Source organism: Stenotrophomonas sp. SXG-1 (assembly GCF_014083965.1).
In the GTDB taxonomy this organism is placed as follows: Bacteria; Pseudomonadota; Gammaproteobacteria; order Xanthomonadales; family Xanthomonadaceae; genus Stenotrophomonas; species Stenotrophomonas geniculata.
Map to the genome: position 1 here is coordinate 1 of NZ_CP046588.1, position 227854 is coordinate 227854.

194 protein-coding genes, 2 pseudogenes and 1 riboswitch (1 of these 197 cut by a window edge) are annotated in these 227854 nt (G+C 67.2%); of the genes and pseudogenes, 114 read left to right on the forward strand and 82 right to left on the reverse strand.

Going from position 1 to position 227854, the window contains the following annotated elements; translation table 11 throughout:
- From dnaA to GOC52_RS00075, 15 genes are all read left to right on the forward strand, one after another.
- The gene (gene dnaA / locus GOC52_RS00005) at positions 1 to 1332 is read left to right on the forward strand and encodes a chromosomal replication initiator protein DnaA (protein ID WP_005411730.1); all 1332 of its coding nucleotides are present in this window, start codon (positions 1 to 3) and stop codon (positions 1330 to 1332) included.
- A 275-nt stretch (positions 1333 to 1607) separates the two neighbouring features.
- Positions 1608 to 2708: a DNA polymerase III subunit beta gene (gene dnaN, locus GOC52_RS00010; RefSeq protein WP_005411731.1), complete on the forward strand. Its 1101-nt coding sequence runs from the start codon at positions 1608 to 1610 to the stop codon at positions 2706 to 2708.
- Between the two features lie 981 nt (positions 2709 to 3689).
- Positions 3690 to 4784: a DNA replication/repair protein RecF gene (gene recF, locus GOC52_RS00015; protein ID WP_010487428.1), complete on the forward strand. Its 1095-nt coding sequence runs from the start codon at positions 3690 to 3692 to the stop codon at positions 4782 to 4784.
- A gap of 112 nt (positions 4785 to 4896) precedes the next feature.
- Positions 4897 to 7356 carry a DNA topoisomerase (ATP-hydrolyzing) subunit B gene (gene gyrB / locus GOC52_RS00020; RefSeq protein WP_010487426.1) on the forward strand — a complete coding sequence of 820 codons (2460 nt, stop codon included), beginning with the start codon at positions 4897 to 4899 and terminating at the stop codon, positions 7354 to 7356.
- A gap of 67 nt (positions 7357 to 7423) precedes the next feature.
- A complete protein-coding gene (locus GOC52_RS00025) occupies positions 7424 to 8269 on the forward strand; it encodes a CPBP family intramembrane glutamic endopeptidase (RefSeq protein WP_191850381.1) in 846 nt (281 codons plus the stop codon).
- Between the two features lie 71 nt (positions 8270 to 8340).
- The gene (locus tag GOC52_RS00030) at positions 8341 to 9147 is read left to right on the forward strand and encodes a M48 family metallopeptidase (protein ID WP_019658801.1); all 807 of its coding nucleotides are present in this window, start codon (positions 8341 to 8343) and stop codon (positions 9145 to 9147) included.
- Positions 9148 to 9279: 132 nt separating this feature from the next.
- Positions 9280 to 10467, forward strand: coding sequence for a tetratricopeptide repeat protein (locus GOC52_RS00035; RefSeq protein ID WP_191850383.1), 1188 nt, complete (start codon positions 9280 to 9282; stop codon positions 10465 to 10467).
- Between the two features lie 143 nt (positions 10468 to 10610).
- The gene (locus GOC52_RS00040) at positions 10611 to 11279 is read left to right on the forward strand and encodes an energy transducer TonB (protein WP_010487418.1); all 669 of its coding nucleotides are present in this window, start codon (positions 10611 to 10613) and stop codon (positions 11277 to 11279) included.
- Positions 11280 to 11373: 94 nt separating this feature from the next.
- Positions 11374 to 12135, forward strand: coding sequence for a TonB-system energizer ExbB (exbB, locus tag GOC52_RS00045; RefSeq protein ID WP_004132614.1), 762 nt, complete (start codon positions 11374 to 11376; stop codon positions 12133 to 12135).
- Between the two features lie 62 nt (positions 12136 to 12197).
- A complete protein-coding gene (locus tag GOC52_RS00050) occupies positions 12198 to 12623 on the forward strand; it encodes an ExbD/TolR family protein (protein WP_005411739.1) in 426 nt (141 codons plus the stop codon).
- Positions 12624 to 12626: 3 nt separating this feature from the next.
- Complete coding sequence (locus tag GOC52_RS00055) at positions 12627 to 13040, forward strand: ExbD/TolR family protein (RefSeq protein ID WP_005411740.1); 414 nt, start codon at positions 12627 to 12629, stop codon at positions 13038 to 13040.
- Between the two features lie 136 nt (positions 13041 to 13176).
- Positions 13177 to 14637 carry a cardiolipin synthase gene (gene cls / locus GOC52_RS00060; RefSeq protein ID WP_029550763.1) on the forward strand — a complete coding sequence of 487 codons (1461 nt, stop codon included), beginning with the start codon at positions 13177 to 13179 and terminating at the stop codon, positions 14635 to 14637.
- Positions 14638 to 14677: 40 nt separating this feature from the next.
- Positions 14678 to 14947, forward strand: a complete 270-nt coding sequence (locus GOC52_RS00065) for a hypothetical protein (RefSeq protein ID WP_010487410.1) — start codon at positions 14678 to 14680, stop codon at positions 14945 to 14947.
- A gap of 9 nt (positions 14948 to 14956) precedes the next feature.
- The gene (locus GOC52_RS00070; protein ID WP_043397717.1) at positions 14957 to 15700 is read left to right on the forward strand and encodes a pyridoxine 5'-phosphate synthase; all 744 of its coding nucleotides are present in this window, start codon (positions 14957 to 14959) and stop codon (positions 15698 to 15700) included.
- A gap of 142 nt (positions 15701 to 15842) precedes the next feature.
- Positions 15843 to 16934: a PA0069 family radical SAM protein gene (locus GOC52_RS00075; protein WP_043397720.1), complete on the forward strand. Its 1092-nt coding sequence runs from the start codon at positions 15843 to 15845 to the stop codon at positions 16932 to 16934.
- A 56-nt stretch (positions 16935 to 16990) separates the two neighbouring features.
- On the opposite strand, the gene GOC52_RS00080 is transcribed toward GOC52_RS00075, so the two are convergent.
- The 3 genes from GOC52_RS00080 to GOC52_RS00090 all read right to left on the reverse strand — a co-directional run bounded on the left by GOC52_RS00080 (position 16991) and on the right by GOC52_RS00090 (position 20366).
- Complete coding sequence (locus GOC52_RS00080) at positions 16991 to 17698, reverse strand: 2OG-Fe(II) oxygenase (protein ID WP_019337497.1); 708 nt, start codon at positions 17696 to 17698, stop codon at positions 16991 to 16993.
- Positions 17699 to 17806: 108 nt separating this feature from the next.
- A complete protein-coding gene (locus GOC52_RS00085; protein ID WP_049436134.1) occupies positions 17807 to 18823 on the reverse strand; it encodes a class 1 fructose-bisphosphatase in 1017 nt (338 codons plus the stop codon).
- Positions 18824 to 19163: 340 nt separating this feature from the next.
- On the reverse strand, positions 19164 to 20366 hold the full coding sequence (locus GOC52_RS00090) for an amino acid aminotransferase (RefSeq protein WP_191850385.1): 1203 nt from the start codon (positions 20364 to 20366) through the stop codon (positions 19164 to 19166).
- 171 nt (positions 20367 to 20537) lie between these two features.
- Here GOC52_RS00090 and GOC52_RS00095 point away from each other — a divergent pair, with 171 nt between their 5' ends.
- Positions 20538 to 22628, forward strand: coding sequence for a TonB-dependent receptor family protein (locus GOC52_RS00095; protein ID WP_191850388.1), 2091 nt, complete (start codon positions 20538 to 20540; stop codon positions 22626 to 22628).
- Positions 22629 to 22670: 42 nt separating this feature from the next.
- Here the strand turns inward: GOC52_RS00095 and GOC52_RS00100 are convergent, their stop codons facing one another.
- Positions 22671 to 23015, reverse strand: a complete 345-nt coding sequence (locus GOC52_RS00100) for a hypothetical protein (RefSeq protein WP_029380149.1) — start codon at positions 23013 to 23015, stop codon at positions 22671 to 22673.
- A gap of 145 nt (positions 23016 to 23160) precedes the next feature.
- Between GOC52_RS00100 and GOC52_RS00105 the strand changes: the two genes are divergently transcribed.
- From GOC52_RS00105 to ligD, 3 genes and pseudogenes are all read left to right on the forward strand, one after another.
- Positions 23161 to 23559 carry a hypothetical protein gene (locus tag GOC52_RS00105; protein WP_010487387.1) on the forward strand — a complete coding sequence of 133 codons (399 nt, stop codon included), beginning with the start codon at positions 23161 to 23163 and terminating at the stop codon, positions 23557 to 23559.
- A gap of 139 nt (positions 23560 to 23698) precedes the next feature.
- The gene (gene ku / locus GOC52_RS00110; RefSeq protein WP_019338571.1) at positions 23699 to 24604 is read left to right on the forward strand and encodes a non-homologous end joining protein Ku; all 906 of its coding nucleotides are present in this window, start codon (positions 23699 to 23701) and stop codon (positions 24602 to 24604) included.
- Between the two features lie 3 nt (positions 24605 to 24607).
- Positions 24608 to 27033: pseudogene (ligD, locus tag GOC52_RS00115) on the forward strand (DNA ligase D).
- Between the two features lie 75 nt (positions 27034 to 27108).
- On the opposite strand, the gene GOC52_RS00120 reads toward ligD, so the two are convergent.
- The 4 genes from GOC52_RS00120 to GOC52_RS00135 all read right to left on the reverse strand — a co-directional run bounded on the left by GOC52_RS00120 (position 27109) and on the right by GOC52_RS00135 (position 30399).
- Positions 27109 to 27501 carry a hypothetical protein gene (locus GOC52_RS00120; RefSeq protein ID WP_049436144.1) on the reverse strand — a complete coding sequence of 131 codons (393 nt, stop codon included), beginning with the start codon at positions 27499 to 27501 and terminating at the stop codon, positions 27109 to 27111.
- Between the two features lie 128 nt (positions 27502 to 27629).
- The gene (gene adhP, locus GOC52_RS00125) at positions 27630 to 28658 is read right to left on the reverse strand and encodes an alcohol dehydrogenase AdhP (RefSeq protein WP_071305979.1); all 1029 of its coding nucleotides are present in this window, start codon (positions 28656 to 28658) and stop codon (positions 27630 to 27632) included.
- Positions 28659 to 28754: 96 nt separating this feature from the next.
- A complete protein-coding gene (gene eda, locus GOC52_RS00130) occupies positions 28755 to 29393 on the reverse strand; it encodes a bifunctional 4-hydroxy-2-oxoglutarate aldolase/2-dehydro-3-deoxy-phosphogluconate aldolase (protein ID WP_143994208.1) in 639 nt (212 codons plus the stop codon).
- Complete coding sequence (locus tag GOC52_RS00135) at positions 29380 to 30399, reverse strand: sugar kinase (RefSeq protein ID WP_026346897.1); 1020 nt, start codon at positions 30397 to 30399, stop codon at positions 29380 to 29382. The genes eda and GOC52_RS00135 overlap by 14 nt, the downstream gene beginning before the upstream one ends.
- 285 nt (positions 30400 to 30684) lie before the next feature.
- Between GOC52_RS00135 and GOC52_RS00140 the strand changes: the two genes are divergently transcribed.
- A complete protein-coding gene (locus GOC52_RS00140; RefSeq protein ID WP_029550752.1) occupies positions 30685 to 33435 on the forward strand; it encodes a TonB-dependent receptor in 2751 nt (916 codons plus the stop codon).
- A 138-nt stretch (positions 33436 to 33573) separates the two neighbouring features.
- A complete protein-coding gene (locus GOC52_RS00145) occupies positions 33574 to 37377 on the forward strand; it encodes a LamG-like jellyroll fold domain-containing protein (protein ID WP_019337396.1) in 3804 nt (1267 codons plus the stop codon).
- A 34-nt stretch (positions 37378 to 37411) separates the two neighbouring features.
- Here GOC52_RS00145 and GOC52_RS00150 read toward each other — a convergent pair whose 3' ends face one another.
- The 3 genes from GOC52_RS00150 to GOC52_RS00160 are packed head-to-tail and all read right to left on the reverse strand — an operon-like array spanning position 37412 to position 40644.
- The gene (locus GOC52_RS00150; protein ID WP_019337395.1) at positions 37412 to 37999 is read right to left on the reverse strand and encodes a cysteine dioxygenase family protein; all 588 of its coding nucleotides are present in this window, start codon (positions 37997 to 37999) and stop codon (positions 37412 to 37414) included.
- 51 nt (positions 38000 to 38050) lie between these two features.
- Entirely contained in the window at positions 38051 to 39673 is a 1623-nt protein-coding gene (locus tag GOC52_RS00155) for a carboxylesterase/lipase family protein (RefSeq protein ID WP_019337394.1), read from the reverse strand.
- The gene (locus tag GOC52_RS00160; RefSeq protein ID WP_049453892.1) at positions 39670 to 40644 is read right to left on the reverse strand and encodes an alpha/beta hydrolase; all 975 of its coding nucleotides are present in this window, start codon (positions 40642 to 40644) and stop codon (positions 39670 to 39672) included. The genes GOC52_RS00155 and GOC52_RS00160 overlap by 4 nt, the downstream gene beginning before the upstream one ends.
- A 174-nt stretch (positions 40645 to 40818) precedes the next feature.
- On the opposite strand from GOC52_RS00160, the gene GOC52_RS00165 reads away from it, so the two are divergent.
- From GOC52_RS00165 to GOC52_RS00205, 9 genes are all read left to right on the forward strand, one after another.
- Positions 40819 to 41646, forward strand: coding sequence for a 2-keto-4-pentenoate hydratase (locus tag GOC52_RS00165; protein ID WP_019337392.1), 828 nt, complete (start codon positions 40819 to 40821; stop codon positions 41644 to 41646).
- 40 nt (positions 41647 to 41686) lie between these two features.
- Positions 41687 to 42688, forward strand: coding sequence for a TRAP transporter substrate-binding protein (locus GOC52_RS00170; RefSeq protein ID WP_019337391.1), 1002 nt, complete (start codon positions 41687 to 41689; stop codon positions 42686 to 42688).
- Between the two features lie 10 nt (positions 42689 to 42698).
- Positions 42699 to 43229, forward strand: coding sequence for a TRAP transporter small permease (locus GOC52_RS00175; protein WP_019658831.1), 531 nt, complete (start codon positions 42699 to 42701; stop codon positions 43227 to 43229).
- Between the two features lie 3 nt (positions 43230 to 43232).
- The gene (locus GOC52_RS00180) at positions 43233 to 44516 is read left to right on the forward strand and encodes a TRAP transporter large permease (RefSeq protein WP_191850390.1); all 1284 of its coding nucleotides are present in this window, start codon (positions 43233 to 43235) and stop codon (positions 44514 to 44516) included.
- Positions 44517 to 44533: 17 nt separating this feature from the next.
- Complete coding sequence (locus GOC52_RS00185) at positions 44534 to 46123, forward strand: family 43 glycosylhydrolase (RefSeq protein ID WP_019337389.1); 1590 nt, start codon at positions 44534 to 44536, stop codon at positions 46121 to 46123.
- 39 nt (positions 46124 to 46162) lie between these two features.
- Complete coding sequence (locus tag GOC52_RS00190; RefSeq protein WP_019337388.1) at positions 46163 to 47221, forward strand: LacI family DNA-binding transcriptional regulator; 1059 nt, start codon at positions 46163 to 46165, stop codon at positions 47219 to 47221.
- A 197-nt stretch (positions 47222 to 47418) separates the two neighbouring features.
- The gene (kduI, locus tag GOC52_RS00195) at positions 47419 to 48267 is read left to right on the forward strand and encodes a 5-dehydro-4-deoxy-D-glucuronate isomerase (protein WP_019337387.1); all 849 of its coding nucleotides are present in this window, start codon (positions 47419 to 47421) and stop codon (positions 48265 to 48267) included.
- Between the two features lie 71 nt (positions 48268 to 48338).
- Positions 48339 to 49094, forward strand: a complete 756-nt coding sequence (gene kduD, locus GOC52_RS00200; protein WP_005421125.1) for a 2-dehydro-3-deoxy-D-gluconate 5-dehydrogenase KduD — start codon at positions 48339 to 48341, stop codon at positions 49092 to 49094.
- 101 nt (positions 49095 to 49195) lie between these two features.
- Positions 49196 to 50296, forward strand: a complete 1101-nt coding sequence (locus GOC52_RS00205; RefSeq protein WP_019337386.1) for a GDSL-type esterase/lipase family protein — start codon at positions 49196 to 49198, stop codon at positions 50294 to 50296.
- Positions 50297 to 50351: 55 nt separating this feature from the next.
- On the opposite strand, the gene GOC52_RS00210 is transcribed toward GOC52_RS00205, so the two are convergent.
- Positions 50352 to 50723, reverse strand: a complete 372-nt coding sequence (locus GOC52_RS00210) for a DMP19 family protein (RefSeq protein ID WP_231298805.1) — start codon at positions 50721 to 50723, stop codon at positions 50352 to 50354.
- Positions 50713 to 51606: a phenylalanine 4-monooxygenase gene (phhA, locus tag GOC52_RS00215; RefSeq protein ID WP_019658833.1), complete on the reverse strand. Its 894-nt coding sequence runs from the start codon at positions 51604 to 51606 to the stop codon at positions 50713 to 50715. Before phhA ends, GOC52_RS00210 begins: the two co-directional genes overlap by 11 nt.
- A 125-nt stretch (positions 51607 to 51731) precedes the next feature.
- On the opposite strand from phhA, the gene GOC52_RS00220 reads away from it, so the two are divergent.
- Both GOC52_RS00220 and GOC52_RS00225 read left to right on the forward strand, forming a co-directional pair.
- Positions 51732 to 52214, forward strand: coding sequence for an Lrp/AsnC family transcriptional regulator (locus GOC52_RS00220; RefSeq protein ID WP_004153377.1), 483 nt, complete (start codon positions 51732 to 51734; stop codon positions 52212 to 52214).
- Positions 52215 to 52301: 87 nt separating this feature from the next.
- A complete protein-coding gene (locus tag GOC52_RS00225) occupies positions 52302 to 54302 on the forward strand; it encodes a hypothetical protein (protein WP_191850392.1) in 2001 nt (666 codons plus the stop codon).
- Between the two features lie 41 nt (positions 54303 to 54343).
- Here GOC52_RS00225 and GOC52_RS00230 read toward each other — a convergent pair whose 3' ends face one another.
- Complete coding sequence (locus tag GOC52_RS00230; protein WP_019337382.1) at positions 54344 to 55336, reverse strand: patatin-like phospholipase family protein; 993 nt, start codon at positions 55334 to 55336, stop codon at positions 54344 to 54346.
- Between the two features lie 140 nt (positions 55337 to 55476).
- Complete coding sequence (locus tag GOC52_RS00235) at positions 55477 to 56493, reverse strand: TIGR00266 family protein (protein ID WP_010487363.1); 1017 nt, start codon at positions 56491 to 56493, stop codon at positions 55477 to 55479.
- Positions 56494 to 56653: 160 nt separating this feature from the next.
- Between GOC52_RS00235 and GOC52_RS00240 the strand changes: the two genes are divergently transcribed.
- Positions 56654 to 58924, forward strand: a complete 2271-nt coding sequence (locus tag GOC52_RS00240) for a TonB-dependent receptor (protein WP_191850394.1) — start codon at positions 56654 to 56656, stop codon at positions 58922 to 58924.
- A gap of 106 nt (positions 58925 to 59030) precedes the next feature.
- Here GOC52_RS00240 and GOC52_RS00245 read toward each other — a convergent pair whose 3' ends face one another.
- Positions 59031 to 59870, reverse strand: a complete 840-nt coding sequence (locus GOC52_RS00245) for an acid phosphatase (RefSeq protein WP_126559612.1) — start codon at positions 59868 to 59870, stop codon at positions 59031 to 59033.
- A gap of 264 nt (positions 59871 to 60134) precedes the next feature.
- Between GOC52_RS00245 and GOC52_RS00250 the strand changes: the two genes are divergently transcribed.
- Both GOC52_RS00250 and GOC52_RS00255 read left to right on the forward strand, forming a co-directional pair.
- Positions 60135 to 61013 (forward strand): lipase family protein, encoded by an 879-nt coding sequence (locus GOC52_RS00250; RefSeq protein WP_019338121.1) that lies wholly within the window; start codon positions 60135 to 60137, stop codon positions 61011 to 61013.
- Positions 61014 to 61024: 11 nt separating this feature from the next.
- Positions 61025 to 62227 (forward strand): DUF4785 domain-containing protein, encoded by a 1203-nt coding sequence (locus GOC52_RS00255; RefSeq protein ID WP_191850396.1) that lies wholly within the window; start codon positions 61025 to 61027, stop codon positions 62225 to 62227.
- An 86-nt stretch (positions 62228 to 62313) separates the two neighbouring features.
- Here the strand turns inward: GOC52_RS00255 and GOC52_RS00260 are convergent, their stop codons facing one another.
- Positions 62314 to 63135 carry an ABC transporter ATP-binding protein gene (locus GOC52_RS00260; protein ID WP_019338123.1) on the reverse strand — a complete coding sequence of 274 codons (822 nt, stop codon included), beginning with the start codon at positions 63133 to 63135 and terminating at the stop codon, positions 62314 to 62316.
- Between the two features lie 151 nt (positions 63136 to 63286).
- Between GOC52_RS00260 and GOC52_RS00265 the strand changes: the two genes are divergently transcribed.
- The 4 genes from GOC52_RS00265 (at position 63287) to GOC52_RS00280 (ending at position 67360) form a co-directional block, all read left to right on the forward strand.
- Positions 63287 to 64489 carry a DesA family fatty acid desaturase gene (locus tag GOC52_RS00265; RefSeq protein ID WP_053442324.1) on the forward strand — a complete coding sequence of 401 codons (1203 nt, stop codon included), beginning with the start codon at positions 63287 to 63289 and terminating at the stop codon, positions 64487 to 64489.
- On the forward strand, positions 64486 to 64818 hold the full coding sequence (locus GOC52_RS00270; protein WP_043397773.1) for an EF-hand domain-containing protein: 333 nt from the start codon (positions 64486 to 64488) through the stop codon (positions 64816 to 64818). Before GOC52_RS00265 ends, GOC52_RS00270 begins: the two co-directional genes overlap by 4 nt.
- A 19-nt stretch (positions 64819 to 64837) precedes the next feature.
- Positions 64838 to 65650 carry a bifunctional DNA-formamidopyrimidine glycosylase/DNA-(apurinic or apyrimidinic site) lyase gene (gene mutM, locus GOC52_RS00275; RefSeq protein ID WP_043397776.1) on the forward strand — a complete coding sequence of 271 codons (813 nt, stop codon included), beginning with the start codon at positions 64838 to 64840 and terminating at the stop codon, positions 65648 to 65650.
- A gap of 105 nt (positions 65651 to 65755) precedes the next feature.
- Positions 65756 to 67360, forward strand: a complete 1605-nt coding sequence (locus GOC52_RS00280; RefSeq protein ID WP_019338126.1) for a glucan biosynthesis protein — start codon at positions 65756 to 65758, stop codon at positions 67358 to 67360.
- 42 nt (positions 67361 to 67402) lie between these two features.
- On the opposite strand, the gene GOC52_RS00285 is transcribed toward GOC52_RS00280, so the two are convergent.
- Together GOC52_RS00285 and GOC52_RS00290 are read right to left on the reverse strand one after the other, a co-directional pair.
- A complete protein-coding gene (locus tag GOC52_RS00285; protein ID WP_010487340.1) occupies positions 67403 to 68110 on the reverse strand; it encodes an SEL1-like repeat protein in 708 nt (235 codons plus the stop codon).
- 95 nt (positions 68111 to 68205) lie between these two features.
- Positions 68206 to 68826 carry a thymidine kinase gene (locus GOC52_RS00290; protein ID WP_010487338.1) on the reverse strand — a complete coding sequence of 207 codons (621 nt, stop codon included), beginning with the start codon at positions 68824 to 68826 and terminating at the stop codon, positions 68206 to 68208.
- Between the two features lie 101 nt (positions 68827 to 68927).
- Between GOC52_RS00290 and GOC52_RS00295 the strand changes: the two genes are divergently transcribed.
- On the forward strand, positions 68928 to 70904 hold the full coding sequence (locus GOC52_RS00295; RefSeq protein ID WP_126411560.1) for a UvrD-helicase domain-containing protein: 1977 nt from the start codon (positions 68928 to 68930) through the stop codon (positions 70902 to 70904).
- Positions 70905 to 71163: 259 nt separating this feature from the next.
- A complete protein-coding gene (locus tag GOC52_RS00300) occupies positions 71164 to 71688 on the forward strand; it encodes a GNAT family N-acetyltransferase (RefSeq protein WP_043397785.1) in 525 nt (174 codons plus the stop codon).
- Positions 71689 to 71805: 117 nt separating this feature from the next.
- Here the strand turns inward: GOC52_RS00300 and GOC52_RS00305 are convergent, their stop codons facing one another.
- Positions 71806 to 72459 carry a YceH family protein gene (locus GOC52_RS00305; RefSeq protein ID WP_010487332.1) on the reverse strand — a complete coding sequence of 218 codons (654 nt, stop codon included), beginning with the start codon at positions 72457 to 72459 and terminating at the stop codon, positions 71806 to 71808.
- Positions 72460 to 72560: 101 nt separating this feature from the next.
- Here GOC52_RS00305 and GOC52_RS00310 point away from each other — a divergent pair, with 101 nt between their 5' ends.
- From GOC52_RS00310 to plsB, 4 genes are all read left to right on the forward strand, one after another.
- The gene (locus tag GOC52_RS00310) at positions 72561 to 73484 is read left to right on the forward strand and encodes a 5'-nucleotidase, lipoprotein e(P4) family (protein WP_010487329.1); all 924 of its coding nucleotides are present in this window, start codon (positions 72561 to 72563) and stop codon (positions 73482 to 73484) included.
- Positions 73481 to 74206 carry an orotidine-5'-phosphate decarboxylase gene (gene pyrF / locus GOC52_RS00315; RefSeq protein ID WP_191850398.1) on the forward strand — a complete coding sequence of 242 codons (726 nt, stop codon included), beginning with the start codon at positions 73481 to 73483 and terminating at the stop codon, positions 74204 to 74206. The genes GOC52_RS00310 and pyrF overlap by 4 nt, the downstream gene beginning before the upstream one ends.
- Before the next feature lie 424 nt (positions 74207 to 74630).
- Entirely contained in the window at positions 74631 to 75584 is a 954-nt protein-coding gene (locus GOC52_RS00320) for a hypothetical protein (RefSeq protein WP_019338155.1), read from the forward strand.
- A complete protein-coding gene (gene plsB, locus GOC52_RS00325) occupies positions 75584 to 78220 on the forward strand; it encodes a glycerol-3-phosphate 1-O-acyltransferase PlsB (RefSeq protein ID WP_191850400.1) in 2637 nt (878 codons plus the stop codon). The genes GOC52_RS00320 and plsB overlap by 1 nt, the downstream gene beginning before the upstream one ends.
- A gap of 106 nt (positions 78221 to 78326) precedes the next feature.
- Here plsB and GOC52_RS00330 read toward each other — a convergent pair whose 3' ends face one another.
- Positions 78327 to 78530, reverse strand: a complete 204-nt coding sequence (locus GOC52_RS00330) for a YdcH family protein (RefSeq protein ID WP_005421068.1) — start codon at positions 78528 to 78530, stop codon at positions 78327 to 78329.
- Positions 78531 to 78621: 91 nt separating this feature from the next.
- On the opposite strand from GOC52_RS00330, the gene ttcA reads away from it, so the two are divergent.
- Genes ttcA through GOC52_RS00345 form a run of 3 tightly spaced genes read left to right on the forward strand, consistent with a single transcriptional unit; the run spans position 78622 to position 81335 of the window.
- Complete coding sequence (ttcA, locus tag GOC52_RS00335; protein ID WP_191850402.1) at positions 78622 to 79554, forward strand: tRNA 2-thiocytidine(32) synthetase TtcA; 933 nt, start codon at positions 78622 to 78624, stop codon at positions 79552 to 79554.
- A gap of 36 nt (positions 79555 to 79590) precedes the next feature.
- Positions 79591 to 80496, forward strand: coding sequence for a recombination-associated protein RdgC (locus tag GOC52_RS00340; protein WP_005411825.1), 906 nt, complete (start codon positions 79591 to 79593; stop codon positions 80494 to 80496).
- Between the two features lie 59 nt (positions 80497 to 80555).
- Complete coding sequence (locus GOC52_RS00345; protein ID WP_010487316.1) at positions 80556 to 81335, forward strand: M48 family metallopeptidase; 780 nt, start codon at positions 80556 to 80558, stop codon at positions 81333 to 81335.
- Between the two features lie 291 nt (positions 81336 to 81626).
- Here GOC52_RS00345 and GOC52_RS00350 read toward each other — a convergent pair whose 3' ends face one another.
- On the reverse strand, positions 81627 to 82493 hold the full coding sequence (locus tag GOC52_RS00350; protein ID WP_019661978.1) for a hypothetical protein: 867 nt from the start codon (positions 82491 to 82493) through the stop codon (positions 81627 to 81629).
- A gap of 167 nt (positions 82494 to 82660) precedes the next feature.
- Here GOC52_RS00350 and GOC52_RS00355 point away from each other — a divergent pair, with 167 nt between their 5' ends.
- On the forward strand, positions 82661 to 85069 hold the full coding sequence (locus tag GOC52_RS00355) for an ATP-binding protein (RefSeq protein ID WP_191851389.1): 2409 nt from the start codon (positions 82661 to 82663) through the stop codon (positions 85067 to 85069).
- On the opposite strand, the gene GOC52_RS00360 is transcribed toward GOC52_RS00355, so the two are convergent.
- From GOC52_RS00360 to GOC52_RS00370, 3 genes are all read right to left on the reverse strand, one after another.
- Positions 85055 to 86500, reverse strand: coding sequence for an FAD-dependent oxidoreductase (locus tag GOC52_RS00360; protein ID WP_191850404.1), 1446 nt, complete (start codon positions 86498 to 86500; stop codon positions 85055 to 85057). The two genes, GOC52_RS00355 and GOC52_RS00360, sit on opposite strands and share 15 nt — an antisense overlap.
- Before the next feature lie 61 nt (positions 86501 to 86561).
- Positions 86562 to 91016 carry a glutamate synthase large subunit gene (gltB, locus tag GOC52_RS00365; RefSeq protein WP_043397829.1) on the reverse strand — a complete coding sequence of 1485 codons (4455 nt, stop codon included), beginning with the start codon at positions 91014 to 91016 and terminating at the stop codon, positions 86562 to 86564.
- 174 nt (positions 91017 to 91190) lie between these two features.
- Positions 91191 to 91580: an I78 family peptidase inhibitor gene (locus GOC52_RS00370; RefSeq protein ID WP_029380146.1), complete on the reverse strand. Its 390-nt coding sequence runs from the start codon at positions 91578 to 91580 to the stop codon at positions 91191 to 91193.
- Between the two features lie 111 nt (positions 91581 to 91691).
- Between GOC52_RS00370 and GOC52_RS00375 the strand changes: the two genes are divergently transcribed.
- Positions 91692 to 92747 carry a DNA topoisomerase IB gene (locus GOC52_RS00375; RefSeq protein WP_043397832.1) on the forward strand — a complete coding sequence of 352 codons (1056 nt, stop codon included), beginning with the start codon at positions 91692 to 91694 and terminating at the stop codon, positions 92745 to 92747.
- Here the strand turns inward: GOC52_RS00375 and GOC52_RS00380 are convergent.
- The gene (locus GOC52_RS00380) at positions 92725 to 93033 is read right to left on the reverse strand and encodes a hypothetical protein (protein ID WP_010487302.1); all 309 of its coding nucleotides are present in this window, start codon (positions 93031 to 93033) and stop codon (positions 92725 to 92727) included. The two genes, GOC52_RS00375 and GOC52_RS00380, sit on opposite strands and share 23 nt — an antisense overlap.
- A 195-nt stretch (positions 93034 to 93228) precedes the next feature.
- Between GOC52_RS00380 and GOC52_RS00385 the strand changes: the two genes are divergently transcribed.
- Positions 93229 to 94335: an SDR family oxidoreductase gene (locus tag GOC52_RS00385; RefSeq protein WP_043397836.1), complete on the forward strand. Its 1107-nt coding sequence runs from the start codon at positions 93229 to 93231 to the stop codon at positions 94333 to 94335.
- Here GOC52_RS00385 and GOC52_RS00390 read toward each other — a convergent pair.
- Positions 94292 to 95404 (reverse strand): serine hydrolase domain-containing protein, encoded by a 1113-nt coding sequence (locus GOC52_RS00390; RefSeq protein WP_043397841.1) that lies wholly within the window; start codon positions 95402 to 95404, stop codon positions 94292 to 94294. The two genes, GOC52_RS00385 and GOC52_RS00390, sit on opposite strands and share 44 nt — an antisense overlap.
- Before the next feature lie 192 nt (positions 95405 to 95596).
- On the opposite strand from GOC52_RS00390, the gene GOC52_RS00395 reads away from it, so the two are divergent.
- The gene (locus GOC52_RS00395) at positions 95597 to 95983 is read left to right on the forward strand and encodes a BlaI/MecI/CopY family transcriptional regulator (protein ID WP_126560668.1); all 387 of its coding nucleotides are present in this window, start codon (positions 95597 to 95599) and stop codon (positions 95981 to 95983) included.
- A gap of 3 nt (positions 95984 to 95986) precedes the next feature.
- Positions 95987 to 97978, forward strand: a complete 1992-nt coding sequence (locus tag GOC52_RS00400; protein ID WP_126560667.1) for a M56 family metallopeptidase — start codon at positions 95987 to 95989, stop codon at positions 97976 to 97978.
- Between the two features lie 92 nt (positions 97979 to 98070).
- On the opposite strand, the gene GOC52_RS00405 is transcribed toward GOC52_RS00400, so the two are convergent.
- The 4 genes from GOC52_RS00405 to GOC52_RS00420 form a co-directional block, all read right to left on the reverse strand.
- Positions 98071 to 98385, reverse strand: coding sequence for an I78 family peptidase inhibitor (locus tag GOC52_RS00405; RefSeq protein WP_191850406.1), 315 nt, complete (start codon positions 98383 to 98385; stop codon positions 98071 to 98073).
- Between the two features lie 78 nt (positions 98386 to 98463).
- Positions 98464 to 99486, reverse strand: a complete 1023-nt coding sequence (locus GOC52_RS00410; protein WP_049408928.1) for a ribonuclease H-like domain-containing protein — start codon at positions 99484 to 99486, stop codon at positions 98464 to 98466.
- Positions 99483 to 101972 (reverse strand): DEAD/DEAH box helicase, encoded by a 2490-nt coding sequence (locus tag GOC52_RS00415; protein ID WP_049408927.1) that lies wholly within the window; start codon positions 101970 to 101972, stop codon positions 99483 to 99485. Before GOC52_RS00415 ends, GOC52_RS00410 begins: the two co-directional genes overlap by 4 nt.
- A 93-nt stretch (positions 101973 to 102065) precedes the next feature.
- The gene (locus GOC52_RS00420; RefSeq protein ID WP_049408926.1) at positions 102066 to 103169 is read right to left on the reverse strand and encodes a hypothetical protein; all 1104 of its coding nucleotides are present in this window, start codon (positions 103167 to 103169) and stop codon (positions 102066 to 102068) included.
- 240 nt (positions 103170 to 103409) lie between these two features.
- Between GOC52_RS00420 and GOC52_RS00425 the strand changes: the two genes are divergently transcribed.
- Together GOC52_RS00425 and GOC52_RS00430 are read left to right on the forward strand one after the other, a co-directional pair.
- Positions 103410 to 103928 (forward strand): hypothetical protein, encoded by a 519-nt coding sequence (locus GOC52_RS00425; protein ID WP_019337489.1) that lies wholly within the window; start codon positions 103410 to 103412, stop codon positions 103926 to 103928.
- A 39-nt stretch (positions 103929 to 103967) separates the two neighbouring features.
- Complete coding sequence (locus GOC52_RS00430; protein WP_010487281.1) at positions 103968 to 104642, forward strand: hypothetical protein; 675 nt, start codon at positions 103968 to 103970, stop codon at positions 104640 to 104642.
- A 112-nt stretch (positions 104643 to 104754) separates the two neighbouring features.
- Here GOC52_RS00430 and GOC52_RS00435 read toward each other — a convergent pair whose 3' ends face one another.
- From GOC52_RS00435 to GOC52_RS00475, 9 genes are read right to left on the reverse strand one after another with little or no spacing between them, the layout of a single operon-like run.
- On the reverse strand, positions 104755 to 106563 hold the full coding sequence (locus tag GOC52_RS00435; protein WP_191850408.1) for a hypothetical protein: 1809 nt from the start codon (positions 106561 to 106563) through the stop codon (positions 104755 to 104757).
- Complete coding sequence (locus tag GOC52_RS00440) at positions 106560 to 108740, reverse strand: hypothetical protein (protein ID WP_191850410.1); 2181 nt, start codon at positions 108738 to 108740, stop codon at positions 106560 to 106562. The genes GOC52_RS00435 and GOC52_RS00440 overlap by 4 nt, the downstream gene beginning before the upstream one ends.
- A complete protein-coding gene (locus tag GOC52_RS00445) occupies positions 108737 to 109858 on the reverse strand; it encodes a BatA domain-containing protein (RefSeq protein WP_191850413.1) in 1122 nt (373 codons plus the stop codon). Before GOC52_RS00445 ends, GOC52_RS00440 begins: the two co-directional genes overlap by 4 nt.
- Entirely contained in the window at positions 109855 to 110751 is an 897-nt protein-coding gene (locus GOC52_RS00450; protein WP_191850414.1) for a DUF58 domain-containing protein, read from the reverse strand. Before GOC52_RS00450 ends, GOC52_RS00445 begins: the two co-directional genes overlap by 4 nt.
- A gap of 7 nt (positions 110752 to 110758) precedes the next feature.
- Positions 110759 to 111742: an AAA family ATPase gene (locus GOC52_RS00455; RefSeq protein ID WP_049408921.1), complete on the reverse strand. Its 984-nt coding sequence runs from the start codon at positions 111740 to 111742 to the stop codon at positions 110759 to 110761.
- A gap of 16 nt (positions 111743 to 111758) precedes the next feature.
- Positions 111759 to 112466: a DUF4159 domain-containing protein gene (locus GOC52_RS00460; RefSeq protein WP_012509667.1), complete on the reverse strand. Its 708-nt coding sequence runs from the start codon at positions 112464 to 112466 to the stop codon at positions 111759 to 111761.
- Entirely contained in the window at positions 112466 to 113800 is a 1335-nt protein-coding gene (locus GOC52_RS00465; protein WP_019336350.1) for a TldD/PmbA family protein, read from the reverse strand. Before GOC52_RS00465 ends, GOC52_RS00460 begins: the two co-directional genes overlap by 1 nt.
- Before the next feature lie 21 nt (positions 113801 to 113821).
- A complete protein-coding gene (locus tag GOC52_RS00470; RefSeq protein ID WP_010487267.1) occupies positions 113822 to 115456 on the reverse strand; it encodes a TldD/PmbA family protein in 1635 nt (544 codons plus the stop codon).
- Between the two features lie 30 nt (positions 115457 to 115486).
- A complete protein-coding gene (locus tag GOC52_RS00475; RefSeq protein WP_053442341.1) occupies positions 115487 to 117118 on the reverse strand; it encodes a TldD/PmbA family protein in 1632 nt (543 codons plus the stop codon).
- Positions 117119 to 117787: 669 nt separating this feature from the next.
- On the opposite strand from GOC52_RS00475, the gene GOC52_RS00480 reads away from it, so the two are divergent.
- The gene (locus tag GOC52_RS00480; protein ID WP_043400805.1) at positions 117788 to 118402 is read left to right on the forward strand and encodes a DUF938 domain-containing protein; all 615 of its coding nucleotides are present in this window, start codon (positions 117788 to 117790) and stop codon (positions 118400 to 118402) included.
- On the opposite strand, the gene GOC52_RS00485 is transcribed toward GOC52_RS00480, so the two are convergent.
- From GOC52_RS00485 to GOC52_RS00495, 3 genes are all read right to left on the reverse strand, one after another.
- Entirely contained in the window at positions 118403 to 119725 is a 1323-nt protein-coding gene (locus GOC52_RS00485) for a type II toxin-antitoxin system HipA family toxin (protein ID WP_191850415.1), read from the reverse strand.
- 3 nt (positions 119726 to 119728) lie between these two features.
- The gene (locus GOC52_RS00490; protein ID WP_231298703.1) at positions 119729 to 119935 is read right to left on the reverse strand and encodes a helix-turn-helix transcriptional regulator; all 207 of its coding nucleotides are present in this window, start codon (positions 119933 to 119935) and stop codon (positions 119729 to 119731) included.
- 212 nt (positions 119936 to 120147) lie between these two features.
- A complete protein-coding gene (locus tag GOC52_RS00495) occupies positions 120148 to 123834 on the reverse strand; it encodes an indolepyruvate ferredoxin oxidoreductase family protein (RefSeq protein WP_043400799.1) in 3687 nt (1228 codons plus the stop codon).
- A 169-nt stretch (positions 123835 to 124003) separates the two neighbouring features.
- Here GOC52_RS00495 and GOC52_RS00500 point away from each other — a divergent pair, with 169 nt between their 5' ends.
- Positions 124004 to 124639 (forward strand): tetratricopeptide repeat protein, encoded by a 636-nt coding sequence (locus GOC52_RS00500; protein WP_019337591.1) that lies wholly within the window; start codon positions 124004 to 124006, stop codon positions 124637 to 124639.
- A 582-nt stretch (positions 124640 to 125221) separates the two neighbouring features.
- Here the strand turns inward: GOC52_RS00500 and GOC52_RS00505 are convergent.
- A complete protein-coding gene (locus tag GOC52_RS00505; protein ID WP_010487236.1) occupies positions 125222 to 126706 on the reverse strand; it encodes an AAA family ATPase in 1485 nt (494 codons plus the stop codon).
- Between the two features lie 123 nt (positions 126707 to 126829).
- Here GOC52_RS00505 and GOC52_RS00510 point away from each other — a divergent pair, with 123 nt between their 5' ends.
- From GOC52_RS00510 to GOC52_RS00550, 9 genes are all read left to right on the forward strand, one after another.
- The gene (locus tag GOC52_RS00510) at positions 126830 to 127459 is read left to right on the forward strand and encodes a ParA family protein (protein WP_019337593.1); all 630 of its coding nucleotides are present in this window, start codon (positions 126830 to 126832) and stop codon (positions 127457 to 127459) included.
- A 49-nt stretch (positions 127460 to 127508) separates the two neighbouring features.
- Entirely contained in the window at positions 127509 to 127985 is a 477-nt protein-coding gene (locus tag GOC52_RS00515) for a SixA phosphatase family protein (RefSeq protein ID WP_005407539.1), read from the forward strand.
- 4 nt (positions 127986 to 127989) lie between these two features.
- Complete coding sequence (locus GOC52_RS00520; protein WP_043400783.1) at positions 127990 to 128607, forward strand: YceI family protein; 618 nt, start codon at positions 127990 to 127992, stop codon at positions 128605 to 128607.
- Positions 128604 to 130655: a phospholipase D family protein gene (locus GOC52_RS00525; protein ID WP_010487229.1), complete on the forward strand. Its 2052-nt coding sequence runs from the start codon at positions 128604 to 128606 to the stop codon at positions 130653 to 130655. Before GOC52_RS00520 ends, GOC52_RS00525 begins: the two co-directional genes overlap by 4 nt.
- A gap of 10 nt (positions 130656 to 130665) precedes the next feature.
- The gene (locus tag GOC52_RS00530; RefSeq protein WP_010487227.1) at positions 130666 to 131100 is read left to right on the forward strand and encodes a hotdog fold thioesterase; all 435 of its coding nucleotides are present in this window, start codon (positions 130666 to 130668) and stop codon (positions 131098 to 131100) included.
- A gap of 120 nt (positions 131101 to 131220) precedes the next feature.
- Positions 131221 to 132012: a lysophospholipid acyltransferase family protein gene (locus tag GOC52_RS00535; RefSeq protein WP_019337597.1), complete on the forward strand. Its 792-nt coding sequence runs from the start codon at positions 131221 to 131223 to the stop codon at positions 132010 to 132012.
- A 52-nt stretch (positions 132013 to 132064) separates the two neighbouring features.
- Positions 132065 to 133054 carry a YheT family hydrolase gene (locus GOC52_RS00540; RefSeq protein WP_029380138.1) on the forward strand — a complete coding sequence of 330 codons (990 nt, stop codon included), beginning with the start codon at positions 132065 to 132067 and terminating at the stop codon, positions 133052 to 133054.
- 56 nt (positions 133055 to 133110) lie between these two features.
- Complete coding sequence (locus GOC52_RS00545) at positions 133111 to 135180, forward strand: tetratricopeptide repeat protein (RefSeq protein ID WP_191850416.1); 2070 nt, start codon at positions 133111 to 133113, stop codon at positions 135178 to 135180.
- Between the two features lie 10 nt (positions 135181 to 135190).
- Complete coding sequence (locus tag GOC52_RS00550) at positions 135191 to 135802, forward strand: YbhB/YbcL family Raf kinase inhibitor-like protein (protein ID WP_049480446.1); 612 nt, start codon at positions 135191 to 135193, stop codon at positions 135800 to 135802.
- A gap of 129 nt (positions 135803 to 135931) precedes the next feature.
- Here the strand turns inward: GOC52_RS00550 and GOC52_RS00555 are convergent, their stop codons facing one another.
- On the reverse strand, positions 135932 to 136759 hold the full coding sequence (locus tag GOC52_RS00555; RefSeq protein WP_010487212.1) for an META and DUF4377 domain-containing protein: 828 nt from the start codon (positions 136757 to 136759) through the stop codon (positions 135932 to 135934).
- Positions 136760 to 136832: 73 nt separating this feature from the next.
- A complete protein-coding gene (locus GOC52_RS00560) occupies positions 136833 to 137627 on the reverse strand; it encodes an undecaprenyl-diphosphate phosphatase (RefSeq protein WP_191850417.1) in 795 nt (264 codons plus the stop codon).
- A gap of 224 nt (positions 137628 to 137851) precedes the next feature.
- On the opposite strand from GOC52_RS00560, the gene glnA reads away from it, so the two are divergent.
- The 4 genes from glnA (at position 137852) to GOC52_RS00580 (ending at position 142387) form a co-directional block, all read left to right on the forward strand.
- Entirely contained in the window at positions 137852 to 139261 is a 1410-nt protein-coding gene (glnA, locus tag GOC52_RS00565) for a type I glutamate--ammonia ligase (protein ID WP_010487206.1), read from the forward strand.
- Positions 139262 to 139606: 345 nt separating this feature from the next.
- Complete coding sequence (locus GOC52_RS00570) at positions 139607 to 139945, forward strand: P-II family nitrogen regulator (RefSeq protein WP_004134334.1); 339 nt, start codon at positions 139607 to 139609, stop codon at positions 139943 to 139945.
- A 22-nt stretch (positions 139946 to 139967) separates the two neighbouring features.
- On the forward strand, positions 139968 to 141395 hold the full coding sequence (amt, locus tag GOC52_RS00575; protein ID WP_043400789.1) for an ammonium transporter: 1428 nt from the start codon (positions 139968 to 139970) through the stop codon (positions 141393 to 141395).
- Between the two features lie 245 nt (positions 141396 to 141640).
- Entirely contained in the window at positions 141641 to 142387 is a 747-nt protein-coding gene (locus GOC52_RS00580) for an N-acetylmuramoyl-L-alanine amidase (RefSeq protein ID WP_191850418.1), read from the forward strand.
- Positions 142388 to 142417: 30 nt separating this feature from the next.
- Here GOC52_RS00580 and GOC52_RS00585 read toward each other — a convergent pair whose 3' ends face one another.
- Together GOC52_RS00585 and GOC52_RS00590 are read right to left on the reverse strand one after the other, a co-directional pair.
- Positions 142418 to 143119 carry a LytR/AlgR family response regulator transcription factor gene (locus GOC52_RS00585; RefSeq protein ID WP_043400767.1) on the reverse strand — a complete coding sequence of 234 codons (702 nt, stop codon included), beginning with the start codon at positions 143117 to 143119 and terminating at the stop codon, positions 142418 to 142420.
- Complete coding sequence (locus GOC52_RS00590) at positions 143107 to 144816, reverse strand: histidine kinase (protein ID WP_043400786.1); 1710 nt, start codon at positions 144814 to 144816, stop codon at positions 143107 to 143109. The genes GOC52_RS00585 and GOC52_RS00590 overlap by 13 nt, the downstream gene beginning before the upstream one ends.
- A gap of 127 nt (positions 144817 to 144943) precedes the next feature.
- On the opposite strand from GOC52_RS00590, the gene GOC52_RS00595 reads away from it, so the two are divergent.
- From GOC52_RS00595 to GOC52_RS00630, 8 genes are all read left to right on the forward strand, one after another.
- Positions 144944 to 146452, forward strand: a complete 1509-nt coding sequence (locus GOC52_RS00595; protein WP_029550661.1) for an alpha/beta hydrolase — start codon at positions 144944 to 144946, stop codon at positions 146450 to 146452.
- A 66-nt stretch (positions 146453 to 146518) separates the two neighbouring features.
- Entirely contained in the window at positions 146519 to 147694 is a 1176-nt protein-coding gene (mltA, locus tag GOC52_RS00600) for a murein transglycosylase A (protein WP_191850419.1), read from the forward strand.
- Positions 147695 to 147778: 84 nt separating this feature from the next.
- A complete protein-coding gene (locus tag GOC52_RS00605) occupies positions 147779 to 148093 on the forward strand; it encodes a hypothetical protein (protein ID WP_099559726.1) in 315 nt (104 codons plus the stop codon).
- A 138-nt stretch (positions 148094 to 148231) separates the two neighbouring features.
- Complete coding sequence (locus tag GOC52_RS00610; RefSeq protein ID WP_191850420.1) at positions 148232 to 150277, forward strand: TonB-dependent receptor; 2046 nt, start codon at positions 148232 to 148234, stop codon at positions 150275 to 150277.
- Between the two features lie 114 nt (positions 150278 to 150391).
- On the forward strand, positions 150392 to 151453 hold the full coding sequence (locus tag GOC52_RS00615; protein WP_029380135.1) for a two-component system sensor histidine kinase NtrB: 1062 nt from the start codon (positions 150392 to 150394) through the stop codon (positions 151451 to 151453).
- The gene (ntrC, locus tag GOC52_RS00620) at positions 151446 to 152894 is read left to right on the forward strand and encodes a nitrogen regulation protein NR(I) (RefSeq protein ID WP_043400755.1); all 1449 of its coding nucleotides are present in this window, start codon (positions 151446 to 151448) and stop codon (positions 152892 to 152894) included. Before GOC52_RS00615 ends, ntrC begins: the two co-directional genes overlap by 8 nt.
- A gap of 93 nt (positions 152895 to 152987) precedes the next feature.
- Positions 152988 to 153557 (forward strand): superoxide dismutase family protein, encoded by a 570-nt coding sequence (locus GOC52_RS00625; RefSeq protein ID WP_010487189.1) that lies wholly within the window; start codon positions 152988 to 152990, stop codon positions 153555 to 153557.
- Positions 153558 to 153588: 31 nt separating this feature from the next.
- Positions 153589 to 154215, forward strand: coding sequence for a superoxide dismutase family protein (locus GOC52_RS00630; protein ID WP_019336498.1), 627 nt, complete (start codon positions 153589 to 153591; stop codon positions 154213 to 154215).
- Positions 154216 to 154427: 212 nt separating this feature from the next.
- Here the strand turns inward: GOC52_RS00630 and GOC52_RS00635 are convergent, their stop codons facing one another.
- Complete coding sequence (locus GOC52_RS00635; protein WP_019338204.1) at positions 154428 to 155315, reverse strand: hypothetical protein; 888 nt, start codon at positions 155313 to 155315, stop codon at positions 154428 to 154430.
- A 93-nt stretch (positions 155316 to 155408) separates the two neighbouring features.
- Between GOC52_RS00635 and GOC52_RS00640 the strand changes: the two genes are divergently transcribed.
- A complete protein-coding gene (locus GOC52_RS00640; protein WP_029550824.1) occupies positions 155409 to 156704 on the forward strand; it encodes an acetyl-CoA C-acetyltransferase in 1296 nt (431 codons plus the stop codon).
- A 118-nt stretch (positions 156705 to 156822) separates the two neighbouring features.
- Here GOC52_RS00640 and GOC52_RS00645 read toward each other — a convergent pair whose 3' ends face one another.
- From GOC52_RS00645 to GOC52_RS00655, 3 genes are all read right to left on the reverse strand, one after another.
- Positions 156823 to 158118 carry a heme biosynthesis HemY N-terminal domain-containing protein gene (locus GOC52_RS00645; protein ID WP_019338206.1) on the reverse strand — a complete coding sequence of 432 codons (1296 nt, stop codon included), beginning with the start codon at positions 158116 to 158118 and terminating at the stop codon, positions 156823 to 156825.
- A gap of 6 nt (positions 158119 to 158124) precedes the next feature.
- Positions 158125 to 159102, reverse strand: a complete 978-nt coding sequence (locus tag GOC52_RS00650; RefSeq protein WP_191850422.1) for a uroporphyrinogen-III C-methyltransferase — start codon at positions 159100 to 159102, stop codon at positions 158125 to 158127.
- Between the two features lie 104 nt (positions 159103 to 159206).
- Positions 159207 to 160016: a uroporphyrinogen-III synthase gene (locus tag GOC52_RS00655; protein ID WP_043400746.1), complete on the reverse strand. Its 810-nt coding sequence runs from the start codon at positions 160014 to 160016 to the stop codon at positions 159207 to 159209.
- 35 nt (positions 160017 to 160051) lie between these two features.
- On the opposite strand from GOC52_RS00655, the gene GOC52_RS00660 reads away from it, so the two are divergent.
- From GOC52_RS00660 to GOC52_RS00680, 5 genes are all read left to right on the forward strand, one after another.
- A complete protein-coding gene (locus GOC52_RS00660; protein WP_043400743.1) occupies positions 160052 to 160519 on the forward strand; it encodes a YiiD C-terminal domain-containing protein in 468 nt (155 codons plus the stop codon).
- A 32-nt stretch (positions 160520 to 160551) separates the two neighbouring features.
- A complete protein-coding gene (locus tag GOC52_RS00665) occupies positions 160552 to 160977 on the forward strand; it encodes a hypothetical protein (RefSeq protein ID WP_019338209.1) in 426 nt (141 codons plus the stop codon).
- 57 nt (positions 160978 to 161034) lie between these two features.
- Positions 161035 to 161472 (forward strand): rhodanese-like domain-containing protein, encoded by a 438-nt coding sequence (locus GOC52_RS00670; RefSeq protein ID WP_004153552.1) that lies wholly within the window; start codon positions 161035 to 161037, stop codon positions 161470 to 161472.
- A gap of 99 nt (positions 161473 to 161571) precedes the next feature.
- Positions 161572 to 162090, forward strand: a complete 519-nt coding sequence (secB, locus tag GOC52_RS00675) for a protein-export chaperone SecB (RefSeq protein ID WP_004153553.1) — start codon at positions 161572 to 161574, stop codon at positions 162088 to 162090.
- A 20-nt stretch (positions 162091 to 162110) separates the two neighbouring features.
- The gene (locus GOC52_RS00680; RefSeq protein ID WP_191850424.1) at positions 162111 to 163136 is read left to right on the forward strand and encodes an NAD(P)H-dependent glycerol-3-phosphate dehydrogenase; all 1026 of its coding nucleotides are present in this window, start codon (positions 162111 to 162113) and stop codon (positions 163134 to 163136) included.
- Positions 163137 to 163277: 141 nt separating this feature from the next.
- Here the strand turns inward: GOC52_RS00680 and GOC52_RS00685 are convergent, their stop codons facing one another.
- A complete protein-coding gene (locus GOC52_RS00685; RefSeq protein WP_043400739.1) occupies positions 163278 to 163730 on the reverse strand; it encodes a YybH family protein in 453 nt (150 codons plus the stop codon).
- A gap of 135 nt (positions 163731 to 163865) precedes the next feature.
- Between GOC52_RS00685 and GOC52_RS00690 the strand changes: the two genes are divergently transcribed.
- Positions 163866 to 164540, forward strand: coding sequence for an Ivy family c-type lysozyme inhibitor (locus tag GOC52_RS00690; protein ID WP_043400736.1), 675 nt, complete (start codon positions 163866 to 163868; stop codon positions 164538 to 164540).
- A 60-nt stretch (positions 164541 to 164600) separates the two neighbouring features.
- On the opposite strand, the gene GOC52_RS00695 is transcribed toward GOC52_RS00690, so the two are convergent.
- From GOC52_RS00695 to GOC52_RS00710, 5 genes and pseudogenes are all read right to left on the reverse strand, one after another.
- Positions 164601 to 164975 (reverse strand): hypothetical protein, encoded by a 375-nt coding sequence (locus GOC52_RS00695; protein WP_043400733.1) that lies wholly within the window; start codon positions 164973 to 164975, stop codon positions 164601 to 164603.
- A gap of 490 nt (positions 164976 to 165465) precedes the next feature.
- Positions 165466 to 166497 (reverse strand): ACR3 family arsenite efflux transporter, encoded by a 1032-nt coding sequence (gene arsB / locus GOC52_RS00700; protein ID WP_010487158.1) that lies wholly within the window; start codon positions 166495 to 166497, stop codon positions 165466 to 165468.
- Between the two features lie 13 nt (positions 166498 to 166510).
- Positions 166511 to 167014, reverse strand: a complete 504-nt coding sequence (locus tag GOC52_RS20675) for an arsenate reductase ArsC (protein WP_238794452.1) — start codon at positions 167012 to 167014, stop codon at positions 166511 to 166513.
- A gap of 84 nt (positions 167015 to 167098) precedes the next feature.
- A pseudogene (locus GOC52_RS20680) lies at positions 167099 to 167470 on the reverse strand (GNAT family N-acetyltransferase); the annotation flags it as partial.
- A 1-nt stretch (position 167471) separates the two neighbouring features.
- Positions 167472 to 167801: an ArsR/SmtB family transcription factor gene (locus GOC52_RS00710; RefSeq protein WP_010487154.1), complete on the reverse strand. Its 330-nt coding sequence runs from the start codon at positions 167799 to 167801 to the stop codon at positions 167472 to 167474.
- Between the two features lie 17 nt (positions 167802 to 167818).
- Between GOC52_RS00710 and arsH the strand changes: the two genes are divergently transcribed.
- Positions 167819 to 168547: an arsenical resistance protein ArsH gene (arsH, locus tag GOC52_RS00715; protein WP_191850428.1), complete on the forward strand. Its 729-nt coding sequence runs from the start codon at positions 167819 to 167821 to the stop codon at positions 168545 to 168547.
- Between the two features lie 23 nt (positions 168548 to 168570).
- Here arsH and GOC52_RS00720 read toward each other — a convergent pair whose 3' ends face one another.
- From GOC52_RS00720 to GOC52_RS00730, 3 genes are all read right to left on the reverse strand, one after another.
- The gene (locus GOC52_RS00720; RefSeq protein ID WP_019338376.1) at positions 168571 to 169257 is read right to left on the reverse strand and encodes a L,D-transpeptidase family protein; all 687 of its coding nucleotides are present in this window, start codon (positions 169255 to 169257) and stop codon (positions 168571 to 168573) included.
- A 157-nt stretch (positions 169258 to 169414) separates the two neighbouring features.
- On the reverse strand, positions 169415 to 169687 hold the full coding sequence (locus GOC52_RS00725) for a hypothetical protein (RefSeq protein ID WP_010487149.1): 273 nt from the start codon (positions 169685 to 169687) through the stop codon (positions 169415 to 169417).
- A gap of 212 nt (positions 169688 to 169899) precedes the next feature.
- The gene (locus GOC52_RS00730) at positions 169900 to 170850 is read right to left on the reverse strand and encodes a DUF2268 domain-containing putative Zn-dependent protease (RefSeq protein ID WP_049410047.1); all 951 of its coding nucleotides are present in this window, start codon (positions 170848 to 170850) and stop codon (positions 169900 to 169902) included.
- Between the two features lie 206 nt (positions 170851 to 171056).
- Between GOC52_RS00730 and GOC52_RS00735 the strand changes: the two genes are divergently transcribed.
- The 5 genes from GOC52_RS00735 (at position 171057) to GOC52_RS00755 (ending at position 174559) form a co-directional block, all read left to right on the forward strand.
- Positions 171057 to 171632, forward strand: a complete 576-nt coding sequence (locus GOC52_RS00735; RefSeq protein ID WP_004134798.1) for an OmpO family porin — start codon at positions 171057 to 171059, stop codon at positions 171630 to 171632.
- 123 nt (positions 171633 to 171755) lie between these two features.
- Entirely contained in the window at positions 171756 to 172523 is a 768-nt protein-coding gene (locus GOC52_RS00740; RefSeq protein ID WP_143993692.1) for a helix-turn-helix transcriptional regulator, read from the forward strand.
- 68 nt (positions 172524 to 172591) lie between these two features.
- Positions 172592 to 172960, forward strand: coding sequence for a VOC family protein (locus tag GOC52_RS00745; protein ID WP_010487140.1), 369 nt, complete (start codon positions 172592 to 172594; stop codon positions 172958 to 172960).
- Between the two features lie 123 nt (positions 172961 to 173083).
- On the forward strand, positions 173084 to 174058 hold the full coding sequence (locus GOC52_RS00750; protein WP_010487139.1) for a Dyp-type peroxidase: 975 nt from the start codon (positions 173084 to 173086) through the stop codon (positions 174056 to 174058).
- Positions 174059 to 174142: 84 nt separating this feature from the next.
- The gene (locus GOC52_RS00755) at positions 174143 to 174559 is read left to right on the forward strand and encodes a hypothetical protein (protein ID WP_191850430.1); all 417 of its coding nucleotides are present in this window, start codon (positions 174143 to 174145) and stop codon (positions 174557 to 174559) included.
- A gap of 106 nt (positions 174560 to 174665) precedes the next feature.
- Here the strand turns inward: GOC52_RS00755 and pnuC are convergent, their stop codons facing one another.
- From pnuC to GOC52_RS00790, 7 genes are all read right to left on the reverse strand, one after another.
- Complete coding sequence (gene pnuC / locus GOC52_RS00760; protein ID WP_019338380.1) at positions 174666 to 175235, reverse strand: nicotinamide riboside transporter PnuC; 570 nt, start codon at positions 175233 to 175235, stop codon at positions 174666 to 174668.
- 8 nt (positions 175236 to 175243) lie between these two features.
- A complete protein-coding gene (locus GOC52_RS00765; RefSeq protein ID WP_191850432.1) occupies positions 175244 to 177433 on the reverse strand; it encodes a TonB-dependent receptor in 2190 nt (729 codons plus the stop codon).
- A 70-nt stretch (positions 177434 to 177503) separates the two neighbouring features.
- A riboswitch (TPP riboswitch) is annotated at positions 177504 to 177599 on the reverse strand.
- Positions 177600 to 177642: 43 nt separating this feature from the next.
- On the reverse strand, positions 177643 to 178767 hold the full coding sequence (locus GOC52_RS00770) for a phosphotransferase enzyme family protein (protein WP_049410037.1): 1125 nt from the start codon (positions 178765 to 178767) through the stop codon (positions 177643 to 177645).
- 128 nt (positions 178768 to 178895) lie between these two features.
- Complete coding sequence (locus GOC52_RS00775) at positions 178896 to 179303, reverse strand: glycine zipper 2TM domain-containing protein (RefSeq protein ID WP_005411889.1); 408 nt, start codon at positions 179301 to 179303, stop codon at positions 178896 to 178898.
- A 246-nt stretch (positions 179304 to 179549) separates the two neighbouring features.
- Positions 179550 to 181541: a peptidoglycan-binding protein gene (locus GOC52_RS00780; protein ID WP_191850435.1), complete on the reverse strand. Its 1992-nt coding sequence runs from the start codon at positions 181539 to 181541 to the stop codon at positions 179550 to 179552.
- A 111-nt stretch (positions 181542 to 181652) separates the two neighbouring features.
- Positions 181653 to 182423, reverse strand: coding sequence for a hypothetical protein (locus GOC52_RS00785; protein ID WP_191850437.1), 771 nt, complete (start codon positions 182421 to 182423; stop codon positions 181653 to 181655).
- A 378-nt stretch (positions 182424 to 182801) separates the two neighbouring features.
- Positions 182802 to 183440 carry a response regulator transcription factor gene (locus GOC52_RS00790; RefSeq protein WP_010487129.1) on the reverse strand — a complete coding sequence of 213 codons (639 nt, stop codon included), beginning with the start codon at positions 183438 to 183440 and terminating at the stop codon, positions 182802 to 182804.
- Between the two features lie 74 nt (positions 183441 to 183514).
- Here GOC52_RS00790 and GOC52_RS00795 point away from each other — a divergent pair, with 74 nt between their 5' ends.
- Positions 183515 to 187111 carry an ATP-binding protein gene (locus tag GOC52_RS00795; RefSeq protein ID WP_191850439.1) on the forward strand — a complete coding sequence of 1199 codons (3597 nt, stop codon included), beginning with the start codon at positions 183515 to 183517 and terminating at the stop codon, positions 187109 to 187111.
- Here the strand turns inward: GOC52_RS00795 and GOC52_RS00800 are convergent.
- Complete coding sequence (locus GOC52_RS00800; RefSeq protein ID WP_019338385.1) at positions 187105 to 187506, reverse strand: c-type cytochrome; 402 nt, start codon at positions 187504 to 187506, stop codon at positions 187105 to 187107. The genes GOC52_RS00795 and GOC52_RS00800 overlap by 7 nt on opposite strands.
- Before the next feature lie 65 nt (positions 187507 to 187571).
- Positions 187572 to 189248, reverse strand: a complete 1677-nt coding sequence (locus tag GOC52_RS00805; RefSeq protein ID WP_019338386.1) for an electron transfer flavoprotein-ubiquinone oxidoreductase — start codon at positions 189246 to 189248, stop codon at positions 187572 to 187574.
- 257 nt (positions 189249 to 189505) lie between these two features.
- Here GOC52_RS00805 and GOC52_RS00810 point away from each other — a divergent pair, with 257 nt between their 5' ends.
- Positions 189506 to 190669: an acyl-CoA dehydrogenase family protein gene (locus tag GOC52_RS00810; RefSeq protein ID WP_043400717.1), complete on the forward strand. Its 1164-nt coding sequence runs from the start codon at positions 189506 to 189508 to the stop codon at positions 190667 to 190669.
- Positions 190670 to 190904: 235 nt separating this feature from the next.
- Here GOC52_RS00810 and GOC52_RS00815 read toward each other — a convergent pair whose 3' ends face one another.
- Both GOC52_RS00815 and GOC52_RS00820 read right to left on the reverse strand, forming a co-directional pair.
- A complete protein-coding gene (locus GOC52_RS00815) occupies positions 190905 to 191384 on the reverse strand; it encodes a tRNA (cytidine(34)-2'-O)-methyltransferase (RefSeq protein ID WP_043400685.1) in 480 nt (159 codons plus the stop codon).
- Positions 191385 to 191452: 68 nt separating this feature from the next.
- Complete coding sequence (locus GOC52_RS00820; protein ID WP_049435448.1) at positions 191453 to 191929, reverse strand: XAC0231 family protein; 477 nt, start codon at positions 191927 to 191929, stop codon at positions 191453 to 191455.
- A 415-nt stretch (positions 191930 to 192344) separates the two neighbouring features.
- Here GOC52_RS00820 and GOC52_RS00825 point away from each other — a divergent pair, with 415 nt between their 5' ends.
- The 4 genes from GOC52_RS00825 to GOC52_RS00840 all read left to right on the forward strand — a co-directional run bounded on the left by GOC52_RS00825 (position 192345) and on the right by GOC52_RS00840 (position 197864).
- On the forward strand, positions 192345 to 195194 hold the full coding sequence (locus tag GOC52_RS00825; RefSeq protein WP_191850441.1) for a M16 family metallopeptidase: 2850 nt from the start codon (positions 192345 to 192347) through the stop codon (positions 195192 to 195194).
- A gap of 202 nt (positions 195195 to 195396) precedes the next feature.
- On the forward strand, positions 195397 to 195714 hold the full coding sequence (locus GOC52_RS00830) for a DUF4156 domain-containing protein (protein ID WP_005407628.1): 318 nt from the start codon (positions 195397 to 195399) through the stop codon (positions 195712 to 195714).
- Positions 195715 to 195816: 102 nt separating this feature from the next.
- Positions 195817 to 196833 carry a 3-oxoacyl-ACP synthase III gene (locus tag GOC52_RS00835; RefSeq protein WP_010487115.1) on the forward strand — a complete coding sequence of 339 codons (1017 nt, stop codon included), beginning with the start codon at positions 195817 to 195819 and terminating at the stop codon, positions 196831 to 196833.
- Positions 196834 to 196973: 140 nt separating this feature from the next.
- Positions 196974 to 197864: an alpha/beta fold hydrolase gene (locus GOC52_RS00840; protein ID WP_191850444.1), complete on the forward strand. Its 891-nt coding sequence runs from the start codon at positions 196974 to 196976 to the stop codon at positions 197862 to 197864.
- Positions 197865 to 197940: 76 nt separating this feature from the next.
- Here GOC52_RS00840 and GOC52_RS00845 read toward each other — a convergent pair whose 3' ends face one another.
- Positions 197941 to 198372 carry a YkgJ family cysteine cluster protein gene (locus GOC52_RS00845; RefSeq protein ID WP_029380125.1) on the reverse strand — a complete coding sequence of 144 codons (432 nt, stop codon included), beginning with the start codon at positions 198370 to 198372 and terminating at the stop codon, positions 197941 to 197943.
- A gap of 104 nt (positions 198373 to 198476) precedes the next feature.
- On the opposite strand from GOC52_RS00845, the gene oleC reads away from it, so the two are divergent.
- The 3 genes from oleC to GOC52_RS00860 all read left to right on the forward strand — a co-directional run bounded on the left by oleC (position 198477) and on the right by GOC52_RS00860 (position 201362).
- Complete coding sequence (gene oleC / locus GOC52_RS00850) at positions 198477 to 200135, forward strand: olefin beta-lactone synthetase (protein WP_071306512.1); 1659 nt, start codon at positions 198477 to 198479, stop codon at positions 200133 to 200135.
- Positions 200132 to 201124 carry a 2-alkyl-3-oxoalkanoate reductase gene (gene oleD / locus GOC52_RS00855; RefSeq protein ID WP_191850446.1) on the forward strand — a complete coding sequence of 331 codons (993 nt, stop codon included), beginning with the start codon at positions 200132 to 200134 and terminating at the stop codon, positions 201122 to 201124. The genes oleC and oleD overlap by 4 nt, the downstream gene beginning before the upstream one ends.
- An 82-nt stretch (positions 201125 to 201206) precedes the next feature.
- Positions 201207 to 201362, forward strand: coding sequence for a DUF1328 domain-containing protein (locus GOC52_RS00860; protein WP_004153593.1), 156 nt, complete (start codon positions 201207 to 201209; stop codon positions 201360 to 201362).
- An 82-nt stretch (positions 201363 to 201444) separates the two neighbouring features.
- Here the strand turns inward: GOC52_RS00860 and ddlA are convergent, their stop codons facing one another.
- Positions 201445 to 202539: a D-alanine--D-alanine ligase gene (ddlA, locus tag GOC52_RS00865; RefSeq protein ID WP_191850448.1), complete on the reverse strand. Its 1095-nt coding sequence runs from the start codon at positions 202537 to 202539 to the stop codon at positions 201445 to 201447.
- A gap of 400 nt (positions 202540 to 202939) precedes the next feature.
- On the opposite strand from ddlA, the gene GOC52_RS00870 reads away from it, so the two are divergent.
- From GOC52_RS00870 to GOC52_RS00885, 4 genes are all read left to right on the forward strand, one after another.
- The gene (locus tag GOC52_RS00870; RefSeq protein WP_019337432.1) at positions 202940 to 203575 is read left to right on the forward strand and encodes a ubiquinone biosynthesis accessory factor UbiJ; all 636 of its coding nucleotides are present in this window, start codon (positions 202940 to 202942) and stop codon (positions 203573 to 203575) included.
- A complete protein-coding gene (ubiB, locus tag GOC52_RS00875; RefSeq protein ID WP_126560772.1) occupies positions 203572 to 205227 on the forward strand; it encodes a ubiquinone biosynthesis regulatory protein kinase UbiB in 1656 nt (551 codons plus the stop codon). Before GOC52_RS00870 ends, ubiB begins: the two co-directional genes overlap by 4 nt.
- A 5-nt stretch (positions 205228 to 205232) precedes the next feature.
- Entirely contained in the window at positions 205233 to 205811 is a 579-nt protein-coding gene (locus GOC52_RS00880; protein WP_019337434.1) for an O-methyltransferase, read from the forward strand.
- A gap of 107 nt (positions 205812 to 205918) precedes the next feature.
- A complete protein-coding gene (locus GOC52_RS00885) occupies positions 205919 to 206662 on the forward strand; it encodes a pseudouridine synthase (protein ID WP_010487096.1) in 744 nt (247 codons plus the stop codon).
- A 70-nt stretch (positions 206663 to 206732) separates the two neighbouring features.
- On the opposite strand, the gene GOC52_RS00890 is transcribed toward GOC52_RS00885, so the two are convergent.
- Positions 206733 to 207260, reverse strand: a complete 528-nt coding sequence (locus tag GOC52_RS00890) for a DUF2059 domain-containing protein (RefSeq protein ID WP_010487093.1) — start codon at positions 207258 to 207260, stop codon at positions 206733 to 206735.
- A gap of 133 nt (positions 207261 to 207393) precedes the next feature.
- Here GOC52_RS00890 and arfB point away from each other — a divergent pair, with 133 nt between their 5' ends.
- The 3 genes from arfB (at position 207394) to dcp (ending at position 210700) form a co-directional block, all read left to right on the forward strand.
- A complete protein-coding gene (gene arfB, locus GOC52_RS00895) occupies positions 207394 to 207825 on the forward strand; it encodes an alternative ribosome rescue aminoacyl-tRNA hydrolase ArfB (RefSeq protein WP_005420755.1) in 432 nt (143 codons plus the stop codon).
- A gap of 46 nt (positions 207826 to 207871) precedes the next feature.
- The gene (locus GOC52_RS00900; RefSeq protein WP_224329368.1) at positions 207872 to 208432 is read left to right on the forward strand and encodes a lysophospholipid acyltransferase family protein; all 561 of its coding nucleotides are present in this window, start codon (positions 207872 to 207874) and stop codon (positions 208430 to 208432) included.
- A gap of 111 nt (positions 208433 to 208543) precedes the next feature.
- Positions 208544 to 210700 carry a peptidyl-dipeptidase Dcp gene (gene dcp / locus GOC52_RS00905; RefSeq protein WP_019337438.1) on the forward strand — a complete coding sequence of 719 codons (2157 nt, stop codon included), beginning with the start codon at positions 208544 to 208546 and terminating at the stop codon, positions 210698 to 210700.
- Between the two features lie 135 nt (positions 210701 to 210835).
- Here the strand turns inward: dcp and GOC52_RS00910 are convergent, their stop codons facing one another.
- Both GOC52_RS00910 and GOC52_RS00915 read right to left on the reverse strand, forming a co-directional pair.
- A complete protein-coding gene (locus tag GOC52_RS00910; protein ID WP_004153636.1) occupies positions 210836 to 211282 on the reverse strand; it encodes a 3-dehydroquinate dehydratase in 447 nt (148 codons plus the stop codon).
- 3 nt (positions 211283 to 211285) lie between these two features.
- Positions 211286 to 211687, reverse strand: a complete 402-nt coding sequence (locus GOC52_RS00915; protein ID WP_010487081.1) for a hypothetical protein — start codon at positions 211685 to 211687, stop codon at positions 211286 to 211288.
- Positions 211688 to 211944: 257 nt separating this feature from the next.
- Between GOC52_RS00915 and lepB the strand changes: the two genes are divergently transcribed.
- Positions 211945 to 212571: a signal peptidase I gene (lepB, locus tag GOC52_RS00920; protein ID WP_010487079.1), complete on the forward strand. Its 627-nt coding sequence runs from the start codon at positions 211945 to 211947 to the stop codon at positions 212569 to 212571.
- Positions 212572 to 212695: 124 nt separating this feature from the next.
- Positions 212696 to 213952 (forward strand): MFS transporter, encoded by a 1257-nt coding sequence (locus tag GOC52_RS00925; RefSeq protein ID WP_191850450.1) that lies wholly within the window; start codon positions 212696 to 212698, stop codon positions 213950 to 213952.
- Between the two features lie 82 nt (positions 213953 to 214034).
- Here GOC52_RS00925 and GOC52_RS00930 read toward each other — a convergent pair whose 3' ends face one another.
- The 4 genes from GOC52_RS00930 to GOC52_RS00945 all read right to left on the reverse strand — a co-directional run bounded on the left by GOC52_RS00930 (position 214035) and on the right by GOC52_RS00945 (position 219257).
- A complete protein-coding gene (locus tag GOC52_RS00930; RefSeq protein ID WP_191850452.1) occupies positions 214035 to 214943 on the reverse strand; it encodes a LysR family transcriptional regulator in 909 nt (302 codons plus the stop codon).
- 9 nt (positions 214944 to 214952) lie between these two features.
- Complete coding sequence (locus GOC52_RS00935; protein WP_152609502.1) at positions 214953 to 216695, reverse strand: hypothetical protein; 1743 nt, start codon at positions 216693 to 216695, stop codon at positions 214953 to 214955.
- The gene (locus tag GOC52_RS00940) at positions 216692 to 218122 is read right to left on the reverse strand and encodes a hypothetical protein (RefSeq protein ID WP_052148820.1); all 1431 of its coding nucleotides are present in this window, start codon (positions 218120 to 218122) and stop codon (positions 216692 to 216694) included. Before GOC52_RS00940 ends, GOC52_RS00935 begins: the two co-directional genes overlap by 4 nt.
- A gap of 166 nt (positions 218123 to 218288) precedes the next feature.
- The gene (locus GOC52_RS00945) at positions 218289 to 219257 is read right to left on the reverse strand and encodes a LysR family transcriptional regulator (RefSeq protein ID WP_024956234.1); all 969 of its coding nucleotides are present in this window, start codon (positions 219255 to 219257) and stop codon (positions 218289 to 218291) included.
- 109 nt (positions 219258 to 219366) lie between these two features.
- On the opposite strand from GOC52_RS00945, the gene aceB reads away from it, so the two are divergent.
- The 4 genes from aceB (at position 219367) to GOC52_RS00965 (ending at position 226317) form a co-directional block, all read left to right on the forward strand.
- Positions 219367 to 220989: a malate synthase A gene (gene aceB / locus GOC52_RS00950; RefSeq protein ID WP_126559870.1), complete on the forward strand. Its 1623-nt coding sequence runs from the start codon at positions 219367 to 219369 to the stop codon at positions 220987 to 220989.
- 65 nt (positions 220990 to 221054) lie between these two features.
- Positions 221055 to 222356, forward strand: coding sequence for an isocitrate lyase (gene aceA, locus GOC52_RS00955; protein ID WP_004153647.1), 1302 nt, complete (start codon positions 221055 to 221057; stop codon positions 222354 to 222356).
- A gap of 417 nt (positions 222357 to 222773) precedes the next feature.
- The gene (locus GOC52_RS00960; RefSeq protein ID WP_019337655.1) at positions 222774 to 223814 is read left to right on the forward strand and encodes a GGDEF domain-containing protein; all 1041 of its coding nucleotides are present in this window, start codon (positions 222774 to 222776) and stop codon (positions 223812 to 223814) included.
- Between the two features lie 4 nt (positions 223815 to 223818).
- Positions 223819 to 226317, forward strand: coding sequence for a putative peptide modification system cyclase (locus GOC52_RS00965; protein ID WP_052148819.1), 2499 nt, complete (start codon positions 223819 to 223821; stop codon positions 226315 to 226317).
- Positions 226318 to 226324: 7 nt separating this feature from the next.
- Here the strand turns inward: GOC52_RS00965 and GOC52_RS00970 are convergent, their stop codons facing one another.
- Positions 226325 to 226621, reverse strand: coding sequence for an NHLP-related RiPP peptide (locus GOC52_RS00970; RefSeq protein WP_019337657.1), 297 nt, complete (start codon positions 226619 to 226621; stop codon positions 226325 to 226327).
- Positions 226622 to 226759: 138 nt separating this feature from the next.
- Between GOC52_RS00970 and GOC52_RS00975 the strand changes: the two genes are divergently transcribed.
- Positions 226760 to 227854, forward strand: the 5' portion of a protein-coding gene (locus GOC52_RS00975; RefSeq protein ID WP_010487060.1) for a putative peptide maturation dehydrogenase. It continues 72 nt past the right edge of the window; the window shows 1095 of its 1167 coding nt (coding positions 1-1095); the start codon lies at positions 226760 to 226762; the stop codon falls past the right edge of the window.

Consider the following 227854-nt stretch of genomic DNA (forward strand, 5'->3'; position numbering starts at 1 on the left):
ATGGATGCTTGGTCCCGTAGTCTCGAGCGCCTCGAAGCGGAGTTCCCGCCGGAAGACGTTCATACCTGGTTGAAGCCACTGCAGGCCGATCTGCGCGTGGACAGCCTGGTGCTGTATGCACCGAATGCCTTCATCGTCGACCAGGTCCGCGAGCTGTACCTGGCCCGGATCCGCGAACTGCTGGCGCATTTCGCCGGTTTCAGCGACGTTTTTCTTGAAATCGGCTCGCGCCCGCGTCCCGTGGAGGCGCAGAACGCGCCGGTTTCCACGCCCTCGGCGCATGTGTCCAGTGAACCGCAGGTACCGTTCGCCGGCAACCTGGACAATCACTACACGTTCGCCAACTTCGTCGAAGGCCGCAGCAACCAGCTGGGCCTGGCCGCCGCCTTCCAGGCAGCGCAGAAGCCGGGCGACCGCGCGCACAATCCGCTGCTGCTGTACGGAGGAACCGGCCTGGGCAAGACCCACCTGATGTTCGCTGCCGGCAACGCCATGCGCCAGGCCAATCCGGGCGCGAAGGTGCTGTACCTGCGTTCTGAACAGTTCTTCAGCGCGATGATCCGGGCCCTGCAGGAAAAGACCATGGATCAGTTCAAGCGCCAGTTCCAGCAGGTCGACGCGCTGCTGATCGATGACATCCAGTTCTTCGCCGGCAAGGACCGCACCCAGGAAGAGTTCTTCCACACCTTCAACGCGTTGTTCGATGGCAAGCAGCAGATCATCCTGACCTGCGACCGCTATCCGCGCGAGGTCGAAGGCCTGGAAGCGCGCCTGAAGTCGCGGCTTGCCTGGGGCCTGTCGGTCGCGATCGAACCGCCGGACTTCGAGACCCGCGCCGCGATCGTGCTGGCCAAGGCACGCGAACGCGGTGCCGAGATTCCCGATGATGTTGCGTTCCTGATCGCCAAGAAGATGCGCTCCAACGTGCGCGACCTCGAAGGTGCGCTCAATACCCTGACCGCCCGCGCCAATTTCACCGGCCGCGCGATCACCACCGAATTCGCCCAGGAAACCCTGCGCGACCTGCTGCGCGCCCAGCAGCAGGCGATCAGCATTCCCAACATCCAGAAAACCGTTGCCGACTACTACGGCCTGCAGATCAAGGATCTGCTGTCGAAGCGTCGGACCCGCTCGCTGGCACGTCCGCGCCAGGTCGCCATGGCCCTGACCAAGGAACTGACCGAGCACAGCCTGCCCGAGATCGGCGATGCCTTTGCCGGTCGCGATCACACCACGGTGCTGCATGCCTGCCGTCAGATCCGGACCCTGATGGAAACCGACGGCAAGCTCCGCGAGGACTGGGACAAGCTGATCCGGAAGCTGAGCGAATGATGCACGGATGCCGATGAGGCGTCATCGCACAAAACGGTGCAGAATCCGGTAGCAAGCGCGGGACACGTTGTGGATAAAAATGGCGTTTGAAATCGCGCCGAATTTATCCACAGCTTTCCCCACCCCCTGGGGGTCGGTAATACAGAGGGTTTCGAGGTCTGAAATTCTTTTATTTACAAAGACTTAGCGTTGTTTTCCAGCGATTCTGTCTCTACCAGCACCACCAAGCTTTTGATTTATTCCACATTTTTTAAAGCATAGGGGCACGGAACCACATGCGTTTCACACTGCAGCGCGAAGCCTTTCTCAAGCCGTTGGCACAGGTCGTCAACGTGGTCGAACGCCGCCAGACCCTTCCGGTTCTGGCCAATTTCCTGGTCCAGGTGCAGAACGGCCAGCTGTCGCTGACCGGTACCGACCTGGAAGTGGAGATGGTGTCGCGGATCGCGGTTGAAGACGCCCAGGACGGCGAAACCACCATTCCCGCCCGCAAGCTGTTCGAGATCATCCGCGCCCTGCCCGACGGCAGCCGGATTACCGTCTCGCAGACCGGTGACAAGATCACCGTGCAGGCCGGTCGCAGCCGCTTCACCCTGGCCACTCTGCCGTCCAATGACTTCCCGTCGGTGGACGAAGTGGAAGCCACCGAGCGCGTGGCCATCGGCGAAGCAACCCTGAAGGAACTGATCGAGCGCACCGCTTTCGCGATGGCCCAGCAGGACGTGCGCTACTACCTCAACGGTCTGCTGTTCGACCTGCGTGGCGATGCGCTGCGCACCGTTGCCACCGACGGCCACCGCCTGGCCCTTTGCGAAACCGACCTGGCCAAGCCCAGCGGTTCGAAGCGCCAGATCATCGTGCCGCGCAAGGGCGTGACCGAGCTGCAGCGCCTGTTGGAAAGCGGCGATCGCGAGATCGAGCTGGAAGTCGGCCGCAGCCACGTCCGCGTCAAGCGCGACGATGTCACCTTCACCTCGAAGCTGATCGACGGCCGCTTCCCGGATTACGAAGCGGTGATCCCGATCGGTGCCGACCGCGAAGTGAAGGTTGATCGTGAAGCACTGCGTGCCTCGCTGCAGCGCGCCGCGATCCTGTCCAACGAGAAGTACCGCGGCATTCGCGTGGAAGTCTCGCCGGGCAACCTGAAGATCAGCGCGCACAATCCGGAACAGGAAGAAGCCCAGGAAGAGATCGAAGCCGACACAACGGTCAGCGATCTGGCCATCGGCTTCAACGTGAACTACCTGCTGGATGCCCTGTCTGCCCTGCGCGACGAGGAAGTGATCATCCAGCTACGCGACTCCAACTCCTCTGCGCTGGTGCGTGAATCCAGCAGCGAGAAGTCGCGCCACGTGGTGATGCCGCTGCGTCTCTGACGGAAACGCTGTTTCACGTGGAACCCAGAAGCGCCCGGGACCTCCCGGGCGTTTTTTTATGTTCCACGTGGAGCATTGTCGAAACGGATCGTAGAAATCCTGGACGTGCCCTGCTCGGCCCCACACCAACTCGATCTCGCTTGCTCGAAGCAACTCGGAATCCAGGACGTTGGGAATTCGTCTTGCAGTGCTCGTCGGGCTCCATGCGATCTGGGTTCTGGCAGCGAGCGCTTCGCATGTCCCACTTCGTTGTCCTGATCTTCAATGGTGGAAGCAGCAGATCATCTTCCCCGGGAGGAGGTCCTTCGCTTCTGCAAACGGCACTGACCACTGGCCGGCTCGGGGGCACACTTGGGCAATCCTAGCTTCTAAATCTGGGTATAAATCTAAAGCATGGTGGTGATGGTAGAGCCAGATTTCGTGGAGAAATGCATTATCTGTTTGTTTTTAAAGGGATTTATGAGCCTGAAACCCCCTGTATAGAGGGCCCCCGGCCTGGGGGGGAACCTGTGGATAGTTTTCAGCGCTGAGCAAAAGGGCTTTTTTATCCACAGATTGCCCATACCTTGTGTATAAGTCATACATGCCTCCTGTGGACAGTGTGGAACTAGCGTCCTGATTTTCTTGAAATCTGTGGAACCCTCCAGGGCATCGGATCGCAGATTTGAAGGAATCGGCGGGGTCATCCGTCGGAACCACCCGCGAGGTGTCCCGCGATGGACCTGCAGCGCTCGCGAAATTGGCGAAATCTGAGGGTATGGGCCTTGGAACCCCGCGCAGATTTGAAGAAATTTCGGGCCGTTCCAGCCCGGAACGCGCGGGCGCGTCACCCGCATTCCACGTGGAACGCGTCCATCGATGGGTGCAGAAGCTGCACCTTCGGCTCGACCGGCCTGCCCCCCGCGCCCGGCTTGACCGATGCAGTAAGCTGATGGATTCCCTGCCCCTCTACCGCCTCGTGCGGATGGTCTTTCGCGCCCCATGCAGATCCGCCGCCTCGCCTTGCATCAACTGCGTCGCTTCAGTGCGGTGGACCTGTCGCCCCAGCCAGGATTGAACCTGCTGACCGGCGACAACGGTGCCGGCAAGACCAGCGTGCTCGAAGCCCTGCACCTGATGGCCTATGGGCGCAGCTTCCGTGGTCGAGTGCGCGACGGTCTGGTGCGCCAGGGCCAGGAAGCGCTGGAAATCTTCGTGGAATGGGACGAACAGCGTGCCAATCACCCGCCGCACCGCCGAAAAGCCGGGTTGCGCCACAGTGGTCAGGATTGGAAGGGGCGATTGGACGGCGAAGATGTCGCGCAGCTGGGTAATCTCTGCGCAGCACTGGCCGTGGTGACGTTCGAGCCCGGGAGCCATGCACTGGTCAGTGGTGGTGGCGAACCCCGCCGCCGCTTCCTCGATTGGGGCTTGTTCCACGTGGAACCGGATTTTCTGTCCTTGTGGCGCCGCTACTCCCGGGCGCTGAAGCAGCGCAACGCCCTGCTCAAGCAGGGCGGGCCGTCGCGGATGCTCGATACCTGGGATCACGAGCTGGCCGAGGCCGGAGAACCGCTGACCAGCCGCCGCCAGCACTACCTGGAGCGTCTGCAGCAGCGCACTGTGACTTTGGCCGCCAGCCTGGCGCCGCAACTGGGCATCCACGGACTGGACCTGAGTCCTGGATGGCGGCGGCATGAGCTTCCCTTGGCCGATGCCTTGCTTCTGGCCCGGGAACGTGACCGGCAGGCCGGGTATACCTCGGTCGGCCCGCACCGGGCGGACTGGAGTGTGGATTTCCACAGCATTCCGGGGCGTGATGCGCTGTCCCGCGGCCAGGCCAAGCTGACGGCATTGGCGTGCCTGCTGGCACAGGCCGAGGACTATGCGGAACAGCGCGGCGAATGGCCGGTGATCGCGCTGGATGATCTGGCTTCGGAACTGGATCGCACCCACCAGGCGCGGGTATTGGAGCGCCTGCTCAATGGCCCGGCACAGATCTTCATCACCGCCACCGAAACCCCGGCGGCGCTGCAGGAACTGACCCACATCGCCCGGTTCCACGTGGAACATGCACAGATCGTGGCTGTGCCATAGTGGGCACACCAGGGCCGCTCGACCCCGGCTGGTATAATTCGGGTTGGAATCCTTTCATTCTCGGCGCATCGCCCCAAGCGGTGGCCGACCTGCGGAGCCTACGGCAAGCGCAATGAGCGACGAACAGAACACCCCGGCAAACAACGGCAATTACGACGCCAACAGCATTACCGCCCTGGAAGGCCTGGAGGCTGTCCGCAAGCGTCCAGGCATGTACATCGGCGACGTGCATGACGGTACCGGTCTGCACCACATGGTGTTCGAGGTCGTCGACAACTCGATCGACGAAGCGCTGGCCGGCCACGCCGACCATGTTGCAGTGACGATCCACGCAGACGGCTCGGTCTCGGTGTCCGACAACGGCCGCGGCATTCCGACCGGCAAGCACGAGCAGATGAGCGCCAAGCTCGGCCGCGAAGTGTCTGCGGCCGAAGTGGTCATGACCGTCCTGCACGCGGGCGGCAAGTTCGACGACAACAGCTACAAGGTTTCGGGCGGCCTGCACGGCGTCGGCGTCAGCGTGGTCAACGCGCTGTCGCAGAAGCTGCTGGTGGACGTGTTCCAGAACGGCTCCCATTACCAGCAGGAATTCAGCAACGGCGCCGCCGTGACCGCGCTGGCCAAGCTGGAAGCCACCACCAAGCGTGGCACCACCGTGCGTTTCTGGCCGTCCACTGTCGCCTTCCACGACAACGTGGAGTTCCACTACGACATCCTGGCCCGCCGCCTGCGCGAGCTGTCGTTCCTGAACTCCGGCGTCAAGATCGTCCTTGCCGACGAGCGTGGTGATGGCCGTCGCGATGATTTCCACTACGAGGGCGGCATCCGCAGCTTCGTGGAGCATCTGGCCCAGCTGAAGACTCCGCTGCACCCGAACGTCATCTCGGTCACCGGCGAGCACAACGGCATCGTGGTGGACGTGGCGCTGCAGTGGACCGACTCCTATCAGGAGACGATGTACTGCTTCACCAACAACATTCCGCAGAAGGACGGCGGTACCCACCTGGCCGGTTTCCGCGGTGCGTTGACCCGGGTGCTCAACAACTACATCGAGCAGAACGGCATCGCCAAGCAGGCCAAGATCAACCTGACCGGCGACGACATGCGCGAAGGCATGATCGCGGTGCTGTCGGTGAAGGTGCCGGACCCGAGCTTCTCCAGCCAGACCAAGGAAAAGCTGGTCAGCTCCGACGTGCGTCCGGCGGTGGAAAATGCCTTCGGTGCGCGCCTGGAAGAGTTCCTGCAGGAAAACCCGAACGAAGCCAAGGCGATCGCCGGCAAGATCGTCGATGCCGCCCGTGCACGTGAAGCTGCGCGCAAGGCCCGCGACCTGACCCGCCGCAAGGGTGCGCTGGATATCGCTGGCCTGCCGGGCAAGCTGGCCGACTGCCAGGAAAAGGATCCGGCACTGTCCGAACTGTTCATCGTCGAGGGTGACTCGGCAGGTGGCTCGGCCAAGCAGGGCCGCAACCGCAAGAACCAGGCGGTGCTGCCGCTGCGCGGCAAGATCCTCAACGTGGAACGCGCGCGCTTCGACCGCATGCTGTCCTCCGACCAGGTCGGTACGCTGATCACCGCGCTGGGCACCGGCATCGGCCGTGACGAGTACAACCCGGACAAGCTGCGGTACCACAAGATCATCATCATGACCGACGCCGACGTCGACGGCGCCCACATCCGCACCCTGCTGCTGACGTTCTTCTACCGTCAGATGCCGGAGCTGATCGAGCGCGGTTACGTCTACATCGGCCTGCCGCCGCTGTACAAGATCAAGCAGGGCAAGCAGGAGCTGTACCTGAAGGACGACCCGGCGCTGGACAGCTACCTGGCCAGCAGCGCAGTGGAAAACGCTGCACTGGTGCCGGCCACCGGCGAGCCCGGCATCGAAGGCCTTGCGCTGGAGAAGCTGCTGCTGGCCTACGCGGCAGCGCTGGATTCGATCGAGCGCAACGCACATCGCTACGACCGCAACCTGCTTGAAGCGCTGGTCGATTTCGTACCGATGGACCTGGAAAGCCTGCGCGCTGCCGGTGAAGGCGAGGGCCTGGATGCACTGGCCAAGCGCCTCAACCAGGGCAGCCTGGGCAGCCCGCGCTTCACGCTGGAACTGCAGGAAGCCAACGACGAGCGCCCGGCCGCTGTGCTGGTGACCCGTCGCCACATGGGTGAACAGCACATCCAGGTGCTGCCGATGTCGGCCTTCGAAAGCGGCGAACTGCGCGCAATCCACCAGGCATCGAAGCTGCTGCACGGTCTGGTCCGCGAAGGCGCGACCATTTCCCGCGGTGCCAAGTCGATCGAAGTCGACAGCTTTGCCAAGGCACAGAACTGGCTGCTCGAGGAGGCCAAGCGCGGCCGCCAGATCCAGCGATTCAAGGGCCTGGGTGAAATGAATCCGGAGCAGCTGTGGGACACCACGGTGAATCCGGAAACCCGTCGACTGCTGCAGGTGCGCATCGAAGACGCTGTCGCTGCTGACCAGATCTTCAGCACGTTGATGGGCGATGTCGTCGAACCGCGTCGCGACTTCATCGAAGACAACGCGCTGAAGGTCGCAAACCTGGATATCTGACACAATCGGGACACGGCCGGTGCGCGGGGAGGCGCGCCGGCTTTCGACTCTTGAACGCAGGTACCTGATGTCCGCATCCGCCCCGGTTTCCGCTCCGCCCCCGGTTCCGCCGTCTTCTGTCGCGCCGCGTGCGGTTTCGCCGTTGGCGGGGTTCTTCATCGACCTGGGCATCGCCGCTGTCACGTTGTTCGGCCTGAGCCTGATCAGCGGCGTGCTGTGGGGCTTGTACCGTGGCGTGGTGGTCGGTTACGCGACCGCGCAGGCCGGCGCTGGCGCACCCGACGCCAGTTCGGTGGCGGCGTCATTGGGCCAGCCCGGCGCACTTGCGCAGATTCTCATGGCGCTGTTTGCCACCGGCGGCGCCGCGCTGCTGCTGTACTTCTGGCGACGGCCGGCCAACGCCGCCGAACGTCATGCGTCGCGCCAGGCACTGCGCCGCCCCTCCACCTGGGGCTGGACCCTGCTGGTGGCGACCCTGATCGTGCTGGGCAGCAACGGTATCGCCTTCCTGGCCAAGCAGTTCGGCATCGAACCGGTCCCCACCAACCTGGCACTGATGCAGAGCGCGATCGCGCGCTTCCCGTTGTTCCTGATGCTGTTCGCGGTGGTACTGGCACCGGCCTACGAGGAACTGCTGTTCCGCCGCGTGCTGTTTGGACGCCTGTGGAAGGCGGGGCGCCCGTGGCTGGGTATTGTACTGAGCAGCCTTGCTTTCGCCCTGATCCATGAAATCCCTGGCACCAGTGCAAACGGCCCGGCCGAAATCGCACAGCTGTGGCTGGTCTATGGCGGCATGGGCGCCGCGTTCTGCTGGTTGTACAAGCGCACCGGCACGCTCTGGGCCGCGATCACCGCGCACGCCCTGAACAACGGCGTGGCGCTTGCCGCGCTTGTGTTTTTCGGGGCAACGTAACGCCGTGTCCGCTTGACGAAAGATTAAGCCGCTACGCTACACACTGCGCATATGAACACGGGGGTGGACCCATGAAACAACTGCTGCTGGCCCTTGTCATAACCACCCTGGTCAGCGCCTGCGCGACCACGACCTCCCCTACCGGCCGCCGGCAGATGGTGGGCGGTGTGTCGCAGGCACAGCTGGACCAGCTCGGCGCACAGGCGTTCGCCGAAACCAAGCAGAAGGAAAAGATCAGCACCGACGGCCGCCAGAACGGTTATGTGCAGTGCGTGGTCAACGCTCTGGTCGCGCAGCTGCCGCCTCAATACCGTGGCGTACGGTGGGAGACGGCCGTGTTCGTCGACAAGGAGCCCAACGCCTTTGCCCTGCCCGGTGGCAAGGTTGGCGTGAACACCGGCATCTTCACCGTCGCCAAGAACCAGGATCAGCTGGCCGCCGTAATCGGCCATGAAATCGGGCATGTCATTGCCCGTCACCACGAAGAGCGCATCACCCGCCAGATGGGCGCACAGACCGGACTGGCGGTGCTCGGTGCGTTGGCCGGTGCGGCGTACGGTGAAGGTGCCGCCAGCACGGTCAACCAGCTTGGCGGAATGGGCGCGCAGGCGGCCTTCCTGCTGCCCGGCTCGCGCACCCAGGAGAGCGAGGCCGACGTAATCGGCCAGCGACTGATGGCCCAGGCCGGCTTCAACCCGGCGCAGGCGGTCGATTTGTGGCAGAACATGATGGCTGCCAGTGGTGGCCGCAGCCCGCAGTGGCTGTCCACCCACCCTGATCCGGCCAACCGCATCCAGGAACTGCGGCGCGATGCGCCGGGGCTGACGCCGGTCTACCAGCAGGCGCAGGCCGCCGGGCTGCGGCCAAAGTGCGGATGAGTGCGCAGTTCTATGCTGTATTGCAGCACATAAAACGATTTCTCACGCCATCTGTTTCTGATACGTTTGGCGGCTCAGATTTTTCTGACAGTCCGACTTTGCCGCTATCCGGCGGTTCGATCGAGGTGAACGATGATTTTCCGTAACCACAAAGCTGTGCTTTCCGTCCTCGTCGCGACCGCCCTGACCGGCGCCGTGGTCACTGATGCCTTCGCGCAATCCTCGCGTTCCTCCGAGCGTGGCAACCGCGGCGGCAAGCAGGCCAAGGCCGAAGCGCTGTACCCCAACGCGACCCGTCAGGAGCCGACCGTCAAGGCATCGGCCAAGCTGGGCAGCAAGCTTCAGAAAATGATTGACAGCTACAACAAGGAAAAGTTCCCGGAGACGCGCACGCAGGCCGACGCGATCCTGGCTGACAGCGCCGCGAACGAGTATGACAAGTCGCTGGCCGCGCAGCTGGCGTCGCAGGCTGCCTACCAGACCGACGATACCCCGGCTGCCATTGCCTACCTGAAGCAGGTCCTGCAGTTCAACGGACTGGACAACAACGGCCACTTCCAGTCCATGCTGATGCTGGGCCAGTTGCAGCTGCAGGAAGACCAGACCGCCGATGGCCTGGCGACCCTGGACAAGTACTTCGCCGAGAGCAAGTCGACCAAGCCGGAAGAGCTGATCGCCAAGGGCCAGGCGCTGTACCAGCTGGAGCGCTACCAGGAAGCGATCCCGGTGCTGAAGCAGGCCATCGCCGGTGCCACCGAACCGAAGGACAACTGGAACCAGCTGCTGATGGCGGCCCTCGCCGAAGCCGGCCAGTCCGGCGAAGCGGTGAAGGAAGCCGAGGCTCTGGCCGCCAAGAACCCGAACGACAAGAAGGCCCAGCTGAATCTGGCCAGCATGTACATGCAGGCCGACCAGATGGAAAAGGCCGCCGCGGTGATGGACAAGCTGCGCAGCAGCGGCCAGCTCACCGAAGAGCGCGAGTACAAGCAGCTGTACTCGATCTATGCCAACACCGAACACAAGGAAAAGGACGTCATCGCGGTCATCAACGAAGGGTTGCAGAAGGGCATCCTGAAGCCGGATTACCAGGTCTACCTGGCGCTGGCCCAGTCCTACTACTACTCCGACCAGGTGCCGCAGGCGATCGATGCGTGGCAGAAGGCTGCCCCGCTGTCCAAGGACGGTGAGACCTACCTGAACCTGGCACGCGTCCTGCATGCCGAAGGTCGCATTCCGGAGGCCAAGCAGGCCGCCCAGCAGGCGCTGGCGAAGGGTGTGAAGAACCAGGCTGATGCCAAAAAAATCATCAACCTGAAGTAAGTAGGAATAACGCCTGAATGCCTGCACAGTTGATGCGCAGGCGCTCAGGATTGGTATAAGCTTGGAGGTTCCTGCGGTGTCATGCACCGCTGATCAGGGATTCCGCCCCCGGCATCCCGGCCCCACTATTGAGCTCTTGGCGCATGACGGAACAACTAGTCGTTCACCGGTACGAACAACCCGATGACAAGGGGCTGAGCTGGCCTCGCATCGTCGGCATCGCGTTTGTAATTGCCCTGCATCTGGCCGCGTTCATGATGCTCCTGATCCCCGCCGTGGCTCCCAAGGCTGTGGCTGAGAAGGAGCGCAACGTCATGGTGACGATCGTCGACGCCCCGCCGCCGCCGCCCCCGCCGCCGCCGCCGCCGCCGCCGACCGATACTCCGCCGCCGCCGGTGAAGAATCTGTCGCCGCCGAAGCCGTCGCCGGTCCCGCCGCCGCCGCAGGCGCCGGTCGTGGACGTGCCGGAACCGCGCCCGAACGACATCGTCACCCCGCCGTCGCCTCCGGCGCCGCCGGCACCGCCGACCTCGATCGAGGCCAGCGTGGACATCTCGTCGAAGGCCATGAATCCGCCGCGCTACCCGCCGGCAGCCTTCCGCGCGGGTATCCAGGGCGAAGTGATCCTGATCATTGATGTCGATGCCAGCGGCAACGTCACCAATGTCACGGTGGAAAAGTCCAGCCGTAACCGCGACCTGGACCGTGCTGCGATGGAAGCGGCTCGCAAGTGGCGCTTCAACGCCGCTGAAGCAGGCGGTAAGAAGACGGCAGGTCGCGTTCGCGTTCCGGTCAACTTTGCGCTGAACTGATGCGCCCGGGTGGCCGCGTGGCCACCCCCGCTCCCGGTTCGATTGTTTAGCTTAGCTACACCCTTTATCACCACACACAACAAAGGTAAGCGTCATGCTGCAGGAAATTTTCATCGCCGCTGCTGCCGGGGGCAATCCGTCCAACGCCCTGTCGCAGATGGGCTTCGAGCACCTGATCCACGAAATGACCACCAAGCCGGGTGATTTCGCGGTTTCCTGGGTCGTGCTGCTGACCCTGGTCGTCATGTCGGCCATGTCCTGGTACTGGACCGTCATCAACATCTTCCGTGCTACCCGCCTGAAGAGCGCCGCCGATCGCGTCGTCAGCCTGTTCTGGGACACCCCGAACGCGCAGGACGCCATCCGTGCGATGGAAGAACAGCCGGCTTCCGAGCCGTTCTCGAAGATCGCCCTGGACGCTGCCCAGGCGGCTGCCCACCACCAGCGCGCTGAAGGCGGCGCCACCGGCGGCGTGGGTGAGAACCTGAGCCGTTCGGAGTTCGTCGACCGCGCCCTGCGTCAGGCCGTGACCCGCGAAAGCAACAAGCTGCAGTCGGGCATGACCCTGCTGGCCACCGTCGGCGCAACCGCTCCGTTCGTCGGTCTGCTGGGTACCGTGTGGGGCATCTACGGCGCGCTGATCAAGATCGGTGCCACCGGCTCCGCTTCGATCGACGCCGTTGCCGGCCCGGTGGGTGAAGCGCTGATCATGACCGCGATCGGTCTGTTCGTCGCGATCCCGGCCGTGTTCGCCTTCAACTTCTTCAGCAAGATCAACAGCGCGACCATCAGCAAGTTCGATACCTTCGCGCACGACCTGCACGACTTCTTCGCCACCGGCTCGCGCGTCCGCTAATTGCGGCGCGCGTCACCCAGCGACGAACGTAAGTAGTCACCAAGATCTAGACGGAGCCCGTTATGGCTTTCAGTAGTGGTAACAGCGGCGGCCCCATGGCCGACATCAACGTTACGCCCCTCGTGGACGTGATGCTGGTGCTGCTGATCATCTTCATCATCACGGCGCCCCTGATGTCCCACAAGGTCAAGGTGGATCTGCCGGAAGCCAACCTGATCCAGAAGCCGGAAGACGCTGAAAAGCGTTCCGGACCGATCACCCTGGCAGTCAAGGAAGACGGCTCGATCTACTGGAACGACGAAGAAATCAACAAGCAGACTCTCGAGTCGCGCTTGGCGACCGCCGCCCAGCAGACCCCGCAGCCGCCGCTGAACCTGCGTGGTGACCGCACCACCAAGATGCGTGTCATCAACGACCTGACCAAGGTCGCGCAGGAGCAGGGCATGCTTGACGTCGGCTTCGTCGCGACCAAAGAAAAGGGGCAATAAGCCATGGCATTCAGTAGTGGTGGTGGCAAGGGCCCCATGGCAGACATCAACGTCACGCCCCTCGTGGACGTGATGCTGGTTCTGCTGATCATCTTCATCGTGACCGCGCCGATCATGACGTACCCGATCGCCGTGGACCTGCCGCAGCGCGTGCTCAACCCACCGCCGCAGCTGGTCGAACCGCCGCCGCCGATCGAACTGAAGATCGACGCCAGCAACCAGGTCTCGTGGAACAACAGCCCGATCAATACCAGCGAGCTGCAGCAGCGGATGGAGCAGGAGGTCCAGCGTGACCCGACCAACCAGCCGGAACTGCGCATCGACGCCAGCCCTGATTCCGAGTACGACGTGATGGCCAAGGTTCTGGCCGCTGCGAAGAACGCTCAGATGAAGAAGATCGGTTTTGTGCAGCAGTAATCGCTACACCGCAACACAACAGTCATGACGCGACTGCAGACGCCCCTGGAAACAGGGGCGTCTTTTTTTGTTCTCATCCTGGCACACGGGTCGAGGTTGGATCCCATCGGGTGGCATGCGCCGCTATGATCGGCGGATGCTCGCCCTCTTCGACTCCCTGCGCCACTGGCTGGACGGCATTGCCCACCTCGGTACCATCCTGGCGGTGGCCTATCTGCTGTACCTGCTCGCGCTGACCGGCTGGATCATGCTGCAGAAGCGCGAGCCGGTGGCGACGCTGAGCTGGATCCTGTCGCTGGCGCTGCTGCCGTACCTGGGCCTCTTCATCTACTACCTGCTGGGCCCGCAGAAGGTGAAGCGGCAGCGTTTGCGCCGTGGCCGCGCGCGGTCGGGCATGGAGCACTACAGCGACGTCTGCCCACCCGACGCCGACTGCACCGAGCTGGCCAAGATCGCCCAGGCCACGACCGGGCTTGCGCCGAGCAGCGCCACCGAAGTGACCTGGCTGGTGGACGGCGCGGCGACCTACGCCGCGCTGCTTGAGGCCGTCGCACAGGCACGCGACCACGTGCATCTGGAGTACTACATCTTCAACCCGGACCATGCCGGAACCGCCCTGCGTGACGCGCTGGTGGAACGTGCACAGGCCGGCGTGCAGGTGCGCCTGCTGCTCGATGCCGTAGGCTCTTCCGCCCTGCCCCGCCGCTTCCTGCAGCCGCTGCTCGACGCCGGTGGCGAAGCGATCTGGTTCCACCCACGGCAGCTGCTGAAGCCGTTCAAGCGCCCGTGGTTGAACCTGCGTACCCACCGCAAGCTGGTGATCGTCGATGGGCGCCTCGCCTTCACCGGTGGCATCAACATCACCGACGACGAGGATGAAAGCCGCAGGGCGGATGCCTACCGCGACCTGCACATGCGCATCCGCGGCCACGTGGTGCGCAGCCTGCAGCTGGTGTTTGCCGAGGACTGGCTCTACGCAAGTGGGCAGGATCCCTCGCGCATGGACATCGCCCGTCTGTGGCCGGCCGACATGCCGCTGCGCGGCGATGGTGCGATCAACGCCCAGGTGCTGGTCTCCGGTCCGGACTCGGGCTGGGAAACGATCCATCGCCTGCACGTGGCGGCGATCCAGGAAGCGCATGAGCGTGTCTGGCTGGTCACGCCCTACTTCGTGCCGGGCGAAGCGGCGCGGATGGCGTTGACCTCGGCCGCGCTGGGCGGCCTGGACGTGCGCCTGCTGGTACCGAAGATGAGCGATTCCTGGTTCGTCACCCAGGCCGCCCGCTCCTACTTCGACGAGCTGCTGCATGCCGGGGTGAAGATCTACGAGTACGGCCCGCGCATGCTGCATACCAAGGCCTTCATCGCCGACGACGATGTCTGCATCGTTGGCAGTGCCAACTTCGATCACCGCAGCTTCCGGCTGAACTTCGAGCTGTCGATGATGATCAGTGACCGTGACCGGGTGGCTGCCCTGGCCGAACTGCTGCAGGGTGAGTTCGACCGTTCCACGCGGGTGCGCGACCAGGCCGGCCGCTCGTTGTGGCTGCACCGCCTGCCCGAGGCCTTCGCCCGGCTGGCCTCGCCGCTGCTCTGACGCAGCGCTACACTGCGGCGATCACCCGGGGAGCCCCACTATGTACTGGTTGTACCTGCTGCTGGCGCTGGGCTGTTTCGCCTTCGCGCTGAAGACCCCCAGCGCCGGGCTGATGACTCTGTGCCTGCTGGCCGCCCTCGCCTTCCTGCTGGCCTGGGTGCGAGGCCGCTACGTGGCCCGCTTCGGCGATCTGCAGCGCGACCCTGCCACCCTGGTCGATGCCGAGGAACTGCGCCGCCTGCGCGAGCGGGCCCAGGCCCGCCCTGGTGACGACCACAACGACCACGATCCGTCCCCTCTTTCCAAGTAGTTCCGTTCCATGACCCAGCTCAGCGTCAACGTCAACAAGATCGCCGTCCTGCGCAATTCGCGCGGCGGTGCCGAACCGGACGTGGTGCGTGCCGCCCAGGCCTGCCTGGACGCCGGTGCGCATGGCATCACCGTGCACCCGCGGCCGGACCGCCGACACATCACCGCCGAGGACGTGCTGGCGCTGTCGACGCTGACCCGCGCGCGTGGCGTCGAATTCAACATCGAAGGCAACCCGTTCGCGCCGCCGCGCGAGGGCTACCCCGGGCTGCTGCCGCTGTGCGAACAGACCCGCCCGGCGCAGGCCACGCTGGTGCCGGATGGCGATGGGCAGATCACGTCCGATCACGGTTTCGACTTCGAGCGTGACGGCGAGCGGTTGCGACCACTGGTGGCCGAACTGAAGGCGATGGGTTGCCGGGTCAGCCTGTTCGTTGACGCCGGTAATCCGCTGCTGGAGCAGGCGGCCGACGTCGGCGCCGATCGCATCGAGCTGTACACCGGCCCCTACGCCGAAGCGCACGCCGCCGGTGATGCCGAGGCGATGCTGGCGCTGTTTGCCACCGCCGCACGCCGCGCACAGGCGGTTGGGCTGGGCGTCAACGCCGGCCACGACCTGTCGCAGGACAACCTGCGTGACTTCCTGGCGAACGTGCCGGACGTGCTGGAAGTATCGATCGGCCACGCGCTGATCGGCGAAGCGCTGTATGACGGGCTGGATGCTACGGTGCGCGGCTACCTGGCGCTGCTCTGATGCATTGCAGCCGAGCGTAGGCTCGGCTCTACAAGGTCTCTGCATCAACTGTAGAGCCGAGCCCATGCTCGGCTCAGCACCGCCCTGAACCCTTCAGGCGGCCGTCGCAGCCATTGAGACGGCCACGATGTACGCTGCCACAATGGGTATTGCGATCAAGGGCCGAGGTTCCACGTCCCACCTTGCCGGGCGCTTTGAAAGCACCGTCAGCGAGGCGGTGGACGACGGCTGGGCGGTGGACGAGAGCGAGGAGTTCCTTGCCCCGCGCCTCCGCACCGAGGTGCGTGCCGAGACCGCGCGTAGCATCATCACCCGCAACACCTCGCCGGACGTCGGCTTCAGCCAGTCGGTAAATCCCTACCGCGGCTGCGAGCATGGCTGCTCCTACTGCTTCGCGCGCCCCTCGCATGCCTATCTGAACCTGTCGCCGGGCCTGGACTTCGAGACCAAGCTGTTCGCCAAGACCAATGCCCCCCAGCTGCTGCGCAAGGAGCTGTCGAAGCCGGGTTACGTGCCGCAGCCGATCGCACTGGGCATCAATACCGATGCGTACCAGCCGATCGAGCGCAAGTTCAAGCTGACCCGCCAGCTGATCGAAGTGATGCTGGAGACCAAGCATCCTTTTTCGCTGATCACCAAGAACGCACTGGTCGAGCGCGATATCGATCTGCTTGCACCGCTGGCGGCGGAGAACCTGGTCAGCGTGCACTTCTCGGTGACCACGCTGGACCCGCATCTTTCCGCAAAGCTGGAACCGCGCGCATCGGCGCCGCATGCACGGCTGCGCGCGATGAAGCGTCTGCATGAAGCGGGCATTCCGGTCGGTGTGATGGTGGCGCCGGTGATCCCATGGATCAACGACAGCGAGCTGGAGGCCGTGCTGGAGGCTGCGCACGACGCTGGCGCCAGTACCGCTGGTTACGTGCTGCTGCGCTTGCCGCTTGAAGTGGCGCCGTTGTTCCGCGACTGGCTGGACACCCATCATCCCGATCGTGCCGCGCATGTGATGAGCACCATCCAGCAGCTGCGTGGCGGCAAGGACTACGACAGCCAGTTCGGAACCCGCATGCGGGGCCAGGGTGTGTATGCGGATCTGTTGAACAACCGCTTCAAGCTGGCGCGCAAGCGCCTCGGCTTCAACGCGCAGAACAGTCATTGGCCGAAGCTGGATTGCAGCCGGTTCCTGAAGCCGTTGCCGCCGAAGAAGGATTCGCCGCAGGGGTCGTTGTTCTGAGTCCATCCGTCGAGCATGGCTCGACTCTACATCCGAGGCCGACGAGCCGCTCGGCGTCACCCCCCGAACAACTTCTGCGCACTCTGGAACAGGATCCAGCTGGTCGCGATGAACTTGTCCCCACCCTGCGGGCGATTGCCACGATGGGTATGAGTGAACGCAGTCGGCGCAATCAGCAGGCTGCCGGTACGAGGTGCGATCTTCCGCCCCTGGAACAGGAACTCGGTCTCGCCTTCGTCAAAGTCGTCGTTGAGGTACAGCGTCCACAGCACGTGCCGGTGCAGGGTCTCGGCCTGCGCATCCTTCGGGTACAGCTCGCAGTGCCAGTAGGGGTAACCACCCTCGCCCGCCGCATACCACTGCAGGTTGATGGCGCCGGGGCGCAGGCAGGTCCGCGCAAGATCCGCCAGTTGCTGTGGCGGCATGTCGGGGAAGTCCTCGGCAGACAGGCGTCGCGGTTGGCCGTTGCTGTCCTGGATCTGCAACATCAGCGGCGCAATCAATGCCTGTGGATAACGGCGTAGATAAGTCAGCAGGCCGTTGAACACCGCGATCTGCAGCTGCTGGTCGACATCCTGCCAGCCGTCCAGGCCACTGATGCGCAGATCCTTGCTGTGCTTGAGTTCCGGGAACACGCCACTGCCCACGGCACCGGGCTGCAGGCCACGCGTGGCGCGCAGGCGTTCAACGATGGCCGCGCAGACCTCGCTGGGGACGGCGTTGTGGATGACTTCGATGAAATCGACCGGGCCCTGCTCGTGCATGCGTGCATTCCTTAGGCGGCAACGGCTTGATGGTGCCGTTTGCCGCCCTCGGTGTCACCCCACGGTCATGTCATCGAACTGCCATGACCGCTGTCAGGCGATAGGCCCTCAGCCCTGTGCGTCGTCGTGCGCGTTGTGGTAGCGCACGGCTTCAGCCACTTCCTCGCGCGAACCGAGGAACACCGGTACGCGCTGGTGCAGCTGGTCGGGCTGGATGTCGAGGATGCGCTCGCGGCCGGTCCAGGCGGCGCCGCCGGCCTGTTCGACCAGCAGGCCCATCGGGTTGGCTTCGTACATCAGGCGCAGCTTGCCGGCCTTGGACGGATCCTTCTTGTCCCACGGGTAGATGAAGATGCCGCCGCGGGTCAGGATGCGATGCACGTCGGCCACCATGCTGGCGATCCAGCGCATGTTGAAGTTCTTGCCGCGCGCGCCTTCCTTGCCCGCCAGCAGGTCGCCGACGTAGGCCTGCATCGGCGCTTCCCAGTGACGCTGGTTGGACATGTTGATGGCGAACTCCTGGGTTGCCGCCGGGATCTGCATGTTCTCGGTGGTCAGCACGAACTCGCCCTTCTCGCGGTCCAGGGTGAAGGCATGGGTACCGTGGCCGACGGTCAGCACCAGCTGGGTGCTGGGCCCGTAAATGCAGTAGCCGGCGGCGATCTGCTTGCTGCCCGGCTGCAGGAAGGCGTCATCGCCCGGAAGTTCGACATTGGTCGGGCAGCGCAGTACCGAGAAGATGGTGCCGACGGAGACGTTGACGTCGATGTTGGAGCTGCCGTCGAGGGGATCGAACAGCAGCAGGAAATCACCACGCGGGTAGATGTCCGGCACCGGCTGGCTGTGGTCCATTTCTTCGGAGGCGCAGGCGGCTAGGTGGCCACCCCAGGCGTTGGCTTCGAGCAGGATCTCGTTGCTGATCACATCCAGCTTCTTCTGCGCTTCGCCCTGCACGTTGCCGGTACCGGCGTCGCCGAGCACGCCACCGAGGGCGCCCTTGCTGACGGCGATGGAGATGCTGGTGCAGGCGCGGGCGACGACCGCGATCAGCTGGCGCAGGTCGGCATTGATGCGGCCGGCGTGCTGTTCCTGGATCAGGAAGCGGGTCAACGAAGTACGGGACATGGTCGGGCAGGTCTCGGCAGCGGGAAAACGCCTATTGTCGCCCGTATGGCGGGGCCGTGCGTGAGCGCGGGAAGGCGTAATCGTTTCCAGATGCGTTGCGCTGTCGGCGCCTTCCTTCATGGAGGCGCAGGGCGAGGCACACCGTGGCCAGGACACGCCGTAAACCCATCCATGGGGGCTCGGTCGGCGCATCCATGCGCCTCACGGTCCTGGCCACGGTGTGCCTCGCCCTGCGCTTCAGGGTTCGCCGCGAGCGCGGTGAGGAAGGCAAAGGCAAGAGCAAGAGAAAAAACAAAGGCGCCTTTCGGCGCCTTTGTTCTCAAACCAGTGCAGTGTTGCTTCAGCCCTTGGCGACGGTGGCCACGGCCTTGGCGACGTACTCCAGGTTGTTCTGGTTCAGCGCGGCCACGCAGATGCGGCCGGTGCCGACGGCGTAGATGCCGAACTCGTCGCGCAGGCGCTCGACCTGCTCACGGCTCAGGCCGGAGTAGGAGAACATGCCGGCCTGCTCGTTGATGAAGCCGAACTGCGGTGCACCTGCAGCGGCCAGCTTCTCGACCAGGCCCTGGCGCAGGGCGTGGATGCGCTCGCGCATCTCGGTCAGCTCCTGCTCCCACATCGCACGCAGTTCCGGGTTGGTCAGCACGCCGGCCACCAGCGCGGCACCGTGGGTGGACGGGCTGGAGTAGATGGTGCGGATCACGCGCTTGACCTGCGACTGCACCGCCTTGGCGTCAGCGGCGGTCGGTGCCACCATCGACAGCGCACCCACGCGCTCGCCGTACAGCGAGAACGACTTGGAGTACGAGTTGGCGACGATGAAGCTGTCGATGCCTGCTTCGGCGATGATGCGCACCGCGGCGCCGTCCTGTTCGATGCCCTTGTCGAAGCCCTGGTAGGCCATGTCGATGAAGGGGAACAGCTGGCGGTCCTTCAGCAGCTGCGCGACCTGCTTCCACTGGCTGACCGTGAGGTCGGCACCGGTGGGGTTGTGGCAGCAGGCATGCAGCAGCAGCACGGTGCCGGCTTCCAGCTTGCCCAGGTCGGCCAGCATGCCGTCGAAATCAACCCCATGGGTGGTCGGGTCGAAGTAGGTGTAGTCCAGCACCTCGAAACCGGCCGCGCTGAACACGGCGCGGTGGTTTTCCCAGCTCGGGTTGCTCAGCGCAACGGTGGCGTGCGGCAGCAGCTTCTTCAGCACGTCGGCGCCGACGCGCAGCGCACCGCTGCCACCAACGGTCTGTGCGGTGGTGACGCGGCCGGCGGCCAGCAGCGGCGAGTCCTTGCCGAACACCAGCTCACGCGTGGCCTGCGTGTACGCCGGCAGGCCATCGATCGGCAGATAGCCGCGCGGTTTGGCTTCAGCGGCGAGCTGCTGCTCGATCTGCTTGACGGCGCGCAGCAGCGGAATGCGGCCGCTCTCGTCGTAGTAGATGCCCACACCCAGGTTGACCTTGGTCGGGCGGCTGTCGGCGTTGTACGCCTCGGTCAGGCCCAGGATCGGGTCGCCTGGGACCAGTTCCACGTTTGCAAAGAAGGACACGGCGGTACTCGTTCGGTAGACGGAAAGGGGGAGGAATTGCGCCACGCGGTTCGCGGCTTTTCGGCCGGAAACAGCCCATCGTAACAAAGCCTGCCGGGGCTGGCCGCCGCCATCGTCATCCGCAGCCCCGTACCATGGCGTGCGTTGCCGCCCGATCCATCAACCTGAATCATGAATCCCGCCGCACGACGCTGTTGCCTGCCGCTGTCTGCCCTGCTGCTGTCGCCCTGGACAGCGGTGGCCGAGCCTGCGCCCACCGCCCTGCCTGCGGTGCAGGTACAGGCCGCACGGGTGCCGGGCATCGACCCGTTCGCGCTGCCGGCCAGCCAGGACACGGTCTGGATCAATGCCAGCCGCGCGGGCACCGGCGCGCAGCTGTCCGAGGCGCTGGCCGGGGTACCGGGGCTGCTGGCGCGCGACCGGCAGAACTTCGCGCAGGACACGCAGCTGTCGATCCGTGGCTTCGGCGCGCGCTCGACCTTCGGTGTGCGCGGGGTGCGGGTGTTGATCGACGGGGTGCCCGCGACCATGCCTGACGGCCAGGGCCAGCTGTCGCATGCCAGCCTGTTGGGCGCTGAACGCATCGACGTGCTGCGCGGGCCGTTCTCGGCGCTGTACGGCAATTCCTCCGGCGGCGTGCTTCAGGTCTGGAGCGCGCAGGGCCAGGCCGGCGACCCCTGGCGGCTGCGGCTCAACGCTGGCGCCGACAACACGCTCAGTGTCGGCGCGCAGCTGAAGGGTGCCGGCCAACTGCTGGACTACAACATCGCCGCCAATCACTTCCGCACCGATGGCTGGCGGGACCATAGCCGTGCGCGCCGTGAATCGCTCAACGCACGCATCGGTGGTGCGCTGGGCGGTGGGCGGCTGGAGCTGTTGCTCAATGCGCTCGATGCCCCCGATGCACAGGATCCGCTGGGCCTGACCCGTGCCCAGGTGGCGGCTGATCCGCGCCAGGCCACGGCAGTTGCGCACCAGTACAACACCCGCAAATCGGTGCGCCAGCAGCAGGCCGGCCTGCGCTGGACCCGTGAAACGGGAGCGCAGCGCTGGCAGTTGATGGGCTATGCCGGGCAGCGCGCGGTGACCCAGTTCCTGCCCATTCCGCCCACGGCGCAGGCCAATCCGCTGCATGCCGGCGGCGTGATCGATCTGGACGCCGGCTACGGCGGGCTGGACGCGCGCTGGGGCTGGCACGGCGATCTGGCCGGGCGGCCGCTGGACCTGGTGGCCGGGCTCAGCGCCGACCGCCAGCGCCAGCATCGGACCGGCTACGAGAACTTCATCGGCAGCACGCTGGGCGTACGTGGGCGCCTGCGCAGAGACCAGATCGACACCGTGCATAACGTCGATCAGTTCGCGCAGGCGTGGTGGCAGTGGAGTCCACGCTGGTCATTGCTGGCTGGCCTGCGCCACAGCACCGTGCGCTTCGAATCCGACGACCGCTACATCATCGGCCGCAACCCGGATGACAGTGGCCGCCGGCGCTACCAGGCCACCACGCCGGTGGCCGGGATCAGCTTTGAGGCCAGCCCGCAGTGGCGGCTGCATGCTGCGGTCGGCCGCGGTTTCGAAACCCCCACCTTCAACGAACTGGGCTATCGCGCCGACGGGCAGGCGGGATTGGCACTGGACCTGGCGGCCGCCCGCAGCCGCAATCTGGAGATTGGCAGCAAGTGGCACGCGCAGGGCGGAATCCAGCTCGATATCAGCCTGTTCCGTGCAGATACCGACGATGAGCTGGCCGTTGCCAGCAACACCGGAGGGCGCAGCACCTATCGCAACATTGGCCGCACCCGCCGCCAGGGCGTGGAACTGCAGTACCGACAGCCGCTGGCCGAGCAATTGGAACTGCAGTTGGCCTGGACCTGGCTGCAGGCGCAGGTGCGCTCGCCTTACCTGACCTCGAACAACGTGGTCGCGGCGGGCAGTCGCTTGCCGGGTGTGCCGCGCCAGCAGGCGTTCGCACGCCTGCAGTGGAGCCCCGCCGACTGGCAATGGGCACTGGAGGCCACGGCCAGCAGCGATACCGTGGTCAACGACGTCGCCACCGAACGGGCGCCGGGCTTTGCCCTGTTGCACGTGGAGGGCGGACGCCGCTGGACCCTGCCCGGCGGTGAACTGCGTGCTTTCGCGCGGCTGGAGAACGTGCTGGACCAAGCCTACATCGGCTCGGTGATCGTCAACGATGGCAATGGCCGCTACTACGAGCCCGGGCCGGGACGGCGGGCCAGCGTGGGTGTGCAGTGGTCGTGGCGCTAGCGCGGGACCGCTGCGCGCGCCGGGCAGGGCCCGGCGCTACCGTCAATCGGGGGCCTTGGCCGGTACGAACGGCGAGGTCGGGTCGCTGGCGGGGAAGGTTTCCTCCAGCGCCTCGTCCTGGTTGTCGCTGGCGCGCTGCTTGCGCTCGCGGCGCTTGAGCGGGCTCTCCTGGCCACCGCGATGGCGGTCACCGCCATCCTTGCGGTCCTGGGCCGCCTGTTCAGCCACATGTCTCACCGGCAGATGGTCGTCACCGTGCTCGGCATCGAAGAACGGCGCACCGGTGCCGCGGTAGTCGGCGTTGTCGGCATCGCGCTTGCCGCGCTGTTCACCGGGAAGGGGCGGGTGGTTTTCCCGCATCGGGTCTCGTGAGGTCTCTCGGCTCATGGTCTGGTACCTGCACTCGGGGCTCCCACTACACCGCCCTGCAGGTAAAGCCACTGCGAACCTGGCGTCATGAACATCTCGCTCACCCCCCGGTAACGGCACCGCGCGTATTCCTGCCCACCCGCCCCCGCTGCAGGAGCCGGCCATGCCCCGTCTTGAACGACCCGCACCGTCCGTGTTCAACGCCCTGCTCGATCCGCTTGGCCAGCGCACTGCGCAGCGCCGCACGCGCCGCCAGGAAGATCCGCAGGCGGTGGCACAGGATTACCTGCAGTACATGCTCAGCGATTACGAGGAGAGGCGTGGCCAGAGCCACCGCAACTGGCGTGATCTGTGCCCGGTGTATGCCTTCGCGCTGACCACCCACGCCGCGGATTGGCCACGTGGTGATGCCGCCGATACCTGCGAGGAACTGGCCGAGCACTGGGAGCAGATGCGCGGGCAGTCGCGGTTGAGCTGGTCGCAGGCACGGCCGGTGGTGGAGGATGCCTGGCGCGCACTGGACCATATTCCGGCGGCGGCGGTGAGGCCGTTGCTGCAGTAGTGGCGGGCACTTGAAGCAGCCGAGCGCGGGCTCGGCTCTACAGCCAAGTGGTCGCGCCACCTGACGTGCACGGCACGGACACGGTTGGTTTACGCCCTCCGGCCCACGCTGGGCACCCTGCCCCGCCAAAGGTACGCCCATGGCCCGCCCGATCTGGACCGGCACGCTGTCGTTTGGCCTGCTCAATGTGCCGGTGTCGCTGATGTCCGGCGAACGCAAGGTCGATCTGCAGTTCCGCATGCTCGACTCCCGCGATCGCAAGCCGATCCGTTTCGAACGGGTCAACGCCGACACCGGCGAGGAAGTGCCCTGGAAGGACATCGTCAAAGCCTATGAGTACGACAAGGGCAGCTACGTCGTGCTGGAGGAAGGTGATATCCGGTCGGCCGCGCCGGAAAGCCACGAAGCGGTGGAGGTGGAATCGTTCGTGGATGCGGCGCAGATCGACCCGCGCTACTACGAGAAACCCTATCTGCTGGTACCCGGCAAGAAGGCCGAAAAGGGCTACGTGCTGCTGCGCGAGACATTGCGCAGTACCGGCAAGGTGGGCATCGCACGGGTAGTGGTGCGCACACGGGAATACCTGTGTGCGGTGATGCCGCATGAGGACGCGCTGGTGCTGATGATCCTGCGCTATCCGCAGGAACTGGTGGATCCCGAGGATTACAAGCTGCCCACCGGGAAGCTCGCCGACTACCGCATCACCAGCAAGGAAACGGCGATGGCCGAGCAGTTGATCGAGTCGATGTCCGGTGATTGGGACCCGTCGCAGTACCACGATGAGTTCCGCGAGCGCCTCCAGCAGGTGCTGAACAAGCGCATCAAGTCCAAGGGCGGCACCACGCGGGTGGACGATGAGCCGGCACCGCGCGAAGATGCCAGTACCAACGTGGTCGATTTCATGGCGCTGCTGCAGAAGAGCCTGGATGCGAACACGCGCACGCCGGCGAAGAAGACGGCGACGCGCAAGGCACCGGCGAAGAAGGCTGCGAAGAAGACCGCCAAAAAGGCCGTGAAGAAAACCACCCGGCGCAAGGCAGGTTGAACCATGTCGCTGCACCAGTACCGGCGCAAACGCCGACTTGGCGGTGGCGCCGGGCAGACACCGGAGCCTGACGACACGCGCGTCCGCGGTGATCCGAGGCGGCGGCCGACCTTCGTCATCCAGCTGCACCATGCCAGCTCGCGCCACTACGACTTCCGCCTTGAGATGGACGGCGTGCTGAAGAGCTGGGCGGCGCCGAAAGGTCCTTCGCTTCGCGTCGGCGAGAAGCGGTTGGCCGTGGAAGTGGAAGATCACCCGCTGTCCTACGCCACCTTCGAGGGAGACATTCCCGAAGGCCACTACGGCGCGGGCCACGTCGAGGTGTTTGATCAGGGTACCTGGGCCTGCGAAGGTGATCCTCTGCAGGCACTGGCGGCAGGAAAGATCGACTTCGTGCTGCATGGGCAACGCCTGATCGGTGGCTGGAAGCTGGTGCGCACCGCGATGAAAGGACGCCAGGTGCAATGGCTGCTGATCAAGCGCGACGATGGTGAAGCGCGCGACGCCGAGGCGGATGACCTGCTGACGGCACCGATGCCGAAACGAGCACCTGCGGCGAAGAAGCGTTCCGCAGGGAAGGCGGTGCGCTCGGTCCCCGCCGCGCGGACGACCACACGCAAGGCCGATGCGCGCTGGCATGCACGCGCACTGCAGCTGCATGGCGCACGTGATACGCCCTATCCGCGCGGGTTCAAACCGCAGTTGACCGATCATCGCGACAGTGCCCCGGACGGCGAGCGCTGGCTGCATGAGATCCAGTGGGATGGCTATCGGCTGCTGGCCGACCTGCACGCTGGCGAGGTGAAACTCCGCTCGCGCAACGGCCTGGACTGGACGGCCGATTTTCCCGAGGTCGTGCAGGCCGTGCGGGCGCTGCCGGTGCGTGATGCGCGACTGGACGGTGAGCTGGTGGTGCTGGACAAGGAAGGACGCAGTGACTTCGCAGCGTTGCAGCGCGTGATCGACGGCAGTTCGAAACAACCACTGCGCTACATCGTGTTCGATCTTCCGGGTGTGGCCGGCGTGGACATCAGTCGTGCACCGCTGGTGGAGCGCAAGGCGCTGCTGAAGGACCTCATCGGGCCCGCGCCCGGCACCCTGGCCTTCAGCGAACACGTGATCGACCATGGGCCGCAGGTATTCGATGCCAGCGGCGAGGCCGGCTTTGAAGGCATCGTCAGCAAGCAGGTGGATGCGCCGTACGTGAATACCCGCGCGCGCAGCTGGGTGAAGGTGAAGCACGAAGACACCGACGAGTTCGTGATTGTCGGCTGGCTGGCCTGCGCTATGTCGGCCGCGTTGGCACCGGCTTCGACGATGAAAGCCTGCGTGCGCTGCTCAAGGCACTGCGGCCATTGGCAGTGAAGACGCCCGTGCTGCAGCTGCCGGCGCATGTGCCGTTCCGCGCTGCCAGCGTACGCTGGGTGACACCAGTGGCGGTGGCGGAGGTGGCGTTCCGTGGCTGGGGCAAGGAAGGCCTGCTGCGCCAGGCCGGTTTCAAGCGGCTGTGCAGCGACAAGCAGAAGGAGGACCTGGGAATGAGCACCGCAGATGCCGAAGCCGGAGGTGAGGTCCAGATCACTCATCCGGAGCGGGTGGTGTTTCCAAAGCAGAAACTGCGCAAGGGCGACGTGGCCGACTACTATCAGCGCATGGCGCGCTGGATCCTGCCCGAAATCGCCGGACGTCCACTGTCACTGCTGCGCTGCCCGGACGGCGTAGGCAAGGCTTGTTTCTTCCAGAAGCACCATGGTCCCGGCCTGGGCGATGCGGTACATGCGGTGCCCCTGCAGCAGAAGAGCGGCCGCGAGGATTACGTCTACATCGACGACACGCGCGGCCTGCTGCAGCTGGTGCAGATGAACACCCTGGAGCTGCATCCCTGGGGCGCGACCGTGGCCGATCCCGAACATCCGGATCGTCTGGTGTTCGATCTCGACCCCGGCGAAGGCGTCAGCTGGGCACAGGTGAAAGCCGGTGCACGCGATGTGCGCGACCGCCTGCAACAGGTGGGCCTGAAGAGCTTCGTACGCCTGTCCGGTGGCAAGGGCGTGCACGTGGTGGTGCCGCTGCAGCCCAAGGCAGGCTGGGACGAGGCAAAGGCGTTCTGCGAGGCGTTCGCGCAGGCAATGGCGCTGGAGCAGCCTGATCGCTACGTGGCGACGATGAGCAAGGCCAAGCGCGGCGGGGTGATCTTCATCGACTGGCTGCGCAACACACGGGGTGCTACCAGCGTGTGCTCGTGGTCGCTGCGTGCACGCGACAGCGCCGGCGTGGCAGTGCCGCTGCGCTGGGAAGAGCTTGCACGCGTCAGTGCGGCCGACGCGTTTCCGATGGCCAAGGCGCTGGCGCGGGCGAAGCGGCTGAAGGGTGACCCATGGCAGGGCATCGCGCGGTTGAAGCAGACGCTGCCGCGCATGGACCTGTAGAGCCGAGCCCATGCTCGGCTTGCATGCACATCGACACAGGCAGCCGAGCATGGGCTCGGCTCTACAGGGGCGGCGTTACCTTGCGTCGCGCGACGCGCGGCGGCCGAACCACCAGCCGATCAGCAGCTGCAACGGCAGCGACGCCAGCAGCGAAATGACGAACCAGAGCGGGAAATCCGCGCCTGCGGTCCACACCGCGTAGCCGCAGCCCAGCGCGATCAGTGACCAGATGGAAAAACCATGCGAGCGTGGCCAGCAGGGCGCGTAGTAGGTGGCGAAGGAAATGCCGGCGATGCCACCGAGCACGCTGAAGGCCAGATCCCACCCCAGCTGCACGCTGTTGTTGTCCGGCGACATGCCCACCAGCGGGGGCAGCCAGCTGGCGACGCTGCTGACCAGCGCAAGCGACAGCACGCCGCCGATCAGGGCGACGAAGGACAGGAACAGGGTCTTGAGCAGGCCGGGCATGCGCGCATTGTACGGCTGTGCGGCGTGCCTGGGGTTTGCCGGCCTGGGGCCGGTACTACCGATGGATCGGCATGGCCGCCGCGTCCGTGGGAGAGGGGGACGGAGCGACGGCGGCCATGCACAGGCGGTCAGGCGGCGAAGTCGAGCACCACGCGGCCTTCGATGGTGCCCGCGTGCATGCGCGCGAACACCTCGTTGATGTTTTCCAGGCGGTCGGTGCTGACTGTGGCGGCGACCTTGCCCTCGGCGGCGAACTGCAACGACTCCTGCAGGTCCAGCCGGGTGCCGACGATCGAGCCCCGCACGGTGATGCCGTTGAGCACCATGCCGAAGATGTCCAGCGGGAAGTTGCCCGGCGGCAGACCGTTGAGCGAAACGGTACCGCCACGGCGGACCATGCCCAGTGCCTGCTCGAACGCCTTCGGCGACACCGCCGTGACCAGGGCGCCGTGCGCGCCGCCGATTTCCTTCTTCAGGAAGGCAGCGGGGTCGGTGGTGCGCGCGTTGACGGTGATCTGCGCGCCGAGCTGCCGGGCCAACGCCAGCTTGTTGTCGTCCACGTCCACCGCCGCCACGTTCAGGCCCATTGCGCGGGCGTACTGCACGGCCATGTGGCCCAGGCCGCCGATGCCGGAAATCACCACCCAGTCCCCTGGCTTGGTGTCGGTCACCTTCAGGCCCTTGTAGACGGTCACGCCGGCGCACAGCACCGGCGCGATCTCGACGAAGCCCACGTCCTTCGGAAGCAGGCCGACATAGTTGGCATCGGCCAGTGCGTACTCGGCGAAGCCGCCGTTGACCGAGTAGCCGGTGTTGCGCTGCGTCTCGCACAGCGTTTCCCAGCCGCCCAGGCAGTGTTCGCAATGGCCACACGCCGAGTACAACCAGGGGATGCCGACCCTGTCGCCTTCCTTGACGTGCCCTACCCCGCCTCCCACGGCCACGATGTGCCCCACGCCCTCGTGACCGGGGATGAACGGCGGGTTCGGTTTCACCGGCCAGTCGCCCTCGGCGGCGTGCAGGTCGGTGTGGCAGACGCCACAGGCCTCGATCCTGACCAGTACCTCGCCCGCCCCCGGGCGTGGTACCGAGACTTCCTCGATGACCAGTGGCTTGCCGAACTCACGCACGACAGCGGCCTTCATGGTGGAATTCATGTTCGGATCTCCGTAGTGCGCTTGCCCACAGAATGACGCCGGCTCGAGGCCGGCGCTTTGATCACGATCAAACCTTTGACGATTCGTGCAGCAGGTTCAGCTGGCCAGCACCGACGCCTCGCGGGCGAGGCGCTCGATGGCGTCCCAGTCACGGGTCTGCAGCAGTGCCGGTGTGGTCAGCCACGAGCCGCCCACGCACAGCACGTTGGGCAGGTGCAGGAACTGCGGCGCGGTCTGCGCGCTGATGCCACCGGTCGGGCAGAAGCGTACATCGGCGAACGGGCCGTGCCAGGCCGCCAGCAGTGCGGCACCGCCGGCCTGCACGGCGGGAAAGAACTTGAACGTGTCTTGGCCGTGCTCCAGGCCCAGGATCAGGTCCGAGGCCGTGGCCGCACCGGGCAGGTACGGCAGGTCGGCATCGCGCGCGGCCGCGTACAGTGCCGGCGTGGCGCCGGGGGACACCGCGAAACGCGCTCCGGCCTGCTTCGCCGCCTGCATCTGCGCCGGGGTAAGCACGGTGCCGGCACCGATCACCGCGTCCGGTACGGCCTCGACCATGGCCGTGATCGCGTCCAGCGCCTGCGGCGTGCGCAGGGTCACTTCGATCACCGGCAGGCCGCCGCGGAACAGGGCCTGGGCCACTTCGACCGCGTCATTCACGTCTTCGGGGGTGTACACCGGAATCACCGGTGCCAGTTTCAGGACCGCGCGTACGCGCGGATCAGCGGCGGACATCGAATCGCTCCTCGCCCATCAGGGCCAGCACGTCAGCTTCGCTGACAGGATTGAAATCGCCGGGGATGGAGTGCTTCAGCGCCCCGGCGGCCAGGCCGAACCGCACGGTGGCGTCGGCATCAAGGCCGGACAGGATGCCATGCAGGATGCCGGCCGCGAAGGCATCACCGCCACCGATGCGGTCGACGATGCCCTGCAGATGACGCAGTGGGGCCTGTGCGCGGGTTCCGTCGCAACCCAGCAACACAGCGCCCAGCACATGGTGGTCCACGCTCAGCACCTGCCGCTGCGTGCAGGCCATCCACTGCAGTTGCGGAAAGGCACCGAACGCGGCGGCAGCGGCCGCGTCGATCCGCTCCATCAGGTCCGGCTGGGTGAAGCGGGTGCCCAGTACGACCTCCATGTCGCGGTAGTCGGCGAACACGATGTCGGCCTGCGCGAACAGTTCGCGCAATACCGCCTGCGCATCGCCTCCCCAGCGCTGCCAGAGGCGGGGCCGGAAATTGCCGTCGAAGGAGACGCGGACACCGGCCTGTCTTGCCGCGCGCGCCGCCGCCAGCGTGGCCGCCGCCACGTGCGGGCCCAACGCCGGGCTGACCCCGGAGACGTGCAGCCACTGCGCGTCCTGCAGCAGCGCTGGCCAGTCGTAGTCGGCTGCAGTGCTGCGCGCGAACGCCGAATCCGCGCGGTCGTAGACCACTTCGCTCGCGCGCTGTACCGCGCCGGTGGTGAGGAAGTACAGGCCCATGCGGCCCTCGGCGTCCTCGCGCACACCGCGCGTATCCACGCCGTGCCGCCGCAGTTCACCCAGTACATGCGCCCCCAGCGCATTGCCGGCCACGGTGCTGACCATGGCCACCTGATGTCCAAGCCGGGACAGCGAGACACCCACGTTGGCTTCGGCCCCTCCCACATGGACCTGGAGTTGCGGCGACTGCAGCAGCAGTTCGTTGCCGGGGGCACCCAGGCGCAGCAACAACTCTCCAAAACACACGATACGACCCATCTCAGCTCCTTCACGCGTGCCACCAGCATGGGACACTGCATGGCGTGTAAGTGGACCACGCGAGGGGCGTGGCGATTGGCTAGCGGTGTCATTCTAGACCGAAGACGCCTTGAGAGCGCTTGGGCTATATGTCGAAACCTTTGTCCTGCAAGCGTCTTGGAGACATTGCAAATCTGTTGCGGTGCAAGATGCCCGATCCCGGTGGTGCTGCTAACGTCGGTTTTGACTAGCGGTGTCATTTCGCCGCGCAGCTGCGATACCAGACCTTTGGGAGAGGGGAAAGGCATGCAATCTCGGATCCATGGAAAAAAGACACCGGTTACCTTGCTGGCCCTGGGGGTGGGACTCGCCCTGTCCACCAGCGCGGCCGCCCAGCAGCAGACCGCTACCGACCTGGACACGGTGAACGTCACAGGCTATCGCGCCAGTGTCGAAAAGGCGCTGGACATCAAGCGCGGCGAGGCCGGCGTGGTCGATGCCATCGTCGCCGAAGACATCGGCAAGTTTCCCGACCTCAATCTGGCTGAATCGCTGCAGCGCATTCCGGGCGTGGTGATCACACGCGAAGCCGGCGAAGGCCGCAACATCTCGGTGCGCGGCCTGGGCCCGGATTTCACCCGCGTGCGCATCAATGGGATGGAAGCGCTGACCACCGTCGGCGCCGGTGACCAGAGCGGTGGTACCAACCGCGGCCGCGGTTTCGACTTCAACGTGTTTGCCTCGGACCTGTTCTCGCAGCTGGTGGTGCGCAAGACCGCCTCGGCCGACGTCGAGGAAGGCTCGCTGGGTGCCACTGTCGACCTGCGCACCGCGCGCCCGTTCGACTACGACGGCTTCACCTTCGCCGCAAGCGGCCAGGCCGGCTACAACCAGATGGCCGAAAAGGCCGACCCGCGGCTGGCCGCGCTGGTCTCCAACACCTTCGCCGATGGTACCTTCGGCGCCCTCCTGTCGGTGGCCTACTCCGAGCGCCAGGCACTGGAGGAAGGCTCCAACACCGGCCGCTGGGCCAACGGCCCGAGCAATGGCAACTTCGCTGCGTCATCGCCGTTCGCCGCCGCACGCGCCGCTGATGTATTCCACCCGCGCTTCCCGCGCTACGTGCAGATGGAACACGAGCAGAAGCGCCTGGGCGTGACCGGCTCGCTGCAGTGGAAGCCCAGCGATGCCAGTGAAGTATCGCTGGACATGCTGTACTCGAAGATCGATGCCACCCGCGACGAGCAGTACATCGAAGCGATTTCCTTCAGCCGTGGCAGCAGCAGCACCCCGCGCCTGGTCGGCAAGCCGAGCACCATCGTCAGGAACGGCGAGATCCGCAACGGCGCGCTGCTGTACGGTGAATTCGACAACGTCGACATCCGTACCGAGAACCGCCACGACGAGTGGAGCACCGAGTTCAAGCAGATCAGCCTGAACGGCCAGCACCGTTTCGGCGACGACTTCACCGTGTCCGGCAAGCTGGGCATCTCGCGCTCCAGGCACGAGAATCCAGTGCAGACCACCGTCATCATGGACAAGTACGACGTCAAGGGCTACAGCTACGACTACCGTGGCAACAGCCGCTTCCCGATCCTCAACTACGGCATCGACCCGACCGACCCCAACGGTTGGGAACTGGCGGAAATCCGCCTGCGCCCGCAGTACGTGGACAACGACTTCGATACCGGCCAGATCGACTTCAACTGGAACATCAGCCCCGGCTTCCGCCTGAAGGGCGGCGTGCTTGCCAAGGACTACACGTTCAAGACCACCGAACTGCGCCGTGCCAGCGAACTGGCCGTGCCGACCTTCGCCAGCGGCAGCAGGATCGTGCCCGTGGACATGATCAACCAGGCCGGCCTGAAGGGCATCAATGGCAATCCGTCCAACTGGGTGGTGCCGAACCTGGATGCAATCGCCGACCAGTTCGACATCTACAGCAACAGCGGCATCTATGCCGTCGCGCCGCGCGCCAACAACGTGCGCAGCGTGGAAGAGAAGGACCGTGGTGCCTACCTGATGGGCGAGTTCAGCACCGAAATCGGCTCGCTGCCGCTGTCGGGCAACTTCGGCGTGCGCTACGTGCGCACCAGGCAGACCTCCACCGGGCTGTCGACGCTGGCCAGTGGTACCACCTCCACCACCGCCACCCGCACCTACGATGACACCCTGCCCTCGTTCAACCTGGTGGCCGAGGTCACGCCCGATTTCCTGATCCGCCTGGGTGCGGCCAAGGTCATGACCCGCCCGGGCCTGGGCAGCCTGACGCCAGGTGCAACCGTGGCCGTGGCCGGTGGTGCGCGCACCATCTCCAGCGGCAATCCCAACCTGGACCCGACGCGCGCCACCAATGTCGACCTGGGCTTCGAGTGGTACTTCGCCGAAGGCGCGATGGCGGGCCTGGGCCTGTTCTACAAGGACATCGAGACCTCGGTCCAGACCCTGCGCGAGAACCGCCCGTACACCGACAGCGGCCTGCCTGCCGAACTGCTGACCGGTACCGGCGCCTCGCCCACCGACGACTTCACCTTCACCCGGCCAGTCAATACCCCCGGCGGTGAGCTGTACGGCGCCGAGGCGAACTACACCCAGCCCTTCACTTTCCTGCCGGGCAAGTGGTCGAACCTGGGCGTGCAGCTGAACTACACCTGGGTCGAATCGAAGATCCAGTACATCAACTCGGCTGGCCAGCCGGTGATGAAGAACGATCTGCTGGGCCTGTCCAAATCGTCATGGAACGCAACGCTGTTCTACGAAGGCGAGACCTTCGCTGGCCGCGTCTCCGCCACCAACCGCGATGACTACCTCACCCAGGTGCCCGGTCAGGAAACCGGCTTCAACCTGGACGGCTACCACGGCATGACCGGCACCACGGTCATTGATGCGTCCATCCGCTACAAGATCAGCGACCAGCTGGAACTGAGCCTGGAAGGCATCAACCTGACCAACGAAGCCTCGGATGAATGGGTGTACTCGCCCGCCACCGGCCGCCTGCCACTCCAGTACACCGAAACCGGCCGCCAGTTCCTGCTGGGCGTGCGCTACAAGTTCTGAGCAACGCCGGCGGCGCGTACCGATACGCGCCGCGGTTCGCCATGACCGCTGCTGCGCCGCAAGGTGCCGCTGCGGCGTGGCCTTGCTACGGTCCGGCGGCCCGCCGCCGGCCGTCGCCCGTTGAAAGGAAATGTCTCCATGCCGCACCGCACGACCGTGTCCCGCTGCCTGCTGCTGGCAGTGGCCTTGGCTGCAGGCCCCGCGACGGCCGCCGCCGATGTCCCCACCCTGCTCTTCGATGTGGATGCCAATCACGGCCTGCAGGCCGTGACCGCTCACGGTGAGGCCGTAGCGAACTTTCGCGACAAGGTCGCGGTGGTCGACGACGGCGAGCATGGCAAGGCCATCCAATGGGAAGACGACGGCGTGCTTGCCTGGGACGCGCCGGGCAACATCCTGGCCCAGCGCGGCACGCTGGCCTTCGACTGGCGTTCACGCTATGCGGTGGGTGAAGCGCCGTTCGTGATCTTCCGCGTCGGCTACGCCGACCACAGCAGCTGGGACATGGCCTGGCTGCGCATCGACTGGAACGGGCACGGCTTCGATGCCTTCGTCACCGATGCCAACTTGGCACGCACACGCGTGTCGTTCCGCATGGATGCACTGCCGCGTCCCGACCAGTGGTTGCACCTGGCCTTCGCCTGGGATGAGGACCACGGCGTGCGCCTGTTCATCGATGGCCGCGAAGTGGCGCGTGCACAAGCCACAGGCGATTACGATGCGGCGCTGGACCAGCTCGGCCTGGCCGGGCGGGTGATGGCGCCCTACCAGGTGCAGAGCCGCTACAACTTCCTGCGTGGCAGCGACTTCCAGCACATCCGGGTGTACGACCGCATGCTCGACGCCCCCGCCGTGCAGGCACTGGCAGGCGGCAAGGCGCCGGCCAGCGCGGTGGCGCCGGCCAGCGACGAGCGCGCGTGGCGCCATCGCTTCGGGTGGGAAGGCGCGGCACCGCCTGCGCTGGCGTCGGCCGGCACCCGCATCCGCAAGATCGAATTCGCCGACACCCGCGACCTGAAGGCGTGGATGTGGAAGGCCACCGATGGCATCGCCGAAACCACCTGGCCGGGCGTGTACAACCGCTCGCGCCTGCCCGGCCGCAATGACTACTTCCAGCTTCCGGACTGGAACACCTATGTGGAAGGCGGCCAGCACCTGGACCTGACCCTGCCGGCCACCGAAACGGTGAACCGGGTGGAGATCCGTGGTGCGGCCTTCGGCACCCTTTCCCACGGGCCCGACGCCGAACATGCCACCGACGTGCTGGTCACGCGCCCGCGCGGCGTGGTGCGCAGCGTCGACGACATTGCCGCGCAGCGCGGCGGCGTGCTGCGTTTCAGCAACGTCGAGCAGGAAACACCGATCCAGGAAATCTGGGCCTACCACGTGAGCAAGGGCACCGAGCCGGAAGGCACGGTGAAGCAGACCTACATCATCGACAGCCGGGCGCTGCCCGACTACACCAACCTGGACGCATTGCGCCGCTACATCGACGGACGTTTCCCGGCCGCCGAACGCAGCACGGTGATGGCGCTGCCGAAGGGCGCCGGTTCCCGCCGCCGGGATGCCGGCACCCTGCCCGCACATCCGCAGCCGATCGTGCACGTGCTGATTCCTTCCGGGGTGGGTGACGCGCCGGCCAACCAGCCGCTGATCCGCAGCTGGGCCTACAGCTGGGAGAACATGCACGACGGCCTGGACGGCGTGGCCATCGACCTTCCCGCGCTGGACCTGCCGCCCACCCACGATGGACTGATCCCGCTGAACATCCGCATCAAGGATCCGATCTGGCCGGCGCGCGACATGATCGATGTATCGGTGTCGGTGCCGCCACGGCAGGCGCGCACGCTGTGGCTGGACCTGCGCGATCGCATCCTCACCCCGGACAGCCTGTGGCTGAGCATCGCCTCGGCCGCACCAGGCTTCGATGCCGATGCCCTCGACGGTGCGCAGGTCCGGCTGGTGTTCAAGCCGCGTGCCGACGCGCTGAAGGAGCACGTGGCCGACCGCTTCAACCAAGTCCGCGACAACTGGGGCTTCCTGGTGGAAGAGCACACCACGTCCAAGCGCCAGCGCCTGTACGCGCGCGTGTACGCGGACCTGAGCGACCTGCTGCGGGTGGACCCGGACCATGAACTCGGCCGCCTGTACTGGAACTACATCAGCTACAACAGCCAGGGCCGCCCGCCCTACACGGCGCCTGCCGTGCCCAGGGGCGTGCCGGCGTGGGCATTCAACCAGGTGCAGGACCTGGCGCAGGTGCGGCAGTTCGTCGACTGGTGGATCGACGAACGGCAGGGGGCCTACGGTGACTTCGGTGGTGGCATTTCGGACGATTCCGACCTGACCCAGCAGTGGCCGGGGCTGGCCCTGATGGGCGTGCAGCCGGATCGATTGAACGCCTCGCTGACCGCGCTGTCCGACGCGGTGTACCGCAACGGCATGTTCAGCAACGGCTTGAGTACCATCGAGACCGACGAGCTGCATTCCTATGAGGAAGGCATCAACACCAACAGCGCCATGCTCTACCTCAACTGGGGCGATCCGCTGACGCTGGAACGCCTGATGGAAACGGTGAAGGCCTTCGACGAGCGCATCATCCTGCGCAACCCGCAGGGCCACCTGCTGTTCTCCAGCAACTGGTTCGGTGGCAACAAGGTCTACCGCGAACCGAACTGGCAGTGGCAGAAGCCGTATTCGTTCCCGGTGCTGCACCCGGCGTTCCTGCTGGGCCAGTACAACGCCGACCCCACCGGCCGCGGGCTGGTGATCGGCCTGGCCGATGGCTATCTGGCCCACGCAGGCAAGGACGACAAGGGACGCTTCACCCTGCCCAACGAGATCAACTGGGCCAGCGGTGCCACCCGCGGCGGCGAGTTGAACAACGGCTCCGGCAGTGGCGACACGATGCACACCTTCTGGGCGGCGTGGCGCTGGAGCGGCGATGCGAAGTACCTGCAGGCACTGGACTACCGCGTGGCCCGTGGCGGTCCGGGCGCACTGGCCAACCTGGGCGAGAACGTCGTGGACGTACTGGGCCGGCAACAGGACTGGTATCCGCTGCTGCGCGCCGAGGCTGACGCGGGAAAAACCGGCTTCGCCAGCCTGATGGCCTGGCAGGCCAGCGGCGACAGGTCATACATCGCCGCCCTGCATGCCGACGGCCTGCAGGCGAAAGTGCAGCGCGCGTACATGAACACCGAGGGCCACTGGTGGTCCGACCGCGTGGAAGCGCCCAGTGAATTCCTCCAGCGCGCACGCCTGGGTGGGATCGCGCTGAAGCGCAACCAGAGTTGGCCCGGCCACACCGTCAGCTGGCGCTTCGACCGCGATGGAGCGGCCGAACAGGTCGCCCTGCTGGTGCATGCGCCGTCGCGTGAACGTTTCACCGTTACCAGCTACAACCTGGGCACGCGCACCATCGGCGCCGACATGACCGGCTGGAACGTGGCCAGCGGGACCTGGCGGATACGCAGCGGCGTGGATGCCGATGGCGATGGCCACATCGACGGCACGCCCGCCGAACGCCGCGTACAGCTGGAAACCAGCGCTTCGGTGGCGCTGCAGTTCCGTCCCGGGCGTACCGAGGTGTTCGAGTTCGAACGCGTGTCCGAGGGAACACCGGTGGAAACACGGCCGGACCTGGGCGTGGGTCGCGGCGACGTACGCATCGACGGCAGCCAGCTGCAGGTGACCGTGCACAGCCTGGGCCATGTCGGCACCGGCGTGGCCGTAGCAATGCTGGAAGACGCGCGCGGTCGCGAGATCGCCCGCACGGACGTGCCGGCGCTGGGGGCACCCAGTGACCTGCAGCCGAAGACCGTGCAGGTCTGGCTGCCGTTGCCGGCCGGTGACCGCAGCGGCCTGCGCGTGCGCGTGGCGCTGGCCGACGGTGGCGAGGAAGTGACCCGGCTCAACAACGTGGTCGGCGTGCCGCGATGATGCCTGCATTACGCCGGGCGTGATCCGGCGTGGGTCAGGACGCCTCGGTCTCCAGCCGTTTCATCCGGCGCTGGTACCAGCCATCATCCAACGGCTCGAACACCGCGCTGCGTTCCATCACGCCCTCGTAGACATGCAGCGACACGGCCACGTCCGCTTCGCTGGCGTTGCACAGCGTGTGGTACTCGTGCGGCGGAATCAGGCTGCCGGCACTACCGCGGTGGCCGTACAGCGTGGGCTGGGCGGCAAAGCGATGACGTTCGCCATCCTGTTCAATCAGCGCATAGGGAGTGACGATGAGTTCGCCCTGCCAGACGCCTTCCACGCACCACATCGCATCGTGGTCGTGCAGCGGCGTGCCCTGGCCCGGGCCCCAGCACATGGCGATGACGCTGTAGCCCAAGGTCGGGCTGCGGTGCAGTTCACGGCGTGCGTAATGCCCTTCGACCGGGCGCCGCACGCAGGGGGGCAGCTGGATGGACGGATCGACGATGGCCTCGCGCAGCACCTGCTGCAGCGCACCGGTGATGGCCTCCGGCGTGCCCAGCATCACCGCGGCATCGATCGCAGCGAACAGCCGCTCCCGGCCGGTGAATGACGGTGGCAAGGACATCGTTCCCATGCCCCGACTCTAGCCGAGAGGGGTTAACAGAATGTTTGCACCGCGGTGTCATCACTGCGTGCCGCGCTGCACGAACGGTACTTTCGCGTACAGCGCACGTTCGCCGGCACGAGGATCGTCCACCACGCCGCTCTGGCGATCAAACAGCATGGTCTGCCGCCGGGGCAGCGCGTAGGGGGGCCATTGCGGCATTCCGCGATGATTGGGGTCGCCGTTGCGCGCGAAGGCGATCAGTGCGTCGCTCATTGTCGCCGCCAGCGTATGCGCGTCCGCGCCGCCACCGGTGCGTGCGCCGGGCAGGCCGGCGTTGTCGAACACCAGCGGGATGTCGAGCGTGTGGAAGGCGCGCAGCCGGCCTTGCTCCACCGGTGAGCCCCAGTCCAGCTGGTAGGCCCAGGTGGGCGCGGCCCCGCTGGGCTGGCGCGCACGCGCTTCCAGCTCCTCCACTGCGCCGCGCCAGGAACGTCCTGCGGTAGTGGCCGCGAAGAACACCTCCGAAGGCGTGTAATGCGGGTACAGGCGCCGGTACTCGGCGATCACCGTCTGCGGCAGCAGATCCACGAACTGCTGGCGTTGCAGCTGTGCCGGCAGCGTCTCCCAGGTCAAGGTGAAGTTGGCCGGATCGTTGCCGAGGAAGGCACGGGTCTCGTCGCGCGTATTGCCGATGACCATCGGAATGCTGGCCGACTGCCGCGGCGCCTGCGGCCAGAACGGATGCACCGGGAGGGAGACTTCGTCCAGTACCGGCCCGAAGTACAGCGACGTGCTTTCCACCCGCGATGGATCGCGGGCACGGGTGGCTGCAAGCAGATCCGTGGCCGGGAGCCGCAGCAGGGCAGACAGGTCCTTTGCACCCACTGCCTCCATTGCGATGGCAGCGCGCTGCGCGGCGGCACGCGGGCCGGCCGCGGTGACCTGCTGCCCGCTCATCGTCCACGCGCGCTGGAACAGGCCGCGTGCCGCCGGCATCGCCATCAGCGTGGCGATCTTGGCGCCGCCCCCGGACTGGCCGAACACGGTGATGTTTCCAGCGTCACCGCCGAAGATCGCCGCGTGCTCGCGCACCCACTGCAGCGCCTGTACCAGGTCGAGCTGGCCGACATTCCCCGACGCGGCGTAGCGTGCGTCGCCAAGTGCGCCCAGGTACAGGTAACCGAAGGTGTTCAGCCGATGATTGAGGGTCACCACCACCACATCGCCGCGGCGGCACAGCGCACTGCCGTCGTACAGCGGATCGCTGCCGGAGCCGTTGTTGAACCCACCCCCGTGTATGTAGACCAGCACCGGGCGGCGGCCGCCATCCCCCAGTGCGGGGGTCCAGACGTTGAGGAACAGGCAGTCTTCGCTGCCGGGGCCTTCCGCGCCGCCCTGCGGTGCGGCCGCGCCATAGTCCAGTGCATCGGCGATCCCGTTCCATGCCGCTTCCCGGCGTGGTGGCTGGAAGCGATGGGTGCCGGTATCGGCGCCGTAGCGCACGCCGCGGAATACCAGCACGCCTTGTTCATGCTGGCCGCGCAGGCGCCCCCCGCGCACGCGGACGATCGGCAGGCGTTCGTCGCGTGCACCGGGCATCGCGGCTGCCGGCAGTGCCACCAGCGTGGCCGTGGCCAGCGCCCAGCGCGCGCTGTCGCGCAGGAAACGGCGGCGCTGCAGATCGTCGGGTGCTCTCGTCATCGGCTGCCCTCCGCATCCTTTCCTGCTGTCAGCCATGCCTGCGCCAGCGCTGGCCACTGCGACAGGGTGGAGCCGGGCTGCAGGCGCATGCCGAAGCCGTGGCCGCCATGGGCGAACACATGCAGTTCGTGCTCGACACCCGCCCTGGCCAGCGCCTGCGCCATCACCTCGCTGTTGTGCACGCTGACCACGCGATCGTCGTTGGCATGGATCAGCATCGTCGGCGGCATGTCCGCATGCACGTGCTCCTGCACCGAGTACTGCGTCGCCAATGCGGGGTCAGGGCGCTCGCCCAGCAATCGCCCGCGCGAACCACTGTGCGCATGCGCGCCCATGTCGATGACCGGGTAGACCAGCACCGCCCGTGCCGGGCGCGCGCTCAGCTGATCGATCGCATCGCGTGCGGGATAGACCGGCGCATCGAAGCCGGTGGCCAGCCGCGCAGCCACGTGGCCGCCGGCGGAAAAGCCCATGACCGCCACATTGTCCGCCTCCAGGCCGCGGCGCGCGGCCTGGTCGCGCACGACCCGCAGCGCACGCTGGGCATCGGCCAGCGCCGCCTGGCGGTCCCTGCCCGGCTGCGGCAGGCGGTAGCGAAGCACGAACAGGGTGAAGCCTGCCCGCTGCACCCAGTCCGGCACCAGCGCGCTGCCCTCCTTGTCGATTACCACCCGCTGGTAGCCGCCGCCCGGAATGACCAGCACCGCCTGCCCGTTCGGACGTGGCGGCGCGTGCACGATCATGTATGGCGCATCGATCCCGTCCACGAACCGGTCCGGATGGGCCGGATCGGGGCTGCGCTCAACCACCCGCGCCTTCCGCGCCGGAGCGCTCTGGCCAGGTACCTGGCCGTCCGGCCACAGCGGCAGGCGTTCGCCCGCCACCTCCCCGGCAAGCCGCTGGCCGTCGCGCAGCGGGACGTCGCTGGCACGTGCCGGGGCAAGCGTCAACAGAACGCACAGGAACAGCACAAGAGGGGGCAGACGCATGGCGGACCGGGCTCCAGCGAAGGGTGGGCAGCGTGCCGCAGGCGCCCCGGAAGCGGGTGTGATGCGCTGCGGCTTGCGTGATGACACCGGTTTACCATATACACCTCCTGCAGACGCTGTCGATGGGCAGTGCAACAACGCAGAGGGAGACCGTTCTTGAGCAACGAACACGGCACACAGGGGCAGAGGCCGGCGCCGGACGGTGCAGCCGCCATCGCCCGCGCCTTCACCGATGCACGCCGCGCAGGCAAGGCCCTGCCCGCGTTCCCCGGAGAGATCCCCGTCGATCTGGTGGCTGCCTACCACGTGCAGGACCAGGCCATTGGCCTGTGGAGCGATACAGTGGTCGGCTGGAAGGTGGGTTACATCGCTGCCGAGCGCCGCGACGGCTCCGGCGATGAGCGCCTGCTGGGGCCGATCTTCAAACGTCAGCTCTGGAATGATACCGGTGGAACAACCGACATCCCGGTCTTCGTCGGGGGCTTCGGCGCAGTCGAAGCAGAGTACGTGCTGGAGCTGTTGGAGGACGCGCCGGCCGGACAGCTGGACTGGTCCCCGGAACAGGCCGAAGCGCTGCCTGCGCGCCTCTATATCGGCGTGGAAGTGGCCAGCAGCCCGCTGGCCACCATCAACGAACTTGGTCCGCGCGTGGTGGTGTCCGACTTTGGCAACAACAACGGCCTGGTGCTGGGCCCGGAGATCGTCGACTGGACCGCACGCGACGAAAACTCGCTGCGTGCCGAGACACTGATCGAAGGTGAGGTGGTCGGCACCGGTGGCGCCACCCGCCTGCCCGGTGGCCTGCGCGCGGCCTATGCCTTTGCGCTGTCCCGTTCGGCCCTGCGTGGCCGGCCGCTGCGCAAGGGCGACCTGATCGCCACCGGCAATGCCACCGGCATCCACGATATCGAGGCAGGACAAACGGCGCTGGTGCGCTTTGCCGGCTTCGGTGACATTGCCTGCCGGGCCGTGCCCGCGGGATGACCGCGGGGCTGCCCTGGTGAACACGCGCGGGAGGGCGCAGATGATCACACGACGTAACTTCCTGGCCGGGGGCGCTGCTGCCCTGGCCACCCCGATGCTCGCCGCCTGTGGCCGCGGGCCGGGCGGCGATATGGCCGGTGGCGCGCTGTTGACCGCCACCGACGTGCATGTGGCCGACTACCCTACCGTCACCGCGGTGAAGTGGATCGGCGAAACGCTGCAGCGCGAAACCAACGGTCGCCTGCGCCTGCGCCAGTACCACTCCGGCCAGCTGGGCCGCGAATCCGAGGCGATCGACATGGCGCGCTTCGGTGCCATCGATATCACCCGCGTGTATGCCGGTGCGCTGAACAATGCCTTTCCGCTGACCCAGGCGCTGTGCCTGCCCTACGTGTTCACGTCGGTGGCGCACCAGCGTGCCGCGTTGGATGACGGCGTGGCCGAAGCCGTGCTGCGCGGCTTCCAGGGCCGCGGCCTGGTCGGCCTGGCGATCTACGATTCCGGTGCACGCTGCTTCTACAACACCAAGCACCCCATCGTTTCGCCCAAGGACCTGCACGGCCTGAAGCTGCGCGTCGCCTCATCGGACATCTTCATCCAGCTGATGCGCCTGCTCGGCGCCAACCCGACGCCGATGTCGCTGGGCGACACGTTCTCCGGGATGGAAACCCACATGATCGACGGCGCCGAGAACAACATGCGCAGCTTCCATTCCAGCCGCCACTTCGAAGCGGCGCACTACTGGTCGCAGAGCGACCATTCGTACGCGCCGGATGTGTTGCTGATGTCGCGTGCCAGTTTCGAACGCCTGTCGCCTGACGACCGCCAGCTGCTGCTGCAGATCGCGCGCGCGTCGGTGAAGGTGATGCGCGAGCAGTGGGATGCGTCGGAGGACGCCGCACGCCGCGCCGTGCTGGCCTATGGGGTGAAAGCCAACGAGGTGGACATGCCCGCCTTCCGCACCGCCGCCCAGCCGCTGCTGCAGCAGTACCTGCAGCAGCCGGAGATCGCCGCGCTGGTCGACCGCATCCGCGCCGCCTGAGGACACTGCCATGATCGAGACGACGACGCCCGCCACCGGGCCTGGCCAGCGCCTGCTGGACCGCATCGCCGACATCGCCATCTACGGCGCCGTTGCTGCCCTGCTGGGGCTGGTGGTGGTGCAGGGCTGGCAGGTGTTCGCGCGCTACGTGATCAACGATTCGCCCAGCTGGACTGAGCCGGTCACGCTGCTGCTGCTGGCCACGGCGATGAGCCTGGGTGCCGCCTGCGGTGTGCACACCAACCGCCACTTCGGCTTCTTCCTGCTGCATGCCTACCTGGGCCCCGGCCTGCGCCGTGCGGTGGACGTGCTGGTGCAGCTGGTGGTGGCGGTGCTGGGAGGCTTCATCGCCTTCTGGTCGGGTGATCTGCTGCTCGACGGCCTGGACATCAAGACCGCCGGCGCCGATCTGCCGCAGAGCATCAACTACCTGCCACTGGCGGTGGGCGGCGGGCTGATGCTGCTGTTCGCGCTGAACCGTGCGTGGAACGCGCTGCAGGCCCGCGCCACCGGCGCCGAAGACGCTGAAGGAGATCGTTGATCCATGGGTATCACCATCCTGTTCTCCGTGTTTGCCGTGCTGCTGCTGCTCGGCGTGCCGGTGGCCTACGCGCTGGCCGCTGCCGCGCTGGCCACCCTGCTCTACCTGGATATCCCCAGCATCGTGCTGGTGCAGCAGATCTCGGCCGGTACCGGCTCGGCCTCGCTGATCGCCATTCCGTTGTTCATCTTCGCGGGCGAGATCATGATGCGCGGCGGCATCTCCGAGCGCCTGATCGCCTTGGCCTCGTCGCTGGTGGGGCGCTTGCGCGGTGGCCTCGGCCAGGTCTCGATCCTGTCCTCGCTGTTCTTCGGCGGCGTGTCCGGCTCGGCCATTGCCGACGTTTCGGCGGTCGGCGGCACGATGATCCCGCAGATGGTCAAGCGCGGCTACGACCGCGATTTCGCCGTCAACGTCAGCATCACCGCCGCGCTGGTGGCGCTGCTGGTGCCGCCGTCGCACAACCTGATCCTGTTCTCGGCCGCTGCCGGTGGGGGCCTGTCCATCGCCGATCTGTTCGCCGCCGGCATTGTCCCCGCGCTGCTGATGACGTTGGCGCTGATGGTCACCGGCTATGCGGTGGCGCGCCGCCGCGGCTATGGCGTGGAGGTCTTTCCCGGCTGGCGCGCCGTGGCCCTGCGCATCGTCTCCGCCCTGCCCGGCCTGGGCCTGGTCGCGCTGATCTTCATCGGTATCCGTGCCGGCATCTTCACCGCAGTGGAAAGCGCAGCCATCGCCGTGGTCTACGCCTTGCTGGTGACCACCGTGCTGTACCGGCAACTGCGCTGGCGCGAGTTCTTCGACACCGTCATCCACGCGGCGCGCAGCACGGGCGTGATCCTGTTCGTGATCGCCACCGCCGCCGTGTTTGGCTGGCTGCTGGCCTACCTGCAGGTGCCCGCGGCCGCCGTCGAGTTCCTGCAGTCGTTCGCGCACAGCCAGTTCATGGTGCTGCTGATGATCGTGGTGATGCTGCTGCTGCTGGGCACCTTCATGGACCTGGCGCCGATGATCCTGATCTGCACGCCGATCTTCCTGCCGGTGGCCCGCGCCTACGGCATCGATCCGATCCACTTCGGCCTGGTGCTGGTGCTCACCGGTGGCCTGGGTCTGGTCACGCCCCCGGTGGGCTCGGTGCTGTTCATCGGCACGGCCATCGGCAAGATCAGCGTGGGCCAGAGCATGCGCACGATCTGGCCGCTCTGGTTCGCCGCGCTCGCCGTGCTGCTGGTCGTGGCCTTCTTCCCCTCACTGTCGTTGTGGCTGCCCGCCGCGCTGCGCGGCTGAGCCACAAGGAGACTGCCATGCGTGCACTGTGTATCGCCGCCACCATCACTCTGCTCGTGCTGTTGCTGCCGGCACGGCCTGCACCCGCGGCGGAGCCCGCGCGCGCCCCGGCGCAGTGGGCGCGGGGGCTGGAACACCAGCGCCAGGCGGACCGGGGCGATGGCACGTTCCTCAATCCGGTGCTGGCCGGTGACCATCCGGATCCCTCGGTGCTCAAGGACGGGGACGATTACTACCTCACGCTGTCGTCGTTCGACGCCTACCCCGGGCTCCCGATCTGGCACTCGCGCGACCTGGTGAACTGGCAGCCGCTGGGACATGCGGTCACCCGCAACGTGGGGGCGATCTGGGCGCCGGACATCGTCAAGCATCGGGGGCGCTACTTCATCTACTTCCCGGCCCGCACCGGCGAGCGCCGCAGCAACTTCGTGGTCTGGGCCGATGACATCAAGGGCCCGTGGAGCGCGCCGATCGACATCGGCCTGGGTGGCTACATCGATCCCGGCCATGCAGTGGGTGAAGACGGCAAGCGCTACCTGTTCCTCAGTGGCGGTGATTACGTGCAGCTGGCCGACGACGGGTTGAGCGTGGTCGGCACGCCGAAACACGTCTATGACGGCTGGCGCTACCCGCAGGACTGGGACGTTGAGGCCTACGCGCAGGAAGGCCCGAAGATCCACGTCCGCGACGGCTGGTACTACATGACCACGGCAGTGGGCGGCACCGCCGGTCCGCCGACCGGGCACATGGTGATCACCGCGCGCTCGCGTTCGATCCACGGACCATGGGAGAACGCGCCCAACAACCCGATCACGCGCACGCAGTCGGCGGCCGAGCCCTGGTGGTCACGCGGCCACGCGACGGTGATCGAAGGGACCGATGGACGCTGGTGGATGATGTACCACGGGTACGAGAACGGCTTCTGGACGCTGGGTCGGCAGGCCCTGCTCGAACCGATCGAATGGACCGCTGACGGCTGGTTCCGGGCCACGGGCGGAGACCTTGGTCAGCCACTGCGCAAGCCGGCCGGACAGGCGCTGTCGCCGCATGGCATGGCGCTGTCGGATGATTTCCGCGGCAGCACGCTTGGCCCGCAGTGGGCGTTCTTCAACCCGGCGCAGGATGAGTACCGCCGGCTGGGTTTCAGTGGCAACGGCCTTGTCCTGCAGGGCAAGGGCAGCACGCCGCGCGACGCCTCGCCGCTGACCACCATCGCCGGCGACCGGGCCTATCAGTTCGAGGTGGAGATGGAGATCGCCCCCGGTGCCGTGGGCGGCGCGCTGCTGTTCTACAGCGACCGGCTGTACGCGGGCGTGGGCAGCAACGGCGAGTCGTTCATCATGCATCGCTACGGCGAGGAGCGCCCTGCCCGACCGGCCCCGGGCCGCGGCGGCCGGCTGTGGTTGCGGGTGACCAACAACCGCCACATCGTCACCTTCCACTCCAGCACCGACGGGCACACTTGGCAGAAGTATCCGGTTCAGATGGAAGTGTCCGGTTACCATCACAATGTCGCGGGCAGGTTCCTGGCATTGAAGCCGGCGCTGTATGCGGCCGGCGACGGTGCGGTAACCTTCCGCAACTTCCGCTACCGCGCGCTGGACTGAGCGCGGAGCCGGAATCCCCAGACTTACCGGGTTCAAAACATGTCAGTGCGCAACAAGAACGATGCCGCTACGCCGGCATTGGCGAAGGGCAAGGCAGCCACCATCAACGACATCGCGCGACTGTCGGGTGTATCCAAGAAAACGGTTTCAAGAATCATCAACAACTCGCCACTGGTGCGCAAGGACACGCGCGACAAGGTGGAAGCGTTGATGCGTGAAGTGGGCTACACGCCCGATCCACTGGCCCGCGGGCTGGCGTTCCGCCGCTCCTTCCTGATCGGCATGGTCTACGACAACCCCACCGCGCAGTACATCGTGGACATGCAGTACGGCGCGCTGGATGCATTGCGTGGATCCAGTTTCGAGCTGGTGGTGCATCCCTGTGACAGCCGCAGCCCCGGCTACATCGAAGGCGTGCGTCGCTTCGTGCAGCAGCAGAAGCTGCACGGCGTCATCCTAGTGCCGCGTGCCTCGGAAGACCAGGCGCTGGCGGACATGCTCGATGAGATCGGCTGCCGGTTTACCCGCGTGGCAGCGCTGCCGCTGGACGAAAGCTCGCAGATGGTGGTTACCCATGACCGCGATGGTGCGGCCGAAGCCGCCGACTACCTGCTCTCGCTCGGCCACCGTGACATTGCCCTGGTGACCGGTCCCAGCGCCTACCGTTCGGCCCATGAACGTACCGCCGGCTTCATCGACGCACTGTCGCAACGCGGTATCGAGCTGCCGAAGGACCGCATCATCGAGGCCGGCTACACCTTCGAATCCGGTGTCGCCGCTGCCGAGAAACTGCTGCTGGGCAAGCGCCGCCCGACCGCCATCTTCACCGGCAACGATGAAATGGCCGCCGGTATCTACAAGGTGGCGCTGCGCGCGGGCATCAACATTCCGCGCCAGCTGTCCATTGTCGGCTATGACGACAGCCCGCTTGCCTCGCGCCTGTGGCCCTCGCTGACCTCGGTGCGCCGGCACACGCGCGATACCGGACGCACCGCCGCGGCGATGCTGATCCAGCCCGAAGGCCAGGCCGCGCTGCCCATTGCCAGCGTGCGGCCGCACCTGATCGTCCGCGATTCCTGCCAGCCGCCGGAGGATTGATCCCCAAGGATCAATCCTGCAGGTCACGACCTCTGGTCGTGACACGCCCCTGCCCCATCCACCCGATCCACCGCGCCCTGCCCGGGCCATCCCGGCATCGTGCGACGCAAAATGACACCGGTTTCCTGTCTGGCTAGAATCGACCGTGAACCGCGCCGGGGCCGACCCGTCGGCCCGCCCCCCGCTCTGGAGACGCCATGTACAGCAAGACCCATTACGCCACCCATCCCGATGCCATCCACGGTGCCAGCAACGACCAGCTGCGTGACCTGTACCTGCTCGATGGCCTGTTCAACGCCGGTGCGGTGACCCTCAAGTACACCCACTACGAGCGCTTCGTGATTGGTGGCGCCGCCCCGGTGGACGCACCGCTTGCGCTGCCGACCCAGACCGAACCCGCTTCGGCCGCAGGCCACCCGTTCCTGGAGCGCCGGGAACTGGGCGTGATCAACGTCGGCAGCGGCACTGGTACGGTCACCGTGGATGGCACCGGCTACACGCTGGGTCCGAAGGACGGTCTGTACGTGGCCATGGGCAGCAAGGAGGTCGTGTTCGCCTCGCAGGACGCCGCCAACCCCGCCCAGTTCTATCTGGCCTCGACCCCGGCCCATGCCCGCTTCGAAACCAGGCAGCTGTCCATCAAGGACGCCGTTGCACTGGACCGCGGCGCGCTGGAAACCAGCAACGAGCGCACCATCTACCAGTACATCGTGCCGGCCACCTGCCAGTCCTCGCAGCTGCTGCTGGGCCTGACCGTGCTCAAGCCGGGCAGCGTGTGGAACACCATGCCGCCGCACCTGCACGACCGTCGCAGCGAGGTCTACTTCTACTTCGACCTGGGTGACAGCGACCGCGTCTACCACTTCATGGGCGAGCCGGCCGCGCAGCGTCACATCGTGATCCAGAACAACGAAGCGGTAGTGTCGCCGCCGTGGTCGATCCACATGGGCGCCGGCACCAGCAACTACGCCTTCATCTGGGCGATGGGTGGCGAGAACCTGGACTACACCGACATGCACGTGCTGGACATCTGCCAGCTCAAGTAAGCCCGCCTGGCCGCCGCGCACCGTGTGCCGGCCGTCGACACCGCTCGTCTCTATCAAGGAACGCATACGCAATGGCTAATCCCTTCAGCCTGGAAGGCAAGGTCGCTCTGGTAACCGGTGGCAATACCGGTCTGGGCCAGGGCATCGCCGTGGCACTGGCCGCCGCTGGTGCCGACGTCGCCGTGGCCGGCATCGCCCCGCCCACCGATACCATCGAAAAGATCACCGCGCTGGGCCGCCGCTGCCTGGCCATCGAAGCCAACCTGATCAGCATCGAGCCGGTGGCGCGCGTGGTCCGCGAGACCATCGAAGGCCTGGGCGGGTTGGACATCCTGGTCAACAACGCCGGCCTGATCCGCCGCGCCGATGCGGTGGACTTCAGCGAGCAGGACTGGGACGACGTGATGAACGTCAATCTCAAGTCCGCGTTCTTCATTTCGCAGGCCGCCGGCCGCCACTTCATCGAACAGGGCCACGGCAAGATCATCAACATCGCTTCGATGCTGTCCTTCCAGGGCGGTATCCGCGTGCCGTCGTACACCGCCAGCAAGAGCGGCATCGCCGGCATCACCCGGCTGCTGGCCAACGAGTGGGCGGGCAAGGGCATCAACATCAATGCCATCGCCCCGGGCTACATGGCGACCGACAACACCGCCCAGCTGCGCGCCGACGAAGCGCGCAACAAGGCGATCCTGGAGCGCATCCCGGCCGGTCGCTGGGGCACGCCGGATGACCTGGCCGGTGCGGCGGTGTTCCTGGCCTCGTCGGCGTCGGATTACATCAACGGCGCCGTGCTGCCGGTCGATGGTGGCTGGCTGGCGCGCTGACGCGTGATCCGCGGTAGTGCCGGCCGCTGGCCGGCGTCCTGGCAATGCTTCCGCCGTTCATGAGGTTGCCGGGCAGCGGCCGGCACTACCGGAGACCGGACATGCGCACCCTGTTGCCTTTGTTGTTGCTGCTGTCGTGCACCACCGCGCAGGCGGCGCCCGTGCGGGTCTTCATTGCCGGTGACTCCACTGCGGCCGCATACGGCCCCGAGCGCGCGCCGCAGGCCGGCTGGGGCCAGGCGCTGCAGAGCTACCTGGACCCGGCGCGCTTGGAGGTGCACAACCACGCCAAGGGCGGGCGCAGCACGCGCAGTTTCATCGAGGAAGGGCGCCTGGAGGCCATCGCCGCCGAGCTGCGCCAAGGCGACGTGCTGCTGATCCAGTTCGGCCACAACGATGCGAAGTTCGAAGACCGCACGCGCTACACCGATCCGGACAGCGACTACCCACGCCTGCTGATGCGTTACGTACAGGTGGCCCGCGCAAAGGGCGCCACGCCGGTGCTGGTCACGCCGGTGGCGCGGCTGCTGTACGACTTCGGTTCACTGCTGGATACGCATGGCCGCTACACGCAGTCGATGAAGGCGTTGGCCGCGCGCGAGCAGATTGCGCTGATTGATCTGAATGACCGCAGCATGCGCTGGGTCCGCGCGCTGGGTGAGGAGGGCGCGCGACCCTACTTCCTGTTCGTGCCCGAACAGAACAAGGCCGACGGCACCCATTTCAGCGTGGCCGGCGCACATGCGGTGGCCTGCCTGGTATTGCGCGAGGCGGTGCCGCTGCTACCCGCGCTGCAGCCGGCGCTGGTGCGGGATATCGACTGCGACGTGGTGGCGGAAGGGCAGGGTAGCGACCCAGCCCTGCCCTCGCAGGTGGTGCACGAAGACAGTGTTGTGCGCACGCAAGCAGGCCCGCACGGCGGTGCCGGCCCGACCACGGCGTATCCGTTCTTCGCCGATGCCGAAGGGCTGCCGTTCGTGCTGCGCAAGCGTGTGCTGCACAAAGGCGCGGGCATCGGCCTGCATCCGCAGCACAAGGACGAGATCTATTACATCGTCAGTGGGCAGGGCAGTTATGTGCTGGATGGCAGGCAGTACGACGTGCACGCCGGGCACGCGCTGCTGACCCGCAAGGGCAGCCACCATGCGCTGCAGCAGGTGGGTGAGGAGGATCTGGTGGTGCTGCTGGTGTACCCGCGCTGATTGAAACGTAGCCGAGCATGGGCTCGGCTTTACAGAACAGCGCCGGCGTGCATGGTCATCGTCGTTCGACAGGCTCCGGGCCGAAGTGCTTCAGCCCCAACCTGGCCAGGTCTTCCGGTCGCTCGAAATAGGCTTCGTCGAAGGCGTGCAGCGCCTCCTGCTCCTGTTCGGTCATCGCGCCGTACAGGTCGGTCAGTTGCTTGACCGCCGGGTCATCTTCCAGCCGGTCGACCAGCCCGCGCATGCCGGCCAGGATCGCGTGGGTCTTCGCCGCGCCCATCGCCTGCAGCGCACGTAACGCCAGCTGGCAGGTCGGGTCGCCCCAGTTGCACAGGAACTGCATGAAGCCGCCGTTGTTGATGTCGGCCTCCATGCGCCACAGCGCCACCAGCTGCTGGTCTTCGTCGGACAGCGCATCACACGTCACCGCCGTCCGCCCAGCCTTCACCCGTGCCGGCCTGGAACACGTGATCGTCAGCCTGCACGTCACCGGCAGGCAGGTGCGCCTGGTCGGCCAGTGCCGCGTAGATTGGGGTGAAGTCCGGCGACGTCGCCTGCATCAGCTGTTCAAAGCTGTCGATGACGAAGTAGGTCTTCTGGAAGGTGTCGATGCGGTACTTCGTTCGCATGATCCGCTGCAGGTCGAAACCGATGCGGTTGGGTGCGGCCGATTCCAGCGAGTACAGCGACTCGCCCTTGGACGACACGATGCCGGCACCGTAGATGCGCAGGCCGTCGGGCGTGTCGATCAGGCCGAACTCCACCGTGTACCAGTACAGGCGGGTCAGGTTCTGCAGCGCGTCCGGGCCGATCGCGTGGGCTTTGACGCCGCCACGGCCGTACGCCTCCATGTAGTCGGCGAACACCGGGTTCATCAGCAGCGGCACGTGGCCGAACAGATCGTGGAACAGGTCCGGTTCGGCGATGTAGTCGATCTGGTCGGGGCGACGGATCCACCAGGTCACCGGAAAACGGCGGTTGGCCAGATGGTCGAAGAAATCCAGTTCCGGCAGCAGGCCTTCAACGCCGACCAGGGTCCAGCCGGTGGCCGCGCCCAGCACTTCGTTGAGCTGGTCGAAGCGCGGAATCATGTGCGCGTTCATGCCCATCTCGTCCTGTGCATCCAGGAATTCCTGGCAGGCGCGGCCGACCAGCAGTTCGCGCTGGCGCTGGTACAGCGTGCTCCAGGTGGCGTGGTCGTCGGCGCTGTAGGTGTCCCACGGCTGCTCGACGAGCGCGGTGGTATACACCGGCACGTAGCCCTTGTCGGTCTGCTGGTGTTCGACGCGGCGGGGCTGGGCGAGGTCCATGGGGCACTTCTGGATGGGATACCCACGATGCTAGGGCAGGGTGCGCGCAACAGGGTTGCAAAAGTTGCGCCGATTGGCCTTGTTGGCGCAATATCCTTGCGTACTCACCATGTTGCGGGGCAACAATGGCCGGAGAAGTCCAGTTCGATCGCACGGATATACGTCTGCTGGCTGAAATCCAGCGGGATGGGCGCGCCACCAACGCCGAGCTCGCAACACGGGTGAACCTCTCGCCCTCGGCCTGCCTGCGCCGCCTGCAGCGGCTGGAAAGCGAGGGCGTGATCGTCGGCTATGGCGCGCGGCTGGAGCCACGGCAGCTGCGGCTGGGCCTGCAGGCCTTCGTGCGCGTGCAGCTGGAAAAGCACGACCAGGCCGCCATCGGCCACTTCGTGGACAGCGTGCAGGGCTGGGATGAAGTGGTGGCCTGCCATGCACTGACCGGCGACATGGACTATCTGCTGCACGTCTACGTGCGCGACCTGGAGCACTTCTCGCACTTCCTGCTGGACCGGCTGCTCAACGCCGGTGGCGTGGCCGATGCCAATTCCAGCTTCGTGCTGCGCACGGTGAAGGGATTCCAGGCATTGCCGCTTTCACAGCTGGAATAAGCGCGCCGCCGCGATTTGACGCAGCCGGGCGGGTAGCTGAGCATCACCGCCCTGCGCTCGCCGCAGCGTTCCTTTCCGGTTCCACGCATGTCCGAACTCCAGCACCCGGTGCCCACCACCACCTTCCTGCCGCTGCAGCGCAAGTCGCTGGCGCGCTTCATCGCCCATGGCACGCCGCCGCAGACCGCGCTGGAACAGGCCGGGTTGATGGCTGCGCAGCTGTGCCGCGCGCGCCTGCACACACCAGCGGAAATCGAGCGCCTGCTGCACGAAGCCTGCGCGCTGTTCGCCAGCCATGACGGCGCGGCCGCGCAGCTTGCCGGCGCCGGCGGCGGTGGCCAGCCGGAACTCGATGCCTGGCTGGCCGCGCTGGCCGCCCATGGCGTGCTGCTGGCACCGGCGGAGATCCTGCAGGACTTCATCGTGCAGTCGCCCAGCGAGTACCCCGGCCTGGCCCTGCAGCAGGCCTGCCAGGAAACCCTGGCCGAACACGAGATCCGCTTCCCGCCCGCCTTCGCCAGCGACGATGAGGACGACGACCAGGACGAGGCCGTTGCCAGCGACGCGCGTGCGGTCGAACACCATGGCCTGTACACCTCCGAGCAGGCCCGCGTGCTGCGCGCCATCGCCGCCAACCCCGATGAGCTGATCGACCTCGATGGCTATGCCGGCACCGGCAAGGGCCACCTGGTGCTGGCGCTGATGGAGGCGCGGCCCGGCCGCTACACCTACGTGGCGCCCTCGCGTGGGCAGGTGGAAGCCTTCCGCAGCCGCGTGCCGGCCAGCACCGCGGTGCGCCTGCTGACCCAGATCGAGTTCGCCAACCGCGTGGCGCAGCATGCCGCGCGCAGCGGCCACACCGGGGGCTTCGTTGCCAGCTACCGGCGCAGCACCCGCACGCCGCGCGAGATTGCCGGCCGCATCGGCCTGCAGGGCATCGGTGGGCGCAGCCCGGAGCAGGTGCTGCTGACTGCGTTCGAGGCCATCAACCGTTGGTGCGCGTCGTCGGCACCGGGCTTGGCGTTCCAGCATTTCGACCGTTCGGTGCCCGCCGCGATGCTCGACGTGTCGCCGTACATGGCGGCCGCCGAGCACGTCTGGCGCTGCATGTTCGACGCCGACCTGCAGCGGGGCACGCTGCTGAGCCTCAGCCCGGCGCACATCGGCAAGTGGCTGGCACTGCGCGGCGTTACCCCGCCGCTGGACATGGGCATGCTGCTGGTGGACGAGGCGCATGACCTGAGCCCGTCGTGGAAGCAGTTGCTGGCCGGCCATGCGCCTGGCGTGGTCAGCCTGGGTGATCCGCACCAGTGCCTGACCGGTACGGTGCCGCGCTGGGCCGCGTCGAAGGTGCTGGAAATGCACCAGTCGGTGCGCCAGGGCAACCAGGTCGAGGACCTGGTCAACCAGACCCTGGCACTGGATGGACTGGGCCAGGACAGTGGGCCGTTCGTCGGTGCCGCCGACCGCGCCACCGGTGTGCTGCATTACCGCCACTGGGCGCAGGTGCCGAGAGAGGGCCTGCGCATCCATGGCAGCGTCGCCGATCTGGCCCTGGATGCGGCACAGCTGCACGCGCTCGGGCTGCGGCCCTATCTGCATCCGGCATCGCTGCGCGCGCTGCGCAGCGTGCTGCAGCGGCCGCTGGATGCGTGGCGCCGGCGCCGCGACAGCGCCTCGGACCCGGCACAGGAGCGCTTCCTGGCCACGCAGGCCGACGAAGGGCAGGGCGCGCTGGTGGAACTGTTTGCGTCTGCCGATCGGGTGCAGTCACTGCTGCAGGCGCTCGACGACCAGGACACGCCTGCTGAAGGGCGGGTGGCGCTGTGCCTGGCCGAACACGCGAAGAACCTGCAGTTCGACGTGGTCTCACTGTCACCCGGTTGCTTCAGTGCGGGGCAGGGCGGGCGCATCTGGCACAACCCGGTGCGCGCGGTCTATCTGGCACTCACCCGTGCGCGACGCCAGCTGCATGTGCCGGCCGATGGCATGGAACAGCTGCAGCACACGGCGACACTGCAGGAGCAGGCCCGTCAGGCGCGCAGGCGCGAGCGGCAGCAGGCCAGCGGTTACCGGCCTGCGCGCTAGAACGCGCGCGTCGCTGTCTGGCAGCGACACGCCGGCTTAGCTCAGCACTTGTCCTTGCGGCCCATCAACTTGCCCAGGCGCGAGGCTTCCTCGCACTTCGGCGCGGCCACGGGTGCCGGTGCGGCGGCCGCGGCGCGTGCACGCTGCAGCTGCTGGATCTTGGCGCGGATCTGTGGCATCGCGGCCATTGCGGCCTTTTCGCCCTCCAGGATCGCGGTGCCACGCTGGCTGAAATCGGCGGCGCCGATGTCCAGCACCTTCGGGCGTATGACGATGTCGGCGCGTGCCAGTTCCTGCTCGCCCAGGCGCTGGCCCATGATCGAGATGGACTGGTTGACGATGCCCAGCATGTCAGTCGGCGCCTTGCCGCTGGCCTTGCTGGAGATGTCCACGGCGATCACGAAGTCGGCGCCGAGCTGGCGTGCGGCATCCACCGGCACCGGGCTGACCACACCGCCATCAATGTAGTTGCGACCGCCGATCTTCACCGGCTCGAACACACCGGGAATGCTGCTCGATGCGCGCACCGCCTGGCCGACGTTGCCGCGCACGAAGATCGCGCGCTCGCCTGTTTCCAGCTGGGTGGCGACGGCGGCGAACGGCTTCTTCAGGCGCTCGGCGGGGCGGTTGGCGACCTGCTCGTTGACGTAGTCCTGCAGCTTCTGGCCCTGCACCAGGCCACCGGAGAACAGGCGCACGTCGCGGATGCTGGCTTCATCCAGCGCCACTGCCTTGCTCTGCATCTGGAAGGCATCCATGCCGCTGGCATACAGCGCGCCGACCACGCTGCCGGCACTGGTGCCGGACACCACGGCCGGTTCGAAGCCATTGGCCTCCAGCATCTTGATCACGCCGATGTGGGCGAAGCCCTTGGCCGCGCCACCGCCGAGCGCGATACCGATCTTCACTGGCTTGGCCTGCGGCACCACGGTCGGTGCCGGCGGCGGCGTGGGGCGGACCGGGTCGCCACCGCAGCCGGCCAGCAGGCCGATCAGGGCGACGGACAGCAGCATGCGGGGGCGGAACAGGCTCATCGGCAGTGCGCTCGCGGCGCCGGATTCGGGAAAGGGCGCCAGCATACCGAAGCGGTGGCGGGGCGGGCAGGGTGGGGGTATTCCCTATTCATAGAACACCACGGGTAGCGCCGGGCCATGCCCGGCGAGCGCAGCGGTGGTCAGAACCGGTTGTCGCCGTCCAGCATCCGGCCCAGGCCGCCCAGCACCGAGCCTTCGCCGCGGCTCTGGCCCCCGCCCTGCGGCGCCGCCATCCACATGCGCCCGGCCAGGCGCGAGAACGGCAGCGACTGCAGCCAGACCTTGCCCGGGCCGGTCAGCGTGGCCAGGAACACGCCCTCGCCTCCGAACAGCATGCTCTTGATGCCGGTGACCCGGCGTACGTCCATGTCCACGGTCGGGTGGTAGGCCACCACGCAGCCGGTATCCACGTCCAGTCGCTCACCTGCGGCCAGCTCGCGCTCGACCACGCAGCCACCGGCGTGGATGAACACCCAGCCGTCCCCCTCCAGCTTCTGCATGATGAAGCCTTCGCCACCGAACAGGCCGGTCATGATCTTGCGCTGGAACTGCACGCCGATCTGCACGCCGCGCGCGCCGGCCAGGAAGCTGTCCTTCTGGCAGATCAGGCGGCCGCCATGCTGGTCCAGCTTCATTGCCAGTACGGTTCCGGGGTAGGGGGCGGCGAAGGCGACCTTGCCCTTGCCGTGGCCGCTCTGGGTGTAGACGGTGGCAAACAGGCTCTCGCCGGTCAGCACGCGCTTGCCGGCGGCCATCACCTTGCCCATGAAGCCGCCGCCCTGGTCGCCGTTGGCGGCGCCGAACACCGTATCCATCTGCACGGTGGCGTCCTTGAACATCAATGCGCCGGCCTCGGCAATGGCGCTCTCACCGGGGTCGAGCTCGATTTCCACGAACTGCATTTCATGGCCGACGATGCGGAACTCGATGTCGTCGGCGCGGCTGCTGGCAGCGGCGGGGACCGGCGGCGGGGTGTTCGGCATGCCCGGGGCCGCGGACTGCAGTTCGGGCACCTCGGCGATCGAGGTCCACCCGCTCATGCCCTGGCACCAGGCCAGGGAGCGCGGGTTGGCCTGGGCGTAGCGGCGCGCGGCCTCGTCATCAAGCGGGCCGATACGCTCGGCCTGGGCGGAGGCATGGAAGTACCACTGGGTCATCGCGGCGGCTCCGCAGGGCTGGTAAACCGCGAGTCTAGCGAGCACGCGGGGGGCCGGGGCGACGGGGCCATGAACGGCAGGCATTTGCGGGGCAGGTGCTGTATTGCAACAATTATCTGGTAGCGCCGTTTTACCACCCCTCCAAACACAGCCTACCGCCATGTCCCCGACCCGCACTTCCCGTGGCCGCCTTCCGGTCGCGCGCCCCCTCGTTGCCGCTCTTTCCGCCCTGTTGCCGCTGGTAGCAGCCGCCCAGGAAACTCCCGCTGCCAAGGATCCGGTTGCCCTCGATGCCCTGCAGGTGACCGCGCAGCGGCGCGTTGAGAACGCCAAGGACGTGCCGGTCGCGATCAGCGCGATCCAGGGCGAGAAGCTCGATGTGTTGGGTTCTGCGGGCGATGACATCCGCTTCCTGGCCGCGCGCGTGCCCAGCCTCAACATCGAGTCGTCCTACGGCCGTGCCTTCCCGCGCTTCTACATCCGCGGCCTGGGCAACACCGATTTCGACCTCAATGCGTCGCAGCCGGTGTCGCTGGTGTACGACGACGTGGTGCAGGAAAGCCCGCTGCTGAAGGGCTTCCCGCTGTTCGACCTGGCCAACGTGGAAGTGCTGCGCGGCCCGCAGGGCACGCTGTTCGGCCGCAATACCCCGGCCGGCGTGGTCAAGTTCGATTCGGCGCGCCCGTCGCAGGATGCCGACGGTTACGTGCGCGTGGGCTATGGCAGCTACAACAGCTGGAACGTGCAGGGTGCCTACGGCGGCCCGCTGACCGATCGCTGGTCGGCACGCGTCTCGGCCATCTACCAGCGCCGCGATGACTGGGTCGACAACACCCGCGCCGGTGCGCCCAACAGCGGTTTTGAAGGCTATGACGAAGCCGCCGGCCGCGTGCAGTTCCTGTACGAAGGCGATGACTTCGAAGCGCTGTTCAACCTGCACAAGCGCAAGCTCAACGGTACCGCCCGCCTGTTCCGCGCCAACATCATCCAGAAGGGTGGCAACGGCCTGGTCGAGAACTTCGACCGCGACAAGGTGGCCAACGACGGCGTCAACTTCTCCGATCTGGAAACCTGGGGCGGCAGCGCGCGCCTGCAGTGGAACCTCGGCTCGGTGACCCTGCACTCGATCACCGGTTATGAAACCGCTGAATCGCTCAACCGCGGCGACATCGACGGTGGCTACGGCGAGGCATCGCTGGGTGCCGGCAACTACGGCCCGGGCCTGATCCCGTTCGCGTCCGAGTCGGCCGACGGCCTGCCGCATCACCGCCAGTGGACGCAGGAATTCCGCGTCGAATCCAACGAATGGGGCCGCTTCGACTGGCAGGCCGGCGTCTTCTACTTCGACGAAGACGTGACCATCAACAACTTCAACTACAACTCGTTGAAGCCGGGCAACCCGCAGACCGGCCATGTGGTGCAGAACCAGCGCAACAAGGCATGGGCGGTGTTTGCCTCGGGTGACTTCGATGTCACCGACCGCTTCAAGCTGCGTGCCGGTGTGCGCTACACCCAGGACAAGAAGGACTTCAACGCCAGCGTGCTGCAGGCCGTGCCGTTCGGTACCCCGGTCAGTGGCCCGTATGTGGCCAACACCGACGTCAACGACGTCAGCTGGGATGTCAGCGGCGTCTACAAGCTGACCGACAACGTGAATGCCTACGCCCGTGTGGCCAAGGGCTTCCGTGCGCCGTCGATCCAGGGCCGCCTGGCCTTCGCACCCGGCCTGTCGCAGGCCGATTCGGAGAAGGTCATCTCGTATGAAGCCGGCATCAAGGCCGACCTGTTCGAGCGCCGCGCGCGCCTGGGCCTGAGCGTGTTCCGCTACAACGTTGACGGCCAGCAGCTGATCGCCGTGGGTGGCACCAACAACACCGCCACCCTGCTCAACGCCGACAAGACCATCGGCCAGGGCGTGGAACTGGACCTGGAAGCCTACCTGGCCGACAACGTCCTGCTGACCTTCGGCAGCAGCTACAACGACACCGAGATCAAGGACAAGGATCTGGCGGTGGCGGTCTGTGGTGGTGGCTGCACTGTTACCGACCCGATCACTATGATCGGCGGCAAGCCCTATGCGCTGGTCAACGGCAACCCGCTGCCGCAGGCGCCGAAGTGGATCCACAACGCCACCCTGCGCGTGGGCTTCCCGCTCAGCGACGGCAGCGAGCTGTACGCCTACACCGACTGGGCCTACCGCAGTGCGGTGAACTTCTTCATCTACGAGTCGCCGGAATTCCGCGGCCGTAGTTCGCTGGAAGGTGGCCTGCGCCTGGGCTACAACTGGGATTACGGCCAGTACGACGTGGCTGTGTTCGGCCGCAACCTGACCAACCAGACCCGCGTGGTCGGTGCAATCGACTTCAACAACCTGACCGGCTTCCTCAACGAGCCGCGGACCTGGGGCGTGGAGTTCACCGCGAAGTTCTGATGCGGTGACTGCGGTAATGCAATGAAGAAGGGCCGGCGCAATGCCGGCCCTTCTGTTTCCTGCTTCCTGTAGAGCCGAGCATGGCTCGGCTCTACAGAGGCGTGGCTTACAGCGCGCTCTGCGGGCGCACCTTCAGCACCGCATTCTCGGTGGCGCAGTCGCGGCTGGAGTGCCGACCAGCCTTGCGCGCCGCTTCGATCTCCTTGCGTGCGGCCAGCAGGTCCTTGTTGAACGCAGCGTTGTCGTGCAGGCGGGCCACGGCGGCGGCGCCCATGAAGCGGCCTTCGAGGATGTCGCTCTGCCAGTGCACGTTGCACACCAGGCGGCTCTCGCCGTAGTTGCGGCCGCGCGCCTGGATGGCATCGGCGCGATCCGGTGCGATCTCCGACAGGATCAGGGCCCAGGCCCAGCCGATCGAGGTGTGGCCAGAGGGGTAGGAGCCGTTCTTGCGCAGGCCGTCCTCGTCCTTCGGCGAGCAGGTCGGCTCACCATTGACCATGAATGGGCGCGGGCGCTGGTAGTGATTCTTGGCAGCCTTGGTCGCCGCGCTGGCGTCGATCCGGCTGCGCTCCAGCAGTCGGTACAGCGCCGGTGTCTTCACCGCATCGATGTCGATGTCGGCGGCGCAGGAGAAGTGGTTGGCGCCTTCGGGGAAGCCGAGTTCCGCATCGACACCGGCCTGGGCGAAGCGCGGGCTGCCACGCAGCGCGCGGGCTTCACGGCTGACCTGTTCGTCCAGGGCGAGGGCGGCCGAACCGGCCACCGGCGGTGCCGGCACCAGGTCGAGGCTGGCCGGTACCGCGCTCTTGTCCAGATAGCCCACCGCCTTGGTGGTGGTGTTGGCTTCGACGGCGGTCGGCTTGGCGACGGTGGCGGCACAACCGGCCAGGGCCGCGATGACGGCAAGGCCGAGCAGCGGGCGGGCAGGGTGGGAAATCAGCGACATGGACAGGCTCCGGGAGAGAAAAACAACGCGCCATGATCGCAGCCCGAATACGACACCGCAGTGGCCATCGGTCATATGGCCAGACCCGGCATGGTCATCGCAGCAGTATCAAAAGCGTCATCAAGTGACGTCAGTCTTCTGAATCCGGGCGCAGCGCACGGACTTTCACGCGACTGCGCCGCGAGCATCGGCACAACGGCACGCACCAGGAGCCGTCCAGTTCCAGCCGGGTCGGGGGGATCCGTTGACAGAGGGAGAGAAGCGATGCGCAGCACCGCAACAGGAAGTACCGTCCTGGCCCTGCTCCTCGGGCTTGCAGCAACGCCGGCGCAGGCCGCCGACGTGGTCGGCGTGGCCTTCGTGCATGGCACTGGCGCGCAGACCAACGCCACCCAGGACTACTGGCAGCCGGCCATCATCGACACCGTGCGCCAAGGCCTGCCGAACAGCAGCAACTATGTGGTCATCAACTGCGACTTCACCCAGTACATGTGGAAGCCGGAGGCCGCCGGCTGCCTGGCCAACCAGCTGACCAGCTTCATCGACAGCCGCGGCATCACCCAGCTGGTGGTGATCACCCATTCCAACGGCGGCAACGTGGTGCGCTGGATCCTGTCCAACCCGACCTATGACAGCCGCTACCCGAAGATCATCCGCACGGTGCGCAAGGTCACCGCGCTGGCACCGTCCTCGGCGGGCACGCCGCTGGCCGATGCGGTGCTCAACGGCAACACCTTCGAAACCTCGCTGGGCTGGCTGCTGGGCTACAAGAACGACGCGGTGCGCCAGCAGCAGGTGGCGAGCATGGCCACCTACAACGCGCAGAACCTGTACGGCACCGCAGGCCGTCCCGCCCTGCCCAAGCCGTTCCGCGCGGTGGTCGGCAGTGATGTGGAATCGGCGGTGTGGGACAGCAACAGCTATTGCGGCGGCTACGCCGCCAATGTCGGCCTGGAGTTCACCCAGAACTGGCTGTCGTCCTGCTCCGACGGCTTCCTGGAGTGCAGCAGCCAGAAGGCCGCCGGCACCACCTGGTTCACCGACAAGGCGCGTACCCAGGGCGCGGAACCGCTCAGCCACAACCAGAGCCGCCGCGAGTGCTTCGGCCTCGGCACCCTGCTGCGCAACGACCTGACCCAGTGAGGGAGACGACCATGACGATTCAATCCACCCTGCTGGCCGGCGCCGGCCTGGCAGTGCTGTCCCTTTCCGCAGCGCAGGCCGCGCAGCCGCTGCAGGCCGCCCGTGCAGGCGACCAGGTGCCTGCCGCCCTGGTGGCCGCGCCGCTGCCCGCCGATGAAAGCGAACACGCGCCGCTGTCCTTTGCCTGGGCGTTGGACCCGGCACAACGGCTGCAGGCGGCCACGCCGTATGCCTCGGTCAGCCGCAGCTACTGGCAGCAGGTCGATGGCGCGCAGCTGCAACGTGGCGTCGATCTACCGCTGACGGCTGCCGACGCGGTGATCCAACTGAGCCCGGCCGAAGGCGCGCGTGCAGTGCCGGCCAACACCCTGCAGCTGCGCGACCCGGCCGGCCGCAGCAGCGTGGCGCGCAGTGTCGATGCGCGCGCGCTGCAGGATGCCGGCATGCCGGTGGGTGATGGCAGCAGCATGCTGCGCACCGGCGCGACCAGTGCGGCCGGTGCTTACACCCTGCAGAGCGCGCAGGTGCAGGGCCGCTACGTGGTGCAGGTGCTGGAGCCGAACAGCCCGCTGCGGCTGGAAGTGCAGGCCAACCAGGCGCAGGTGCTGGCCGGTGGCAACGTGCAGCTGCAGGCACGCTTGCTGGAAGACGGTGCCACCACCGCGCAGATGGCCTCGCGCCGCGGCAGCCTGGGCGGTGAAGCCCTGCTGGTCGCACCCGATGGCCGCAGCTGGCCGCAGCGACTGCTGCGTACCACCGACGGCGCGCTGCGCGCGCAGGTGCGGATCCCCGCAGACGTCGGCACCGTGCAGGGGCTGTGGGAACTGCAGGTGTTCACCCAGGCCGATGGCGTGCTGCGCGATGGCAAGGTGGCCTTCGCGGTGGCACGGCCGACCGCGCGCTTCAGTGGCCAGGCGGCACCGGACCCGGCCAGCCGCCAGGTGGCGTTGCCGCTGCAGGTGGCTGCAGCGGGCCGCTACGAGGCGCGTGGCACGTTGTATGCCACCGGCCGCGATGGCCAGCTGAAGCCGGTTGCACAGGCGCACGCGGCGGCGTGGTTCGATGGCCCGGGCGCAGGCCAGCTGGTGCTGCCGTTCGACCAGGCCGCATTGCCCGCTGGTTTTGGTGCGCCGTACGAGCTGCGTGACCTCCAGCTGCAGGACCAGAGCCGGATGGCACCGATCGAGTCGCGCGCGCTGGCGTTGAAGTTCTGAGCAAGGGTGCAGCGGGCCGGGTTCCGGCCCGCTGCACCGTTCTCTGTAGAGCCGAGCCTAGGCTCGGCTCTACAGTGGCATGTCGATTATCCCGCGTACGCGGTCAGCCGGCCTTCCTGCTCGCAGACGGTGATCGCGCCGCCGAACACCGCCGACAGCGGTTCGTTGCGCAGCAGCTCGGCGCGGGTGCCATCGGCCAGCACACGGCCATCGCGCAGCAGCACCACCCGCTCGATTTCGGGAATGATCTCTTCGATGTGGTGGGTCACCAGCACCAGGGTGATGCCCTGCTGCGCCAGCACCCGCATGGTCGCCACCAGTTGTTCGCGAGCGACCAGGTCCAGCCCGGTGGACGGTTCGTCCAGCAGCAGTGCCTGTGGCCGATTGACCAGCGCGCGGGCGATCAGCACGCGGCGGGTCTCGCCGGCCGACAGCTCGGCGTAGGCACGTTCACGCAAGGATAGCGCGCCGGTCATCGCCAGTGTCTCGCCGACGCGTGCACGCATGTCGGCGGTCACCTCGCGGAAGGCGGGCACCACGTAGCTGGCAAAGAAGCCGGACAGCACGGCCTGCTCCACGGTCAGACCCGGCATGTCGGCGAGGTTGCTGCTGAGGTCGCCGGTGACGATGCCCAGCTGCGAGCGCAGCCGGTCCACCTGCCAGCGGTTCTGGCCCAGCACCTTCACTGCCACCGAGCCGTCGCCCTGCGCCAGCGGGTACAGCTCGCGGGTGATCAGTTTGATGAAGGTCGACTTGCCGCAGCCGTTGGGGCCGAGCAGGGCGGTGTGCTGGCCCTGTGCAATGCGCAGGCTGAGCCCGTGCAGCACCTTCACCTGGCCGCGCACCACGGTGGCGCGGTCCAGTTCGATCAACGGGGGCAGCTCCGCGATGGGCGGGGCCGCAGTCATGGTGCTGGCGCGTGGATCAAGGCTCGACAACTCAGGTCCCCAACTGTGAACGGTGCCACGGATGGCGATGCGAAGCACCGCCGCAGGGATGCAGTTTGCAACGCAAGCGCCCATGATGTCTGCCATCCCCGCGTCGATCCGGAGCGCTGCCATGCCTGATGCCCTGATGTCCCTGTTGACCGGTGGTGTGCTCGGCCTGGGCGGGTGGGCGATGCTGGCGGTGCTGCTGGTCTTCACCCAGATCACCATCTTCTCGGTGACCCTGTACCTGCATCGCAGCCAGGCCCATCGCGGGGTCGACTTCCACCCGGCGCTGGCCCATGTATTCCGCTTCTGGCTGTGGCTGACCACCTCGATGATCACCCGCGAGTGGGTGGCCATCCACCGCAAGCACCACGCCAAGGTGGAGACCGAGGACGACCCGCACAGCCCGGTCACCCGTGGCATCGGCAAGGTGTTCTGGCATGGCGTGGAGCTGTACCGCGAAGCGCGCGGCATGCGCGCGGACATCGAGCAGTACGGGCGTGGCACCCCGGATGATGCGATCGAGCGCCGCCTGTACACCCCGCACGCCACGCTGGGGCCGGTGCTGTTGTTCGCGATCAATACCGTGTTGTTTGGCCTGCCCGGCGTGGCCCTGTGGGCGATCCAGATGGCGTGGATCCCGTTCTGGGCAGCCGGCGTGGTCAATGGCCTGGGCCACTGGTGGGGCTACCGCAACTACGAGTCCGCCGATACCTCCACGAACCTGACGCCGTGGGGGTTCTGGATCGGTGGCGAGGAGCTGCACAACAATCACCATGCCTTCCCCAGCTCGGCGCGCTTCGCGATGCGGCGCTGGGAGTTCGACATCGGCTGGAGTGCGATCCGCCTGCTGGAGGCGTTGCGCCTGGCCAAGGTGCTGCGGGTGGCGCCGGCCATGGACGTGCGCCCGAATATCGCCGTACCCGATGCTGAAACCCTGAAGGCGCTGCTGTCGCACCGCTTCCAGGCGATGACCGACTACCAGCGCAACGTGTTCATGCCGGCCCTGCGCGAGGAAGCGGCACAGGCCGGGGCCAAGCTGCGCCGCCTGCTGCCGCGCCGGCTGCGCCGTGGCCTGGTCAACGACGGTCGCTGGTTGAAGCCGGACAGTCGTGCCCAGCTCAGCGCATGGGTGGCACAGCGCCCGCGCATCCGCACCCTGGTCGAGTACCGGGGGCGCCTGGCCGCGCTGCTCGAAGCGCGCGGCCACGATGCGGCCGAGCGCCTGCATCAGCTGCAGGCCTGGTGCCGCGAGGCCGAGGAAAGTGGCATTGCCGCGCTGCAGGCCTACGCCGCGCGATTGAAGGGCTACAGCCTGGTGGGCGCGTGAGGGCAGGGTACGGACTACTGCTGGCGGCGCTGCTGCCGGGTGCGGCGCTGGCCCAGGTCACCGACACCGCCAGCTACCTGCAGCGGATGGACAGCGATGGCGACGGCAAGGTCAGCGAGGCCGAGTACGTGCAGTGGATGCTGTATGCCTTCGACCGCATGGACCGCAATGGTGATGGCGTGCTGAGCGCCGAGGAGCTGCCCGGCGGCAAGGGCAGGGCGATCAGCCGCGAGCAGCAGCGGCAGGTGATCGTGAAGCGCTTCCACACGCAGGATGCCAACGGTGATGGCGTCCTGGATGCCCGTGAACTGGCGGCGCCGCCACGCTGAGCGGGCGTAGAATCCGTTCATGCCTGAACTGCCCGAAGTAGAAACCACCCGCCGCGGCCTGGCGCCGCACCTGCAGGGTCGTCGCGTGCATGGCGTGATCCTGCGCCGGGCCGATCTGCGCTGGCCGATTCCGCCGGAAGTGGCCGAGCTGCTGCCGGGCCAGCGCATCGAGGAGATCCGTCGCCGCGCCAAGTACCTGCTGCTGGACACCGCCGTCGGCAGCGCGGTGCTGCACCTGGGCATGTCCGGCAGCCTGCGCGTGCTGCCTGGCGATACCCCGCTGCGCGCCCACGACCACGTCGACATCAGCCTGGACAACGGCCGCCTGCTGCGCTTCAACGACCCGCGCCGCTTCGGTAGCCTGCTCTGGCAGCCGGCCGGCGAAGTCCACCCGCTGCTGCAGGGGCTGGGCCCGGAACCGCTGGACGATGCCTTCGACGGCGACTACCTGTTCGACCGCAGCCGGGGCCGCAGTGCGCCGGTGAAAACCTTCCTGATGGACCAGGCGGTGGTGGTGGGCGTGGGCAACATCTACGCCGCCGAAAGCCTGTTCAAGGCCGGCATCAGCCCGCTGCGCGAGGCCGGGAAGGTCTCGCGCGAGCGCTACCAGCGGCTGGCCGACGCGGTGAAGGCGATCCTCGGCTACGCCATCACCCGTGGTGGCACCACGCTGCGCGACTTCATCAGCCCGGATGGCGCGCCGGGCTACTTCGAGCAGGAGCTGCTGGTATACGGCCGCGATGGCCTGCCGTGCCCGAACTGTGGCCGCGCGCTGAAGCACGCCACCATCGGCCAGCGCGCCAGTGTCTGGTGCAGCCACTGCCAGCGCTGAGCCGGGCGGCCAGCGGCAGCTGAACGGGCAGGGGACGTCTCCGCTGCCCGTTAACGTTTGTCTGCCTATGATGGCCGACCTTCCCTCTGTGCCTGACGCGCCTGCATGCAACGACGCGACTTCATCCGCAATGCCTCCCTCGCCCTGGCTGCATTCGGCCTGCCGTCCCTGCCCGCGTGCGCGGCCAGCAGGAGCGGCCAGATGGGCCTGCGCCGGCTCGGCCAGCCGCAGCCGTTCGACTTCGCCACCCTGAAGGGCCAGGCGCGCGCGCTGGCACAGGCGCCCTACAAGAGCCACAAGCGGGTGCTGCCGGGCCGCCTGGAAGGCCTGGACTGGGACCAGTACCAGTCGATCGGTTACCGCCAGGACCATGCGCTGTGGGCCGACCAGCCGGGCAAGTTCCAGGCCAAGTTCTTCCATCTGGGCCTGTACTTCCACTCGCCGGTGCGCATGTTCGACGTGGTCGACGGCAAGGCGCAGGAGCTGGCCTATGACGGCGCGGCGTTCAACTACGGCAAGAGCGGGATCAAGGACGGCGAGCTGCCGGCCGATCTCGGCTTCGCCGGTTTCCGCCTGAACACCCGCAAGGACACCGACCGCGACTTCGCCGCCTTCCTCGGCGCCAGCTACTTCCGCGCGGTCGGCAAGGAAGGCCAGTACGGCCAGTCCGCGCGCGGCCTGGCGATCGACACCGGCATGGGCAAGCCGGAGGAATTCCCCGACTTCATCGCCTATTACCTGGAACAGCCGTCGGCCGATTCGGAAACGATCGTGGTCTATGGCCTGCTGGATTCGCCCAGCGTGGCCGGCGCCTATCGCTTCGCGATCACCAATGGCGACGTGCTGCTGATGGACATCGACAGCGCGCTGTACCCGCGCAAGGCGATCGAACGGCTGGGCATCGCACCGTGCACCAGCATGTACCAGGTGGGCGAGAACGATCGCCGCATGGCGTGGGACTGGCGCCCGGAGATTCACGATACCGACGGCCTGTCGCTGTGGACCGGTGCCGGCGAGTGGATCTGGCGACCGCTGCTGAACCCGCGCAACCTGCGCTTCAACATGTTCGTGGACCGCAATCCGCGCGGTTTCGGCCTGCTGCAGCGCGACCGCAACTTCGACCACTACCAGGATGATGGCGTGTTCTACGAGAAGCGCCCGTGCCTGTGGGTGGAGCCGAAGGGCGAGTGGGGCGAGGGCTCGGTGCAGCTGGTGGAGATTCCCACCGTGGACGAGACCTTCGACAACATCGTGGCGTTCTGGAACCCGAAGGAAAAGCCGCAGCCGGGCCAGGAGCTGCTGGTCGGCTATCGCCTGTACTGGGGCGCCGAACCGCCGGCACGGCCGCCGCTGGCGCACTGCGTGGCCAGCCGCACCGGCCTGGGCGGCGTGGTCGGCAAGAAGCGCGAGTACTTCAGCTGGCGCTTTGCGGTGGACTTCGAAGGCGGCGAACTGGCCAAGCTGATCGACAAGGGCGAGGTCGAGGCGGTGGTGGAAGCCAGCCGTGGCCGGGTCGAGATCGTGTCGGCGCGCCCGCTGCGCGAGATCAACGGCTACCGCGCGATGTTCGACCTGGTGCCGCCGGAAGGCAGCACCGAGCAGATCGACATCCGCCTGTTCCTGCGCAGTGGCGGCAAGACCCTCACCGAGACCTGGCTGTACCAGTACACCCCGCCGCCGGCGGGCGCGCCGGAGCGCACGCTGTACTGAATGGATGCGGCTCGGTGCCGGCCACACGCCGGCACCGTTGCTTCAAGGCTTGCTGTCGGTGGCGTGCGACTGGGTCGGCACACCCACTTCCACCGTGCCCCGGCGGATCTTCATCCAGGTTTCGTCCTGCCAGCGCTCGTACTGCTTCGGATCCCAGTACTTGGGGTCGTACAGACGGTCGGCCTTGATGGTGCGGGAGATTCCGCCGTCCATGTATACGATGTCGACGTTGTTGGACATCGAGCCGACGCGGCTGCCGGTCATCTCGCGGCGCCCCTTTCTGAGCACTTCGGCCATGCGTGGGCGCGCGACCTCGTCGCCATACTCGGCGCGCAGCGCGCTTGCCTGCGCACGCGCCGCATCATGCTGCTCCAGCGGCAGCGTGGCCCAGTACTCGTTGCGCAGCTCGACGAACAACGGATAGCCACGTTCGGCGGCCACCTCCATCCAGGCATAAGCCATGACCGGATTGCGCGGCTGCTCTACCCCGTACCAGTACATCTCGCCGAGGTAGCCCTGGGCAGGCTTGTCCGCGTACCGCGCGGCCAGCCGGAAGTTGTCCATCGCGCCGTTGACATCGTTGCGACGCAGCGCGTTGACGCCCCATTGCCGGTACATCATGTCCGGGTGGCTGTCCATGAAACCGGCGCCGATCACCGCCGCATCGTCTTCACCGGACGGGCGTTCGGCCGCGATGACCAGCGGAGGCAGCAGGAGCAGCAGCGGCAGCAGCAGGAGGGCGGAACGCATGTCGGACTTCCAGTTCGGCAGCAGGAGTGCCGCAGCCTAGGCGCGACAGCGCTTGCTTGTAAACCGCTGGAGGTCATGGCGCACCGGCGCGCCTGCTACAACGGCAGCGGGGCCTGCGCCGGATCGATACGCCCTTCACCGCGGGTGATCTTCTTGAACTCGGCGCGACTGACCGACACGTAGCGGTCGTTGCCGCCGATCTCCACCTGCGGGCCGTCCTGTACCGCGTGGCCATGCTCGTCCACGCGCACGGTCATCGTCGCCTTCTTGCCGCTGTGGCAGATGGTCTTGATCTCCTGCATCTCGTCGGCCCAGGCCAGCAGGTACTGGCTGCCTTCGAACAGCTCGCCGCGGAAGTCGGTGCGCAGGCCGTAGCACAGCACCGGAATGCGCAGCTGGTCGACCACCTCGCTGAGCTGCCAGACCTGGGCGCGGGTCAGGAACTGCGCCTCGTCCACCAGCACACAGCCCATCGGCCCGTTCGTCGCCAGGTCCTGCTCGACCCAGCGTTGCAGGTCGGTGTCACGATCGAAGGCCATGCCCTCGGCGCGCAGGCCGATCCGCGAGGCGACCACGCCGGCGCCGGCACGATCGTCCAGGCGCGGGGTCAGGATCGCCACCCGCATGCCGCGCTCGCGGTAGTTGTGAGCGCTCTGCAGCAGGGTGGTGGTCTTGCCGGCGTTCATCGCCGAATAGTAGAAGTAGAGCTTGGCCATCGACGGATTGTACGCCGCAGCTCCGCTCCGCCGAAGCCGTTCAGCAACCCCGCCGGCGGCCCGCTGTGGTCGTCACCCGGCCCCGCTACAATCCCCATCCCATGCACGGTCTCAATCCCCCCCAAGCCGCCGCCGTCCTGCACATCGAAGGTCCGTTGCTGGTGCTCGCCGGCGCGGGCAGCGGCAAGACGCGCGTGATCGTGGAAAAGATCGCCCACCTGATCGGCTGTGGCCGTTATCCGGCGCGCCGCATCGCAGCGATCACCTTCACCAACAAGTCGGCCAAGGAAATGCGCGAGCGTGTGGCCAAGCGCCTGCGCGAGCAGGATGCCGACGAGGTGACCATCTGCACCTTCCATGCGCTGGGCCTGAAGTTCCTGCAGATCGAACACGCCGCCGTGGGCCTGAAGCGTGGATTCTCGATCTTCGATGCCGACGATGCCGCTGCGCAGATCAAGGACCTGATGTATGGGGCCAAGCCCGACGACATCGAGGACATGAAGAACCTGGTGTCGCGCGCCAAGAACGCCGGCCTGTCGCCCGAACAGGCGATGGCCGCCGCGCGCAGCAACCGCGAGAAAGAAGCGGCCAGTGTCTACGAGCGTTACCAGCTGCGCCTGACGGCGTTCAACGCGGTCGACTTCGATGACCTGATCCGTTTGCCGGTGCAGATCCTGGAGGAAAATCCGGAGATCGCGCTGGCCTGGCGTGAGCGCATCGGCTACCTGCTGGTGGACGAATGCCAGGACACCAACGACGCGCAGTACCGCCTGCTCAAGCAGCTGGCCGGTGAGAAGGGCAACTTCACCTGCGTGGGCGATGACGATCAGTCGATCTACGCCTGGCGCGGCGCCAACCCGGAAAACCTGCAGCAGATGGGGCGCGATTACCCCACGCTGGAAATCATCAAGCTGGAGCAGAACTACCGCTGCTCCAACCGCGTGCTGCGCGCCGCCAACGCGCTGATCGCCAACAATCCGCATGAGCACCTGAAGAAGCTGTGGAGCGACCAGGCCGACGGCGAACGCATCCGCGTGTGGGAATGCCGCAACAGCGAACACGAAGCGGAAAAGGTCGCCGCCGAAATCGCCTTCGTGGCGCAGTCGCGCAACGTGCCGTGGAGTGATTTCTGCATCCTGTTCCGTGGCAACTTCCAGTCGCGCCCGCTGGAAAAGGCGATGCAGCTGCTGCGCATTCCCTACCACCTGACCGGCGGCACCATGTTCCTGGAACGCCAGGAAGTGAAGGACACGCTGGCCTGGCTGCGCCTGCTGGTGAACCCGGACGACGACACCGCGTTCATGCGGGCGGTGCAGTCGCCCAAGCGCGATGTGGGTGCCGGTACGCTGGCCAGGCTGGCCGAGCTGGCGCAGGAAAAGGACATGCCGATGGCGCATGTGGCCGAGACCATCGGCGCCCTGCAGCAGTTGCCGCCGCGCGCGGCCAACAGCCTGGCGCGCTTCACCGACATCCTGCGCGACCTGCGGGCGCAGATGCGCCAGGTGACGTCCGGCGACATGATCCGCAAGGTGGCCAAGGAATCGGGGTTGCTGAGCGAGCTGCGCCAGCAGGCCAAGGAAGAGGCCAGCTACCAGCGCCGGGCGAACAACATCGAGGAACTGGCGCAGTGGTTCGAGGGCGGCCCGCGCGGTGCCACCGCCGCCGACCTGGCCGGCCAGCTGGCGCTGCTCTCGCGCAGCGACAAGGACGAGGGCGGCAACCAGGTACGCATGATGACCCTGCATGCGTCCAAGGGCCTGGAATTCCCCTATGTCTTCATCGTCGGCTGCGAGGACGGCGTGCTGCCGCACCAGGTGAGCCTGGACGAGGGCAACCTGCAGGAAGAACGTCGCCTGCTGTACGTGGGCATCACCCGCGCCAAGATCCAGCTGTGGATGAGTTACAGCAAGCTCACCCGCAAGTTCGGCGAGCATGTGCGGTTGAAGCCAAGCCGGTTCTTCGAGGAGATTCCGGCCGAGGAGATCCAGCGCGATGGTGCCGATCCGGTGGCCGATGCGGCGCGCAAGAAGGAACGGGCGAGCGCGGGGTTGGCGGCGATTGAGGCGCTGTTCGATTGATCGGCGAACGGCACAGCCCCTCGTGGCAGGCGCTGTTCGCAGTGCATTTGTGGTGGGCCTGGCGGGTGGCCTGGTCGGGACACGCCGTAAACCCGTCCATGGGGGCTCGGCCGCGGCATCCATGCCGCGGACGGTCCCGCCCAGCCCACCCGCCAGGCCTCTGACAGTTTCCGTGCGTGCCAGCCACGGAAAAGAAAAAAAATCAAAAGCAACAGCCGGCGGTTGAGGCAGAATCGGGGTTTCGGCTGGAGGTCTGCCTGTGCAACCGATCGAGAGTGAGCGCCTGCGGCTGCGGGCCATTGAACCGGACCGTGATGCGGCACCGATGCTGGCCCTGCTCAACGATCCGGGCTTCGTGCGTTTCATCGGTGACCGCAACGTGCGCGACGAAGAACAGGCACGCGAGTACATTGCGCTGCGGGTGCTGCACAGCTATGCGTTGAATGGCTTCGGCATGTATGCCATCGAGCGGTTGTCCGATGGTGCCTGGCTGGGCAACGCCGGGCTGGTGCGGCGGGATGGCCTGCCGGGGCCGGACATCGGCTATGCGGTGCTGTCGGAATTCGCGGGGCAGGGCTATGCCGGTGAGGCGGCACGCGCGGTGTTCGCGCATGCGCGTGGAGCGCTGGGCCTGCACGATCTGTATGGCATCACCGATCTGGACAACGTGGTGTCCGGGAAGATCCTGCAGGGCCTGGGTATGCAGACGCGCGGGGTGATCCAGTTGCCGGGCGTGGACAGCCCGAGCCGGTTGTATGCAACGCCCGGTGCGGCGCAGGTCTGACCCTTGATGTTGGTAGGTGCCGACTGCTGGCCGGCACAGTAGCGGCTGATGGTAGGTGCCGACCGTTGGTCGGCACTATTCAGATGCAGTGCCGACCAACGGTCGGCACCCACCCCCTCAACCGCGCAGTTCGGCCAACTGTGCCTGCAGTTCGGCCACCGCCGCTTCCAGCTGGGCCACGCGCTCGGCCAGGCCCGGGTCGGCCGCATCGCTGCTGCCACCGCCGCTGCTGGCGTACTTCGCCGCCAGCGCCGCGCCGTCCACTTCGCCGCACAGCAGGTGCATGTAGCGGTCTTCGCGCTGGCCGCTGGCGCGCGGCAGCACCACCAGCAGCGCGCGCTGCTGCAGGCGATCGATGGCGTGGCGGGCCTCGTCGGTGTCGGCGAAGCGGTGCAGGCGTTCGCTGCGCGTGACCAGCTCGCCCAGCGTCTGCGGCCCACGCAGCAGCAGCAGCGCCAGCAACACGGTCTGCTGCCGGGTCAGGTCCAGCGCGGCCTGCAGGCGGTGCTCGTAGCGGTCCGCGCGCGAGGAGAAGTGCTGGCGGGCCAGGCCCAGCGCCTCCAGCTGGCGCAGCGCATGTTGCACGCTGCCGGCATCGACGTTCATCACCGGCTCGCGGGCGGTCTTCTGGTTGGCGGCCGATTGGGCGGCATTGACGGTCAGCGGATAGGTGTCCGGGGTGGTCGCCTCCTTCTCCACCAGGCAGCCCAGCAGGCGGGCCTGCACGGCGTCGAGCAGGGGGACGTCGGGGGTCTGGGTGGAATCGGTCATGGCGGCCTCCGGAAGGGCAACGGGTCAACCGCCAAGCATAGCCGTCCCGGGACCGCCTTTGCCGGTAAAATGCGCCGGTATATCTGATTGCCGGTGAATCCATGCGTCGTCCCGTTTCCCTGTCCCTGACCCTGCTCGCCACTGCGGCGCTGGGCCTGTCCGCTTGCAAGCGCGTGGATGCGCCTGCCGCTGAAGCCGCTGCGCCGGAGGCCCCGGCCGCCGCTGCCAAGGCCGACGGCGCGCTCGATCCCACTGCCAATGACAACCTCAATGCAGTGCTGTGGATGCAGCGTGCGCAGGAGTACAAGGCGATCACCGAGCAGACCTACCGCGCCGCCGCCGACCACCTGGACGCCGCGCTGAAGGAAGCCCACTGGGATGCGCTGGTGCCGGAAGAACGCGGCAACGAGGCCAAGGGCCTGAAGCCGGCCGTGGTGCTGGACGTGGACGAGACCGTGCTGGACAACTCGCCCTACCAGGCGCGCCTGGTGCGCGACGGCAAGGAATACGATGAGTTGAGCTGGGACCAGTGGGTGGCCGAAAAGAAGGCCAAGGCCATCCCGGGCGTGGTCGATTTCGCCAAGGCCGCCAACGCCAAGGGCGTGACCCTGCTGTACATCTCCAACCGCGCCGTGCACCTGAAGGACGCGACCCTGGCCAACCTGCGCGAGCAGGGCCTGCCGGTGGCCGACGACAGCGTGTTCCTGGGCCTGGGCACCGTGGTCGAAGGCTGCGAGCAGGCCGGCAGCGAGAAGAACTGCCGCCGCCGCCTGGCCGGGCAGAAGTACCGCGTGCTGATGCAGTTCGGCGACCAGCTGGGCGATTTCGTCGAAGTGACCGCCAACACCAACGACGGCCGTGACGCGCTGCTGCAGCAGTACCACGACTGGTTCGGCGAGCGCTGGTGGATGCTGCCGAACCCGACCTACGGCGGCTTCGAGCCGGCGCAGTTCAACAACGACTACAGCCAGTCGCGCCAGGCCCGCCACGACGCCAAGCGCGCCGCCCTGGACTACGCACCATGAACCGCGCGCCGCTGCCGCTGCGCGATGACGAGCGCCTGATCTTCGCGCTGGACGTGCCTGACCGCGCGCAGGCGCTGGAGTGGGTCGATCGCCTCGGCGACAGCGTGGCGTTCTACAAGATCGGCATGGAACTGCTCGCCTCCGGCGAGTACTTCCAGGTGCTGGACGAGCTGGCCCGCCGCGACAAGCGCGTGTTCGTCGACCTGAAGTTCTTCGACATCCCGGCCACCGCCGCGGCGGTGATCAAGCGCCTTTCGCAGTGGCCGGTCAGCTACGCCACCATCCATGGCTGGCACCCGGCCATGATGGAGGCCTGCGCGGCCGCCAACAGCGGCGACATGCGTCTGCTGGCGGTGACCGTGCTGACCTCGATGGGCCGCCCGGACCTGGCGCAGATGGGCATCGACCGTGAGCCGGTGGACGTGGTGGTCGAGCGCGCGCTGGCCGCGCAGGCGGCCGGCATCGATGGCGTGATCGCCTCGGGCCAGGAAGCCGGCCCGATCCGTGCCGCTACCGGCGCCGGCTTCTCGATCGTCTGCCCGGGCATCCGCCCCGGTGGCCCGGTCGGCGATGACCAGAAGCGTACCGTTGGCGTGGCCCAGGCGTTTGCCGATGGTGCCGATGCCATCGTGGTTGGCCGTCCGATCCGCCTGGCCACCGATCCGCAGGCCGCGGCCCGGGCCATCCAGCAGGAAATCGCGTCGGCACTGGGTGCGCGCTGAGGTTCCGTTGCGAAGGCTGCAGGCCCGAACGCCATCCCGGCCCGCGCGGGATGGCGTTTTTGCATCTGTCTACCGAGCGGTTGTGCCCGAATCGCCGTAAAACCTGCCGTAGATTTCATTGCTTCCACCCCCATCATCAGGTGGATCAATAAAATCAATAGTTTAAGGAGCACTACGTGAAGTGTTGCCTTAACTTGAGCGGCAGCGTAGGATCGCCGCCATCCGGTCCTCGGACCGGACATGTGCCACAACACTGTCCACCGGCCCCGCGCCGGCTTGAAGAGCCTGTGATCCCCGTGATCCCGGCTCTTTTTTTATTCTGATCAGTGACTTGCACAAGCAACAGCGGAAACCGTGACGTCCCGGCTTGCCGCTGTCACGTCGCAGGCCGCAAGATGCGGACCGGTCCGGGGAGTCCGAGTGCATGAGCGTGGCAGTGCGAGGAAGGTCTGCGCGTGGATGGGGGCTGGCAGCCATGCTGCTGCTGGCGGTGGCCGCGTGTCGTGAATCGGCCAACGATCCGGCCAGGCCGGCGGCCGAACCGGTTGCGGCGGTGCAGGCGATGGCCCTGCGCCTGGCCGAAGACGATCTGGTCGGCTATGCAAAGCTGTCGGTACCGCCGAGCCAGTACCAGCGCCTGCAGCAGGCTTGGGCCGAGGGCCGCAGCCAGTGGCCGCTGACCGAGCTGCCGCTGGGTGACCAGCTGCTGCCGATGCTGGCTGCGCTGCGCGCGCCCAATGCCAGCGCCGAACTGCAACGCAGCTTCGACCGCCAGCTGGCAGGCCAGGCCGGTGCCGTGCGCCAAGCCGCGCAGTCGATGGGCAACTTCGGTGTGCAGTACCTGCGCCATCAGAAGGGCTACACACCGGGCCAGCAGGCGCATTACATCGCCCTCGTCGAAACCCTCGCCAGCTGGGCGCAGGGGGCACCGATCAGTGACCGCGCCCGCGCGCGCAGCACCATCGCCGCGCTGGTCGGCGCAGCCAGCAAGGTCGGCTTCGAGGATGAGGCCGGCATGCAGGCCGCGGGCATGGAAGGCAGCCTGCAGCAGCTCGCGCCGTTCATCCACACCCTCAAGGCGGTGCTGGGCAGCTACGGGCTGGGCGTGGACGATGCGCTGCGCAGCGTGCGCGGTGAGCTGCTCTCGGTGGAGGGTGACAATGCGCTGGTACGCCTGCACTACGACCTGGCTGGCCGCGAAATGACCCTGCAGCTACCGCTGAGCCGTCGCGAGGGCCACTGGTACCTGACCCGCACCCTGGCCGACACCGACGCGTTGCTGCGCAAGGCCGATGCGGCCCGCGCTGCGGCGGCCCCCGCCCCGGTTGAAGCCCCCGCCGAGGGTGGGGAAGCGGCAACGCCGCCGCCTAAGCCATAATGGCGCCGATGTCGAAACAGAACCCGCTGCCGTTCCCCGGCGAAGAATCCCAGTCGACGCCCGCCGATACGGTGCCGGCGTCCCCCTCGACCGGTACCGGCCCGAACCCGGTACCGCCACCCGCGCACGCGCGTCCGGCCGGCCGCCGCCCGTTGTGGGCTCGCCTGCTGGGCCGCCTGGTCGAGCCGTGGCTGTCGCTGAAGATCGAGCCGGAAGACCCGGGCCAGTACAACGATGGCCGCCCGGTCATGTACGTGCTGGAAGACTACGGCCTGTCCAACGCGTTGATCCTGGACAAGGCCTGCCGCCAGGCTGGGCTGCCGTCGCCGCTGGTGCCGCTGGCCGGTGATCCGACCGGCCGCAAGCGCGCCTACCTGGCGCTGTCGCGGCGCAGCTCCAGCAACTCGCTGATCCCCGAGCAGCGCGGCGCCAAGACCCATTCCGATTCGCTGGCCAAGGTGCTGCAGGCGCATCGCGTGCGCGACGACCTGGACGTGCACCTGGTGCCGGTATCGATCTTCGTCGGCCGTGCACCGGACAAGCAGAGCGGCTGGTTCGCGGTGCTGTTCTCGGAAAACTGGGCACTGGTCGGCCGCTTCCGCCGCCTGCTGGCGGTGCTGCTCAATGGCCGCAGCACCATCGTCCGCTTCGCGCCGCCGATCTCGCTGCGTTCCATCATCGACGAGGGCCTGGAGCCGGAACGCACGGTGCGCAAGCTGCAGCGCGTGCTGCGTACCCATTTCCGCCGCATCCGTGAATCGGTGATCGGTCCTGACCTGTCGACCCGGCGCCTGCTGGTGGACCAGGTGCTGGCCGCCGAACCGGTGCGCGAAGCGATCGCCGCGCAGGCCAAGCGCGACAACTCGAAGCCGGCCGACGCCTGGAAGAAGGCGCATGCCTACGCCTGGGAAATCGCCGCGGACTACTCCAGCCCGGTGGTGCGCTCGGCCAGCTTCATGCTCAGCCACGTGTGGAACCGCATCTATGCGGGCGTGCTGGTGCACCACCTGGACAAGTTCAAGGCCGCCGCGCCGGGCCACGAAGTGGTCTACGTGCCCAGCCACCGCAGCCACATGGACTACCTGCTGCTGTCCTACCTGCTGTACGACCGTGGCATCGTGCCGCCGCACATCGTGGCCGGCATCAACCTGAACCTGCCGGTGGTCGGCACCCTGCTGCGCAAGGGCGGTGCGTTCTTCATCCGCCGCTCGATCCGCGGCAACGCGCTGTACTCGGCCGTGCTCAGTGAGTACGTCGCGCAGCTGGTGGCCGGCGGCTACTCGCTGGAGTACTTCGTCGAAGGCGGCCGCTCGCGTACCGGCCGCCTGCTGCAGCCCAAGGGCGGCATGATCTCGATGACGCTGCGTGCGTTCCTGCGCCAGCCGCGCAAGCCGGTGCTGTTCCAGCCCATCTACATCGGCTACGAGAAGCTGATGGAAGGCGGCAGCTACCTGGACGAACTGTCCGGGCGGCCGAAGGAAAAGGAATCGATCTGGTCGCTGCTGTGGGGCATCCCCAAGGTGCTCAAGCAGAACTACGGCCAGGTGGTGGTGAACTTCGGCGAGCCGATCGCGCTGAACGACGTGCTGGCCGAGAAGGCCCCGGAGTGGAAGGGCGAGGCGGTGTCCGAGGACGAGAAGCCGGCGTGGCTGTCGACCACGGTGGATACGCTGGCCGAACGCATCCAGGTGCGCATCAACGGCGCCGCCGACGTCAACCCGATCAACCTGCTGGCGCTGGCCCTGCTGTCCACGCCGAAGCACGCGATGGGTGAGGCCGACCTGATCGCGCAGATCGAGCTGTGCAAGACGCTGCTGGTCGAGATGCCGTATTCGGACCGGGTGACGGTGACCCCGCATTCGCCGGAGCGGATCATCGCCCATGCCGAGGAAATCAACGTTCTCACCCGCGTCAAGCACCCCCTGGGCGATGTGCTCAGCGTCAGCGGCGATACCGCGGTGCTGCTGAGCTACTTCCGCAACAACGTGCTGCACCTGTTCACCGCCTCGTCGTGGGTGGCCTGCTGCTTCCAGAACAACCGCCGCATGAGCCGCACCGGCCTGGTCCAGCTGGGCCGCACGGTGTACCCGTTCCTGCAGGCCGAACTGTTCCTGCCGTGGAGCGAGGACGAGTTCGCCCAGCGCATCGACCAGACCATCGACGTGTTCGTGCGCGAGGGCCTGCTGCAGAACGTCAACGATGACGACGGTGGAATCCTGGCGCGCAACACCGGGCAGACCGACGAGGTGTTCCGCCTGCGTGCGATTGGCCATTCACTGCAGCAGGCATTCGAGCGCTACTACATCGCCATTTCGGTGCTGGTGAAGAACGGCCCGGGCGTGCTGGGTGCGGCCGAGCTGGAAAGCCTGTGCCAGCAGGCGGCGCAGCGTCTGAGCCTGCTCTATGCACCGGCCGCGCCGGAGTTCTTCGACCGCACCCTGTTCCGTGGCTTCATCCAGAAGCTGCGCGAGCTGCGCCTGGTGTGGCCGGACGAGAACAGCAAGCTGCTGTTCGACGAGCGCCTGGATGCCTGGGCCAAGGACGCCAAGTTCATCCTCGGCCGCGAGCTGCGCCACACCATCGAACGGGTCAGCCCGGAAGCGGCACGCCCGGACGAGCCGGCGCCGCAGGATTGAAGGTAGCGCCGGGCATGGCCATGCCCGGCGAACGGCATGCCAACCAAGGTTGGCATCTACCAGGGGCGAAGCAGTAGATCCACGCCATGCGTGGATGGGCCACCGCTCAGGCCGGCTCGTCGGGAATCTGCAGGCTTTCCAGTCTGGCGATGCAGTCCTTCAACTGCAGCTTGCGCCGCTTCAGGCGCTTGGCTTCCAGTTCGTCCTCGCCATTGGCGGCCATGCGGGTGATCTGTTCATCCAGCAGGCGGTGCTCGGCGCGCAGGGCGGCGAGGTGCTCGACGATCTCGGCGGGGCTGTAAGTGTCCACAGCCTCCGAGCATACACAGCGATGATGACTGCCGGGAGAGGGGAATCCCGACCCCCGGCCGTGGCCGCTCCGAGCCGTTAGAATGGAACCCATGAGTGCCGTGATTTCCCTTCCCGATCCCCTGCCGCGTTCCCAGCCGCGCGCCGCCCGCGATCCGCGCGTGGCCGAGCGCGAGCAGCACAAGCTGGCCAAGCGCCTGCGCCGCCAGGTCGGTGAGGCGATTGCCGACTTCGGCATGATCGAGGCCGGCGACAAGGTCATGGTCTGCCTGTCCGGCGGCAAGGACAGCTACACCCTGCTGGACGTGCTGCTGCAGCTGCAGAAGAAGGCGCCGGTGCCGTTCGAGCTGGTGGCGGTGAACCTGGACCAGAAGCAGCCGGACTTCCCCGAGCACGTGCTGCCGGAGTACCTGGCAGGGCTGGGCGTGCCGTACCACATCATCGAACAGGACACCTATTCGGTGGTCAGCCGGGTCATTCCGGAAGGCAAGACGATGTGCTCGCTGTGCTCGCGGCTGCGTCGTGGTGCGCTGTACAACTACGCCGAAAGCCATGGCTTCACCAAGATCGCGCTGGGCCACCACCGCGACGATATGGTGGCCACGTTCTTCATGAACCTGTTCCACCACGCCAAGCTGTCGGGCATGCCGCCGAAGCTGCGCAGCGACGACGGCAAGCATGTGGTGATCCGGCCGCTGGCCTACGTGCGCGAGAGTGACATCGTCGAGTACGCGCAGGCGCGCCAGTTCCCGATCATTCCCTGCAACCTGTGTGGCAGCCAGGAGAACCTGCAGCGCCGCCAGGTCGGCCTGATGCTGAAGCAGTGGGAGAAGGACCACCCGGGCCGCATCGAGCAGATCGCGCGCGCCATGAGTGAAGTCCGGCCCTCGCAGCTGGCTGACATCACCCTGTTCGATTTCATGGCGCTGGGCCGTCGCGACGACACGCCGCTGCCCGACGCCCATGCCTGGCTGGCCGGTTCCCCGGCCGACGCCGACGCAGATCCCGAGACGCCCGCCGTTTAAGGTCGGCCGCCCTTCCTCTTTGCCATCCGGAATTCCATGTTCTTTCGCAACCTGACGTTCTTCCGTTTCCCGACCACCACCGATTTTTCCGAAGTCGACACCCTGCTGCCGCACGCCCTGCTGAAGCCGGTCGGCGCGCTGGAAATGAACTCGCGCGGTTTCATCTCGCCGTTCGGCCGCGAGGAGAAGGAGCTGCTCTCCCACCGCATCGCGGAGCACCTGTGGCTGACCGTGGGCGGGGAGGACAAGATCCTGCCGGCGGCGGTGGTCAACGACCTGCTCGAGCGCAAGCTGGAGGAGATCGAGGAGAAGGAAGGCCGCCGCCCGGGTGGCCGCGAGCGCAAGCGCATGAAGGACGACCTGCTGCATGAACTGCTGCCGCGCGCCTTCGTGAAGTCCTCGCGCAACGACGCCTTCATCGACCTGCAGCACGGCTACGTGGCAGTGGATACCTCCAGCCGCAAGACCGGCGAATACTTCATGTCCGACATCCGCGGCCTGCTCGGCAGCTTCCCGGCGATGCCGCTGAACGCCGAAGTCGCGCCGCGCTCGATCCTGACCGGCTGGATCGCCGGCGAGCCGCTGCCGACCGGGCTGAGCCTGGGCGAAGAGTGCGAGATGAAGGACCCGGTGGAAGGTGGCGCGGTGGTCAAGTGCCAGCACCAGGAGCTGCGCTGCGACGAGATCGACAAGCACCTGGACGCCGGCAAGCAGGTGACCAAGCTGGCGCTGATCTTCGAGGACAACCTGTCCTTCGTGATCGGCGACGACCTGATCGTGCGCAAGCTGAAGTTCCTCGACGGTGCCCTGGACCAGCTGGAGCATGCCGACGAAGATGGCCGCCGCGCCGAGTTCGACGCCCGCTTCGCCCTGCAGAGCGCCGAGATCCGCCGCCTGTTCCTGTTGCTGGAAGAAGCCTTCAAGCTCAGCAAGGCTGACTGAACAGGCAGCCCGACGGCCGCCGGTCATCCGGCGGCCCGAAGCAGCGCTATGCTGGGTGCATGAGCCGTCTGTTGCGCCGCCTGATCAGCCCGACCCCGCCCGCCACCGTACAGCGCGACACCGTTCGCCTGCGCCTGGAGGATGCCGAGATCGAGGTACTGCGCGTGCGTGATCCGCGTGCACGGCGCATCAAGCTGAGCGTGGACGAGCGCGGCGCGCGCCTGACCCTGCCGCCGCGGGCAAGCCTGGCGATGGGCGAACGCTTCCTGGAACAGCACCGCGACTGGCTTGCACTGCAGCTGCGCCAGTACCAGGGCCAGGGCCTGCCGGCGCCGCTGCAGCCCGGCGAAGACGGCGTGCTGCCCCTGCGCGGCGAACTGCTGCCACTGCGCTGGCAGGAAGGCCGCTATGCGCGCCTGGAGATCGACGCGCACGGCGCCTGCGTGCAGTGGCCCACCCGTGGTGGTGACGCCACCCTGCGCCGTCTGCTGCGCGAGTTCTACGAAGCCCAGACCCGCGCCGACGTCGGGCGCTGGCTGCCGAAGTACCTGCCCACCCTGCCGCGCGCACCCAGCCGCCTGCGGCTGAAGGTGATGTCCTCGCAATGGGGCTCACTGGCCCCCGACGGCAGCATGGCACTGGACCTGGCCTTGGTGCTGGGCCGCTCGGAAGCGTTCGAATACGTGCTGGTGCATGAACTCTGCCACCTGATCCAGCCCAACCACTCGCCCGCGTTCTGGCACGAAGTGGAACAACGCTTCCCCGCCTGGCGCGAGCAGCGCGACTACTTCCAGCTGGAAGGGCGACGCCTGAAGGCCATGCTTCGCCAGCTTCTGTAACTGTAGAGCCGAGCCCACGCTCGGCTGCCGTTGAATGCAGCCGAGCGTGGGCTCGGCTCTACAGAAGCGCGCGACCCGCTCCTGCTCTTCCTTCTTTCTTCCGTGGTGGGCACACCGGAAACTGTCGAAGGACGGGATGGGTGGGATTGCGGGGGTGTCCGCGGCATGGATGCCGCGGCCAAGCCCCCAGGGACGGGTTTACGGCGTCCCCCGCAATTCCACCCATCCCGGCCAACCTCATGATCGTGCAGACCCACCGACCACGAAGGGCTCAGCCGTTGGCCGAAACCCTCACCCCGCCCGCAGCGCCGCCGCCGCCGCCCACCGCGCCGCCACCCGCGGCGCCGTAATGCACACCGCCTGATCGGTCACCGTCGTCACCGCGCGCTCCAGCAGCTGGATATCCGCCTCATGCTGGCGCGCCACGTGCGGATCCTCGAAGAAAATCGCACGCTGGCAGCGCCCCTCCAGCACCCGGTCGGCAATCTGCGCATCACCGCCCATCGGGCCGCTCTGGTAGCGCGTCACCCACGGCGTATCACGTGGCCAGCCCCGGCTCCAGGCCAGTTCGTTCAAACGCTGGCCGGTGGTGCCCGTCGCCACCCGCTCACCGAACCGGACCAGCACATCGAAGTGCTCATCGGCGAAGGCCAGCATCGCCGGCTTCATCGCATCGTGCGCGATCAGCGCGAGCGTCTGGCCTTCGAACGCATGCAGGTCGTCGGCGCCGCCGTCTGCCGCCAGCCCGGCGTGGACGCGCTCCACTTCGACCCAGTCGCGTGCGGTGGCCACGGTCGAAATGAACGGCTTGCCGTGAATCACGCACTGGCGCTTCAGCGCCGTGGCTTCCGGAAATACCGAGGACGGATCGACCGGGTCGATCAGGTAGATCGCGCCATCCAGTGTCCGATCCGGACCCATGCCAACGACTTCGGCGACCAGCTTCATCAGTCCACCCTCGCGACCGTAGGGATAACGGTGCAGGCCCGCGTACCCGGCCAGGAAGCCCTGTCGTTCGATCGCGTCATGGGTGCGACCGACCGCATGCAGCGACACGCCCAGCTCGCGCAGGCCGGCCTCGCTGCTGCGCAGCCAACGGAACAGCGCGGCGCGCGCGTCGTGGTGATGAAGACGGTTGGCAGCCAGGCCGATGCGCATCGAACGCTCCGCAGTTACGGGTGAAGGCGGCAGTGTATGTCGGCATTCCCCTATCTGGATGCTTTTACAACTTTCTTCATTGCCGTCGGTCCGCACGTCGATAGCGTGGCAGGCAGCGGTACCGCAGCGCGGCCGTTCCTTCCGCCCGCGAGATGAGGATGCCTACCGTGAATGTCGCCGGCTTCCCGGCAGCCATTGCTGTCATGGCCAGCCTGCTGCTGCCTGCCACGGCCTCCGCCACGGGCTGCAGGACACCGCTGCGCATCGCCTGGCCGTCCGACCGCGCACCTTTGTCGTCCAGCGAACAGGGCGAGGCCCGGGGGCTGGGCGCGGCGTACCTGAAGCTGCTGGGCGGGCAACGGCCACTGCAGCTGCTGCCCGTGCCGGCCGACAGCGTGGACCGGGACGAGCTGCCGGCCGGCACCCAGGCGCTGCTGGGATGGCCCCGCTCGCAATTGCCCGCTGGATGGGTGGTCAGTACGCCCTACCTGCAGCTGCCACAGGTGATCGTGCGCCGGGAAGACGCGTCGCCGGTGCTGGGCCTGGAAGATCTGCGTGGACGCACCGTGGCCAGCCCCAGCCGGATGCCGCTGCAGGGGCTGCTGGCCGAGCAGGCCGTGGGTGCACAGCTGCTGCCACCGGCAGCGCTGGACGATGCACTCCCGCTGCTGGGCACCGGATTGATCGATGCGGTCGTCGCCAACCTCGGCGACGTCGAGGCCGCATTGCGCCGCTACCAGGGCGATCCACTGCTGATCGCTGCGCCGGCCGGTTTCGACGATGCCCTGGTGCTGGCGACCACGCCCGCCTGCGCCGATGTCATCGTCGGCTTCGAGCAGGCGCTGTCGCAGCTGACCGATACCGAGCGCGAACAGATCCGCGCGGACTGGCTGCCGGACCGGCCGCGTAATTCCCCGTCATCGTCGCCCCTGCGCTGGCTGGTGCCGGCCTCGCTGATCCTGCTCGCCCTGGCGCTGGTACATGCCTTCGGCTACTGGCGGGTCCATCGCGAGAGCGTGCGCCGCCGAGTCGTGGAGCAGCGCCTGCAGGAGGTGACTGCGAACCTGCCGGCGGTGGTCTACCAGGCGCGTCGGTCGGCGGGCGGCCATTACAGCTTTCCGCAGATCGCCGGTGACGTGCAGGCCCTGTTCGGAATCAGCGTGGAGACCGCGCGGATCGATCACCAGCGGTTGTTGGCCGCGGTCCATCCGGACGACCGCAACCAGGTGATGGCCTGTGTCGAGACGGCTGCATTGGCGCGTGGCCCGATCGACGTCACTTTCCGCACCCGTTCGCCACAAGGGTGGCGATGGGTGCGTTCGCATGGGCGGCCGTTGCCCTGCGACGACAGCGACGTCGAGTGGAGCGGCTATTGGATCGACGTCAGCGAGGTGCAGTCACGTACCCGCGCGCTGGCCGACGCGCGCCGCCAGGCCGAACAGGCAGCACAGGCCAAGGCGCACTTCCTGGCAACGATGAGCCACCAGATCCGCACCCCGATGAGCACGCTGCTGGACATGCTCGAACGGCTGGCGGGCAGCAGGCTGGAAGCACACCAGCAGCAGGTGCTGGCCACGGTCGATGATGCCGCGCGGATGTTGCGGCAGATCCTCGACGATGTCCTGCACAGCCAGCGCCTGCAGGGCGCACCACTGCAGCTGCGGCCCATCGATCTGGCGGCACTGGTGCGCGCGGTGCAGCAACTGCTGATGCCGGTGGCCGCCAGCCGCGGCCTGCACCTGCAGGTGGTGCTGGATCCGGAGATGCAGCCGGGATCGCTGGCCGACGGCCTGCGCCTGCGCCAGATCCTGTTCAACCTGGCCGGCAACGCATTGAAGTTCACCCGGCAGGGCCACGTGGAACTGCAGGTGCAGGTACTGCAGCAGCGTGACGGCGGCCAGCGGCTGCGCCTGCAGGTGAGCGACAGCGGCGTGGGCATCAGCGAGGAACGCCAGCAGGCGGTGTTCGCCGCCTATACCCAGGCGGAGCGCTCGACCACACGGCGCTTCGGCGGCAGTGGGCTGGGCCTGGCGATCTGCCGCGAGCTGGCGACCTCGATGGGCGCGGAGCTGCAGCTGCGCAGCTCACCCGGGAAAGGCACCACGGTCTGGCTGGATCTGGACCTGGATGCCTGCGAGGCACCCGTGGCTGCACCTTCGGCGGCGGTTGCGGACGAGCGTCCATTGCCGGCGTCGCGCGTGCTGGTGGCTGAAGACCATCCCACCAACCTGCATCTGCTGGAGCAACGCCTGTGTGCGCTCGGGCTGCAGGTCCACGCCTGTACCGACGGACGGTCGGCGCTTGCAGCATGGCAGGCGCAGCCGTTCGAGCTGGTGATTACCGACTGCCACATGCCGGGCATGGACGGCTTTGCGCTGGCGCGGGCGATCCGCGCCGATGCCTGCCCGGCGCGCGCGCAGGTGCCGATCATCGCGCTCACGGCCAGCGTGATGGAAAGCACCCGCGAAGCCTGTCGTGTGGCTGGCATCGACCACTTCCTGGCCAAGCCGGTGGAGCCGCACGTATTGCGTGCGCTGCTGGCGGTACTGCTGGTGCCGGACTCAGTGGGCCAGTAGCCGCACGATGCTGGCGGCGGCGTCGCGGCCCTCGGCCACGGCGGTCACTACCAGATCGGCACCGCGCACTGCATCACCACCGGCGAACAGGCGCGGATGCGCGGTCTGGAACGGCAGGCGGTCCTTGCCGCCGGCCACGATGCGGCCGTTGGACTGGCCTTCCACGCCATGCTCGGACAGCCATGCCGGCAAGGTCGGCGAGAAGCCGAAGGCGATGATCACCACGTCCGCTTCCAGCAGCGATTCGCTGCCCTCGATCGGCACCGCGTTCTGGCGGCCGTTGGCATCCGGTTCGCCCAGCCGGGTCTCGACCACGGTCACGCCGATCACTTCGTCATCAGCACCGGCCTCGATCGACAGCGGCTGGCGGTTGAACAGGAAGCGCACGCCTTCCTCGCGTGCATTGGCCACTTCGCGCGCGCTGCCGGGCATGTTCGCTTCGTCACGGCGGTAGGCGCAGGTGACCTTGGCTGCGCCCAGCCGCACGGCGCTGCGCACGCAGTCCATGCCGGTATCGCCGCCACCGAGCACCACCACGCGCTTGCCGTTGAGATCGGGCAGGGCGATGGTGTCTTCCCAGCCGGCGATCGGCCGGCCCTCAGGGTCATCGCCACTGACGATGCGGCTGTTCTGCACCAGGAACGGCAGCGCCGGCAGCACGCCCTTCAGGTCCTGGCCGTCGAGGCCGCCATCGGTGTAGCGGTAGGCGCCGGTGCCGACGAACACGGCGTCGTGGCTGTCCAGCAGCTGCTGCACGCTGACATCGCGGCCGATCTCCACGCCGAGGCGGAACTGCACGCCCATGCCTTCGAGCACTTCGCGGCGGCGATGGATCACGTCCTTGTCCAGCTTGAAGCTGGGAATGCCGAACTGCAGCAGGCCGCCGATCTGTTCGTAGCGGTCGTAGACCACGGCGGTGATGCCAGCGCGTGCCAGGCGGTCGGCACAGGCCAGCCCGGCCGGGCCGGCGCCGATCACCGCCACGCTGTGGCCGGTCGGCTGCACCGCGCCCAGGTCCGGGCGCCAGCCGCTGGCCAGCGCGGTATCGACGATGTACTTCTCCACCGCGCCAATGGTCACCGCACCGAATTCTTCCAGCGTGCAGCTGCCTTCGCACAGCCGGTCCTGCGGGCACACCCGGCCGCACACTTCCGGCAGCGGATTGGTGCTGTGGCACAGCGTGGCCGCCTCGTGAATGCGGTTTTCCTGCACCAGCTGCAGCCACTGCGGAATGGCGTTGTGCACCGGGCACTTCCAGCTGCAGTAAGGATTGCCGCAGTCCAGGCAGCGGCCGGCCTGGTACTGGGCGTCATCTTTGCCGAACTTGCCGTACAGCTCGCCCCAGTCGCCGGACGTGCGCAGTTCCACCGGAATGCGCTGCGGCATGGTGCGGGGCAGGTCGAGGAACTGGAAGGCGTGCTTGCGGCTCATGGCGGGCTCTGGAATGCGAGGGGGAACGTTGCCGGCCAGCGGCCGGCACTACCGGAAAACATCACGCAGCGCGTCGCAGGGTTTCGGTCAGCGACTCGATGCTGGCGGCCTTCGGTTTGACCAGCCAGAACTTGCCGATGTAATCGCGGAACTCGTCCAGGATCTGCTGCGCCCAGATGCTGCCGGTCAGCTCGCGATGGCGGCCGATCAGGCGATGCAGATGCTGGCGGTAGTTCTCGAAGCCCTCGGCGGAGACGCGATGGATGTCGATCAGCTCGTGGTTGTAGCGATCGACGAAATCGCGGTCCACGTCCAGCACGTAGGCCAGGCCGCCGGTGAAGCCGGCGCCGAAGTTCAGGCCGACCTTGCCCAGCACCAGCACCACGCCATCAGTCATGTACTCGCAGCAGTGGTCACCGGCGCCTTCCACCACCGCCAGTGCGCCGGAATTGCGCACCGCGAAGCGTTCGCCCGCGCGGCCGGCGGCGAACAGCTCGCCCCCGGTGGCGCCATACAGGCAGGTGTTGCCGATGATGGCGGTGCTGCGTGCCTCGAAGCGGGCGCCACGTGGCGGGCGCACCACCAGGCGGCCACCGGCCATGCCCTTGCCGACGTAGTCGTTGGCTTCGCCTTCCACTTCCAGGTGCAGGCCACCGACGTTGAACGCGCCAAAGCTCTGCCCGGCGCTGCCGCGGAAGCGCAGTTCCAGCGGCGCCTCGGCCATGCCCTGGTTGCCGTGCGCGCGCGCCACTGCACCGGCCAGGCGGGTGCCGATGCTGCGGTCGGTGTTGTGGATCAGGAAGCGGTGTTCGCCGCCGCGCTTGTGCTCGATGGCGGGGGCCAGCAGGCCATCCATCTGCGTGGCCAGGCTGTCCGGCGATTCGTACAGCCGCTGCGCGGCGCAATGGCTGCCCTCGTAGCGGCTGTCGGCCAGCAGGCGTGACAGGTCCACGCGCACGCCATCACGGGGCGCTGCCTCGATCTGTCGCAGCAGGTCGGTGCGGCCGACGATCTCTTCCAGCGAACGCGCGCCCAGGTACGACAGCCAGCCGCGCACTTCTTCGGCCAGCAGGCGGAAGAAGTTCTCCACGCGCTCGGGCTGGCCGGTGAAGTGGTTCTCGCGCAGGCGTTCGTCCTGGGTGGCCACGCCGGTGGCGCAGTTGTTGAGGTGGCAGATGCGCAGGTACTTGCAGCCCAGCACGATCATCGGCGCAGTGCCGAAGCCGAAGCTGTCGGCACCCAGCAGTGCGGCCTTGACCACGTCCAGGCCGGTCTTCAGGCCGCCGTCGGTCTGCAGCAGGGTGCGCCCACGCAGGTCGTTGGCCAGCAGCGCCTGGTGCGCTTCGGCCACGCCCAGTTCCCACGGCACGCCGGCATAGCGGATGGAGCTGACCGGCGAAGCGCCGGTGCCGCCGTCATGGCCGGAAATGGTGATCAGGTCCGCGCCGGCCTTGACCACGCCCGCGGCAATCGTGCCGACGCCGGCATGGCTGACCAGCTTGACCGAGACCAGCGCGGTTGGGTTGACCTGCTTGAGGTCGTAGATCAGCTGCGCGAGGTCTTCGATCGAATAGATGTCGTGGTGCGGCGGCGGTGAGATCAGGCCGATACCCGGCCTGGCATAGCGCAGGCGGGCGATCAGCTCGTTGACCTTGTGGCCGGGCAGCTGGCCGCCTTCGCCGGGCTTGGCGCCCTGCGCGACCTTGATCTGCAGCACCTCGGCGTTGACCAGGTACTCAGCGGTGACACCGAAGCGGCCCGAGGCCACCTGCTTGATCTTGCTGCGCTTTGCGGTGCCATAGCGGGCGGGATCCTCACCGCCTTCGCCGGAATTGCTGCGGCCACCGAGGCGGTTCATGGCAATGGCCAGCGCCTCGTGCGCTTCCGGCGACAGTGCGCCCAGGCTGATCGCAGCAGTATCGAAGCGCGGGAACAGGGTACTGGCCGGGGCGACCTCGTCCAGCGGCACGGGCGTGGCCGCTGGAACCAGTTCCAGCAGGTCGCGCAGCGCCGACGGCGGCCGTGCATGCACGGCATCGCAGTACTGCTGCCACGCACGCGGGTCGCCGCTGCGCGCCGCGCGCTGCAGGGTGGTCACCACGTCCGGGTTGTACATGTGGTACTCGCCGCCGTGCACGTACTTCAGCAGGCCGCCAACATCCACGTCCTGCTGTGCGTCCCAGGCCTGCGCGCACAGCTCACGCGCGTCGGCGTCCAGGCGGGCGAAGCCGGCGCCGCCAATGCGCGAGGCGGTATCCGGGAAGCACAGGTCCACCACGTCCGGTTCCAGGCCGATGATCTCGAACAGCTGCGCGCCGCGGTAGCTGGCCACGGTGCAGATGCCCATCTTCGAGATGATCTTCGACAGGCCCTTGTAGACGCCCTTGCGGTAACGGCGGCCGATCTGCGACTGCTCACCGCCCTTGCTCAGCTTGAGGATGCCGCGGCGGCCCAGATCGAACAGGGTCTGGTAGGCCAGGTACGGATACACCGCGGTGGCGCCGAAGCCGAGCAGGCAGGCCATGTGGTGCGGGTCGCGCGCGGTGCCGGTCTCGACGATCAAGTTCACGTCGCAGCGCAGGCCCAGGCGCGAGAGGTGGTGGTGGATGGCGCTGGTGGCGAGCAGGGCATGCACCATCGGCCGCCCGGCCACCGGGTAGCGGTCGGACAGCAGCAGCATCACCATGCCGTCGCGTGCGGCCTGCTCGGCTTCGGCGCAGATGCGCTCGATGCCGGCACGCAGGCCCTCGTCTTCGCTGTAGGACAGGTCGAGCAGGCGATTGGCCTGCACGTACTGGTCCATCTTCAGCAGCTGGCGCAGCTTGCGCTGGCTCAGCACCGGCGAGTTGAGGATGACGTGGTTCACCGTCTCCGGGCCGGCATGGAAGATGTTGGTCTCCCTGCCGAGCTGGGTGGACAGGGACATCGCGCAGTCCTCGCGCAGCGGGTCGATCGGCGGGTTGGTGACCTGCGCGAAGGCCTGGCGGAAATAGTCGTACAGCGGTCGGCTGCGCTGGCTCAGCACCGCCATTGGCGTGTCGTCGCCCATCGAGCCGGTGGCTTCCTGCTCGGTCTCGGCCAGCGGCCGCAGCACCTGTTCCACTTCCTCGCTGCTGAGCTGGTACAGCTTGTGGTAGCTGCGCAGGGTGCCTTCGTCGAAGGGCTCTTCCACAAGCGAGGGGTCGATCAGTTCGGTCTGCAGGTAGGTCACGCCCTGCTGCAACCACTGCTTGTACGGCGCGCGACCACGGTTGATGCGGTCCACCGCGTCGGAGTCGAGCAGGTCACCACGCTTGAGGTCGATGGCCACCATTTCGCCTGGGCCGAGCTTGCCCTTGCGCACCACACGCTCGGTCGGCACTTCCCACACGCCCGCTTCGGAGGCGACCAGGAAGTGGCGGTCGGCGGTCAGCATCCAGCGCGCCGGACGCAGGCCGTTGCGGTCGAGGGTACACACGGCGTAGCGGCTGTCGCAGGCGACGATGCCGGCCGGGCCGTCCCACGGCTCGCTGTTGAGGCCATGGAATTCGTAGAACGCGGCCAGGTCCGGATCCTTGAATTCCAGCGACTGCGTGGCCGGCGGCACCAGGATGCGAAGTGCCTGGATCAGCTCCATGCCACCGGCGACCATCAGCTCCAGCATGTTGTCCAGGCTCTGCGAATCCGAACCGTGCATGGAGATGACCGGATCGAATTCGGCGATGTCGAAGCGCGGGGTCTTCCACACCTTGCTGCGCGCCTGCGCCCAGCGCCGGTTGCCTTCGATGGTGTTGATCTCGCCGTTGTGGGCGAGCATGCGGAACGGGTGGGCCAGCGGCCAGCGCGGCAGCGTGTTGGTGGAGAAGCGCTGGTGGAACACGATGGCGCTGGAGGCCAGTTCGCGGCGCTGCAGGTCGGGGAAGAAGCGGCTGAGCTTGTCCGGCAGCACCATGCCCTTGTAGCTGATCGCATCCGGGGTGAGGGTGGTGACGTAGAAGTCGGTGTGTTCGCGCAGCAGCTGCTCGCTGCGGCGACGGGCCAGGAACAGCGCCAGCGCGAAGCCGGCATCATCCTGGCCGACGCCGGCGTCGACGAACACCTGTTCGATGCGCGGCAGCGTGTCGCGCGCCAGCTGGCCGCAGACGCTGTCGTCGGTCGGTACCTCGCGCCAGCCGGCAACCTTGCAGCCCACCGCTTCCACCTGCGCCTGCAGCTGCGCGCGGCAGGCCTGCGCCGCGTCGGCGTCGTGCGGCAGGAAGACCAGGCCGGCGGCGAAGCGTGCGGAGACCGCGATACCGGCTTCGCTGGCCAGCAGTTTCAGGAAGGCATCGGGGCGGCGCAGCAGCAGGCCACAGCCATCACCGGTCAGGCCATCGGCGGCGACACCGCCACGGTGGGTCATGCGCGAAAGCGCGGCGATGGCGGTATCAACCAACAGGCGCGATGGTTGATCGTCGAGCTGGGCGACCATGCCAAATCCACAGGCATCGCGCTCGGAGCGCGGGTCGTAAAGCCCTTGGCGGTTGCGGGGGGCCATCTCTACCTCGATGCGTATAGGGTTGGCGGCGACACTCGTCCCCGCTCATTCCCTGGAGCGCATCGTGAGGCCACCGGATGCCTCGACTAGATCACAGGTTGCTGCAACGCCGCAATACACGGTTGCAGGTGCAACAGAACGCGCCGGCAACCCAGTGCCGGCGCGGGGCCGGAGTCAGCCGCAGCGCGCGCCGCTGACGGCGCCCTTGGCGTCCACTTCGATGTTCAGGCGGTCGCCGAGGAACTCCATCGTGGCCACGTCGTTGGGCTTCAGTACGCGCACCTGGCTGGCACCTGCATCTTCCTGTGCCTGCTTGCCCAGTGCATCGGTGTAGGCCTGGCCGACCAGGCTCTGCACCTGGCTGGCATCGCAGGTGCCGACCGGCGGCGCCTCGGTGGCCTTGCCGGCTTCGTCGGCCGGCGCCTTGGCGGCTTCGGCGGCCTGCTGGGCATGGGCCGTGGCCGAATCCTGTTCATCCAGCGCCGGTGCCTGGCAGGCGGTCAGGGCCAGCACGGCCGGCAGCAACAGGGCGGAGAGCGAACGGGCGCGAATCGGGAACGACATCATGACTCCGGAAGGGGTTGTGAAGACCCGAGCATAGCGGCGAACCGGCCCTCACGTGTTTGTCTTGTGTTATCGACAGGATCGCGGCATGGCGACAGCGACACTACAGGCATGCCAACCCCCTCCACCCCCGAACGACAGGCCGCGCGCGCGGCCGGCCTGCGCTATGTCGACGACACTCAGCCGGGCATCAGCCGGCGCCGCGCCGGCAAGGGTTTCAGCTACCGCGATGCTGATGGCCACGCGATACGCGACGCCACCACCCTGCAGCGCATCCGTGCGCTGGCGGTTCCGCCCGCCTACACCGCCGTGTGGATCTGTGCGCACGCCAACGGCCACCTGCAGGCCACCGGCCGCGATGCACGCGGGCGCAAGCAGTACCGCTACCACCCCGACTGGGCGAAGGAGCGCGATGCCGGCAAGTTCGACCGCATCATTGCGTTTGGCGAGGCCTTGCCCGCGCTGCGGCGGCGGTTGTCACGGGATCTCAAGCGACCTGGGTTTCCGCAGGAAAAGGTGCTGGCCATGGTGGTCGCGCTGTTGGCGGATACCCTGGTGCGGGTCGGCAATGAAACCTATGCACAACAGAACCGTTCGTTCGGACTGACCACACTGCGCAACCGCCATCTGGAACTGCTGCGCGGCGGCCGGGTGCGCATGCGCTTCCGCGGCAAGTCCGGGCAGCTGCAGGAGGTGACCGTGGGCGACCGCAGGCTGGGGCTGCTGGTGCGGCGCCTGCAGCAGCTGCCGGGGCAGGCGCTGTTCCAGTACCGCGATGACGACGGTGCGCTGCAGCCGGTGGATTCCGGCGCGGTGAACGATTACCTGCGCGAGGTGATGGGCGAGGACTTCACTGCCAAGGACTTCCGCACCTGGGGCGGCACCGTGGCGGCGGTGCAGGCGTTTGCCGCCACCGAGCTGCCGGAACCGGCCAGCCAGCGCGCGCTGGCGCAGGCGCAGCGCGCGGTGGTGTGCGAGGTGGCAGCGCTGCTGGGCAACACGCCTGCGGTGTGCCGCAAGGCCTACATCGACCCTTGCGTGTTTGCCGGCTGGGAGCGCGGTGAACTGGCGAAACTGGCCGGCCTGCGCGGGCCGCGCCAGTGGGAACAGGCTACCCTGCGCGTGCTGCGCAGGGCGCGCCGGCTCAGCCGCAGTAGATCGCGGTGATGTTGTTGGTGCGGCCCTTTTCGATGGTCAGGCGGTCGCCGCCTTCGCTGGCCGGCGGCACCCGCGGACCATCATGGCGCAGCACCCGCACGTGCAGGCTGTCGCTGTCCACGCGTGCGCGGGCCACGGTGGCGTCCGAAGCGGCCAGGCCGAGTGCGCCGCGCACCATGTCGCTGTGGCACTGCCCGGAAATGACGCCGTCGATCGGCTGCACCTGCGCCATTGGCGTGCTGCTGCAGGCGGCAAGGGCAAAGCAGGCGGCGGCGGTGGCGATGGCAAGTTTCATGGAGGCGTTCCTTGTTTGATTGCGTGCAGGGTGCGACGTCAGACGTGGTGGCGGAATGAATGCCGTGCACATCGTGGACACGGCGCGCTCACCGCCGCCAACAGCGTGGGTGGAGACACTGCAGGAGCGGCAAGGGCCGCCCCCGGTAGTGCCGGCCGCTGGCCGGCAGCCCCTTTCCCTCCCGAGGAGACCTGCATGGCCACCACCAAGAAAGCCCCCGTCCGCCGCAAAGCCTCGCCCAAGGTGCGCAAAGGCAGCACCGCAAGCAAGACTGTCGCCGCCCCCGATCGCCCGCGCGTGGTGAAGACTGCCACCCGCAAGGCGGCCGCCAGCGATCCACGCGCAGCGCGCGTCGCGGCCCGGCAGCGGCGCCTGCAGGATCAAGAAAAGGCCAAGGACGTGCGCGCGGCAAAAAAAGCAACGAAGAAGACCGCGACCCAGGCCGGTGCGCGCCGGCAACCGGAGGCGATGCCGGCGCAGCAGCTGGCCAAGCCTGGGCATGAACACGAACTGGAGCTGGCGCCGCGTTTCCTTGCACCGGACTACGCCGGCAGCGGCAAGCTGCAGGGCATGCGCGCGATCATCACCGGTGGCGATTCTGGTATCGGCCGTGCGGTGGCAGTACTGTTCGCACGCGAAGGCGCCGACGTGGCGGTACTGCATTTGGACGAGGCCGAGGACGCGGACATCACCCGCCAGCACGTGGAGCGCGAAGGCGGTCGCTGCGTGGTGATCGCCGGTGACGTGCGCGATCCGCGCTTCTGCAACAAGGCGGTCAAGCAGGTGGCCAAGGCGTTCGGCGGCATCGACATCCTGGTCAACAACGCCGCGTTCCAGCTGCATTGCGAGCGGCTGGAAGACCTGGAAGACGCGCATCTGCAGGAAACCCTGCAGACCAACATCGGCGGTTACATCCAGATGGCGCGCGCGGTGCTGCCGCACCTGGGCGAGGGTGCCAGCATCATCAACACAGGATCGGAAACGGGAATCTTCGGCAGCAAGGCGCTGATCGACTACTCGGCCACCAAGGGCGCGATCCATGCGTTCACCAAGGCGCTGGCCAGCCAGCTGCTGCCACGTGGCATCCGGGTCAACTGCGTGGCGCCGGGGCCGGTGTGGACGCCGTTGAACCCCGCCGACAAGCAGGCCGAAGATGTTGCGGAGTTCGGCAAGGACAGTGACATGGGGCGGCCCGCACAACCCGAAGAACTGTCGCCCGCCTATGTGTTCCTGGCTTCGCCGGTCTGTGCCAGTTACATCAGCGGGGTGATCCTGCCGGTGATGGGCGGGCCGCGGGGATGAGGCCCGCAGCCGTCGCGGCAGGCGTGTAGAAATCGGCGATGCGTGGAATGAAGCGCTGCGGATTGGCACCGACCAGGTTGGTCAGCACCACCACCGCCACGCCTCGCGCGGGGTAGACCACGAAGGCCGAGCGCGCGCCGCCGATGCCGGCCACCTGCAGGTCGGGCGCTGCCTGCAGCACCGGCCAGCCGCCGGCCCACGGACCGGCGCGGCCATCGGCCAGAGGCTCGACCGACCACATCCGCCGCCGTGAGTGGTCCTGCAGCAGGCGGCCTTCGGTCAGCGCGACCAGCCAGCGTGCGGTGTCGTCGGCGGTGGTGAGGATGCCGCCGCCGGCCCATAGGCTCGGCGGGATGTCGTAGAACCAGTGCGACAGGCGCGGCGGAGCGTCGGCGGCATCGGTCGCGCGCGGCGCCAGGCTGTACATCGTCGCCACATCCGGAATCAGGTCGTAGCTGTCGCCGAAGGTCGTGCGCGCCATGCGTGCGCCGCTGAACTGGCCCGTGGTGAGGAAGCGCTCGTAGGACATGCCCGATTGCTGCGCGATGATCCGCGCCAGCAGCACGTAGTTGGTCTGGTTGTAGGCAAAGCGCTGCCCGGGTGGCGCTTCGACAGGGCGCACGGTGACCGCCGCCCATGCCTGCGCTTCGGACCCACCGCCCAGCAGGCCATTCGCATCGAGGATGTCCGGCAGGCCCGAGGTATGGTCGAGCAGCTGGCGCACGCGTACATCCTTCCATGCCGCTGGAAGATCGTGCAGGTAGCGCGAGGCGGGTGCATCCAGTTCCAGTCGCCCCTGCTCCGCCAGCTGTGCGATGGCGACTCCGGTGAAAGCCTTGGTGGCTGAATTGAGCGGGAAGCGGGTGTCACGCGAGGCGAGCACGCCGTTCTCCACGTTGGCCAAGCCATAGGTTTCGGAGAGCACGATCTGGCCGTCCTTGACCACGGCCAGCTGCAGCCCGGGGATGCGCTCGTCCAGCATGATCTGGCGGATCAGCCGGCGGGTCTGGTCGTTGGCCTGGTCCTGGTTGGCGGACACCGCGGCGAAGGGCAGGGCGCTGATGAGCATGAGCACGACTCGAAGCGTTGGGCGGAACATGCGGGATTCCGGAAAGGCGTCGAGGGTCGGATGCACCGGCGGCGGAAAAGGTTTAACCGCCCCGGATGGGCCTACCGTTCGTCGGCCCATGACTTCCGGGGGGTTGACTACAGTTGTCGTCAAGCTGACAGTGACGACACGTGTAGTCAAGGGAGTGGTGTCATGCGTGGCAAGACGATCGGGGACCAGGAACTGGCCCTGCTGCAGTACATCGATGAACATGCGCCGGCCACGGTCGGCGAGGTCGCCAGTGGTTATGGCGAGGCCCGTGGACTCGCCCGTTCCACTGTGCTGACGATGATGGAGCGGCTGCGGGCGAAGGGGTATCTTCAGCGCCAGCAGCAGGACGGCGTCTACCGCTACCAGGCCACCCGTGGCCCGGAGAGCGTGCTGCAGGGTGCCGTGGCCCAGTTCGTCGACAACACCCTGCAGGGCTCGGTGTCGCCGTTCGTGGCCTACCTGTCGCAGCGCCAGCAGGTCAGCGAAAACGAGCTGGCCGAGCTGGAAGCGCTGGTCGCCCAACTCCAATCGCGTCGCCACGAGGGCTGAGCCATGGACACCACGATGCTGATCCCGATGTTGGAACGGCTGGGCTGGACCAGCCTGCAGACCGTGCTGCTGGTGGCCCTGGTGTACGGCATGTGCCGCGCGCTGCCGTCGCTGTCTGCGGCCACCCGCTGCCGCCTGTGGTGGCTGGTCTCGCTGCAGGCCGTGCTCGGCCTGTTCTGGAGCCAGCCGCTGCAGCTGGCCTGGCTGCCGGCACCGCAGGCGGTGGCGATGACCGCCACCGACGTTGCCGCTGATCTGGTGTACCCACTGGCGCCGGAAGCCTCGGCGCAGCTGCTGGCCGCGATGCCGATGCCTGCGGCGGACGTGCCGGCGGTTGCGTGGTGGGCGGTCGCACTGGCTGCGCTGTGGCTGTCCGGCGTGCTGCTGATGGCGTTGCGCACCTTCGGTGAGTGGCGCCGCTGCCGCGCACTGCTGGCTGCGGCCCATCCCTGCGAGGACGAGGCGCTGGTGCAGGCCCTGCAGCTGGCCTCCGACGCGCACGGCGTGCGCCCTGCGCCGCGGCTGTGGATGAGCGCGCAGGTGGACTCGCCGCAGCTGATCGGGCCGTTCCGCCCAGTGCTGCTGCTGCCGGCCGGCGACAACGCCCTGCAGGGCGACGCGCTGGACCTGGCACTGACCCACGAACTGCAGCACCTGCAGCGGCGTGACCTGCAGTGGGGCCTGCTGCCCGCGTTGGCGCAGCACCTGTTCTTCTTCCACCCGCTGCTGCGGCTGTCGGTGCGCGAATACGCCCAGGCCCGCGAGGAAGCGGTGGATGCGGCGGTGGTCGGCCAGCACGGTGCCAGCCGCCAGGCCTATGGCCGCCTGCTGCTGCAGCTGGGCGTGGCACCGCAGCCGCACCTGGGCGTGGCCAGCGCCGCACCAAGCACCACCAGCCTCAAGCGTCGCCTGCTCTCGCTGCAGTCGCACCGGTCCTGTCCGCGTCTGCTGGCGATCGCGTTGACTGCCGCGGTGGTGGTGGTGGGCGTGGCGCCGATGCGGCTGGTCGCAGCGCCGGTGCCGCCGGCACCGCCCGCGCCGCCGGCTGCACCGAAGGCCGTGGTGCCCCCGCCGCCGGCGCCGAAGGTTCCGCCTGCTCCGCCGATGTCGGCGCGCGCGCCGGCGGTGCCGGTGGCCCCTGCGCCGCCCGCCGAGCCCGCCGACGTCGAGGAGCTGTCCGGCCCGGACGATGCGGATGTGGCGGTTGACGTGGATGTCGACGTCGACCCCGGCATCGACGGCGGCCGCAGCACCTCGCGCAGTTCCTCCATCACCACCTACGGGCGGCTGGATCTGGGCACGTCGCCGCCGCAGGCGTTCGTGCTGGTCGATGGTGATTCAACCTTCGCCAACGGCGGCATCGACGACGTGACGCTGGCCCGCAAGCAGCTCGGCAAGGGACCGGCGCTGTGGTTCCGCCAGGGCAGTGAGCGCTACATCGTGCGTGACCCGATGCTGATCCAGTCGTTGCAGCGTGCCTACGCGGGTGCGTCCGACCTGGGGCAGCAGCAGAGCGCACTGGGCCGCCAGCAGAGCGCGCTTGGTCGCCAGCAGAGCGCACTCGGCAAGCAGATGGGCGAGATGGGCCGGCTGCAGGGTGAGGAGGCGCGCCGTATCGCGTTGGTGGCGGTCGAGGCTGCGCGCAGTGCGATGAGCGCGCACGACATCAATCGCGAAGCCGCCGCCGAAGCCGCGAAGGCGGCACGCGGGGCGACCAGCGACGCCGCAGTTGCGCGTGAAGCCGCCCGTGAGGCGGCCGCCGAGGCACGTCGCGCGATGCAGGAAGCCCGCAGCCAGGCCGCACAGTCCAGCCGCACCCGCGACATGAACCGCTTGGCCAGCCAGCAGGCCGAACTGGCCAGCCGCCAGGCGGCGCTGGGCAGCCAGCAGGCCGCGCTGGGCGAACGCCAGGCGCAGGTGCACGCGCGGGCGGCACAGCAGGCGCAGCTGGTGATCGCCCGCGCATTGGCCAGCGGCAAGGCCGAGCGCCTCTGAAACGGCGGTAGCGCCGGGCCATGCCCGGCGAGCGCAGCGGCACACCTGAAGAGGGAAGGCGCCGGGCATGGCCCGGCGCTACCAGCGGAACATCAACCGCAGCTGGCGCGCTCGATGCGGTTCTGCGCATCCACCTGCACGGTCACGCGGTCCTGGCGGAAGTCCATGGTCACCGCCATGCCTGGCTTGACCACCCGTGCACCGCGCGCGCCGCTGGCGGCCACCAGCTTCTTGATGGTGGCTTCGTCAGCCGTCTTGCCGGTGAAGGCCTCGAGCGCCTCCGGCCTGCATTCGTGCGCGGCATCGGCCACGGGCGCCGGCGCGGGATCGTGGGAGGTGCTGCTGCCAGCGTGACTGCAGGCGGCCAAGGGCAGGATGGCGAGCAGGACCAGGGGACTGAGGCGCATCGTCGGGCTCCAGGCGTGGATGGTGGCGGCAGTGTCACCGCTGTCACCGTCAGGGCATGTCAACGCGGCCCTGCGCCGTTACTGCCCGACCAGTGCCAGCGTCTCGCGCTCGCGTTGCTCCTCGCGTACCAACCGTTGCAGCAGCAGGGCCAGGGTCACTACGTCCTGGTGATTGTGGTCGGCCACCCGGCGCAGGTTCACCGCGTCGCCGCCACGCAGGAAACGCAGCCATGCGCCCGGGGCTTCCGAGCCCGGCAGGTCGTCCTCGCGCACCACGCGCAACAGCTGGCGTTCGATGGTGGACAGCTTGCAGTTCTCCCACGTGCCGCGATAGCGGCGGCGCGTGGGATAGAGCAGGTCGACGTGATCCAGTGCGGTGATCGGGCAACGTTGCCGGGCCAGCCGGTAACGCGCTTTCAGCAGCGGTGCGTCATAGCTGCGGCCGTTGTAGCTGCAGAACACGGTGGACGGTTGCAGCCAGCCGGCGAAAGTGGCCAGCATCGCGTCCTCGGCGGCCATCGTGGCCATCAGCAGCTGGCGGATGCGCAGGCCTTCGCCACGCTGTGGGCACACATGCCAGTCCGCAGCGCCGATCATGAAGGCGCGGGTGCCGGTGCCGCCGGCCAGGCCGGTGGTCTCGGTATCGAAGAACAGCAGGTCGCGCGCGGCCACGTGCTCGCCGTCGCGACGGGCGAAATCCAGCGACAGCGGCTGTGCCGGGATCGCCTGCGGCTGCAGCGATTCGATCAGGAACAGGCCCGGTGCGATCTCCTCACCTGGCAACTGACGGTCCTGTGCGCTGGCGCGAGCAGGTGCGGGGCCGCCGCGCGTGCGCAGGCCGAGCAGGCGATGCAGGCTGCCCACTTCGGGCCGACGCAGCGCGGACGGCGCCGTGGCAGGTGCCGCAGCGCCGGTCGGCTTGTGGCGGATCTCCTGCTCGACCCAGGCGAACACCGAACGCTCGGCCGGTGGTTGCCGCGCATCGTTGGCGGCCACGGGTGCCGGTGGCGCAGGGGGCACGTCGGCCGCAGCCGGTGTGCTCGCCTTCGGGTCGCCGGCCTGCCTGCGCAGCAGGCGCAGCTTGTCCAGGCTCAGGCTCACGGCGCCAGCAGCTCCATCGGATCGCGCACGGGCACCACCACGTCGGGTACATGCTGGCAGGCATCGGCATCGAACAGGTCGAGCACGCGCAGTGCCAGCGCGCGCGGCGAAGTCTCATCCTCTTCCTGCGCGGCCAGGACGGGGCCGACACAGGCCGGGCAGCCGGCCTTGCAGTCGCAGCGCTGCACCAGTTCGCGCGCGCGCTGCACCAGTTCGGCCTGGCGCTGCCACAGCGGTTCGCTGAGGCCCACGCCACCGGGGAAGTTGTCGTACAGGTACACGGTGGGCACGAACTCCTGCAATAGCTCGACAACGCCAGGATCACCCTCGCTGCCACGCAGCTGGCCACGGCCGCTCTGGTCGGCGATCGCGAACCAGGAACCATCGCCGTTGCCGACCGACTTCTGCAGGTCGCGCGCATCGGCCATCACCGCCACGGTGGCGACGATGTGCAGCGCATACGCTGCGCCGAGGAAGCCATCCAGCGCATCCTGCTTGCTGGCGAACGCGCGCAGCAGCAGCGCCTGTGGCAGCTGCCACCACACCGCCGTGGTGTGCAGTTCCTGGTCGGGCAGGTTCACCGGCCCGTAGCCGATGTTTTCGTGGGTGTAATAGCGGATCTTCTTGTAGCCGGCTACGCGGCGTACCACGTGCACTTCGCCGTGGTGCGAATCACCACGGCCGGCCACGCCGCCATCGAAGCGGTCGAGCACCTTGAGCTTGGTGAAGTCGATGCTGTCGGTGTAGTAGTCCACGTGGGTGCGGGTGACGTAGGCCTTGCGCCCGTCCCAGTCCAGCGTCTCCACCTGGTACGGAGTGGACTGCACCATGTGGATGGCGCCTTCGTACAGGGTGAGTGCGGCGGCGGAATAATCGACCTCGGCGATGATCTGCTGGCGGCCATCGCTGCGGTCGACCACCACGAAGTTGCCGTCGGCCACCGCGCGCAGGCTGACCGCATTGGCGGGATAACTGTCGGCGATCCATTCCCAGCGCTCGCCTTCGCGGTGGATCACTTCGGTCTCGGCCAGCGCTTCCAGAAACACTTCCGGATCGATCGGGCCGAAGCCATCGCCGACCCGGAACGGCAGCTCGAAGGCTGCGCAACGGATGTGGTCGAACAGGATCAGCGGCTGGTCCGGCGCGATGCGCGCGTGCTCGGGCGAGGCTTCGGCGAAGAAGTCCGGATGTCGCACCACGTACTGGTCCAGCGGCTGCGAACTGGCCACCATCACCCCCAGCGCGGGCTGCTGGCGGCGACCGGCGCGGCCGAAGCGCTGCCAGGTGGCGGCCACGCTGCCGGGGTAGCCGTTGAGGATGACCACGTCCAGGCTGCCGATATCCACGCCCAGTTCCAGCGCCGAGGTGCTGACGATGCCGTCGATGTTGCCGGCACGCATCGCGCGCTCGGTCTCACGCCGCTCGGTGGGCAGGTAGCCACCGCGGTAGGCGCGGATGCGCGGCGGCTTGCGCGGGTCGTGGTCGAAAATGTCCTTCAGGTACTTGGTCAGCACTTCCACCATCAGGCGTGTCTGCGCGAACACCAGGGTCTTCAGCCCGGACTTGATCGCGATGCGCGCGATGCGGTTGCTCTGCGATCGCGCCGAGGCGCGCAGGCCCAGGTCCGGATTGATCACCGGCGGGTTCCACAGCAGCACCTGCTTCGGCCCGCTGGGCGCACCGGATTCGGTGATGGCGGTGACCGGCGCTTCGATCAGCGCCTCGGCATGTGCCTGCGGGTTGCCGATGGTGGCCGAGCACAGGATGAACTGCGGTTGCACGCCATAGAACGCGCAGATGCGCTTGAGCCGCCGCAGTACATTGCTGACATGGCTGCCGAACACCCCGCGGTAGGTGTGCACTTCGTCGATGACGATGTAGCGCAGGTTCTCGAAGAACTGCGCCCACTTGGTGTGATGCGGCAGGATCGCCTGGTGCAGCATGTCCGGGTTGGAGACCACGATGTCGCCGTGCAGGCGGATGGCCTGGCGTGCATCGCCGGGGGTGTCGCCGTCGAAGGTGAAGGCCTTCACCCCGAGGTCGCCAGCGCGGTTGAGTTCCAGCAGCTCGGCCACCTGGTCCTGGGCCAGTGCCTTGGTCGGGAACAGGTACAGCGCCTTGGCTTTGTCCTGCATGGCCGCACTGACTACCGGCAGGGTGTAGCACAGCGACTTGCCGCTGGCGGTGGGGGTGACGATGGCCACGTGTTCGCCGCGCTGGCTGGCCTCCCACGCTTCGGCCTGGTGGCTGTAAAGCTGCTCGATGCCACGTGCCTTCAGCGCGGCGGCCAGCGCCGGCGGCACCGACCCGGGAATGGGCGCGTAGCGGCCTTCGCGGCCGGGAATGGCGAAGCTGCCGGTGATGCGGTCCTGGTAGCGGCGCTGCAGGCGCGCGCTGAGCAGGGCGCCGTCGCGGGCGGGCAGGCCGTCGCGGGTAGCGAGCTTCTGCTCGGCGTCGGCGGTGCGCTTGGCGAGTTCGTAGGCCATGGAAAGTGGAGCCGGGACGGATTGCGAGGGGTCACATGGCACCACATCCACGTCTCAGGATGTGAGACATCGCGCGCGAAGGGCGTGAACCGTTCAGTGCCACGGGTCCGGACGCTGCGCGATGTCCGCGTCAAGCGCCTCGCTGCGGCGGAGGAATTGCACCATGCAGACCACAAACCGCACCGCGTGCCAGCCCAACGCCAGCAATGCCACCGCCTGCCAGCCAGACGCAAGCGGCCAGCCCGGCTCCAGGCGCTGCGACCACGGCATCCAGGCGGCGCCGAAGACCAGCACGCACAACAGCAGGCCCACCCACGCCAGTTGCCAGAACCCTCCCGTGGGCGGATAGCGCCGTCGGTCGCTGGCCAGGCACCACGCCGTGCCAGCGCCCAGCACTGCGCCGTCACAGGCGCGCACATCCAGCAGCATCGAGCGCCCGCGGGAGAATGCCGCAGCGTGCTCCCAATTCTCTGGAAGCTGCACACGCCGGTCATTGCCCAGCAACCACACCCGTGATGTCTGGGCAGTACGCTGGTACGCGCGCAGGCGCCCGCGTACCCGCAGCACGCGCTGCGCTGTCGCAGGGCCGTTGCGGCGAGGGAAGCCCAGCCAGGCCGCAAGACCGGCGATGGCGAGCAACGGCATGGCGAGCAGGCCCGGGACGCCGGTGGCGGCCCACAGCGCCAGTGCGGCAATCAGCAGCGGGGACGGGCGCAGGCCGGGACCCCGTCGCATCGAGATTTCTTCGGGTGTCTCCAGGCGCTCGCCACAGACGCGGCTGGTGGCTGCATCCGGCCGTGCAGCAGCGATGGTGAAGCCATTGAGACGCACCACCATGGCCACGTGATCACCCAGTACCACGTCAGCTTCATTGTCTTCCGAGAGGTAGGGCCATGCCTGTCTTGGCACCAGCACGGGAATGCCACCCAGGAAGCCGTCACCGACCGGGAAGCTGTTCCGCCACGCCCCACCGGTGAAGGCGCCATGCAGCCGCTTTACCTGGTCGTCGTGGTCGCAGCCGGTCAACGCGCGCACCGGTGCCAGTGCCATGTGTTCGTCCGCGCCCAGCGTCCGCAGCGTGCTGCTGCGGCGCAGCGAGGCGATGCCGGCGCGGACACGCGATGTCCATTCGGCGGCGGTCGCGATGACCATCAGGCACACGACCGCCAGACCCACCAGTACTGCCGCGCGCGACATCAGCAGGCGACTGGCCGACGCGGCGGGCGTGTGGAGGGCGCTGTCATCAGGGATGGGCCTTACCGGGAAAATCGCAGGATGCCGTCCCCGCCTCCCGAGGGGAATGAAGTTCGTTGCAAACTTCGGCGCCCAGGCCGCGCAGCGATGATGCGTGACACACCCTGAATGCCCCCGCCGATGCCAACGAAATCTGAAGCCCGCATCCGTATCCTTGTTCACTGGACGCAACCAACAGGGTGGATGGCTGTGGCACGACGTGGAACGCAGGGAGTACTGCTGGCCAGTCTGTTGCTGGCGGGCGTCGCGCAGGCGCAGCAGGCAGCGCCGGTAGCGGTGTCCGATCCTGTGCCCGCTCCCCCTGCTGATGCCCCGGCAGCACCTGCCGCGCCGATCTCCACCACCCTGCCGCAGGACAATGTCACCACCCTCGGCGAAGTGCGTGCGCTCAAGCCGGAAGACGAGCCGCTGGACCTGTACCGCTTCAAGAATCCGGTGAAGTTCGGCGACAACCGCTTCAGCCGCGACTGGAGCGAACCGCCCTCGCCGGAGCAGGTCAGCATGGGCGGCGGCTACATCATGATGGGCGTGGTCAAGGGGGTGATGGCGGCGGCCAAGGGGATCAACAAACTCACCGGCGGACCTGCGCAGATCCAGGCCGCCGTGGCGCGGCCACCGCCCGAGCTCAGTGCCGAGCAGCAGCAGCGTGCGCTGCGGTTCTCCCAGGAGCAGGATGCCGGTGATGCACCGCCGGTGAAGTAGGCCGTATATCCTGCTGGCTCCCCCACCGGTAGGGCTGCCATGTTCCTGCGTTCGATCTGCCTGTTGGCCGCCTTGCTGCCGGTCTCCGCCTTCGCGGATGGCATTGCCGATGATGGCGCCTGCCGCAATGGCGCGTTTCCCTCCGAACAGAGCCGGTTCGCCCTGGCGCGGGTGGTCGATGCACCACGTCTGTACCTGCTTGGCGACATGGATGGCTGCCCGGCCAAGGGCGAGCCGGCCTGCCGCCAGCGCAGCTATGTGGTCAATGGCGATACCGTGGTGACCGGGCGCGACCTGGGCCGCTATCGCTGCGCGTTCTTCCCGAACAAGGTGGGTGGCAGCGCCGGTTGGGTCGACCGCAGCAAGCTGCAGGCGTTGCCGGTGGTCGTGCCAGCGCTGCAGGATTGGGCGGGCGAGTGGAAGGATGGCGACAACGGCCTGAAGATCCGCGTGCAGGGCGGGCAACTTCATGTGGAGGGTGACGCCTACTGGCCCTCAGCCAACCCCACACCGGAACAGCGTCCCTACGGGCCGAACATGGGCCAGGTGGAAGCGCGGGCGACGCCGCGTGGTGCTGATGTGGAATTCGTCGAGGACACCTGCAGGGTGCGAGTGCATTCGCTGGGTGAGGTGCTGATCGTGGCCGACAACAGCGAATGCGGTGGCATGAACGTGCGTTTCAACGGTGTGTACCGGCGCGCCGGAAAACGTTGAAGGGCGCATGAGGGATGGGGCCAGTAGATCCACGCCACGCGTGGGTGCGGGCTCGCGATCCAATCGGTGGGGTCAGAGCCCTTTCGCGAACGAAGGGGATCCGACCCCAGGCTCAGCGCCGTCGCTCCAGCCACCACAGTAGCGATGCGCACAGCACGAACGCCAGCCACCACGGCCAGCGCGAGCCGGGCACGGGGTGCATCACCGACGCGTCTGCAGGCGTGCTGGCAGCCAACGCCTGCGTGGTCGCATCGATCATCGCCTGCCGATGCAGCGTCGGTGCATCCTTCGGGTCGAACACATAGCGCCAGACAACGCTGTCGCCACGCTGCAGGCGCTGCCAGCCTGCCTCACGGGGCCACCAGCCGGCGCAGCGCAGCGCCGATGTCGCGCCATCGACAATCAGGGGTACAGCGTCACCACGTTTGTTGAAGACCTGCAGCGGCGCTTGCACGCCACACAGCGCCTGCCGTTCGCCTGCCCAGCTGATCGGCTGCGGTGACCACAGCGCATCATCGCTGCTCTGTGCGCGCGCCAGCGTGGCCACCACGCTGCTCCAGAGTTCGCCATGGCGGTCTTCGCGCCCGGCCAGCACCCAGCGCCAGCTGTCGGTCAGCGGCAGCAGGCCAATGCGGCCCCTGCCAACCGCGCGCCAGCCACCGATGGCATTGCCGGCACGATCGTGCAGCAGCGCGCTGCTGCCCGGCGCCTGCAGCGCCAGTGTCTCCAGCGCTGGCAGGGCGGCACCGTGCGAGCTGCGGTCGGCCTCTTCGCCGTAGCCGGTCGGCAACGTGCCGGCGGCAAGCGGGCCACGGCGTGCGGCGAGGATCGCGCTCTCGCCATCGCCGGTAAGTTCAAGGGTGCGGCTGCTGCCATCGCCCTGCACGGGCAGGCCCAGATCGCGGAGACGCTGGCGCGCACTGGCCGAAGGTGCGCCCGCGCTGCGGACCAGCACGCCCAATCCATCGCGCAGGGCCTGGCGCACGGCGGCCAGCTGGCCCGCACTCAATGCCGCCAGGCTGCGTTCGTCCAGCAGCAGCAGATCGCTGCGCGTCAGCGATGCTGCATCGATCAACACCGGGCCATCGCCAACGCTGAGTCCGGCCCCGGCATCCGCCTGCACCTGCACACGGATGCCGGCATCGGCCGCCCAGCGGCGCAGGTACTTCAGCTCTGGGCCCGGCGCACTGGCGCGCACCAGCAGGCGCAGCGGTGCGGCCGGCAGGGTCTGCTGCGGCACCGGTACGCTGTCCACCACATGGCCGTCGGCATCGAGCAGGCGCAGCTTGAACACGCTGCGGCCTTCGGCTCGGGCGATGCCGCTCAGCTGCACGCGGCCGTCGTCGGCAACGTCCGTGCGATCGACCACGCTGTCGGCCGGGTCGAGCAGTTCTGCTTTCGCCTTTGCCGCGCCACGCGCCTGGGCCACTACTTCGAAGCGTGCACCGGGAGCCACATCGGCCGGTGGTTGCAGCGCGATCCAGCCGCGCGGCTCCGGTGCAGCCTGCCAACGTACATCCGGTGGCAGCAGCGCGTCGCGGTCCCGTGCGGCCAGGCCCGCACCGACCAGCGTCAGCGTGGAGGCTGGATGCTGGCGCAGCGCGGTGGCCAGGTCGGGTACGCGCTGTGCGCCGGGCACATCGGCAGCTTCGGGTAACAGCAGCAGTGGGCCTTCGCTGGCTGGCAGTGCACCCGCCTTGTCGGCCCCAGCGCCGAGCACGACCAGGCCAGCGGCGGATCGCTGATGCGTCGGAGGTACCAGGCAGAAATACAGCAGCATGGCAGCGGCGATCTGCAGCGCAATGCCGATCCAGCGGCGGCCTGGGTGCGTTGTGCTTCCACGCAACAGGCGCACGCTGGCGATGACCACGACCACAGCAAGTGCCAGCGCAATCCACAGGTTCGGGCTGGAGGGGGTCATGGCTGCGCCTCCAGCGCGTCGAGGTAGCGCTGGCCCATCGCATCGGCCGCACTGCGCCGCATCGCCTGCGGCAGTGGACGTTGCAGTGCCCGCCACAGCTGTGCGCGCAGGCGCAGGCGGCAGTCGTGGCAACCGGGCTCGATGCGCAGCTGCTCGATGGCGGCGGCCAGATCCAGTGCATCGGGCAGGTAGGCGGCGTTGCGCTGCTGCCAGGTCGCGAGCGCATCGAGATCCGGTGCGCCGTTGTCATCGCCGAGGCGTTGCCAGGCTTCAACAATGGCCGGGTCCGGCGGCGTGCGCGCGGCCAACGGCAGTTCACGACTGGCCAGTCCGGCGCGATCACCGCCGAGTCGACGGCCTTCATCAATCGGTGGCAGCTCCGGCCCGACCCGGGCCAGATAAATGCGTTCGGCCTGCTGCACCTGCTTGATGAAGCCCAGCGCCTTGTACGCGAAGGGCAATGCCTGTTCCGGACGGCCCTGGCGCAGCTCGCCTTCGGCCGACCACATCTGGTCCAGCGCGGCCTTCAACGTGGCGCGGGTCTGCGGATCGAGCAGAGTCGCCGCCTCGGCGTGGTCATGGGTGTGGCCATACTCGGAGAGCACGTCGGTGTCGCTGCCGAACACCGGTGGCGTATCGGCATTGGCCGGCTTGCCGCCGTGGTCGTGGCCATGCGCGTCGTGCGCGCCTGCATCGGCGCCATGGTCGTGATCGTGCTCGTCGTCATGGTCGTGGTCGTGGTCGTCTGCGGCCGGCGTATCGCTGGTGGGCAGGTCACTGGTCGGCGGTGGCTTCGGCGCACCTTCGCTTTCCTCGCCCAGGAACTGGCCGTAGCGCAGGCGCAGGATGCGCTGGTCGACACCGATCGCATCGCTGCGCTTCACGAAGTCCTCGGCGGCCAGGCTGCGTCGCTGCCGGATCAACGCTTCGGCATCGATGATGATCTGCCGCTGGCTGCGGAAGTACGCAGGCAGGGTCTTCTTGATGCGGCCCTCGAGCTCTGCACCAAGCGCGACTTCGGCGCTGGGCAGGCGCAGGATCACGCTGCTGCTGCGCCCGGTCTGCGGCGTGGGTGCATGATTGTCGCGCACCTCCAGCTGGGCGATCACATCGTTGCCGGGCTGCGCGCCCAGTGACGCCAGATCCAGGGTGTGGGCGAAACGCCGCGCGGTGGCTTCGCCGCTGCCGGCAAGCGTGACGCTGCGCTTCACGAAGGTGATGTTCTCACCGCTGCCCTGGGTGGTGGTGATCGACAGCGTTGCCTGCGTCGCGACACCGTAATCGTCGTTGGCTTCGAAGCGCAGTGCCCACTGTCGTTGCCCCGGCGTGCCCAGCACCAGGCTGGCCGTGGGCTCCAGTACGCGCACGCTGGGTGCACGGTCGGCCACCACATCCAGCCGATGCAGGCGGGTCTCTGCCAGTGCCGGTTCGCTCACCACGCGGTACAGCACCGGCGCGCGTGCCACATCCTGCGCCTGCCACTGTCCTTCGTGCTCGCTCAGCGGCAACCTGCGACCATCGTGGAACTGCAGCCATGCCTTGTCCGGTGCACGGTCGAAGCGCAGCGACCAGGACAGCCGGCTATCTGCGGCGACCTTGGCGTCCAGCGCATTCTGGGTAAGCGTGGCCTGGCCGGTATAGACCGGTGCGTCGATGCGCAGGCGGGTGGACTGCAGGCGTAGCGGGCCTGCGGCGGCCGTGCTGCCGGGCGCCGACGTGCGGACTGGCGCGGAACCGGGGTTCGAACGTGGCCAGCCGACTGCCAGCACAACAATGGCCAGGCCCGCGATCCAGCACAGCGCCAATGCCCCAGGCGGCCAGTGTGGACGCAGCTCCGGCATCGCGCGTTCCAGCGTGGCCAGCACATGCGCACGCTGGCGCTGCTGCAGCGGATTGAGCGTGGCGGCATCGGCGAACAGCAGATCGGCACTGTCCTCGCTGGCACCGCTGCCATCGAGCCGGCGCTGCAACCACTGCGGGTCCAGTTGGCGGGCACGTGCCGTGGCGAGCGCTGCGCAGGCTAGCAGACTGATCGTGCCGACGACGCAGGCGATATCGAAACCTGCCAGACGCAGCGCCAGTACCGTTGCGGCCAGCGCCCACGGCAGGTACAGCAGCAGGGTGATGAGCGCACGGCGGCGGCGCGCGCGCTGCCAGGCGTGCTGCCAGGTATTCATGCGGCCACCCTGCGGCGGGCGCTGCTGGCCATCCAGCGTTCCAGCGCGAACAGCAGCACGATGGCCAGCAACAGCCAAGGCGTCGGCTCACGCAGCGGTGGTGTTGCAGCAGGCAATGCGGCCCGCTGCGGTGCCTGGTCACGTGCATCGCCCAGGCGCGGGGCCGTGGGTGGCTGCAGCGCCAGCAGCAGGGCACGCGGCAACTTCGGATCGCGCAGCGCGGCGTTGCTCGCGGTATTCCAGTCGCCCGGCAGCGCCAGCAGATAGCCGTGGCCGACGCGTTGTTGCCACAGCAGCGGTGCGCCCTCCGCGTCGCGCAGCAGGATGCGGGCGTCGGCAGCGGGCTTGCCGGCGGTGATGACACGACCGCCGTCGCGCAGCCACGCCTGCCAGTTCGCCGGCAGTGCATCGCTGCGGCTCCACACGCCGATCTCGCCGCGTTCGGGCAGGGCATCCACCGACAGCGGAGCGAGCGGTGCCTGCACGCCCCACGCGCGCTGCAGTGCGTTCAACCAGTGCCGGGCAGTGGCGGATGCCTCGCCGTGCACGCGCAGCTGCGGCAATGCCGCTGCAGTCTGCGGCGGTGTGACCGGCATCGGCTGCGTGTGCCATTGCACGTCGCGCGACAGCTGCAGGCGGGCGCCATCCAGGCCGGGCAGGGGATCGGGAACGTGCACGGTCAACGCGGTGCCCGCGGGCAGCTGTGCGTCCAGTTCGCGCAACAGGCTGGGCAGGGATGCGCTGGATGCCGGTGGTGCCTGATCGATGGCGGGGAAGCCAGGTGCCAGCCAGTGCCAGTTGCCCTCTTCGGCGGTGCCGCGCAGTCCGGCGGCGTCCATCCCAGGTGCCACTACCGTCCAGGCAGCGGGGACAGGGGCAGGGCCGGTCAACGCAGGTCGTGCCAGCAGAAAGGCCAATGCAGCCAGCAACATCAGCCGCACCAGAAGCAACGGCCAGTCATCGAAGCGGATGCGCTGGCGCGGCCGGATCTGTGCACGCAGCCAGCGCAGTGCAGCGAAATCCAGTGGCGTGTACGGATGGCGCCGGGCCAGGTGGATCAGCAGCGGCAGCAGCCCTGCGGCGAGCGCGGCCAGGCCGAGCGGGAACAGCAGGGTCATGCAGCGCCCCCATGGCCGAACAGCGCCTGCAGCGGCTGGTCCAACGGTTGGTCGAGCCAGCCGGTGGCACTGGCGATGCCGCTGGCCTGCAGGCGCGCACGTAATGCGCTGCGTGCGTCAGCGAAGCGCTGCAGGTAATCGGCGCGGATCGCCGCGCCGTCGCCCAACAGTTCCTCGCCGGTTTCCGGGTCGCGGAAGCGGTGGCCGGCGTCGAACGGGAAGTCGCGCTCGTCGGCGGTCAGGATCTGCAGCAGTGCCACTTCGCGGCGTGCGCTGGCCAGCTGTTCGAGCAACACGATGCCGGCGTCGTCGAAGCCATCACCGATTGCCAGCAGCAGGTCGCCCGGGCGCACGCGTTCCCACAGCGGGCGCAGGCGTTCGGCCGCAGGCCACCCACCGCGGGCCTGTAGGGCGTTCAGTTGCAGATGCACACGGTCGCGCTGGCGCGCGCCGTTCGCTGCGGGTACCAGTTGCAGGCCATCGCCACTGATTGCCAGCAGGCCAAAGCGGTCGCCCTGTTGCTGGGCCAGTTCGACCAGGCATGCGGCCACGCCGCACATGTGGTCCAGGCGCGTGCGTTGCGGCGCCGCGCGATCGGCCTGGCCGGCCGAGGCGGTGGCATCGAGCAGCAGCCAGACCGTGATCGGGCTTTCGCGTTCGGATTCGCGCACGAAAAAGCGGTCCGAGCGCGCGTACAGCTTCCAGTCGATCTGGCGCAGTTCGTCCCCGGGCTCGTAGGCTCGGTACTGAGCGAATTCGAGACCGGCACCGCGGCTGCGGCTGGCGTGCTGGCCGATGCCGCTCACCCCGCTGGCCAGGCGCGGCCGCAACCGCAGCAGGCGCAGGCGCGCACGCAGTTCCGGTGGCAGGGTCAACGGCGTACCTGCGTTCACGCGTGGCTCAACCCGGGAACGGCACGGCCTGCAGCAGCGCAGCGACCACGTCGTCGGCACGCTTCTGCTCGGCCTCGGCGGCGAACGACAGCAGCAGGCGATGGCGCATCACCGGTGCGGCCAGCGCCTGCACATCCTCACGGGTGGCGGCAAACCGGCCCTGCAGCAGCGCACGGGCCTTGGCGGCCAGCACCAGCGACTGCCCGGCACGCGGGCCGGCGCCCCATTTCACCCATTGGTTGATGGCGGCCGGCGCGCCGTGGCCCGGACGGCTGGCACGCACCAACCGGGTGATCCAGGCCAGCACATCGTGGCTGACATGCACCTGGCGTACGGCGGCCTGCAGGGCGATCACCGCTTCGGCATCCATCACCTTCGGCACCGCGTCGGTGGCACCGCCGGTGGTCTGTTCCAGGATCTGCCGCTCCTCGTCCTCGCTGGGGTAATCCACCAGCACATGCAGCAGGAAGCGGTCCAGCTGTGCTTCCGGCAGCGGGTAAGTACCCGCCTGCTCGATCGGATTCTGCGTGGCCAGCACAAAGAACGGCGCCGGCAGCGCGTAGGTGGTACCGGCGTAGCTGACCGTGCGTTCCTGCATCGCCTCCAGCAGCGCGGCCTGGGTCTTGGGCGGGGTGCGGTTGAGTTCGTCGGCCAGCAGCAGGTGGGTGAAGATCGGGCCCTGCTGGAAGCGGAAATGGCGATGACCAGTGCCGTGGTCTTCCTCCAGCAGCTCGGTGCCGAGGATGTCGCTGGGCATCAGGTCGGGGGTGAACTGCACGCGCCGGAACTGCAGTTCCAGCGCCTGGCCGAGCGAGCGCACCAGCAGCGTCTTGCCCAACCCGGGCGCACCTTCCAGCAGGCAGTGGCCGCCGGCCAGCAGGCCGATCAGCAGCTGCTCGACCACGGTGTTCTGGCCAACCACGGCGCGTGCGAGCGCAGCGCGCAGATCGTGCAGGCGCGGCAGCAGGGAATCGAGGTCGGGGGAGGTCATGGGCGTGCAGGTCCTATCAATTGTTCAACGCGTACATCACGATGTTGACGCCGAAGCGGGTGTTGTCCTCGGCCAGGAAGCGCTTGTTGCGCCAGTCGTAGTCCCACTCGCAGCCGTAGTCCTTGTTGCTGTAGAGCAGCCCCAGGCGGCCATCGACCTCGATGCCCTTCAGGTAGTCGTGCACCAGGTCGTCGCCCCAGCCGTTGAGTTCGAAGCTGGTGGCGGGCGGGCCATCGGGGAAGCGGAAGAAGCTACGGTACAGCGCGTGGCTGTTGGGCAGCTTCTGCAGTGCCTTCGGACCAAACAGGCGACCCATCTGCGCCTCGAATGAGGTGGCGAACAGGCCGTCGATGTCATGGTTGCAGTCGTCGACGAAGACGAAGCCGCCATTGCGAACATAGCGCACGAAGTTCTGCCGTTCGGCGGCGTTGAACTCCACCAGCGTGTGCCCCGCCAGGTAGCAGAACGGCGCCTCCAGCATGCGCGGGTCGGCCAGCGCCACCACGTGTTCCTGCGGGTCCACGCGCAGCGAGGTGTAGTCGATCAGTGAGGTGATCAGGTTGGACGGCATGCGCGCGTCCACGTCCCAGTCACCGGAGTCGTACTGCAGGCGGGTGAACCAGAAGTCGTAGCGCGAACTGCGCGGGCCCGCCTGCGCGAAGGCCGGCAGCGCCGCCGCCGAAGCGGCAGCGGCCAACCAGCGCAGGCAGGCCCGGCGATCCATCAGACCGCGTCGGACAGCGAGGTGAAGGTGAAATCGCGCAGCTTCATCGGCGGGATCATCATCACGTAGCTGGATTCATCACCGGCCACGCGCACCGGCTTGCCCAGCTCTTCGATGTTGTTGAGCATGATCACCGGCGATTCGTTGAAGCGGAAGTTCTTCACCGGGTGCTTGATCTGGCCGTTCTCGATGTAGAAGGTGCCGTCGCGGGTGAGGCCGGTCAGCAGCACGGTCTGCGGATCGACCATGCGGATGTACCAGGTACGGGTGACCAGGATGCCCTTCTGGGTGCCGCGCACCAGTTCGGCGGTGCTCTTGTCGCCACCGCTCATCAGCAGGTTGCCCGGTGTTGCCTTGGCGGTCTTGCCCTGCTTCTGTGCCCAGAAGCGCGAGTAGTCCAGGTTGGCGATCTTGCCGTTCTCGATGATGGCCATGCGCTCGCGCGGCATGCCCTCGCCGTCCCACGGCAGCACCGGTGCGTCCGGATGCCACGGGTCGGCGATCATGGTCACGCGCGGGTCGTAGACCTGCTCGCCCAGCTTGTTGCCACCGCCCTTCTTCGACAGGAAGCTGCGGCCTTCATCGGCCGAGCGTGCGCTGAAGAAGTTCATCATGAAGCTGATCAGGCCCGCGGCCGCGGCGGGCTCCAGGATCACCGTGTACTTGCCCGGTTCCAGCGCCTTGGCTTCGGCCGATTCGGTGGCCTTGCGCATGGCGATGCGGATGTCCTGGTCGGCCTTGAAGTCGGCGGCATCCTTCAGGTTGCGGCCAACCCAGCCCGAACCACGGCCATCTTCGGTACGCACGGTGCAGGTGTAGTCGAAGTTGGTCGTGCGCTGGTAGGCGAAGTTGCCGTTGCTGTTGGCGGTGGCCTGGAAGCCCTGGCCGTCTTCAAGGAACCCGGCGGCGATCAGGCCGTGGCCACGGCAAGGAGCGATCGAATCGGCGGCGACCTTGGCGCGGAAGGCCGGATCGATGGCAGCGGTGGATTCGCTGAAGGTCGGGCTGGCGCGGTAGCTCTGCTTGCCGATGGCCGGCATGAACTCCGGATTCTCCGGCGCCAGCCGGGCCAGATCCTCGGCACGACGCACCACGCGTTCCAGCGCGGCATCGTCGAACTCGTTGATCGAGGCCGTGCCGACGCGCTTGCCGAAGGCGACGGTGACTGCCAGCTCGGTGTTGTCGACGATGCCGCTGGTGGAGACATTGTTCAGCGCGAAACGGATGTTGCCGCTGATCGCGCCGGCCAGCACGGCGGTGCACTCGTCGGCCTTGGACAGGGCGATGACCTTGTCGAGGATGGCCTTGGCCTGGGCTTCGGTGAAGATACTCATGGTGTAAGGGCTCCTGACCGATCAGCCGAGGCTGCGTGCGGTGTTGATGACGTTGATGCCGTTGAAGCGCGCGGTGGACGAACCGTGCGAGACCGCCGAGACCTGGCCCGGCTGGCCCTTGCCGTCGAAGAACGAACCGCCCAGGCGGTAGTCACGCTCGTCGGCCACGGCGGTGCAGGCATTCCAGAACTCCGGCGTGCGGATCTGGTAGGCCACGTCTTCCAGCATGCGGGTGATCTGGCCGTTCTTGATCTCGTAGAACAGCTGGCCGCCGAACTGCGCGTTGTAGCGCTGCTGGTCGATCGAGAATGAACCATCACCGATGATGTAGATGCCGTTCTCCACGTCCTTGATCAGGTCCGGCACGCTCAGCGGCTTCTTGCCCGGTGCCATCGACACATTGGCCATGCGCTGGAACTGCACGCTGGACCACGAATCGGCGTAGCAGCAGCCATCGGACTCGGTCTTGCCGAGGATGTGGGCCTGGTCGCGGATGGTCTGGTAATCCACCAGCTTGCCGTCGCTGATCAGGTCCCAGCGCTTGCACTTCACGCCTTCGTCGTCATACGCGACCGCGCCCAGGCTGCCCGGCTGGGTCTTGTCGGCGAAGATGTTGACCAGCTCGCTGCCGTACTGGAAGCGCTGCTCGCGCTTGTCCAGGGTGGCGAAGCTGGTGCCGGCGTAGTTGGCCTCGTAGCCGAGCACGCGGTCCAGCTCCAGCGGATGGCCGATCGACTCATGGATGGTCAGCCAGGTATGCGACGGATCGAGTACCAGGTCGTACTTGCCGGGCTTCACCGACGGCGCCTTCAGCTTCTCCTGCGCCTGCTTGGCCGCCGCGATGGCGTCTTCCTTCATGTCGTAGGACGAACCGTAGTTCACCACGCCGTTGGGCGTGAGCACCTTGCCGCTGGCGGCGCCGTCCAGGTACTCGTAGCCCAGGCCCATCGGCGAGGACAGGCCTTCGCGGGTACGGAACTTGCCGCTGGACTTGTCGATGGCGGTGATTGTCATCGGTGCCCAGATGCGATGCACATCCTGGTCGATGTAGGAACCATCAGTGGAGGCGAAGTACTTCTGCTCGTTGACCAGGAACAGCATCGAGTTGACGAAGCTGGCACCGGCGCCCATCGCCGCAGCGTTGACGTCCAGCAGCAGGCCGACCTTGTCCTTGATCGGCACCTCCATCGCATTCTTGCGGATCGGCGTGCGCCAGCTCACCTCACCGACGCCCGGCGCCTTGGCCAGCTGCACGGGTGCGGTCTGCACGCCGGCATTGGCCTTGGCGATCGCCGCGGCCTGCTGCGCGGCCCTGGCCACGTCGGCCGTACCCAGCGCATTGGTAGCCGCGAAGCCCCAGGCACCGTTGACGATCACGCGGATGCCCACGCCGGTGGACTCGGTGTTCACCACGTTCTGCACCTTGTCCTCGCGGGTGATCACGAACTGCCGCAGGTAGCGGCCGATGCGCACGTCGCAGTAGGTGGCGCCAGCGCTGCGTGCGGCCTGCAGGGCGGCGTCGGCCAGGCGCTTCTTCAGCCCCAGGTCCAGCGTGCTCTGCAGCTGTTCGGCGGCAATCGCCTTGCCGAAGAAGGAGGGCACGATCAGCCCACCCGCGGTAAGCCCGGTCAGGGCCAGGAAGTCACGTCTTTGCAAGGCTGCTCTCCATGTCGAAGGATGGGTGGCTCAAGCGCCGAGACTGCGCGCGGTGTTGATGATGTTGATGCCGTTGAAGCGGGTGGTGGACGAACCGTGCGAGACCGCCGAGACCTGGCCGGGCTGGCCCTTGCCATCGAAGAACGAACCGCCCAGGCGGAAATCGCGTTCATCGCAGATGGCGGTGCAGGCGTTCCAGAATTCCGGCGTGCGGATCTGGTAGGCCGCGTCCTCGACCATGCCGGCGATCTTCCCGTCCTTGATCTGGTAGTACAGCTGGCCGCCGAACTGCGCGTTGTAGCGCTGCTGGTCGATCGAATACGACCCGCGGCCATGGATGTAGATGCCGTTCTCCACGTCCTTGATCATGTCCTCGACGCTGAGTGGCTGTTTGCCCGGCGCCAGCGAGACATTGGCCATGCGCTGGAACTGCACGCTGGACCAGGAATCGGCATAGCTGCAGCCGTGCGACGCATCGCGGCCGAGGATATGGGCTTCATCGCGGGTGGCCTGGTAGTCGACCAGGATGCCGTCGCGCACCAGGTCCCAGCGCTGGGTCTTCACCCCTTCATCGTCGTAGCCGACCGCACCGAGGCTGCCCGGTTGGGTCTTGTCGGCGAAGAAGGTGACAATGTCGCTGCCCCAGCGGAAGCCGGCATCGCGCTTGTCCAGCGTGGCGAAGCTGGTGCCGGCGTAGTTGGCTTCGTAGCCGAGCACGCGGTCCAGTTCCAACGGGTGGCCGACGTTCTCGTGGATGGTCAGGAACAGGTTGGACGGGTCCAGCACCAGGTCGTACTTGCCGGGCTTCACCGACGGCGCCTTCAGTTTCTCGCGCGCGTGGCGGGCGGCGGCGATGGCGTCTTCGACCGGGTCGTAGGAATCGCGGTAGGCGGTGATGCCGCCGGGCAGCTGGACCTTGCCACTCGCATCGCCATCCAGGAACTCGTAGCCCACGCCCATCGGCGAGGAGAGGCCGGCGCGGGTACGGAACCTGCCGCTGGCCTTGTCGATGGCAGTGGCGGTGAATGGCAGCCAGATGCGATGGATATCCTGGTCGATGAAAGAACCGTCGCTGGAGGCGAAGTACTTCTGTTCGTTGACCAGGAACAGGGTGGAATTGATGTAGTCGGCGCCCGCATTCAGCGCGGCGGCGTTGAGCGCCAGCAGCAGCTCGACCTTGTCCTGGATCGGCACCGCCATCGCGTTCCTGCGGACCGGCGTCTGCCAGCGGACCTCACCCACCGACGGCGTCGGCGCCAGCTGCACCGGCCGGGTCTGGATGCCGGCGTTGGCGCGGGCGATCGCCGCCGCCTGCTCGACCGCAGCGCGCACGGCGGCCTCGGTCTGCTGATGGGTTGCAGCGAAGCCCCACGCGCCGTTGACGATCACCCGCACGCCCACGCCGGACGATTCGCGGTTGGTCACGTTGCCGACCTGGTGTTCGCGGGTGATGACCGACTGGTTGAGATAGCGGCCGATGCGGACATCGCAGTAGCTGGCCTTGGCGGTGCGCGCGGCGGCGAGCGCCACGTCCGCCAGGCGCCGGCGCTGGGCGGTATCGACCGGTGCGAGCAGCTGCTCGGCGGCGATGGCACGGGAATGCGGCAGCAGCAGGCCCGCCAGGCCCAGACCGGAAAAAGCCAGGAACTCACGTCGTTGCACAGCGTTTCTCTCTCTCGCTTGCGTGCGGTTGGCAACGGGCCGGACCGATCACGTCAACTCCTCGACTTTCGCCAGCGCGGCGCGTCCGGGCAAGTGACTGCAGTCATGGTTGGTGGGGGTTTCGGCAGGGCTTGCAGCCCTGCACCTGCTTCAAGCCAGGGCAACGTCAACGTCAAAAGCGGGCATTCCGTGGGTGGGTGGGGCGGTGTCGGAGTGCGGGGACGCCGTGAATCCGTCCATGGAGGCTTGGCAGCCGCATCCATGCGGCTGACACCCCGCACTCCGACACCGCCCCACCTTCGACAGATTTCGTGTGCTGTTGGTGGGTGTCGACCTTGGTCGACACAATCTGTCAGATATCGAAATGTATCCGGGGTCAGATCCGTTTTCCTGTGGAAAACGGATCTGACCCCAAGAGCCGTTCCAACAGACCGCAGGAAACCGTCGAAGGCGGGGTGGGTCCGGTTGCGGGGGACGCCGTAAATCCGTCCATGGAGGCTCGGTCGCCGCATCCATGCGGCTCACGCCCCCGCAACCGGACCCACCCCGCAATCCCACAGGAAGCCCGCTGTTGCTGTTGCCGTTGCTTCGGCGGGTGCAGGGCGCCGCCCTGCCGAGCAACACCCCCTCGTGCACAATGGGGCTGACCCCGCCTGGACACCGTCCCTGATGTCGAGCAAGCCGTATTCAGAAGCCTGCGAGCGCAACCGCGAACCGATCGCCACCGCACTCGACCCCTGGATGGGCGACCGGCACCGGGTGCTGGAGATCGGCAGCGGCACCGGCCAGCACGCCGCCTTCTTCGCCGAGCGCTGGCCGTGGCTGCGCTGGCAGCCCAGCGATCATCCGGACCATCTGCCTGGCATCGAGGCGTGGCGCGCCGAGGCGGCGCTGCTCAACCTGCTGCCGCCCGTGGCGCTGCAGGTGGAACTGCCGCCGGCAGCGGGCCTGACCCTGCCGGAGGGCAGCTCGTTCGATGCCGCATTCAGCTCCAACACGTTGCACATCATGGGCTGGGAGTACGTGCAGGTACTGTTCGGCGCGCTGCCGCCACTGTTGCGTCACGGTGCGCTGTTGGCGGTCTACGGGCCGTTCAACTACGGTGGCCGCTACACCAGTGACAGCAATGCGCAGTTCGATGCCTGGCTGAAGGCGCGTGATCCGCGCAGCGGCATCCGCGATGTGGAAGCCGTGCATGCGCTGGCTGCGGACAATGGCTTCACCCGCCTGCGCGACGTGGCGATGCCGGCCAACAACCGGCTGCTGCTGTGGCGGCTGGGGTGATCATGCGTCGGAGGCCATGCTGGAAAGTCGAGCGGCTGCAGCACGTAGTCCGTTGAAAATCGGTTCGGACACGCTCGCTGGGAAGTTGCTTGGGAGCTGATGGGTGACGTGCTCGATGGCGGGTTCGACGGCTGCAATCAGTGCTTCGATCCACGGTTCTGCACCATCGGCAACACCGCAGGCGCGCGCCGTTTCGTTCCAGTGCCGGCGTCGCACAAGGTGCAGTTTCCGGTGGCGGTTCTTGCCCTGCACGGCCATGGCGAGCTGTGCGTTTTGTGGGTCGAGTTGATTGGGTCCTCTACCGAGGATGGGATACACCGACAGCACGTCGTAGACGGGCGTCAGTCGGAAGCGTCCGCCGGCTTCCAGGTGAACACTGAAATTCTTGGCGTGGCCGTCGGTTGCGGCCAGCATCCAGAAAAGAATCTGCGTCTTGAAGAAGATCGCGCGATCCTCGGGGTGTTCGGACTGTCGAAGCAGATCCATGATCGGGACGATGCCAGGGCCGCCATCGGATTCATACTTTCTGGCAGCGGGCAGACCAAAGACCTGGCACATGTCTTCCTGTGGCAGGCGCAGCCACCACCGGCGATCCGCAGACAATCGACGGTCAAAACGCTCGACAATGAGCGCGCGTTGATCGTCGAAACGTCCCATCTGCGTCTCTGCTACGGGAATTCCGAAGGCAGAAAGCAGATGCATGCACAGCCACTCATTCTCCAAGGACTGATGCATGTCTGCCCGCATGTTGCCAACGATGCCCAGTGGCAGCTTGAAGATGTGCGTGGACGGTGTGCTGCCGGTAGGAATGCACCATTTGCCGGCATGCAGCAGAAGACCGGTCTTTTCCTGCGCACCTGCGATGGAAATGCGGAACGCATCATCACGGGTGGGTGCGCCAGGCAGGTTTCCTGTCGTCACCTGACGCAGGATCGTAGCGACACCAGCTTCGTCCAAGACTTCGCACGTAATCTGCTGGATGTCCCCGGGTGGATGCGCAGGCGGCAGCAATTGCACTGCGCCCACACAATCCCGACCAATGGCTTCAAGAAGATCGAACGTATCGCTGCTGCGCGTGGCGAACCGGTCGCGGATCCGGTTGCGTATGGTGACGTTGTCGGGGAGAAGGTTATCGAAGTAGTCGTTGACGACGTTGCCCCGATGGCTCTCGCCCTCTGGGAGTAGGGGGAGCGAGAGCGACAACGGTCGGGACTGGGGCGAGCTGACCCATTGGCTGACGTACGACAACCGGGATGACCCATTCCGGACGTCATCCCATAGTGCGACCTCTACACCATTCATCCAGACCTGCAGCGTACCCATGGCTCACCACTCCAATGACGACAGGTTCTCCTGGGGACTTCGTTGTTGCAGGCTGACCTCCAGACCCAGCACAGCCCAGATCCGCATCAGGCGTTCAAAGCTTGCTGATGCAGGGTCGCGTTCCAGCGCGCCCACTGCCTGGCGGCTGATGCCAAGTTGCTCCGCCAACTGAGCCTGGCTCAGGCCCGCTTGACGCCGGAAAGCACGCATCAGGGGCGCAAGTTGTTGGGCTGTCCTCACTGTGTGCAGCGGCCTGTCCATACCGGCAGTCCCCCAGGAAAGATGACCGTACGCCAACGCGTACGCAAAGGATAGGTTGCTTTACGACAAGCAACCTATCGCTTTCTTGTTGGGGAGGCAACCTATCGATTGCAATTACGTTATGCAACCTATGGGTTGCCTTTACGTTACGCAGTGCCGCGTCAAGCCACCTGCACGATATGCAGCGCCTTCGGATTGCGCCACTGCGCCAGCAGCGCCGCTTCCCGTGCCTTGGCCTGCGCGAAATGCGCTTCCTTGACGTGGCCGAAGCCGCGGATGTGCTCGGGCACGCTGGCGATCTCCACCGCCAGCGCCAGGCGGTCGTCATCGAGGCCATCCAGCAGCAGCTGCACGGTCGCCTCGTAATCCCCGATCAGTTTGCGCTCCATGCGGCGTTCCTCGGTGCGGCCGAACACGTCGAGTCGGCCGCCACGCAGGAACTTCAGCTTCGCCAGCAGCCCGAAGGCCTTGAACATCCACGGGCCGTATTCCTTCTTCAGCAACCGGCCCTGCTCGTCCTTCTTGGCGAACAGCGGCGGTGCCAGGTGGAAACGCAGCTGGTAGTCGCCCTCGAACTGCTGCTGCAGGCGGCGCTGGAAGTCGCCGCTGGTGTACAGGCGGGCCACTTCGTACTCGTCCTTGTAGGCCATCAGCTTGAACAGGTAGCGGGCCACGGTTTCGGTCAGCGCGGTGGAGCCACCGATGCGGTCGGCTTCGGCGGCGCGCACGCGCTCGACCAGGCTGCGGTAGCGGTTGGCGTAGGCGGCATCCTGGTACTCGACCAGGAACGCGGCGCGGCGCTCGATCATTTCGTCCAGCGAACGCGACAGGCGCGCGTCGTCCAGCGGCAGGAAGGCCACGTCGCCGCCATGCGAGGGCAGGCCACGCAGTTCGCGTTCGTCGCCGGTGTTGCGCGGTGCGGCGGTGGCACCCCATTCGTTGCCTTCCCACTCGCCCGGCGGCAGCGGGTGCAGCGGGCCCGGGGTGGATTCGGTATCGGTGTGGCGGTTGCGCACCAGGCCGGCCGCCTGCTGCACGGCCTGCGGGTCGACCACGGCCAGGCGACCCCAGGCGAAGGCCTGCTGGTTCATCGCCACGGCGGCGCCGTTGAGTTCGATGGCGCGCATCAGCGACTCGAACGACAACGGTACCAGGCCCTGCTGCCACGCGTAGCCGAGGATGAACAGATTGGCGGCGATGGCGTCGCCCAGCAGCGCGGTGGCCAATTGGGTGGCATCGAGCAGCAGCGGTTCCTCGCCCCCCAGCGCCACGCGCACACCGGCCACGATGTCGGCGGCGGGGAACTGCATGTCCGGGCGGGTGGTGAAGGTGCCCGGCATCGCTTCGTAGGTGTTCAGCACCACCTGCGAACGGCCGGCACGCACCTTCGACAGCGCCCAGTAGTCGTTGACCACCACCATGTCGCAGCCCAGCACCAGGTCGGCTTCACCGGCGGCGATGCGCACGGCGTGGATGTCGTCCGGTCGGCGGGCGATGCGGATGTGCGTGGTCACCGCGCCACCCTTCTGCGCCAGGCCGGTCTGGTCGAGCACGGTCGCGCCCTTGCCTTCCAGGTGGCCGGCCATGCCCAGCAGCGCGCCGATAGTCACCACGCCGGTACCGCCCACGCCGGTGATCAGGATGTTCCAGGGCTGTTCCAGGGTGCCGCGGATGGTCGGCGCCGGCAAGTTGTCCAGCAGGGTGGAGGCATCGCGCTTGCTGCCCTTGCGCGGCTGGCCACCGTGCACGGTGACGAAGCTCGGGCAGAAACCATTCACGCAGGAATAGTCCTTGTTGCAGTTGGACTGGTCGATCTCGCGCTTGCGCCCGAACTCGGTTTCCTTCGGCAGCACCGACACGCAGAAGCTCTTCTTGCCGCAGTCGCCGCAGCCTTCGCAGACCAGCGAATTGATCATCACCCGCTTCTGCGGGTCTTCCAGCTTGCCGCGCTTGCGGCGGCGGCGCTTCTCGGTGGCACAGGTCTGTTCGTAGATCAGGATCGAAACACCCTTCACTTCGCGCAGGCGCTTCTGCACTTCGTCCAGTTCGCTGCGGTCGTGGAACTCGACATCGCTGGGGAAGTGCTCGCGCTGGCCGGTCCACTTGCCGATGTTGTCCGAAAGCACCACGATGGTGTGGATGCCTTCGGCGCGCATCTGCTTTGCGATGTCCGGCACGCTCAGCGGGCCGTCCACCGGCTGGCCGCCGGTCATCGCCACCGCATCGTTGTAGAGGATCTTGTAGGTGATGTTGACGCCGGCGGCGACCGCTTGGCGGATCGCCAGCGAACCGCTGTGGAAGTAGGTGCCGTCGCCCAGGTTCTGGAACACGTGAGGGGTGTCGGTAAACGGCGCCTGCCCGGCCCAGGTCACGCCTTCGCCGCCCATGTGGGTGAAGGTATCGGTGCTGCGGTCCATCCAGGTCACCATGTAATGGCAACCGATGCCGGCCAGCGCACGCGAGCCTTCCGGCACCTGGGTGGAGGTGTTGTGCGGGCAGCCCGAGCAGTAATGCGGTACGCGCGGGAAGCTGGCGCGCGGCAGCGCAAGCTCGGCTTCCTTCTCCTGCATCCACTGCAGGCGCTGCTCGATCGATTCGTTGTTGAAGAACTTCTGGATGCGGCGGCCGATCACGCCGGCGATGGTGGCCGGCGTCAGTTCACCGGTGGACGGCAGGATCCATTCGCCGCTCTCGTCGTACTTGCCAACGATGGACGGGCGCTGGCCCCAGCTGGCCGGCCAGTTGAAGAACTGTTCCTTCATCTGGCGCTCGATGAAGGCACGCTTCTCCTCCACCACGATGATGTCTTCCAGGCCCTGCGCGAAGCGGGCGATGCCTTCCGGCTCCAGCGGCCAGGTCATGCCGACCTTGTACACGCGGATGCCGATGTCAGCGCATGCGGCTTCATCCAGGCCCAGGTATTCCAGCGCCTGCAGCACGTCCAGGTAGCTCTTGCCGGTGGTGACGATGCCCAGCCGCGCGCGCGGCGCGTCCATCACCACCTTGTCGACGGCGTTGGCGCGGGCGAAGGCCTGCGCGGCCTTCACCGCGTAGCGGTGCAGGCGCATTTCCTGGTCCAGCGGCGGGTCCGGCCAGCGGATGTTGAGGCCGCCCGAGGGCATCTCGAAGTCCTCCGGCAGCACGATGCGGCGTGCCATCGGATCGACCTCCACCGAGGCCGACGATTCCACGGTCTCGGCGATCGTCTTGAAGCCGACCCAGCGCCCGGTATAGCGGCTCATCGCCCAGCCCAGCAGGCCCATGTCCAGGATGTCCTGCACGCCGGCCGGGTTGAGCACCGGCATCATCGCGCTGACGAATTCGTCTTCGCTGCCGTGCGGCAGGGTCGAACTGCGGCAGGCATGGTCATCGGCGGCCAGCGCCAGCACGCCGCCGTAGCGCGAGGTACCCGCAGCATTGGCATGCTTGAACACGTCGCCGCAGCGGTCCACGCCCGGGCCCTTGCCGTACCACATGCCGAACACGCCCTGCACGTTGGCGCCGGGGAACAGGTTGGTCTGCTGCGTACCCCACACCATGGTGGCGCCGAGGTCCTCGTTCAGGCCGGGGGTGAACTTCACCTTGGCGGCCTCAAGATGCTTGCGCGCGCGCCACAGCTCCAGATCGAAGCCACCCAGCGGGCTGCCGCGGTAGCCGCTGACGAAGCCGGCACTGTCGATGCCTTCGGCGGCGTCGCGCAGGCGCTGCATCAAGGGCAGCCGCACCAGCGCCTGCACGCCACTCAGGTAGATCCGCCCCTCGTTGCGGGTGTACTTGTGGTCGAGCGTGTAATCACGGTCGAGCAGGTCGGCGGAAGAGGGCGAAGTGAGTTGCGCGGTACTGGTCATGGCTGGCCCGGTAGGATCGGCTGGCACCGGCCGCGTGCAGGCACGCGGCGGGAAAGGCGCGAATTGTAGCAGCGGGGCCGCGCAGGCCCCGGCACTCGCGCCCGTGGCGGTGCTGGGGTTAGGATCGGGAAGAGAGAGGGAGGCTGCAGTTGCGGCCTGGGGAGAAGGGATGTCAGTTCCAGGAAAGATCCTGGCCAGCATGCTGCTGGCCTCGGGAGTGGTCACTGCGTGGGCCGCGCCGGTCGTGCCGGCACCACAGGAGTTCTACTTCGACAACGACCCGGCGGCCACGCCGATGGTGGCGGTGCACGGCGAGGGCGATGACCTGGTGGCCCAGCTGGTCAAGCTGCGTGAACGCGGCCGCCGCGCGGTCGAGGCGACGGTACAGCTGGCATCGGTGGCCGGGGCGCAGGGTCGCGGTGAACTGGCCGAGCAGCTGTACGGCGAAGCTCTGAAAGAGGCCCCGGCGCAGAGCAGCAGTGGCCGCAGCGTGCGCTGGAACTACGGCTGGGACCTGCTGCGCCAGGGCAAGCCGGAGGCAGCGCTGGAACAGTGGCTGGCTTCGGCCGGCAATGCGCGCAGCAAGCCCAGCTGGGTACCGCCGACCTATGCGCTGGCGCTGTGGCGGATGGGGCAGAAACAGGAAGCGGTGCAGTGGTATGCCGCTGCCGTGCGTACCGAGCCGACGCAGTGGAGTACCAGTGCCCACCATGCGCAATTGCTGCCGCAGTGGCGGGAGGACGAGCGCGCATCGCTGGCCGAAGTGCAGCAGGCGTGGGTTGCCGCGCCGCCTGCCTGGCCCTGAGGGAGCGGTTCGGCCGGGTTGCACCCGGCACCCGCAGAGGCAACAGCCAAAGCCAAAGCAACAGCAACAGCGGGCAATCCGTGGGATGGCGGGGCGGTGTGGGTTGGCAGGACACGCCGTAAACCCGTCCATGGGGGCTCGATGGCGCCATCCATGGCGCCAACGGACCTGCCAACCCACACCGCCCCGCCTCCGACAGTTCCCTGCTGCTGGTAGGTGTCGACCTTGGTCGACACGGTAGATCCACGTCATGCGTGGATGAATCTGCATCGGAATCGACTATTCGATATCTGATCGAAGAGCAGCCGAGCGTGGGCTCGGCTCTACAGAAGGCGGCCAACCAACCGGCTTTTGCTTTTGCTTCTGCTTTTCTTTTTTCTTTTCCGTGGCGGACGCACTCGGAAATTGTCAGAGGCCGGGCGGGGTGGGTTCGCGGGGGTGTCCGCGGCATGGATGCCGCGGCCAAGCCCCCATGGACGGGTTGACGGCGTCCCCCGCGAATCCATCCCGCCCGGCCAAGCGCGGCTTTTGATGTTCACGGTCAACCAGCCGCCACGAGGGGCTGCGCCGTTCGCTGGAAACTCAATCGTCCGCGGAAACCGTGCGCCCCGACGCCCACGCCCGTAGTGCCTCCACCTGCTCGGCCATCAGCACCGACAGCGGCCGCGTCGCACGGATCTCGTTCATCAGCAGCTCGGTGTCCAGCGGCCGGCCCTCGGCATGCGCCGCATACAGGCCGGCGACGATCGCCTGCTCGATCTCGGCGCCGGAGAACCCATTGGCGGCCGCCGCCAGCGCGGGCAGTGCGAAGTCGTCGGCGTTGAGCTGGCGCCGGCCCAGGTGCAGCCGCAGCAGTTCCACGCGCACGTCAGGCGAGGGCAGGTCGACGAAGAAGATCTCGTCGAAGCGGCCCTTGCGCAGCAGTTCGGCAGGCAGCTCGTGCACCTGGTTGGCAGTGGCGACGATGAACACCGGCGCCTTGCGCTCGGCCATCCAGGTCAGCAGGTAACCGAGCACGCGGCGTGAAACGCCGCCGTCCTCGCCACCGCTGGCCAGGCCCTTCTCGATCTCGTCCATCCACAGCACGCAGGGCGCCAGCTGCTCGGCCGAGGCCAGCGCCTGGCGCAGGTTCGCCTCGGTCTCGCCGTGGTACTTGTTGTACAGCGCGCCCACGTCCAGGCGCAGCAGTGGTACGCCGAAGCCGGCGGCGGTGGCCTTGGCCAGCATCGACTTGCCGCAGCCCTGTACGCCCAGCAGCAGCATGCCGCGCGGCGGGTCCAGCCCGGCCGGGGCCGAACCGGCAATGAAGGCCACGCGGCGCTGGTTGATCCAGCGCTTGAGCCGGTTGGCACCGGCCACATCGCCGAAGCGCGCGCTGTCGTGCTCGAAGAACAGGTGGCCGCTGCGGTTGAGCAGCTCGAACTTCAGCCGTGCCAGCTGTGGCAGGTCGTCGTCGCGCAGCGCGCCATCGGCGTAGATCAGCTGGCGGGCGATGCGCCGGGCATCGACCAGGCTCAGGCCCTGCAGGTTCTTCAGGATCTTCTTCACCGCCTCGCTGTCGACTTCAACCCGGCGGCCGCCATGCTCACGCGCATAGGCGTCGGCCTCTTCGCGCAGCATCTTCAACAGGGCGTTGGCATCGGGCAGGCGCGGGTTGAAGCGCACCGCCAGTGCTTCCAGCTCGGCCGGCAGCTCCACCTTGGCACCAATCAGCACCAGCACATGCGGCTCGCTGTGGCGGCGCTGGATCAGGTCGCGCAGGGCGCGCTGGTGACTGGCATAGCCCAGGTAGGGATGGAAATCGAGCAGCAGGTAGACCCCGCGCTGCTCCGCCTGGCGGATCATCTGCAGGGCCGCGCTGGCGTCGGGCGGCCCGACCGGCGGGTCTTCGCTGTCCAGGTCGATCCGGCGCAGGCCCTCGGTGATCGACCAGCGGTGCAGCGCCCGCCATACGTGCATCAGCGTCTGCCGGAACAGCTCGACGATGCGACCCTCGTCCTGGGTCTCGATGACGATCAGTGGGGTGTTGGCGCGGATCAACGCGCTCAGATCCTGCAGTTCGCTCATGCCGGTTCGATCCTTCGGGGGCGCCACGATAGCAAAGGCGATGGCCGCTGGTTCAGCACGACGCTACCTCCCGTCACCATCGCCGGTGTACGCTCGGGGCACGTACCCGGAAGCGAGGCTGGCATGAAGACGATCCTGGTGGCCGGTTCCAAGGGCGGGGTGGGCAAGACCACCGTCGCCACCCACCTGGCCGCGTACGCGGCATTGCAGGGCAAGGCCACGGTGATTGCCGATGCCGATCCGCAGGGCTCCAGCACCCGCTGGGCACAACGCCGTGCCGGGCTGGAAAGCGCGGTGCTGCCGATCGATGTGTATCGGAAGAAGCAGTGGGCGCAGAAGCTGCCCGATGGCACCGACACCGTCATCATCGACGCGCCGGCCGGTGCCCTGGCTGACGATATTCCCCATTTCCTCGACGCTGCCGACGCGGTGGTGGTACCGGTGCTGCCCTCGGCGCTGGACATCGAAGCGATCGTCGGCTTCCTCAACAGCCTGGCCCGGAACCCGCGCGTGCACAGCCGCAAGCTGCCGGTGGGGCTGGTGCTCAACCGCACCAAGCCATGGACCCAGACCTCGCAGCAGGCGCTGCAGATGCTGGGTGAATGGCCGTACCCGGTGGTCGCGCAGCTGCGCGACAGCCAGAGCTACGTGGTCATGACCGGCCTTGGCCGCAGCCTGTTCGACTACCGCTCGGCCCAGGTGCGCGAGCACCAGGCCGACTGGGAGCCGCTGCTGTCCTGGCTCAAGCTTTGATGCCTGCATCACTCTTTCTGCTGCATCCTCTTCTTCATGGAAACCCGCGATGCGTGAATTGATCCTGCTGCGCCATGCCCATGCCGAACCGGCGACCCCCGGCCAGGCCGACCTCGACCGGCCGTTGTCGCCGGTGGGGCTCGCCGAAGCCGAAGCCGCCGGCAAGTGGCTGAAGGAGAACAACCTGCTGCCGGACTGCGTGCTGTGCTCACCGGCGCGGCGCACCCGGGAAACCCTGGAAGCCGTGCTCGGCACCATCGGCTACGTCGAGAAGCGCCTGGAAGATCGTATCTACGAGGCCACCCCTGGCACCCTCGCTGCGCTGGTGGACGACCGCCGTGACCTCGACCGGGTGCTGATCGTCGGCCATAACCCCGGCCTGGAGCGCCTGGTGGCGTTGATGACGGAAGGCACCAGCAGCGACTATCGCGGCATGCCGCCGGCTGGCATTGCCGTGCTCGGGTTCCCGCGCGAGGCCTCGATCGAGCCGGGCGTGGCCAGCCTGAACGCGTTCTGGTGGCCGTGATCCAATGAGCCTGGCGCGGCGCAGCCGCTTTCTGCTGCCCGTGCTGCTGGTTTCCGGCGCGGCCTGGGCTGCCGCGCCACCGCCAACGCCCCTGCCGCCGGTGGTTGCCGAAGCGCACCGGGTCCTGCGCCTGGATACCCAACGCTCGCAGATCGGTTTCGAGGTGCGCACCCGCTTCGGGCAGCGCATCGAGGGCCTGTTCCCGCACTTCGAAGGTCGCATCGAGGTCCTCTCCGATGGCCGCCACCAGGTGCACCTGAAGATGTTCACGCGCTCGGTCGAGATCCCCGGCAAGGCGCGCTACACCGGCTGGATGCGCGGCGAGGAGTTCTTCGACGCGGGCCGCCACCCGGTGGTCGAGTTCGACTCGCTGCCGTACTGGCCGGAGACCGTGGAAGACGGGGGCGACATCAACGGGCGGCTGACCCTGCGCGGGATCAGCCACCCCGAGACACTGAAGGTCGAGAAGGCGGAGTGCGCCCGACCCGGCTATGATTGCGACGTCGTCAGCCGCGGTACCGTGCAGCGAGGCCGGTATGGAATGGACAGCTGGCAGCTTGCCTTGAGTGACCGAGTGACCTTCGTATTGCGAGCGCGCCTGAGCGAGGCGCCGAAACCGTGAACCTCCTGCTGCGTGTACTGGCGCTGGCAACCGTGTTGCTGGGCAGCGGTTGTGCATCGCTGTCCACTGCCGAGCGCGACCGTGCCGAGGCCATCGCCGTGCAGGCGCGATCGACCCAGGTCGACTGCCAGCGCGCCGACCGCTGCGCGCAGGACTCGCCGCTGCGTGCGCTGGCCGGCCGGGCGTTCACCGAATCCACCCCGGAGCAGCCGCGCCACTACGCCACCCTGCTGGACGAGGGGGAGGGCGCCCTGGTGGCGCGCCTGAACCTGCTGCGCAGTGCCACCCGCAGCATCGACCTGCAGACCTACATCTTCGACAAGGACGACAGCGCGCGGCTGGTCATCGACGAACTGCTGGCCGCGTCGCGGCGCGGGGTGAAGGTGCGGGTGCTGATCGACCAGCTCTCGGCGATTTCCGACCTGCAGATCCTTGGCGCGTTGTCCGGTGCCCACCAGAACTTCCAGCTGCGGGTCTACAACCCGACCTTCGGCAAGGCCCGGCTGAACTACTTCGACTACGCCGGCAGCGTGCTGTGCTGCTTCCGCCGGTTCAACCAGCGCATGCACAACAAGCTGCTGGTGATCGACGATGCGATCGGCGTGGTCGGCGGCCGCAACTACCAGGACGACTATTACGACTGGGACCGCGAGTACAACTTCCGCGACCGCGACGTCATGATCGCCGGCCCGGAAGCGCGCGCGATGGCGGCCAACTTCGATGCGTTCTGGCGCGCCCACCGCAGCGTGCCGGCCGAGCGCCTGAATGACGTGGGCCGCACCCTGCTGCGCGAGGGCGTGCCGGTGCTGCCACCGGCCACCTTCCGCCGCCCCGAGCGGGTGCAGCGGGTCAGCGCCGAAGCCAATGACATGGACTTCGTCACCCGTTCCTTCGTGGATACCGCGCTGCCGGTGGCCTCGGTGCGCTACGTCGCCGACCTGCCGCGCAAGCACCGCCGCGAGAAAGCCGATGCCCCGCTGGCCGGCCAGCACGTGACCGAGCCACAGCTGGATGCACTCATTGCCGGTGCGCAGAAGGAAGTGATCCTGCAGACCCCGTACCTGGTGCTGTCCAAGCCGGCGCAGAAGCTGTTCCGTGAGCTGCGCAAGCGCCCGCAGCCGCCGCGCGTGGTGGTGTCGAGCAACAGCCTGGCGGCCACCGACAACCCGATCGTGTATGCGCTGTCGTACAAGTACAAGCGGCGCAACATGCGCGAACTGGGCTTCAACATCTTCGAATACAAGCCGTTCCCGCTGGATGCACCGGTCGACTACCGCAACCTGCTGCCTGATCCGATCGCCGCGCCCGCGGGCGACGACGACGGCGGGCGCAATCCGCTGATTGGCGGCAGCGCCGCTGGCAGCAATGCCGGCGGTGGCAGCGATGGGGATCTGGCCGCGACCCGCAGGCAGGTACCGGTGAACCATCCGCGTACCGGCAGCGCCTACCAGAACGCCCGCGAACGCCGTCGTGCCGCTGGCAGCGAAGTGGAAACGCGCCTGCTGCGTACCGAGACGCGTCCGTCGTTCCTGGGCAGCAAGGCGGTCAACAAGCCGTTGCCGGTCACCCGCAAGGGTGCCCGCATGGGCCTGCACGCCAAGTCGCTGGTGGTCGACCGCCGCATCGGCGTGGTCGGCACCCACAACTTCGATCCGCGCAGCGAGAACTACAACACCGAAGGCGCGGTGATCATCGACGATCCGGTCTTCGCCGAGCAGCTGGCCGAGAGCATCCTGCGCGATACCCATCCGCAGAACTCGTGGACGGTGGCGCCGCGGGCCAAGCCGCCGGTGCTGTCGGGCCTGAACTACAGCGTCGGCAAGGCCTCCGAAGCGCTGCCGATTCTCGACTTCTGGCCGTGGCGCTATGCCACCGACTACGAGTTCAAGCCCGGCCCGGACTGCCCGCAGCCGCTGCCACGGCAGGACCCGGATTTCCATCGCTGCTACGTTGCCGTCGGCGACTTCCCCGAAGTCAACGTCGGCCCGAAGTGGCTGCTGGTGCGCATGCTGACCGCATTCGGTGCCGGCCTCGTTCCCATTCTCTGAAGGTGCCCGCATGACCCAGGTGTTCCGCGAAGCTGTTTCCATCGAGCAGCTCAATGCGCTCAGCCGCAATACGGCGATCGAGTCGCTGGGCATCGTCTTCAGCGCCGCGGGCGAAGACTGGCTGCAGGCCACCATGCCGGTGGACGAGCGCACCCGGCAGCCCTACGGCATCCTGCACGGCGGTGCCTCGGTGGTGCTGGCCGAGACCCTGGGCAGCAGCGCCGGCAACCTGTGCGTGGATACCGCAAAGCAGATCTGCGTGGGCCTGGAAATCAACGCCAACCATGTGCGTGCGGTGCGCTCGGGGACTGTCACCGGCACCGCGCGCGCGCTGCACGTGGGCCGCAGTACCCAGTTGTGGGAAATCCGCATCGAGGACGAGCAGGGCCGGCTGGTGTGCATCTCGCGGCTGACCCTGGCGGTGGTGGCCGCCGGCCACGGTTGAGCCCCCATCGGGCGTGTTGACGGCGGCAGAACCCAGCGTTCCCCGCCGATTGCCCCGGTCAATGGCGGTTATGGCCTAAATCGGCTGGCAGCTGCCGCGGCGCTCCGGTATCGTGCGCGGATGACTTCCCCCACTCCGGCCCCCCGTGGCGGCGTGGCGCGTGTGTGCCGTTACCTGTACCGCGTACCGCTGCTGTTGGTCCACATCACCGTGTTCCTGCCGCTGATCCTGATCGGCATGCTTCCGCCGTGGGGCGAGCTGCGCGTGGGCGAGGATACCTTCGGCGCGAAGGTGGTGAACTGGTGGCAGGGCGGGCTGATGTGGATCTTCGGCTTCCGCCTGTCACGGGTGGGCCAGCCCTTACCCGGTGCCGTTCTGTTCGTCGCCAACCACGTCAGCTGGGTCGACATCTCCATCCTGCACAGCCAGCGCATGATGGGCTTCGTTGCCAAGCGCGAGATCGCCAGCTGGCCGTTGGTGGGTTGGCTCGCCGCGCGCGGCCAGACCATCTTCCATCAGCGTGGCAACACCGAATCGCTCGGTGGGGTGATGCAGGTGATGGCCGATCGCCTGCGTGCCGGCAAGGCGGTCGGTGTGTTCCCGGAAGGGCGCACCCGCGGTGGCCACGAAGTGGGGCCGTTCCATGCCCGCATCTTCCAGGCCGCGGTTGAAACCGGCGTGCCGGTGCAGCCGGTGGCGCTGGTGTACGGGATGAAGGGCGACGCACAGACCATCGTCGCGTTCGGCCCGGGCGAGAGTTTCGCCGCCAATTTCCTGCGCCTGCTGGGTGAGCCGGCGCGGCATACCGAAGTGCATTTCCTGGAGCCGATCGGTACCCAGGACCTGGAAGGCCGTCGACGCATCGCGGAAACCTCGCGCGCGCGCATCGTGGCGGCCATGAGCACGCAGTGAGGGTGCGGTGGCCCTGATACCGCCACCTGTCCTGGACGCCGGTACGCCGACGCTGCATGCGGCTGACTATCAGCCGCCGCGCTGGCTGCGCAATCCGCACCTGCAGTCGATGCTCAGTTCCAGCCGCATGCGCCTGCAGCGCGGCCTGCTGCTGCTGGCGGCCACCGGTGCAGTCAGCGAAGAGCTGATCCTCGATGGCGGTGATGGCGTGCGCCTGCAGGGCTGGCACAGTCATGTCGAAGGCCGCGAGCCGAAGGGTGTCGCGCTGCTGCTGCATGGCTGGGAAGGCAGTGCCGAATCCAGTTACATGCGCATGGCCGCCGCGCGCATGATCGAGCAGGGCTTCGACGTGGTGCGGCTGAACTTCCGCGACCACGGCAACACCCATCATCTCAATCCCGGCATCTTCCACTCCAATCTCATCGATGAAGTGGTGCACGCCGCAGGCGACATCGCCCAGCGCTGGCCGCAGCTGCCGCTGGTGGCCGCCGGCTATTCGCTGGGTGGCAACTTCGTGCTGCGCCTGGCCCTGCGTGCACCGGCCGCCGGCGTGCCGCTGCTGCGCGTGGCCTCGGTGTGCCCGGTGCTGGATCCGGCGTTGACCATGGAGAACATCGAGAACGGCCCGGCGATGTACGACTGGTACTTCCGCCGCAAGTGGGCCGGCTCGCTGCGCCGCAAGCGCGATCTGTTCCCCGAGCTGAGCGACTGCGACGACCGCGTGCTGAAACTGGACATCCGTGCACTGACCGCCTGGCTGGTCGAACGGCACACCACCTTCGGCTCGCTGCAGGCCTATTTCGATGGCTACTCGATTGCCGGTGACCGCCTGTCCACCCTGCAGGTGCCGGCCGACATCCTGATGGCGCAGGACGACCCGGTGATCCCGTACGCGACCTTCAGCGATTGGCAGCTGCCGCGCCAGGCGCACCTGGAAACCGCCTGCTGGGGAGGCCACTGCGGCTTCCTGGAAAACTGGCGGGGTGACGGCTTCTCCGAGCGCTGGGTGGCGCAGCGCCTGCAGCGGGTGCTGGCGGGCTGAACCGGCACCGGTGCGCGGACCGCTACAATGCGGGTTTGCACTTGAACCGGACCGCCATGCAAGACCAGATCATCCAAGCGTTGCGCCAGAACCAGGCCGACCAGGCCGTGCAGCTGGCCCAGGCATGGACCCGTGATGAACCCGGCCAGGCCGGCGCCCACCGCTGGCTGGCGCTTGCGCTGCAGCAGCAGGGCAAGGCCGAAGATGCCATGGAAGCCCTGCAGCAGGCGTTGCAGCTGGCACCGGACGACGCCCAGCTGCACCTGCAGCATGCTGGCCTGCTGCTGGCCCTGCGCCAGTACGAAGGCGCCGACGAAGCGCTGGCGCGCACCACCGGGCTCGACCCGAACTCCTTCTCCGCCTACCTGATGCAGGCGCACCTGGCGATCGGCCGCAACGACTTCGATGAAGCCCAGCGCCTGTCCACGCTGGCCTCGCGCGTTGAGCCGGATCACCCGGAACTGCTGACCATCGACGGCATGATCGCGCTGCGCCGTGACGATCCGGATCGTGCGCTGACGCTGCTGTCGGCGGCCAACCAGGCGCAGCCCAACGACACCCGCGTGCTGTACGCGCTGGGCTTCGCCTACCTGGGCAAGGACATGCTGGCCTTCGCCGAGCAGGCGTTCCGCCGCGTGCTGGAACTGAACCCGGCCATCAGCTCGCTGCATGGCCTGGTGGTGCAGCTGGCGCTGCGCCAGGGCAACCTGGAGGCGGCTGCCGAAGCGATGCAGATCGCCCTGCAGCAGGAAGGCATGGATACGCCGTCGATGCGCCGCCTGGCCGGTGAACTGTCGCTGCGCGGTGGCCAGCCGCTGCGGGCGCTGGACCACCTGCTGCCGTTGCTGGAATCGATCCCCGACGACCGCCAGGTGCTGCAGCTGCTGCTGATGTCCTGGCAGCGCCTGGGCCGCGAAGACGAGGCGCGTGCGCGCCTGGACGCCGCCCTGGAGCAGCACCCGCAGCTGCACGACCTGTGGCTGGCGCGCCTGGCCGTGGAAGAAGTGGGCAGCCCGACCGCCGCCGCGACCGTGGAACGCTGGATGGACGCGATGCCAGGTCATCTGCCGGCCCTGGAAGCGCGCCTGCGCCTGCATGACATGGTGGGCGAACACGAACAGGCTGAAGCCATCGCCGAGCGTATCGTCAGTCTCGAACCGGGCCGCGTCAGCGGCGAAACCCGCCTGGTTGAAGGCCTGTTGCAGCGTGATCCGGTCGCCGCGATCGCCCACGTGCAGGCGCTGATCGACAGGGCGCCGGACGGCCATCGCGCCGACCTGCGTACCTGGCTGGGTGAAATCCAGGATCGCGCTGGCCAGCCGGAACAGGCGTTGCAGACGTGGATGGCGCTGCAGGCCGACCAGGCGCCGCAGCGCCTGCCGCTGCCGCCGCAGGCCAAGGCGCCGCCGAGCTGGCCGGACAAGGGCGAGATCGACGCTGATGCCAGCTCCGCGCCGATCTTCCTGTGGGGCGCGCCGGGTTCGGGCGTGGAGCGGGTTGCGACCGGCCTGGCCGCCGCCAGCCCGGTGCTGCGCAGCGACCGTTACACCAGCAATCCGCCGGATGATGCATTCCAGAACTACCACACGCTGCAGGACCTCGCCTCCGGCGTGCTGACCCCGGAGCGCCTGGTGCAGCGCTGGCGCGAGCAGCTGCCCGTGCGCGGCTTGCAGGGTGATGCCGTCATCGACTGGCTGCTGTGGTGGGACAACGCACTGCTGTGGGCGCTGCGCCCGCAGCTGCCACAGGGGCGCCTGGTGCTGGTGCTGCGTGATCCGCGCGACATGCTGCTGGACTGGGTGGCCTACGGCGCCGCCGCACCGCTGGCGATGACCTCGCTGGCTGAAGCCAGCGAATGGCTGGCACGCGCGCTGGCGCAGGTTGCCACCCTGCACGAGGAAGATCTGTACCCGCACGTGCTGCTGCGCATCGACCAGATCGGCAACGATCCGCATGCGATGGCCGAGCTGCTGGGACGCCTGTTCGAGCGGCAGATGCCGCCGGCCGCACAGCTGGGCGCACCGCGCTTCCCGCCGGGCCACTGGCGCAACTATCGCGACGTGATGAGCGCCGCCTTTGCCAAGCTCACCCCGATTGCGGTGCGCCTGGGTTACCCGGAAGAGTAAGGAGAAGCCGATGCAACTGAGCAGCCACAGCCTGACCAACGGCGCGCCGATCGACCGCGAGTTCGCCGCTGGCGATGCCGCAGGCTTCGCGCCGGACCGCAACCCTCACCTGGCCTGGAACGGCGCGCCGGAAGGCACGCGTTCGTTCCTGCTGGTGTGCGTGGATCCGGATGTGCCGACCGTTCCGGAAATGGTCGGCCGCAGCGACATGACCGTGCCGCGCGACCAGCCGCGCTGCGACTTCGTGCACTGGGTGATGGCCGATATCCCGGCCTCGGTGCAGGAGATCGCCGCCGGCAGCTGCAGCGATGGCTTCGTGGTGAAGGGCAAGACCGCACCTGCGGGCCCGGCCGGCAGCCGCCAGGGCCTGAACGACTTCACCGGCTGGTTTGCCGGCAATCCGGACATGGCCGGTGACTATCTGGGCTACGACGGCCCGTATCCGCCGTTCAACGACGAACGCGTGCACCGCTACTTCTTCCGCGTGTTTGCGCTGGACGTGGCCTCGTTGGAGCTTCCGGCACGCTTCACCGCCGCAGACGCGTATCGCGCCATGCACGGCCACGTGCTGGCCGAAGCGACGCTGCACGGTACCTACACCTTGAACCCCGCATTGGCCTGAGCGGGCAATGTGCGTTGTAGAGCCGAGCCCATGCTCGGCTGCTTTTCCCGATAGACAGCAGCCGAGCATGAGCTCGGCTCTACAACGCACAATGAAGAAGGGCGGCCTTTCGGCCGCCCTTCTGTCGTTTTACTTCTTCTCGATGGCCGACTCGACCACCATGTCCAGCACGTACGCCTGCGACGGCGCATCAGCCGGCGGGTTCTTCACTTCGTAGCGCTTCACGCGCACCACGTTGCGCACGCCGTCTTCGTGGGTGTAGCCCTCGATGTTGCCGTAGAAGTTCTCGAACTTGCCCGGCTCACCCTGCTTCAGGCCCTTGTCGTCGAACTTGACCTCACGCACCTGCAGGCACTGGTAGTCCGGGATCAGCGGGTGCGAGCACTTCTCGGTCTTCGCGGCCACTTCCAGGAACACGGTTTCGCCGGCGCCGCCATAGCGGGTTTCAGCGGTCGGTTCCGGGTTGAACACCAGCACGTCGCCCTTGGCGGTGGTCAGGGTCAGCTTGCCATCGGCATCCTGCTCGGCCTTCAGCTCGCCCTGCAGGCGGCTCGACACGGCCTCGTCCAGCGCCATCAGCGCCTTGTCGGTGCAGGCCATCATGGTCGAGGCCATCGCACTGACCGTCAGCTTGCCGTCGGCCAGTGTGTAGCCGCCACCCATGTGGTTGCAGGCGTTGCTGACCGACAGGCGGCCATCAGCGAAGTCCAGGGTGACCGGCTTGTCTTCGCGGGCGAACAGCGCGTCGATGCGCTTGCCGTCGGCGGCGGTGGCCTGCTGCAGCAGCCAGTGCTGGCTCTGCAGGCGCTGCGCGTCCAGGTGCGCCAGCGTCTGCTGGTCTGCTGCCTTGGCCGCGGCCGGGGCCACGTCGTCGCCGCCGGTGCCGGCCGGGGCCGGGGTCTGGCTGCAGGCGGCCATCAGGGCCAGCGGGAGGAGCAGGGTGAGCTTGCGGTTCATGGTGATTCTCCTTGGGGAACCGTGGGGGAAACGGGGTGGGGCCGGCATCGGGGTTACCGTGCCCCGGCGCTGTTCAGCTGCCGGACGGCAACCACAGCAGCAGCGCCGCGCCCAGCGCGATGCGGTAAATGGCGAAGGCGGTGAACCTGTGCGACTTGATGTAGCCCATCAGCCACTTCACTACGACGAAGCCGGTGACGGCCGCGGCAAGGAAGGCCACGCCCACGTTGGCCCAGTTCTCGCTGCCCAGCTGCCCGGCCTTGGCCATCTCCAGGAAGGTGTAGGCGCTGGCGGCGAACATGGTGGGAATGCCGACCAGGAACACGAACTCGGCGGCGGCGGCGCGGCGGCTCAGGCCCAGCAGCATGGCCAGGAAGATGGCCGAAGCCGAGCGCGAGGTGCCGGGGAACACGCCGGCCACCACCTGCGCCAGGCCCACACCGATCGCCACCGTCCAGGTCACCTGGTCGCGGTCGGGCAGGCGCGCGGTATAGGCCTCCACCAGCAGCATCCAGAGGCCACCGATGATCAGTGCCCAGGCCACCGGGCTGACCGTCTCCGGCAGCGACCAGCCGGCCTTGCGCACCACCAGGCCGACCACGGCGGTGACCAGGAAGGCCGCGCCCAGCTTGAACACGTACTCGCGGTTCTCGCGCTGGTTCAAGCCGGTGGCCAGCTGCAGCAGGCGCTGGCGGAACACCAGCACCACGGCCACGATCGCGCCGGCCTGGATGACGATGTTGAAGAAGTCCGAGCGGGCACCCAGCCAGTGCTGGGCGATGAGCAGGTGGCCGGTGCTGGAGATCGGCAGGAATTCGGTCAAGCCTTCGAGGATGCCCAGCAGCAGGGCGGAGAGCAGGTCGGACATGGACAGTGCGGGCACGCGCGGCAGGTAGGAAGAAGGTCGAGAGGATAGACGATCCCTGCTGCACCAAACGGGTGCGTCTGGTGCCGGACGCACCCAATTGGTGCGCACCGATTTGCACCGGTCCAGGGCACCCTTTTTGAAATCAATGACTTGCAGCCTGCGAAAAGTTGGCACGGTCGTTGCTCTACCTCAGCAGGCATTCATCCCCATCCGAGGTCGTACCGATGTCCGTGGAAAACGTTGAGAAGCTGATCAAGGACAACCAGATCGAGTTCGTCGATCTGCGCTTTGTCGACATGCGTGGTGTCGAGCAGCACGTGACCTTCCCGGTCAGCATCATCGAGCCGTCGCTGTTCGAAGAAGGCAAGATGTTCGACGGCAGCTCGATCGCCGGCTGGAAGGGCATCAACGAGTCGGACATGGTGCTGCTGCCGGATACTGCCAGCGCCTACGTCGACCCGTTCTACGCCGATCCGACCATCGTGATCAGCTGCGACATCCTGGACCCGGCCACCATGCAGCCGTATGGTCGTTGCCCGCGCGGCATCGCCAAGCGCGCCGAGGCTTACCTGAAGTCCTCCGGCATCGCCGAAACCGCGTTCTTCGGCCCGGAGCCGGAATTCTTCATCTTCGACTCGGTCCGTTTCGCCAATGAAATGGGCAATACCTTCTTCAAGGTCGATTCCGAAGAAGCCGCCTGGAACAGCGGTGCCAAGTACGACGGCGCCAACAGCGGCTACCGTCCGGGCGTGAAGGGTGGCTACTTCCCCGTGCCGCCGACCGACACCCTGCACGACCTGCGCGCCGAGATGTGCAAGACCCTGGAACAGGTCGGCATCGAAGTGGAAGTGCAGCACCACGAAGTGGCCACCGCAGGCCAGTGCGAGATCGGCACCAAGTTCAGCACCCTGGTGCAGAAGGCCGACGAACTGCTGCGCATGAAGTACGTCATCAAGAACGTCGCGCACCGCAATGGCAAGACCGTCACCTTCATGCCCAAGCCGATCGTCGGCGACAACGGCAGCGGCATGCACGTGCACCAGTCGCTGTCCAAGGGCGGCACCAACCTGTTCTCCGGTGACGGCTACGGTGGCCTGAGCCAGCTGGCGCTGTGGTACATCGGCGGCATCTTCAAGCACGCCAAGGCCATCAATGCCTTCGCCAACTCGGGCACCAACAGCTACAAGCGCCTGGTGCCGGGCTTCGAAGCGCCGGTGATGCTGGCCTACTCGGCCCGCAACCGTTCGGCCTCGTGCCGCATTCCGTGGGTCTCCAACCCGAAGGCGCGCCGCATCGAAATGCGCTTCCCGGATCCGATCCAGTCCGGCTACCTGACCTTCACCGCGCTGATGATGGCCGGCCTGGACGGCATCAAGAACCAGATCGACCCGGGCGCACCGAGCGACAAGGACCTGTACGACCTGCCGCCGGAAGAAGAGAAGCTGATCCCGCAGGTCTGCTCCTCGCTGGACCAGGCGCTGGAAGCGCTGGACAAGGACCGCGAGTTCCTGAAGGCCGGTGGCGTGATGAGCGATGACTTCATCGACGGCTACATCGCGCTGAAGATGCAGGAAGTGACCAAGTTCCGCGCGGCCACCCACCCGCTGGAATACCAGCTGTACTACGCCAGCTGACCGGATGCGATGGCGGTGGGCTTCCCCTCCCACCCGCCGCCATCGCTTCCGTTCTCGCGGCTGGGGAGCCGCAAGGCGGGCGCAGGCCCGCCGTTGTAGAGCGGACTGTCGGTCCGCTGCATTGGAACGCGGGCCTTTGGCCCGCTTATCCAGGGGCAAGAGAAAGACCGGATACGCGACCAGGGCCGCCCTCCCTCCCGCGTCGGTCGTGCAAGGAGAGAGGCACGGCCGTCCCGGCCCTGTATGTGTCCGGTGCAACAGCCACGGCCATCATCTGATGGCCGCGGGTTGCCTGATGCCAACGCGCGTCTGCGCGCTGGCCCCATCCACCATCGGGACATGCGCATGAAACTGATCTCCGCCATCATCCGGCCGTTCAAGCTCGACGAGGTCCGCGAGGCCCTGTCCGACGCAGGCGTGTCGGGCATCACCGTGACCGAAGTGAAAGGCTTCGGTCGCCAGAAGGGCCACACCGAGCTGTATCGCGGCGCCGAGTACGTCGTCGATTTCCTGCCCAAGATCAAGATCGAAACCGTGGTCACCGACGAGCGTGCCGACGCGGTGATCGAAGCGATCCAGTCGTCGGCAGGCACCGGCAAGATCGGTGACGGCAAGATCTTCGTCACCGCCGTCGAACAGGTCATCCGCATCCGCACCGGCGAAATCGGTGCCGACGCGCTGTAACCCCCCTTCCGGAGACTCCCCCATGAAGATGCGCCTTCTCACCGGGTGGCAAGCCCGGTTCCATGTCGTGTGGCTGTTGATGCTGCTCAGCGCGTTCGCCGCCGGTGCGTGGCCGGGCAGCGCCCATGCCCAGGCACAGGTGTCGCCGCTGCCGAGCGAAACCGTAGCGGTTGAACCGTTGCAGGCCCCGGTGGCCGCAGCACCTGCCGCTGCCGAAGCAACGGCCCCGGCATTCGACCACGGTGACGTGGCCTGGATGCTCACTTCCACCCTGCTGGTGCTGCTGATGGTGGTGCCGGGCCTTGCCCTGTTCTACGGCGGCCTGGTGCGTTCGAAGAACGTGCTGTCGGTACTCAGCCAGATCCTGGTGGTGTTCTCGCTGGTGCTGCTGCTGTGGGTGGCGTACGGCTACAGCGCGGTATTCAGCGCCGGCAACCCGTTCTTCGGCTCGTTCACCGAATTCGCCTTCCTCAAGGGCTTCACTCCGGAGTCGGTCGGCAACACGCCGATCAAGGGCCTGCCGGATTACCTGTTCGTCGCCTTCCAGTCGACCTTCGCGGGCATCACCACTGCGCTGATCGTCGGTGCCTTCGCCGAACGCATCAAGTTCCGTGCGGTGCTGCTGTTCTCGGCGCTGTGGTTCACCCTCAGCTACATCCCGATGGCGCACATCGTCTGGGGTGGCGGCTACCTGGGTGAGATGGGAGCGATCGATTTCGCCGGTGGCACCGTGGTCCACATCAACGCAGGCGTTGCCGGCCTGGTGGCCGCATGGTTCGTCGGCAAGCGCCTGGGCTATGGCCAGACCGCGCTGAAGCCGCACAACGTGCCGTTCACCTATATCGGCGCGATGCTGCTGTGGGTGGGTTGGTTCGGCTTCAACGCCGGCTCCGCCGCCGCGGCCGATACCGTAGCTTCACTGGCCTTCCTCAACACCGTGCTGGCCACGGCTGCGGCTGTACTCGGCTGGACGCTGGTGGAAGCGATCAGCAAGGGCAAGCCGTCGGCACTGGGCGCCGCCTCGGGCGCGGTGGCCGGCCTGGTCGGCATCACCCCGGCCTGCGGCACCGTCGGTCCGCTCGGCGCGATCGTCATCGGCTTCGTCGCCGGCGTGGTCTGCGTGTGGGGCGTGACCGGCCTCAAGCGCCTGCTGAAGGTGGACGACACCGCCGACGTGTTCGGTGTGCATGGCGTCGGCGGCATCGTCGGCGCGATCCTTACCGGCGTGTTCAGTGCGCAGTCGCTGGGTGGCACCAAGGCCGATCTGGATATCGCGCACCAGGTCTGGGTGCAGGTGGTCAGTGTCGGTCTCACCGTGGTGTGGTCGGCCGTGGTGACCGCGGTCATCCTGCTGGTGGTCAAGGTCGTGGTCGGCCTGCGCGTGACCGAAGAGGCAGAGCGCACCGGCCTGGATGTGACCTCACACGGCGAATCCGCCTACGAGGCCTGAAGTAGCGGTGCATGGACGGGGTGGGTGCCGACCGTTGGTCGGCACTTCCACTGTCCTCGTTCTGGTAGGTGCCAAGCTTGCTTGGCACGGGGTCTGGGTCTGCTCTGGTGGGTGCCGACCGTTGGTCGGCACAGCCGGTAGCCCATCCACGCATGGCGTGGATCTACCGCATCCTCTCTGGTGGGTGCCAAGCTTGCTCGGCACGGCGGCATGCATCATCGCGCCTGATCACGCACAATCAGGCCATGCACCCGATCCGCACTGTCCTGATGCTCTCGGCCTGCCTGTTGCTGGCCGCCTGTGCCTCCGCGCCACGGGAGACGCACAACCCGCTCGCCACCTGGGTGCCGTCGCCCAACCAGAACGCGCGCACGCCGGTCATCATCGTCATCCACCACACCGAGCAGAAATCGGTGCAGCAGAGCCTGCACACGCTGCGCACGGCCAACAGTGGTGGACCGGTCAGCGCGCACTACCTGATCGGCGCCGATGGCCATCGCTACCAGCTGGTGGCCGATGTGCGCCGCGCCTGGCATGCGGGGGCCGGCCGCTGGGGCACCATCACCGATCTCAATTCGGCCTCGATCGGCATCGAACTCGACAACGATGGCCGCAGCCCGTTCAGTGCGGCGCAGATCGAATCGCTGATCGTGCTGCTGCGTGACCTCACCACGCGCCTGAACATCCCGCCGCGCCAGGTCATCGCCCACGCCGACCTGGCACCGACGCGCAAGCAGGATCCGAGCCGCTTCTTCCCGTGGCAGCAGCTGGCCGAAGCCGGCTTCGGGGTGTGGCCGCGCGCCGCCGATGGTGCCGCACCGGAAGGCTTCGATGCGTGGAATGCGCTGGCCCGCTTCGGCTATCCGCTGGACAACCGCGAGGCCACCGTCGCCGCCTTCCATCGCCGTTTCCGTGGCCGCGACGACCTGCCGAAGACGCTGGATGCCGAGGACGCCCGCATCCTGCATTCACTGCTGCTGCAGACCCCATGAGCCAGTAGTGCCAGCCCATGGCTGGCAGCCTCACTCCATCCCCAGCTCGCTGCGCAGTGCCGCCACATGCGCGCGCCCAACAGGCAACTCGCTGCCGTCGCTCAGCACCAGCCAGTAGCGGCTGCCCGAGGCCGCATGCAGGGTACGCACCTGGCGCAGGTTGACCAGGTAGGAACGATGGCAGCGGACGAAATCCGCAGGCAGCACGCTGGCCAGCGCGGCCAGGGATTTGTCATGCAGTTCACTGCCACCGTCGCGCAGGCGCACCTGGCTGTAGTCGCCGTCGGCGCGTATCCACAGCACGTCCGCCAGTTCGACGGTCGCTGTACCCTGCGCACGCCAGATGCCCAGATACCGCGCGCGACCGGCGCGGACGCCACCGGTATCGAGCAGGCGTTCCAGCGCCTGGGCAAGGCGCTCGCGTGAGAAGGGCTTGGGTACGAAGTCGAGTACGCCGTGTTCGAACGCCTGCAATGCGCGCTCGCGGTGTGCCGACACCACCACGCACTGGTAGCGCCCGGCCACGGCGCGGCGCAGCAGCTCGAAGCCATCGTCGCCGCCAAGGTTGAGGTCCAGCAGCAGGCCGTCGTAGACGCTGCGCTGCAAGCGGTCGCCGGCCGCTTCCAGATCGGCCACCGCATCGAAACGCGCCCGTGCACCGGCCACCTCGCCGCACAGGCGCAGGAGGCGCTGTCGCACCAGCGGCTCGTCCTCGACGATCAGGATGCGCATGTCAGCTCGATCCGGCCACACCAGTGGTCACCGTCGATGCCCTGCACGAAGCTCCAGCCGGCGGGGCTGGCTGCCGCCAGACTGGCCTCGATGTAGCGCGTGCCGGTGCCACGTCCGCGATGCGGGGCCGAGCCTCGCGCACTGTGCAGTTCCAGTATCCAGCGCGCGTTGTCGCGCTGCACGCGCAGGCGGAAAGGGTGCAGTGCACAGGCGACAGCACCGGCATGGGTCAGTGCATTTTCCACCTGCGCATGCAGGATGCCGGGCGGCAACGAAATCGCCGCATCCTCGCCCTCGACGTCCAGCATCATGCGCCGGTCCAGAGCAAGACCGACGATATCCAGATGGCTGCGGCACAACGCCAACTCGTCCTGCAGGGGTACGCTCTGGCGGCTGCTGCTGTCGCGCAGGCGATCGAACTGATCAGCCAATGACTCCACCAGGCGGCTGGCGCGCATCGGTGACTGTTCGATCAGCTCCTGCAGGCAGGTCAGCGTGTTCATCAGCCAATGCGGCTGGATACCCCGTTGCAACAACTGCAACGACAGCTGCGCGCGTTCTTCGCGCAGCCGGGCGTTGTGCCGGTCTAGCGCCTGCAACTGGGCAGCGTGGCGCAGTAGCAGGAACACCATCAGCACCGCCAGCAGCAGGAAGTAAGGGCCATCAAGGAAGGCGCCGCGTGCGACCAGCAGCGCGAGCAGGCCGGCAGACAGCAGCGCCAGGATCGGCCATCGGTCTTCCTGCCCCGCAGGCGTGCGCAGCAGCACCCACACCGAGGCGAGCAGGCTCAACAGCAGCACCGCCGCTGAGCGGGTGTCGAAGCCGGGCAATGCGATGGCCGCGGCCATGATCAGCGCCAGATAGATGAAACCACTTGCCTTGGGCACGACCACCTCGAAGCGACGCGCAAGATAGGCTGGCAGCAGCACGGCCGCGATGACATGCAGTGCAAGCAGCGCGACCAGGCGAACGCCGTGCCACGGGTAGGTGTAGCCCAGCAGTGATCGCCACGCCTCGACCGCGGGCAGTGCAAGTCCCACCACCCCCAGCGCCAGCAGCAGCCGCGCGCCGGGTTTGTGCGCCTGTCCCCGCAGCACGGCCAGGAAGTACAGGCACGCTGCCGCCAGCGCACCGGTGGCGAACGCGGCGATCAGCCACGGCAGGATCACCTGGCCGTACAGCACGGCGGCAGGCGCGATCAGTACCATCGCATCGGCACCATGCAGAGCAAAGCGTTGCTGTTGGCTGGACGCAAGCGCCACCAGCTCATCGCTGGCGTTGGCCGAAGGAGGCGGCAGCACGCGGACGATGTCGATGCGTCCCGGCCGCTCTTCTTCGGCGGTACGGCCGACCACGCCATTGCTGATCCACGGTGTGCCATTCCAGTACAGCTGGCTGGCCGCGCGCAGCGACAGTCGCAGGGCGCGGCCGTGATCACCGGCGACAGCCGGCGCAGGCACATGCCAGCGCAGCCAGTACGGGCCGCGCCAGCGCGCCAGCGCGCGTTGGTCCAGTGGCTGCCAAGCCAGGTCCTGCGCCGGTCGCGTCGGCAGGGGGCCGGATGCTCCGAGGTTCGCAGGTGCCATCTCCGCCCCGCGCAGCTGCACCATTCCGGGCGGGGGCGTCGTCGCGATCAGCCACGCGGCGACGGCCGCAAGCAATACAACGAGGACAGCCAGGGTTCGTAGGATCTGCATGGCGGCCATCGTATCGGCTGCGCGGAGACATTGGGCTGCCGTCTGGAGACGTTCGGCAGATGGACGCGCCCGCAGCGCGGCGAGGGAGCAGATGCTGGCGGTGCACATCCTTCCATCGGAGCCCAACATGACCCGCAGCGCCTCTACCTCCGCCGGCCGTTTCCAGGTTCGTCGCCCTGTCGTGGCTGCCACCCTCGCCGTGCTCTGCTTGGCCCTGGCCGCGGCCCTTCCCGCGCAGGCCAGTCCGGCGGCGCTGACATTCGAGCCCTACACACTGCAGACCAAGGGCCATGGCGATATTCCCGCCGAGATCGCCACGCTGGAGGTGCCGCGTCGGCACAGCGAGCCGGACGGTCCGCGCCTGCACCTGAAGGTGGTGCGCCTGCGCGCGACGGCCGGCAATGGCCGCGCGGCACCGGTGGTCTACCTGGCGGGTGGTCCGGGTGGTTCCGGTATCGACACTGCACGGGGTCCGCGCTGGCCTGTGTTCGACCAGGTGCGGCGCGAATCCGACGTGCTGCTGCTCGACCAGCGCGGCGCCGGCCAGTCCGAGCCGCCGCCGGAATGTCCGCATGAAACACGTTTCGACGACGCCCAACCCCTGCAGCGCGATACGGCCCTGGCCGCAGTGCAGGCCACGGCGGCGAAGTGTGTAGCGTTCTGGCGTCAGGCCGGCGTCGATCTCGGCGCTTACACCACGGCCGAGAGTGCCGGTGACCTCGACGACCTGCGGCGCGCGCTGGACGTGCCGAAGATCAGCCTGTGGGGCATGAGCTACGGCACCCATCTGGCCTTGGCCACGGTACGCCTGCATGGTGCCGGTCTGGAGCGCGTGGTGCTGATGGGGTCCGAAGGGCCCGACGATACGCTGAAGCTGCCGCTGAGCAGCGACGCGCTGCTGCAGGAGCTGACAGTGCTTGCGCGCAAAGACGGCTTCGACGATCTCGCCGGATCGGTCACCCGCGTGCTGCAAGCGCTGCGTGAGCAGCCGCGGCAGGGCCGCAGCCACATGCATGCGGGCAAGCAGGTCACCATCGGCCTGTACGACGCGCAGATCGTCATCGCCAACATGCTGGGGCAGCGCATCACCCAGCAATGGCTGCCGTTGGTGCTGCGCGAGGCCGAGCGCGGCAACTACGATCCGCTGGCAGACCTGGTGCTGATCGGGCGCGCCCAGTTCGCACAGTTCCCGGCCATGGGCCTGGCGATGGACGTTGCTTCCGGGCAGAGCCCGCAGCGCCGGGCGCTGGCCGAAGCACAGGCACGCCAGAGCCTGTTCGGCGACGGGCTGAACTTCCCCTTCCCGGCCATCGGCGAAGGCCTCGGCCTGGCCGATCTGGGTGAGGGCTTCCGCCGGCCGCTACACAGTGAGGTGCCGGTGCTGTTCATCAGCGGCACGCTGGATGGACGCACGCCCCCGGCCAATGCCGCTGCACTGCTGCCGGGGTTCAGCAACGGCCACGCGCTGCTGGTGCGCAATGCAAGCCACCACAACGAGCTGTGGACCGGCAACCCCGCCATCGCCCGCAACATCGTCGACTTCCTCGCTGGCCGCGCCGTGAGCGACACCGTGCTGGACGTGCCGCCGCCGGTGTTCGCCACCCACAGCAGTGAGTCGCTGGGCGGCAAGCGATAAGGCCGTCGTGTGGCGCAGGATGCGATCCCGGTCCTGCGCCACGCCCGATTGCACTACATTGGGGCAATGACTGACCTCATCGCCCCCTTCAACCGCACGTGCTGGAGTCTTCTTGCGCTTGCCGTGCTTGCTGGTTGTTCCACCACCGCCCCCCGCACCGGATCCGAAGTGCCGACGGCCGTCACACCGCCGGCGGCCACCTACGCCAAGGTCGCATGGAGCGCACTGCCGCCGGTCTCCGACAGCGATCTGCAGGCCGGCTTCGTTGCCTGGCGCAGCAGCTGCACCCGCCTGAAGAACGATGCAGTCTGGGCCAGACCCTGCGCCACCGCCGCGACGGTGGCGGACAAGGACCCGGCCGCGATCCGCCAGTTCCTGCAGCGCGATTTGGATGTCTATGCACTGCGTGCCGGCGGCCACCAGGCCGACGGGCTCATTACCGGCTACTACGAACCGATCTATCCCGGCAGCCTCACCCGCACGGCCACTGCCACGGTGCCGGTGTACGGCACGCCGGATGATCTGGTGGTGGTGCAGCTGGAGAGCCTCTACCCGGAACTGAAGGGCAAGCGTTTGCGCGGGCGCGTCGAAGGCAAGGTGCTCAAGCCCTATGACGACGCCGGTACCATCGCGGCCAAGGGCGCCAAGGCGCCGGTGCTGGCCTGGCTGACTGATCCGATGGACCTGCAGCTGCTGCAGATCCAGGGATCCGGCCGGGTGCGACTGGGCGATGGCACGCAGGTGCGGCTGGCCTATGCAGAACAGAATGGCCACCCGTACCGCGCCATCGGTCGCTGGCTGGTGGACCAGGGCCAGCTGAAGAAGGAAGACGTCACCATGGACGCCATCCGCACCTGGGCCCGAGCCAATCCCGCACGCGTGCCGGAACTGCTGCGCAGCAATCCCAGCTACGTGTTTTTCGTGCGCAACTCGGACAGCCCGGAAGGTCCACGCGGTTCACTGAACGTGCCGCTCACCGCCGGTTACAGCGTGGCAGTGGACCGCACCGTGGTGCCGCTGGGCAGCCTGCTGTGGCTGTCCACCACGCGCCCGGACGGCAGCCCGGTGGTGCGCCCGGTGGCCGCGCAGGACACCGGCGGTGCCATCGCCGGTGAAGTGCGCGCCGACCTGTACTGGGGCAGCGGCGATGCCGCCGGCAAGCTGGCCGGTGACATGAAGCAGAAGGGCAACATCTGGATGCTGTGGCCGAAGGGCGTGGCGTTGCCGGCGCCGGCCCAATGAAGCGCTCACCTGCGTGCTGCAAGGTCGGGCGATAATGGCGCCATTCCGAACTTTCCGGCCGCGTCTGCGGCCAGGACCTCCGCAATGACCTACGCAAAGCACAACGCAAGATCCGGCGCGAAATCCGCCGCAAAGAAGTACTACAAGCACTGGGCCGAATCGGGCCTGGGCAAGGGCAACGTGCTGATGGAAGCACGCGGCGAGAAGATCGTGCGCCAGGTGGAAATCTACGGCACCAAGATGGTCTGGGCCGACGAGCATGCCCACAGCGACGACCGCTTCCTGCTGGCCGACCAGCCGGTGTCGTTCCTGGATTTCGACGAGGACGACGAAATCTCCCCGCGCGAATTCGAAAGCGCCTGGAAGAAGGCCAGGGAAGCCACCGGCTACCCGGTGTAAGCACCGCTCCACCCCGCTGTGTAGAGTCGAGCCATGCTCGACTGCTGTTTGCCAGTAGCCGCCGAGCATGGCTGGACTCTACATGGCAGGCGTGTGAAATGTTATATGATTACATTTCATCCGCGCCCTTCCCCCCCCATGAAGACCTCCACGCTGGTGGCCGCCCTCGCGGCCGCTCCGTTCGCCCCTGAAGCTTTCGCACAGTCCGCCGATGCCGCGCTCACCCTCGGCAAGGTGCAGGTGCACCAGCATGGCGAAGGCCAGCTCAGCGCACACCAGGTGCTGACCTCGGTGGATGTGCTGGGCGCGGACCAGATCGAAGACCGCAACGTCTCGCACAGCTGGGAACTGCTGGGGCAGATGCCCGGCATCCAGCTCACCGAAACCCGGCAGGGGGCCGAATCGGGCAAGGTCAGCTTCCGCGCCTTCAACGGCGAGGGCTACCTCAACGCCATCAAGACCCTCATCGACGGCATCCCCAGCAACGTCAACAGCGGCAACCAGCGCTTCATCGACATGCTGTTCCCGCTGGAGATCAGCTACATCGAAGTGGTGCGCGGAACCAACGACCCGCGCTACGGCCTGCACAACATCGGCGGCAACGTGAACTTCGGTACGCGCCAGGGCGGCAACTACACCGATGCGCGGCTGGCCTACGGCAGCTACAACACCCGCGATGCGCAGCTGGCGATCGGCCGCGAAAGCAATGGCTTCGCGCAGAACTACTTCGTCGGCACCCAGGCCAGCGATGGGTACCGCGACCACGACACCTCGAAGAAGTATTCGCTGGGTGGCAAGTGGTTCTACGGGTCGCTGGACAACGGCCTGCGCGTGGGCCTGATCGCGCGCGCCTACCACCACGAAGCGGACGAACCCGGCTTCATGACGGCCGACGAACTGCGCACGCATCGTCGTGGCAGCGACCTGCGCAACGGCAACGATGGCGATGACCGCGACATGCGGCAGATCGCCGCGCACGTGGACCTGAAGCTGTCCGACGCGCTCGCCTTCGGCACGCGGCTGTACTACAACCGCTACGAAGACGACCGCCGCGTGACCTTCAGCGACCTGCCCACCGGCAACCTGCCGCGCCAGCGCCGCGTGTGGGATGAGCGCCAGACCGGCCTGCTCAGCACGCTCACCTGGCAGGCCAGCCCCTCGCTTACCGTCGAAGGCGGCCTGAACTACGAGCAGCAGGACAACGGCTACGTCCGCGAGCGCTACGCCTACGCCGAACCCACCGATTTCAGCCAGGCACCGGCGCGCGTGCAGAACAACGACCGCCACAGCTTCGACAACTGGGGTGCCTACGTGCAGGCCATCTACCAGCCCGGCGAGGCGTGGAAGATCGTGCCGGCCTACCGTATCGACCGCTTCAGTGGTAGCACGCACCTGATGAGCGGGATCAGCGGCCGCCTGCAGGACTACGGCACGATCGGCCAGCCCAAGCTGAGCGTCATCCACAGCCTGGGCCAGACCACCCACGTCTACGCGAACTGGGGCCGCACCTTCCAGGTGCTGACCGGTTCCACCGCACCGGCCTACCTCACCCCGGGGCAGGCGCCGATGCAGCCGTCCACCAACACCGGCATGGAGCTGGGCCTGAAATTCCAGCCGTTTGCCGGCAGCCAGGCACGCCTGGCGGTGTGGCAGCAGGATGCAGAGAACGAGGTATCCAACATGCCGGCTACCGGTACGACGGTCACCTTGGGTAAGACCCGCCGCCGCGGCGTGGATGCGCAGCTGAGCCTGCAGATGGGCGACGACTGGACGGTCTGGGCCTCGCACGCCTACCAGGAAGCGAAGATCACCCGCGACGACCGCGATGCCAGCGTTTCCCTGCAGGGCCGCGAAGTGGCCGCCACCCCGCGCCACATCAGCAATCTGGGCGTGGACTACCGCGCCACTGATGCGCTGCGGCTGGGCCTGCAGGCGCGTGCACAGGGCGATTACTACCTGGAAGAGCGCAACGCGGCCGGCAAGTTCGGAGGCTTCGCCGTGCTCGACCTCAGCGCCGCGTACCAGATCAACCCGCGCTGGAGCGTGGACCTGCAGCTGAAGAACGTCACCGGCCGCGAGTACGCCTACGCCTGGTACGACAGCTTCTTCTGGGACAGCGCCCGCCCGATGTTCTCGCCTGCCCCGGGCCGCAGCGTGTTCGTCGGCCTGAACATGAAGCTGTAATCGGCCACGCACCCGGTAGTGGTCGAGCCTGCTCGACCTGCGGCAGGGGTCAGAGCCCTTTCCTGACGGAAAGGGCTCTGACCCCGAACCCACGTTTTGCACTACATTGGTGCAATGTCCGACCCCGCACCCCCGCCGTCCCTCGATGCCCTCGGCACGCCGCTGGCCTGGGCCGGGGCCGATGGCTGCATTGCCGGCTGCAATCCGGCTTTCGCCCGCTGGCTGGGCGTCAGCGTCCGGCGCCTGTTGGGTCGGCCGCTGGCCGCACTGGAAGTGCAGGGCGAGGCACTGGCCCATTTCCTGGCCCGCGATGAACGCGACAGCCTGCGCCTGAACCGGCTGGCGCTGGCGGTGCCCGGCGAGGCCCCGCGCTTCGCTGAGGGCTGGATGAGCCGCCGCGACGATGGCGGCTGGCTGCTGGAAGCGCATCCGGTCGATGAATTTCCCGGGCTGGACCCGACCCAGGCCCTGCCCAGCGCGCTCAGTGCAGCGCTGAAGGGGCTGGCCCACGAGCTGCGCAACCCGCTGGCCGGGCTGAAGGGCGCGGCCCAGCTGCTGGCCCGCCGCGCGGCCCAGCGCGATGCCAGCGAACGCGAGCTGATCGAACTGATCGGCTCGGAGATCGAGCGCCTCAACGGCCTGCTCGACCAGCTGCTGTCGCCGGCCCCGGCCGCGCCGCATGCCGAACTGAACATCCATGCCGCGCTTGAGCGCGTGCTGCGACTGGCCGAGAACGAGGCCGGCTGGGCGGTACGCCTGCAGCGCGACTACGACCCCAGCATTCCCGAATTCCATGGCGACGCCGACCGCCTCACCCAGGCGGTGTGGAACCTGGTGCGCAACGCGATCCAGGCCGGTGCCGGCAACATCACCCTGCGTACCCGCGTGGAGCATGGCGTGCGCATCGCCGAGCAGCTGCACACGCTGGCGTTGCGCCTGGAAATTGCCGACGACGGCCGTGGTGTACCCGAGGAACTGGCCGAGCACCTGTTCCTGCCGCTGGTCAGTGGCCGCGCCGAAGGCACTGGCCTGGGCCTGGCGCTGGCCCAGCAGGTGGCGCGCGAGCACCGCGGCACGCTGACCTACCGCTCGCGCCCGGGCCATACCGTGTTCACCCTGCTGCTGCCGATCGTCAGTGGCACCGCCCCGGCCGAGGAGGCCCCGCGCGATGTCTGAGTCTTCTTCGTCCCCGCAGCGCATCTGGGTGGTCGATGACGATCGTGCCGTGCGCTTCGTGCTGTGCACCGCGCTGCGCGAGGCGGGCTACCAGGTCGTCGATTTCGACAGCGCTGCGCCCGCGTTGCAGGCGTTGAACGAGGGCCCACCGCCGGCGCTGCTGTTCACCGACGTGCGCATGCCCGGCGACGACGGCCTGGTGCTGCTGGACAAGCTGAAAGCCGCATTGCCGCAGCTGCCGGTGGTGGTGATGTCGGCCTATACCGATGTGGCCAGCACGGCCGGTGCGTTCCGTGGTGGCGCGCATGAATTCCTGTCCAAACCGTTCGACCTGGACGACGCGGTGGCGCTGGCACAGCGTGTGCTGCCGGCAATTGCGCCGGCACTGGCGGCGCCCACACCTGCGGCGGAAGCGCATAGCGACCAACCGCCGCAACTGGTGGGCGATACCCCGCCGATGCGCGCGCTGTTCCGTGCCATCGGCCGCCTGGCGCAGGCGCCGCTGGCGGTGCTGATCACCGGCGAGACCGGCACCGGCAAGGAGCTGGTGGCCAATGCGCTGCATCGCGAATCGCCGCGCGCGCAGGGGCCGTTCGTCGCGCTCAATACCGCTGCAATCCCGTCCGAGCTGCTGGAAAGCGAGTTGTTCGGCCACGAGGCTGGTGCCTTCACCGGCGCGCAGCGCCGCCATATCGGCCGCTTCGAACAGGCCGACGGCGGCACGCTGTTCCTGGATGAGATCGGCGACATGCCGCTGCCGCTGCAGACGCGCCTGCTGCGCGTGCTGGCGCAGGGCGAGTTCTTCCGCGTGGGTGGCCGCGAGCTGATCCGCGTCGATGTGCGCGTGGTCGCCGCCACCCACCAGGATCTGGAAGGCCTGGTTGCACAGGGAAAGTTCCGCGCCGACCTGCTGCACCGCCTGGACGTGGTGCGCCTGCAGCTGCCGCCGCTGCGTGAGCGCCGCGAGGACATCGCGCAACTGGCCAGCACCTTCCTGGCCGCCGCCGCGCGCAAGCTGGATACGCCGCCGAAGCGCCTGACCGCTGCCGCACTGCAGGCGCTGCGCGAACACGACTGGCCGGGCAACGTGCGCGAACTGGAAAACGTGTGCTGGCGGATGGCGGCGTTGGCCGCCGCCGACACCATCGGCGTGGCAGACGTCGATACCGCGCTGAACCGCACGCGCGGCCGTCGCGGCAGCACCAGCGGTGCCGATCCCGGCCAGTGGGAAGCGCTGCTGGCCGAATGGGCACGCCGTCAGCTGGCCGAAGGCGTGGAAGGGTTGCACGCGCAGGTGCGTGAGCGGGTCGACCATGCCCTGCTGGAGGCCGCGCTGCAGATCACCCATGGCCGTCGTGCCGAAGCCGCTGCCCGCCTGGGCCTGGGCCGCAATACCCTTACCCGCAAGCTGGGCGCTGGCCGCCGCCGCGGGGGCCATTGAACGGTCCCTGCACGCGATCCTCGCGCCCGCTTGCCGAACCGTTGATCGTTCATGGACGATGCCGTCCGTAGTGTCACCTGCAAGGAGTCTTCGATGCGTCTGTCCTTTGCCATCCTGCCGTTGTCCGCCGCCGTGCTGCTGTCTGCCTGTGGCAGCGCGCCGAAGAAGGCCGAGCCCACCCCGCCACCACCGACCGTGGTCAGCGCCGCGAAACAGGCCGAGGCCAATCTCTCGCCGGCCTCGGCCAGTATCGTCAGTGGTCGCATCGCGCTGATGGTGGAGCCCGGTGGCCTCCACATCACCGGCCTGATCGGTGGCCTGCAGCCGATGCAGCAGGCCGGCTTCCACATCCATGAGCGTGGCGACTGCAGCGCGGTGGATGCCAGCAGTGCCGGCAATCACTTCAATCCCGGTGGCGCTGCGCATGGCCGCGCCGGCACCGGCAAGCACCACCTGGGCGACATGGACAATCTGCGTGCCGACGCCCAGGGCCGCGCCAACGTCGATATCCACCTCAAGGGCGTTACCCTTGGCGGAGGCGCCGCCACCGATATCGCCGGACGTGCACTGGTCGTGCATGCCAACGCCGACGACTATCGCAGCCAGCCCGCCGGCAATGCCGGCGTCCGCATCGCCTGTGGCGTGATCCGGGTTGTCCGCTGATCACTGCAGGCATCATCCAGGGAGAGATTCCATGCGTTTGATCCACACGTCGCTGTTCGCAGCCATTGCTGCACTGGGCCTGGCGGCCTGCAACCAGCAGCCGGCCGCGCCGCAGGCTGAAACCCCGCCGGCCGCACCGGCCGACGGCGCCACCACCGAACCGGCCGCAACGCCGGCGCCGGCCGCTGCAGCGGCCACCGATGCCACCGCCACCGCCGAACTGGCACCGACCCAGGGTAACGAGACCAAGGGCAGCGTCACCTTCAAGGTGGTTGACGGCAAGGTCCACGTGACCGGCCAGATCAGCGGCCTGAAGCCGGGCAGCGAGCACGGCTTCCACATCCACGAGAAGGGCGACTGCAGCGCCCCGGACGGCATGAGCGCCGGTGGCCACTTCAACCCGGGCAAGCAGGATCACGGCAGCGTGTCCGCTGATCCGCACCACGGTGGCGACATGCCCAACATCAAGGCCGACGACAAGGGCGTGGCCACCATCGACGGCCCGGTGTCGAGCAACGTCAACATCGGCAAGGGTGATGACTTCGACATCATCGGCCGTGGCCTGATCGTCCACGCCGACGCGGACGACTACAAGACCCAGCCGACCGGCAACGCCGGCGCGCGCCTGGCATGTGCGGTGATCCAGAAGGCCCCGTAAGGGCGCTTTTGCTGGAAACGGAAAACGCCGGTGCAAGCCGGCGTTTTTCTTTGCATCGCTTTCTGTAGAGCCGAGCCCATGCTCGGCTGTGCTTTCGGCGGCCTGAGCCGAGCATGGGCTCGGCTCTACAGCAATACGCACGGCGGTCGCGCCCCGGCGAAACGCAATTGCACGGTAGCGCCGGGCCATGCCCGGCGGCGCGCATCCGCAGATCAGCGCGCCAGCAGCTCGCGCGCGTCCTGCCCGGCCTCGCAGTGCACGAACAGCACCGGCACGCCGTGCGCTTCCAGCACCGCGGCCATCTGCCGCTGGCGCATCAGGAACTGCTCGTAGATGCCCTTCAGGCGGTCGCAGTCGTTGTTGCCGTGGTTGTAGTGCGCGCACCAGCCGGCCGGGTCGAACAGCGCCATGCGTGCCTCGCCATGGGTATAGCGCAGCAGCGGCTCGGGCGCGGCATTGAGCCACTCGTCCTCGCCCGGGGCCATGATCGCCGTCTCGATCAGCGGCCACAGCGCGGCCAGGCCCTGGTTGTCGTACTGCATCGACATCATCGCGGCCAGATCATTCACGGTGAAATAGCGTGCGTGCTCGATGCGGGCACCAAAGGTGTTCTGCGCCATCAACGCGGTGTCGGCATGGGCCATGCCGTTGGCCAGCAGCGTATCTTCCAGCGCCTCGGCCACCGCATTGGTGGTGGCCACGTCACTGCCGGCCAGCAAGAACGGCACCACACGCAGGCCACCACCCACCAGGCTGGCATCGGCCTGGAACGGCAGCGGCACGTCACCCTGGGCGTCGGTACCGAACGCCAGCAGGCGCGGGCCCTGGTTGCGGCCCGGCGCACGCATCTGCAGTTCTTCCAGCCGGCGATGGATCGGCCAGCCCGGGCGCAGCACTTCGGCCGGGTCGAAATGGGCGGCGGCGAACACCAGGTCCAGCTCGGCCACCTGCGGCACCAGCTTGGACAGGTCGCGGCCGACGCGATCGGCCAGTTCACCGGCCTGTTCGGCGCTGAGTACCGCCTGGCGGGGGATTTCGCCGCCGGCCAGTTCCAGGGCCAGCACGCCAAGGGCATTCATCGCGGGGTCGGGTTTGCTCATGGTTCCACGGTTGGCCCATCACAGGGCGGCAGCTACACTTGGCTCCATTATGCCTGCTCCGCCGTGCAGGCCATGTTGCAGACACCCTCATCCATGCCAGGTATCTCCATGCCCAACGCTCGTCCCGTCGCCATCCTCGGTGGCGTCCGCATTCCGTTCTGCCGCCAGAACACCGCGTATTCGGATGTCGGCAACCTCGGCATGTCGGTCCGTACGCTGGGCGCGCTGGTCGAACGGTTCGGCCTGCACGGCCAGCAGCTGGGTGAAGTGGCGATGGGTGCGGTGATCAAGCACTCCAGCGACTGGAACCTGGGCCGCGAAGCCACGCTGTCCTCCGGCCTGTCGCCGCTGACCCCGGGCATCACCCTGCAGCGCGCCTGCGGTACTTCGCTGGACAGCATCATCACCGTCGCCAACAAGATCGCGCTGGGCCAGATCGAATCCGGCATCGGCGGTGGTTCGGACACCACCTCCGACGTGCCGATCGTCTACGGCAAGAAGCTGCGCGCGCGCCTGCTGGCCGCCAACCGTGCCAAGAGCACCGGCGACAAGATCCGCGCGTTGACCGCCGGCTTCAAGTTCTCCGAACTGAAGCCCGAGTTCCCGGGCGTGGCCGAGCCGCGCACCGGCAAGAGCATGGGTGACCATTGCGAGGACATGGCCAAGGAATGGAACATCTCGCGCGACTCGCAGGACGAGTGGGCGGTGTCGTCGCACAAGAAGCTGGCTGCCGCCTATGAGCGTGGCTTCTTCAACGACCTGATCGCACCGTTCCGTGGCGTCGAGCGCGACAACATCCTGCGCCCGGATACCTCGCTGGAAAAGCTCGCCACGCTGAAGCCGGCCTTCGACAAGGTCTCCGGCCGCGGCACCCTGACCGCAGCCAATTCCACCCCGCTCACCGATGGCGCTGCCGCGGTGCTGCTGGCCAGCGAGGAATGGGCCCGCGCACACGGCCACGAACCGCAGGCGTACCTGCGTGATGCCCACGTCTCGGCCGTTGATTTCGTGCATGGTGAAGGCCTGCTGATGGCACCGACCGTGGCTGTGCCGGAGATGCTCAAGCGCAATGGCCTGACCCTGCAGGACTTCGACATCTACGAGATCCACGAAGCCTTCGCCGCGCAGGTGCTGTGCACCCTGCGTGCGTGGGAGAGCGAGGATTACTGCCGCAACCGCCTGGGCCTGGATGCACCGATGGGCCGCATCGACCCGGACAAGATCAACCTGCTGGGTTCGTCGCTGGCCACCGGCCACCCGTTCGCTGCCACCGGCGCCCGCGTGATTGCTACGGCCGCCAAGCAGCTGGCCGAACGCGGCGGCGGCCGCGCGCTGGTGTCGATCTGCACCGCCGGCGGCATGGGCGTGGTGGCGATCGTCGAACGCTGATTGTTGCGACCGCACGCCAACCAAGGTTGGCGACTACCGGGTTCCACACATGAAAACGCCGCCCAATGGGCGGCGTTTTTTCTTGCTCTGGTGAGTGCCGACCGTTGGTCGGCACGCTTCACGGCAACCGCGGATTACCGAATTCGTCGCGCTCTTCGTTGGCGTCATACACCGGCGGCTGCACCGTGATGGGCTGCTCTTCCACCGTGGCGCGTGCAGGTGCTTCAATGCCGCGCACCAGCTCCACGCTGTCCTCGCCGCGCTGCAGTCGCAGCGCATTGGCCAGGCATTGCGCGGCCAGCGCGTGCTCGCCACGCTGCGCGAACAGCTCACCCAGTGCTTCCCACGCAGGAGCACCAGCGCCGGCGGCGATGGCCTCATGCAGGAACGCATCGGCGGCATCCCACTGCTGCTGGGCCAGGGCCACGCGGCCCTGTGCCAGGCGCAGCGCGGCCGACTCGTCATGCACGTTGCGCCAGCGCGCCAGGTTGCTCTGGCGGGTGGCCAGGCGCTCGGCCGGCAGGCGGCCATACAGCGCCACCAGTTCGTCGTCCCAGCGATGGTCCAGGGCCTGTTCCAGCGCCAGCAGCGCCGGCTCATCCCAGTTCAGGGCCACCGCGCGGCTGGCATACGCGCCGACCACGTCCGGGGTGGGGCGCAGCGCCTTCGGCGTGGCTTCCCACTGCGCGGCCAGCGCGTTGACGTCGGCCGCTTCCAGCAGCGCCTGTGCGGCCAGGCGTGCTTCCAGTTCGCTGTTGGCGTCGGCCGGCAGCACCTTGCTCTGGCGCAGTGCACCCAGCTGGCCATACGCCTCGTGGGCGCGGCCCGCCTGTGCCAGTGCTTCGGTGCGCAGCCACAGGCCGCGCGGCGGCAGCGGCTGGATCGCCGCCACGTCCAATGCGTTGATTGCATCCACCGGCAGATCGCGCGCCAGCAGCTGTTCGGCGCGCAGCAGCGCCTGCAGGGTGGCATCGCTTTCGCCCAGGCGCTGCAGCAGCGCTTCACCGGCGGGGCCGTCGGCACGCGCCTGCGCACTGCGCACGGCGTTGGCCAGCGCCACCGCGCTCACTTCCGGATCCTTGGCGGCGCCGTCCAGCAGCTTCTCGGCACGCTGCCACTGGCCGTGCTCATAGGCCTGCAGGCCGTCGATCAGGCGCACCCGGCCCTGCTTGCGGCGGTAGCGGCCCCAGGCGCGGAACGGTGCAGCGATCAGGCTCCACAGCAGCCACAGTACCAGCACCGCGATCACCGACAGCAGCGCCACCTTGGGCAGGTTGCTGTGGTAGTCGTAGCCGCCGTAGCGCAGAGTCACTTCGCCGAAGCGGTTGAGGTCATCGGCGCCGAGCCATTGCGCGGCAACCACGCCGATGGCCACGGCCAGCAACAGCACGACCAGGGATTGCAGGGGTTTCATGTGGGATTACCTCCGGTCGGTCTGGGTACGCAGCTGCTGCAGGGTGCTGCCAAGAACAGCGTTGCTGGCCTGCAGCGGAAGCTCGCGCAAGGCTTTCAGTTCAGCACGTTGCGCGCGCAGGGCCGGTGAATCCGGCCAGCGCCGTTGCGCCCAATGCTCCACGCGTGCCAGCGCAGTATCGCGGCCGGTGCGGTCGCCACGTTCGATCGCGGCGCGCGCCAGGGTCAGTTCCAGTTGCAGTGCATCGTCTGCATTGCGGCGTTCGGCGGCGGTCAGCGGACCGTTCTGGCGGCTGGGGCTGATGTCCACGAACGGGGCCAGCGTGGCCTGCCACCAGGTCTTGCCGGCGCCGGGCGCGCTGTCGCCTGTTACCTGCGAGGGCAGGCCATGCAGGGCATTGGCCAGGCTATCCAGGCGCTGCATCGATTGCGCGCGCGGGCCGGCACCAAGGGAATCCAGTGCATCGCGCTCCTGCACCAGGGCCTGGCGCAGATTCAGGCCGTCGCTGTCGGGCAGATCGGCCAACGCGGTGGCGGCCTGTGCATACAGGCGGCGTGCGCCTTCCACGTCGTCGGCGTAGTTCAGTCGCTGTGCCGCCTGGGTCAACAGCAGCTCGGCCTCATCGCGCTGTACCGCCTGGCGGCCCTGGTTGGCGCTGTCGGCCAGCTTGGCCAGGTTCTCTTCCAGCAATGCACTGCGCTGCGAAAGGCCCAGCATCTCATCGCGCAGCACGCGGTTGGTGGTCGCCGCATCCTGCAGGCGCTGGCTGGTCGCGCGCTGGTCGCGGCGCAATGCATCCAGTGTCGCCTGCAGGCCCTGCAGCTGCACGGCCGTGGTCTGTGCCTGCGCTTCCTGTTCGTGCTGTTGCTGTTGCCAGACGTACCAGCCGGCATAGCCGCCCACGCCAAGCACGACCACCCCGGCCAGCGGCAACAGCCAGCGCACAGGTCGACGGGGCGGGGAAACGGGCGGAGTCTCGTTCATGGGGCTTCCTTGTCGGCAACGCCGCCGGTCAGGTTCCGGCAGGCCGCGTTGTGCACAGCATCACTGTTGCCGACCACAGCGGCAAGCGTGACCCACGTCCCTGTTCAGGTCGCTGCCGGGACGGTGAGCGTGGCGTGTGCAGCGGCCACCAGTTGTGCCGTGGTGGGCCCGGCCGCGCGCACCACGCGTTGCAGCCCCAATGCGTGCGCCTGTTCGCCGAGCCGTTCGCTGGCCACGACGACGGTGGCGTGCGCCTGAAAGCGTTGCTGCAATGCCGGCGGAAGCTGCTGCCAGAAATGCAGCAACGCCTCACCACTGCTGACCGCCAGCACCCACGGCTGCGCTGAATGCGCCAATCGAGCCAATGTGCGGGGCGGCAGGCGCAGCAATCGGCGCTGGTAGACGTCGGCGCGTTCGATCGTGGCGCCCGCCGCCTGCAGTTGCGCGGCAATCAGGCCGCGCCCGCCAGGGGCGGTGACCAGGCCGATGCACAGGCCCTGTACATTGGCCAGCACCGGCATCGCGAGCAGCCCCTCGCTGTCCATCCGCTGCGGTGCATGCACCTCGGCGACGCCCTGCGCCCGCAGCGCGCGCGCGGTGCCTTCGCCCACGGTCAGCCACGGGCTGCGTTGTGCTTCGGCCAGTGGCAGCAGGGTGGCGGCCGCAGTAACGGCGGCCGGGCTGGTGAACACCACCCGATCGCAGTTCAGCGTGCGTTGCAGCTGACGCACCACTGGCGTGCCGTTCAGGCGCTGCAGACGCCAGGGCGGCAGGGCCACCACATGTCCGCCCAGCCCAGCAACGGCGCGGCGCAGCGCGGAATTCTGGCCCTGCGGTCGCAGCGAAATGAAGGTCCAGCCCGGCTCGGAACCGGCGGCGCCAGTGGGTATCGTATGGTCGGCCATTGCCTGCATTATGCGGGCCCTTCGTTGTCGTGGTCTCTGCTCCGATGTCCGTTGATGCTCTGACTTCCTCGCTGGCCGCCCTGCAGGACGTGCTGGACTGCATGCCGGCGGTCCGCGCCATGCAGATCCAGCTCGACGGCTATGCCGATGGCGTGCTGCGCATCACCGCGCCGCTGGCCGCCAACGTCAACGACAAGGGCAACGCCTTCGGTGGCAGCCTGGCCTCGGTGCTGACCCTGTCTGGCTGGGCGCTGGTCAGCCTGCGCCTGCGCCTGGCCGGCCACGATGCCGAGGTCTACGTGGCCGACAGCAACCTGCGCTACCTGGCGCCGGTCTACGAAGACCTGCACGCCCATGCCGAAGCGGCCGAGGTTACCGGCTGGGATGCTTTCCTGAACACCTTCCGGCAGCGCCGCAAGGCCCGCATCAGCATCATCGCCACCCAGCCCGGTGCCGATGGCAAGCCTGCCGCCGAGTTCAGCGGTCGCTTCGTTGCCTTCGCCAAAGGGTAGGATGGCAGGCTGACGTTCTGGGGAAACCACCGATGCGCCGCCTCATCCAGTTCCTGATGTGTTCCCTGCTGCTGGTCAGCGCCGTGGCGTCGGCCGACGACCTCAGCCGCAAGCAGCGCAAGCTGCTGGAAGAGACCCAGATCGCCTACGGCGCCACCATCCGCTGGGGCAGCATGGACGATGCGATCGGCTATCTGGACCCCAAGCTGCGCAAGGAAAAGCCGCCCACCGAGTTCGAGCTCAACCGCTACGCGCAGCTGCGCGTGTCGTCCTACCGCGAGCGCAGCAGCGCCTCGCTGGACGGTGGCCTGGTCGAGCGCCGGGTCGAAATCGGGGTGATCAACCAGAACACCCAGGCCGAACGCACCGTGGTGGTGGTCGAGCGCTGGCGCTGGGATGCCGAGGCCAAGCGCTGGTGGCAGACGGCCGGCCTGCCGGACCTGTGGAAGGGGCAGTGACGGGCCGCGTCCGGCTTGTGCGACAATCGGCGCCCGCTTAATCGACCCGTGACCTGAGTGAATTACGAAGAGTTGCTGGCCTTTGCAGGCCGAAACCCGATGCTGTCCGCGGCCCTGGTCGGCCTGACCGTGGCCATCATCGTCACCGAGATCCGCCGCCTGTTCCGGGGCTTCAAGGGCATCAAGCCCGCCGAACTGACCCAGCTGATGAACGCGGGCGGCACGGTGGTGGTCGACCTGTCGGCCAGCGGTGACTTCGAGAAGGGCCACATTGCCGGCAGCCGCAACGCCCAGGCCAGTGCCTTCGGCCCGGACAACAAGCTGGTGGCCAACGCCAAGCAGTCGCCGGTGGTGCTGGTGTGCCGCAGCGGCAACGCTTCGGAAACCGCCGCCAAGGCGCTGAAGAAGGCCGGTTTCGAGAAGGTCTACGTGCTCGACGGCGGCATTCCCGCCTGGCAGCAGGCCGAGCTGCCGCTGGTCAAGGGCCGCAACTGATTGCCGCAGGTGGCGGATCCGGCCTTGTATGGGCCTGATCCCGCCCCCATCGCAGTAGTTCGACCATCGTTTTCATTGCATTCATTGGAGTTACTGGAAATGTCCGAAGAGATCACCAACGGCGCCGCTGCGCCGGTCGATGCCGCCACCGGCCCCGCTTTCACCGTCGAGAAGATCTACGTCAAGGACGTCTCCTTCGAGTCGCCGAACGCTCCGACCATCTTCAATGACCAGGTGCAGCCGGAGCTGCAGCTGAACCTGAACCAGCAGGTGCAGCGCCTGGGTGAGAACGCCTTCGAAGTCGTGCTGGCCGTGACCCTGACCTGCCAGGCCGGTGAGCGCACCGCCTACGTGGCCGAAGTGAAGCAGGCAGGCGTGTTCGGCCTGGTCGGCCTGGACCCGCAGTCGATCGACGTGCTGCTCGGCACCCAGTGCCCGAACATCCTGTTCCCGTACGTGCGCCAGCTGGTCAGCGACCTGATCCAGGCCGGCGGCTTCCCGCCGTTCTTCCTGCAGCCGATCAACTTCGAAGGCCTGTACGCAGAAACCCTGCGCCAGCGCCAGGAGCAGGGTGACGCACCGTCGCTGGCTGACTCCGAGCCGGCTGGCAACGCCTGATTCCTGCCGCGACGTCACGGATGAGCACTCCCGCTGACAAGATCGCCGTGCTTGGCGCCGGTTCCTGGGGAACCGCGCTGGCCAGCCTGCTCGCACGGCACGGTCACCCGACCGTGCTGTGGGGGCGCGACGCTGCCGTGGTCGAAGCCATCGACCAGCGCCACGAGAACCCGCGTTACCTGCCGGGCATCCCGTTGCCGGAGAGCCTGCGTGCCACCACCGACCTGGCGTCGGCGGTGGAGGGCGCGGCCTGGATCCTGGTGGTGACCCCGTCGCACGCCTTCGGTGAAACCGTGCGTGCGCTGGCGCCGCTGCGCCCGGCCGGTGCCGGCGTGGCCTGGGCCACCAAGGGCTTCGAGCCCGGTTCGGGCCGCTTCCTGCATGAAGTAGCGCGCGAAGTGCTGGGTGAGGACGTGCCGCTGGCCGTGGTCACCGGCCCGTCGTTCGCCAAGGAAGTGACCCAGGGCCTGCCGACCGCGATCACCGTGCACGGCGACGTGCCCGAGTTCGCGCAGACGGTGGCCGAAGCGATGCATGGCCCAGCGTTCCGCGCCTACACCGGCGACGACATGGTCGGTGCCGAGCTGGGCGGTGCGATGAAGAACGTGCTGGCCGTTGCCACCGGCGTGGCCGATGGCATGCAGCTGGGCCTGAACGCCCGTGCCGGCCTGATCACGCGTGGCCTCAACGAGATGCTGCGCCTGGCCGCTGCCATCGGCGCCAAGCCGGAAACGCTGATGGGCCTGGCTGGCCTGGGCGATCTGGTGCTGACCTGCACCGGCGACCTGTCGCGCAACCGCCGCCTGGGCCTGGCCCTGGGCCGTGGCCAGACGCTGCAGGATGCCGTGCGCGAAATCGGCCAGGTGGTCGAGTCGGTGCAGACCGCCGACGAAGTGATGCGACAGGCACGCCGCCATGGCATCGACCTGCCGATTTCCGACCGCGTGCGCGCCGTGCTGCACGGCGAGCAGACGCCGGAAGAAGGCCTGCGCGCACTGCTGGCGCGGGAACAGAAACCGGAATACCCGGACACGCTGTTCAAGTGAATCGAAAACCCCGGCCACGCGCCGGGGTTTTCTGTGCGCGCCCCATCCACGCATAGCGTGGATCTAGGACGGAACCCGCTTCTGGTAGCTGCCAACCTTGGTTGGTGCCCGGTAGCGCCGGGCCATGCCCGGCGGCATTCATCACCGCGCGCGCGGCCGCGCGTTGCTGTTGTCCATGTCCGAGAAGATCACCCACGGCCCATCCCCCTCACGCTTCAGCGTCAGCGTGAACTTGCCGGTATCGCCCACGTTGTTGCCGTAGCTGTACGCACCGATGACGTAGCCCGTGTTCCCCTCCACCGCGTACGCCAACGCACGCAGCCGCAATGGGCTGCCGCCCTGGCCGGCATAGGCGTCTGCAATCGCGCTGCGGCCGCGCACCGGCGGCTGGTTGCTCTGCAGCACAAAGCCATCTTCGGCGAACAGTGCAGCCAGTGCCTTGGCATCACCGGTGCGCCACGCCTGCTCGTAGTTGCGCAATACGCGATCCAGCGGTGCGGGCAGGGGGGTATCGGGCAGGCGCGCAGACGTCGTGCCTTCTGCATCGTGGGAAATTGCCGGCGTTGCCAGCAGCAGGGCACTGCAGAAGATCATGGCGAGGGGTGTACGGCGCATGCGTCCGGCTCCAGACGATGACGGGAAGCTACGGACGCATCCTAGCGCGGTGCTGGTTAGAATCACGCGGCCGCCGATTCGGCGGATGCAGCGCAGATCAGACAAGGACACGGAATGAAGATGCGAATCACAGGGATGGCGATGATGGCCGCGCTGCTTGCAGCCTGCGGACAGGCACCGGAGAAGACTGGCGGGACTGCACCTCCTGCGGCGCCAGCGCCGACCACCGAAGCACCGGCCGCCACGGCCACCGTGGTCGAGAAGGAATCCTCCGTCGAAGACGGCGTGGATCCCGCGGTATGGGACAACGAAGGCGAACCGGAAGACCCGGCCGCCGGCGGCGAGCTCACCTGCGCGGACAATCCGCTGGCGACCCACTTCTTTACTCTGGTGGGCGGCAACACCGTGGATGACTGCGGCCGCAAGGACCCGAAGGTGCTGGCCGCGTTCGATGCGTTGATGAAGGGCACGCAGGACGCCGAATCCAGCGACAAGGACATTCCGTCGCTGCGCAAGCGCCTGTTGAGCGGACCCAGTGGCCCTGGCGAGCTGCTGGTGCTGCAGGGCGAGCCGTGGTGGTTCTACACCGCCTGCCAGGCCCACGATTGCCCCGGCACCGCGTTGGCGATGTTGTACTCGCCCGATCAGTCGAAGCTGGTCGGCCGTCTTACCGCGCGCTGCCGTGTGTGGTGGCTGGGCGAGCCGACGGCGGAACAGCGTGCGCAGATCGAACAGCGCCAGCCACTGCAGGATGCCGCGTTGAAGGAAGACAGCGTGCTCTGCAAGTGATGTGGCGCGCTCTGCAGCGCCGGGCCGTGCCCGGCGCTGCAGTGAGCGTTGTTCCCCGTATCACCCTTCCGGCCGCATGCGTGCGCTGGCCTGTGCGGCCAGCGACAGACTGGCCATCATCAGGCCCTCCATCACGCGGTCGCCCACGTATTCCTCCTCGGACCCGTTCTGGCGTACGCGCTCGGCAGCCAGCAGCATTTCCAGCGCCACGCGCAGCCCGGCCAACGCACAGTCCGCGTCGGCCAGCGCCATGCGGCGCCCTGGCATCTGATGACGTTCGGGCCAGGGCTGGCCGTCGGCGGCCGCGCCCTTGCCGATGCGGTCGAGCGTGGCGATGAAACCGTGCGGATCGTGCGGGTGCAGTGCTTCCGAGGGCGCGTCCGCGTTGGCGGGCACGTACTGCGCGCGCAGGCGGGAGGATTCGGGTGTGCTCATGGCAAGGGCTCCGTGCAGGACAGACGGTAACCGCCACATAGAGGTGGCGGGCGGAGACGTGGCTCGAAAACCGGGAGATCACGAACAAGACCGGCAGGCGCAAGGCCTCCACGCTCCGCCCGCCATAGCCGGCAGACGGAATGCCAGCCGGCGCCACGCGGGGTGACGCCGGCTGGCAAGCGCAAACAACGTTCGTGATCTAACGGGTTTTCGAGGCCCGGCCACCCATTTTCCGGCGGCCCACCATCTGTACCGCCGTCGCTGCGCAACGCCAATCAGAAGAGTTGCATTCAACGCTGGATCAAAGACGCTTTTGGCATTTTTGCATGCTGTTAAGCCGTCGCAGACGCAGGCGCCGCAACGTCCGTAGCGGCATGGGGAATATGCGACATGGGTCGAAGTTGATGACGTGGCGTACGGGCACTCCACCAGGCCGATGACGACAGTGCGGGGCGAAGAACGTAAATCGACTTCGGCGCACTCCGGTGTGTCAGTGCTCTTCGCGTCTCTCGTACCAGGCTTGAGTACGGTTCACGATCCGCACCACAGACAACATGACCGGCACCTCGATCAGTACACCCACCACCGTCGCCAGCGCAGCCCCCGAATGCACACCGAACAGTCCCACCGCGGTGGCAACCGCCAGCTCGAAGAAATTGCTGGCGCCAATCAACGCCGAAGGGCCGGCCACGCAATGCGCCACGCCCAGGCGACGATTGAGCAGGTAAGCCAGGCCGGAAGTGAAATAGACCTGGATCAGGATCGGCACCGCAATCAGTGCGATCACCAGCGGCTGCTCCACGATCTGTCGGCCCTGGAAGCCGAACAGCAGGACCAGTGTGAGCAGCAGCGCGCACAGCGAGACGGGCCCAAGCTTGCGAAGCACCCGCTGCAATGCCGCCTCGCCACGACGCATCAGTATCCAGCGCCGCAGCAACGCCGCCACCAGCACCGGCACCGCGATGTAGAGGCCCACCGACAGCAGCAGGGTATCCCACGGCACGGTGATCGCCGACAGGCCCAGCAGCAGTGCAACCACCGGCGCGTAGGCAACCACCATGATCGCGTCGTTCAACGCCACCTGGCTCAGGGTGAAGTTGGCATCGCCACGGCACAGGTTGCTCCACACGAACACCATGGCGGTGCAGGGCGCGGCCGCCAGCAGGATCAGCCCGGCGATGTAGCTGTCGATCTGTGCTGCGGGCAACCAGTCGGCGAAGGCATGGCGCAGGAACAGCCAGCCCAGCAGCGCCATTGAGAACGGCTTCACCGCCCAGTTGATGAACAGCGTCACGCCGATGCCCTTCCAGTGCTGCTGCAACTGGCGCATCGCAGTGAAGTCGACCTTCAGCAGCATCGGGATGATCATCAGCCAGATCAGCACCGCAACCGGCAGGTTGACCTTGGCGACCTCTGCGGATGCCAGCGCGGCAAAAGCGCCGGGCAGGAAGTGGCCCAGCAGGGTGCCAGCCGCGATGCACAGCACAACCCACAGCGTCAGGTGTCGCTCGAACAGGCTCATGGCAGTGGCACCGTCACTGTGCGCCGTCGGTCGGCAGCAGCCGGCCGATCCGGTCCAGCGCGTGCTGCAGCGTCGTGCGGTCGAACCACAACGATTCGGGCAGCGCGAGCAATGCACGCAGTCGCAGCTTCACGATGGCATGGGCCTGCGCGAATGCTGCGGCCTTGTCGGCATCGCTACCCGCGACGGCCGCCGGATCGGGCAGGCCCCAGTGGCTGCGGATGAAGTCACCGAACACCACCGGGCAGGCCTCCGCTGCGGCTGAATCGCATACGGTGATCACCAGGTCCATCGGGGCTGCATCCACGAACTCATCCCACGACTTGCTGCGCAGCCCTTCAATGGGCATTCCTTCGGCCTGCAACTGGGCCAGCGCGAAGGGGTTGATCTGGCCAGTGGGCTGGCTGCCCGCACTGAATGCGCTGAAGCGATCGCCGCCCCAGGCGCGCAGGGTGGCTTCAGCAAGCACGCTGCGGGCGCTGTTGCCGGTGCAGAGGAAGAGGACATTGCGGGTCATGTGGCTTCCATGGTCAGTGAGCGGTTTGGACATGCAAAGCGCGCTGGCCGGGCAGAGACGAGTGAACTCGGCAGAGCTGCGGATCGCCTCCGCTATCTGCGCGCGATCACATCCGGCATAGCCGTGCCGCGCGAACCACGTGCCTGCCGATGTTGTCAGCAGCACCAGTTCCCTGACCTGCATACGGCAGGCCACCTCTTCGGCCGCTGCCAGCAATGCGCGCCCAAGGCCGGTATTGCGTCGGTCATCAGACACCACCAGGGAGCGGAGCAGCGCCGAGGCGCCGAAAACCTGCAATCCAACGGCGCCCACGGGGACGCCGTCGAGGTCTGCGACGAAAAACACGACCTTGCTGCTTTCCAGATCGGCCACGGGCAACTGCGCCTGCTGCAGAAGGTCCCGGATCGAGGACAGGTCGTCGCGTGTGCCGGCACGAATCACGGGGTCTGGCTTCATCTCAGCACCTGCATGCCGGTTCGCTCACCGCGCACCGCTCGTCCGGCGAGCCCGCGCAGCAGTTGTGCGTCAGGTACTCGATCAAGCCGTTCATGGCATCGAAGTTGGCCCGATAGCAGACATGGCGGCCCTGGCTTTCACTCTCCACCAGCCCGGCCTGCACCAGCTCCTTCAGGTGGAAGCTGAGCGTGGCTGGGGGCACCTGCAGGGCCGTGGCGATGTCGCCCGCCATGCGCCCTGCCGGGCCAGCCTCCACCAGCAGGCGGAAGGCAGCCAGGCGGGTGGCATGACCGAGCGCGGTGAGGGCGGTGATTGCATTTAACGTTTCCATATTTCTAGAATAATCGAATGAATAAGCCAATCACAAGCCCTGACCTGCCCAATCTGGTGGAATCGTCATTGCCCCAGCCCAATCATCACCAGCTCGCCGCGGCAGATCTGGGGCCGCCACGCATCCTCCTGCTCTACGGCTCGCTTCGGCCGCAGTCGTTCAGCCGCAAGCTGGCACTGGAAGCCGAGCGATTGCTGCGCCACCTGGGGTGCGAAACCCGCATGTTCGATCCGCATGCGCTGCCCATGCTCGACAGCGTGGACACGAGCCACCCCGAAGTGCAGCGGTTGCGTGCGTGGTCGCAGTGGTCGGAAGGCCAGGTCTGGGTCAGCCCCGAGCGGCATGGCACGGTCACCGGCGTGTTCAAGAACCAGATCGACTGGTTGCCGCTGGAAGATGGCAGCGTGCGGCCCACGCAGGGCAGGACGCTGGCGGTGATGCAGGTGAGCGGCGGCTCGCAGTCGTTCAACACCGTCAATACGCTACGCGTGCTCGGCCGGTGGATGCGCATGCTGACCATCCCCAACCAGTCATCGGTGGCCAAGGCCTGGCAGGAATTTGATGACGATGGGCGCATGAAGCCCTCGCCGTACTACGACCGCGTGGTGGATGTGATGGAGGAGCTTGTGAAGTTCACGCTGCTGACGCGAGGGCGGTCGGACTACCTGGTGGACCGCTACAGCGAGCGGAAGGGCGACGCGCATGCCGCAGCATTGGCGCGGGCTGCAGGGGCTACGGCTTCCTGAATTCCAATCTGCCGACGAGCGTATTACTTGCTTGCGCGCCGCGCGCCCTTCTCGTCTTCGTCCTTCGCATCCCCGCGGCTCTGCGCGAACTCCGGGAAGGTCTTCGCGATCGAATCCTTGTCCGGCAGGATGTAGAACACGCCGCCCTTCTCGAACATGGGCTGCACGATCTGCCCGTAGAACGCGGGCGAGACATTGATGCAACCGTGGGTGACGCGGTTGTCGTCCGGCGTGGGCGATGCCAGTCGTTCGGCACGCTTTTCCTTCGGGCTGCCCGGCGGCAGCGGGTGCATTGAAACCGCGGAATCGTAATCCACCCACAGCACGCGCCCGGCATCGTCGGAGGGGCCGTAGCCACCGATGAAGCGGCCGGCCGGCGTGGTGCGGTCGTGGCCGGGAATCGCGCTCAGTGCCAGCTTGGCGACGCCGGGTGCGGAATGATCGCCGATAGCCGAACCGAACAGCGCCGGTGCCGCGCCACGCAGCTTGCCGTCACCGCTGAAGATCAGAACCTGCGCCGCCGCCTTGTCCATGACTGCAAACGGATAGCCCTGGTTGTCCTTGCTGGCGACGACCCAGCCGGCCAGCTCGATCACCGTTTCGGACACGCTCTGGTCAGCCGGAAGTTCATCAATGGCGGCTACCGGTGGTGCAGGTGCGTCCTTGTCCCTGGCGTTGGCTACGCCGCTGCACGCAACGACCAGTGCCATGGCCAGTGCGGCATGGAGGGCGCGGCGTGCAGGGGAGGAGTAGGTACGAATGGGACGGCTCCTTGCAATGCAGTCTTGGGTGGAAGGACGCCAGTGGCCGGCGAAGGCCACTGGTTCCCGATACAGAGATGGATCAATTCAAGCAGTGAGGGAGCGATTACCCGCGCGGCTTGCGGCCGGCCGGTGCCCTTTCAAGCTGCTGCACGCGGCCTTCGATCTGGTCCAGACGCTGGTTGGCCTGCTGTGCGGACTGGTTGGCGGACTCCGCACTCTGCGCAGCACCCTGCACCTTGACGTCGAGCTGATCGAGACGCGAGTTGATGGTTGCAAACTCGTTCTTGTAAGAGGCGCAGGCGCCAAGGCTGACGGTGGCGATGAGCGCTACAGCAAGTGCGCGGGCCGTCTTCATGTGTTGCGGGTTCAGGTTCATTGCACTCCCTCCTTCGTCTGGGGAAGCTGGAATATAGCGGCGTTTGTTCCCGTCGCTACCAAGCGCTTTCAGCTGGAATTTGAGTACGTGGATGGGCTGTGAAGGCCTGTAAATCAACAAACCTTAACAAGCGGGATCAGGCGAGCTGATCTGCGCCGGCCAAGCGCCTTGTGCCTGTTCAATATTACCCATTCACCAGCATGAAGCCGGCATCACGGTATCTGCGCCTGCGCGCTTTCGCCTGCTGCGCACGCAGGTTGCCATCCACTTGCTTCCAGCAGCGCTGCAGCGTTTCCAGGCTGGACATTCAGCAGTTCGGCGATGGCGTTGCGCGTGTCGGGCGCGCGCGCAACGTAGGCATGGGCAATGCGGTAGCCGATCCAGTAGCCGAGATCTCCACGGCGCGCATCGTCGCCGGGGCCGTTGTACAGCCACCTCGAAAGATCGGTGCCCATGCTGTCCTGCAGGAACGCGCGCTCCAGCGCACACTCACGACCCTGCGTCCAACGCTGCAGATGCGCGTTGGCCGGTTGCCCGGAGATCCGTTCGGCCACGTACTCGGCGCCGCCTTCCAGCAGCGTCTGATAGAGCAGGGTGGGCTGCTCGACCTCCACGCGTGCACCAGGCTGTTGCACGTGCACATACTCATGGGCGATCAGATGCACGAAGCGGTCACTCACATCGGCCTGCATCCAGTCGGCGTTGCACAGCGCTTCCAGGCCGATGACCACGCCTGCTTCGGTGGTAACGCCACCACTGTTGCCGCGGCCCACCAGTACGGTGACCGGGGGAAAGCGCGCAGACGGCAACAAGGCGCCCAGCTGATCGACGGCAGCGGCGACGCGCGTGCGGATCGATGGCAATGCTGTCGCGCAGGTTCCCGCTTTCGCAAACAATGCCGGCTTGTCCTGGATGGCACTGGCCAGCCGCTCCATCGAGCCGATACGGCTGTCGGTGAAGCTGCGCAGGGCATCCGTACCCGCATCCAGATAGCCGTGTTGCAGTTCATCGGCGCTTGGGCGCCCTTGGTTGGCGTCCATCACCTTGAAGAAGCGCGTGACATCGTCTGTCTGCACGACGATGTGCCCGGCAGAAACGATGCGCTCAGCCGCCTGTGCCTGCAGCAGCGCGACCGGCGAGGCGATCAGGATCAGTGCCCACATCAAGCATCGAGCGTGGTGCGTATAAGAAGCCGGCAGCGGTGCCATGCAGAGTTCCCTGAACGCCAGCCTTATTTATACACCAGTCAGTTCAATATTCAGGGTTGATTAGACCCCCTAACGGATAATTCACACCTGTCGACCGCCTCCTTTCTCTCCCCCTCCCGGGAGGCGGTCGACGAAACCAAAATAATTAAAGGTGTGTCCCGATGAACAAGAATTCGCTGCTTGCCCTGGGTCTTCTGGCTGCCCTGCCGTTCGCTGCATCGGCAACCGATGGCCTGTCGTACAACTACGTTGAAGGCGGCTACGTGAACACCGATGCCAAGGGCGGCGACGCCGATGGCTGGAAGGTGAAGGGTTCCGTTGCGGTGCACCCGAACTTCCACGTCTTTGGCGACTACAGCGCCCAGGAAACCGACAAGTTCAAGAATGACGTCGACCAGTGGCGCCTGGGTGTCGGCTACAACTACGGCATCGCACCGAACACCGATCTGGTGGCCCGTGTTGCGTACCAGAAGTACGACGAGAAGCGCGGCCTGGACTTCAACGGCTACTCCACTGAAGTGGGCGTGCGCACCGCGTTCAACCCGTACGTGGAAGGCTACGTGATGGCCGGCTACGAAGATTTCAGCAAGAAGCACGGTTACAACCCGGACGGCGAGTTCTACGGCCGTGTCGGCGCCACCGCCAAGTTCAACCAGAACTGGGGCCTGAGCGGCGAAGTGAAGCTGGCCAAGGCTGGCGACCGCGAGTGGTTCGTGGGCCCGCGCTTCACCTGGTAACAAACGCCTGTCGTTAGTGCGTGTTGTGCTGGCGTGTGACTCTCTCTCTCTCCCACACGCCAACCGAAGCCCGGCCTCGCGCCGGGCTTCACTTTTATGGGCCCTGTAGCGCGACAATGCGGCATGGGCGACTCTTCCCCCCTCGCAGGTACTGGCACGGCCTACCAGGAGCATCCGGCGCCTGCGCCGCTGCGCGGCCACTTTGGTCAGCTGTGGCAGAGCCAGCTTCCTGACGATGCCGATGGGCACATCACCGTACTGCCCGATGGTTGCGTGGATATCCTCTGGCGCGACGGTGCGTTGTTCGTGGTCGGCCCGGACCGCGTGGCCGCGCACCCGGCGCTGGCACCCGGTGCGCAGGTGCTGGGGGCACGCTTCCGTCCCGGCCAGGCATTGGCCGCGCTGGGCCTGCCCCTGGCCGAGATCATCGGCCAGGCCGTGCCACTGGCCGATCTGAAGGGCGCGTGGGCGAGCAAGGCGGCGGCCTCCATTGGTGACACCGCGCCTGCACAGCGCCTGCAGCGGATGGCGCACTGCCTGCAACAGCATATGGGTGCGTCCGCGCTCGATACCCCGGCGCAGCGTGCACATGCCCTGTTCCAGGCGCTCGCCATTGGTGACGCCACGCTGGATACGCTGGCGGCACGCCTGAGCCTGAGTCCGCGCAGCCTGCGGCGCTTCAGCCAGTCGCAGTTCGGCTATGGGGCGAAGACGCTGGAGCGGATCCTGCGCCTGCAACGTTTTCTTCGCCACAGCCGCGCGCTGCCACAGCACTCGCTGGCGATGCTGGCCGCCGAGGCCGGCTATGCCGACCAGGCCCATCTCAGTCGCGAGGCGCGTGAGCTGGGTGGCATGACCGCACGCGAACTGCGTCTGGAGTGGGGCCAATGATGGCCGTTTCGTTCAAGACCGCGATGCCACGTTGATTGAAGCTGGGGCTCCCACCACGGAGCCACGCCATGAGCCACGTCGCACCCCACGATGCCGAACGCCGCATCGACAACATCGAATTCAACGTCGCCGACATCGCCCGCAGCAAACGCTTCTACGGCGAGGTGTTCGGTTGGCACTTCACCGACTACGGGCCGGCCTACACCGAGTTCGACGATGGCCGCCTGAAAGGCGGCTTCGTGGCCGACGCGCCGGTGCGTGCCCACGGCGGGCCGCTGGTGATCCTCTACTGCGCGGACCTGGCCGATGCACAGCAGCGTGTGACTGCCGCTGGGGGCGAGGTGGTGCAGGCGGTGTTCGCGTTCCCCGGTGGCCGCCGCTTCCAGTTCCGCGATCTGGATGGCTACGAGTTGGCGGTCTGGAGTGACGTGGATTGAGGTCTTCGTACCTCCGCTGGTGGACGGAACGAGAACCGCTCCGTCCCCGGTCAGTCGGTTCCGCTATGATCGCCCGCACATCGCCACACGCGATGCGCCCGCCTCAAGCCAGCAGGAACCGCCGTGAACTCCCAGCCCGCACCGATCACCGCCCTCAACCACACGCTCGACAACGAGCCGCAGCAGATCACTGCGCCACTGACCCATTCGGCGGCGTTCCTGGTGCTGAAGGTGAAGGACGACGAGGCGTCGATCGCGAAGGCACGCGAGGTCCTGGCCAGCACCGATGACCTGATCAAGAACACCGCCATCCGCGAGATCGAGCGCACCTTCACCTGCAACGTGGCCATTGGTCACCGCGTGTGGAAGCCGCTGGTGGGCACCACGCCGCCGCGTGAGCTGCAGCCGTTCCGCGAGATCAAGGGCGCGACCCACACCGCCGTGTCCACGCCCGGCGACCTGCTGTATCACATCCGCGCACGCACCATGGACCTGATCGTGGCGTTCGAGCGCAACCTGCTGATGGCCTTCGGCGATGCGGTGGAGACGGTCGATGACGTGGCCGGCTTCCGTTATTTCGATGGCCGCGATCTGCTCGATTTCGTCGATGGCACCGCCAATCCGGAAGGGCTGTCGCTGCCGGAAGCCACCATCGTGGGCGAAGAAGATCCCGAACATGCCGGTGGCAGCTATGTGGTGGTGCAGAAGTACCTGCACAACCTTGATGCCTGGCGCGCACAGAAGACCGAGGCGCAGGAAGCGATCATCGGCCGCACCAAGCACGACAACATCGAGCTGGATGATGCGCCGGCCGATGCACAGAAGTCGCACAAGACCCTGTGCACCATTGAAGACGCCGACGGCGAGCACGAGATCCTGCGCGACAACATGCCGTTCGCCAACCCGGGCCGTGGCGAGTACGGCACCTATTTCATTGGTTACACCCGCCGCCTGTGGGTGATCGAGAAGATGCTCGAGCGCATGTTCATCGGCAATCCCGCGCCGCTGCACGACCGCATCCTCGATTTCTCCACCGCCACCACCGGCGTGACCTTCTTCGCGCCCTCGCGCAAAGTGCTGGCCGATCTGGGCGATTGATCGCGCCGGGCAGCGGCGACCGCCATCTGCCTGTCATCTACCGCCCCGACCATCTGCTGTTGGATGCGAGTGCAGGAGCAGGTGATGGCCATGACAGGGAACAGAACCGGCATGCGCCGCTGGTGGCGGCCGCTGGCCGCGTTGTTCGGTGCGCTGGCACTGGGGAGCGCTGCGGTGTCCGCGCAGGAAGCTCCTGCACACTGGATGGCCTATGCCGCCGCCGTGGGGGGGCAGCTGCAGCAGCGCCTGCAGCAGGAGCAGGAGCCGCAGGCGCAGCGCGTGCTGGAATGGCTGCAGGCACATCCGGACGCACCGACGCCGCTGCCGGTGAGCGTGTGGATCGCGGCGGATGGCCGCATCTCGAAGCTGGAATTCGATAGCCTGGGCGATGCCCAGGTTGACGCAGACCTGCGCGCGACCCTGCAGGCAGCGCCGTTGCAGGCGGCGCCACCGGCCGACATGCGCCAGCCGCTGCGGCTGGGCCTGGTGCTTACCCAGTAGATCCACACCATGCGTGGATATGCCTGGTAGATGCCGACCTTGGTCGGCAGGCACGCCAACCAAGGTTGGCGACTACCGGTGGCCCCCAGCCACGCATGGCGTGGCTCTACTGCGTTGCCACCTGCGGTTCACGCGCGGCCGCGCTCCATGCGCGCAGGCCGAACACGGCCAGGCCGAGGAAGAACACGTACAGCGCGGCGGTCACGTGCAGCGACTTGAACAGGTACGCACCCACATAGACCACGTCCACCGCGATCCACACCCACCAGCAGGCCACGTGGCGGCGTGCCTGCCACCACTGGCCGACCAGGCTCAGCGCGGTCAGCATCGCGTCCAGCCAGGGCAGTGCGGCATCGGTGAAGGTATGCATGGCCGCACCCAGCGCCACGCCACCACACAGGCCGATGGCCAGGTCGCGCAGCAGCTTGCCGCGCGCCAGCGGCACGATGCGGATGCTGCCCTCATCGGCGGCATGCTGCCGCCAGTTGAGCCAGCCGTAGACCAGGAAGCCACCGAAGGCGACCTGCAGCAGGGTGTCCGAGTACAGCTTGGCCTCGGCGAATACCAGCCCGTACAGCGTCACCGACAGCAGGCCCACCGGCCACGCCACCAGCCGGCGCCGGGCCATCAGCCAGACGCCAAGGATGCTGCACAGTGCGGCGGTCCACTCGAGCATCACGCCGCTCACAGCGCGAACGTCACCGACAGGCGGGCCTGTCGCGGTGCGCCGGGGAACAGGTAGTAGTCACCGCCGCTGCTGCCGGTATCGCGCCAGTAGAAGCGGTTGAACACGTTGTCCACCGACAGGTTCCAGGTCACCGCACGCTCGTGCAGGCGATGCTGGAAGCGCAGACCAGCGTCGAACACCGAGTAGTCCGGTGCGCGCACGCCGCCGTCGGCACGTGCGACGTTGGCACCGGCATAACGCCAGCCGCCAGTGACATCCAGGCCCTGCACGAACGGCAGCGCATAGGCCACATGCACGCTGGCCCGCACCTTCGGCACATTCACCAGCTGATGGCCTTCATAAGCCGGCGTGCCGGTGTCGCGCGCACGCGCCTGCAGCACGCTGGCACTGGCCACGATCTGCAATGCATCGGTCAGCTGGCCGTTGGCGGTCAGCTCCAGGCCGGTGTGGGTCTGGGTGCCTTCCTCGACGAAGGTGTAGCCCACGTCGCTGTTGTCCGGCCTGGCGTACTGGTACGGCTGCGAAATGCGGAACACGGCCGCACCCAGGGTCAACGCCTCGACCGGTACGTACTTCACGCCCACTTCCAGCTGGCGCGACTGCACCGACGGCAGGAAGGTGTCGGCATTGCTGGTCCAGAACGGCGCTTCCTGGCCCAGCGAAATGCCGCGCACGTAACTGGCATAGGCGTTGAACTGGTCGGTGGCCTTCCACACCAGCGCGGTCTGCGGCAGGAAGCGCGACAGGCGGCTGTGGCGCTGCGGGGTGCCGCGCTTGTCGTAGGCGCGCTCGTCGAGGCGCACGAAGCGGCCACCGGCCAGCCACTGCCAGTCGTCACCGAAGCTGATCCGGTCCAGCGCGAAGAAGGCGGTCTGGCGGCTGTCCAGGCGGCGTGCGGACGGGCCGGGCATCTTCGGCGACGGTTCGAACACCGGCACCGGTGCCTCGTGGATGTTGGTGGTGCCGACGTACTCGTTGACGCTGGGGCGCTTGTCCACGGTGCGGCGGAAGTAGTCGGCACCGAGGGTCAGCTCATGGCCGACGCTGCCGGTCTCGAAACGGCCGCGCAGCTCGGCACGGGCCTGCTGGTTGCGGCGGGTGTCGCCCGGGCTGCGGTAGTCGTAGACGTCGTAGTCGCCATTGGGCGCGAAGTAGTTGCCCGGCACGCTGCCATCGGCGCATTGCGTGGCGTAGTAGCAGCCGTAGGCGAAGGCGACGTTGTCGTCGATCACCGACCGGCTGTGGCCGACCGACACGCGCGACTGCCAGGCGTCATTGAAGTCGTAGGTGTGCAGTGCGGTGATGTTGGTGCTGGCGATATCCACCGGGCGCTGCCACGGCTGGTAGCCGAGCAGGTGCTCGCGGTCGACGCCGCGCGGCAGGTCACGCGCGCCCAGCAGCTGGTAGCCGGACACCGAACGCTGCGAGCTGGTCTGGTAGTTGGCATCCACTTCCAGCTTGCCGCGTTCGCCGATCAGCCAGTCGGCCGCCAGCGAGTAGAAATTGCGGCGGCCATCGGCGTGCTCGACATAGGAATTGCTGGAATCCCACGCGGCATTCAGGCGCAGGCCGAAGCGCGGGGTGATCCAGTGGCCGACATCGACGGCGACGTAGCGCGAGCCTTCCGAATCGGTGCCGAGCGTGGCGGTGCGCACTTCGGCCGGGCGCTTGCCGATGTAGTTGATGATGCCACCCGGTGCCATCACGCCTGCGGCCAGGCCGGCTTCACCCTTGAGGATCTCCACCGACTGCACGTTCTCCAGCGCCAGGCGCTGTTCGCCGGCGATGGACAGGCCGTTGAAGCGGTAGCCGGTGGCGGCGTCCAGCGCGAAGCCACGGATGGCGATGTTCTGGTAGTAGCCCACCGGCGCATACGCATCACCCAGCGAGGCATCGTTGCTGGCCAGCTCGGACAGCGAACGCACCTGGCGGCGATCGAGGTAGTCGCGCTCGAGCACGTTCACCGAGGCCGGCGTGTCCTTCCAGCTGCCGCCACCGAAGGCGTTCACGCGCGAGGTATCGGCCTTCGGTTTGCCGGCCTGCACGCGCACCGCTGCCAGTTCGGTCGGCGAGCGTTCGGCGCCATTGGCAGCCGCATCAGGGGACGCCTCGGCCTCGCTGGCGTGCAGCGGCAGCGCGGCGCAGAGGGCGAGGGAGAGCAGGGTGGGGCGAAGGCAGCGGTTCATTCGATTCGTCTTCGGACAACAAGGGAGACGAAGCGACGGCGCGCAGGTGCACCGGCCCATGACGGGGGTGTGGCTGCGGCTCAAAGCTCCCTACGCCGGTGCAAACCGGATCAGGTTCCAAGGGACTCTCTCAGCCTGGCAGATCCAGGCACCCCCGCTTCAGGTGACCATTTCACTACAAATGGTACGGATTTGCGAGCCGGCGCCCTTCAGGCTGCCGCGTGCAGGGCCTGCAGCAGTGCCTGTCCCGGCGCGCTGTGGAACCACGCCGGGTGCCCCAGCATGAAGGGCTGCCACGCCACGTCGGCATTTGCGGTCGAGCCGGTGACACCTTCGAAGTACTCCACTTCGGACAGTGCGAAGTCGAAATGGACCATCGGCAGCAGGTCGGCCAGCAGGTGCACGCGTGCCGCCGACAGCGGCAGTACCTGGCGGTAGCCGTCGAGCAGGGCCAGCGCGATATCGATGCGCACCGCCTCCATGCCGCGCTCCAGCTCCAGCCACGCCACCGCGTTGCGCTCGATCGCGGTGGCGAGGTCGAACAGTGCGCTGGTGGGCGAGGCCAGGCCGAAATCCAGCACGGTGCTGATCTGCCCATCGCGCCACAGCAGGTTGGAAACATGCCAGTCGTTGTGGGCCCACAGCCGCGGCTCGTCGCGCAGGCGCCTGGCCAGGCCGGCATGCCACGGCAACACGTCACGCTGCAGCTGCGCTTCCCACGGAATGCGCGCGAGATAGCGGGCCAGCCCGGGGCGCTCGTGCAGTCCTGCCTTGATGGCCGCGACCGGATCGTCGGCGCGGATCAGATCGTCGCGCGCGACCAGCACATGGGTGCTGCGCTGGGGCGCGTGGTAGCTGGCTGCGGCACGGTGCAGCTGTGCGAGTGCGCGTCCGGCTTCACGGGCCTGCGCGATATCGGTCAGCAGCGACCACGACACCGCGTCGCGATACAGGTCCTCACCGACGCCAACCGCATGCAGCTCGAAGGTCCATTCGCCATGCTCGACGGCAGTGTGGCCATCGGTGGCCGGCAGCACCTGTACTACCGGCACGCCGGCGGCGGCGAGATGGGCGATGAAGTGGTGTTCTTCTTCCAGGCAGGCCGCACTGCGCACGCTGTGGTGGTGGCGCTTGATGAACAGCGCGCCGTCCACGCCGTCGACGATGGCGGCGGCCGACAGCGGTCGGGGGCTGTGCCAGCGCGGTTGGCTGTGCTCGCCCAGCTGCGGGTAACGCCGGCGCAGCCACGCGATGTCCGCCGCGCTGATCGGTGGCCAGTCGGCAGCGACCTCGTCGTTGTTGAGGCCCTGCACGCGGTGGGAAGAAGAATTCATGCCGCAGCCCCGGTGGGGAAAGTCACATCCAAGGCTGCGCATTCAACGCCATGCACGCGGCCAACGCAAACGGGCGGGTCATCGACCCGCCCGTCCGTGCATCAGCTGCGGTGATGCCGCCGCGCGGCCTACCAGCCGCGATGGCGGCCGCGGTCGTGGTAGTAGCGGTTGTCGTAGTAGCGCTCGCGCTGCCAGCGACGGTCGTCACCGCGGTCGTAGTAGCCGCTGCGGTAGTAGCCACGGTCGTAACGGCGATCGTAGCGGTCGTCGTAACGGCGATTGTCGTAGTAACGACGGTCGCGGCGGTCGGAGGTCGTCAGGTTGCCGATCGCCCCGCCGGCCACGGCGCCGCCCACGGTGGCGGCAGGATCGCCGTTGGAGAGCAGGTTGCCGGCCACGCCACCGACCACGGCGCCGACCAGGGTGCGCTTGTCCTTCCTCGACATCGCGCTGGCATCGCTGACCACGGCCACACCGGCCACCAGTGCCAGAGCCATCGCCAGACCACGGAAGCTGAGTGCGGAAGTACTGAGCATGTAAGTTCTCCTGTGAGGTGCATGCCACGCTGGGCAGGGAGGGCGCGGGGCGCCCCGGCTGCCGTGGTGTCCACGCTGGCGTTCCAACGTTGCCGGAACATTGCCTGGTCCACCGTGCGGCTTGCGCATTCATCTAGCGGCAGGTGGCATGAAGCGAGGCTGAAAGCGGCCTCGGCCGCTCAGCTGGCAGAAAGGGAAAAGGCCACGCGGACGTGGCCCTCCCTTCTCTCCCAAGGCGCTGCGGGCTTAGATGCCCATCGCCTTCTGTGCCTGCCGGGCCTGCTCCTGCTGGGCATCCTGCTGCTGGTGCAGCACATTGGGCGCACCCTGCACGGCACCACTGCTGAGCGCAAGGCTCTGCTCGCTGGCGGCACGGGTATCCACCGCCACGCGGCTGGCGGCGGGGTCACCGATCGTGCCCTGCACGGCAAACAGGCGCTCACCGTTCGGGCTCGGCACCACCGTGTCGATGCGCTGCAGGCCGGCGGCATGCGCCTCCTTGGTCAGGGCCGCAGCGGCGCTTTCCAGCGCGTGGCGATCCTTGAAGGTGCCTGCCGGCATCAGTTCCAGACCCTTGCTGGCCTGGATGAACAATGGATTGCGCGGGTGCCGCTCGTCGTTCAGCAACGGCCGTTCGCGGGCGTCCTTGATCGCCTCCAGGGTCTTCGCCCCGACAATGCCGTCGGCCACCAGGCCGTTGTCTTTCTGCAGCTGGCGCACCGCCGCGTCGGTGTTGCGGCCGAAGCGGCCATCCTCGACCAGCGGCTTGCCGTCGGCACCGACGTAGCCGAGGTGGCCCAGCTGCTCCTGCACCCTGCGCACGCCCTCGCTGTGCGCACCCTGCTTGTACAGTTCGGCGTGCGGGGTGGCAGCGGCCTTGTGCTCGGCCGCAGGCTTGCCCTGTGTCTGCTCGTGCGACTGGGTGCGGTTTTCCAGCAGGTCGCGCGCCTTGGACAGCGGATCGGAGGCGTACAGCTTCCAGTTCGGGTGGTCCTTCACCTGCTTGAGGTAGTCCTCGACCGGCATGGTGTGCACGCCCTTGCTGCCGGTGGACTGGCTGATCAGCAGCTTGTCGGTGTTGGGGTCGCGCACCACCATCACAATGTGGTCGATGCCGTTCCAGTGCTCATGGCGGGTCTTGGCCGTATCCAGGCCGATGATCATGCCTTCCTTCAGCGCATCGGGCTTCAGGATCGCGTCGCGGTCCAGCAGCACGCCGGACTGGTCGAACGCCTTGCGCACGATGCCGCCGGAACCCAGGTTGCCCAGGTCGATGCGATCAGCCTTGCTGAACACCGCATGCCCGGCCTTCTGGTTGATCTCGTCCATGGTCCGGTTCTGCAGCGTGCCGACCCAACCGGAACAGTCGATGTAACCCTGCTCCACGTTCTTGCCGGTCTTGCCCGGCACGTACAGCGCGTGACCCGGGATGTTGATGGCGTACTTGACGTGGTCGTACTTCACGCCGGCCTCGTAGGCGGCCTGCAGTTCGATGCCCGGCTTCGGCGCGGCAGCGGCTGTTGCGGTTGCCGCCAACGTGGCAGCACCGGCCGCTACGGCTGCGCTGACCTGTGCGGGCGCTGCCGCGGTCTGGCCCTGGCCCTGCGCCACCGCCTGCGGTTCGATGTTCTTTTCCGGAATGCTGATCGCCGCGTACTTGTGGATGTAGTAGCTGGAGAACGTCCGCGCCAGGTCACCATCGTTCATGCCGCGCATCTCGGCCAGGGTGTGGCCGGTCAGCGCCTTCGCGTCGGAACCGATCTGGTTCAGCACGTTGCGGCGCATGTTGATCTCTTCGCCGTGGCTGTTGCGCACCACGCCGAAGGTGCCGGTGGCAATGGCGGTCTGCACCGAGCCATAGCCGGCGCTGCCCTGCTGGTGGGCCAGGTACAGGTCCAGGCCGGTGGGCGTGTTGCCCCCGGACAGGTACGGGTTGCCGGTGCGCTCGTTGCGGCGCGCCATCGAGTCCAGGTTGTCCTGGTACATCTGCGCGGCCGCCTCGGTGTTGCGGGTGGGGTCGAACTCGTGGCCGGTCAGGTGGTACTGGCGCGCGGAGCCGGGCACGAACTGGAACAGGCCCTTGGCGCCGGACGAGGTGTTGTGGGCGCGCTCGTTGAAGGTGCCGCCCGTCTCGATGTGCGCGAAGCGCATGAAGTCATCGACCGGAATGCCTTTCTGCCGGGCGACCTGCTCGACGATGTCCAGGACTTCCTTTCTGCTGTAGTCATGCTGTGCCATGACGTTTTCCTCGGGGTTGATGGAGCGGCGCATGCCGCGAATCGCCAACCGGACTCATCCGTGAGTCAAGAACATGTCGGTCAACAGGGAACCCGCGCGTGGCGGGTGCTATCAGGGCGCGACGTACTGCTGGGTCGCGCTGTCGAAGGTGTAGTGCACGGCGTCGCTGGCACCCAGGGCGCGGGTCTTGCCGGGGCCTTCGATGGTGGTGCCCTTGAAGGTCACGGTCAGGCGCGGCAGGCCGTTGCCCTCGGCAGCGAAGGCCAGTTCGCCGTCGCTGCCGGTGCAGGGCATCACGTTGCCTTCGTCGCAGGCCGCGCTGTTGTCCTCACCGGTGCGCACCGAGCCGACATAGCGCCAGACCTTGCTGTCCACGTCGTCTTCGCTGCGCTTGGGGTTGAACAGCAGCAGCGCATAGCCGGTGCTGCTGATGCCGCGGTCGAAGCTGCGGGTCGGCACCGCCAGCAGCAGGCGGCCGTCGGTGGTGCGATGTTCAAGCGGCTTGCGCCGGGTATCGACATCGTCGGCCTTGTCGTACGCGCCCAGTGCGCCGATGGTCCATTCCTGGCCACGGAACTTCCATGGCTTCCTGGCGTCGGTGCCGGCCAGCACGAAGGTGGCCTCGGCGAGGTTGGCGCGGTCATCCGGACCGGCCGGCGTCTGCTCGCCCGGCTTGCCGTAGTGCTCGCGGGTATCCCAGGAGAAACCCGTGTAGTACGTGGTGCCATCGAGGGTGAAGGTGTGGCCGAACCAGAAGGTCGCCACGCTGCCGTTCTGGACCTCATAGGAGGTCGCGCCATCGCCGTCCACCTGGTAGGTGAAATACATGACGGTCGGCGCGTCGGGCGGGGTGACGGCGGCATCGGGGGTGGGGGTCTGCATCGGGGCAACATCCTGTCGGGGCGCATTGGCAGCCTGCGCAGGAGCGCCGGGCTGGGAGGACGAGGGGGCCGGATCGGCGGCGCTGCAGGCGGCAGCGGAAAGAGAGACGAGCAGGCACGCCGCGAATGCGCGTAGGGGCCGCACCGGCAGGGTCCAACGTAGCTTGGGGGGATGATGCATGCGCCTCTCCATGGTCAGCGTTGCCGGGCCAGACGGCCGGCAGGAAACCGCACCCCATCCACCAGGGACGGGAGCGAGGACATGAGCCGGTCGATTCCTTCGACCTCGCATTGAGAACTCATGCCGGGCCATCTTGGCACAGATCGGCGGCGGGTCAAAGAGGGCGGTGGCAGATGCCCTTCTTGTGTGATCTGGCTCTCAGATATTGCCGTCGCGCAGGTAATCGAACAGCTCGGCGTCGCCCTTCAGGCCCAGTTTGAGCATGGCGTCACCCTTCTGCCGGCTGATGGTGCTGACGCTCTTGTGCAGCTGCAGCGAGATTTCCTTCACGGTCATGCCGGTGCCCAGCAGCCGCAGCACCTCCACTTCGCGTGGCGACAGCGGCTTGCCGTCGCCCTCGCGCATGCGCCAGCTGCCGGCGGCCTCGACCCGCTCGCGCAGGCTTCGGCTGATGTAGGGCTGGCCCCGGTAGACCGACTGGATGGCCTGCGGCAGTTCGTCCATCGACGAACTCTTGTCGACCAGGCCGAGCACGCCGCTGTCGAGCACCATGCGCAGGATCGCCAGGTTGTTGGAGACACTGAGCATCAGTACCGGCAGGTCGGGATGGCGGCGGCGGATCATGCCGATCATGGCGAAGCCGTCGGCCTGTGGGCTGCCCGGCATGGAGTAGTCGGTGACCAGCAGGTCGCAGGGCTGGCTGCCAAGCAGGGCCATCAGCGCCTGTGCACTGTCGGCTTCGCCGACCACGCGGCCAACCCCGCTCGATTCGATGACGGCGCGGGTACCGATACGGACCACCGGGTGGTCGTCTGCGATGATGATGCGCAAGCTCATGCTCTAGTATGACCACCGGGCAGGCCGGGCCGCGACCATCGCGGCTCCTGGCAGATTCTAGGAGATCGACGCCGATGCGTAGCTGGGCTGTTCGCGGGCTGGTCCTGCTGCTGGCCGTGCTGGCGTTGCCTGCAGCGCTGGCACAGGCGGTGCCTGGACCGTTGCCGCTCACCCCGCTGCAGCGCGAGTACGTTGCCGCGCATCCGAGCATCGTCGTGGGCCAGTATGACAGTGGCTGGCCGCCGTTCGAGTCCCTCCGTGATGGCCAGCAGGTCGGCCTCGGACCCGATTATCTGTCGCTTCTCGCCCGTCAGCTAGGCATGAAGGTCGAGGCGAGGCGCTATTCCGACTGGACATCCGTGCTGGATGCGGCATGTCGTGGTGAGATCGACGTGGTGATGAATGTCGGTCTCAGTGCCGACCGCACCCGCTGCATGGTCTATACCGCCGCCTATGGCGAGGCGCCGCTGGCCCTGGTGGGACGCCCGGATGACCTGCGTGCCTCCGACATCCCCGACCTGGATGGACTGCGGGTGGTGATCGAGCAGGACTTCCTGACCGGCCCGCAGGTACGGGCGCGCTTCCCCCGGGCACGACAGCTTGTCGCAAACAGCTCGCTGGCGGCGCTGGAGATGGTCAGAGACGACAAGGCTGACGTTTACATCGGCAATGCGTACGTAGCCACCGAACTGATCGCCCGCGAGGACCTGCAGGGGGTCGTGCTGCTGCGCCCCAGCGATCTGCCGCCCGAACGGCTGCACTTCGGCATTCCCAACAGCAAGCAGCCGCTGGCCGAAGCGTTGGACCTGGCGCTGGCCGCGACCAGCCAGGCCCAGCGCGATGCGCTGGTGCAGCGCTGGCTGCCACCTCCGCGGTGGTCGGCATCGGCACAGCTGGCGCTGAGCCAGGCCGAGAAGCGGGTACTGGAGCAGCCGTTGAAGATCGGCTTCGCGCCGAACGCGGCGCCGCTGTCGTTCGCGGACCAGGATGGCAGACCCAGCGGCCTGGCCAGCGAATACCTGCGGCGTTTGCTGCAGGCCGGCGCCAACCTGCAGGTGGAAAACAGCCATGACTGGTACGAGGTGCGCGAGAAGGCACGCCGCGGCGAGCTGCAGGCGGTAATGGGCATTCCTGCCGATTCGCGCTACCTGGGCCCGGACTGGGTGTTCAGCCAGCCCTTCATCAGCGTGCCGAACGTGATCGTCAGCCAGCGTGACAGCCCGGCGCTGCTGGGCCTGTCCGACCTGCAGGGCAGGCGGGTGCTGCTGTCCGATCCGGAGCGTGTGCGTGGCTATGTGCTGCAGCAGGCACCGCAGGCCCGGATCATCGCGGCGCGCAGCGCGGAACAGGCCCTGCAGCGCCTGATCAATGGCGACGCCGATGCCTATGTAGGCAATCTGGCCGTGGTTGACCATCTGCTGCGCAGCCGCTTCCCGGGGCGCCTGCAGGTGGTCGCACCGGCTGGCTTCAACGATCAGCTGGTGCTGGCTGTCGAGCGCCGCCATGCCGCCCTGGCCACTACTTTCGACCGCCTGCTGCTGCAGATGACCCCACGCCAGCGCGAGGCCCTGCGCGGCGACTGGCTGGCCGTCGAATATCGCAACGGGCTCGACTGGACCCGCGTGGCGCGCTGGGGCGTGCCGCTGCTGCTGGTGCTGCTCACCGCGCTGCTGGTGCACGCCATCGGGCATTGGCGGCTGCGCCGCGAGGTGGCCGGGCGACGTCATCTGGAACAGCGCCTGGCCGAAGTCACCGACAACCTGCCCGCCGTGGTCTATCAGGCGCGCCGTGCGGCAGACGGAACCCTCAGCTTCCCGTTCATTGCCGGTGACCTGCAGGCGTTGTTCGGAATCAGCCGGCAGCAGGCCGAACAGGATGCAACGTGCCTGCTGGAGCGCATCGAGGAAGACGACCGCGAGCACATCCTGCATGCGGTCGAGCAGGCGGCGCGCCAGTTCGCACCGCTCATTCTGGAATTCCGGCTGCGACCTGAAGGTGCCGGCGCGCGCTGGGTGCGCAGCCAGGCCCATCCCTATGCGGCCGAAGCAGGTGCGGTGACCTGGAGTGGTTACTGGGTGGATGTCAGCGAGGCGCGTGCGCAGGCCGAGGCCCTGACTGCGGCCAAGGCCGACGCTGAACAGGCCGCGGAAGCGAAGTCGCGTTTCCTGGCAACCATGAGCCATGAGATCCGCACGCCGATGAGTGGCGTGCTGGGCATGCTGGAGGTGCTGGCGCATTCGCCGCTGGATGCCGAGCAGCAGCGCATCCTGGGGGTGATCGAGGATTCGGCGCAGATGCTGCGGCAGATCCTCGACGACATCCTCGATTACTCGCGGCTGGAGGCCGGCGCGCTGCGCCTGGAACCGGTGCCGCAGCCGCTGCGGCCATTGCTGGAAAGCGTGTGCCGGTTGTTGTCGGCGCAGGCCAGTGCGCGTGAGCTGGATCTGCACGTGCAGATCGACCCGCAGCTGGCGGCCGCGCACGAAGTGGATGGTGTGCGCCTGCGTCAGATCGTGTTCAACCTGCTCAGCAACGCCATCAAGTTCACCGTGCGCGGCGAAGTGCGGCTGCAGCTGGAAGTGCTGGGGCCGACCGCCGAGGACGGCAGCCAGCCGCTGTGCCTGAGCGTCACCGACACCGGCATCGGCATCGCACCGGAAAAGCTGCAGCACCTGTTTGCGCCGTTCACCCAGGCCGGTGCGTACATCCAGCGCGACCATGGTGGTACCGGCCTGGGCCTGAGCATCTGCCAGCGCCTGGTGCAGATGATGGATGGCGAGCTGGAGCTGCACAGCACGCTGGGTGAGGGCACCCGCGCCGAGGTGCGGCTGTCGCTGGTGGAAGCCAGCAGTGGTGATGTTGAAGCGTTGGTCGCTGAGCAGGAACAAGCGGCGCTGCTGCCGCCGGCGCTGCGCGAGGCACGCGTGCTGGTGATCGAAGATCATCCGACCAACCAGGCGATGATGGCCTGGCGCCTGCAGCAACTGGGCGTGCCGCATGTGCTGGTCGGCGATGGCCAGCAGGGGCTGGATCGGTTGGCGTCGGAGCCGTTCGATCTGGTCATCACCGATTGCCGGATGCCGGTGCTGGATGGCTTCGCATTCACCCGCCTGCTGCGCGAACGCGAGGGCCGCAACGGCCAGCCGCGGCTGACCGTATTGGCGCTGACCGCCAGTGTGCTGGACGACGATGCGCGTCGTTGCCGTGAGGCCGGCATGGACGAAGTGCTGGCCAAGCCGTTGTCACTGGCCACGCTGCGTACCGCGCTGCTGCGCTGGTTGCCGCAGGCGCAGGGACAGTCGTTTGAGGAGCTGGCCGAGTCCGCTGCCGACGATGGTGGGACGCTGCCCGATCTGGACAGCCTGCAGCGGCGCTTCGGCTCGCGCGCGGTGGCCGAGCAGCTGCGCGACAGCCTGTTGCAGGCCAGCGAAGGTGATCTGGCGGGCGTACGGCGCGCCGTGCAGGCCGGTGACCGCATGTCTGCCGCACTGCACCTGCATCGCCAGGCCGGTGGATTGGGTGCGGTGGGGGCGACGGTGCTGGCCGGGCAGGCCAATGCCCTGGTCGAGCGCCTGCAGGACGCAGCCGAGACCGATCCGGAGCCGTTGTTCGAGGCGGTGGCGGGGTTCGTCGCGCGGCTGCAGCAGCAACTGCAGCGCCTGGCTCACTGAGCCGGCTGCTGCTGCAGGTAGGCGATCACCAGCGCGCGGCGTTCGGCGCTGGGGAAAGCGTTGTACATGCGCGTGCCGGGCACCACGTGGGTGGGCGACTGCAGGAACGCATCCAGGGTCTGCGCGGTCCAGGTGATGTCGGCGCGGCGCATGCCCTCGGAGTAGCCGTAGTCGGGCAGGCTGCCGGCGCGACGACCGATCACGCCGTGCAGGTTCGGCCCGAAGCGGTGGATGCCGCCGGGCTGTACGGTGTGGCAGCCGGCACACAGTTCAAACGCGCGCTGCATGGCCTGCTGGTGCGCCTGTTCCGGCGTGGCCGGAGCCGCAGGCGGGCGCTGGCAGGCCGTGGCCGCCAGGGCCACGACAACGGTGATGGGCAGGCAGAAAGCGCGCATGGGCGGGCAGGATAGCGACGCTGCGGGGCAGGCGGGCTGCGACACGCCGTCGCAGCCCGGAGCAATCACATGCCCGAATAGTTCGGGCCGCCGCCGCCCTGCGGGGTCACCCAGACGATGTTCTGGGTGGGGTCCTTGATGTCGCAGGTCTTGCAGTGCACGCAGTTCTGCGCGTTGATCTGCAGCCGCGCGCTGTCGGCTTCGCCGACGAACTCGTACACGCCGGCCGGGCAGTAGCGCGCTTCCGGACCGGCGTATTCGGCCAGGTTCACCTTCACCGGAATGCTCGGATCCTTCAGCGTCAGGTGGCTGGGCTGGTTCTCGTCGTGGTTGGTGCTGCTCAGGAACACCGAGCTGAGACGATCGAAGGTCAGCACGCCATCGGGCTTGGGGTAGGCGATGCGGGTGTGCTTGGACGCCGGTTCCAGGCAGACATGATCCGGCTGGGTGCGGTGCAGCGTCCACGGCGGATTGCGCACGCCCAGCTTGGGCAGCAGCCACTGCTCCACGCCGGTCATCAGCGTGGCCACGGTCTGGCCCTTCTTGAACCACTGCTTGAAGTTCTTGGCCTGCTGCAGTTCGGTGAACAGCCAGCTGGCTTCGAATGCCTTCGGGTAGGCGCTCAGTTCATCGTGCTGGCGGTCGGCGGCCAGCGCGTCGAACGCGGCGTCGGCGCACAGCATGCCGGTCTTGATCGCCGCGTGGCTGCCCTTGATGCGGCTGGCGTTGAGGTAGCCGGCCTCGCAGCCGACCAGTGCGCCACCCGGGAACACCGTCTTGGGCAGCGACAGCAGGCCACCGGCGGTGATCGCACGCGCGCCGTAACCGATGCGGGTGCCACCCTCCAGGTGCTTGCGGATGGACGGATGTGTCTTGAAGCGCTGGAATTCCTCGAACGGGCTCAGCCACGGATTCTTGTAGTCCAGGCCGACCACGTAGCCGATGGCGACCTTGCCGCCGTCGGCGTGGTACAGGAACGCACCGCCGTAGGTATCGCTGTCCAGCGGCCAGCCGGCGGCATGCACCACCAGGCCCGGCTCATGCTTGGCCGGGTCGATCTGCCACAGCTCCTTGATGCCGATGCCGTAGGCCTGCGGGTCCTTGCCTTCGTCCAGCGTGTAGCGGGCGATCAGCTGGCGGCCGAGGTGGCCGCGCGCGCCTTCGGCGAAGATCGTGTACTTCGCCTGCAGCGCCATGCCGCGTTCGAACGCCGGGCCGATGCTGCCGTCCTTCTCGATGCCCATGTCGCCGGTGGCCACGCCGATCACTTCACCGTTGTCGCCGTACAGCACTTCGGCGGCGGCGAAGCCGGGGAAGATGGCCACTTCCAGCGCCTCGGCCTGCTGCGCCAGCCAACGGGTCACTTCACCCAGGCTGATGATGTAGTTGCCTTCGTTGTGGAAGCACTCCGGCAGCAGCGCGTTGGGCGTGCTGCGTGCGCCGGTTTCGCTGAGGAACAGGAATTCGTCGCGGGTGACCTTCTGCTTCAGCGGTGCGCCGCGCTCGGCCCAGTCCGGGAACAGTTCGGTCAGCGCGCGCGGGTCCATCACCGCACCGGACAGCACGTGGGCGCCTGGTTCGGAGCCCTTTTCCAGCACGCACACCGACAGCTCGCGGCCGGCTTCGATCGCGCGCTGGCGCAGGCGGATCGCGGTGGCCAGGCCGGCGGGGCCGGCGCCGACGATCACCACGTCGAACTCCATTACTTCACGCGGGGGCAGGGCGTTGGCTTCAGCGCTCATCGATTGCATGACTCGTGGGTAGGGCCGGCATCGGGGCCACCGGCGGTGCCTGGGAATCGCGCGTGCGGCCACGGGCGAAACGGTTGTTTGAATGTGTCAGGGTACCGGGACGCGCGTGATCGAGCTAGATAGACGCCGTTCACCGCACGATTGCTGCAGCGCAGCGTAGTGCCTCAGCCCTGGTGGGGGCTAACCCTGGTCGGCACGCGCTGCCCGGATGACCGACAATGGCCGGGTCCTGACTGCGTGTGAGTGCCATGGCTTTGCATCCGTACGATCTGTTCGATGTCCGTTCCCTGCTCAACGAGGAAGAGCGTGCGGTGCAGGAGAGTGTCGCCCGCTTCACCAACGAGCGCGTGCTGCCGATCATCGGCGATGCCTTCGACCAGGCCCGTTTTCCGTCTGAACTGGTGCCGGAGATCGCGTCACTGGGCCTGCTGGGTGCAACGCTGCCGGCCGAGTACGGCGGCGGTGGCCTCGGCGCGGTCAGCTACGGCCTGATCTGCCAGGAGCTGGAGCGCGGCGATTCGGGCCTGCGCAGCTTCGTGTCGGTGCAGAGCTCGCTGTGCATGTACCCGATCTACGCCTATGGCAGCGAGGAACAGCGCCAGCAGTGGCTGCCGGCGATGGCGCGCGGCGAACTGATCGGCTGCTTCGGCCTGACCGAGGCGCATGGGGGTTCCGACCCGGCCAGCATGAAGACCCGCGCCGTGCGCGACGGCAGTGACTGGCGCATCAGCGGCAGCAAGATGTGGATCACCAGCGGCCCGGTGGCCGACCTGGCCATCGTCTGGGCGCAGACCGAGGACGGTATCCAGGGCTTCGTGCTGGAGAAGGGCATGGCCGGCTTCACCACGCAGGAAATCAAGCACAAGATGAGCCTGCGCGCCTCGCTGACCGGTGCGCTGTTCTTCGATGACGTGCGCGTGCCCGACAGCCACCGCCTGCCGAACGTGAAGGGCCTGAAGGGGCCGCTGGGCTGCCTGACCCAGGCCCGCTATGGCATCAGCTGGGGCCCGATCGGCGCGGCGATTGCCTGCCTGGATGAAGCGCTGGGCTACGCCAAGGAGCGCGTGTTGTTCGGTCGCCCGCTGGCGGCGACGCAGAGCGCGCAGATCAAGCTGGCCGAGATGGCCCGCCGCATCACCACCGCCCAGCTGCTGGCCCTGCAACTGGGCCGGCTGAAGGAAGCCGGCCAGCTGCAGCCGCAGCAGGTCAGCCTGGCCAAGTGGAACAACTGCCGCATGGCCATCGACATCGCCCGCGAGTGTCGCGATCTGCTCGGTGGGGCTGGCATCACCACCGAGCATGTGGCGATCCGGCACGCGCTGAACCTGGAATCGGTGATCACCTATGAAGGCACCGAGACCGTGCACCAGCTGGTGATCGGGCGCGAACTGACCGGCATCAACGCGTTCTGAAACCTGGTTCCGGTGGGTGCCAACCTTGGTTGGCACATTCCTTCAGCGCGCGACCGGGCATCGGTGCGGACCAAGGTCCGCACCCACCAGAAGCAGCCCACAGCCACCGGAAGTTCTCAGCAGTCCCCTGGACCTGCCTTTGGTGGGTGCCAACCTTGGTTGGCACATTCCTTCAGCGCGCGGCCAAACATCTGTGCGGACCAAGGTCCGCACCCACCACAAGCGGTCTGCGGCGTTACACGCCGCCGGCAAACCCGTGCTGCCGCCACGCTTCGTACATCACCACGGCAACGGTGTTGGACAGGTTGAGGCTGCGGTTGTCCGGCCGCATCGGCAGGCGCAGGCGGCGGCCATCGGGCAGGGCATCGAGCACGTCCTGCGGCAGGCCGCGGCTTTCGGGGCCGAACAGGAATGCATCACCGTCTTCGAACGCCACGCTGTCATAGCGGACGCTGGCACGCGTACTCAGGGCGAACAACCGCTTTGGTGCGATCCGCGCCAGCGCGGCATCCAGGTCGGGGTGCACCTGCAGGCGCGAGTACTCGTGGTAGTCCAGGCCGGCGCGCTTGAGCTGCTTGTCTTCCAGTGCGAAGCCGAGCGGCTCGACCAGGTGCAGCTGCGCGCCGGTGTTGGCACAGAGCCGGATCACATTGCCCGTGTTGGGCGGGATTTCCGGTTGGAACAGGATCACGTGGAACTGGGGCGCGGCATTCATCGGCGCAGTGTACCTGCGACGGCGGCTGCCTTTACGGCGCACGCCCTGCGCTGGCAGGGCGGCACCGCTTACGGGCGCAGCAGGACCTGGGCGGTTTCGGTGGCCAGGGCCTGCAGGTCGGCGGCGCTCGGACGCACCTGCAGGGCCGGCAGGTTGACGATGACCGAGTTGGCGACGTTGGTGGCGGCGGCAGCCAGGGTCGCGGCGTAGCGCTGGGCTTCCATTTCGGCGGCCAGGGCGACGCGCTGTTCCAGGCTCGGGCGCACTTCCACCGAGGCCAGGGTGGTGATCGGCATCGCGGCCGCAACCGGGGTGGCGACGTAGCCGTTGCGCTCGGCCAGCTGGTCGGCGCTCGGGCGCACTTCCACGGTGGCCAGGGTCGGGATGCCGCTGGCCTGTTCCCAGGCCTGCTGGGCCAGCTGGTCGGCGGCCGGGCGGACCTGCACGGTGGACAGCGTCTTGATGGATTCGGAGGCCTGCACCGACGAAACAACCGCGGTGCCGGCAATCAGGGCGATGGCGATGGCAATGGTCTTGGCGTTCATGACGGGGCCTGTTTAGTGTTTGTGATCAGTGGTGTGGTAGTAAGGTAGTACACCAATTCTGGGCATGCAAGGGAAATTTTCGATTTCCTGCATTTGTTCAGTCTTCAGTCAGCTTTCGTCTGAAGCCCTTCCTGGCGCAGGAAGTACCAAGCAATCCTCGTGCCAACTTTTAGTTGTTGATTTGCAAGGGTTTTGTTCGGGTCGGAAAGTGTCCGGTGGGCGGACACCTGTCCATTCGATGCGCTGCGGACACTGTCCGGACGTTCCTGGCGGGCGCCTGTGACGGGTCAGGCAGGGCAGATCGGCGCCGCGGATGGGGTACAGGGGCAAACACCCCCAGTGACTGCTGGCCGATTCCTGCCGCTGCGTGCGCAGGCTAGGATCGGGGTTCACCTATGTGACCAAGGATCCGGATATGTCTCTCGCCCTTCGCCCGCGCGCTGCACTGCTGGCCGTCGCCCTCAGCACCGCCCTGGGCACGCTTGTGCCTTCCCATGCGCTGGCGGCCAAGCCGGCCGCACCGGCCAAGGTCGATATCCCGTATGAGCAGTTCACCCTGCCCAACGGCCTGCGCGTGATCGTGCATACCGATCGCAAGGCGCCGATCGTCGCGGTCAATGTCTGGTACCACGTGGGCAGCAAGGACGAGCCGGCTGGCCGTACCGGCTTCGCGCACCTGTTCGAACACCTGATGTTCCAGGGCAGCGAAAACCACGACGGCGAATTCTTCGAACCGTTCAAGCAGGTCGGTGCCACCAACCAGAACGGCACCACCAATACCGACCGCACCAACTACTTCGAGAACGTGCCGACCACCGCGCTGGACATGGCGCTGTGGATGGAATCGGACCGCATGGGCCATCTGGTCGGTGCGATCGACCAGGCGGCGCTGGACGAGCAGCGTGGCGTCGTGCAGAACGAGAAGCGCCAGGGCGAGAACCAGCCCTACGGCCAGGCCTGGGACCAGCTCAACAAGGCGCTGTACCCGGTTGGCCACCCGTACCACCACGGCGTGATCGGTTCGATGAACGATCTGAACGCGGCGTCGCTGGATGACGTGAAGACCTGGTTCCGCACCTGGTACGGCCCGAACAACGCGGTGCTGGTGCTGGCCGGCGACATCGACCTGGCCACCGCCAAGGAAAAGGTCGGCAAGTACTTCGGCGCCATCCCGGCCGGCCCGACCATGGCGCAGCCGGCAGTGAACGTGGCCAAGCGCAGCGCCGACACGCGCGAGACGATGACCGACAAGGTGCCGCAGGCGCGCATCTACCGCGCCTGGAACGTGCCGCAGGTCGGCACCACCGATGTCGATCAGCTGCAACTGTTCGCGCAGGTCCTGGGCGGTGCCAAGTCCTCGCGCCTGAGCCAGCGCCTGCAGCACCAGGACAAGCTGGTGGACAGCATCGCGTCGGGCCTGTCGACGTCGCAGCTGGGTTCGAACTTCGTGATCATGGCGACGGTCAAGCAGGGCCAGGACCCGGCCAAGGTCGAGAAGATCATCGACGAGGAACTGGACCGCCTGATCAAGCAGGGCCCGACCGCGGCCGAGCTGGAGCGCGCCAAGACCGGTGCCCGCGCCGGTTTCATCCGCGGCATTGAGCGCATTGGTGGCTTCGGCGGCAAGGCCGACGCACTGGCCGAGTGCGCGGTGTTCACCGGCGACCCGGGCTGCTTCCGCACCTCGCTGGCCAACATCGAGAAGGCCAGTGCTGCTGATCTGAGCCGGCTGGGCGCGCAGTGGCTGGACAAGGGCAGCCACACCCTGGTGATCGCACCGGGTGAGCGCGTGGCGCTGAAGGAAGAGCCGAGCCAGGCGCCGAAGCCGTTCAACGTGCCGGCGGTGGACCCCAAGTACAGCACCCTGCCCGAGCAGGTCGACCGCAAGGCCGGCGTGCCGCAGACCCGCGAGTTCCCGCAGCTGAAGTTCCCGGCGCTGCAGCGCGCCACGCTGAAGAACGGCACCCAGGTGATCCTGGCCGAGCGCCACGAGATTCCGGTGGTGCAGTTCAGCTACCAGTTCCCGGGCGGCTTCAGCGCCGACCAGGGCCGCAAGCCGGGCACCGCCAACTTCACCATGAGCCTGATGACCGAAGGCGCCGGCAAGCTCGGCTCGCTGGCCTTCGCCGATGCCGCCGACGCGCTGGGTGCCAGCCTGGATGCCTCGGCCGGCCTGGACTCGATGAGCGTGGACCTGTCGGCGCTGAAGGAAAATCTGGCACCGTCGCTGGCGCTGTACCGCGACCTGCTGCGTGAGCCGCGCTTCGAGCAGGGCGAGATCGACCGGGTCAAGGCGAGCTGGATCGCCGGCATCCAGCAGGAGAAGGTCAACCCGGGTGCGGTGGCGATGCGCGTGCTGCCGCCGCTGCTGTACGGCAAGGGCCACCCGTATGCCATTCCGTTCACCGGCAGCGGTGACGAAGCGGCGATCAATGGCCTGACCCGCGAAGACCTGGTCGACTTCCACCACGACTGGCTGCGCCCGCAGAACGGCACCCTGATCGTGGTCGGTGACACCACCCTGGCCGAGATCGTGCCGCTGCTGGACAAGCAGCTGGGCGACTGGAAGGCCAGTGGCGACGCCCCGCAGGTGAAGGCGGCCACCGACGTAGCGCTGCCGAAGGGCCCGCGCGTGTTCCTGATCGACCAGCCGGGCGCGGTGCAGGCCAACCTGTTCGCCGGCCAGGTGGTGGCGCCTTCGAGCGCTGCCAGCTCGACCCGCTTCGACATCGCCAACGGCGTCATCGGCGGTGACTTCACCTCGCGCCTGAACATGAACCTGCGTGAAGACAAGCACTGGTCGTACGGTGCACGCAGCAGCGCGGTCAACTCGGTGGGCCAGCGTCCGTGGATGGCCAGCGCGCCGGTGCAGATCGACAAGACCGGTCCGGCGATGGCGGAAATGCGCAAGGAAATCGCCGCGTTCGCCGATGGCAGCAAGCCGGCCACCGCCGACGAGGTGAACCGCATCCGCAACATCCAGACGCTGAGCCTGCCCGGTGCCTACGAGACCGCCAGCGCGGTGGCGTCGACCATCGGTTCGATCGTGCAGTTCAAGCGCCCGGACGACTACGTGCTGCGCCGCAAGGCCGAGATCGAGGCGATGACCCCGGCGCAGGTGCAGCAGGCCGCCGCCGAGATCAAGCCGCAGGCCCTGACCTGGGTGGTGGTGGGTGACCTCAAGCAGACCGAAGCGGCCGTGCGTGCGCTGAACCTGGGCGAGGTGACGGTGATCGATGCCGAAGGCAACCCGGTCAAGAAATAAGGGATGTGCCTGCCCGCCACGGCGGGCAGGTCTCCCGTGGTAGCGCCGGGCCATGCCCGGCGGCTTTCCGGCGGCCAGCCATGCCTCGCTGTGCGCTCGCCGGGCATGGCCCGGCGCTACCGGGGGATCCGACCCCACCCCCGGCTACCCCCGATTCAGGCTGTTCAGGCAGAATCCCCCCATACCCTTCCAGGATCTGCCCATGCGCGTTCTGCTGCTTTCCTCCCTGCTGCTCACCGTCACCGCCTGTACCTGGGTGCCGATCGAACCGGCCGGCAAGGCAACCCGCGTGCTGCCGGCAGGCCCGGTTCCCGCCGGCTGCATCGCCAAGGGCGAGGTGGTGGTCACCGTGAAGAGCAAGGTCGGCTTCTACAACCGCAACCCGCTGCGGGTGCAGGAAGAGCTGGAAACCCTGGCCCGCAACGAGGCCCCGAGCGCCGGCGCCAATGCCGTGCAGGCCGCTGCGGCCCCGGCCGATGGCAGCCAGCGCTTCGCCGCCTTCCAGTGCCCGCCGCGCTGAACGCTTCACCATACGGGCAAGGCTGAATTCGTAAAGATGCGGTGAAAGCCCGGGGGTTATAGAATAGCGCCCCCTTTTGCCTGAGCCTTGGCGCTAACCTCGATGCTCTTCAAGAATGTCTCGATCGCCGGCCTGGCACACGTCGACGCGCCGCATACGCTGACGACCAAGGAAATCAACGAACGCCTGCAGCCGACGTTGGATCGCCTCGGTATCCGCACCGACGTGCTCGGCGATATCGCCGGCATCCATGCCCGCCGCCTGTGGGACAACGGCGTGCTGGCGTCGGACGCCGCCACCATGGCCGGCCGCAAGGCACTGGAAGACGCGGGCATCACCGCGACCCAGGTCGGCCTGCTGGTCAACACATCGGTCAGCCGTGACTACCTGGAGCCGTCCACGGCCTCCATCGTGTCCGGCAACCTCGGCGTCAGCGACGAATGCATGACCTTCGACGTCGCCAATGCCTGCCTGGCCTTCATCAACGGCATGGATATCGCGGCGCGCATGATCGAGCGCGGCGATATCGACTACGCGCTGGTGGTGGATGGCGAGACCGCCAACCTGGTGTACGAGAAGACCCTGGAGCGCATGACCGCCCCGGACGTCACCGCTGACGATTTCCGCAACGAGCTGGCGGCGCTGACCACCGGTTCGGGTGCTGCGGCCATGGTGATGGCGCGCTCGGAGCTGGTGCCGGACGCCCCGCGCTACAAGGGCGGCGTGACCCGCTCGGCCACCGAGTGGAACCAGCTGTGCCTGGGCAACCTGGACCGCATGGTCACCGATACCCGCCTGCTGCTGATCGAAGGCATCAAGCTGGCGCAGAAGACCTTCAGCGCCGCCAAGATTGCACTCGGCTGGGCCGTGGAAGAGCTGGACCAGTTCGTGATCCACCAGGTCAGCCAGCCGCACACTGCCGCGTTCATCAAGAACTTCGGCATCGACCCGAAGAAGGTCATGACCATCTTCGGCGAGCACGGCAACATCGGCCCGGCCTCGGTGCCGATCGTGCTGAGCAAGCTCAAGCAGCTGGGCAAGCTGAAGAAGGGCGATCGCATCGCGCTTCTGGGCATTGGTTCCGGCCTGAACTGTTCGATGGCTGAAGTGGTCTGGTAAGCAGCCCGCTGCCCGACCTCCTGTAGAGCCGAGCCATGCTCGGCTCACGCGCGCAGCGCGGCTCTTCCGCAGCGGACCGGAGAGCAGCCGAGCATCGGCTCGGCTCTACACCGCGCCGCGATTCTCCTTAGGTGCTCCGCATGCGCGATCTCCCCGGTTACCCCGCCCACCCGCAGCGCTTCGAAGTGCGCCCTGGCCTGTCGATGAACTATCTCGACGAAGGCCCGCGCGACGGCGAGGTGGTGGTGATGGTGCACGGCAACCCGTCGTGGAGCTATTACTGGCGCACGCTGGTGGCTGGCCTGTCGGACACTTACCGCTGCATCGTGCCGGACCACATCGGCATGGGCCTGTCGGACAAGCCGGACGACAGCCGCTATGAGTACACGCTGCAGTCGCGCGTGGACGATCTCGATGCACTGCTCAGGCACCTGGGCATCACCGGCCCGGTGACCCTGGCCGTGCACGACTGGGGCGGCATGATCGGCTTCGGCTGGGCGCTGTCGCACCACGACCAGGTGAAGCGCCTGGTGGTGCTCAACACCGCCGCCTTCCCGATGCCGGCCGCGAAGAAGATGCCGTGGCAGATCGCGCTGGGCCGCCACTGGAAGATCGGCGAGTGGATCATCCGCAGCTTCAACGCATTCTCGTCCGGCGCCTCGTGGCTGGGCGTGGAGCGGAAGATGCCGGCCGACGTGCGCCGCGCCTACGTGTCGCCGTACAACAGCTACGCCAACCGCATCAGCACCATCCGCTTCATGCAGGACATCCCGCTGTCGCCGGCCGACAGGGCGTGGTCGCTGCTGGAGCGTGCCGGCAAGGCGCTGCCGTCGTTCGCCGACCGCCCCGCCTTCCTCGGCTGGGGCCTGCGCGACTTCGTGTTCGACCACCACTTCCTGAAGGGTTTCCAGGCCGCGCTGCCGAAGGCCCAGGTGCATGCCTTCGAGGATGCCGGGCATTACGTGCTGGAAGACAAGCACGAGGTGCTGGTGCCGGAGATCCGGGCGTTCCTGGACAAGAACCCGATCTGAGAAGTGTGCCGACCAACGGTCGGCACCCACACGTGGAAGGTATGGGTGGGGGCCGACCGTTGGTCGGCACACCGGATTATGCGGCGACCGGCGCCTGCGGCGGCGAAGACGGGCTGTTGCCGTTGTCGTCCGGATGATCGTCATCATTGTCGGCGTCATCGCGCCAACGCCAGTCGGCCAGCGTCAGTGGATCCAGGCCATAGGCGATGCGCGCCTTGTCGCACTGCGGGCTGGCCTTGCCGTACTCCCACGATGCATCCACCTCACGGCACACGCTGGGCCGGTTGGGGTGGATGGTGCAGCGTGAATACACGCCGATCTGCGCATCCAGCGCCACGCAGCGCACCGGCTTGGAATGGGTGCCACGCATGCACAGGCGATGCGGGTCCAGCACTTCGGTGAGCTGGTGTGGCACGCCGCCGGGGGTGACCTCGTCTGATTCCATCCAGTGGAAGGCCACGCGGTATTGGGTGCAGCAGGCGCCGCAGGTCATGCAGGGATGTTGCATGGGCAAGCCGCCTCGGGCGGCAGTCGGAATCAGGAACGAGGGTGCGGATTTTCCACGAAGTGGGGCGCCGCGCAAGAAATTCCGTAAGCGGCGACAATGAGCGGATGAACCGACCCTGCAATATTGCGGCCCGTTTGCCTGAACTGGCGCGTGAACGCCCCGACCAGATTGCTATCCGCTGCCCCGGCCGCCGGGGCGCCGGCAACGGCATGGCCGCCTACGACGTCACCCTGGATTACCGCCAGCTGGACGCCCGCAGCGATGCCATGGCCGCCGGCCTGGCCGGCTACGGGATCGGCCGAGGGGTGCGCACGGTGGTGATGGTGCGGCCCTCGCCGGAGTTCTTCCTGTTGATGTTCGCCCTGTTCAAGCTGGGCGCGGTGCCAGTGCTGGTCGATCCGGGCATCGACAAGCGCGCGCTGAAACAGTGTCTGGACGAGGCGCAGCCGGAAGCCTTCATCGGCATTCCGCTGGCCCATGTGGCGCGGCTGGTGCTGCGCTGGGCGCCGTCGGCGGCGCGCCTGGTGACCGTCGGCCGCCGCCTCGGCTGGGGCGGAACCACCCTGGCCGCGCTGGAGCGCGCCGGCGCCAATGGTGGGCCGATGCTGGCCGCCACTGACGGCGAGGACATGGCCGCGATCCTGTTCACGAGTGGCTCCACCGGCGTGCCCAAGGGCGTGGTCTACCGCCATCGCCACTTCGTCGGCCAGATCCAGCTGCTGGGCAGTGCCTTCGGCATGGAAGCGGGCGGGGTGGACCTGCCGACCTTCCCGCCGTTCGCGCTGTTCGATCCTGCGCTGGGCCTGACCTCGGTCATCCCGGACATGGACCCGACCCGGCCGGCACAGGCCGACCCGGCGCGCCTCCACGACGCCATCCAGCGTTTCGGCGTCACCCAGCTGTTCGGCTCGCCGGCACTGATGCGGGTGCTGGCGAAGCATGGCCGGCCGCTGCCGACGGTGACCCGGGTGACCTCGGCGGGTGCGCCGGTGCCGCCGGACGTGGTCGCCACCATCCGCAGCCTGCTGCCGGCCGACGCGCAGTTCTGGACGCCGTATGGCGCCACCGAGTGCCTGCCGGTGGCCGTGGTCGAGGGCCGCGAGCTGGAGCGTACGCGCGCCGCTACCGAGGCTGGCGCAGGGACCTGCGTGGGCAGCGTGGTGGCGCCGAACGAAGTGCGCATCATCGCCATCGATGACGCGCCGCTGCCGGACTGGTCGCAGGCACGCGTGCTGGCCACCGGCGAGGTCGGCGAGATCACCGTAGCCGGGCCGACCGCCACCGACAGTTATTTCAACCGCCCGCAGGCCACGGCGGCGGCAAAGATCCACGAGACGCTGGCCGATGGCAGCACGCGCGTGGTCCATCGCATGGGCGACGTCGGTTACTTCGATGCGCAGGGCCGACTGTGGTTCTGCGGGCGCAAGACGCAGCGCGTGGAGACCACGCGCGGACCGCTGTACACCGAACAGGTCGAGCCGGTGTTCAACACCGTGGCCGGGGTGGCGCGCACGGCGCTGGTCGGTGTCGGCGCCCCGGGTGCACAGGTGCCGGTGCTGTGCGTGGAACTGCAGCGTGGCCAGGCAGACAGCCCGGCGCTGCAGGAAGCGCTGCGTGCGCATGCCGCAGCGCGCACGCCTGAGGCCGGCCTGCAGCACTTCCTGGTGCATCCGGCGTTCCCCGTCGATATCCGTCACAACGCCAAGATCGGCCGCGAGAAGCTCGCCGTCTGGGCCAGCGCCGAACTGGAGAAGCGCGCATGAAGATCCTGGTCACCGGTGGTGGTGGTTTCCTTGGCCAGGCGCTGTGCCGCGGGCTGGTCGAACGTGGCCACCAGGTACTGGCGTTCAACCGCAGCCATTACCCGGAACTGCAGGCGATGGGCGTGGGCCAGATCCGTGGCGACCTGGCCGATGCGCAGGCAGTGCTGCACGCGGTGGCCGGCGTTGACGCGGTGTTCCACAACGGTGCCAAGGCCGGTGCGTGGGGCAGCTATGACAGCTACCACCAGGCCAACGTGGTCGGCACTGACAATGTGATCGCCGCCTGCCGCGCGCACGGCATCAGCCGGCTGGTCTACACCTCCACGCCCAGCGTGACGCACCGTGCCACCCACCCGGTGGAAGGCCTGGGCGCGGATGAAGTGCCCTACGGTGAGGACTTCCAGGCCCCGTATGCGGCGACCAAGGCGATTGCCGAACAGCGCGTGCTGGCGGCCAACGACGCCTCGCTGGCGACGGTGGCACTGCGCCCGCGCCTGATCTGGGGCCCGGGCGATCAGCAGCTGGTGCCGCGCCTGGCCGAACGTGCACGGCAGGGCCGCCTGCGTCTGGTGGGCGATGGCAACAACAAGGTGGATACCACCTACATCGACAACGCCGCGCTCGCACACTTTCTCGCTTTCGAGGCATTGGCGCCGGGGGCCGCGTGTGCGGGCAAGGCCTACTTCATTTCCAACGGCGAACCGCTGCCGATGCGCGAGCTGGTCAACAAGCTGCTGGCCGCCGTTGGTGCGCCGACGGTGGACAAGGCGATCAGCTTCAAGGCCGCTTACCGGATCGGTGCGCTCTGCGAGCGCCTGTGGCCGCTGCTGCGCCTGCGCGGCGAGCCGCCATTGACCCGCTTCCTGGCCGAGCAGCTGTGCACGCCGCACTGGTACAGCATGGAGCCGGCACGCCGTGACTTCGGCTACGTGCCGCAGGTCAGCGTCGAAGAAGGGCTGCGCAGGCTGAAGGCTTCATCTGCTGCATAGATCGCCGTCACTGGCTGCACACCGCCAGATCGGGAGGATGGACCCACGCCATCCAACGGCCCGGACATCTGCGAGGAGCGCCATGCTGCATTACGCCGTCATCTTTTTCGTCATCGCCATCATCGCCGCTGTGCTCGGCTTCTCCGGCATTGCCGGCGCTGCCAGCAACATTGCCTGGATCCTGTTCGTTGTGTTCCTGGTACTGGCAGTGATCTCGATGTTCCGCAAGCGCGGGTAGAAGACCGCAGGGTAGTGCCGGCCGCTGGCCGGCACGCCCTCTTTGTAGCGTCGAGCATGGCTCGACGCTACACACAGCGCCGCTACACGGCGCTGTGCAATCCGCGATCGGCTTCATGGCGCTCCAGCGCCAGTTCGATCAGCCGCGTGATCAGCGTCGTGTAGTCCACACCGCTGGCGCCCCACAGCTTCGGGTACATGCTGATGCGGGTGAAGCCCGGCAGCGTGTTGACCTCGTTGATGACGATCTCACCGTCTGTGGTGAGGAACACATCCACGCGCGCCATGCCCGCACACTCCAGCGCCTGGTAGGCCCGCAGCGCGGTCTGCTGGATGCGCGCCTGGGTTGCAGCATCGATATCCGCCGGCACCACCACCTCGGCGCCGTCGGCGTTGATGTACTTGGTGTCGTAGGCGTAGAACTCGTCGTGCACCACCACTTCCCCACACATGCTGGCCTGAGGATGTTCGTTGCCCAGCACCGCGCACTCGATCTCGCGGCCGACCACCGCCGATTCCACCAGCACCTTGTGGTCGTAGCGCAGCGCCAATGCCAGCGCCTCGGCGAAGCCCGCTGCATCCTTGACCTTGCTCACCCCCACCGACGAACCCTGGTTGGCCGGCTTCACGAACAACGGCAGGCCGAGCTGCGCGATCACCGCATCGACATCGACTGCCGCCGCCTGATGGCGACGGATGCACAGCCACGGTGCCACCTGCAGCCCGGCGTCGCGCAGCAGGCGCTTGGTCACGTCCTTGTCCATCGCCACCGCCGAGCCCAGTACCGGTGAACCGACGAAGGGCAGGTTGGCCATGCGCAGCAGCCCCTGCAGCGCACCGTCCTCGCCCAGCGGCCCGTGCACGATCGGCAGCACCACATCGATCTGGCCGAGCGCGCTGGCCGCATCGGACGGCTGCAGCTGCGCCTGCTCGGCGCCCGGGCGCACCGCCAGCGACGTACCGGACCGATGCAGGGCGATGCGCGACGGATCATCGGCATTGATCAGGAAGGTATCCGGCTGGCTCAGATGCCACTGGCCCTGCTTGTCGATACCGACCAGCACCGGCTCGAAGCGCTCGCGATCGAGCGCATCGAGGATGTTCTTCGCCGACTGCAGCGAAACTTCGTGCTCGGAAGACTTGCCACCGAAGATGATGCCGACCCGGGTCCGTGCCATGGGGAATGCGATGTCCTGTGCGTTGCGTGGCCTCATAGCATGAACCTTCATCGGCCCTCCGCGTGAGGCACAGATGAACCAGAAATCCATCCACGCATGGCGTGGATCTACCGTGTCGACCAAGGTCGACACCCACCAGAGCAACACAGAAAGCCGCCCTGACAGCAGCGGGAAACTGTCGAAGGCGGGGTGGGTCCGGTTGTGGGGGTGTCCGCGGCATGGATGCCGCGGCCAAGCCCCCACGGACGGGTTTACGGCGTCCCCCGCCACTGGACCCGCCCCGCCCCCCACGGAATGCCCGCTCTTGCTGTTGCTTCGGCTACTGCTGTTGCCGTTGCCTCTGCGGGTGCCGGGCGGCAGCCCGGCCCAAGCCCCCCACCCACGCAGGTAGAATGCACACATGGCTCTCTCCCTGCTCAAGTCCCTCAAGCCGGTCGCCGGCCGCGCCCTGCAGATCGCCCTGAACCGCGCGCTGGCGCTGGATCCGGATACCCGCCATGCGCTGACCAGCCTGGATGGCCGGCATATCGATCTGACCCTGGAAGCGCCGTCGCTGGCCATGCGCATCAGCGTCGACGGCGACCAGCTGCGGGTCGGCCCGGTGGATGCGCAGGAAGCCGACCTGGCCGTGCGCAGCAGCCTGGCCGGCGTGCTCGCGCAGCTGCCGCTGCTGGCCAACGCACGGCGCGGTGACAACAACGGCAAGGGCCGCGTGCGCGTGGCCGGCGACGCCGAACTGGCACGCCGCCTGCAGCAGCTCGCCAAGGGCTTCGACCCGGACTGGCAGCAGCCCTTCGTCAGCGTGTTCGGCGAGGTACTGGGCGTGCAGGTCGCCAATACCCTGCGCAGCGCCCTGCAGCACGCACGCCAGGGCGCGGTCGACCTGGCCCACAGCGCCGCAGAATTCATCACCGAGGAATCGCGCGATGTAGTGCCGCGCGCTGAACTGGATGCCTTCCACGATGATGTGGACGTGCTGCGCGACGACGTGGAGCGCCTTGGTGCACGCGTACAGCGCCTGCGGGGTGCCGCATGAAGGCCGTGCTGCGCGCCAGCCGCATCGGCCGGGTGATCCTGCGTTACCGCCTCGACGACCTGCTGCAGGGCACACCGGCCGAGCGCTGGTTGCGCCTGGCCAAGCCGTTCGTGCCGCGCGCCTCGGCCGACATCGCCGCACAGTCGCGCGGTGCGCGCCTGCGCCTGGCGCTGCAGGATCTCGGCCCGATCTTCGTCAAGTTCGGCCAGATCCTGTCCACCCGCCGCGATCTGGTGCCGCCGGATGTGGCCAATGAGCTGACTCTGCTGCAGGACCGGGTCAAGCCGTTCGATGGTGAGACCGCGCGTCGCATCGTCGAGGAAGCGCTCGGCCTGCCGGTCAGCGAGGCCTTCGCCAGTTTCGACACCGAACCGCTGGCCTCGGCCTCCATCGCACAGGTGCACGCGGCCACGCTGGCCGATGGCCGCCAGGTGGTGGTCAAGGTGCTGCGCCCGGGCATCGAGAAGCAGATCGACGCTGATATCGCCCTGCTCAATTCGCTGGCCGCCCTGGTCGAGCGCACCCATCCGCGCGCCGACAAGATCCGTCCGCGCGAAGTGGTGGCCGAGGTCGAAAACACCCTTTCCGCCGAGCTGGACCTGCAGCGCGAAGGCGCCAATGCCAGCGTGCTGCGCCGCTTCTGGGAAAACAGCGACGACCTGTACGTGCCGGAAGTGATCTGGAGCCACACCGCCGAGCGCGCGCTGACCCTGGAGCGCGTGTGGGGCATTCCGTCCGACGACATCGCCGCGCTGGACAAGGCCGGCATCGACCGCAAGGCGCTGGCCGCCAAGGGCGTGCGGGTGTTCTACACCCAGGTGTTCCGCGACAACTTCTTCCATGCCGACGCGCACGCCGGCAACATCTGGGTCGACACCGATCCGTCGCGTCGCGCCAACCCGCGCTTCATCGCGCTGGACTTCGGCATCATGGGCCAGCTCTCGCAGGAAGATCAGTACTACCTGGCGGAGAACTTCATGGCCATCTTCAACCGCGACTACCGCCGCATCGCCGAACTGCATGTGCAGGCGCGCTGGATGCCGGACAACGTGCGCATCGATGACCTGGAAGCGGCCGTGCGCTCGGTGTGCGAGCCGTACTTCACCCGCCCGCTGTCGCAGATCTCGCTGGCCGAAGTGCTGATGAAGCTGTTCCGCGTGGCGCAGCGTTACCAGCTGACGTTGCAGCCGCAGCTGATCCTGCTGCAGAAAACCCTGCTGAACATCGAGGGCGTCGGCCGCCAGCTGGACCCGCAGATCGACATCTGGGCGGTGGCCAAGCCGGTGCTGGCGAAGATCCTGCGCGAGCGTTACAGCCCGCGCCGGGTGGTGCGCGAGCTCGGCAAGCGCCTGCCGGAAATCATGACCCATGCGCCGGACATGCCACGCCTGGTACACGCCTGGCTGACCCAGCAGGTGGAAGGCCGCCACGAACTGTCGATGCGTTCGCGCGACCTGGCCGCACTGGATGCCAGCGTGCAGCGCCTGCAGAAGCGTGCGGTGGGCGCGATCACCGGTGTCGGCCTGCTGGCCATCGCCGCGCTGATCTATGTGGTGCAGCCGCCGGGCTGGTACTGGGGCGACCTGCCGATGTGGAGCTGGCTGTCCGGTGTGGTCGGCGTGGTGGCGCTGGCGCGCGCGTGGTGGAAGTAGGTCCCATGCTGCAGGCACTCAAGGACGAACTGGCCCGCTTCGGCGCCGACAACGATGCCCGCGAAAGCGCGCGCGGGCGCCGCATGCTCAACATCACGCCGGAGACGGGTGAATTCCTGTCCGTGCTGGTCCGCTTCGGCGCTGCGCGCCAGGTGCTGGAGATCGGCACCTCCAACGGCTATTCGACGCTGTGGCTGGCCGAGGCTGCCACAGCCATCGACGGCCACGTGACCACGCTCGAATACGCCGAGGACAAGGTGGCGATGGCGCGTGACACCTTCGCGCGCAGTGGCCTGGCCGATCGCATCACGCTGGTCCACGACGATGCGGGACCGTGGCTGGCGCTGGTCGCCGATGCCAGCGTCGACCTGCTGTTCCTCGATTCGGATCGCGGGCAGTACGCCGGCTGGTGGCCGCAGCTGCGCCGCGTGCTGCGGCCCGGCGGCCTGCTGGTGGTGGACAACGCCACCTCGCATGCAGAACAGATGGAACCGCTGCGGGCGCTGCTGGAGGCTGATCCGGACTTCAGCACCAGCCTGGTGCCGGTGGGCAATGGCGAGCTGTTGGCCGTACGCAGCGCCTGACTGCTCTACAGGCAGGTGCCAACCTTGGTTGGCACGCCGTTGCCGGTCGCGCAGAGCCGCCGAGCGCGGGCTCGGCTCTACAGAAGGCAGGCCTTTATAATCCCGCGGTGAGCACCGAACCCGAGACCCTCGCCGCGGTCGAGACCGACACCGCGCCCCTGCAGCTGCTGCACCTGGATGAACGCCTGGCCGTGGTCAACAAGCCTGCCGGGCTGATGGTCCACGACAGCAAGCTGGCCCGTGGCGAAGACGACTTCCTGGCCGACCGCCTGCGCGAGCAGCTGGGCCGCCCGATCTTCCTCGTGCATCGCCTGGACCGGGCCACCAGCGGCTGCCTGCTGTTGGCCTTCGACCGCGAAACCGCCAGCGCGCTGGGCAAGGCGTTGATGGGCGGTGAAGTGCTGAAGGACTACCTGACCGTCTGCCGTGGCTGGCCGGCAGAACCGTCCTGGCGGGTCGACCACGACCTCGACGGTGGCCCGGGCAAGCCGGTGAAGAAGCCGGCGGTCACCGACTTCCAGCGCCTGGCCACCGGCGAGCTGTCGGTCCCGGTCGGTGAGTTCACCCGTTCGCGCTACGCGCTGCTGCGCTGCCAGCCACAGACCGGGCGCTTCCGGCAGATCCGCCGGCACCTGAAGCATCTCTCGCATCACATGATCGGCGACACCAGCCACGGTGATGGTCGCCACAACCGCATCTTCCGCATGCAGGGCGTGCACCGCATGCTGCTGCATGCCGAGCGCCTGCGTTTCCCGCATCCGGACGGTGGCACGGTGGATGTGCGTGCGCCGCTGGACCGCGAGTTCCAGAAGGCGCTGGGCCTGTTCGGCTGGCAGGTGGACGACGCCTGATGCTGCTGCGGTAAGCCGAGCGTGGGCTCGGCTCTACAGCCAGCGGCCGGGCGTGGCCCGGCGCACCCCGTTATTTCTTTTCCGGCTCGTTGACGATCGCTTCCAGGTCCTTCTGCAGATCCGCGAACAGCGGCTGCATGCGCGCCTGGATGGCCACCATCACGTTCTGCATCAGCGCCGGGGTCTTGTCCAGCAGGCTCTGGCCGGCCGCGCTCTCGTAGAACTCGGCCATCGCCAGCACGTCTTCCTTGCTGAAGGTCTTCTTGTAGAGGTCCACGTACATCGGCCGCAGCTGCTGCCACGACAGGGCCTGGCGCAGGGTCTGGCTGGTCCGCGCCTGGATCCGCTTCAGCTGTTCCTGCTGCTGGGCGTTGAGCTGGCGCTGTGCGGCCACCTGCTGGAACTGCTGCTGCTGCATCGCCTCGATCTGCGGCAGCATGGTGTCGATCATGCTCTGCGCCCGTGACGCGGACAGCAGGCGGTTGATGTCGCCATCGGTCGGTGGCGCGGCCAGGGCCGGAACGCTGGCCACGGCCAGCGCCAGCAGCAGGGCGGCGCGGCGCAGCAGGGACGGCAGGGCGGGTGCGGTGCGGGTCATGCGGGCTTCCTGCGGTACATGGGACGGCCAGCATACCCGCAGCCAAGGCGAAGGCGGCGTGTTCGGTACCTGATCGGCGGCATACGGTGCGCGATGCCGCACTCCGGCACGTGGCTGCCGCTACAATGCGCGGATGGGCAGTGGACCGGTCACCATCAGCGCGCAGCTTGAAATCCCCGACGGCGAGATCGTCGAGCGGTTCGTGCGTGCCAGCGGTGCCGGTGGCCAGAACGTCAACAAGGTCTCCACCGCGGTGGAACTGCGTTTCGATGTGGCCAACTCGCCCTCGTTGCCCGAACCGTTGCGCGCGCGCCTGTTGGCGCGGCGTGACCGGCGCATGACCGGCGAAGGCGTGCTGGTCATCGACGCGCAACGTTTCCGGACCCAGGATCGCAATCGCGAGGATGCGCGCGAGCGGCTGGCGGCCTTCATCCAGGCCGGGCTGAGCGTGCCCAAGCCGCGCAAGGCCACCAAGCCGACCCTCGGGTCGAAACTGCGTCGTCTGGACGCCAAACGCGGGCGCGCGCAGATCAAGCGCGGGCGCTCATCACGTGACTGGGAGTGATTGCTTGAACAACCCGACTTCGTTGCTGCCGGCCGTGCCGCCGCAGATGCCGCAGGTCAAACCCAACGCCTTCCTGCGCTGGCTGGCGCGCTGCACCCTGCGCATGGGCGGCTGGAAGGTGACCGGCACCCTGCCTGACATTCCCCGCCTGGTGTTCATCATCGCGCCGCATTCGTCCAACTGGGACGGCCTGTGGGGCATGGCGGCCAAGATCGCGCTGGGAATGAAGGTCAAGGTGCTGGGCAAGGCATCGCTGTTCTGGTGGCCGCTGGGCCCGCTGCTGCACAAGCTGGGCGTGATCCCGCTGGACCGCAGCTCGCCGCAGGGCACGGTGGGCCAGGCGGTGGACCTGCTGCGCAACAACGAGAAGATGTGGTTCGCCATCACCCCCGAGGGCACCCGCAAGGCCGTGAAGGACTGGAAGGCCGGCTTCCTGAAGATCGCCCGGATGGCCGACGTGCCGATCCTGGCCGCGTATTTCCACTACCCGGAAAAGACCATCGGCATCGGCCCGCTGTTCACGCCCAGCGGCGATGATGCCGCCGACATGGCCGCCATCCGCGAGTTCTACCGGCCGTGGATGGGCAAGACCCGCGGTACGGTCTGAGCCGGCCGCAGGCCGCCGCATAGACGCCACGTCCGGCACATGCCGGGCGAGCGCGACAGGAGTAGGGTGGAGGGCTGGTATCCCGTACCGTCTGCCCAAGGAGTGTTTTACATGTCGCGTACCGTAGTCCTGGCCGCCGCCATCAGCCTGGCGCTGGCGGCCTGTTCCGGCAAGGAGTCCACCCCCGTGTCCGATGCCCAGAAAGCCCCGGCCCAGCAGCCGGCCGAAGCCTCCACCAATCCGCTGCTGAGCGCCAGCACGTTGCCGTTCCAGGCGCCGCAGTTCGACAAGATCAAGGACAGCGACTACCTGCCGGCGTTCGAGGAAGGCATGCGCCAGCACCTGGCCGACGTGCGCAAGATCGCCGACAGCAGCGAGCCGGCCACCTTCGACAACACCATCGTAGCGATGGAGCGCAGCGGCGAGACCCTGAACCGCGTGTCGCGCATTTTCTTCGGCCTGGTCCAGGCCGATACCAACGATGCACGCCAGAAGATCCAGGAAGAAGTGGCGCCGAAGCTGGCCGCGCACCAGGACGAGATCAACCTCGATCCGAAGCTGTTCGCGCGCGTGAAGTCGCTGTACGACCAGCGTGACACGCTGGAACTGGACCCGGTGCAGAAGCGCCTGGTCGAGCATTACTACGACGGCCTGGTGCGCGCTGGCGCACAGCTGTCCGACGCCGACAAGGCGAGCCTGCGCAAGCTCAACGTGGAAGAAACCACCCTTTCCACCCAGTTCCATACCCGTCTGGTGGCCGCCACCGCCGCTGCGGCCGTCGTTGTCGACGACAAGGCCAAGCTGGCCGGCCTGGACGAGAATGCGATCAACAACGCTGCCACCGCCGCCAAGGATCGCAAGCTGGATGGCAAGTTCCTGCTGCCGTTGCAGAACACCACACAGCAGCCGGTGCTCGGCTCGCTGAGCGACCGCGACCAGCGCGCCGCCGTGCTGAAGGCTTCGGAAACCCGCGCCGAGCGCGGCGATGCCAACGACACCCGGCAGACCGTGCAGCGCCTGGCCCAGCTGCGTGCACAGAAGGCCAAGCTGCTCGGCTTCGACACCTTCGCCGACTACCAGCTGGGTGACCAGATGGCCAAGACCCCGGCTGCCGCGCTCAAGCTGCTGACCGACACCGTGCCGGCCGCCACTGCCAAGGCACGCGCCGAAGCCGGCGAGATCCAGAAGGTGATCGACGCGCAGAAGGGTGGTTTCCAGGTCGCCGCTTCGGACTGGGACTTCTACGCCGAGCAGGTGCGCAAGGCCAAGTACGATCTGGACGAATCGCAGATCAAGCCGTACTTCGAACTGGACAACGTGCTGCAGAACGGCGTCTTCTACGCCGCCACCCAGCTGTACGGCATCACCTTCAAGCCGCGCACCGACATTCCGACCTACAACCCGGACATGAAGGTGTACGAAGTGTTCGACAAGGACGGCACCTCGCTGGCCCTGTTCTACACCGACTACTTCAAGCGTGACAGCAAGTCCGGCGGCGCCTGGATGGACGTGTTCGTCGAACAGGATGGCCTGACCGGTGCCAAGCCGGTGGTCTACAACGTCTGCAACTTCACCAAGCCGGCCGCCGGCCAGCCTGCGCTGATCAGCTTCGACGACGTCACCACCATGTTCCATGAGTTCGGCCATGCGCTGCACGGCATGTTCTCGAACGTGAAGTACCCGTCGATTGCCGGCACCGCCACCTCGCGTGATTTCGTCGAGTTCCCGTCGCAGTTCAACGAGCACTGGGCGCTGGACCCGAAGGTGTTCGCCAACTACGCCAAGCACTACAAGACCGGCGAGGCGATGCCGCAGGAACTGGTCGACAAGATCCTCAAGGCACGCAGCTTCAACCAGGGCTATGCGACCACCGAGTACCTGTCGGCCGCACTGCTCGACCTGGCCTGGCACACGCAGAAGGCCGACGCGCCGCTGCAGGATGTCGGCGCCTTTGAAGCCAGCGCTCTGAAGAAGTTCAAGGTCGACCTGCCGCAGGTGCCGCCGCGCTACCGCACCACCTACTTCGACCACATCTGGGGTGGTGGTTACTCGGCCGGTTACTACGCCTACTTCTGGGCCGAAGTGCTCGACCATGACGCCTACCAGTGGTTCACCGAGCACGGTGGCCTGACCGCGGCCAACGGCCAGGAGTTCCGCGACAAGATCCTCTCGCGTGGCAACAGCGTGGAACTGTCGACCCTGTACCGCGATTTCCGCGGCAAGGACCCGTCGGTGGAACCGCTGCTGAAGTTCCGCGGGCTGAAGTAAGAAAGCGAAAACGGCGGGGGAAACCCCGCCGTTTTTCCTTGCTCTTCTTGTAGAGCCGAGCCTACGCTCGGCTGCCTTTCGCGCCCTTGTAGAGCCGAGCCCATGCTCGGCTGGTTTTCCACGAAAGGAAGCGCGCTACGTCCCCACGTGCACCCGGTTGGCCTGCTCGGCCAGTCCCAGGTGATCCAGTGCGATGTCCAGCGCCAGCACATAGCTCTGTGCACCGTAACCGGCCGCAATGCCCAGGCGCTGGCCGACACCGGCCGGCAGGCACGGCTCGGCCACCGCGCCGTCGTCATGCACTTCCACGTAGGCGTTGTGCAGATAGGGCAGCAACCGTTGCAGGCGCAGGCTGTTGGCACATGCACCCGGATCGAGCAGCGTCACCTCGCCGCGACTGTGGTCGGCCACGCGCAGTGCGTCCAGCAGTTCCTGTTCCGAACCGCAGGCACGGATCGCCACGCTGGTGCCGGCATCGATCGCGCGATGCACCAGCGACTTCAGTACCGGCGCCGGCAGTGGCATTGCCGTGCGAATCAAGGCGCCGGCGGCTTCCGGGCCGCGGATGATGAAGATCGACATGGCTCAGCCCTCCTGCGCCAGGCGACGGCCGACGATGGCCAGCGACAGCGGATAGCCGGCCTGCTGGCTGCGCTGGTCGACCACCACCGCGGCGGGGCCGTGCTGCAGGCGCAGGCGCGCATCCAGGCCGGGCTCGCTGGGCGACTGCAGCTCGATGTACTGCGCCGGCAGCCGTTCCAGCGCCGCCTGCAGTGCGCCACCCTCGGCCTGCCATTGCGCCTCGTCGGCCACGCCGACATCCAGCAGCACCCAGTCGGCCGAGCGCGCCTGCGGCTGGCATAGGCACTGGCGCACTTCGGACAGACTCGCGCAGTCGCTGCACAGCACGCGATGGCCGCTCAGCTGCGCCGGCAACTGCGGGCGCGGCGCCGACGGAGACGCGTGGCGGATCACCAGGAGGGTCATACAACACCTTGCGGAATGCGCCCTGCGGCGCGGTGGGCACACGATGCACGTGCTGGCCGTAAAGGTGCGATGCCCGTGGCCGGGTGCGCGCGTAAAACCTGCGTAACCCTTCCTGTAGAGCCGAGCCTACGCTCGGCTGGCGTGCACCGACGCTTGAAGAGCAGCCGAGCGCGGGCTCGGCTCTACAGCAAGCCGGTGCGGGAACCTCTTCGGCCCGGATGTGGTCTGATGCAGCTACCACTGACCCGGAGCCTGCCATGGACGCTGTTGCCCGCCCTCCCTTTTCCGAACGCGCGCTGGCCTGGCTGAAGAAAGAGGCGCTGCCGTTGCTGGTGATGCTCGGCCTGCTCGCCGCCGCCCGCGATACCCTGGCCAACCACTACGTAGTGCCCAGCGGCTCGATGCAGCCGACCCTGCAGCCCGGCGACCGGGTGGTGGTGGACATGCGTGCCTATGGGCTGCGCCTGCCGTTTACCGGCAAGGAACTGATGGCGACCGGCACCCCGCAGCGCGGCGAGGTGGCGGTGTTCGATTCGCCGGCCGACGGCACCCGCCTGATCAAGCGGGTGGCCGCGGTGGCCGGTGACCATGTGCAGCTGCACGAAGGGCACCTGAGCATCAACGGCCAGCCACTGCAGACCGCCGACCTGCAGGACGTGGAAGCCTTCGGTGAACGCCGTGCCCGCCTCGATCTGGACATGGGCGGCGGCCCGGACATCGCCGATCTGGTGGTGCCCGACGGTAAGGTGCTGGTGCTGGGTGACCACCGCGGCAACAGCTTCGATGGCCGCTTCTTCGGCTTCGTCGACGCTGACAAGGTCTACGGCCGTGCGGTGGCGGTGTACTACCGCCGGGGCGCCGGCTTCGAGTGGCAGCGCCTGTAAGCTGAATTGATACTTTCTGTGTATCAATCCTGACCTATCAGGTTATGGATCGACTGGATGGACGGGCCTAGTCTGAGGCCCGTTCCCTCCCATACCCGGCCGTCCCCACCGGCCCACCGATCCCATGACTGGCGAAACCGCCGCGACCGTCGAACGCCGCCCCCACGCTGTTGACCCCGCTTCCGACACCCGCATCCAGCAGGGCACGCCGGCTTTCCGCCGCACCGCGCTGGCGCTGTTCCTGGCCGGCTTCTCCACCTTCGGGCTGCTGTACACGGTGCAGCCGCTGCTGCCCGAATTCAGCCGCCACTTCGGCGTGTCCGCCGCCGGCAGCGCGATGTCGCTGTCGCTGACCACCGGCACGCTGGCGGTGGCCATGCTGCTGGCCGGCCTGCTGTCCGACGCGGTCGGCCGTCGCCCGTTGATGATCGCTGCGCTGCTGGCCTCGGCCATGCTGTCGCTGAGCACGGCGTTGGTGGATGACTGGACCACGCTGCTGGTGCTGCGCAACCTGCTCGGCCTGGCGCTGAGCGGCGTGCCGGCGGTAGCGATGACCTACCTGGTCGAGGAAATGGACAGCCGCGCGCTGGGCCTGGCGATGGGCCTGTACATCGGCGGCAATGCCATTGGTGGCATGAGCGGGCGCCTGCTGGCCGGCATCATCGCTGACCACTGGGGCTGGCGCTGGGGCATCGGCGTGGTCTCGATCATCGCCGTGGCCAGCACCGTGCTGCTGTGGCTGCAGCTGCCGCCGTCGCGTCACTTCCACCCCCGCCGTGATGGACTGCGCCAGTTGCCGTCACGCTGGCGCATGCTGTTCGCCGACCCGGGCCTGCCGTGGCTGTTCGCCACCTCGTTCGTGCTGATGGGCGTGTTCGTCACCCTCTACAACTACCTGGGCTACCACCTGCTGGCGCCGCCGTACCACCTCAGCCAGACCGTGGTAGGCCTGATCTTCAGCGTCTACCTGGTGGGCACTTTCAGTTCGGCGTGGATGGGCCAGCAGGCTACGCGTTACGGACGCGGCCGCATCCTGTCGATCTCGTTCGCGCTGATCGGTGCCGGCATCGCGCTGCTGGCATTGCCTTGGCTGAGCACGATGGCACTGGGCATCGCGCTGGTCACGTTCGGCTTCTTCGGTGGTCACTCGGTGGCCAGCAGCTGGGTTGGCAGCCGTGCCGGCACGATGCGCGCGGAAGCCTCGGCGCTGTATCTGTTTGCCTATTACCTGGGTTCGAGTGTGCTCGGTGGTTTAGGCGGCCTGGCTTATGCGGCGTGGGACTGGCTGGGTGTGTGCCTGTTCGCCGCCGTGCTGACCCTGATCGGCGGTGGCATTGTCTGGGCGCTGCAGCAGCGCGCCCCGCAGCCGGTGACCGCGTGATCCTGGTCTGGTAGAGGCCGACCTTGGTCGGCGTTGTGGTCGTGGGCCAAACCAAGGTTGGCCACTACCGGGGGGTGCACGCTCAGCCCTCCACGAACGCCTCGCGCAACAACCCGGCGAAATTGCGGATCAGCGGCGTCACCCCCTCGCGGTGCCACGCCAGCTGCACCTCCGAATGCGCACCAGCATCGGCCAGTGCCACGAAGCGCGATCCTTCCACCCGGATGTGATCGCACGACGACGGCAGGATGGCTGCGCCCAGGCCCGCGGCGGCCAGACTGATCAGCGTCGAGGCTTCACCCGCCTCCTGCACGATGCGTGGCGTGAATCCGGCAGCCGCACACAACGCGATCATGTGGTCATGGATGCCCGCACCCGCGCTGCGGCGAAATGCCACGAACGGCTCCTGCGCGAAGTCGCGCAGCGACAGCGTTCCTTGTTTCGACAGTTTGCGCAGGGCGGGGTGGTCGGCATGCACGATCAACGCCAGCGGGTCGACGAACAGGCTGTGCGCCACCAGTTCCGGCGGCAACGCGCGCTTGCGGATGATGCCCACGTCCAGGCTGCCATCGAGCAGCGCATCGATCTGCTGCAGCGTGTTCATCTCGCTCAGCTGCAGCCGCACCTGCGGGTACTGCTGGCGGTAGCGCAGGATCGAACGCGGAATCTGCGGTGACAGTGGCGTGGCCCGGGTCAGGCCGATACGCAGTTCGCCCTGCTCGCCGCGCTGCGCACGCTGCACCTCATCCACCGCCGTTTCCACCTGCTGCACGATGGCGCGTGCACGCTCCTGCAGCAGCTCACCGGCAGGCGTCAGCTGCACACGACGGTGGCTGCGCACGAACAGGCGCGCCCCGATCAGTTCCTCCAGCTGGCGGATCTGCTGGCTGAGCGGCGGCTGCGACATCCCCAACCGTTCGGCGGCCTGGCCGAAGTGCAGCGTATCGGCGACAGCGAGGAAGTAGCGCAAGTGGCGCAGTTCGATGGACATTGAAGACGGTCAGCCTCCTCTCGATTGGAATCGATCCAGCCTATAGCCACCGATTCCAATGCCGGTGGACCGCAGGACACCCATCGAGGAAATCGTGTTCTGACGAGCGCCACCTAGTGAGACTGCAATTCGAGAGTAGTGATCCTCCAAGTCTGGGTAGTCCTTGCTTAACCACTCTGGGAAAGGCTTAGCAGCAATTACCGGGATACGAACCCCGTGGGCAGTTACAAATCCCTCGGTAAGCTTCTTCGCCATGGGCAACATCGCACCGCCTCCCGTGAGCACGACAGTGAGATATCTGCTCGCGCTAGCTCTAACCCACTCGATCCAGTCGGGGTGCGAAGATTCCAGTGTCTCAACCAGCGTCGTTCGAAGTGACTCCTCAAATGCGCGAACGGTGTCTAACTCAAGGAACTCTTCAAGAGCAACTTCGACACTCTCGCCGTTCTTCAGAGTTACAGCAGCTACGCCACCGTTGAACAAGGACTCCTTGTAGTCACGAATGCTACGTTCCAGATCATGTGTTATGACTTTGAATTCCGGGTCACTTGAAGATACCCGGGCTTTCATCAAGATATGGCCAAGCAGAAGCTTGTCGAGGTGGTTTCCAGCCTCAGTTATTCCTCGCGCTGTCTTATCAACCTCGCCTGCTGATGCATTGACGATCTCACCGTCCTCGTCAACAACAACATTCAGCCGATACAAGCTGAAGTCGCTAGTGCCGGCGCCGATATCAACTACTAGCGCGAGAGAGTCCTGCGAGGAGTTCCAGCTGAGCAGCGAGCCCGCAACTCCCAAAGGTTCGGTCACGCTGCACTCAATGAATGCGTAACTGCGTGGCTGGCTTCGGAGTTCTCGGCAGGCGTTCAAGAAGATTTTGAGCGGTATGCCGCTATTCATTCTATGCTCAAAAGTGTCAGCCAAGATCTGTGCCTCGCCGAGCAATACCTTCAGTTTTGACTCAACAATTTTTGCGTTTGCCCTAGGGAAGCACGGCATAGCAAATCTTCGTGCAAAATTCCGAGAAACTTCGATGGCGTCGACCTCTTGCTTCAAGGACTGGTTGACAGCCCAAGTGAAGAACGACAGGTAGGCCAGCACAACGTCTTCGTTGGTCAAGTCTTCAGATGTAGGATTGAATGCGAATGGAACAGGTTCACTTAGCACGCCTTCAGAGAGCGCGCGCTTGATGTTGTCCATGCGCAGATTCCTGCCTTCAGGGGCAAGCTGAGCTTGTTCCACTCCGCGCTGACCAAACCAAATTAGTCCGTCGCCATCAATGAAGACCGAAGATACGAGCATGATCTCATCGATCTGTTCTTGGTCTCCTGGGACGCCAAGATGCAGCACTTGGACGTGTTCAAAACCATTCGCATCGTCCTTCACGAAAGTGGCTTTGGACATGGCAGTGCCGAAGTCCATGCACACTCGATAGCTGGAGTCCGTGTCGGGCAAGTAGAGTGTAGATAGATCTAGTTCGACCGCTTCTTCAGGTTCGGCCACATCTGCGGTCGTTCCAGGTGAGAACGCGATGACATTGGATTCCGGGGGGGGCGTAGAAGTCGACGGTAAGTTGGCTGCTTCGAGAGGAGGTTCCTGCAGAGGCAGAGTATCAGATGAAAATAGATCAAGTGCACTAAGTTCGTTCTGAGTAATAACCCCTGAGAGGCGAAATTTTCCGTCATCGCCAATCTCAATTCTCTCCCTCAGGTTGCCCAGAATAATTCTGGCCTTCGCGACGTCCATGCTCATTTCTCAGGCTCCACCCGTGGTTTGACCAGTGTTTTTTTCTTTCCACCAAACTCTTTATGTATGCCGTCTCGGACAACTCTTACGTTGCGTATGCCCGTGCGATGGCCGCCCTCCATATCGTGCTCTATGGGATTGTATTCAACCGAATCGCCGAGGAAGTCTGTCTTCGTCAGCTTCCGCATCCTAGCAAGACGCTCTGCCACCTGGGCGATGCTTTCATAGCCATTTGCGGCCCGTCGCACCGTCGCTGCCTGGATCGGGTCAAAGGTCTCGAGGACTGGAACAACAGCTCGGTGCAGCTTCGCCATGTTGTCACGATTTGCGTCTAGCTGGATTAGTAGTTCACCAATCTGCTGATCTTCAGTATTGCCAAGCTTGTGCTCGGCGGCACGCTCACTCTGTGGAACCCTGCCGACCTTCATCCAGTAGTCTGATACCTCTGGATCGATATCAACGGCTTCCTTGAAATGGAGTCTGACGGCGGCTGATATGAATGCCATCGAAGGCCAGCTTGCCTCCATCGCGCGAAGGATCTCTTTGTCCGTCCGATTCTGACGCGCTAGAACAACGGCGGTCTCGAGCAGGTTCATCTGCACTTTACGAATGTTCTGTGAGGACTCGAGGAATCGGGTCCAGGGTCCAACTGTCAGGAGCTTCTTTCCAGATTGAAGGACGCTGTAGGTTTCCGCATGAAGTGCGTGCGAGAAACGAAGTTCGATCACTCGAACGACGATGGAGATGGCCGAGTCGATCGTTGCATGTGTCGCGTCAGTGTCACTGCTGTGAGCACCGCGAAGGAACGTGTCCATAAGAAGCGAAATTGCCCTTCCTGGCTCAGCCCCAACTTCTCCATCATAATTGCGGACGACTTCAGCCAGGGCGTCAAAAATTCGTCTGACTCGTTTGATGCGAGAGTCGAGCTGTTCAATGTTCCGTACAATCGCCTGCGCTTCAGAGAGTTGCGCGATGCAACCGGATATGCTGCCAGCTCCGATCAACAGGGTTCTCAAAATCTCTTTGCGAGCGTTGTTTGCCGTGTCGAGCGCAAGGGCTTCACGGGCGCAGTAGGAGGTAAGCCAGCTTGCGCCTGTATGAGCAATAGCCCTGGCCGCGTACTCCTTCTCGTCGCCGTCGCCGAGTGTTTCAAGCGATCCGGGTTCGTCGCTGAAGAGATCTGGGGCGCGGGAAAAGACCTCGTTTTCTCTGCCTCTAGCGACCGCCGCAAGACGTCCCAGAATTGCGGAGGCAAAAAGCTCATCTTCGATTGGGCAGGTTGCGGTTAGGTCAAGGACAGTCGATACAATCTTGGAAAGGCTGTCTCCTCTGATCAACTGCTGTATCTGCATGCGCTTCATCGACTCTGTGAGCAACAGATTCAATTCCTGAAGACTTTCGGCTCCTTCAATGCTCTCCAGCTCTACTTCCATGTCTTTTGTTTTCATGAATCGTCGCCCCAGTACTCATTCTTCGGATTCGATGTCTGTCCAGACTTGATAGACTACTTCTAGTTCTAGAAGTAGCAGCCCACTAAGCTCGATCTACGTAATTTAATGAGAATGCTCACCCTTGGGTAGGTGAGCTTGGCTGAGTGCCTCACCGCTCCGAATGCCCGCTCTGGTCGTAATCGCGCGGACTGAACAACTCCGGCTGGATCAGCTCGATGAACGCCCGCGCCTGCGCCGACAACGCCTTGCCACGCCGCACGATCACCCCGTAGCTGCGCTCGGGGAACCAGCGCTTCATCGACCGCGCCGCCAGCCGCTCGCGGTCGGCCTCGTTCAGGCAAAGTGCCGGCACGATGGAAATGCCCATGCCCATCGCCACGTACTGCTTGATCACCTCCCAGCCGCCCACCTCCAGCGCTACGGTGTAGGCGATGCGGTGGCGCTGGAACACCTGGTCGACCAGCCGATAGGTGATCTGCCGCTTCGGTGGCAGCACCAGCGGATAGCGCGCAATATCGGCCAGCTCCAGCTCGCCACCGCTGGCCAGCGGATGATCGTGCGGCGCGATCAGTACCTGCTCGAAGCGATAGGCCGGGGCGTAGCTGAGATCGGCCGGCACATCGGTCATCGAACCGATTGCCAGGTCGGCGGCATCCTCGCGCAGCAGGTCGGTGCCGTCGGCGCTGATCGCGTTGTGCAGGGTCAGGCGCACGTCCGGGTGGTGCAGGCGGAAGCGTTCGACGATCTTCGGCAGCAGGTACAGGATGGTCGAGCTGTTGGCGGCGATGTTCAGCTCGCCCGCGTCCAGGCCGCGTACCTTGTCGCGGAAGCGTGCCTCCAGCCCGTCCAGGTTCTCCACCAGCGGCTGCGCCATTTCGTACAGCAGCTGGCCCTCGCGGCTGGGCACCAGGCGACGCCCGCTGCGCTCGAACAACGGCACGCCCAGCTCCCGTTCCAGGGCCTGCAACTGCAGGCTGATGGCCGGCTGGCTGACGAACAATGCCTCAGCCGCCCGTGAGACAGAGCCCAGACGCACGGTCTGGCAGAACGCGCGCAACGGCTTCAACCGGTCGGATTTGTAGGAAAAACGCGGACTTGGCGAGGGGCGCGTGGTCATGGCGTTACAAGTATTAGCACAACTTATGTAGAGCATTGCAAAAACTGTTTTGCCAAATACTCGGCCCGGGCGGCACCGTGGAGGCGTTCCCCACCGCTGGAGTCGCCCCATGTCCGCCGTCGCTTCCGCTGTTCCCACCCCTGCCAGCAAGGCCACCCCCGGCATCGCCCTGGCGACCCGCGTGGCCGGTCAGGACACCGTGCTGCCGGCGCCGCTGCTGGCCCTGCTGGTGTCGCTGCACCGTGCGGTGGAACCGGGCCGGCAGGCACGGCTGCAGGCCCGCCGTGAACGCCAGGCGTTCTTCGACCAGGGCGGCCTGCCGGACTTCCGTGAAGACACCACCGCGATCCGTAGCGGCGACTGGCGCGTTGCGCCGCTGCCGGCCGCGCTGCAGGACCGCCGCGTCGAGATCACCGGCCCGACCGACCCGAAGATGGTCATCAACGCGCTGAACTCCGGCGCCAAGGTGTTCATGGCCGACTTCGAGGATTCGACCTCGCCGACCTGGCGCAACCTGCTGGCCGGGCAGCAGTCGCTGGCGGCGGCGGTGCGTGGTGATCTGGAATTCACCGCCGCCAATGGCAAGCACTACACGCTGCGCCCGTACGACGAACAGGCCGTGCTGATCGTGCGCCCGCGCGGCTGGCATCTGGACGAGAAGCACGTGCGCATCGACGGCCAGTTCATCGCCGGCGGCCTGTTCGACGCGGCGGTGTTCGCCTTCCACAACGCCCGCACCCTGCAGGCCAAGGACCGCGGCCCGTACTTCTACCTGCCCAAGCTGCAGAGCATGGAAGAGGCCGCGCTGTGGGAGACCGCGCTGTCGCACATCGAAGGCATGCTCGGCCTGCCGCACGGCCAGATCAAGGTGACCGTGCTGATCGAAACGCTGCCGGCGGTGTTCGAGATGGACGAGATCCTGCACGCACTGCGTGACCGCATCGTCGGCCTGAACTGCGGGCGCTGGGATTACATCTTCTCGTACCTGAAGACCTTCCGCCGCCACGCCGACCGCGTGCTGCCCGAACGCGGCCAGGTGACCATGACCCAGCCGTTCCTGAAGGCGTATTCGGAACTGCTGATCCAGACCTGCCACCGCCGCGGTGCGCATGCGATGGGCGGCATGGCCGCGCAGATCCCGATCAACAACGATGCCGCGGCGAACGAACAGGCGATGGCCCGGGTGCGCGCCGACAAGCTGCGCGAAGTCACCGCCGGCCATGACGGCACCTGGGTTGCGCATCCGGCGCTGATTCCAGTGGCGATGGCGATCTTCGACGAACACATGCCCGGTGCGAACCAGCACAGCGTGCTGCGCCAGGATGTGCGCGTGGGCCGCGATGAACTGATCGCGCGCCCGCCGGGCACCATCACCCGTGCCGGCTTCGAAGGCAACGTGGAAGTCTGCGTGCGCTACCTGGCGGCGTGGCTGGATGGCAACGGTTGCGTGCCGATCCACCACCTGATGGAGGACGCGGCCACCGCCGAGATCAGCCGCAGCCAGCTGTGGCAGTGGCTGCATACGCCGGGCCAGCAACTGGACGACGGCACCGCGATCGATCTGGCGCTGCTGGATTCCACTCTCTCGCAGCTGCCGGCACGGCTGGGCGATACCGCCGTGCTGCCCGGTGGTACACGCATCGGCGAAGCCATCACCCTGCTCGGCGAACTGAGCCGCAGCGACGAACTGACCGATTTCCTGACCCTGCCGGCCTACGCGCGCATCGATTGACTCCCGCCCGCGTTTCCACGCCGTTTCCCTCCCCGCTGCACGCACGAACCGAACTGGAGAAAGACATGAGCAAGCTGCCCACTGCCGAACAGATCCAGCACGACTGGGATACCAACCCGCGCTGGGAAGGCATCCAGCGCAACTACAGCGCCGCCGACGTGGTGCGCCTGCGCGGCACCGTCCACATCGAGCACTCGCTGGCCCGCCTGGGTGCGGAGAAGCTGTGGGCGTCGCTGCATGAGCGCGAGTTCGTCAACGCGCTGGGTGCGCTGACCGGCAACCAGGCCATGCAGCAGGTCAAGGCTGGCCTGAAGGCCATCTACCTGTCCGGTTGGCAGGTGGCGGCCGACGCCAACCTGGCCGGCCAGATGTACCCGGACCAGTCGCTGTACCCCGCCGATTCGGTGCCGGCGGTGGTCAAGCGCATCAACAACACGCTGCTGCGCGCCGACCAGCTGCACCATGCCGAAGGCAAGGATGACATCGACTTCCTGCAGCCGATCGTGGCCGATGCAGAAGCCGGTTTCGGCGGCGTGCTCAACGCCTTCGAACTGATGAAGGCGATGATCGAGGCCGGTGCCGCCGGCGTGCACTTCGAGGATCAGCTGGCCTCGGTGAAGAAGTGCGGCCACATGGGCGGCAAGGTGCTGGTGCCGACCCGTGAGGCGATCGAGAAGCTCAACGCCGCGCGCCTGGCCGCCGACGTGCTGGGTGTGCCGACCCTGCTGGTCGCGCGCACCGATGCCGAAGCAGCGGATCTGCTGACCAGTGACATCGACGGCAACGACAAGCCGTTCGCCACCGGTGAGCGCACCGTCGAAGGCTTCTACAAGACCCGCAATGGCCTAGACCAGGCGATCAGCCGTGGCCTGGCCTATGCACCCTATGCCGACCTGGTGTGGTGCGAGACCGGCAAGCCGGATCTGGAATTCGCACGCAAGTTCGCCGAGGCGATCCATGCGAAGTTCCCGGGAAAGCTGCTGGCCTACAACTGCTCGCCCAGCTTCAACTGGAAGAAGAACCTGGACGACGCCACCATCGCGAAGTTCCAGCGCGAGCTGGGCAGCTACGGCTACAAGTTCCAGTTCATCACCCTGGCCGGCTTCCATGCGCTGAACTACGGCATGTTCAACCTGGCCCACGGCTATGCACGCCGCCAGATGAGCGCGTTCGTGGAGCTGCAGGAAGCCGAGTTCGAAGCGGCCGAGCGTGGCTTCACTGCGGTCAAGCACCAGCGTGAGGTCGGTACCGGTTACTTCGACGCGGTGACCCAGGCGATCCAGCAGGGCCAGTCGTCGACCACCGCGCTGACCGGCTCGACCGAGGAAGAGCAGTTCCACGGCGGGCGCAGCGAACGCGCTGCGTGATGCGGTAGTGCCGGCCGCTGGCCGGCAACCCGTCGATGTTCCCGAGGTCCAGATGGTTGCCGGCCAGCGGCCGGCACTACCGGGCCTCAGAGCGATCAGGGTGGCCAGGGAAGGGCCAGACAACGCCGGCCGGTCGGGGGACCTGCCGGCGTTGTTGTATCGATGCAAAGGCGCGGCCAGCAGGCAGCGTCAATCAGGCGCACCCCGTGTGCCGGCAACTTGGCCGAAACCCTGTGAAACCCGGCATCGGATTGATCCAGCAGGGGTTTTGCCCGGACACCCGTGACCAGAACGGGCCACCATCGATCTTCACATCAATCAAGATCGGCAGAAGGGTCAAAATGAGATAGGGCGCACACTTTAAAGCGGTGCTATGCTCCGCGGCTCACCAGGGGACGCTGGCGGCGGGTGCAGGGAATGACCGGCAGGGGTGCGGCCGAGAACAGTGATGTGACGTCAGGTATCGCCCGGGTGGCGATGGCCGAGATCGTGCACGCGCTGCTGTCCGCTGCCGAGGTGGCATTGTTCGCCAGATTTGCCCGTCCATGCAAGCTTCATGCCGGACAGTGGTTGTTCCAGCGTGGCCATCGCGGCGAACGGATGTATGTGATCCTCCAGGGCCAGATCGAACTGGACTTCGGCGAGGACCTGGTGATCAAGACGCTCGGCCAGCATGAGTTCTTCGGTGAGCTTGGCCTGCTGGTCGGTGATCACCTGCGCAGCGCCAGTGCACGCGCGCTGGCCGACTGCGAAGTACTGGAGCTGGGCCCGGCCGATTTCCATCGCCTGGTGGAATCCGATCCCGGCCTGGTCGCCTACTTCCTGCGCCGCACGATCATGCGCGTGCTGACCAACGAGCAGGCCCTGATCAGCCAGCTGCGCCGGCGCAACCATGATCTGGAAACCGCGCTGGACAATCTGTACATCACCACCCATCAGCTGACCCACACCCGTGAGCTGGTGCGTACCGATGAACTGACCGGGCTGCACAACCGCCGTGGCCTGACCCTGTACCTGCAGGAGTGCCGCGCCGACGGTGACGGGTTGCCGCAGGCCCTGCTGCTGATCGACTGCGACCGCTTCAAGCAGATCAATGATCGTCACGGCCACCAGGCCGGCGACCGTGTGCTGCAGAGCATGGGCAACATCCTGCGCTCGATGGCCGGTGAGCAGGACCTGGCCTGCCGCCTCGGCGGCGATGAGTTCTGCCTGATCCTGCGCCGTGGCAATCACGAGATCGTGCAGCACGCGGCCGAGTTCATCCTCAGCGCGGTGCATGGCCTGCTCGAACGCAGTCATGGCACGCCGCATGTCAGCCTGGTCAGCATCGGTGCCAGCCTGCTGGCGCCGGAGGCCGGCTGGAGCGAGTGGTATGCCAGCGCGGACCGCGCGCTGTACCAGGCCAAGCGCGATGGCGGCAACTGCCTGCGCTGGGTGGATGCTCCGGACGGCCCATAGGGAGATGCAGGCGATGAATGGCGACAACGGAACGTCAGCCCCGCATAGCCCCCAGCTACGCGCCCTGCTGTTCACCGATCTGTGTGATTCGCTGCAGCTGGTCGAGCGGATCGGCGACGTCGCGGCCGCGAGCCTGTTCCAGGAACACGACCGCCTGGTGCTGGTGTTGCAGCACCGCTGGAATGGCCAGCTGATCGATCGCTCCGACGGCCTGTTCATGCTGTTCGAGCGCGCCATCGATGCGCTCGGTTTCGCGCTGGACTACCAGTGCGAACTGCACACGCTGGGCCAGCAGCGTTCGATTGAACTGCGTGCGCGTGCCGGCCTGCATGTGGGTGACGTACTGACCTGGGACAACAGTCCCGAAGCGGTGCGCGCCGGCGCCAAGTCGATGGAAGTGGAAGGGCTGGCCAAGCCGATGGCGGCGCGCCTGATGATGCTGGCACGGCCTGGCCAGATCCTGTTGTCGGCCGTGGCCGAATCACTGACCCGCCGCGCCACCGATGCGTTGGGCGAGCGCGGCGCGCGCCTGCTGTGGAAGTCGCACGGGCGCTGGCGCTTCAAGGGCGTGCCGGTGGTGCAGGAAGTGATCGAAGTAGGCGAGATCGGCTCGGCGCCGCTGCGCATGCCACGTGCCAATGCCAAGGCGCGCCGCGACCTGCCGCTGTGGCGGCAGCCGTTGGTGCTGGCCGCTGAAGGTCTGGTACTGACGGTGGCGGTGCTGGGCGGCTGGCTGCTGCTGCGGCCGGAGCCGGCGATCGCGTTCGCCGAACGCGACTGGGTGGTGCTCGGGGATGTCGACAATCTCACCGGTGATCCGATCTTCGACGATTCGATGCGGCACGCGATCCGCATCGCGCTGGAGCAGTCGCGCTACGTGAACGTGCTGTCGGAGGGCAAGATCCGCGAGAGCCTGGAAATGGCGCGGCTCTCGGGCGATACCCGGCTCAGCCGCGATACCGCAGCCAACGTGGCGGTGCGGGAAGGCGCGCGCGCCGTGCTGCTGCCGACGGTGCGGCAGAAGATCGGTGGCTACGAGCTCGCCATCGACGTCGCAGCACCGGGCAGCGGCCAGGTGATCCAGACGTTCACCGCCACCGCGGATCGATCCGACCAGATGGTGTTCGCGGTGGACGACGTGGTCGGGCGCCTGCGTCGCGGACTGGGCGAATCGGTGGCGAGCCTGGAACAGTCGTTGCCGCTGCCGCGGGCATCGACCCAGGACCTGCGCGCACTGCGTGCGTTTGCCCTGGCCGAAAGCGCACTGGGCCAGCGTCGCTTCGAAGAAGCACGCAACCTCTACCAGGCGGCGATCGATATCGATCCCGGTTTCGCCCTGGCCTACATGGGCGTGGCCAAGCTGCTGGCCCGCACTGCGCAGGTTGCGGACGCGCGTGACGCGCTGGAGCACGCGCTGGCCCAGCAGCAGCGCTTGCCCGCGCGTGAGCGCCTGTACCTGAAGGGCTGGCAGGCCGAACTGGAACCCGGTGGCTGGCCGCTGGAACAGTGGCGTGCACTGGCCAAGATCTATCCGGATTCGTTTGCGGGGCTGTCCAATACCTCCTGGGGGCTGCTGCAGGACAATCGCTTCGCCGAGGCCGCGCCCTATGCGCGCGCCGCGACGGTGCCTCAGGACCCGTTGCGGCTGTATCCGATGATCCATCTGGCGCGGGCACAGTTGGGCCTCGGCCAGCCGCAGCAGGCAATGCGCACCTTGCACCAGGCACAGATGCTGCGCGGCAATGACGAGGCCGACGACCTGGATGTGGACGTGCTGGTTGCGCAGGGCCTGGACGCACAGGCACAGCAGCTGTTGATGCGGTTGCCGCGGGGGGATGACCTGCAACAGCGCATGCGCCTGCGGGCAAACCTGCTGGTGGCTGCGGAGCAGCGTGATTGCAGCAGCCTGCATGCCGCGATCGCTGCGGATGGCCCGGCACCGGATCTGATCGACTACCAGATCCATCAACGGCTGCAACACGCCACCGTGACCACGTTGTGCACGGCCGGCGATGCGAAGGAGCTTGAATCCATCGCCGCCATGCTGCGACCGCTGCTGCGGAAGAACGACGATTCCGCCGTGGGTAGCCGCAGTCTGCAGTTGCTGGCCCTGACCTATCTGGCCCAGCGCCAGGGCCAGCATGCGCTGGCCGCAGAGTGGCTGCGTGACCACGGCGAACTGCTGGAGCGGCAGCGCAGTCCTGTGGTGGGCAAGTGGCGCCGGGTTGTGCTGGCGATGGCCGAACTGGCGCAACAGCGTCCACAAGCGGCACGCCATCTGCTCGAGCCCACCTTTGATGGCAGCGAACCGGTGCAGGCCCATGTTGTGCTGCTGCAGGCATTGCGTGCCGAGCAGGACACTGCCGGCGTGCGCCGCGAGCAGGCCTGGCTGGCCCGGCACCACGGTCAGGCCATTGCCGAGGTGGCGTCCATGCAGGTCTGGCAGCCCCTGAATGTGCACGACATCGCCACGGAGGCGACGTCGGTGCGGGTGCCGCGCTGATGCGGACTCAGGCGTTGACGCGCTCGTCGATCCGGTCGGCTTCGAAGCAGAACACCACCGTCATCGAGGCGGTCGAGGCACTCAGGTATGCATGCAGCGAATCGCGGGTGCGGCGCAGCTCCTCGACCGAAGCCAGGGTGCCGACCTTCATGCAGTCGTTCTCGCCAACGGCACCGTCCAGGCCGATCGAGGCCAGGGCCTTGCCCGGCGATGCGGTGAAGTGGTTGCGGAAGTCGTCGTTGCCGATGAGGTGGTCCAGCAGGGTGCTGGCGTCTTCGGCGGAAAGGCGGGGATGGGTACTCATGGGGATCGTCCGTAGGTTGAGTTTCTCGTATCGGCCGCGACAGCCTGCCATTGAGGGCGGTGGCGTGCATGTCGCTAAAGTTGGCCGCGTCGCGGTCGTTGCTGCTATGCCGGTTGTGCGGCAGAAGGAAGGAAACCCATGCGCCTGCGCCGCTGCGCCAGCCTGATGTTCGAGCCCCGCGAGTCGGTCACCCTGGACCTGCGCGCGATGCTGGCCGGCCAGGCCGAGATGGACAGCCAGATCAGCTGGGTGGCCCTGGCCGCCCATCTGGACCAGCCGCTGCCGGTGGACGCCGAGGAGCGCCAGCTGCTGGGCGAGCTCAGCGCGCACCGCTGGAGCGAACCGCCGGCCGGCACCTCTCCGGCGATGCTGGCGCGCCTGGTCGAGCAGGGGCTGGTGCTGACCGACCCGCCGGATGAGGTCGGGCACCAGATGCGTGATGAGGCATTGCGTCGCAGCCAGTGGTGGCCGTTGGCCGCACTGGCCCATCGCCATGCGCGCTGGCAGGCGGTGGACAGCGTGGAGGACATGCGTCGCCAGGGGCTGGATACCGCTGCCGGCCTGCGCCAGCGGCTGGGGCCGCCACCACCGGTGGTGCAGGCCCTGCAGGGCGACTACCAGCCGTTGCCGCGCAGCGAAGAGGCGGCGTTCGACGCGCTGCTGGCGCAGCGCACGACCTGCCGCAATTTCGACCCGCAGCGCGCGCTGCCATTGCCGCTGCTGGCCCAGGTGCTGCAGCGCACGCTGATGGCCCACGCGGTGCAGAAGGTCGAGCGTGATACCGAGTTCCTGAAGAAGAACGTGCCCTCCGGTGGCGGCCTGCATCCCACCGAAGGTTTCCTGCTGGTGCAGAACGTGGAAGGACTGGCACCGGGCCTGTACCACTACCACCCGGTGCAGCACGCCGTGCTGCCGCTGCCCTCGCCGCCGCCTGATGCATTGCCCGCGCTGGCACGGCGGATGCTGTCCGGTCAGGAGTGGTTCGCCGATGCACCGGCGCTGCTGGTGCTGGCACCGCGGTACGACCGCTGCTTCTGGAAGTACCGCAACCACGCCAAGGCGTATCGTGCGGTGACGCTGGATGTCGGCCACATCTCGCAGCTGCTGTACCTGTGCGCGACCGAGCGTGGCCTGGCGGCATTCGTCACCGCAGCCATCAACGATGCCGATGTCGATCGTGCCTTCGGTTTCGACGGCATCGGGCAGAGCGCGATGGCCATCTGCGGCCTGGGC

What these genes read in the sequence shown, in the direction of transcription:
- GOC52_RS00570 (WP_004134334.1), top strand. Translation starts at nt 139,607, where the DNA reads ATGAAACTGATCTCCGCCATCATCCGGCCGTTCAAGCTCGACGAGGTC.
- GOC52_RS00490 (WP_231298703.1), bottom strand. Translation starts at nt 119,935, where the DNA reads ATGCGTGCTTTCCGGCGTCAAGCGGGCCTGAGCCAGGCTCAGTTGGCG.
- glnA (WP_010487206.1), top strand. Translation starts at nt 137,852, where the DNA reads ATGTCCGTGGAAAACGTTGAGAAGCTGATCAAGGACAACCAGATCGAG.
- kduI (WP_019337387.1), top strand. Translation starts at nt 47,419, where the DNA reads ATGTACAGCAAGACCCATTACGCCACCCATCCCGATGCCATCCACGGT.
- GOC52_RS00230 (WP_019337382.1), bottom strand. Translation starts at nt 55,336, where the DNA reads ATGAGCCTGTTCCGCCCCCGCATGCTGCTGTCCGTCGCCCTGATCGGC.
- GOC52_RS00870 (WP_019337432.1), top strand. Translation starts at nt 202,940, where the DNA reads ATGGCTCTCTCCCTGCTCAAGTCCCTCAAGCCGGTCGCCGGCCGCGCC.
- GOC52_RS00775 (WP_005411889.1), bottom strand. Translation starts at nt 179,303, where the DNA reads ATGCTCAGTACTTCCGCACTCAGCTTCCGTGGTCTGGCGATGGCTCTG.
- GOC52_RS00845 (WP_029380125.1), bottom strand. Translation starts at nt 198,372, where the DNA reads ATGCAACATCCCTGCATGACCTGCGGCGCCTGCTGCACCCAATACCGC.
- GOC52_RS00430 (WP_010487281.1), top strand. Translation starts at nt 103,968, where the DNA reads ATGTTCCTGCGTTCGATCTGCCTGTTGGCCGCCTTGCTGCCGGTCTCC.
- GOC52_RS00025 (WP_191850381.1), top strand. Translation starts at nt 7,424, where the DNA reads ATGTCCGCATCCGCCCCGGTTTCCGCTCCGCCCCCGGTTCCGCCGTCT.
- kduD (WP_005421125.1), top strand. Translation starts at nt 48,339, where the DNA reads ATGGCTAATCCCTTCAGCCTGGAAGGCAAGGTCGCTCTGGTAACCGGT.
- GOC52_RS00665 (WP_019338209.1), top strand. Translation starts at nt 160,552, where the DNA reads ATGCGCCGCCTCATCCAGTTCCTGATGTGTTCCCTGCTGCTGGTCAGC.
- GOC52_RS00835 (WP_010487115.1), top strand. Translation starts at nt 195,817, where the DNA reads ATGCTCTTCAAGAATGTCTCGATCGCCGGCCTGGCACACGTCGACGCG.
- GOC52_RS00585 (WP_043400767.1), bottom strand. Translation starts at nt 143,119, where the DNA reads ATGCGCATCCTGATCGTCGAGGACGAGCCGCTGGTGCGACAGCGCCTC.
- GOC52_RS00520 (WP_043400783.1), top strand. Translation starts at nt 127,990, where the DNA reads ATGAGCCTGGCGCGGCGCAGCCGCTTTCTGCTGCCCGTGCTGCTGGTT.
- ttcA (WP_191850402.1), top strand. Translation starts at nt 78,622, where the DNA reads ATGAGTGCCGTGATTTCCCTTCCCGATCCCCTGCCGCGTTCCCAGCCG.
- ntrC (WP_043400755.1), top strand. Translation starts at nt 151,446, where the DNA reads ATGTCTGAGTCTTCTTCGTCCCCGCAGCGCATCTGGGTGGTCGATGAC.
- GOC52_RS00480 (WP_043400805.1), top strand. Translation starts at nt 117,788, where the DNA reads ATGTCGAGCAAGCCGTATTCAGAAGCCTGCGAGCGCAACCGCGAACCG.
- GOC52_RS00630 (WP_019336498.1), top strand. Translation starts at nt 153,589, where the DNA reads ATGCGTTTGATCCACACGTCGCTGTTCGCAGCCATTGCTGCACTGGGC.
- GOC52_RS20675 (WP_238794452.1), bottom strand. Translation starts at nt 167,014, where the DNA reads ATGACCCGCAATGTCCTCTTCCTCTGCACCGGCAACAGCGCCCGCAGC.
- GOC52_RS00825 (WP_191850441.1), top strand. Translation starts at nt 192,345, where the DNA reads ATGTCTCTCGCCCTTCGCCCGCGCGCTGCACTGCTGGCCGTCGCCCTC.
- plsB (WP_191850400.1), top strand. Translation starts at nt 75,584, where the DNA reads ATGGCGCCGATGTCGAAACAGAACCCGCTGCCGTTCCCCGGCGAAGAA.
- GOC52_RS00485 (WP_191850415.1), bottom strand. Translation starts at nt 119,725, where the DNA reads ATGGGTACGCTGCAGGTCTGGATGAATGGTGTAGAGGTCGCACTATGG.
- GOC52_RS00185 (WP_019337389.1), top strand. Translation starts at nt 44,534, where the DNA reads ATGCGTGCACTGTGTATCGCCGCCACCATCACTCTGCTCGTGCTGTTG.
- secB (WP_004153553.1), top strand. Translation starts at nt 161,572, where the DNA reads ATGTCCGAAGAGATCACCAACGGCGCCGCTGCGCCGGTCGATGCCGCC.
- GOC52_RS00040 (WP_010487418.1), top strand. Translation starts at nt 10,611, where the DNA reads ATGACGGAACAACTAGTCGTTCACCGGTACGAACAACCCGATGACAAG.
- GOC52_RS00580 (WP_191850418.1), top strand. Translation starts at nt 141,641, where the DNA reads ATGCACCCGATCCGCACTGTCCTGATGCTCTCGGCCTGCCTGTTGCTG.
- GOC52_RS00510 (WP_019337593.1), top strand. Translation starts at nt 126,830, where the DNA reads ATGAAGACGATCCTGGTGGCCGGTTCCAAGGGCGGGGTGGGCAAGACC.
- GOC52_RS00690 (WP_043400736.1), top strand. Translation starts at nt 163,866, where the DNA reads ATGAAGATGCGAATCACAGGGATGGCGATGATGGCCGCGCTGCTTGCA.
- GOC52_RS00970 (WP_019337657.1), bottom strand. Translation starts at nt 226,621, where the DNA reads ATGAGTACCCATCCCCGCCTTTCCGCCGAAGACGCCAGCACCCTGCTG.
- GOC52_RS00805 (WP_019338386.1), bottom strand. Translation starts at nt 189,248, where the DNA reads ATGAGCGCTGAAGCCAACGCCCTGCCCCCGCGTGAAGTAATGGAGTTC.
- GOC52_RS00105 (WP_010487387.1), top strand. Translation starts at nt 23,161, where the DNA reads ATGCCCCGTCTTGAACGACCCGCACCGTCCGTGTTCAACGCCCTGCTC.
- GOC52_RS00725 (WP_010487149.1), bottom strand. Translation starts at nt 169,687, where the DNA reads ATGAACCTGAACCCGCAACACATGAAGACGGCCCGCGCACTTGCTGTA.
- GOC52_RS00695 (WP_043400733.1), bottom strand. Translation starts at nt 164,975, where the DNA reads ATGAGCACACCCGAATCCTCCCGCCTGCGCGCGCAGTACGTGCCCGCC.
- GOC52_RS00840 (WP_191850444.1), top strand. Translation starts at nt 196,974, where the DNA reads ATGCGCGATCTCCCCGGTTACCCCGCCCACCCGCAGCGCTTCGAAGTG.
- GOC52_RS00625 (WP_010487189.1), top strand. Translation starts at nt 152,988, where the DNA reads ATGCGTCTGTCCTTTGCCATCCTGCCGTTGTCCGCCGCCGTGCTGCTG.
- GOC52_RS00945 (WP_024956234.1), bottom strand. Translation starts at nt 219,257, where the DNA reads ATGACCACGCGCCCCTCGCCAAGTCCGCGTTTTTCCTACAAATCCGAC.
- GOC52_RS00065 (WP_010487410.1), top strand. Translation starts at nt 14,678, where the DNA reads ATGTACTGGTTGTACCTGCTGCTGGCGCTGGGCTGTTTCGCCTTCGCG.
- GOC52_RS00860 (WP_004153593.1), top strand. Translation starts at nt 201,207, where the DNA reads ATGCTGCATTACGCCGTCATCTTTTTCGTCATCGCCATCATCGCCGCT.
- GOC52_RS00120 (WP_049436144.1), bottom strand. Translation starts at nt 27,501, where the DNA reads ATGCCCGGCCTGCTCAAGACCCTGTTCCTGTCCTTCGTCGCCCTGATC.
- GOC52_RS00420 (WP_049408926.1), bottom strand. Translation starts at nt 103,169, where the DNA reads ATGTCGCGCGCGGCAGTACTGGTGGGTCTGGCGGTCGTGTGCCTGATG.
- GOC52_RS00235 (WP_010487363.1), bottom strand. Translation starts at nt 56,493, where the DNA reads ATGACCCAGTGGTACTTCCATGCCTCCGCCCAGGCCGAGCGTATCGGC.
- cls (WP_029550763.1), top strand. Translation starts at nt 13,177, where the DNA reads ATGCTCGCCCTCTTCGACTCCCTGCGCCACTGGCTGGACGGCATTGCC.
- GOC52_RS00155 (WP_019337394.1), bottom strand. Translation starts at nt 39,673, where the DNA reads ATGACGAGAGCACCCGACGATCTGCAGCGCCGCCGTTTCCTGCGCGAC.
- GOC52_RS00250 (WP_019338121.1), top strand. Translation starts at nt 60,135, where the DNA reads ATGCGCAGCACCGCAACAGGAAGTACCGTCCTGGCCCTGCTCCTCGGG.
- GOC52_RS00740 (WP_143993692.1), top strand. Translation starts at nt 171,756, where the DNA reads ATGGGCGACTCTTCCCCCCTCGCAGGTACTGGCACGGCCTACCAGGAG.
- GOC52_RS00150 (WP_019337395.1), bottom strand. Translation starts at nt 37,999, where the DNA reads ATGGGAACGATGTCCTTGCCACCGTCATTCACCGGCCGGGAGCGGCTG.
- GOC52_RS00925 (WP_191850450.1), top strand. Translation starts at nt 212,696, where the DNA reads ATGACTGGCGAAACCGCCGCGACCGTCGAACGCCGCCCCCACGCTGTT.
- GOC52_RS00180 (WP_191850390.1), top strand. Translation starts at nt 43,233, where the DNA reads ATGGGTATCACCATCCTGTTCTCCGTGTTTGCCGTGCTGCTGCTGCTC.
- GOC52_RS00770 (WP_049410037.1), bottom strand. Translation starts at nt 178,767, where the DNA reads ATGAATTCTTCTTCCCACCGCGTGCAGGGCCTCAACAACGACGAGGTC.
- GOC52_RS00810 (WP_043400717.1), top strand. Translation starts at nt 189,506, where the DNA reads ATGGCTTTGCATCCGTACGATCTGTTCGATGTCCGTTCCCTGCTCAAC.
- GOC52_RS00135 (WP_026346897.1), bottom strand. Translation starts at nt 30,399, where the DNA reads ATGGGTCGTATCGTGTGTTTTGGAGAGTTGTTGCTGCGCCTGGGTGCC.
- lepB (WP_010487079.1), top strand. Translation starts at nt 211,945, where the DNA reads ATGGACGCTGTTGCCCGCCCTCCCTTTTCCGAACGCGCGCTGGCCTGG.
- GOC52_RS00465 (WP_019336350.1), bottom strand. Translation starts at nt 113,800, where the DNA reads ATGAGTATCTTCACCGAAGCCCAGGCCAAGGCCATCCTCGACAAGGTC.
- adhP (WP_071305979.1), bottom strand. Translation starts at nt 28,658, where the DNA reads ATGAATTCCACCATGAAGGCCGCTGTCGTGCGTGAGTTCGGCAAGCCA.
- pyrF (WP_191850398.1), top strand. Translation starts at nt 73,481, where the DNA reads ATGAACCGCGCGCCGCTGCCGCTGCGCGATGACGAGCGCCTGATCTTC.
- GOC52_RS00385 (WP_043397836.1), top strand. Translation starts at nt 93,229, where the DNA reads ATGGCCACCACCAAGAAAGCCCCCGTCCGCCGCAAAGCCTCGCCCAAG.
- GOC52_RS00265 (WP_053442324.1), top strand. Translation starts at nt 63,287, where the DNA reads ATGCCTGATGCCCTGATGTCCCTGTTGACCGGTGGTGTGCTCGGCCTG.
- GOC52_RS00360 (WP_191850404.1), bottom strand. Translation starts at nt 86,500, where the DNA reads ATGAGCCGCAAGCACGCCTTCCAGTTCCTCGACCTGCCCCGCACCATG.
- GOC52_RS00295 (WP_126411560.1), top strand. Translation starts at nt 68,928, where the DNA reads ATGCACGGTCTCAATCCCCCCCAAGCCGCCGCCGTCCTGCACATCGAA.
- GOC52_RS00390 (WP_043397841.1), bottom strand. Translation starts at nt 95,404, where the DNA reads ATGCTCATCAGCGCCCTGCCCTTCGCCGCGGTGTCCGCCAACCAGGAC.
- GOC52_RS00345 (WP_010487316.1), top strand. Translation starts at nt 80,556, where the DNA reads ATGAGCCGTCTGTTGCGCCGCCTGATCAGCCCGACCCCGCCCGCCACC.
- GOC52_RS00780 (WP_191850435.1), bottom strand. Translation starts at nt 181,541, where the DNA reads ATGGCACAGCATGACTACAGCAGAAAGGAAGTCCTGGACATCGTCGAG.
- ku (WP_019338571.1), top strand. Translation starts at nt 23,699, where the DNA reads ATGGCCCGCCCGATCTGGACCGGCACGCTGTCGTTTGGCCTGCTCAAT.
- GOC52_RS00790 (WP_010487129.1), bottom strand. Translation starts at nt 183,440, where the DNA reads ATGAGCTTGCGCATCATCATCGCAGACGACCACCCGGTGGTCCGTATC.
- GOC52_RS00960 (WP_019337655.1), top strand. Translation starts at nt 222,774, where the DNA reads ATGACCGGCAGGGGTGCGGCCGAGAACAGTGATGTGACGTCAGGTATC.
- GOC52_RS00100 (WP_029380149.1), bottom strand. Translation starts at nt 23,015, where the DNA reads ATGAGCCGAGAGACCTCACGAGACCCGATGCGGGAAAACCACCCGCCC.
- GOC52_RS00415 (WP_049408927.1), bottom strand. Translation starts at nt 101,972, where the DNA reads ATGGCCTACGAACTCGCCAAGCGCACCGCCGACGCCGAGCAGAAGCTC.
- GOC52_RS00340 (WP_005411825.1), top strand. Translation starts at nt 79,591, where the DNA reads ATGTTCTTTCGCAACCTGACGTTCTTCCGTTTCCCGACCACCACCGAT.
- GOC52_RS00550 (WP_049480446.1), top strand. Translation starts at nt 135,191, where the DNA reads ATGCAACTGAGCAGCCACAGCCTGACCAACGGCGCGCCGATCGACCGC.
- GOC52_RS00435 (WP_191850408.1), bottom strand. Translation starts at nt 106,563, where the DNA reads ATGACCCCCTCCAGCCCGAACCTGTGGATTGCGCTGGCACTTGCTGTG.
- GOC52_RS00535 (WP_019337597.1), top strand. Translation starts at nt 131,221, where the DNA reads ATGACTTCCCCCACTCCGGCCCCCCGTGGCGGCGTGGCGCGTGTGTGC.
- GOC52_RS00935 (WP_152609502.1), bottom strand. Translation starts at nt 216,695, where the DNA reads ATGAGCATGGACGTCGCGAAGGCCAGAATTATTCTGGGCAACCTGAGG.
- GOC52_RS00095 (WP_191850388.1), top strand. Translation starts at nt 20,538, where the DNA reads ATGAATCCCGCCGCACGACGCTGTTGCCTGCCGCTGTCTGCCCTGCTG.
- GOC52_RS00350 (WP_019661978.1), bottom strand. Translation starts at nt 82,493, where the DNA reads ATGCGCATCGGCCTGGCTGCCAACCGTCTTCATCACCACGACGCGCGC.
- GOC52_RS00190 (WP_019337388.1), top strand. Translation starts at nt 46,163, where the DNA reads ATGTCAGTGCGCAACAAGAACGATGCCGCTACGCCGGCATTGGCGAAG.
- GOC52_RS00595 (WP_029550661.1), top strand. Translation starts at nt 144,944, where the DNA reads ATGACCCGCAGCGCCTCTACCTCCGCCGGCCGTTTCCAGGTTCGTCGC.
- GOC52_RS00615 (WP_029380135.1), top strand. Translation starts at nt 150,392, where the DNA reads ATGTCCGACCCCGCACCCCCGCCGTCCCTCGATGCCCTCGGCACGCCG.
- GOC52_RS00560 (WP_191850417.1), bottom strand. Translation starts at nt 137,627, where the DNA reads ATGTCCGACCTGCTCTCCGCCCTGCTGCTGGGCATCCTCGAAGGCTTG.
- GOC52_RS00370 (WP_029380146.1), bottom strand. Translation starts at nt 91,580, where the DNA reads ATGTCGTTCCCGATTCGCGCCCGTTCGCTCTCCGCCCTGTTGCTGCCG.
- ubiB (WP_126560772.1), top strand. Translation starts at nt 203,572, where the DNA reads ATGAAGGCCGTGCTGCGCGCCAGCCGCATCGGCCGGGTGATCCTGCGT.
- oleC (WP_071306512.1), top strand. Translation starts at nt 198,477, where the DNA reads ATGAACCGACCCTGCAATATTGCGGCCCGTTTGCCTGAACTGGCGCGT.
- GOC52_RS00455 (WP_049408921.1), bottom strand. Translation starts at nt 111,742, where the DNA reads ATGACCTCCCCCGACCTCGATTCCCTGCTGCCGCGCCTGCACGATCTG.
- GOC52_RS00815 (WP_043400685.1), bottom strand. Translation starts at nt 191,384, where the DNA reads ATGAATGCCGCGCCCCAGTTCCACGTGATCCTGTTCCAACCGGAAATC.
- GOC52_RS00140 (WP_029550752.1), top strand. Translation starts at nt 30,685, where the DNA reads ATGCAATCTCGGATCCATGGAAAAAAGACACCGGTTACCTTGCTGGCC.
- GOC52_RS00710 (WP_010487154.1), bottom strand. Translation starts at nt 167,801, where the DNA reads ATGGAAACGTTAAATGCAATCACCGCCCTCACCGCGCTCGGTCATGCC.
- GOC52_RS00900 (WP_224329368.1), top strand. Translation starts at nt 207,872, where the DNA reads ATGCCGCAGGTCAAACCCAACGCCTTCCTGCGCTGGCTGGCGCGCTGC.
- GOC52_RS00645 (WP_019338206.1), bottom strand. Translation starts at nt 158,118, where the DNA reads ATGAAACCCCTGCAATCCCTGGTCGTGCTGTTGCTGGCCGTGGCCATC.
- GOC52_RS00500 (WP_019337591.1), top strand. Translation starts at nt 124,004, where the DNA reads ATGTCAGTTCCAGGAAAGATCCTGGCCAGCATGCTGCTGGCCTCGGGA.
- GOC52_RS00820 (WP_049435448.1), bottom strand. Translation starts at nt 191,929, where the DNA reads ATGAACGCCAAGACCATTGCCATCGCCATCGCCCTGATTGCCGGCACC.
- dnaN (WP_005411731.1), top strand. Translation starts at nt 1,608, where the DNA reads ATGCGTTTCACACTGCAGCGCGAAGCCTTTCTCAAGCCGTTGGCACAG.
- GOC52_RS00285 (WP_010487340.1), bottom strand. Translation starts at nt 68,110, where the DNA reads ATGCGTTCCGCCCTCCTGCTGCTGCCGCTGCTGCTCCTGCTGCCTCCG.
- GOC52_RS00175 (WP_019658831.1), top strand. Translation starts at nt 42,699, where the DNA reads ATGATCGAGACGACGACGCCCGCCACCGGGCCTGGCCAGCGCCTGCTG.
- GOC52_RS00320 (WP_019338155.1), top strand. Translation starts at nt 74,631, where the DNA reads ATGAGCGTGGCAGTGCGAGGAAGGTCTGCGCGTGGATGGGGGCTGGCA.
- GOC52_RS00085 (WP_049436134.1), bottom strand. Translation starts at nt 18,823, where the DNA reads ATGTCCCGTACTTCGTTGACCCGCTTCCTGATCCAGGAACAGCACGCC.
- GOC52_RS00245 (WP_126559612.1), bottom strand. Translation starts at nt 59,870, where the DNA reads ATGTCGCTGATTTCCCACCCTGCCCGCCCGCTGCTCGGCCTTGCCGTC.
- GOC52_RS00515 (WP_005407539.1), top strand. Translation starts at nt 127,509, where the DNA reads ATGCGTGAATTGATCCTGCTGCGCCATGCCCATGCCGAACCGGCGACC.
- GOC52_RS00880 (WP_019337434.1), top strand. Translation starts at nt 205,233, where the DNA reads ATGCTGCAGGCACTCAAGGACGAACTGGCCCGCTTCGGCGCCGACAAC.
- GOC52_RS00930 (WP_191850452.1), bottom strand. Translation starts at nt 214,943, where the DNA reads ATGTCCATCGAACTGCGCCACTTGCGCTACTTCCTCGCTGTCGCCGAT.
- GOC52_RS00755 (WP_191850430.1), top strand. Translation starts at nt 174,143, where the DNA reads ATGGCCATGACAGGGAACAGAACCGGCATGCGCCGCTGGTGGCGGCCG.
- GOC52_RS00280 (WP_019338126.1), top strand. Translation starts at nt 65,756, where the DNA reads ATGCAACGACGCGACTTCATCCGCAATGCCTCCCTCGCCCTGGCTGCA.
- GOC52_RS00255 (WP_191850396.1), top strand. Translation starts at nt 61,025, where the DNA reads ATGACGATTCAATCCACCCTGCTGGCCGGCGCCGGCCTGGCAGTGCTG.
- GOC52_RS00910 (WP_004153636.1), bottom strand. Translation starts at nt 211,282, where the DNA reads ATGTCGATCTTCATCATCCGCGGCCCGGAAGCCGCCGGCGCCTTGATT.
- GOC52_RS00305 (WP_010487332.1), bottom strand. Translation starts at nt 72,459, where the DNA reads ATGACCGATTCCACCCAGACCCCCGACGTCCCCCTGCTCGACGCCGTG.
- GOC52_RS00555 (WP_010487212.1), bottom strand. Translation starts at nt 136,759, where the DNA reads ATGAACCGCAAGCTCACCCTGCTCCTCCCGCTGGCCCTGATGGCCGCC.
- GOC52_RS00735 (WP_004134798.1), top strand. Translation starts at nt 171,057, where the DNA reads ATGAACAAGAATTCGCTGCTTGCCCTGGGTCTTCTGGCTGCCCTGCCG.
- aceA (WP_004153647.1), top strand. Translation starts at nt 221,055, where the DNA reads ATGAGCAAGCTGCCCACTGCCGAACAGATCCAGCACGACTGGGATACC.
- mltA (WP_191850419.1), top strand. Translation starts at nt 146,519, where the DNA reads ATGACTGACCTCATCGCCCCCTTCAACCGCACGTGCTGGAGTCTTCTT.
- GOC52_RS00830 (WP_005407628.1), top strand. Translation starts at nt 195,397, where the DNA reads ATGCGCGTTCTGCTGCTTTCCTCCCTGCTGCTCACCGTCACCGCCTGT.
- GOC52_RS00795 (WP_191850439.1), top strand. Translation starts at nt 183,515, where the DNA reads ATGCGTAGCTGGGCTGTTCGCGGGCTGGTCCTGCTGCTGGCCGTGCTG.
- GOC52_RS00055 (WP_005411740.1), top strand. Translation starts at nt 12,627, where the DNA reads ATGGCATTCAGTAGTGGTGGTGGCAAGGGCCCCATGGCAGACATCAAC.
- GOC52_RS00745 (WP_010487140.1), top strand. Translation starts at nt 172,592, where the DNA reads ATGAGCCACGTCGCACCCCACGATGCCGAACGCCGCATCGACAACATC.
- GOC52_RS00375 (WP_043397832.1), top strand. Translation starts at nt 91,692, where the DNA reads ATGCCAACCCCCTCCACCCCCGAACGACAGGCCGCGCGCGCGGCCGGC.
- GOC52_RS00170 (WP_019337391.1), top strand. Translation starts at nt 41,687, where the DNA reads ATGATCACACGACGTAACTTCCTGGCCGGGGGCGCTGCTGCCCTGGCC.
- phhA (WP_019658833.1), bottom strand. Translation starts at nt 51,606, where the DNA reads ATGGACCTCGCCCAGCCCCGCCGCGTCGAACACCAGCAGACCGACAAG.
- GOC52_RS00650 (WP_191850422.1), bottom strand. Translation starts at nt 159,102, where the DNA reads ATGAACGAGACTCCGCCCGTTTCCCCGCCCCGTCGACCTGTGCGCTGG.
- GOC52_RS00545 (WP_191850416.1), top strand. Translation starts at nt 133,111, where the DNA reads ATGCAAGACCAGATCATCCAAGCGTTGCGCCAGAACCAGGCCGACCAG.
- aceB (WP_126559870.1), top strand. Translation starts at nt 219,367, where the DNA reads ATGTCCGCCGTCGCTTCCGCTGTTCCCACCCCTGCCAGCAAGGCCACC.
- exbB (WP_004132614.1), top strand. Translation starts at nt 11,374, where the DNA reads ATGCTGCAGGAAATTTTCATCGCCGCTGCTGCCGGGGGCAATCCGTCC.
- GOC52_RS00050 (WP_005411739.1), top strand. Translation starts at nt 12,198, where the DNA reads ATGGCTTTCAGTAGTGGTAACAGCGGCGGCCCCATGGCCGACATCAAC.
- GOC52_RS00685 (WP_043400739.1), bottom strand. Translation starts at nt 163,730, where the DNA reads ATGATCTTCTGCAGTGCCCTGCTGCTGGCAACGCCGGCAATTTCCCAC.
- arsB (WP_010487158.1), bottom strand. Translation starts at nt 166,497, where the DNA reads ATGAGCCTGTTCGAGCGACACCTGACGCTGTGGGTTGTGCTGTGCATC.
- GOC52_RS00965 (WP_052148819.1), top strand. Translation starts at nt 223,819, where the DNA reads ATGCAGGCGATGAATGGCGACAACGGAACGTCAGCCCCGCATAGCCCC.
- GOC52_RS00890 (WP_010487093.1), bottom strand. Translation starts at nt 207,260, where the DNA reads ATGACCCGCACCGCACCCGCCCTGCCGTCCCTGCTGCGCCGCGCCGCC.
- GOC52_RS00640 (WP_029550824.1), top strand. Translation starts at nt 155,409, where the DNA reads ATGCCAGGTATCTCCATGCCCAACGCTCGTCCCGTCGCCATCCTCGGT.
- GOC52_RS00145 (WP_019337396.1), top strand. Translation starts at nt 33,574, where the DNA reads ATGCCGCACCGCACGACCGTGTCCCGCTGCCTGCTGCTGGCAGTGGCC.
- GOC52_RS00205 (WP_019337386.1), top strand. Translation starts at nt 49,196, where the DNA reads ATGCGCACCCTGTTGCCTTTGTTGTTGCTGCTGTCGTGCACCACCGCG.
- gltB (WP_043397829.1), bottom strand. Translation starts at nt 91,016, where the DNA reads ATGGCCCCCCGCAACCGCCAAGGGCTTTACGACCCGCGCTCCGAGCGC.
- GOC52_RS00530 (WP_010487227.1), top strand. Translation starts at nt 130,666, where the DNA reads ATGACCCAGGTGTTCCGCGAAGCTGTTTCCATCGAGCAGCTCAATGCG.
- GOC52_RS00080 (WP_019337497.1), bottom strand. Translation starts at nt 17,698, where the DNA reads ATGCACGAGCAGGGCCCGGTCGATTTCATCGAAGTCATCCACAACGCC.
- GOC52_RS00070 (WP_043397717.1), top strand. Translation starts at nt 14,957, where the DNA reads ATGACCCAGCTCAGCGTCAACGTCAACAAGATCGCCGTCCTGCGCAAT.
- amt (WP_043400789.1), top strand. Translation starts at nt 139,968, where the DNA reads ATGAAGATGCGCCTTCTCACCGGGTGGCAAGCCCGGTTCCATGTCGTG.
- oleD (WP_191850446.1), top strand. Translation starts at nt 200,132, where the DNA reads ATGAAGATCCTGGTCACCGGTGGTGGTGGTTTCCTTGGCCAGGCGCTG.
- gyrB (WP_010487426.1), top strand. Translation starts at nt 4,897, where the DNA reads ATGAGCGACGAACAGAACACCCCGGCAAACAACGGCAATTACGACGCC.
- eda (WP_143994208.1), bottom strand. Translation starts at nt 29,393, where the DNA reads ATGTCCGCCGCTGATCCGCGCGTACGCGCGGTCCTGAAACTGGCACCG.
- GOC52_RS00445 (WP_191850413.1), bottom strand. Translation starts at nt 109,858, where the DNA reads ATGACCCTGCTGTTCCCGCTCGGCCTGGCCGCGCTCGCCGCAGGGCTG.
- mutM (WP_043397776.1), top strand. Translation starts at nt 64,838, where the DNA reads ATGCCTGAACTGCCCGAAGTAGAAACCACCCGCCGCGGCCTGGCGCCG.
- GOC52_RS00440 (WP_191850410.1), bottom strand. Translation starts at nt 108,740, where the DNA reads ATGAATACCTGGCAGCACGCCTGGCAGCGCGCGCGCCGCCGCCGTGCG.
- GOC52_RS00730 (WP_049410047.1), bottom strand. Translation starts at nt 170,850, where the DNA reads ATGTGGGCACTGATCCTGATCGCCTCGCCGGTCGCGCTGCTGCAGGCA.
- GOC52_RS00425 (WP_019337489.1), top strand. Translation starts at nt 103,410, where the DNA reads ATGGCTGTGGCACGACGTGGAACGCAGGGAGTACTGCTGGCCAGTCTG.
- GOC52_RS00310 (WP_010487329.1), top strand. Translation starts at nt 72,561, where the DNA reads ATGCGTCGTCCCGTTTCCCTGTCCCTGACCCTGCTCGCCACTGCGGCG.
- recF (WP_010487428.1), top strand. Translation starts at nt 3,690, where the DNA reads ATGCAGATCCGCCGCCTCGCCTTGCATCAACTGCGTCGCTTCAGTGCG.
- GOC52_RS00940 (WP_052148820.1), bottom strand. Translation starts at nt 218,122, where the DNA reads ATGGAAGTAGAGCTGGAGAGCATTGAAGGAGCCGAAAGTCTTCAGGAA.
- GOC52_RS00035 (WP_191850383.1), top strand. Translation starts at nt 9,280, where the DNA reads ATGATTTTCCGTAACCACAAAGCTGTGCTTTCCGTCCTCGTCGCGACC.
- arsH (WP_191850428.1), top strand. Translation starts at nt 167,819, where the DNA reads ATGAATAAGCCAATCACAAGCCCTGACCTGCCCAATCTGGTGGAATCG.
- GOC52_RS00395 (WP_126560668.1), top strand. Translation starts at nt 95,597, where the DNA reads ATGCGTGGCAAGACGATCGGGGACCAGGAACTGGCCCTGCTGCAGTAC.
- GOC52_RS00590 (WP_043400786.1), bottom strand. Translation starts at nt 144,816, where the DNA reads ATGCAGATCCTACGAACCCTGGCTGTCCTCGTTGTATTGCTTGCGGCC.
- GOC52_RS00660 (WP_043400743.1), top strand. Translation starts at nt 160,052, where the DNA reads ATGTCCGTTGATGCTCTGACTTCCTCGCTGGCCGCCCTGCAGGACGTG.
- GOC52_RS00260 (WP_019338123.1), bottom strand. Translation starts at nt 63,135, where the DNA reads ATGACTGCGGCCCCGCCCATCGCGGAGCTGCCCCCGTTGATCGAACTG.
- GOC52_RS00225 (WP_191850392.1), top strand. Translation starts at nt 52,302, where the DNA reads ATGTCCGAACTCCAGCACCCGGTGCCCACCACCACCTTCCTGCCGCTG.
- GOC52_RS00800 (WP_019338385.1), bottom strand. Translation starts at nt 187,506, where the DNA reads ATGCGCGCTTTCTGCCTGCCCATCACCGTTGTCGTGGCCCTGGCGGCC.
- GOC52_RS00405 (WP_191850406.1), bottom strand. Translation starts at nt 98,385, where the DNA reads ATGCGCCTCAGTCCCCTGGTCCTGCTCGCCATCCTGCCCTTGGCCGCC.
- dnaA (WP_005411730.1), top strand. Translation starts at nt 1, where the DNA reads ATGGATGCTTGGTCCCGTAGTCTCGAGCGCCTCGAAGCGGAGTTCCCG.
- dcp (WP_019337438.1), top strand. Translation starts at nt 208,544, where the DNA reads ATGTCGCGTACCGTAGTCCTGGCCGCCGCCATCAGCCTGGCGCTGGCG.
- GOC52_RS00635 (WP_019338204.1), bottom strand. Translation starts at nt 155,315, where the DNA reads ATGAGCAAACCCGACCCCGCGATGAATGCCCTTGGCGTGCTGGCCCTG.
- GOC52_RS00655 (WP_043400746.1), bottom strand. Translation starts at nt 160,016, where the DNA reads ATGCAGGCAATGGCCGACCATACGATACCCACTGGCGCCGCCGGTTCC.
- GOC52_RS00290 (WP_010487338.1), bottom strand. Translation starts at nt 68,826, where the DNA reads ATGGCCAAGCTCTACTTCTACTATTCGGCGATGAACGCCGGCAAGACC.
- GOC52_RS00680 (WP_191850424.1), top strand. Translation starts at nt 162,111, where the DNA reads ATGAGCACTCCCGCTGACAAGATCGCCGTGCTTGGCGCCGGTTCCTGG.
- GOC52_RS00220 (WP_004153377.1), top strand. Translation starts at nt 51,732, where the DNA reads ATGGCCGGAGAAGTCCAGTTCGATCGCACGGATATACGTCTGCTGGCT.
- GOC52_RS00030 (WP_019658801.1), top strand. Translation starts at nt 8,341, where the DNA reads ATGAAACAACTGCTGCTGGCCCTTGTCATAACCACCCTGGTCAGCGCC.
- GOC52_RS00610 (WP_191850420.1), top strand. Translation starts at nt 148,232, where the DNA reads ATGAAGACCTCCACGCTGGTGGCCGCCCTCGCGGCCGCTCCGTTCGCC.
- GOC52_RS00720 (WP_019338376.1), bottom strand. Translation starts at nt 169,257, where the DNA reads ATGGCACTGGTCGTTGCGTGCAGCGGCGTAGCCAACGCCAGGGACAAG.
- GOC52_RS00380 (WP_010487302.1), bottom strand. Translation starts at nt 93,033, where the DNA reads ATGAAACTTGCCATCGCCACCGCCGCCGCCTGCTTTGCCCTTGCCGCC.
- GOC52_RS00075 (WP_043397720.1), top strand. Translation starts at nt 15,843, where the DNA reads ATGGGTATTGCGATCAAGGGCCGAGGTTCCACGTCCCACCTTGCCGGG.
- GOC52_RS00400 (WP_126560667.1), top strand. Translation starts at nt 95,987, where the DNA reads ATGGACACCACGATGCTGATCCCGATGTTGGAACGGCTGGGCTGGACC.
- GOC52_RS00240 (WP_191850394.1), top strand. Translation starts at nt 56,654, where the DNA reads ATGTCCCCGACCCGCACTTCCCGTGGCCGCCTTCCGGTCGCGCGCCCC.
- GOC52_RS00605 (WP_099559726.1), top strand. Translation starts at nt 147,779, where the DNA reads ATGACCTACGCAAAGCACAACGCAAGATCCGGCGCGAAATCCGCCGCA.
- GOC52_RS00460 (WP_012509667.1), bottom strand. Translation starts at nt 112,466, where the DNA reads ATGGATCGCCGGGCCTGCCTGCGCTGGTTGGCCGCTGCCGCTTCGGCG.
- GOC52_RS00505 (WP_010487236.1), bottom strand. Translation starts at nt 126,706, where the DNA reads ATGAGCGAACTGCAGGATCTGAGCGCGTTGATCCGCGCCAACACCCCA.
- ddlA (WP_191850448.1), bottom strand. Translation starts at nt 202,539, where the DNA reads ATGGCACGGACCCGGGTCGGCATCATCTTCGGTGGCAAGTCTTCCGAG.
- GOC52_RS00495 (WP_043400799.1), bottom strand. Translation starts at nt 123,834, where the DNA reads ATGACCAGTACCGCGCAACTCACTTCGCCCTCTTCCGCCGACCTGCTC.
- pnuC (WP_019338380.1), bottom strand. Translation starts at nt 175,235, where the DNA reads ATGCTCGAGTGGACCGCCGCACTGTGCAGCATCCTTGGCGTCTGGCTG.
- GOC52_RS00915 (WP_010487081.1), bottom strand. Translation starts at nt 211,687, where the DNA reads ATGACCCTCCTGGTGATCCGCCACGCGTCTCCGTCGGCGCCGCGCCCG.
- GOC52_RS00765 (WP_191850432.1), bottom strand. Translation starts at nt 177,433, where the DNA reads ATGAACCGCTGCCTTCGCCCCACCCTGCTCTCCCTCGCCCTCTGCGCC.
- GOC52_RS00785 (WP_191850437.1), bottom strand. Translation starts at nt 182,423, where the DNA reads ATGCAGACCCCCACCCCCGATGCCGCCGTCACCCCGCCCGACGCGCCG.
- arfB (WP_005420755.1), top strand. Translation starts at nt 207,394, where the DNA reads ATGGGCAGTGGACCGGTCACCATCAGCGCGCAGCTTGAAATCCCCGAC.